Raw genomic sequence first — 173,746 nt, 5'->3', positions numbered from 1 at the left:
TCACGGCGGTAGTGATAGTTTCCATGTGGTATAAAGCCAAGTCCTCCAAGGAGTATTTAGAAGCTAAAACTTCCCCTTGTTCGGTAATCTTGATCCGCCCATTAATACTGTGACCTGGTTGAGCCAAAATTGCCTCATAAGCTGGTCCGCCACCACGTCCAACGGAACCACCACGTCCATGGAAAATCCGCAGTTTCACGCCATACTCTTCTGCTATTTGCTGGAGTGATTTTTGGGCTTTATGAATTTCCCAGTTGCTACTTAAAAACCCAGAGTCTTTGTTGCTGTCAGAATACCCTAGCATCACTTCTTGTAAGTCAGTCCTGAGTACTGAAGAAGTTGCTGCTTGAATAGTTTCCCCGATTTGAGGTGACTGACTTTGGTTGGTAGACTCAGGACTCAGTACTTTTTGCTCAGTACTCTCATAGCCGCCAGCCAACAGGGCACGATATAACGGTAGTGAAAACAGTTGCCGCATGACGCGTCGGGAGCGTTGCAAATCTTCTACCGTCTCAAATAGAGGTACAACCTGAATACTCCCCACAGCAATGGCGGGATCAAAAAGCCTGGCTTCTTTAGCTAACAACAAAACCTCTAGAACATCGCTCACATCGCGGCACATACTGATAATGTAAGTTTGGCAGATTTTGACACCAAACTCTTGTTGCAGCGATCGCACGATGCGGAAGGTTTCAATCACATCGTTGGTTTTTTCCGAAAATGGCAATTCCGCTGGAATTAACGGCCGACGGGTTTGTAGTTCCCCTGTGAGCCAAGTAACCCTTTGGGCTTCTGTGAGGTCGTGATAAGGTTGGGGTAAGACTTGGAGGTATTCGAGAATTTCATTCAGCGCATCAGCATGGCGGGATGATTCCTGGCGGATATCTAGCTGTGTGAGGTTAAAATCAAAAATTTCGACTTGACAGATCAGATTTTCTAGCTCTCGACAACTTAAACCGGTTTCGGTCAAGTTACGTTCAATCAACCGCAGTTCTGCTAAAAACTCTGATCCCGAACTGTACATTGGGGAGTCTTGATTTTTTGGCGTTTCTCGCTTAGATAAAGCGAGATTGCGATCACGTGTATTTTCCAGACGTTTTAGCACATAAGCCAGTTTCAGTCGATAAGGTTCTTGCCGATAACGCAATGCTAGAGAGTCGTAAACTTCACTCAATGTAGACTGATCTAACTCTAAGGATTCCAGCAAGTCTGGTAGGACATCACTCCAATGCATTGACACACTCAATAACTCAATCAACTGCTTGACTGAGCGGATATATCTCTCCAACACCATTTTTCTTTGATAGCAAGCTGTCTGCCAGGTGATTTCTGGTGTTACTGATGGGTTACCATCTCGATCAGAACCCACCCAAGAGCCAAAAGAGCAGAAGTTTTTACTCGGTGGTTCCAGCCAAGGAAAGGTCTGATTTAGAGCGTATTTGAAGCGTTTATACAGTTGGGGAATGCCATCAAATAACACTTCTTGGAAGTAGTGGAGGGCATAATCTACTTCATCCAGCACCGTGGGTTTGAATTGGTGGAGTTCGTCTGTGCGCCACCATAGGCGAATTTCTTCGAGCAATTGTTCGCGGACATCTGCTGCTTCCCAAGGATAGCCGCCACCTGTGCTGCCAGAGCGGTTTTCCACCACGTCTAGCTGTTGTAACAGATTTACCACCTGTCGCTGCTTATCTCGAATGGTATGACGAACGATTTCTGTCGGGTGTGCGGTGAATACTAAGCGCACATCCAATTGCGTAATTAGACGTTGAATTTGCTGTGGTGGAACATTCAACTGGAATAAATGGGGAAACAAGGCTGCAAAGGTACCTTTGTGTTTAACTTGTGCTTTGTCCATCCAACTCTTGGTGAGCAAGTCTGCTCCTCGTCCCCTGTTAACAGGTGCATCGTCTTCTGTTTGGTTAGTGGAGTAGATAATATTCGGTAGAGTTTCCTGATCCGCTGGTTCTGCTTCTGTCTCGGAATAACGATTCAATTGCTGCTTTTGTTCATATTCCTGCTCTATGATATTAATCAGCTGAAAATACAGAGCAAAAGCACGAGCTGCGCGAATTGCTTCGTTGATATTCAGTTGCTCAATCAATTTAACGGCGGAGGTGGCTTGGTCATGTGTGGCTTGTCCTTCCGGCGAGCATAAATCACGCAACTGCCGCAATAGCTCCACCATCTTTTGACCACATTCTTGCCGGAGAACCGACTCCCACAATTCCTCTACTACCTGTAGACGATGACGCAAAAATAATTCCGAGGCGGGGTAGATATTTGCAGCTTGCGATAACGAGTATAAAAGGGAACCCATATTCTCTGTTCTTGTAAAGCCAATTACTGTTTACAGTTCTAGGTTTTGTGCTTGATGCCCATAGGATTGTTCCGGAGCAAATATTCGCTTATAGTATATTTTTTAAACTTTGATTGAGTTCGTTATCATCTGGGAAGTCGAGGATGGGGAGGCGATCGCCTCGAAACAATTCTTCACTCTTCTCCCCTAAAGCTACTAGTGTTTTGCCAGTGGCTTTTTCTACAGTGAGCAGCAGCAGGATGGACGCCGTACCTATTTGTAAGAGGAGAGATTGGGGAATACTAAACAAAGTTAGATTTACTAGTCCGGGGTTAGATGAGGAATTTTGGATCACAGGTGGCATTGCTAATTTTTGGTGAAAAGGAAGATGAGTAGTATAAACGCAAAACTCTATCTCAATGAGACTTGCAACCTTATAAAACTATCTTTGCCCATTTTGCCAGCTTATAAGGTAACAAAAGTGTTAAAAAAAAATGCAAAGTGTGATAAACCTGTATGTCTCTAGTTTACAAGCGCAGGCACTACCCCCAATACTCGCTTCCTGTTCAACGTTAACTTCCCATGAAAACAGCATTACTTGATCGCCAGCAATCCTTAGTGAAATGGGTAAGCCAAGCAACAGGGATTAACACTTTCGGGGTGAAAGTCCGGTTGCGCGGAAATGACCTACATATTCTTTGTGAAGGTACAGAGTGTCCACAGCGTTGGCGCACACTATCTGATTTGCTGCAAGCACTACAGCAAACAGACTTGGATACCCTCACCAGTGACGAACAACCCTCAATATACCAAGTATTTGTCTACGGTCGAAGTAAAGGGGAACACCGACCCCAATGGTGTCATCGGGTGTACTTAAATCAATTAGAGCGGCATTTGGAACAGGTGCAGCAGTCCCTGATAGCGGACTCTGAAAAATCAAGACAATATGGTGGGGCGCTAATCGTCTCTAATGAAAGTTTAGCACGCCAAGGAAATCCAGATGCCATTGCTCGCTATCTCAGCGAAAATCTTAGTACTTTGGGTGTAGCAGTCCAGGTAAAGATTAAGCAACCTGGAACCAACGCTCAAAACGCATCCAAGCGCCTGTGGATATTATGTGGGTCAGGCTATAGCCCCGATGCATCATTACTGGCAGAACCAATAGCCCAGAAGTTGCGGGATCTCAAGCTTGTTGGCTACCAAGATGCAGTCATTGTTTCCCAAGTGAGCGGTGAAACTAGACCAGATTGGTTGTTGCGGGTTGATTTGACGCCACCTGAGATGATGCTTAAAGAATGGGCCCGGTGGGGGGATATACAAGCGATCGCCCGCTTGTTAACCGAGTTATTGTCAGATGCCAAAATTGCCGTCCAAGCCGCTCTCAAAGAATCCACCCTACATATCTTTTGTACTCCAGCTTTTGACCCCTTAGAAACTGAAAGAGCACCAGATAAGACAGTGTGCTCGCAAGCGATTTTACCGCAGCTAGAAGCGATCGCGCCCCAAGGCATTCTCGCCGCTACCATATACGGACAAAAAATTATTGACAAACAACCCGCTTGGATTGATTGGTTATCTTTACCTGCTGCGGATCATCCCGCCCTGGCCACAACAGCCCTAGATTTGGGTACTGCTGGTGATGAACCCGCCATCATTTTTTTACTAGAGCGCTTACTCAATCCTGACTTAGATTTACGACTGAAAACAGGTGGTATCCGTGTTATCCTACTTCGCAAAGCTGATTTATTGCACATTATGTGTGATGCCCCGATTTGTCCAACACGTCAACAAGTAGCCAGCAAAGTCGCTCAGTTTATCCGCCAGTTAAAAATTCCTGGTGTCATGGGTGTGCGTGTCTACGGACGCCGTGCTGGTGATAAGGAACCGAATTGGCATTACGGCATCGATTTTGGGCATCCTCAACGGTTAGTGCCAGAAGCAACACCAGAATTTGCCGCCACTGCTGAATATGTTAAAGATCTGATGATCTCGGAAACTAACGAGCCAATTTTGCGCCCCGATTTAACGACCCAGGAAGTTCAAAGTTTCGTCACCGAAGTAGCGCGAGATTTGGTAGCAACTACCAATACCACAACCAGAAAGTTGCTGTTGTCCAGTCAGTTATTTACAGAAACCAGTCAGTCAGCGGAGCAAAGCTCTGATAATCAAGGACTTCGGTCTGCCCTGGTTTGGATTGCCTTGGGGCTATTGCTCACAGTGCAAGCTGATTGGATGTTGGGTTACGTCGTCACTCACAGCGTACCAGCTTCGCCCAAAGTGCCTACTGTTTGGCCCCCGTCCTCTGCAAATTCCCAGCCATCTTTAAGAACGGGGGAAGACCCAAATGAAAGAACGGCATTTTTTGCCAACACCGAGACCACAAAATCTCCTCAGAATAGGAGAAACGCATTCAATGCTTCTGGATTCACACAAAATGATCACACCCAGTCGGGTTTGCCAGCCACACCGCTGAAGTCCAAGGCCACCGCGACTGCTATTCTTTTAACAGCGCGAGCCCGCAAGGCGGGAGCTTCGCTAACGCAGATGCCTAGTTTTAGCGCCAGGCAGTTAGATGAGCAACTAGCACTGTATAAACAGCGTCTGGCTACAACTGGTAGTCTGCCGGACGTATTAATTATTGGTTCCTCCCGTGCTCTCAGGGGAGTTGATCCGGTGGCACTTTCTAAAGCTTTGACTACTCAGGGTTACGCCAATATTGACGTGTTTAACTTTGGGATTAACGGTGCTACAGCACAAGTTGTAGACTTTATCATTCGCCAACTTTTGGAACCATCAGAACTGCCAAAAGTAGTTCTCTGGGCAGATGGTTCCCGTGCTTTCAACAGTGGTCGCGAGGATATTACTTTTAATGCTATTTCCGCATCAGATGGCTACAAACAGGCTTTACAAAAAGCACTAATATCTCCAAGTAGCTCACGACCGCTCAAAAATTCAGTAAATCCTACACCAGAGCCAAAAATCAACGCAGGAAGACAAGAAATTAGCAGCTATCAAGCTGTCAATCAGTGGTTAAATCTATCTATAGCAGGGCTTTCTGCTAGCTATCAACGCCGCGATCAAATTAAAACTTTATTGCAAAAACAACTGAAATTTTTACCGTTTAGCGATCGCACTCAGAACGTAACATCAAAAATCAAGCCCACAACCAATAATCCAGAAGAAGATAATTCCCAACAAGCTGTTGACTTTGATGGTTTCCTACCCTTATCTATCCGCTTTAATCCTGCTAGATACTATCAAAAACACCCCAGAGTTCCAGGAAATTACGACAACGACTATAAATCTTTTCAAGTAGAAGGTAAGCAAGATGCAGCATTCCGATCGATGCTGGAGTTTACCCAGTCAAATAAAATTTCCCTAGTCTTTGTCAATATGCCCCTCACCTCAGACTACTTAGATCCAGTCCGGAGAAAACATGAGCAAGAATTTCAGCAGTATATGTTGACTTTGGCTACTAATCCCAACTTTATCTACCGGGATTTAAGTCTCATGTGGCTCTCCAGAAATGATTATTTCTCTGACCCCAGCCACCTCAATCGTTTTGGGGCATATGAAGTCTCGAAGAAGCTAGCTAATGACCCGATGATTCCTTGGCCAGCAAAGTAAAAAGATGAGGAAATGGGGGGACAACTGACAACTGACAACTGACAACTGACAAATGAAATTTATATCAATTTTCTACGGGCTTTTCTTGCTGAGTGTCCTAGGAATTTACTGGACTTTAGCAGAACAAAAGTTACGTTTGTGGACTCTGCTGATAGCCAGTCTAGTATTCTATGCATCCTTGCACATTCAATACATACCATTACTTTTAGTACTTACTTTTATTAACTTTCGTTTGGGACTGGAGATAGGCAAAAACACATCACCAGGTCCACATTCTCAGGACTGGCGAATTTCTAACGAAGAGTGGCAATTTGCCCAAGCTGACTGGAATCTTCGCAGGCTCAAAATTTTGTGGTTAGGTGTGATATTAAATGTTTCACTCCTATTAGGTTTTAAATATCTGCCCACTGTGTTCAGAATTGTTTTTAACCTGTCAACAGAATCCTCAGATACCTCTTTTAAATTTATTGCTCCTTTAGGAATTTCATTTTTCACCTTTGAATGCATTGCCTATTTAATTGATGTCTATCGTGGTGCCCCCGCTACTGAGCAGTTTCTCAAATTTGCCACATACAAATTATTCTTTGCTAAACTGATTTCCGGTCCGATTACTCGCTACCATAACCTAGCAACTCAATTCAATACACCTCACGCACCCACGGTTGATAGAATAGCTGAAGCACTGTGGTTAATTGCTAGAGGTGCTGTCAAAAAAGGTATTTTCGCAGACCATCTAGGAATTTTTGTCGATTTATCTTTTGGCAACCTACAACGGGCGGGTAGTACCGATATTTGGTTAGCTACATTTGCCTACGGCTTACAGTTATATTTAGATTTCAACGGTTACGTAGACATTGCTCGTGGCAGTGCTTTGCTCTTTGGTTTGGTTCTGCCTGAGAATTTTGACTTTCCCTACTTCAGCACCAGTATTGCTGAATTTTGGCGGCGCTGGCATATCACTTTAGGCGATTGGCTGCGTAATTACATCTACTTTCCTTTGGGTGGTTCCCGTCAGGGATTGATTCGCACTTGCTGGAATTTAATTATTGTGATGCTGATTGCTGGTATCTGGCACGGTTCTGCCTGGGGCTATGTAGTTTGGGGTGCATTTCACGGTTTAGCCTTGGCGGTTCATCGACTTACAGATGCAATTAGCGATCGCTTTGAAAATATAGAATATTTCTGGCAAAACCCTCTGGGTATAATTCTCGCTTGGCTCTTGACTCAACTGATGGTGTTCACATCTTGGATCTGGTTCCGCCTCCCCAACCTCCAAGACTCTTCTCTAGTAATTGGACACCTGTGGGGTCATTCTGCCGATGCACAATTTGCTCAAAAGGTCTATGTAGAGGCCCTAAATAGTAGCCCATACCAACTCGCTTGGTTACTGCTAGCTATAGCTGCCCTCATGGGTATAGTCTATGCCTTTAACCGCAAGCTAAAGTTAGAGTTCAACTGGCCCATCAAGCTTGTCTTCGTACCCCTATGCCTTTACGCCGTTTGGTTATTAGCTCCTGAAGGTAGCTTACCCTATATCTACTTTGATTTTTAGGGCGGGTCATGCTTAGCCCTAGTACTGTTTATATAAGTAAACTTAATTACTTTACAGAAAACAATCAAAAAATAGATACTAGACGAAATGTAAATTCATGTTACATTTATGAAGACAGGCAGGAAACCAATCTACCTGATTCATTTTTAACAAATTACCGCACTCATAAAAAAATGACCACAACCTTACAACAGCGCTCCAGCGCCAACGTATGGGATCGCTTTTGCGAGTGGATCACCAGCACCGAAAACCGGATTTATATCGGTTGGTTCGGCGTGTTGATGATTCCTACCCTACTAGCTGCAACCACCTGCTTCATCATCGCTTTCATCGCCGCTCCCCCCGTTGACATTGACGGTATCCGTGAGCCAGTCGCAGGTTCCCTGATTTACGGAAACAACATCATCTCCGGTGCAGTTGTTCCTTCCTCCAACGCTATCGGCTTGCACTTCTACCCAATCTGGGAAGCAGCTTCCTTAGATGAGTGGTTGTACAACGGCGGTCCTTACCAACTGGTAATTTTCCACTTCTTGATCGGCTGCGCTTGCTACCTCGGTCGTCAGTGGGAACTATCTTACCGCTTGGGCATGCGTCCTTGGATCTGCGTAGCTTACTCCGCGCCTTTGGCATCTGCTACAGCAGTATTCTTGATCTACCCAATTGGTCAAGGTTCATTCTCCGACGGTATGCCTTTGGGGATCTCTGGAACATTCAACTTCATGATTGTGTTCCAAGCTGAACACAACATCCTGATGCACCCCTTCCACATGCTCGGTGTAGCTGGTGTATTCGGTGGAAGCTTATTCTCAGCAATGCACGGTTCACTCGTAACTTCTTCCTTAGTTCGGGAAACAACCGAAACCGAATCCTTGAACTACGGTTACAAGTTCGGACAAGAAGAAGAAACCTACAACATCGTTGCAGCCCACGGCTACTTCGGTCGCTTAATCTTCCAATACGCCTCATTCAACAACAGCCGTCAACTACACTTCTTGTTGGCAGCATGGCCTGTAATCGGCATCTGGTTCACCGCTTTGGGTGTGAGCACAATGGCTTTCAACCTCAACGGTTTCAACTTCAACCAATCAATCATTGATTCTCAAGGTCGCGTCATCGGTACATGGGCTGATGTGATCAACCGCGCTAACCTGGGTATGGAAGTGATGCACGAGCGTAACGCTCACAACTTCCCCCTAGACTTGGCTGCTGGTGATGTTGCTCCCGTAGCTCTGACTGCTCCTGCAATCAACGGTTAATATTTCTAGAGACTTGGTAAACTCAAGTCTCGATAAATTAAAAAAGCGTCCTCTGGAAACAGGGGGCGCTTTTTGCTTCAATACATAAAATGTCGGTTTTTCGATGTCAACTAGAATTTAACCAATCAATTCACTATAAAATCTTAAGACTTAAAATTCAAAATCAAAATGACAAACCTAACTCCTAATTCTAGTTTTAGTTTAACCCTGCGGTTGCATATACCCAATCGTGTGGGAATGTTGGCGTCAGTAACTCAGGCGATCGCATTTACTGGTGGAAACCTTGGTCAAATTGATTTAATTGAGCAAACCCGCCAAGATTCCATCCGCGATATTACCGTCGATGCTGCTAGCACTGAACATGCTGAGACTATTGTGCAAGCAGTCAAAGCATTATCGGACATTAAGGTGCTGAATGTCTACGATCGCACTTTTAATTTGCATCGTGGTGGCAAAATCAGCATTGTTAGCAGGATACCGCTGAAGAGTGTATCTGATCTAGCAATGGCTTATACGCCAGGAGTCGGTCGGATTTGTAATGCGATCGCCGATAACCCTGAGGAAGTTTACAACTTAACCATCAAAAAGAACACTGTTGCCATTGTTACCGATGGTAGTGCTGTTTTAGGATTGGGCAATCTGGGACCAGCTGCTGCCCTACCAGTAATGGAAGGTAAAGCGATGCTGTTCAAGGAATTTGCAGGGCTTGACGCTTTTCCCATCTGCCTTGCTACCCAAAACACAGATGAGATTGTCCAGACAGTCAAAAATCTCGCCCCGGTTTTTGGTGGTGTGAATTTAGAAGATATCGCTGCGCCTCGCTGCTTTGAGATTGAACAAAGACTACGGCAGGAATTAGATATCCCCGTTTTTCACGATGACCAACACGGTACAGCAATTGTCACCTTGGCAGCTTTGTTTAATGCCCTGAAGGTGGTAAATAAGTCAATAGCAGGCATCCGCATTGTGATTAATGGTGCCGGGGCGGCTGGGGTGGCGATCGCTCGATTACTCCGCAAAGCAGGGGCGGAAACAATCTTGCTGTGCGACTCGAAAGGAATTATCTCTACCAATCGCACCGATTTGACAGCGGAAAAGCAGGAATTTGCAGTCAAAGCCCAAGGTACCTTAGCAGGTGCAATACAAGGGGCAGATGTCTTTATCGGCGTCAGCGCACCAGGAGTTTTAACACCAGAAATGGTGCAATCAATGGCAAAAGATTCCATTGTGTTTGCAATGGCTAATCCAATTCCAGAAATTCAGCCAGAATTAGTCAGCGGCATTGTGGCTGTCATGGCTACTGGTCGCAGTGACTACCCGAATCAAATCAATAACGTCCTCGCTTTTCCGGGAATATTTCGTGGTGCTTTAGATTGTCGGGCACAGACTATTACCACCACCATGTATCTGGAAGCAGCAAGTGCGATCGCCTCTTTAGTTAATCCCTCAGATTTGAATCGGGAACATATTATTCCTTCAGTCTTTGATCAGCGCGTCGTCACCGCTGTTGCTGCTGCTGTGCAACGCGCAGCCCGTGAAGAAGGTATTGCTCGGAATTAATCAGTTTGGAGGAGCGTACTTATGTGCGCTCCTAGTTTTTGATGAGATTTTTTTTTACGCAGAGGAAAGCGCTGAGGTACGCCAAGTTATTTGAGGAAATCACGTACTTTCCGCTTTTGGGTGAGGTTTTATTTGGCACTCAAAAATTCTAAATAGCTATTGCTCAGTTCTTTGACTGCTAAATCATAAAACTGTTTACCGTGTTCTGGGGTTGCTAGGGCAGGATTTGAACCCATGCGTCCATCTGGATAGCGTTCTCGAAAATCAGCTGCATTATAAATTTTGTGTCCTGACGCAACTTCTGGTGAGAGGGGTGCTTGCTTAATTGCTTCTGGATAAACATACTGGGTGAGAGCTACTTCACTAGGGGTAGCATGAGAGCCTTCTTGGTTGCCATATAATTCTTTAGCTAGCTGGTATACAGAACCGCACATATACCAGTTAGCAACTTGGCATTGCACCTTTTGGGCGTTGACAATCTGCAAGTCTTCTAAGTGGGCGTAAGTTTCGGAGAAAGCGGCTTTGAGGGTAGCAATGTTACCACCGTGTCCGTTGATAAAGTAGAACTTGGTAAAACCAGTTTTTGCTAAACAAGTTATGTAGTCTCGCACTACCTGAATTAAGGTGCTGGGACGCAGACTGATTGAGCCGGGAAAAGCAGTATGATGTAATGCCATGCCGATGTTGATGGTTGGTGCAACCATTGCTAGAGTTGCTTCACCGACTCCACGCGATATAGCTTCTGCACAAATGGCATCAGTGCCAATTAATCCTGTTGGGCCATGTTGCTCTGTGGAACCAATCGGGAAAATAATCCCCTTAGATTGCTGTAGATAAGTTTCGACTTCCTGCCATGTACTTAAATGCAGTAACATTTTGTCTCTAAATCCTCGTCAAAATTGCGGTGGGAGGAAACATTTTTCTGCTTGCCAGCATCTTTTCTAATTAACTCCCATTAACATGATTATGAACTCCCTTGCTTTCACGTGGAGGCAATCACTATGAAATTCTCTCATCTCTACCAAAAGTTTACCGGGTTAAGTTTAGGATTTTTATTCATCAACAGTATTTTCGCTCCTCCGGCTTTGGCGGGAAGGTACGTTTTAAATCAAACACCGCAAACAATCGAGCGCTATTTTGGGCGTTATCATACTAAACAAACCAGTGATGAAAAAGTTATCTATACCTACGCACCAAAGGGTTTCCGGCGATTATTTCCCCAGTTTCCTAAAAGTAATTTTTCTATCACTTTTGTAAATAATCAAGCTCAATCTATTAGCCTAAATTTCAACGGAGACTTTTTTAAATATCCAGGCAGCTATAATTACAACCAAAATTCAGCCGCCAAATTCTATAAATATATTTTTGGATATCAACCACCAATTTGGCAAGAACTTACAGCCAAATTTAGCGGAAATGAGACTATTTATTTTTACGAATATTGTTTAGGCGATGGAGTCGCAACGAGTTTTGAAAGATATGGATATAAGCAATTTACTGATTCTGCCACTTTAGCTTATAATACTCGTTGCGAATCTCCCGACAATAGAAATCCTTATTGAGCTATGAGATGTTATCTTTCTGGATTATAAGGAGACTAAGAAGACAAAGGGAATAACTATTGACTAATCAAAGTAATAATGCTTTTTCACATCGGGGGTAATTTCCCATGTACAAGACATACCAGCAGGAAAAGTCACTCTTCTCTCCTTCACCCATTTGCACTGGCTGTCCACCATCAGGAGTAACAGTTAAATCACCTGTTAAAAAGTAGCAAGTTTCTTGAGAATCGTAAGTCCAGGGGAATTTTGAACATTCCTTTTGCCAAATTTCCCATTTTGGTACACCCAACTGGTTGAGATATATTTGATTGGGTTGACGCTCAATTTTAATTTCCATTTGGTGTTTTCTCTGGTGGTGTTCAGCAGTAGGACTGGATATCCTCTCCACACTCATCTACTAAATAGCACAAAGCACGAAAACGCAAGCCGATAAATTGATCGTAAAGCGGATTTAGTTTGCACATAGGAGGAATGTGCGCTATTGTGCGACCAAAGACCATGATATCGCGCTCGAAGGGACATTGGGCGGGTATCATTTTGGCGATGAAGTGCGCTAATTTACGATTTTGAATCTCGATTTCATCCAGCCATTGACGTAATGGTTGTAGTAAATCAAATTTAGGTTGACTAATGCGGTTGTGACTATGCGATAGATTATTTTCTCCCATCGGGTTAAGAAAAGTAGGGAGAATGATAGGCTGATGATTTGTTTTGAGCATAGTTGTAAATCAGGTTGTCCTTAGATTGATGAACTATTTGTCAAGTCGGCGTGTTACAATGCACTCTATATCAGCAAGTTGTGCTGTGCTTGTCAATAGAAGTACCACAAGCACAAAGAGAGAAATCTACATGGAATTTGGTGAAGAAATGGTTTAACTAATTGTTATTTAAACTCACCAGACGTTGAAGAACTGTCCCGTTAAATACAAAATAACAAAGAAAATATAAAATTGGTATGCTTTAAACTTATTGATTGCTGATATTAAAGATAGCGATCCCATATATTAAATCAAAAAGTCTAGTTAGAAAAGTATTCAGTACTTTAAGATGCCCCTTAGTGAACCAAAGTGCAGTTCTGCTATGGCATTAACTATATTTATTGCCGAGGTTAGGATAAATAATATCCAGTAAAAACTATATATTTTTTTACATAACGTAACCTGGATATTACTTAATAAACCAAAAAAGCCTTTGATAAGGATAAACTAATATATTTGTTCTAGTCACGGATAAAAATGGAGATGACTTAAATAGAAACTCATAGTTTTTATACTTACTCAGTCTGCGCGATGCCTAATAAATTCAGGAGCAACGCCGAGGGATAGCGAACGCGAACAGCGTGTGCCTTGCACTCAGCGCTGCAGGAGTGCAGATCGCAATCTTGCCTTTAATTCCTCTATCTGCAATTGTGCTTGTTTGGCTCGTCCTAACTACTTTGTTCTGAGCGGCTTTGCAAAATATAACTAGATAGTTCGCAAAATCCTTCTCCTTCAGCAGCCGTAGTTACATAAGCAGGCTGATGCTGCAACTGGTTCGCATATTCCAGCACATTCGCCACACCTACAGATATAGGAAAATAATGCCGATTAAATAAACTTTCATCATTGGGACTATCACCAACGGTGACAACTTGTTCTGGTGAGTATTCGGGGAAGTATTCGCGCAATACTTGCAACAATCCCACTGCTTTATCTTGCCCTTGGGGTTTAATATGGCACTGGACATTGCTGTAGGTAAACCCCCAACCCATTTGCTGACAGAAATTACTCAGGGTTTGTAGCTCATCTGGAGTCAAAGAGCCTACATCAAAAGTCCAGTCAGTGATGCGAAAGCGATTGTCAGTAGATTCCCGAATTCTGGGAAATTTGCTTTGTAATTGCTCAAAAGTTGTAGCCAAATGGTGGCGATGGTTAGCTAAGTCGGGAATGGGTGTTAAGGCTACTGGTTTCATGTTCCCAGATGGATAAAACAAACCGCCGTTTTCGGCAACTGCACCTGCAATCGGCATCAAGCTACTTAATCCACTCACCCACCCAGCTGAACGTCCGGTCACAATTAGTACCTGGATACCAGATGCCGCTAAATCTTCCAAAGCTTGCAGTAGTGAGGGAGTGAATTTACCTCGCCTAGTTAATGTGCCATCCATATCTGTAGCTACGAGGCGAATATTACTTAAGTAAATAGCTCCCACCTCAGACAGTTGTCGGTGTCTGTTCATATGATGAATAAAAAAAAGCTGTAAAAAATATCAATAATACAGCAAGATGATGTCCAAAATTTGGGCAAGCTAAGAATCAGGAGTCAAATTTTTCAGTTTGCCAATCATGCTTAGTTCGATATATCTTGCTCAATCTTCAGGACTCAAGACTAAAAAGGTATCACAGGAAGTACTAGCCAGCGATGCACAAACACCACCATTGTTGCTAATTACCTCTGGAGGATTGATTTTAGGGCTAATTGCTGTGCTCGTGTATGGCAAAATCGTCATGAATCAGCTAGATAAAAAACTCAAGTTTGAACAATTCCGCACGCGAGAACTAGAGAAAAAGTTTAAGCTGGCGCTAGAAACAATTCGCAAAATGGAAACTAATCCCGATTTAGTTAATTCACGGGACTTTAACCTGGATTATCTGCGGATGCGGATGTCAGAGAAGGTATTTCATTTTGCGATTGTTAATCAAATTAAAATCAAAGTCAAAGATAAAATCACTCAAGCTCTGCGTCCCAGTCAAGCCCAGCAAGGATCAGTCGGGATTGCCAATAATACTGGCAGGCAGATAGATGAAATGTTTGATGTGGAGTATGAAGCTGGTACTGCGCCAAACATTGTCAAGCGAGTGCTGTTTCGGATTCAAATCCGGTTAATGAAGTTACCGACGCAAGCAACTTCTGCCACTATTAGCCAAATTATTGACTGTATAGAAACATACCTTAGCCCAATGGAAGATGAAGATAACTGGCAACCGACAATTCAGGGCCGCATTGCCTACATGCATTGGGATCAAAAGGCTAAACCCACACCCCTACTGGTGCTGGAACAATCGAATGAAGGCGTAAATGTAACATTTCGTACTAGTCGCCAACAAAATACCCCCTTACAGCCTTCGATGAGACAGTCAGGTTTTACTAAAAAATAATTACGATTTCAGGGTGCTGGCAAATCATCAGGTGATAAACATTCAATTTGCATATAACCAGGGCTGAATCTCTTACTACAAGCGAATCATCCTGGAAAAATAAATGACGATTAGCTTATTTATGAGTTATTTATTATAAGGTCTGAGATCATTGCCGATGATTTTGGGCATTACGAGTTAAAAGTCCATCTTCCATTTCTACGATGCGATCGGCTATATCTAAAATCCGGTTATCGTGGGTTACCAACAAGATAGCAGTTCCCTGTTCTTTGGCAAGACTCTGCATGATTTCCACAACATCGCGTCCAGATTGCTTGTCCAAAGCGGCTGTTGGTTCATCTGCTAGCACCAGTGGGGGTCGATTTACCAAGGCACGTGCGATCGCTATTCTTTGTTTTTGTCCACCAGAAAGATTGTCTGGGTAGTAATTTATTCGTTCCTTTAAACCAACTGCCCCCAGCATCGCTTCTGACTTAGTAACTGCTTGATTTTGAGAAATCTGATTATTTAATTCCACCGCCATTTGCACATTTTGTCTAGCAGTTAAAAACCCTAGCAAATTGTGAGCTTGGAAAATATAACCAATCTTGCGCCGACTCTGCACTAATTTGCTTTGACTGGCTCCAGATAGCTCTTGACCTAAAAATTTCAAACTTCCCTCTTGTACAGACCTCAAACCACCAATTAAGCTCAGTAATGTTGTTTTACCCGACCCTGATGGACCAGTCATAATTACAATCTCGCCGGCATAAATTTCTAGGCTGATATCAAATAAAATTTGTTTTCTCAGGGCGCCTTTACCATAGTAGTGGTTGAGATTTTTAATGGCGATTACAGGTTCTTTTTTCATCATAAATAAAATAAGTAGCCATAACTTAACATTTACTAGATATCAATTCAGTGGATACAAGGATATAGGAGTTAAAATTCATCAAATATGAATTAGGAAACTTTTAAATACTAATTCATAATTTAGCATCATTCTTACTCCCGAAAACTTATTAATAAATTTAAAGTTAAAAAATATCTGCTGGGTCAGCAGAACGTAATTTTCGCACAGCAATTACACCAGAAATAAAGCACATTAGCATAGTCATTATTAGCACCATAACGGCTCGATTAACACTCATGAAAACTGGTAAAAGTGTAGCATCTCTAGCTGCTTTATACATATATAAAGTGAAAGCAAATCCAGGCATATATCCTAAAACTGCTAATAATAAAGCTTCTTGAAGAATGACGGTTAATAAATAGTTTTGTGTATAGCCTATTGCTTTGAGAGTGGCATACTCAGATAAGTGATCTGTCACTTCGGTATACAGAATTTGATAAACAATCACAGTTCCCACGATGAAACCCATAATTGTTCCTAAAGTGAAAATAAACCCAATTGCTGTACTACTTGCCCAATAATTACGTTCAAAATCAATAAATTCTTGCTTGGTTAAAACATTGATATCTTTGGGTAGATAATCTCGTAATTGTTGAGATGCTATTATTGGATCTAATCCTGGCTTTAATCTAATCAGCCCAATATCAATTAAACCACGCTGACGATTATTAAATATGCGTAAAAAGTTAATATCACTCACAATTAAATTACCATCTGCCCCAAAAGATGCACCTAAAGTAAAGAGTCCTCCTACTTTAATTTGCCTCCTTCTTACTTCTGCTGTTACAGTTTTACCTTGCTGAAAATCAGTAGCAATTGGTCCGTATTCTAACCGGGAAGAACGGTCAAATAAGACCACATCAGGTAGTTTAAGTTTATCTAGATTTTCCTGAATGCCAGGTAAGTCAAACACATTAACTTCTGGGTTCATGCCAAAAATGAGGATGCTTCGAGGGCGACCAGTAACGGGATTTTTCCAGCTTGTATAGTCTAAATATATAGGATGTACCGATTGTACGGTCGGTAAATCTAAAGCTTTATATAGACGCCTTTGAGAAAAGGTTTTCATCGAAAGTACAGCGTTAGATTGACTGTTAATTAAAACAATATCACCCTGTAAGCTGCTATGCATTCGTACGTTACTGTAATATAGAGCATCCCGGAAACCAAGTTGCATAAACATCAAAATATCAGCGAAACCAATGCCTGCTAAAGCCACAGCCAGGCGAGTTTTTTCCCTAGTCAATTGCAGCCATGACAGAGGTATTTTCTGATTCATTTTTCGGGATTTCCAGCAGTTAGTTCAAGTTCATAAATAGACGCTGAAATATTTTTGGGTCAATTACTGCGTTGATAGGTTGTGGTTGAATGGAAATATTACCCATTATTAGTAATATTGCAGGTACATAATCTGATTACTGCTCATTCTTAACTTGATTAAATTTAATTTCGACAACGACTTTAGCGTTGGTTAATCCGGAAACTCGCCGGCTATATTCTGGTGGTAGAGCAATTTTTACTTCTACTACTCTGGCGTCTACATCTGCTGCTGGATCTGTATTCAGCACATCTTTTTTGCCGATTTTTCTGCCGATTTCTGTGATTGTGCCCTTTAACTCTCCGCTAAATGCCCCGTTATCGCTGGTGATAGTAGCGTTTTGACCGATACGCACTTTACCAATACTGTCTTCGGCAACTTCCGCAACGACAAACATTTGATCGGTTTGTCCAATTTCGGCAATGCCGTTGGCACTCATCATTTCTCCTGATTTGGTGTGAATTTTTAAGATTTCGCCAGAAATTGGTGCTTTGATAAAGCTCAAATTGAGTTCTGCTTGCGCTCTTCTAACAAGTGCGATCGCATTCGTAACTTGAGCCTGGGCCACTAGCGCATCAGTGGGACTGACATCCAAAAGTCTGTTCAATTTGGCTTTTTCTTCGGCGATTTGCCGAGACAAGGTTGCTATGGTTTTATCGCGGTTAACTTTGGCTTCGATCAGCTGCTGTTGCAAAGTCGCTAAAGTTTTGACTTGGTTAGCTCTGGCTTCGCCAATTTGCTGTTGCAGAGTTGCCTGTGCCTGTCTCAGGTTGGCTTGGCTTTCGACTACCTGCTGATTAGAAGTGTCCGCACTCAAGCGCCTTCTATCCCGTTCTTGCTGGGAAATAGCACCTTCTTTGTATAAATAATCATAACGTCCGGCATCAACTTGGGCGTTGCGCCGTTCAGCTCGTAACCGTGCAACCGTTGCTCTTAAACTATCTCTTTGCCCTCTAAGTTCGGCTTCTAGACGATTAACTGTTGCTTGTAGGGCGATTTTTTCTCCACTTAACTCGGCGGCGATGCGAGCAATCGTCGCTTGCTGGGCGTTACTTTCTCCAGCTAACTCGGCTCTTAGACGATCAACAACTGCTCTTTGAGCTTGAATGTCTCTTGGTGAACCAGCTCTGACTTGTGCTAAGTTCGCACGAGATTCTTGCAGTTTGGCTTTTGCTTCTTCTACTGCGGCTATTTGGGTATCGCGGTTGTCTAAAATCGCTACCACTTGACCTTCCCTAACTCGTTGCCCTTCTCTTACCAGGAGTTGTTGAACTCGTGAGCCTGCGGTTGAGCCGGCAGTTGGTGCAGAAAGTTTAACGACTTCTCCTCGTGGTTCCAAACGTCCCACAGCACTAACGCTGTTGGCTACGGGTGCCATTGGTAGGGAGGAAGTTAGTTTTTTCAGCTGTTCAATTTTGGCTGTAGCTAGTAACCCAGCGGCGATCGCAACTGGCAAAGCTACAGCAATGCCCCACCAAACCTTAGGTTGCTCAAGTGGCTGTTCTGTTGACTTTGGCTTCTCAGTCACCCTTGACATGGTATATTGCTCGTTTATCTGAATTGTGCTGATGTTCGTAAAAAAGCGAATTAGCCGCAGTTGAATTAGTCAAAAAGGTTCTTAAGCTGAGGAAAAATAACAGTGGCTAAAAGCTGGGTCTTGCTGAAAGTCAACTGCCCAATAAATGCTTAACGCGAAAAATCTCTACAACAATCGCGCCAGGAAAGTAGCTGGTTCTTAAATAGCTTCTGAGTGAGATATGCGTGCAACAGAAGTTAAGAGAATTCAAAATTTTGAATTCACCAATTCCATCACCCAGATACTATTTTTCAAGGCAACCTGGTATAAATTTAGGCATATTTTAGGTGACAGACCATCGCCAAGATGTTCTGCAACCATTACGAATAGAATCTACAAAAGAACATGAAAAACAAGCTGCTGCCGTGGTTGGACTCAATCTGGCAGCAAAAGTGAATTTTCCTTAAGTCAGTCAATGACCGACTGAAAAATTTCTGTGAAATAGTGCATTTCTAACATCACCAAAATATCGAATTGCGGAGAGCAATTGATTTCTCATTATGGTGAGGAAGTAGGATAATTAATTCATTCCCCATCCCATTAAATATGTTGGAATCGCTACAACAAATTATCTTTGGATAACTGCTCCCAAGACCTGATTTGTTGTTCTCCCTGCTGTTGTTTTCTGACTCCATTCAACTCTGGTTAAATGAATTCTACATTCATCAGTTGGGGGAAAACGTAACAGAGCCTACAGATGGGACAATGAGGAGAGGGGGAGATGATTAAGCTGGCAGATCAAACAAAACTGTGGTCATGTAATTTTCTGCCCAAGCTGGGCCAAAGGCTTTTTCTAGTACGCGACGGGTTTTGTCGTTTTGCTGCTGTTTGGTGCAGTAGTTTTTTTGTCCAGCCAGGATTTGCGCCATTTTATCTGGTGCAACGGGTGTAGATGCGATCGCATTTTGGCAATGAATATCTAAAAATTCCTGTACGCGCCCCAGAAACATCGTTTCTTCTTCTGGGGAAGCCGGACGCACAAAGATGCAAAAATCAGAGAAGATATTTCCCCATTCGGGTAGCTCACGGGGTTGGGAAAAGTTTGGTGCTGGTAGCTCAGTAAGTGCTGTAGTGTAAGCGAATGGTAGGCTACGGTCTAAGTCTACAGGAGAAAGGTCTGCGATCGCTGCACTGATTTGACCTCTACCCCCAACTAAATCGCAACCAAACATCGGGATGTCATATTCTGGATGGGGAAACATGACACAGTGCAAAATATCTAGCATATTTCCCACTTTTGCTAGTTCCAAGTGCATTTTCCGGAACTGTGGTGTTTGATAGCAGCGGTTTTCAATAACCAGCTTTTCGCCCTCTAGTCTACCTTCCACATACCCCAACTCCGCAGGCAAATGGTAGGGTGACAGATCCAAATGCTTGTGCCAAACTGCCTCAATACAATCGGCTAGTTGACGAATTAGGGGATGTTGTTGCTCTCGCAGGGAGGGGGTAGAAGTAGAAGACATATTCTAGTTGGGCAATAAAATCTAGTTGTCAGTCTACAACTAGCCGCGCCACTTCTGCTCAGGCTCGCAATATAAGCAAACACTTATACTCAGCGAACGTAAAGTTATGAAACGTTGACTTTTCTAATATATTATTTATTTTGTATTCTAGGTTACAGAAATAATTTTAGATTAGCCAATTAGCTAAGGCTAACACCCTGGTATGAAACTAGATTTTCATAGACCGGTTTTTGCTATGCAATCAAGAAGGCAGAATCTGGATGGTTTAAGCAAGTCTGATTCCCCACAATTCCCAACCCCGGCTTGGATACACCTGTGGGAACTTCCCAATCCCTTTAGTTTTGATGAAGCATTGTTATTGTGTCAGGTTTCTGAAGACGAGTGGCTAGTTTGGATTCCCGATCATGGGGAAGCAATATTGACATTCAAAAAAGGGAGAGACTCAACTATTGCCAAAAATCTGTGGCTTCATAGCCTAATTCTGCCAACATCTGCCGTAATAGGGGTAAACTCAAGCCAATGACGTTGGTGTGACAACCCTCGATTTTTTCCACGAAGAAACTGCCAAAACCTTCAATGGCAAAGGCTCCAGCACAGTTGAGGGGTTCACCTGTGGCAACATAGGCAGAAATGGCGCGATCGCTCATCTTAGCAAAATAAACCCTTGTTACTTGACACTTGACAACAGTCTTATTTTGTGTAATGTCAATCAAGACATGGCCTGTATAAAGGTCGCCAAAGTTACCTTGCATCAATTGCCAACGTGCGATCGCGCAATTCGCATCCGCTGGTTTGCCAAAAATCTCACCATTCATCGCCAAAACAGAATCACAACCCATAATCAAAGCAGATGCAAACTGCGGGACTACAGTTTCCGCTTTGCACTGAGCCAGAGTTTGCACCAATTGTCCAGGATCACTCAGTTGGATTTGCGACTCATCAAAATTGCTAGGGCAAACTATTGGTTCAATACCAACAGTTTGCAGCAAGCGGCGTCGCGCTGGGGAAGCAGAGGCAAGTACAAATTGTGGAATGTCCATAAGACAGGTGGGGGGATGAAGGGATGGGGAGAGTAGCAATTTAGTTATTACCCATTACCCATTACCCATTGACCTATTACCTAATAATTAATACACCGTGAAAGAACTGACAACCTCATCGATCATCCGTTGAAGTTTCTGCCAACGTTTTTCGGGAACGGAAGCGTTGAAGGTAAAAACTTTACCACGGCTAACAGCCACACTGGCAATGTTGTGTCTTTCTTGCTGATTAGGGAGTTTCACTGCATACTCTAGTAGGTAGTATATTTTACCGTCAACTTCTTTCTGTCCAGCGTTAACTAATTCGGCTGTACGGCCAGAGTCAGGAGGAGCAAGAGCCGCTTTTCCCAACCTATATCCTACTTCTGTGGGTGTCCCCAGTTCTGCCAAAGTTTTGCCTTCGGGAGCAGCACTAATCACCACAGAGACATTTTCTGATACCTCAATCAAATCGTGGAACACCACATCGGGGCCGTTGGCAACTTTAACTTGCAACCAGCCATTAGGATATAAAAACTGATAGCCGTCAGCACTATCTACAAAGCTTTTGAGTCCAGCCGCAGCCGCAACATCCGAATTACTCAGGCTGAAGCTCAACACCAATAGCAAGATTAACGCAATTCTTTTCCACATTTCTCAAGATTCCTTTGGGCTGGAAGCAACACAGGGCAAGCTTCATGTTACATTTTCATTCTCCCATCAACAGGCACGCAGTTGTTTGTTTTTTCAACTGGCTCTCTCCAACTGACAACCGACAATTAAGAGAGAATTTGTAAAACAACCAATGTCATATCATCAGTATTTTGTCTATCAGAACCGATGAATTGCTGAACTTGGTCAAACAGGTAATCGACAATCTCCTGTGGCCCGTTGCAATAGCGGCAGGCAGCGTTAAAAGAAGTGATAAAATTTTCTTCGTCGAAGCGATCGCCACTTGCAGCTGCGGCATCAGTCAAACCATCTGTATAGTAAATAATTGTATCCCCAGGCTCTAGCTGTGCCTGAGCATCTTCATATTGGCTGTTGGCATCCAAACCAATCAGCATTCCCAACGTATCCAAACGGGTAACATTTTTTGTAGCTGCGTGCCACCACAAGGGGGGATTGTGTGCCGCATTGCTATAAGATAAAACTCGATTTTGGGGATCATATTCTGAATAAAACAGGGTGATAAAGCGGTGAGAATTTTCCAAATCCGCATACATCACTCGATTCAAATTTTGCAGAATCCTGGACGGAGAATTACCATGTAGTACTTCTCCTCTTAGCATTCCGCGCATCATGGTCATAATCAAACCTGCGGGGACACCTTTACCCATGACATCCCCAATTACCAAACCCCAGGGAATACTTTCTTTGCTGCCATTAGTCTTTGGCTGAGTCTGATTGTGATTGGTGGGAATAAAGTCGTAGTAATCACCGCCGACACGATTGGCTGGTTTACAACGTGCGGCAAGTACAACACCAGGAATCATCGGACATTGACGTGGTAATAGTCGCCGTTGAATTTCTGCGCCAATTTCTAGTTCTTGATCTAGGCGTTCTTTTTTCCTGAGTTCTACTGCCAGTTCATCGTTTTCAATTGCTACTGCCGTTTGGTCTGCCACTAACCTGACTAACTTTTGTCTGGTTTCTGTCCAACTATATTCCGGATCGCGGCTCAATACATACAGCCAACCGCGTTCTGTATGCTTTACTAAAATTGCCGTACCAAATATTTGCACATCTGGCCCCAAACAGCGATGCATCTGATCGTCCAAAATTCCTGTGGAAGTTGCTAGAGGAACAGAGTTTGGCACAAGTGTGATTTGACTGCTAGCTGTTTCTAGGGCTTTGCGAATATTCTTTCGCTGACGACTATCTTGCCAGTGTAGTTGCTCTAACCTAACTTGACCGTTAGGTTTGTAGAGAAATAAAGCACTACCATCGGCATCTGTGACTCTGGTTGCCATCAGGGGAATCAACTCCAAAAATTGATTCAAATTATTGAAGCTTCTCAGGGCAAACCCTAAAGAACTGAGTAAATCTTGAATTTTATTTTGTTCCCGGTGCAACCTTGCCACGAGTTCTTTTAGCGCCACGACTGGTGTGACATCTGTCGTGGCACTAGTATTACTTTCAGTGGGTTGAGAGGGCGCTTGAGACACAGGTAGAGATATTATTACACTTTAAGAACAACAAATTTGGAATTTTTTATAAACCCTTTGTCTTGGGCATTGCTAAACCATATTGGGACAAAATTTGTCATTTTAGCAAGAGTAGAAAGACGTAAGGCTTAATTTTTATCAGTATTGCATTTGCTGATGGCATTTATTGCCAAATATTAGGAATTTCAATTAATGTATTTCTTAGTCGAAACTCAGCCGGCAAACACCAGTAATTTTGATGAGACTCCAGAAAGCTTTTTATTCTTTCATAACTTAAATTAGCGATTCATATATCTTGAGACAGAATATTTCTTTTGTCGCCTAATAACCTCCCACGCTTTCAGAATACCTATTTAGAATCAGTCCCCAAGGGTATTTAGGGGTGTTTAGGAAGCTTTTGGGGTTAGAGAATAAAAATACTCATACTTGAGTTGACAAACCAAAATATACAAATAAGCTGGCAAACCTTTAATTTGTATACCATAAATTTCCTGGATATTTGCCATAATAGATTTATTTACCGATTGAGAATTTTTCATATGACCAATTTTTGAATTGCTAAAGATGCAATTTACCAGTCTCAAAAAATCACTAAAACTTAGGTCTATACAAGTTAGCAAAAGCATAACCCAAAATCTTTAACTTACAGGTTATCTAGTACATCCCAGCGGAAATAAAGCTACCATCCAAAATAGACGAAAAGCCTACGTCATAAGCTTTTTGAATTTTGTATCCCTTCCGTGAGCGGTCGGCTCTATTTTGAATGAAAAAATTTCGCGTAAGCGCGAACGCGCAAAGCGTGTGCTTTGCACTCAGCCATGCGGTTGGCGCAGCCTACGGTAGGTAAAGGCTATATGCGTAGCGTCTCGTAGAGAAGCGGTACTAGGGTGTTGTAGTTTAAACATCACACTTCAACCCTTTAAATTGCTGACAGATAATATTTGTGGGTAATCTTGCAAGTAGAGACTCGGAATAAACCTGGGGGTCTTAACCCAGCTTCCTGACACCAATTCAGTTTGTTGCGGACGGTAGGCGCTGCAACCAAGCGTCCAGACTACTGAATTTTCAAACCCCAAATATCTGTGAAAAACAAGGTTTTAGGGGAAATTTTTCGCGAAATTTAGCATCGGTTGTGACAAACTAATTATTTTAGTACTTACGCTTTTTCCAGTATTTCGTTTTTGCTTAGTGCAAGTGATAATACCAGATCGTAAGTCCTAAATTTATTAGTTTGCAAAGAAAAAATCTTAACGCAAAATTTTTAGACTAGCCACTCAATAGCGCTTCGACAAACTCATAGCTAGAAAAGGGGCGCAGGTCTTCAATTCCTTCACCAGCACCAATAAAGCGAATGGGTAACCCTAGTTGCTGCACAACGGCAAGGGCAACGCCTCCTTTGGCGGTACCATCTAGCTTAGTTAGTACAACTCCACTGAGTTGGGCTGCTTGGGAAAAGACCTCAGCTTGCCGTAGTCCATTTTGCCCTAAGGTAGAATCTAGAACTAAGAGTGATTCTACATGAGCATTTGGAGCTTTTTTGTCAATAATCTTCCGGATTTTACTGAGTTCGTCCATTAAGTTTTTCTTATTTTGCAGGCGTCCAGCGGTATCTACAAGCAGTAATTCTGTTTCCCGCGCTTGGGCTGCGGCGATCGCATCAAAGACTACTGCTGCCGGGTCTGTATTTTTTCCGGGATTAGCAATTACTTCCACACCGCTTCTAGTACCCCAAACTTTCACCTGTTCCACAGCAGCGGCGCGGAAGGTGTCGGCAGCCCCAATCAAGCATTTATAGCCAGATTTTTGAGCTAGGTGGGCGATTTTGCCGATAGTGGTGGTTTTACCAGCACCATTTACCCCAGTGATTAACCAAATATTCAGGGTTTCTTTTTCTGGGGTAAAGGTAGATTGGTGGGATGTTTTGCTGGGCGCATCTAGCATATCCCGCAGAATTTGTTTCAGGTAAGCGATCGCCTCCTCTGGTGGGGTGACTTCTTGGAGCAGCTTTTTCTGTAGTGCATTGATAATAAAATCTGTCGCCTCTACACCCACATCAGCTTGTAGGAGTACAGACTCGATTTCCGTCACAGCGGCTTGGTTCAGGGGCCCTTGACCTACAATTGCCTTTAGCTGGTTAAGAATGCTACGACGGGTTTTATCTAAGCCTTGCCGGAGCTTTTTCAGCCAGGTTATTTCTTCTATAGACACGTCTTGCGGAAGTCTACCTTGGGCTGCCAAAATTTTTGTTGACCAGACAAACCCATCATCAAATACCAGTCCGGGAATTTCTTCTCCGGCTGGCGTGGCGGTGGTTGATTTCGCAGTTTGGACGATTTCTGGTGCTGAAACTTCAATCGCGCTGGCTATCAGTCGTTCCTGCTTGGCTTGCCGAGATGCTGCTGCTCGTTCTAAGAAGGATAAAGCTGCGGTTGGTGCTGGTTGTGCTTCTGGGCTTGAGACATCTGGATTTTCAGCAATTGCTACCAAGTCGGCAGGTTCTTCTGTAACGGCGTCTGTGACCGATGTGTCTAGAGTTTCCTCAGCAATAGCAGTTGATTCAGTTACTTCAGCTACAGCCGTATCTACAGTTGCCTGATCTGTGACATCCGTGACAGATGAAATTTCTGATCCTGGCGCATCTGTTGCCCCAGGCGGAGTTTCTAATGTCTGGGATTGTTGTTTTTGTTGGATATTTTTGTAGGCGGCTTTAGCAAATGCCAACAAGTCGGCCGTGTCTGGTGCAGTTTCTGCGGTTGCGGCTGGTTCTGGTTGGGGTTCTTGTACAGGAGGAGTTTCTTCCTGTGGCTTGGACGAAGGGGTATCGGAGGAATCGTTATATTGACGGCGGAACCAATTAAAAACCATTGCAGCAGTTAGTTGTTATGTGAGTTATGAGTTATCAGTTATGAGTTTAATTTAACTAATTCGCGCCGGCACCACTGTACTGTTTGGCTCAGTGTGTAGAGGATGTCACAACTCATGCCTCACTCTCAACTCAAAACTTAGCACTCATAACGCCCGCGAAGTGAGGATGACTTGCTATGCAGTTTTTCTCTGTTCTGTGACTCGGCGCAGAACACCATTAATAAACCGATGGCCTTCATCTCCACTGTAGCGTTTGGCTAACTCCACAGCTTCGTTGATGGCGATGCTGTCTGGAACTTGCATAAACTTCATTTCTGCCACAGCAATTTGCAGAATATCCCGGTCGATTTGGGCGAGGCGAGTTACTTGCCAATCGATTAAGGCATCAGAAATGAGTTGATCAATCAGATGGCGATTTTCGCTGACGATGATCACAATCTCTTTGGCGTAATTGCGAACTTCCTTGTCTTGATTAGCTAGTTGAATCAATTCCGGGAAGTCAACGGCCGTACCTAGTTGATTGATTGCTGTTTGGGTATAGGCGATCGCCTCTTGCAACATTGTTCTGGCAGTATTGATGTCTGAGGCTCTAGTTTGGCTGCTTAAAAGACGATCGTTACTGCGTTGCAGTTCGCCAGCAGCATTGTTGAGGGTATCTTGCACTTCTGTAGTCAGGGTGCGTACTGCTCCTAGCACCAACTTGGATACTAGTTGATCATCTTGTAATTTCTCCAATTTCTTGGCGCTAACGGGCAGCTGGCTAAGGCTTAAAAGCGCCAATTCACGAGCTATTTGCTGGGGTTTACGACGTTGCATAAAAATGGGGATGATTGTGCGATTAATGATTAAGCTGGCGGGACAAACTTATTAGCCTATCAATTTTGGCACAGTCAAACAACAAGATTATCCATTTGCTTGTGACTTTACCGCCTTGATTTTAAGCTTCTTCGACCGGAACCACTTGCTGCTTGGTTTCTAGAGATGGCACTTCTTTGGGGAAAAGCAAGGGGGGGAGGGCAGTATTGGGGGCGACAATACCACCAGACACAACTATTTTAAAGGCGTCTTCAATAGAAATTGAGAGGTTCACTACTTCGTCTTCAGGAACTACGGCATACCATCCGGTAGTAGGGTTCGGGGTAGTGGGGATAAAAACACTCAGCACCGGACGAGGCAGGGCAGCTTGGATCTCACTGCTAATCACACCAGTGACAAAGGCGATCGCCCAAATTCCCGAACGGGGATACTCTACCAAAATTACACGGCGGAACTTGCCATTGGAATCTTTGAGTAGTGTTTCCAAAAGCTGCTTGAGGGTTTTGTATACCTGACCAGCTAAGGGAATTGCCTGCAATACCCGCTCACCAAAATCTAGCAACCACCGCCCTGCAATATTCCGAGCCATCAAGCCAATTAAGAGAATACTTAGTAGTGGTACAGCTAGCCCCACCACAAGATTCAATATATTTACAAGTATAGGGTGCAGCCCATGAAAGGGATTCAGTTGTTTGGGTATTTGGGTGAGAAAGTTGATTACCCAAGTCGCAATGTTGATCGTTAGCCAGATGGTGGTTGCCAACGGGATCACGACCAACAAACCAGCAATCAGGTCATTTTTAAAGTCCTGTTTGAGGCGATCGATTACCAAGCCCCGATTCTCCTTTTTTAGGCTAGTGGAACTTTTGTTATTGGTATTCATAACCCGCAGATTCGTCAAATTGCGAAGAGATTATTTTCACTCTTACTTGATGCCGTCAATAACTGTCCAAAATGGTAAGCAGTCAAAGGACTGCTGTGAAAACAAGTACTTGTTGCTGGCAATCCAGAGAAAGATCCGATCAGCGTGCATATAGACATATACAAACTATGATGACAGATGGTTTGTCTTAGAGGGTGTTACTTTTCTTTGTCAGAGTTGTAAATGATTGTTGCAAGTGTCTTCGGTATGACTAAATCCTACCGCGCTCTATGACAAGCTGCTGATGATTGGAGCAAGCAGCACTGGGCATTTTGGCTGGTGGGTAACTCACACATCTAGAGGAGCAACTTTTTTGAATAAGTTTTGTGAATAATTTTAATTTATTAGTTGGCGATGGTGCTGCTTCAAGATTAACTTAAGCTGCATTAGGCTCTTCCCTTTGAGGTTATTTTGTATCTAGTGTAGGTGTGGGTAGATGCTTCAGTTCCCAGGCTTTGAGCAAAATTAGGTACTCATAGAATGCCTGCAATGTACACCAAGCCATCCCGGCGCGTCCGTCTAGGCATCCACCTAAGAAAAAATACATATATATAAAACGTAGCAGGGGTCTGGCGGGTAAACGCAAAGACAAATCTTTCAAGGCGCGGCGTCTTTCGACTTCCGACTTACCAAAGAACAAATCTCGCCAGTCAACGAAACCATGTTCCAATTGCTGCAATGTTTCTTGAGCTTCATCGCTAGAATAGCGGTTATGCTTCTCAATCCAGCGGTTCAAGCCTTTGCTACAAGTGTAATGGGGGTAGGTTTCTTTTAAAAAGCCTGTTGCACCGTCACAAACTTCCCGTTCTGTATGACCGTAGTCTGTAAACCAGACTTTACCGTGGCGGAAGAGGCGCATTTGGTAGCGGGGATACTGGGTGCTGTGGCGAATCCAATGATTCATAAACATCACCCGTTCAGCCACATAGTAGCCGATGTAGTCTGAATTATGAGTTGCTGCCAGGCATTCAGCAAACAGTTCTGACGTGATCCGCTCGTCTGCTTCTAGAATGTAGACCCATTCGTGTTTGGGGGGGATTGATTCTAGCATCCAGGTGCGTTGGCGTCCGTGGCTTTCAAAAGGGTGTTGGACAACGCGAATCGGATAGCGACTAGCAATTTCCACGGTGCGATCGCTACTGCACGAGTCTACAACGATAATGTCATCTGATAACATCGCTGACTCGATACAAGCAGCAATATCTAGCTCTTCGTTATACGTCAGTATGTAAATTGAAAACATTCCCAGGTACTATAGCGATTTTACAAGTTTCTCGGTAGGCGTAAAGCTCAGTCACAAAGAGTGCTGAAAGTGTCAATAATCTGTTAATTGGCAAGTTATGCTGATTAACCATCAGGCAATGGCAGTATGAACCTTCAATAATTTTTGAATTTTTCCTACTGCCTGAAAAATGGTAGATTACCGTGCTGGAGCCTTCCGTTTACCACCTTGTAAAGCACCCATACCTCTTAATCCTGTCCAGCCGATGATGCTGTAACCGATGGATAGCAACAAACTGCTAACACCAATCCGCAGTCCCGATTTCCAAGCGCTGTCTTTAGCTTGTTTTTCAGCGTCTTCCTTTTGAGAACGAATTAAGTTGAGTTGTTGCTTTTCCGTTGCCTGAATATCAGTTTGCTGTGCGATCGCTTTATCTAGCTCTTGGGGATTTGCTTTCGCCTTCTTCAGTAATTCTTTCAGATCTTGGGGAACTTGAGCACTTTCGATTGCTTGCTTATATTGTTGCTCGTTTTGCAGGATTGCCGTTAACTGAGCTTTCTGCTGGTTACGGTACTGTTCTAGCTGAGTCTTTCCCTGTTCAGTATTCAGTTGTGCTTGTAATTGGGATAATCTGCCTTTTATTTGGCTTTCTGCTTGATCCGCTTTCTGGGAAATTTGACTGAGTGTTTGAGTCTTAAATTGATTTACATTATTGAGGTGCATGGGAAAAATCACCAAGAACATCAATCCTAAGATAATGGATAGGATCATGGCTGGAAATCTTAAATCGATACCTTGTGAGCGAGCATCGCTTCCACCATCAGCACTATCAATCCAATATGCCGCAAATAGCAACCCCAAGCCGACCAGAGGCACGATTCCCCGGTCAACTAGCGATGTTGCCAAGACGATAAGTGATTGCTTATTGTTTGGGTTAAAGTCCAACAACAAAATCAAAAAATCAAGGAAAAAAGATAAAACGCAAACTATCCCAATTACCTTGAGTGTGAGGGCAGTGTTCAAAGAAGCAGAACGGTTAACCATATTTTTTCAAAAAAAGTCGTGAATCTGAGTGATAGCCATATATAAAGTTACATCTCTTAGAGCAGAAAGCCCACTAACATCAACCAGCTTTAGTCAGGTTGGGTTAATGCGTTCTACCCTAGCTTTTGGCACGCTTGCGTTGGAGTCTACTCTAAGCCGCGAAGCGCCTACACTCTTTGGGATGCAAAGAGTGCAGGCTGTCGAACTTCGTCTCAAAGAACCATTGAATTTCGCCAATACCTCTGTTTGTGTCCTACCTTGATGTAGAAACGCCGAGCAGATTCCAAATTGGTCAAGGTTTCTATTTTTTAGTTCTAAATTATACTATAGTTAGGTTAATCTTCAGCAGTATCTTTTAGAAAATCCCGGTGTTTTAAGATACGCGCTTAGACTCATTCTTGTTGCTCCCCTCTAGGTTTTGATGCCAAATCTGTAGATCCTCCGGTCGGTCAACATCAGCCAAAGGAGGCAAGTAAATCAGTGATAAATTAAGCTCCAGGGCGATATCCACAGTTTTTTGGCATACTTGAGCCGTTCCCCAGGCGATGTTCATGAATAACTCCGGCATGGGTTGTCGCAAACCAATTAAGTAATAACCACCATCAATCGCTGGACCAAGCACAAGATCAAAGACTTGTAGTTGCTCAAAGGCTGTGGCTAAAATTTGCTCACTCAATCCAGGGCAATCGCTGCCAATGATAATTACTTGTTCTGCACCGCTTTGAAAGGCATCTAAGAGCGATCGCATCATCCGCTCACCCAAATCACCTCCACCCTGTGACTGGTAAACCAAACCAAGCCCCAGCCAATCTTGCATCAATTGCAAATCACCACCTGCAAACCGCACTTCTACAGATAAGGCAGTTGTTTTTTGCAATTCTTTAACCTGAAATATTGTATGTTCAGTCATCTGCCGTTGGAGATTGGCAGCACCAACATTACCCAAAGCAGGAATCAGTCTAGTTTTTGTCTTCCCTGGTTCTGGGTAACGGGTGAAAACAATCAGGTGTTGTTTCGGGTTCCTCAGTGATTTCCGCACACAATACTTTGTTTGGATATAGTGGAAAATAAACAAAAGTTTGTAGTAAGCACTAAAGTGCTGGAAACTCTTATACTGATGTACTCTAGTACTAACTACAAACCCCTGCTCTTATTTTAGGTTTAATTTAGATAGAGTTATTCAAGAGTATTAATTACATCCACTATCTTTTTCAGACCTCATTGCGCCTAGTAAGGTTGAAACTATGACACACCTTTTGAAATAATCGCTATTTCGGGGTTTAAAGGTAATTTTACCCAGTTGTCCATTTACAGAACCATCATACTTAAACTGCACCCGATAGTAATTACTAGGATTTTGATCGAAGTTGGAAGTAAATACAATCGTTTTAGAGTCGCCTTGAATTAAAGGACTTCCATTTCTAAAGCGACATTGATTAGTTGAAGAAGCTACAGGTTGTACAACAGCTAAAACTTGATTACCATCATCCCAAAAACAAGCTTGCCAAAGAACTCTTTCGCGTTTAGCTTGAGATTGGGCATCACGCAATATTGACAGTGCTGCACTTTGTGCCATATTTGTCCTCTGTCGATCGACAAATCCCAGCCAGCTAGGAATAGCGATCGCACTTAATATCCCAATTGCTACAGTAACTATTAGTACCTCTAGCAGCGTGAAGCCACTGTTTGAGCGATTGTTGAAGGGATTTTTTATAAATAAAGGCAGTAAATACACCAGATTATTTGTTATTTAATTTTAAATATCCATTTATCCAAAGATAAAATGGGCTAATCAAACTACTTAAAAAAAGCTGCATCTCACAATCAACCACTAAATCACTGTTCAACTTGGTTCGATATTTGAGTAAGTGTAAAGCTATTTTCCGGAGATCGTTGATTATGTAACCCAAAAAAAGAACCGGTTGATAACAAGGTTTGATATTTACCATTCGAGTCACATAACGACTAAGTCCAATACCTCGAAAAAATGGGATTAAATAATCTTTTCGCAAGCGGGAACTTGGGATCTTATGATAAATTTCCATATCCGGGTTATACCAAATTTCCCAGCCTACTTTTTGGATGTAAGATAGCATTTCTAAATCTTCACTGGTAAGCATATTCCCAGTGACTCTACCAGTTAAGATAGAGTTATTTGGTACACTTTCTAACCAAGCCTGCTTACGAACAACAAGTCCGGCTGAAGGGGGTAGTAATTTTTTGTGCGGTTCATAAAGCAGCGGTAAATTGCCTCGCTCTGTGATCGCCAAAAATGGGGCAATTCGTTGAAAGTTTTCTGGAGGTTCTACTTCCCAATCAGGGTGAATTTGGCTGCCATAGGCTCCTGCTTTGGAATGCTCTTGAGCAAAACTATAAGCTGCGGCTACCCAGTTTGATATTGGGTAATTGTCGTCATCTAGAAAACCTATTAATTCGCCTTGAGCTTCGGCGACTGCCCTTTTTCGGGCATAAGCTGCTCCCTGTTTTGATTCAAAGCAATATTTTAAGGGATAAGAACATTGCCAATTTTCTTGATAGCTTTGGACAACTTTAGCTGTGTTATCACTGCTGTTATTATCAACAACAATAATTTCCCAAGACAAATTTTCAGTGTTGAGTTGATTTTGCAGTCGTTCTAGTAATTCGGGTAAGCGACTTTCGCCATTGTAAGTTGGGATGACTACGGTAAAGTCAAGGTGTATCTTCATCACATAGCAGATAAAAATGCAGTACATCAATTCTCGTCTGTGCTATGTGTTTTGCAATACCGTCTCTTTACTGGTTTTAAATAATTATTTTGCTACTTGCCTGTCAAGATGAATACAAAAATACGTAGATAATCAGCAGCTCGCAACTCAGTAATACTTAACCTTTTAGCCACCCTAAGTTTCAGACTAGCGCCAGACACAATTACTACAAAAAACTATTTAAGTAAATTCACTTAACTATTGCTATTGTTTGCATCACAGGCTGAATCTTTTTCTGTTCGCATTCCACCGAGGAGAGTTTGCACACTGACACATCGCTTAACTCCACTAGCCTGAGTAGGGCTTCCAGTTCGGGGTATAGCTACCACGATTTTTAATGGTGTGGTGGCATTTATGGGCAGAGTACCATTGTTGTCAAAAGCAATTGTTTTTATATCTGTTGCAGTGGTAGTCAGGGGATTAACAACACTACCACCTAGATTATTACCTGTAATATTAGTACCTATCCAGATTTGCCCAGGTTTCAGTTCTAAACCGCTGCCTAATGTTTGCCATGCATTAGTAAGGGTAGAGGCATCGACAGAATCAGGGTGCAAGGCTATTTGTGGCCCATTAGTGATATCATTTCTAAAGCTGACACTGTATTTGAGTTTTTTGATTTTAGCTTGTCTTTGTGCCTCTTGTATCGCGGTTACAACGGCGTTATTAGCCTTATTCACGCGCTGTCGGTTAACAAAGCCAAGCCAGCTAGGAACGGCGATCGCCCCTAGAATTCCCACCATAACCATTACTACGATCATCTCTATCAAGCTAAACCCAGCATTTGCTTGAGAAAAGCGCCCAGAATAGCGACGACTGAACATCAAATATGGGTCTGAAGGGTACGGTATCCCGACTCGCAAGTATCTTCGTAAAGCTTTTAATGCAATTGAGCTATTCATAATTATGCTCCAGCTTATTCAACACCGAGAAAACCGCGACCCTTAATCTGAATAGTTGCAGTGGGAAAATATGCAGCCTTACCAGAATTATATGTAGCACCAGGTTGAATCCGAGCCAGCGAATTACCTCTGATATAGACTCTTGCTATATATTTTTTGGCATCAACGCAAGCATAGAAACTGCCTGTTTTAAAGGTATTGGGAAACCCGATTGAGTTATAGTCTGGCACTTGTTGCTCACCTGCGGCTGTATTGCAAGCCACTGGTGCTGGTGAGCCTGCTGTATTTGGAGTTTGGTCAATAAAATCAACTAAGGTATTTAACTTATTGACATTTAGATTATAGCTACTTACGCTATTACTAAAATTTTTCCAGTTACCCAACTTCCTACGTAAATCTCCTGCTGAAGCTAGATCAAATGACTTGAAATTCGGGTTTGGCAACAAAAGATATTTAACAGCAGCAGGTGGGGTGCCTTCGAAGCGGGTTTCAGTTCCACTAGCATCACGGATACCATCCCGAATTTCCCATCTGGCAATGCGAGTGGTGGTATTGTTCCAAGTAGTAGTAGCAGGTTCTTTGATTAGGTAATAAACCACTAAGGAGTACACCTGATAATCTTGGTCGTTACAATTTGAGGTGGTGGGAAGCCTTACCAAGCAACCTACTGTAGGTTCAGTACCATTAGAAAGTGTCACTGTTTGGCTTCTAGCTAAAAAGTTGCGTTTCCAAAAGGCGAGTACAGGAAATCTATTTCCGCCGTCGGTGTTGGGTATTTGACCTATGATTCCATCGATAGTTGTGGAAGTTCCATCAATATTTGTTATAGTCGCCCCATGCATTCCGTCAGCATCGTAGATATATACTGCTTGTTCCACGTCTTGGGCAATATAGTCTAGTGCTGCTTGAATTTCTTGTTCAGAGCTAGATTTTGCCTGTTCCCGGTTTTCTGTATTCATGATATCAATCATGAATCCCAATAATGGTGTAATCACCAGAACAGCCATGACCATACCTACAAGGAGTTCAATAAGGGTAAAGCCATTTGGTGACTGAGCCTGCTTAGAGCATTGAATTTGACTTCTGAGAAGAAATCCGAGTATATTTTTCATCTAGCAGTTTCCTCCTTGGCTGTTAGTCCTTAATGGATGCCATAACTATGAACGACTTGAAGATTTACTGACAACCACCAAAGCGGGTGCAGTAATCTTGGAATTTTGTTTTACCGGATGCAACTTCTGAGGTAATTTCCGTTAGTGGTGCTAGGCGATCGCCAAAACCACCAGTAACAGTACTTGCTTTAGAGTTATTTCTCTTCATTGTCTTGAGTGTGCTGCCGTTTTGAAAGGCATCCGCCCTGTAAACCCGCACAGCAAGAAGGTAGCCTTGGTCAGTTGTGGCTCCGGTGGTAGTGCTGCGGAAAGCCTGAGCCACCAAGTCTTGAGAACGGGGACTAGTAGCACAACCACCGCCATCCCGGTCTATGCAATACAAACTTGAGCTAGCACTGTTTGTACAGTAACCATTTGTGGGAGACCCGCAAGACAAACTAGCGCTAGGAGCAGCAGTATCAGCAAAAGTAAGCCTGGCTGACGAAAAAGTATGGCCACTGACCTCGGTCAATGTAACTACTTGGTTTGGAGTTGGAATCGACCCGGATCTAACTCCATCAATGTAGGCTCTAGCGGCTTGGGAAGCTAACTCAACGCGTCTTGCCTGAACACGGTTGGCAACAGACAAGGCTAACACGGGTGCGATCGCAGCCATGAGGATAGAAACTACTACTATCGCCATCAAAGACTCAATGATCGTAAAACCAGCTTCACTAGATTCAGAAGCTTTCATCTTCCCTCCCAAATTTGCCCCTTTTATTAGTTGAGTAATCATCATAAATCACCTAATTTTCTAGCAGCGGTTTAAGAAGGAGCAAGTAGACAATCTGAAGGACGATAACTAGCAGGAAGTGAAAAATCTGAATTTTCGGTAGCACACAGCAAGGTTTCAACCCATTTATCATCCCTCCCAACTTGCCGGAAATACTCTGCGGGTGGTGCTGATGGCGGAACAGTAAACCTTTGAGCAAATAAATCAGGTAACTGAGATAACAGCCCCACATCAAAACCCCAGTTTCTTCCAGGTGGAGAATAATAAGGCAAAGTACCTAATATTGTGTTGCTACTATTTACGACACCGACATTAGTCCAGTACATCTTGTAGATGAAGTCAAAAAAGCTGAAATTGTCAGTGGTATTATTACCAGTTGGGGCTGCTCTGGTTGTCAAGAGAGTTGCCAAGGGTGCTGTAGCAAAAGAACTTCGTTTGAATTGAATAAAGTTACCTCTAATCTTGGCTTCATTTCCAGTTCCTGAAGGCCAATTTTCTAAGTACCGCACAAAAGCTTGTAAACCTGCCGCTTGTTCCTCCGGTCGGCTGGGGCTATTGCCCGCTGCCAGCCCTGTATTGAAAGTAGTAATACCTGCTGGCGCTCTTTGCACCCATTGGTTTTGAATTTGGCTGTTAGCTCTATTATTATCTCTAAGGTCTAAAGTAGTACCGTTAGCAAGAGGACTTCCCTCTGGGCTGTAAATTTGTAACACTGGCACTAAGCTAGGTTGTATCGTGTCGTTCTTTCGCGGCAATGACTGGAGAAAAAGTCCTTGATTGACATTGTAAGTTCCATCTGACAATCGTGAAGGATCTTGAGGATAAGACGTGGTTTTAAACCATAAGGCGTTAGCTCTCGTGCGTGGGTTATTACTACCACGATAGGGAGACCGAATCACATTTCCATTACTGTCAATACCCAGTGGAACTGGGCTATCGGCGTTATTGGGTATCCCTGGAACCTCATTTCCACCCCCATTTCTGAAGAGTAACGCTCCCTGTATTGTCGACGTGCCTGGATCATAAGTAATGCCACTAATAACACGCTCAAAAGCTACCCGACGAGGGTAATTTCGATATTGTGGATATGCCGGATCAGGAGGTGTAGCTGTAGTGCCTGACAGCAGATTATTAAGAACAAAATCCCCCGTATTCAGTGTGTTGTCTGTTAATACCTGCGTTGCTGTTAAAAATTGTGGTGTTCCTCCTGCTGATCTTCTAAAGAAGACTTTCCAGTGAGCGGGATTACCTTGATCACACATGGAAGGAGAAGGTTGATCACAAACTTCCATCAAATATTCGTTGAAAGTAGTCCGCCGCTGAATAGGTGTGACACCATTGGCATTGTAAGAAGTTTTGATATTTGGGCTGTTAAAAGTACCTGTCCAACTATTACTGGCAGTAGTAACAAAGTTGTTAACCAACCTGGCAGCAACAGGATTCGGACTAACGGTGCTATTGTTCTCAGGAATAGTAGTGGCGTTATCTCTGAAGTCAAAGTCACCTTGATCGCGGAAACCATCTAGGAAACTATCAGATAAGAGAGTGATAGCGTCGGCTAAAATTGTAGATGGTCGCCACAAGTCACCACCACTAGCGGGACAAGCACCCCGCCCTGGACGACAAGCAAAGTCGTTATTGAAGCCTGCTCTTGTGTAGAAGTTAGCAGTAGTTTCAGTGGTTGAAAACTCTTCTATTTGAGTACCGCCTGCTGTAACCTGATGCAGGTTAAAGTTGCCCTTAACATAAGCTGGCAAGTTAGTGGCTAAAATCAATCCCTTTTCTGAGGGATCATAGGGCCTATTAATTCCAGTCCGTGACAAGTTCGTACCGTTGAATAGCCGAATGCCGTTAGGACGACGGGTAGGGTCAAGTTTGAAGTCAGTTTGGCTAAGTAGCAGTATTTTTTCAATATTGCCATTTCGGTAATCTGCTGGGTTAACGGTTGCGTCGCTAATATCTGGTAGAGCATCATCACGGGTAGCATAAATAATGCCGCTCTTAGGCAATAAATACTCACTACCACCGATAGCCGTATTTGCAAGCACACCCAAGTTAATTTCGGTAACGCGAATTTCTAAGGGTTGACGCTGTTCTAAATCGAGGTTGTAATCACCTGGAATTGCAGGATTTATAGTGTTATGTAGTGCTATATCTTGATTTGCTTTAATTTCCCTAGCATCAAGGAAACTTGCTTCTTTAATTGCGCCATGAGGAACTCTGCTCGGATCGATAGTTGCAGTACCATCAAGGATGGAAAGGGCACAGAGGGCTGTATCAACGGCTGAATAATCTGCCATTGTGAAATTAGTAAAGCTATTGCTGTCGTATTTTTTTATCGCCTTTCTCAGTGGTTCATTGGCAATACGCCCATTGGGAAATACTAATCTGGACTGCCTTCTGAGGAGGTCTAAATTAGCAGTAATATTAGTTCTAGCTACGGGGCTGTAAACGACGCCGTTGTTTGATCTGCCACCAGTAGTAGTCGCAAAAGCAGGATTAGGATTTTGCCATAAGCCTGTCAAGTTTTGAGCAGTGATATTATTCGTGGGGTCGTAGTAGCTGCTAACACAGGCGATTGGAGTTTGGGCGATACCGGCGTTGTCGCTGAAGTGATAAACCGCTGTCGCCCTCATCAGTAAATCACCTTTTTTAATTTCACCAGATACAGGTGAAGGAATATATAAAGGTGACGTCATGGGCATGGTGTCGGGCCACACAACTATGTTACTACGAGTAGCATCAAAGGTTGGAGGGTCAGGCATTTGGCCTGTAACTGCTTGTCCTGGAACACCTGTAATATTACTTATAAAACCGACAGGATTATTACTACCATCTAGCCCATTAGTACCAATTAAATCTAGCCCAGCAATACCAGCAGCAGGGTTAGTGTTCCGAGAGAAAGCGCCATTAGGATTAGGTAGAAAAGAGAATGTGCTGCGTTGATAGAAAGGAGTTTCACCTGCACGAGGCACACCATCATCATCTACATAGATACCTGCTCCTGTAACCACCCGCAAACCACCTACATTAGATAGTGGGTTGGCAGAATTATCTTCAGCGGCTTTTTCTTCCCAAAATTCGCCGCGGTCTGTTTCTCCTAAATTGAGTTGTGGTTGTAGTTGAGAGGCGCGGGTACGTGGTTCGTTTGGTGTGGTGGAACTATTCCAGTTGGTTCCGTTGTTAACAATTTGACGGAATTTTTGACCTGTTCCGTATTCACCGGCATCATTTTTCCAAACAGCAGGAAGGTTATTACCAATTAAAACGCGATCGCCTTCATAATTTTCTTTACCGTCGGTTTTTTGCTTCTCTGGTTCTGTTGCCGCTAATTGGGCAAAATTTAGAGTCAATCCTGTGTTTGCAGGAGTTATCAGTCTCCATGCCGCTGGTACTTCAATTTCACCAGCGGCAAAAACATTACCTGTGGCGTAAGTTCCTAGTGCTTGTGCATCAGTAGGTATAGACTGGGAAACCTCTGCAAAAGGAACTCGTCGGGTGCGGTCTCTCAGAAAGTTTTCAATTTCGTCGCGGAAGATTTTTTGGGCAGTCTCGATAGGAGTACCTGTGATCAGCCGATCTCTTAGGTTATCTTTCAAGACTTGGGGATATCTTGTAACGTTTGTAGCCTCAGTTCTTAAGGCGTCTACTGTGGTTTGTGCGTTACAAGTGGTACATAAAGCTACTGCTTCATCTTTCATCGTATTTATCCGCCGGGTATAAGCAGCATCATTGCTCCCTACCGTTGAACCGCCGGTTGCTGTGGTCGATTTTTTAGTAGCTCCACCTACATCACTAACTGCAACTACATCTTGCGTAGGTGGACGATCATTTGGACGAAACAAGTCTATTCTTAATAGACCTGCTCTATTGGTGGTGTCAGAGGCACCTCCTGGAGCCAAATTCCCCCCTACTGTGATCTTGGCATTCTCTTGGTCATAAAAGCAGGAGTTTTCGCTACTAACTTGACGGAAATCAATAGTACTACTTGCAGGAGCAGCTAGTAAGTTGCCGTTTGTATGGACGGAACCGTTTAACAATAAGTTACCACCAGGGGTAATTTCTAAGTCATTCTCAAACCATACTGCTTTATTGTTAACGGGGATGCGTTCCCGGTCTTGTTGATACTCTAAAGCCGAAAAACCTCGATTTGCCTTAGCTTCATATTTGTTAGTATCAAGTGCGCCAAGAGCGTTAATAGGTACATTAGCAGTGTAAACAAAAAAGCTTTTTGCTAACTTACCACCCGATTTGTACCAGCTAGAGTCTCCTATCAAACTAGCGCTTGTACCAATAGCATCTGCACAGATACCACCTACTTGACCCTTATCCATTGGTGGTGTTCTTGCATCTAATGGCTTTCTGGCTCTATTGAATATATTACTTGTATTGCGCGTTGGGCTACGAAAGTAAATAGCGTAAAGAGTAAAACTATCAAATTTTCCGTTGTTATCTGTATCAACAGGGAACTTCCAAGCAGTATTTAAGGTTTCATCATCTTCGAGTGTTGTGCTGGTTTGGATACTGTTATTTGTATTCAAATCACTCGCTAGTATCAAGGAAATTTCATCACCAAAGGTATATCTACTACCATTATTTCTAGTAATTGCATTATATAGGGATATATCTGTTGGGGTTGAACGTGGTAATGAAGGGTCAGCCAACAACTGTTCTATTTTCGCTTTAGCCCTGTCAATCGCTGGCATGGCAGCGTTCAGTACAGCTTCATTGACGCGGACATTGCTGGCATTTTTGGAGCGGTCAAAAGATCGAATTAAAATTGCAGTGGTCAGCAAGACTACTACTAGAGATACCATTGCTACTGTTGGCAACACAAAACCAGAATTTGCAGAACTGCGTCTTCGGTTGATGTTAAAAACAGTCCGCAGAAGCCAATTAAGTTGCTTATTAATGGCAGATAAAGACTGCTTGCTAAGTTTTTTGAATGATTTTGTTAATGCCTTGACTAGCTGACGTATTCTAGACATAGCTGCTTCCCTGTCAATCGATTTAGTGCGGTTTTGGATTTTGATTTAGGCGATATTCGATATTAATAATCATGCCCGTTCAGTATTTGTGCAGGCAAAAAAAGTTGAGTTATTAAACGATGTAACTACTGCTATTTAAATACTTTAAAAATGAAGTAGCTACAAAAAAAGATAATTTAATTGAGTTATATCATTTCTCAATTGCGCCAGTTCATCGGAAAATACTGATATTTTCAAAATTCCTGAATTCAATATAACGAAAGATTATAGCATATTTTTACAGTAACTTTACTTAAATTGGCTGTATCTGAAGACAACTTCATGGAGATGTTATTGACAGAGTATACTTATAGTACCCAGATGTAAAAGGAAACATATCATCTGAGCAGAAAATAATATACCTATACGTTAAAACCTCCCCCATTGGGGGAGGCTGCTGGGGCAATATTCTTAAACCCAGGTCAATGCCGAGGAATTAGGATAGGGGTTGATGCCTTGTTAAAGAAGTTTAGTAATGGTTCAGGTTAATGCCAGCTTCTTTTGCCATTGCTTGCAACCCTTTGACTTCTAGGGTTTTGATTGCTTTAGTAGACAGCTTAAGTCTTACCCAGCGGTTACCCTCAGCCCACCAAACGCGCTTGCTTTGCAGATTCGCTTGCTGAAGGCGCTTGGTGCGGCGATGGGAGTGAGAAATTGCAAAGGCGTTATTTGCCTTTTTACCAGTTAGTTCACAGCGACGGGACATAGTCGGTATCTCCAAACTTCTATTTCAACACAGTCTTTCTATTCTAGGCTCGTAGTAAGCAATTTAGTGCTTTTTGGGCACTGAAGTGCCTACTACAAACTGATGATTTCTATTTGCTGGCTTGTTCTGTTAGCTTGGTGAGTACTTCATTTGAGCGCTCAACAAAGGACTTCATCCCTTCAGCGTCAAACCCTTTCTGAGACATGAGTGCCAAATCGTAGACGTGTTGGCAAATCATTTTCACTAACTGATCTGTAGGCGATTGACCATCACCTTGAATGATACTGCCTTGGCTGATATGGGCGAGATTTTGAATTAGTGGGTGAGCGGTATTTACTAGCAAAATGTGGTCTTCGGGGAAGTCTAACGACTGCTGCTGCTGCATCATGGCGTTCATTTCCCGTAGGCGGCGGAGAATTTCTGGTAGAAGTACCATCGCCGGTGGTGTTCCTTGGGGTGTTTCAGACTTCAGCGCTTCGGTGCGGATGTTTAACTTAGGTTTGTTGAGGGCTTTCTCAAATAACTCTTTGATGGACTCGCTGCGGGTTTTGTTGGTTTTGGGGTCAACAATTTCTCCAGCTTTGTCTTGTTCTAGCAAGGTGTTATCTAAGTCGGAATCTACCCGCGTGAATTTGACATCCTGATATTCCCGTTCGAGGAAGTTGATAAAGTGGGTATCGATGAAGGAGTCGAGAAACAAAACTTCCAAGCCTTGGTTTTTATGAAGTTCTACGTAGGTTGCTTGGGTTGCTTCGTCGGTGCTGTAAAAAACGCGGTTTTCGTGGCGTTCTTTGTTGCGTTCTAGATATTCTTTGAGGGTGGTATAGGGGGTGCTGAGTCCTGTGTTTTCTTTGGGTTGGGTGACATCTTGCCAAAGATCGCCTTCGGCGGTCTGTACCTCGACTACTGGTGTTTCGGCAGGGGCTTTCTCGGCAACTTTAGCTGTGGTGCGGAAAATGATGATGTCTTCGATTTGTTTTTTAAATTTCTCGTCGTTGAGAACGCCAAATTTCACAAAGGTGCTGAGGTCTTTCCAGGCACTGATGTATTGTTCGCGGTTGTCGCGGTATAGTTCTTTGAGGCGATCGCCAACTTTCTTGGCTATGTAGTCGCCGATTCTCTTAACTGTGCGATCGCCTTGCAAGGCACTACGCGACACATTCAAGGGAATATCAGTGCTATCAATCACGCCCCGCATCGGCATGAGAAATTGCGGGATAATTTCTTCGCAGTTGTCGCTGACAAAAACTTGATTGCAAAATAGCTTAATTTGCCCTTTCGTCACATCTACATCGGGGCGCATTTTGGGAAAATACAAAATCCCGTTGATGATAAACGGATAGTCAGTATTCAAATGCACCCACAGCAGCGGTTCTTCCTGAAAAGGATATAGGTAGCGGTAAAACTCTAAATACTCTTCTTCACTCAGATTACTAGGAGACTCTCGCCAAGGTGCTTTTTGCCTATTTAATACTTCACCATCCAGTTTGATAGGCACTGGCATGAAGTCACAGTAAGTCTTGACAAGATTTTTAATCCGTGCTGGTTCTAAAAATTCCTCTTCTTCTCCTTGGAGAGTGAGAGTAATGGTTGTGCCGCGAGTTGTTCGGGGTGACTCGTCTATCGTGAAATCTGGCGAACCATCGCAACTCCAGTGAACCGCTTGCGCCCCTTCTTGGTAGGAGAGGGTATCAATTTCTACCTTTTGCGCCACCATGAAGGAAGAGTAGAAACCAAGACCAAAGTGACCGATAATCGGCTGATCTGATTTGCCTTGATACTTGTGAATAAATTCTTCGGCGCTAGAGAAGGCAACCTGATTGATATATTTCTTTACTTCCTCTAGTGTCATCCCGATACCGTTATCGCTGATGGAGAGAGTTTTGCTGTTTGTGTCAATAGCAAGTTGAATTTCTGGTTCGCCGATGTCTCCAGCATATTCCCCAGCGCGGGATACCATTTTCAGCTTTTGGATGGCGTCTACAGCGTTGGATACCAGTTCCCGCAAGAAGATTTGATGGTCGGAGTAGAGCGACTTTTTGATAATTGGGAAAATATTCTCAGTATGAATACTGATCGTGCCTTGTTCTAGCATAACTTGTGATTAGATTAAAGTCTCATATTGTGGATTTTAAGGGTAGAATCAGTGCGATTGCCCCCCTTTGGAGGATTGTTTGCCCCCTAATAGTGATTCGGATTTCCCTACTCGCCCATAGTAGACTGTTAGGAAGGAGCGATCGCCCCTCTAGACGTACCTGAAAATGTTTATCCTACCAATTCTCTCATTAACTGCTTAACATTCTGTACAGCGACATTCCAGTTTAATCGAGATTGATACTGATCAAAAGACGAATACGCCAGTTTTTGATAATCACTATAATTGGTCATCAGCGCAATTATATAATTACAGTATTCGGAAATGCTTGCCTTTGGGCAAAAAGTTTTGCCATTGAGGTCATCTTTTATAAGCGTAGATATACCACCAACATTTGTGGATAGAGAAGGTATTCCAAAGGAATTGGCTTCAGCAAAAACGTGGGGAGTACAGTCTGCTATAGTTGGCAAAATTAAAAAGTGAGCTTCAGCAAATAATCTACTTATTTTGTCTAAACCTTCTGGCTTAGATTTATCAATAAACCCGATAACTTTCACAAAGGGGGGTAGAGGTTCATTGATTTGTGGTTGACATCCCACTACTATTAATTCAGTACTTAAGCCAGCATAATTTAACTCTTTTGCCACCTGAAAAGCTATATCTCCTCCCTTTCTCACCCAGTCAACGCCAATGAAAAGCAATTTGCATAAACTGGAAGTTTTAGATTTTATTATATCCTGAATATCTGCATAGTTTCTATTAGATTCTAAATTGGCTCCATAAGGAACTACTTTGATTTTAGATGGCAAAATTTTATAAGTCTTCATAGCTGTTTGGGCTGCCCATTCAGATGTGTAAATAATCAATTTGCAGCGGTTTAAAGCTTCAACTTCGATTTCATATATATTTTTAATGTTTTCATCACATAAATTATCCATATGCCGATAAAAATTTATTAGAGAACTTAGAGTTGCATCAGTCCACAAAACAATTGGCTGCTTACAGTCAAGATCAGCAATTGGCACTATATTTTCTGGACATAAAACTATATCTGTGTTTAATAAACTAATTTTTTTTTCAATTTGACGGGCATAATTTTGGACAACTAATGGTTCTGCCCAGCGATAGTAGTCTTTTTTAAATACATAACGATAAAAGCTCCACTTTGCCCTGGTTAATACTGCGAAATTTTTGCTAAGTGGGCCAAGATAATCTATATCTGTAGACTCATCTATCAGATATTTTGCAATGTAATTACCAGCTGCACAGATTCCTTGTAGCTCTTTTAACCAAGAGTTTTGATTTAAGACATCATATGTAGTAACATAAGCTATTTTCATAATGTAACTTTTTCCAACTATCTGAGCAATTTAAATTGAATTAATAATTATCAATACCTATTCAGCCAAAATTCGTCTTTATATATCCAAAAAATGTACTGACATTAGACAATCTAGGAAATTTATTCAGTAATGCTATAGCTTGTTTAGGACTTAGTAGAGTCATGACTGCAAGCTTCAAGAAAGCTTTATAGATAATTGGCTTCTGTAGAACAGTAAAATCAGTTATCACTGTCTGCCATAAAATTCGATATGCTTGTCGGCTGTTTTGTTTTCCTGGAGTAACTGTCAGTACCTTGTAGGTAAGGTACTTATAGAGGTTAGCAATTCTGTAAGGCTTCAGGTATTGTAAGGATAAAGGCGCAACTGCAAATGATTGTTCAATAATTCGTAAATTGGATGTTTCTAATCCTAAGATATTAGAAGATTTTGAGTTAGCAGATATTCGATAAAAAATATGCACTTTAGGCACGACAACAAAATGATATCTTGCAGCTAAACGTAGCCACATTTCTGTATCTTCTGCATTAGTAAGCGTTTCATTAAAACCACCTACTTCCTTAAAAATATCAGAGCGGATCATCACATTAGAACCACTACCAATAAAATCATCTAACAACAGATTAGAATAAACATCATCTTGCCAAATAGCATGACTACAAGGTCGTAAAAATTCACCTTTTTCATCAATTGCGTCAGTCCAACTATAAGCAACTGCGGCTTGGGTATTTTCTTCTAATGCTCTGTATTGTACCTCAAGTTTATCATCTGTCCAAAGGTCATCGGCATCTAAAAAGCTAATAAATTCCCCAGAAGCATGGGTTAAACCACGATTACGATTAACTGCTGCATTTGCTTGAGGATATGTAAATAGCTTGATTCGCTCATCTTTAATGCCAGCAATAATATCTAATGTCAAATCTGAAGAATCTGCATTAATTACAATTAGTTCTAAGTCTGAGTAGGTTTGCTGCAAAACAGATTTTATTGTTGCCTGGATAGTTTTTTCGCCATTATAAACTGGGATAACCACAGAAATTTTAGGCATATTTTTGAATATTAATACTACTATTTTTGATGAAAAATTCTTATTTAAACATGGCTTTTATCAGCCTCTCAATTCTTAACTTTCCTAGGTAAAAAGGACTAATAACAGTGGCTGTAAGTCTCTCCATTTCACAAGCTACTAAAAGATCACTGTTAATTTTGCTGCGATAACGGATGAAATGGGATAGAACTTTACGCATATCATTGGCAAGATAGATAAAAAATGCAAAAGGTCGTTGCCAAGTTTTAAGTAGTAACATCCGGATATGATAACGAGCTAAACCAACGCCACTCATTAGAGAAATTAAGTACTCTTTTTCTAGTCGCCATGCAGGAATAATATGCTCTATTTCCATGCTTGGGTTATACCAAATTTGCCACCCAGCTTTTTGAATATAAAATAAAGCTTCGGCATCTTCACTACCTAACATAGATGAGCCAATTCTACCGATTAAAAAAGGTTTTTTAGGTACATTGTCTTGCCATGCTTGACGGCGGACAACTAAGCCAGCCGTAGGTGGAAAGCCCTGACGAAGAGGTTGATATAAATGAGGCTGTCCGCCCCTTTCAGTAATCGCTAGGTAAAATAAAATCGGCTTAATATTTTCTGGTGGTTCTACCTCAAAAGCACCGTGAATTTGGCTGGCAAAAGCTCCAACTTGTGGATTATTTAAAGCAAATTTGTAAGCCTCTAAAATCCAATTAGGTGCGGGTAAATTGTCGTCATCTAGTAAACCGATAATTTCGCTTTTTGCTTCTTCAATAGCTTTTGCTCTAGCAAAGGCTGCTCCTTGTTGAGGTTCTAAAAAATATCTTAATGGGAATGGGTGATGCCAGTTTTGTTGATATTCTTGAATAAGTTTGGCAATGCTATCACTACTATTGTTATCAACAATAATAATCTCCCAATTAAGTTCTTCTATATCCTTTTGGCTTCGCAATCTGTCGAGAATTCTGGGTAAACGACTTGCTCCATTATAAGTAGGTATGGCTACAGTAAATTTAAAGTCCATAATAATTAACCACGCCTTGATATTTTATTTTTGCGCCAATGCCCAAACGCAATAAGGAAAATCAGGCTCATTTTTTAATGATTGCAACAAAATGGGACGATAGGTAACCCAGTCATGCCAATTTGCTTTGATGCAAGCACGATTACCCCATGAACCTGTTTGGATATTTTCTAAAGGAAATCCACATTCTGCTAAAAAATACTTCAGTCCTGTTTCTGTCCATCGACTGCAATCAATGGGGTAGTTGTGAATCCGAACTAAAAATGGTGTAGAGATGAGAAGATAGCCTCCAGGATTCAGCATTTGTTGCACATTTTTTGCAGCACGGTAAGGCCAAAGCAAATGTTCAAATACTTGATCAGCAATGATTAAATCAAAAGTTTCTGGCAGAGTAGTTTCACAAATATCGTATTGGGGATAGTAAACAGCTTTATATTCCTTAAATTTCGTCTGTTGCCAATTGTTGCCAGATATTTCTAAAACTTTCAATTTACTGGGGTTTAAATTTTCAACAAGTTTCCCAGTCTCTCGTTGCATAACTACTCTACCCCAGTTGGATGATCGGTAGCTACTACCCAACAAAAAATCTAAGGATGCTCTAATTTTTTTGAACCCAGGTATTGATCTAAGCAGGTTAGAGGGCATAAGCTTTAGCTAGAAAATTATAATTTTCTTTTAAGTTGAATTATAACAAAAATTTAACTACATCATTATATAAAAGCAATCCGTAGTATTACGTATAATAAGATTTACATTTATCTTGATGCAATAACTACAAAGAGCATTGCCGTTGTAGTTATTGCCAGCTTACCGCTAATCAGTTAAATTATTTGTACTACTGATACCCTCAAGGGCAGTTTTTTGCTAAAAATCGAACCGATTTCTCCGTTGTCATTCAACTACCCCGCCCTGAAGAGGGACGGGAATTCTAAGAAGTAGAACTATGAAGCATCCATTAGAACAGACGCAAAGTGCAAAAAGAGATATTCGATTTGATATCTTAAAAACTATATCTATACTCTGTATTATTCTTGCCCATGTAATTCCAGAAGACAAGATTTTATTTCATCTACGAAATTTTGATGTTCCACTGATGGTAATTACATCAGGAACACTATTTTACTACTCTAATAATAATAGGGAATATTCTTTATTTCTTTATTTGCAGAGAAGAATTCCCCGACTGATTGCTCCTGTATGGTTTTTTCTCAGTTTTTATTTTATTTTAACTTATTTAATATTTTCCTTGCTAAATAAAAACTATCCATTTTCTCTACAAGAAATTATAAATGGTTTTATTTTATTAAACGGAACAGCAGACGGGACAGGCTATGTCTGGATAATTCGTGTGTTTATGATCATGGCTATTATTTCTACTTCTATTTTAAATTTATATAGAGCTTGTCAAGGTAAAAGATTATTTCTTATTTTACTATTAGTCAGCTACTTATGCTATGAGGTGACCTTTAAATTGGTGGAGAATATTAAGTTAGAAAATAAATTAGCGTTGAGTTTTATCAATAGTTATTTTCTTTACCTGATTCCTTATGGATGCTTATTTGGCTTGGGCATTACTTTGCCCAAAATGAGTAGAAAATTGATAGCATCTATTGCTGGGATTTTTTCAATCGTATTTTCGCTACTTGCTATTTATTATTACTACAAACAGGGAGTAATGCTTTTCCCACAGAATTTCAAGTATCCACCAAGGCTGTACTATTTATCCTATGGGATTTTTATGTCGATGCTTGCCTTTCTGGTGGTTGATAAATTATGTGTAAATTATAATTTATCCGAAGATAGAAATTTTGTGATGAAAACTATAGTATTTATAAGTTCATCTACTTTATGGATATATTTATGGCATATTTTATTTCTATTTTATTGGAAAAAGTTGGTTTCTGGGTTTTTACCAACAATTACTAATAATTTTGTTATATCATTTATGGTAATTAGCTGTGTATCAATCACAGTAACTTATGTGCAGAAAAAAAGCTTCTTGAAAATAATTAATAACACCCAATTTGGTCAGAATAACTCAGAGATTCTTACCACGCTATTTTTGAAGTAGTTTTGAAATATGGGGAGGTTAGTGTAGTCCTATTCTGATTTGAAGAATTAAAAAAGCGTTGGTGACTCAATGGGAGGAAACAGGACTACTTACACACAGAAGAAACAAAAAAAGAGGTTTCTATAAGAAATCATTCATCCTGATGAATAGATTTGATTAAAGAAACCTAGGGTATTTATAATGACTAAATCTACTAAGTAGCAGTTTGGACTACTGTTACCTTCACAGGTGCTTTTTTGCTGAAGGTTAAACCTGTTTCACCTTTTTCGATAAAAATCGTGTCTCCAGAGATAAAAGTATTTTCTAATAACTTGGTGGCGATCGCATTTTCGACTTCTCTCTGAATTGCTCTTTTCAGAGGACGAGCGCCGTAAACTGGGTCATAGCCTGCTTCTACAAGGTAATCACAAGCCGCTGGAGAGATATCAAAGGAGATTTTTTGCTCTTTGAGCAGATTTTCTACCCGCTGGAGTTGAATGCGGATGATGTGACGCATTTCTTTGCGGTTGAGGGTGTGGAAGAGGATAATGTCATCGACGCGGTTGAGAAATTCGGGGCGAAAGTGCGATCGCAAAGCCTCTGTGACCCGATTCCGCATTGTGTCATACTTGGTATCATCACCAGAAACATCGAGAATGTATTCACTGCCGATGTTACTCGTCATCACAATCACAGTATTGCGAAAATCGACTGTTCGCCCCTGAGAGTCCGTAATTCTCCCATCATCCAGCACCTGCAACAAAATATTAAACACATCGGGGTGGGCCTTCTCCACCTCATCCAACAGCACCACCGAATAGGGATGCCGGCGAACCGTCTCAGAAAGTTGCCCACCTTCTTCGTAACCAATGTATCCCGGAGGCGCTCCCACGAGGCGAGAAACTGAGTGTTTTTCCATATACTCAGACATATCCAAACGCACCAAGGCGTCATCAGAATCAAAGAGAAACTGAGCTAAAGCGCGGGCGAGTTCAGTTTTACCTACACCAGTGGGTCCCATGAACAAAAATGAACCAATGGGACGACCAGGGTCTTTCATCCCCGCACGGGCGCGACGAATGGCAGCGGAGACGGCAGCTACAGCTTCTTCTTGCCCAATCACTCGTTGATGCAAATGGCTTTCTAGTTGAAGTAACTTTTGCCGTTCCGATTCCAATAAGCGATTGACGGGGATGCCTGTCCACTTGGCGACGATTTCGGCAATATCGGCTTCGGTGACTTGTTCTCGCAGCAAAGTAGAACCTTGGTTTTGAATTTCTAAAAGTTGGGTTTCTTTAATTTCGCGATCGTGCTGCACTCCTTCCAATTTGCCATACTTAAGTTGAGCAGCTTTATTCAAATCATAATCCCGTTCTGCCTGCTCAATTTGCACCCGCAGGGCATCTTCTTCTTTCTTCAAAACACTGATAGCCTCCAATAGCTGCTTTTCGCCTTGCCATTGGTCATTAAATTTCTGCTGTTTGATCGTTAAAGTGGCGATTTCTAGCTCAATTCGCTCCAAACGCTCTCTAGTTTGAGCAATTCCCTTTTCTTCACCAGCTAAAGACAGCTTTTCCATTTCTAGCTGCATCAGCCGACGGTCAATAGTTTCTAATTCCGCTGGTTTGGAGGTAATCTCCATTTTCAACTTTGCCGCTGCCTCATCCACCAAATCAATCGCTTTATCTGGCAAAAAGCGGTCAGAAATGTACCGGGCTGAAAGCGTTGCGGCGGCTACCAAAGCCAAATCAGAAATTTTGACGTTGTGATGCACTTCATAGCGTTCTTTCAACCCCCGGAGGATGGAAATTGTGTTTTCCACGCTGGGCTGGTCTACATATACTTGTTGAAAGCGGCGTTCGAGGGCGGCGTCTTTTTCAATGTATTTGCGGTATTCATCTAGGGTAGTGGCACCGATACAACGCAGTTCTCCCCGTGCCAACATCGGTTTGAGCAAATTCCCGGCATCCATCGCCCCTTGTTGATTGGAACCGGTGCCGACAACGGTGTGTAGTTCGTCAATAAACAGGACAATTTGCCCGTTTGATTCTATAACTTCCCGGAGAACATTTTTGAGGCGGTCTTCAAATTCACCGCGATATTTAGCCCCAGCGATTAAGCTACCGATATCTAAAGAGATTAATTGGCGGTTCTTGAGAGATTCAGGAACATCCCCATTTACCATTCTCTGTGCTAATGCTTCGGCGATCGCAGTTTTCCCCACCCCCGGTTCACCAATCAACACCGGATTATTCTTGCTGCGGCGAGATAATACCTGAATTACCCGGCGAATTTCGTCATCTCGCCCAATCACCGGGTCTAATTTTCCCGCTTTTGCCTGTTCTGTCAAGTCCCTGCCAAATTTTTCTAAAGCTGCAAAGCGGGATTCTGGACTTTGTTCCATCACCTTTGGACTGCTAGTGCGGACAGTTTTCACAGCCGCTTCTAGTTTGGCAATGTCCACGTTAAAGCCTTTCAGCACCCTTCTACCAATGCGTTCATCTTCAGCAAAGGCCAGGAGTATATGACCCTCGGAGATATCAGCATCTTTGAATTTAGCGCGATTTGCCTCGGCTCGGTCGAGCAATGTGTCTAAACTCGTGCCCAGATATAGCTGATCGCTTTTGGCGACTTTTGGCTGGCGTTGGGTATAAGCTTCTAGTTGCTGTTGCAAACGCAGCGGGTCAACTTCAGCCCGTGCGAGGATACCTGTTGCCAGACTGCTGGGTTCTTCTAATAGGGCAATGATTAAATGTTCAACATCTAGTTGCTGTTGTTTATAAGCACGGACTATATCCTGGGATTTGACAATCGCTTCCCAGGCTGTATCAGTAAATTTATTGGGATCTGTAGGCTGCATCTTTAAGGATTTTAGATTTTAGTTTAGAAATTTGGGATTGAGTCCGGAAAAACTCCTTTGCAAATACCTTCCCAAGGGGCATGGCAGCCCTTCTCTAGGGTAGGCGGAAAATTTTTATCCTTCATCCTTCATACTTCATACCTGTGGATATATCTCCGGTGGCAATTTTCGATTGGTAATTGATGATATTTTAATTCCTTATTTAGATTTAACTAATTTTGCCAAGAACTCCCCCACCATAGCCAAGGTTGGTGGAGGGAGATAGCGATCGCCTAAATTTTGAAGCGATAATTACTGTGTCACTAGCTGCTCTGGAGATTCCTGTTTGGCAGCAGAGCCTTGACTTCCCAATTGAATCAGTTCTATTTTATACCCATCTGGATCTTCGACAAAAGCAATTACCGTCGAACCGTGTTTCATTGGCCCTGGTTCTCGGACAACTTTACCGCCACGATTTTTAATTTCCTCACAGGTGGCGTAAATATCATCAACGCCAAGGGCAATATGACCGTAAGCATTACCCAATTCGTACTTATCCACTCCCCAATTGTAGGTTAGTTCGATCACTGCCTGCTCGCTTTCCTCTCCATAGCCGACAAAAGCGAGGGTAAATTCTCCCCCTGGATAATCTTTTTGTCGTAGCAATTTCATCCCCAGGAGTTCACAGTAAAATTTCAGAGATTCTTGCAGGTTGCCTACCCGCAGCATGGTGTGTAGTAATCGCATAATGACCTTATTGTTATCTGTGACTATTTTACCGAACAAAAATTTCCTCAACATTTGTGAGTTTTTTTTTGCTGGTTGGCTCTACTGGTGGCATAGCGGAGCGGGAGGAAATATCAATCTCTGGGTATTAACAGATGGATTCAGCGTTTTAGTGAGAACTTTTTTCCTGTGGAGAATATTTCATCTCTATTAAGAAGAAGCATCTGCATAGCGATATTCGTTGTAACTGCCTACAGCATCTAATAAGTTTAATACCAGTTCTATCTTGTCTGAATATTCAAAAGTAGAGTTAAAGACCATTTCTCGCTCATCTGTTTCCCAAGTACATCTCCAAACACCTGTGACATCATCAAACTTAAAGCCAGAGAAGTATTTACACTTTCTTTCGGTCTCACTTTCATGGTCTAGTTTGCCACTACGACAATATAAGTTATCTTCCTCAATCTGCCAATCACTAAAACAAGCAATCCATGTTGAACAAGGTATCTGATACTTTGTTGGCTGTATTTTTGTCCTACTTAAATCTTGGTAATAGCTGTGTTTGTTGGTGGTATAAGAAAGTTGAAGTGGTTGTTCTCCGTAGTAAAAAATTCCTAATTCTGACGTGGGAGTGTACTTTAATAAAAGTGGCTTTTTGTCGATTTCATCAGGTTTGAGAGGCAGTTCTGCAATCAAGTATGATTGAGTTTCCATATTAGACTCTTCTCCATAAATTACTAAATTTCGATTATTTTGCTGTATTATTAGGGACACAGCAATGCTGTGTCCCTACAAGTATTACTGCCATTAAAAATTTTTCTTTTTTAGTAATTTTTAGCTGCTGACAAATTAGCTTAACTAGAGTATGTTTTCAATATAATAAGATAGCAACAAATTAACTTATTCATAAAAATAATCATATAAATCTGATTCGGAAATATATTTAGTCGCTTGACGATAAATTGCCCGACAAGTACCTAAATCCAACTGCTTATGATTAGGTATTGTTAATGTTTGTTTTCCAGTTTCTCCTAATCTCCGCAATTTAACATGACTGCCTTTTTGGCTAATAATTTCAAAACCAAATTGATTGAAAATCTCAATAGTTTCCTGTGCGGATAATCTTCTCAACTTAGGCATAAACCGGCTGTAATTCAAATATAAAGCGAATAGCGGGATGCTCAATTAATCCGAAATCCTCTGGATTTTCTCCTTCTAAATGCAAAAAAACTGCATCAGTAAGATTTTTCACAACTTCATCCAAAGTATCCCCTTGGGTAACAACAGAAATTTCTACACACTCTGCAACATAGCCAAACTCATCACCTGTATGAATTATGGCTGTAATACTTTTTTTGTTCATAAATAATTTATTTCTGCGGTTTTAGAAAAATTATAACGTAATTAGCTTTTATGGCAGATGTAGCGATATCGCCATCTGGCCCTCAGAAGTGGCATTTGAAGGACGAAACCCAACATTACCGATGAATTTGTTGGGTTTACCCTGGGTAAACCCAACCCACTAGCTTCAAAAAGGGCTAATCGAAAGAGACCTTACTTTTTTTGCACCTGGTGGTGGTGAAAATTTGAAAGTCTGGGCGTCGATAGTTGGATTTGCAGTTCTCTGAATAATTGTTTCGGTAATCAGAATATCCAAACCTTCGCTGTTACCGCCCATTTGGATTTGCTTGAGAGTTGCAGTTACTGGCTGGAAAAAGCCACTGAAGTTAAATCCATCCTTGGTATCAGTGTAACTGTAGACAGTCAATTCCTCGCGATCAACTGTGCGTTTTTCTTCTTTTAGCCCTGAATCGTTAGTTAAACCAAATTCTTGGACAATGTCCTTTGATGAATCGGTTTCAACAATTGATTTTCTAGTATCTTCAGGGATTTCTACAAAAGCCAAGGAGGAGATACCAATGAAAAATGATTCTTTGAAAGCTGCATAGGAAGTTATGGCGTATTGTTTTAAGTCAGGTCTGTAAATCCAAACTTGTTTACCATCAGAAATCACCAAATAGTCAAGTTTTGCTTTTGCATCTTGTGGGGTAAAGGTAATCTGGGAGCGAAACTTTCTACCTGATTGGGCGAGAGTTTTAGTTTGAACGTTAATATTGAAATCGAAGCCGTTTGTCTTGGCGCTCACCAAGGATTCAGATTCTGTCAGATAGCGATCGCTCTGCAAAAAGCTGGTAATCGCCTTAGCTAGCAGTTCCAAATCCAGTTTTTCCTTAGCCTGACTGATGTTTGTCGCCTTGCTCGCTGTAATCTGTAGGGAGCTTTCAGGCGGTATAGCATTAACTTTACCTGCCAGCATGGCAAGGACGCTAAAAAATGCAATTGCTGTAAGTGTAGGTTTCATGGGTAATTGGCAATTTTTTAAATTCACAACTCGAACCCTCAATCTCGCCCTCATGGCGGCAAGTATCCAGGATAATACGGACGCGATTCGTCGTGTCCTGCCCAAATACATACACAGCTTATTACCAATATTACGCAAATATATAAGTAGTTTTTGTGAATTTTTTTACTTTAAAGTTCACAACTGCCGAATTACATATCATTAATTTGACGTTTATAAAATCACTATTTTTTAATTAAATTAAATATTCAATTGACTTAGATTATGAATTTTACAGCAGTTTTCATCTATTTGAACCACATCTCTCGTAGGGTCACAGCAATGCTGTCTACCGCGTGGTCTATTTACCTGAAAATCGCTGTAAAGTTAAAAATCAGAAAACCCAGTATTGGCAGTCATTCTAGCTGATGAGGCTGCACATAGTGAGAATAGTCAAGAAGTGGCAGTCAGCTGAAGCCAAAATCGAACATCTCCCATCAGTTAACTCAATCTCTGAAATCTTCTTTAATCTCAGGCGATAAAGTCACTTAACAGCATAAGCTAGCCATTGGGTTAAGCAACTGTTCTGTATGCGTTCTACTGCAAAAGCACACTCGAATAAAGGATCAAGCACCAATGACTAAATTTCTAGATACCGCCATTGAGGCCATTGTCGCCCGCGAAATTCTCGACTCACGGGGTAGACCAACAGTTGAAGCCGAAGTACATTTGGCAAATGGGGTTGTGGGACTAGCGCAGGTTCCCAGCGGTGCATCTACTGGTACTTTTGAGGCTCACGAACTGCGGGATGGCGACAAAAGCCGTTACGGGGGTAAAGGGGTACTCAAGGCGGTGCAAAATATCAAAGAGGCACTTGCACCAAAATTATTAAACTTGGATGTCCTCAACCAAGAACTGCTAGACCGAACAATGATTGCTGTGGATGGTTCGGCGAACAAATCCAATTTGGGCGCGAATGCGATTTTGGCGGTTTCCCTAGCAGCAGCGAAAGCCGGCGCTGAATCTTTAGAAATTCCCCTATATCGCTATTTGGGTAGCCCTTTGGCGAATTTGTTGCCAGTACCCTTGATGAACGTAATTAACGGTGGGGCCCATGCTGCCAACAACGTTGATTTTCAAGAGTTTATGATTGTGCCTATCGGTGCCCCTTCCTTCAAGGAAGCTTTGCGCTGGGGTGCGGAAGTATTTGCTACCCTCAGCCAAGTTTTAGATGAGAAGGGTTTACTCACTGGTGTAGGGGATGAAGGCGGTTTTGCTCCTAACCTAGAGTCTAATCAGGTGGCTTTGGAATTGTTGGTGGCGGCGATTAAGAAGGCTGGATACAAGCCAGGTGAACAAGTGGCTTTGGCCTTGGATGTGGCGGCTAGTGAGTTTTACAAGAATGGGCAGTATGTCTATGATGGTAAACCCCATACTCCTGGTGAATTTGTTGATTATTTAGGTCAATTGGTTGACGAATATCCAATTGTGTCCATTGAGGATGGTTTGCACGAGGAAGATTGGCAAAGTTGGCAATTGCTCACCCAAAAGTTAGGTTCACGGGTGCAGTTGGTTGGGGATGATTTGTTTGTCACCAACGCCACCCGCTTACAAAAAGGGATTGAGCAAAAAGCTGGTAACTCAATTTTGATTAAGCTGAATCAAATTGGTTCGCTGACGGAAACTTTAGAAACGATTGATTTGGCAACTCGTAACGGTTTCCGGTCGGTGATTAGCCATCGTTCTGGTGAAACTGAAGACACGACTATTGCTGATTTAGCTGTGGCTACTCGTGCCGGTCAAATTAAAACTGGTTCTCTGTGTCGCAGCGAACGGGTAGCAAAATACAATCGCTTGTTGCGGATTGAGGATGAATTAGGCGATCGCGCCGTTTATGCTGGATCTGTAGGTTTGGGGCCGAAGTAGGTAATTGGTAATTGGGAAAAAGGTAATTGGTAATTGGGAAAAAGGTAATTGGTAATTGAAAAAACTATTACCCACGACCCATTACCCCTGACCCACGATCCACGACCCATGACCCATGACCCATTACCTATTACCCCAATTAGGGATAAAATCCTAACTTGGGTAATCCAAGAGTTTCATCCCAGCCCATCATGATGTTTAGACACTGAATTGCTTGACCCGCCTGGCCTTTAATTAAGTTGTCGATAGCTGACATGACGATTACACGGCCAGTGCGCGGGTCAACTTCTACACCGATATAACAAAGATTGCTGCCATTCGCCCATTTGGTTTGGGGGTAAACACCGCTATTACAAATTCTCACCCAAGGACAGTTGCGGTAAAAGGCGGAGAAAATTGTGATTAAGTCATCTCGCACTAGACCAGGATCGCGCAGTGTGGCGTATACGGTTGCCAAAATTCCCCGCACCATTGGGATTAGGTGGGGTGTAAATTGGATGGTGACTTCGTGTCCGGCTAATTCGCTGCAAATCTGCTCAATTTCTGGGGTGTGGCGGTGACGGGCTACACCATAGGCGGCGAGGGAGTTATCTGCTTCGGCTAGCAACAAGTTGACTTTGGCTTGTCTTCCGCCGCCAGATGTGCCAGATTTGGCATCGATGATCGCTGTTTCCGGCACGATTAAGCCTTGCTTTAGAAGTGGCGACAGTGCTAGCAGGCTGGCGGTGGGATAGCAACCAGGACAGCCAATGAGTTGGGCTTCAGCGATGCGATCGCGATAAAGTTCTGGTAATCCATAAACTGCTGTGGCCGCTGTGGTGCGATCGCTTCGGTCTTTACCATACCAACTTGTATAAGTTGCCAAATCACTGAATCGGTAGTCCGCACTCAGATCGAGTACCTTACAGCCTTTTTCCAGCAGTTGGGGAGCGATTTGGCAAGCCAAACCATTGGGTAGAGAAAGAAACACGACTTCACAGCGGTGAGCAATTATTTCTGGTTCTACCGCCTCAATTGGTAAGTTGACTATATGTGCCAGATGGGGGTAGAGATCGCCAAAGGATTTTCCCGCACTGCTCTCACCACCTAAATAAACCAGTTCGAGTTCTGGATGATCCATTAAGAGTCGGACTAGTTGCACTCCGCCATAGCCTGATGCACCGACAATTCCAACGGGTACACGTCTAAAATTGCCCATAATCTGAAATCCTTATCTGTTTTTGGTTAATTTGGTTCTCAGCTATCAACATATCAGCGACTAGACGCCAAGCGCACAAAACCCCAAAATGGGTAATCGGTAATAGGAAGAGACAATCTTCAAGACGAATTCAATAATTCCTCCGCACAATCCTCAATCCCTCGTACAGTGCTTTCATGTCAACGAATCGTTGCTAGTCTACTTCTGTGCTGAATAAAAGAGCTACAATCTAAAAGAAGAATTTTGTGAAAAAAAAGTTTACATAGGTAGCTGGAAATCGTTTGTGTCAGAGCCTAAGACTACCCTAACCTTTAAATTTGATTCGATTGATGCCGCCTTGGCAGATCTGAAAGCTGGTCGCGTCATCGTGGTGGTAGATGACGAAAATAGAGAAAATGAAGGCGACTTAATTTGTGCCGCCCAATTTGCTACCCCCGACATGATCAATTTTATGGCGGTGGAAGCCAGAGGACTAATTTGCCTGGCGATGACTGGCGATCGCTTGGATGAATTGAACTTGCCATTGATGGTGAGTAATATAACTGATACTAACCAAACAGCTTTCACTGTCAGTATAGACGCTGGTCCACAATTGGGCGTAACGACTGGCATCTCAGCAGAAGACCGCGCCCGCACAATCCAAGTAGCTCTCAACCCAGCGACAAAACCCGAAGATTTACGTCGTCCTGGTCACATTTTCCCGATTCGAGCAAAACAGGGTGGCGTGCTAAAACGAGCAGGACATACGGAAGCGGCTGTTGATTTATCCCGACTTGCTGGACTATACCCCGCTGGGGTAATTTGTGAAATTCAAAACTCCGATGGTTCAATGGCGCGGTTAAACCAGTTAATCGAATATGCCAAAACTCATAAACTGAAAATTATTAGCATTGCGGATTTAATTAGTTACCGTCTACAACACGATCGCTTGGTGATTCGCGAAACTATTACCGAACTACCCACCCAATTCGGTCATTTCCGCATTTACGGTTATCGCCACACCTTGGATAATCACGAACACGTAGCAGTTGTTAAGGGCGACCCTGCAACCTTCCAAGATGAAGCGGTGATGGTGCGGATGCACTCAGAATGCTTAACTGGCGATGCTTTGGGTTCTTTGCGCTGTGACTGTCGAATGCAGCTACAAGCAGCATTGAAAATGATTGAATCTGCCGGTCAAGGTGTCGTTGTTTACCTGCGGCAAGAAGGACGGGGAATCGGATTAATTAATAAGCTCAAAGCCTACTCGTTGCAGGATATGGGGCTGGATACGGTAGAAGCGAATGAGCGTCTAGGTTTTCCCGCTGACCTGCGAGACTATGGTATGGGGGCGCAAATGCTCATGGATTTGGGTATTAAAAAAATCCGCCTAATTACGAATAACCCCCGAAAAATTGCCGGTGTTAAGGGCTATGGGTTGGAAGTTGTTGATCGTGTGCCGCTGTTGATTGAGGCCACTGACTACAATTCTTATTACCTAGCGACGAAAGCGCAAAAGCTGGGTCACATGCTGTTACAAACTTATCTGGTGACAGTGGCAATTCATTGGCTAGATGACCCGCAATTAGTGACCCTACGCTATGAACGTTTAGAGAAACTGCGGCATTTAGCGAAAATTAATGATTTATTGTTACAGGAAGAAGCGCGTCCATTAGCGATCGCACTTTTTGACAAACCATCCTTAACTGTGCATCTCGGCTTTGATCAAGCCAAAGTCGCTGACGCTGATTGGTTTGAACAGACTGGACATCCTTACCTGCAAGCAATATTCCAAATTTTAGATGATCTGGTGACTTTGCCATACGTCCAGAAGGTAGAATTTCTCATCTCTCCTGGTAGCGATCCCCTGAGTAACTTGCAAGTGCAACTAGACCGAGAGATATTCGCCCCTAAGACTGTACCATCTTCAATATGCGATCGCTTGGAGACACAGCAAATTTACAGCTTTAGCCAATAGCCAAAAAGCATTTCCTCAATTTCCATCTATTCGTAGGGGCACAGCAATGCTGTGCCCCTACACCGTATTGCATCTAAACAAGAACTGCTATAGTTTTTTAAAGCTATTTGTTGATCACGCCTGTATGCTTAAATCAGCCCATAACCACAGTTTAAGTATTAGGCTAACTTGCTAAACTAGCTACTTAACCCATCAAGTTGTATAATTTTTATTATTATAACAATTCATGGGTTATACCAATTTTATGCGAGGCTGCACAGAATGATGAAATCAATTTAATTATCCATCTTTATCTGCGTTTATCTGCGTTTAATTTTTTTTAATATCTTATTATATCCAACTTCATATCAATTTGGTATTATCTAATCAAGAATCTAGAGATGATTATTTAATTGTAGTTGAAGGAGAAACAGAACAGAACTATTTCGAGTTACTCAAACAAATCGAATCTAGGACTAACGACAACAATTGATATTAAAGTTTATCCAGTTGGTTGTAGTGCTCCTCTAGAAATCATTAACGAAGCTTACAGGTTATTTCAAGATAATATACAAGACAGTAAAAAAGGCATTAAACTAAAATTTGCTAAAGTGGTTTGTGTATTTGTGCTTTTAGGGATAAACAGGACAAAAAGGACAAGATATACCTCACAAGATAGGCGGCCACTTTATCCCTCGTTTTTGGGATGCTTTAGAGCCATTCCGCTTGACAAGAGTGAGCAGTTTCCCTAACACCTTACAAAAGCACAGGCCCCAAATTTTAGGCGTGAGACTTTCCCCGCTGGCATTCTTCCCGGCGCGACTCGCTCAACTAGCGATTGCCTACGGCGGGCGGTTACGCCATCGCCATTTTCCCTCAAGAATTTTTCCCCGGCATTTTTACCAATCCCCAATCCCTAATTCCCCATATCGCTAAAAACGCGATTTAAGTTTGATAAATTCTATAAATATAGAATCCACCGTACAGCACCCCACACTACTTTAAACACTAATAATCTAACTTGGACTGCGGACACACCAAAATTACACCTAAAGTTACCCTTTAACCCAACGGCTGTAACTCTTGCACCACAAAGTTTTAGACCGTCCCACACCCCACAGCTTTCTATTTATATATAATCCCCAGGGTATGGGACATATCACTCAATGGTTTATCCTTTCTTTCCTGTTATAGTTGCCTACATCTGTACTACATAACTTTTCAAAAAACCAATCTACATTTTTCCTGGGTAGTTTAACTCAACCCTCTTAAACCCCTATTACCGCCCCCCTTACCTCTACATGGCTTCTCTGTATCCGCTCAATAATTGGAGGCGGACTACCTGCTAACCTATTTACCCCAATTTATTGAGCGATTACAATTAAACTTATATTTTTTACTTCACATAGAGCGACATCAACGCAAGCTATTGTAAAACTTAGTCAATTGACAGAGCCAACAGATGAAAGATAATATGCCAATTCCCGAACCACAGCGTTCTTTTTTAGAAAAGATGCTTGTAAAGTTGCAGACTGATGAACGCTTATTAGGTGTGGCGATCGCTGGCTCTTATTTAAGAGGAGAAATGGATGAGTATTCTGATTTAGATTTAATAATTGTTGTAGATGATGTTCATTACCAAAATATTTTACAAGAGCGCCAAAATTTTGCCAGTCAATTTGGTTCATTGTTAGCAGCTTTTACTGGCGAACACGTCGGTGAACCGAGATTGTTAATTTGTCTTTACAACAATCCTTTAGTACACGTTGATTTAAAGTTTTTACTTTTACAAGATTTCACAACAGACCGAGTAGAAAATCCGGTGGTTTTGTGGGAGCAAGAAAATTTACTGACAATAGCTATTGCCAATAACCCATGTCACTATCCACCGATTGATTTGCAATGGATTGAAGACCGCTTTTGGGTATGGGTACACTACTGCGCCGCTAGATTAGGTAGAGGTGAACTCTTTGAAGCCCTTGATTTTTTAGCGTTTCTCCGGGCGCAGATTTTAGCACCATTGGCTAAAGTTGAGGCAGGGCGACTACCGCGTGGAGTTAGAAATCTAGAGAAAGAAATTCCACTCCGGCTTGGAGATTTTTACCAGACTATTGCTGCTCAACACAATCAGCATGAAATTGCTCAAGTGCTACAAAACAGTATTCACTTTTATCGCCAGTTGCGAGATGCGTTAAAGTTCCCGACTTTGGTGGTGCGATCGCAAGCGGAAGTTGCCTCCACCGAATATCTACAAAAAGTTATTGAGAATTTCTGATAGCGTTAATCAGGTATTTTCCGACATCCTCCGAAACTGGTGATAGCATCGACAGCGCCGCCGCCGCTCCCAACACTTGCTCATCGCTCACTTCCAAGTATCTTTGCAGCTGCTCTAAATTCCTATGCCCCGATATTTCCTGAATGACTCTCAGTGTGCTTTTAGGGATAAAAAGGACAAAAAGGACAAGATATACCTCACAAGATAGGCGGCCACTTTATCCCTCGTTTTTGGGATGCTTTAGAGCCATTCCGCTTGACAAGAGTGAGCAGTTTCCCTAACACCGTACAAAAGCATCAAAGAAGGCTCAATTCTTATGCCAAAAAGACTTTTGAGTCATATCTTGACCGCTTTGAGGCATATCCTATAACAAAAGTTTAAATTATGTCCAAAATAGGTATGTTTTGATACTTACTATTTTAAACAAGAACAAACAAAACTCGTAGTCGCATTATGGCTCACAAATCAAACCTGCGGTCATGATTTGACTCACAACTTTATACTGCTTGTGTGCTGTATGCGCCGAAATTACGTGACGCTGCGGTCATTTTATGGCTCAAAAAGTGGTCAAGATATGCCTAAAGTCACAGTATTTGACGATGATAATAAACCAGAGAAATATTATGTTTATGTATTTAGTTCGCGCAGGCAGACTATCCCTACGGGACGCTACGCGAACGTTTGTGTAGCCAAGCCACTGCGTTGGGGAGGCAGCGCGGTGGTGAGGCAGCGCGGTCTTGGGGGTTTCCCCCATGAGCGACTGCCGAAAGGGTTCCCCGGCATAAAGCGACTGCCGTCGGCTCCGCCGACTTGTTCGCGCAGCGTCTCCCCTTGGGAGAAGCATGTGGCGCGCGACTTCTAGTCGTTAGGGCTTTTTCACCGTATTAGCCGTATTAATTGGTTTTAGCTGCCGAAAAGCACGAAGTGAATTAAAAAACCTGTTGAAATCAAAACTTATCGGGTCAACTTTCTTTCCTGAATGGTCTACTATTTTGTGAGTAGTAATGCGCTCATCAGGAACTTGACTTTGAGCAATTAACCAAGCCAAAGAATTATATTGAGCTTCACTATATCCGCTGTGGGTTGATATTTTGCTATCTCCCCAAGCATCGGGTGGCGTTTCCAAAGAAACATGATAAGCAAAATTATTGACAGATGGTGGCAAATTGGGATTAGTTTGCACAGTTTCCGCACCATTAACCCCATAAAAGATAGAATTAGCAGCACCAAAAGCCCGCTTAGAAGGTGGGACTAAATAAATCACCGTGCCATCTTGCCTAATCATAGCGTGATAACTTGCTTGGACACTTTCATCACTATGGGGAGTTTGAAAAAAATTAATCGCACTAGAAGCAGAATTACTAGTTTCATGAATAACGATAATCGCTTGATTATTCACAGGTACGCCATTAACATCTTGAGCATACCGTTCTCCATAATTGCTAGGATGAACCGCAACCGCTGCAAAACTAGGTTTGTATCTAGCAAAAGCTTGAGTAGTTGTATATCTGGCAACAATCTTATTCGTCTTCTGCGGAGATTTAGGCAAACTTTGAGATTTATCTCCTGAAGCTGTCGCTGATTGAAGTTGCACAGTTGGGTATTGATTCCAGACTGTATCATCTGGGTTTAATGTTGCTGTCTGATTTTTTAGTTGTGCCCCTTTGCCGATAAACAACGCCAAAATCAAAGCAGCGAACATCAAAAAAATTAGCATTACTCTAGTTGCCCAATCTCTAAATCTCATTTTTTATACTTATAAAACTGCTGAAAGTAATATTAATATGTTGATTATATCGAAAGAAAGTAGCCTAGTATACTGAAAGCATGTTAGATATTTTTTTCTACCTCTTCCTCTATCTATAGGGTTATTTTAATACTATCAAGACCATTTTAAACGCTTCAGCTCTATCACATCTCGATAATTTTAAAATACCATCTTCACACCTTGCAACTAAGTATAGCAACGTAAATAATTAAAGGTTTGTAGTAAGGGCTTCAGCCCTCACTACGAGCGAATTTCAACATTTTTTACTTTAGCTAACATAGTTTGATCTATTTTCACCTACTTACTTAGAGCGCTTCTTGCTTGTATGCAACCCACTCTAAACCTTGTCCTACAAATATAGAGACAATGCAGGCAACATCGCTACACTCAAAAATCATATTAACGCTTATATTCTGCTGCATGGTGTTCGCATAGCCAAAGGTAATGTCCCTAGGCACGAATCATGTTTAATGACACAAACCATACCCTATATTCAGAACTGGCAAGATGCCCATCCCACAAAACAATCAAAATCATTGTGCAAATATGTAAGGACATAATTTAAAATTATAGGGATTGCTGATTAGGAGTATGAATTTAGTCTCACGCACTCGTAGCAAAGGCGCAACAAAGATCAGAGTTTTAAAGACTTGATTTAGGAATTTCATACTTTAATTCAGCAACGCCAAATTATAAATAGATAGGATGGCAAATGCATTACTATCTGTACATCTCTAATCGATTTTTCTCACTAATCCAGTAATCTGGCAACCAAAAAATATTGATATTCATCAAAATAGCCGCAGGTGTAAAAGTGTCAAATTCTCCCATTTCTAAATGCTTGGGGGGAATTAAACCAAAGACTTCATCATTAAGCATTACTTCTAAAAGTATTTCCTCAAACTCAACTTTAAATTCATTGAGACGAATGCAGTGAATTCCCTTCTCATCTTCATAATATTCATATTCACTGGGTAAAAATGGTGAAGGTTTAATCTCTTCCTTCAAATACTCTAGCCGTTCAAACTCCCTGATGGGGATGATAGCTGCAACTTCTTCCTCACCTTTAAGCAAGACAAAGCGCTTTCCCTCCAACATCACGCCGCTGAGGATTTCCAGCAAGTTACCCCTTACTTCCTCAGTCGTTAAGCGGATAAACCCTTCATTTTCATTCATATCACCTTCCCACATACCCAATTTCTGAAAGTTCTGTCCAAAATATCAATATTTTGGAAAATAATGAATTAAGTCGAATATAGCGGTTCTCGATTGAATCAAGTACACTGCGTCACCTAACCCCCTAACCCCCTTCCCTAAGAGGGAATGGGGAAAAAACAATGTAGAGACGTTGCATGCAACGTCTCTAGATAAACAGGAGAGAGGTCAGTGTGTATTTCATCCAAACGAGAAGCAGTATATAACAAGACTAGTTCAATTTTCTTGTAGAAAATATGACTCATCCTTTTCTTGAACGCCTACATAGTCCAGAACGTCCTGTTATCGTCTTTGACGGTGCAATGGGAACTAACCTGCAAACCCAAAATCTGACTGCTGAGGACTTCGGAGGCCCCCAGTATGAAGGTTGTAACGAATACCTAATCCACACAAAGCCGGAAGCTGTCGCCAAGGTTCACCGTGACTTTCTCGCCGCTGGTGCTGATGTGATTGAAACGGATACCTTTGGCGCTACCTCCATTGTCTTGGCAGAATATGACTTGGCAGATCAGGTTTATTATCTAAATAAGAAAGCCGTAGAACTGGCTAAAAGTGTCGCCGCTGAATTTTCCACTCCCGAAAAACCCCGATTTGTGGCGGGTTCCATTGGCCCCACAACCAAACTCCCTACCTTGGGACATATTGACTTCGACACCTTGAAAGCATCTTTTGCGGAACAAGCAGAAGCGCTGTGGGATGGTGGTGTGGATATATTTCTCGTGGAAACTTGCCAAGATGTGCTGCAAATCAAAGCGGCGCTAAATGGAATTGAGGAAGTTTTTGCTCGCAAGGGAGAAAGACGTCCGTTGATGGTTTCTGTGACAATGGAAAGTATGGGGACAATGCTGGTGGGAACAGAAATCAGCGCTGTCCTGACGATTTTGGCACCTTTCCCCATTGATATTCTCGGTCTGAATTGTGCCACTGGCCCAGATTTGATGAAGCCACATATCAAATATCTGTCAGAACATTCGCCTTTTACTGTTTCTTGTGTTCCCAATGCGGGTTTACCGGAAAACGTCGGCGGTCAAGCACACTACCGCCTGACACCGATGGAATTACGGATGTCGTTGATGCATTTTGTTGAAGATTTGGGTGTCCAAGTGATTGGGGGTTGCTGTGGGACGCGTCCAGAACACATTCAACAGTTGGCAGAAATCGCTAAAGACTTGAAGCCAAAGGTGAGACAGCCGAGTTTAGAACCGGCAGCGGCATCAATTTATTCTACTCAACCCTACGACCAAGATAATTCTTTCTTGATTGTTGGCGAACGTCTTAACGCCAGTGGTTCTAAAAAGTGCCGCGATTTGCTGAATGGGGAAGACTGGAATGGACTGGTGTCAATGGCGCGGGAACAAGTGAAGGAAGGCGCACACATCCTCGATGTTAACGTCGATTATGTGGGACGTGATGGCGTGCGTGATATGCACGAGTTGGTTTCCCGCGTTGTTAATAATGTGACACTGCCGCTGATGCTTGATTCCACGGAATGGGAAAAGATGGAGGCGGGGTTAAAGGTCGCGGGTGGTAAGTGTTTGCTGAATTCTACCAACTATGAAGACGGGGAACCGCGTTTTTTAAAGGTGTTGGAGTTGGCGAAAACTTACGGCGCGGGTGTGGTTATTGGTACAATTGATGAAGATGGCATGGCGCGGACGGCGGAGAAGAAATTTCAAATTGCCCAACGCGCCTATCGTCAAGTTGTCGAATATGGGATTGCTCCGACGGAAATATTCTTTGATACTCTAGCTTTACCTATTTCTACGGGGATTGAAGAAGACCGGGAAAACGCCAAAGCCACCATTACAGCTATTCGCCGCATTCGCCAAGAGTTGCCGGGATGTCATGTGATTTTGGGTGTGTCTAATATATCTTTTGGTTTAAACCCAGCGTCGCGCATTGTCCTGAATTCTGTATTTTTGCACGAAGCGATGACGGCGGGTATGGATGCGGCAATTGTCAGCGCTAGCAAGATTTTACCACTGTCTAAGATTAGCGATCGCCATCAAGAGATTTGTCGGCAGTTGATTTATGATCAGCGTCGGTTTGAGGGTGATGTCTGCGTATACGACCCCTTAGGAGAGCTTACCACGGTTTTTGCTGGGGTGACGACAAAACGCGATCGCTCCCTTGATGCCAGTTTACCCGTGGAAGAACGCCTGAAGCGTCATATTATCGATGGTGAACGCATCGGTTTAGAAGCACAACTGACAAAAGCCTTAGAACAATATCCCCCCTTAGAAATTATCAACACCTTTTTGCTGGATGGGATGAAAGTTGTCGGTGAGTTGTTCGGTTCTGGACAAATGCAACTACCTTTCGTTTTACAATCTGCCGAAACCATGAAAGCAGCCGTTGCTTATTTAGAACCTTTCATGGAAAAGTCAGAATCTGGCAATAATGCCAAAGGAACCTTTATCATCGCCACAGTCAAAGGTGATGTTCACGACATTGGTAAAAACTTGGTTGATATCATCTTATCTAACAACGGTTACAAGGTGATTAACCTGGGAATTAAACAATCGGTAGAAAACATCATTCAAGCTTACGAACAGCACAAAGCTGATTGTATTGCCATGAGTGGTTTGCTGGTGAAATCCACCGCTTTTATGAAAGAAAATTTGGAGGCATTCAACGAAAAAGGAATTACTGTTCCTGTAATTTTAGGCGGTGCAGCGTTGACTCCTAAATTTGTCTATGAAGATTGCCAAAACGCTTATCAGGGTAAGGTCGTTTATGGCAAAGACGCATTTTCTGATTTGCATTTCATGGATAAATTAATGCCTGCTAAAGTTGCAGGTAATTGGCAAGATTTGCAGGGTTTTTTGGATGAAGTGCCGGAAAATGGACATCAACCCAGTGGCGAAAATGGCGGGAAAGATTCCCACCCCACAAGGGAAAATGTTGATGTAATCAAAGAGGTTGATACCCGTCGGTCGGAAGCTGTGGCGATAGAAATTTCTCGTCCAACTCCGCCTTTTTGGGGAACGCAGTTGTTACAGCCAAGTGATTTTTCTCTTGAGGAATTATTCTGGTATTTAGATTTGCAAGCTTTGATTGCTGGACAGTGGCAATTCCGCAAACCTAAGGAGCAATCTAAGGAGGAATATCAGGCGTTTTTGGCTGAGAAAGTTTATCCGGTTCTGGAGAGTTGGAAGCAGCGAATTATTGAGGAAAATCTGTTGCATCCTCAAGTGGTTTATGGGTATTTCCCTTGTCAGTCTGAGGGGAATACTTTGTTGATTTATAATCCCAAAGATGTAGAGACGTTGCATGCAACGTCTCTACAACCCGTCACCACCTTCGAGTTTCCGAGACAGAAATCCCTACGCCGTTTGTGCATTGCAGATTTCTTTGCAACTAAGGAGTCGGGTGTAATTGATGTTTTTCCAATGCAGGCTGTGACTGTGGGAGATATTGCGACGGAGTTTGCTCAAAAGCTGTTTGCCAATAATCAATACACTGATTATCTGTATTTCCACGGTTTGGCGGTGCAGGTGGCGGAGGCTTTGGCTGAGTGGACACACGCCAGAATTCGCCGTGAGTTGGGTTTTGGTGCTGAGGAACCGGATAATATTCGGGATATGTTGGCGCAGCGTTATTCTGGTTCACGGTATAGTTTCGGCTATCCGGCTTGTCCGAATATCCAAGACCAATACAAGCAGTTGGAGTTGTTGGGGACTGACAGGATTAATCTATATATGGATGAAAGTGAGCAACTTTATCCTGAACAGTCTACAACGGCGATTATTGCTTATCACCCTGTAGCGAAGTATTTCAGCGCGTAGAACCCCACACCCCCTCCCCGCTGTTTCGTGGAGGGGGAATTAAATAATCAAATTAGCATAAAAAGAAACTCTATATAATGAGTAATAAATATTAAGGTCTTACACTGCTAAGAATTGTATTAGTCATTTCTATAAAAATATATAAATTGCATATTGTTGATACTTCTGCCACATACCAATTTTTGTTCAGCCAACTACCATTTTTTTTCCTGATGTAAACTTTCCCAGATGAAATATCTATACTTTCAACTTCTAACCAAGGTAATGTATTATTTTTGGCTTTAATTCCCTTTTTACTGATTGTGATTTCTCCAAAAGTAACCGATTGTCCTACACTATAATTAAACTTAAGGCTAGGCATCAAGTATTTAATAACTTCATGATTTAAATACTTACCCAATTCCTCATTAGCTATTATTTCATCAAGAATTATTGCGTTACCATCTTTAGTTTGAATTGTGTATTGATAACTCTTTCTGCCAGTGGGAATTACGAAGTATTGATAGTATTGAACACCATACTGCCACAATGCTACAATATCTTTAAAATTAATAATTTTTATGATATTGCTAGACTTGTAGACTAACCCATCTTCATATAAAAATAAACGTTCTCTCAGAATATCTACAATACCATATATTAAAAAGCCAGAGAATATAATACATCCTAATCCTATAATTGTTATCCAAGCTTCTTTGAATCCTCCAGATATAAGTTGTACTCCACCTATTATAAAAAATAATGCTATAACCATAGGCTGGATAAGCTTTCTTGAAATTTGCGGTTTAAATTCTTTAATTAGTTTTCCTAATGAATAATCTTCTAAATGCTGATTATTTTTATTACTCATTTATTTTTGTAATTTAAAAATACCATTTAAAATTTCTTATATTTATGTTACTCTATCTGGCTGATACAGGGCTATAATTAGAGCTATTTGATTCTTTCAAAGCCTACAATAATTTTTAGGTATTTAGTCCGCGTAGGCGGACTTTGTTTGTATAGCCGCGACTTCTAGTCGTTAGGGCTTATTTTCCTAGAAAAAACGGGTTATTATGGATAAACGGCGTTTGAAAAAACTGCTAATTGGTGATTTTACTTGGAAACGATTGATCACATCTCTAGCTTTTATCTATATATTTTTTGCTGCCTATGTCTATTTTCGGGCAGATAGTATGATTTTTTTGCCGCAACCCTCTAGCTATCAAGATAGTCAGAAAATACTCAAGCTAACAAGTGCTGAAAAAACGAATATTTCCGCAGTGCATTTGTTGAATGCTCAAGCTAAGTATACTATTCTTTATGCTCATGGCAATGCCGAAGATTTAGGAGATATCCAACAAGTACTGCAAAAATTACGCGATTTTGGTTTTAATGTTTTTGCTTATGATTATCGCGGCTATGGGACAAGTGAGGGAACGCCTACAGAAAATCATGCTTATCAAGATATTGATACTGCTTACAATTATTTGACCCAAAATCTCAAGATTCCACCGCAGCAGATTATTGTATTTGGTCGTTCTGTTGGTGCTGGTTCAGCAGTAGATTTAGCAGCACGAAAACCAGTTGCAGGTTTAATTATTGAAAGCGCCTTTGTTTCGGCATTTCGAGTTATTGTACCTTTCCCAATTTTGCCTTTTGATAAGTTTAGCAATTTGGGCAAAATTAAAAGAGTGAAGTGTCCGGTATTAGTGATGCATGGTAAAGCGGATGAAATTATTCCTTTTACTCATGGAGAAAAATTATTTGCTGCTGCCAAGTCGCCAAAACTTTTTTTATGGGTGGAGGAAGCGACACATAATGATTTTATCTGGGTGGCGGGAGAAAGGTATGGAAAAACTTTGCAGGAGTTTGTGAAGTTAGTAAATATGTCAACTTAATTAAAAACGAAATAATCCTAGGGTGCGTTGTCGTACGTTGGTGTCAACTTAAAAAGAAAAACTTTGTAAAATCTGGGTTTCACGCCTTCTCGTTCTCATACTCTGTATGGGAATGAATTCTAGAAGGATCGGACTGGGCGTGACAGTAGAGGCTCTGCCTCTATGATGACATTCCCAGTCGGAGACTGGGAACGAGATATGGTAAGAATTTGCGCTTAAATTGACACCAATGCGCCGTAAAATGCGCCGTAACACCACTTTAGATATTACGTTTTTTTAGAAGGTTTTTTAAGCGCCCCTCAACTGTGCCTCAGAAACCCAAGCGCTGTGAAACCCATAGGGTACGCGTTGGGGAATTAACACCCGCGCCGCCGCTTCACCGGTCACATCTTGGGCATTCAGCACCACTAATTCAGAAGTTCCTTTACCTTCGTTGTGGACAAAAGTTATCAGCCAGCCATCATCTTCATCTGTGGCACCAGGACGGGGTGCAAACGCAGCTGCACCGCCATAGCATCCTTGTCTGAATGTATGAGTTTCGGACTTGCCGCTGTTGAGATCGTATTTAATTAGACCATCGAACAAAGGCAAGGTAGCATCTGCCCACTTACCAATGTAACCATATTGGGTTTTTTGTCCTAACAGGTTTTCGTTGACACAGGGAAATTCCCCTGGTGTATCATCTAGCATTTCTTCGCGGACTGTCCCTTTACTCAGGTTAAACCGCCACTGATGCAGGCGTGGGATATCTCCGTCTGGATCGGGTTGCATTCCTTCAGCAACTAAGACGTTTGTGGAACTCATGCGACAGGCAATAAGTACTATTTCATCTTCTTCTTCGTAGGCGTTGAGGGTATGGAAGACGTAGCAGGCAGGACTTTCAAACCAGCGGATGTTGCTGTTATTGCCGAAACGGGGGACAATACCAAAACGACTGGGGCGATCGCGCTCAAACAGCATCATCGGTTCTCCCCGTTGCATTCGTTTGCTGCTAAAAGTCAGCGGCAGATCCATAAAAATTGTGTAGTTTTCGGTGATAGCAAAATCGTGCATCATCACCCCTATAGGCAAGTCAATTGGCACTGTTGACAACAGTTCACCCTCGGCTGAAACCACACTATATTTTAGGTAAGGTGGTGTCAACGGAGAGTAGCCAAAGAACATCATCTCGCCGATCACTGGGTCTACCTTCGGATGGGCAGTAAAAGCAGAAACTAGCTTGTCATTGTAGGTGTACTCGCCAATTGTCTCTAACTCAGGAACTTTAATGGCATGAGGCGCTCCCCCTTCCCATAGCGCCAAAAGTTGCCCAGCGTGCCAAACAAGGGCAGTATTGGCAACATTTTTGTAAGGACCTTGGGGGTTTTCCATCTGCGGGGGTTCGGCAAATCCAGTCCAAAGGGCTTTACCTGCTGCTTGCTCAGTTTTCCATCCTGCTGTCTGGATGTAGCGATTGCGATAAGTGGCTTTGCCGTTGCTAATTTGCACTCCGTGCAACATCCCATCTCCGTCAAACCAGTGGTAATTACCCTTGGGTGACCATTGGGGGTTCGGGCCATTCCGGAGAAATATCCCCGATAGCTCAGGGGGTAGCTCACCAATTACTTGCAGGGTGTCAGTGGTAATTTCTGCGTGGACTGGGGCAAAGTTGCCATCGAGATATGGATTAACTGCGGTTGTTACCATTGTGTTGTTTGTCAAAGGGTGTGAATCTGAATAGTGGCACTTTTTTAATATTAGCGATGCACCATCGCGCGAGCGGGTGCTGTTGCCCTTTTTGTGCCTCGCAACACAATTTGGCAGCGGTTAAAGCGGCAATATTCACCTCTCTGACTGAGAATATCCTTGAAAATCGGTGAAAATCTACTGTGAGCCTAACTCTTTATTTCCTGCGTCACGGACAAACAGAATTCAGTCGCAATAATGCCTATTGCGGTGCGATCGACTCAGAACTTACCCCCGAAGGCTTGGAGATGGCACAGGCTTTTGCCGCTGCCTACAGTTCTACCCCTTGGAAGGCGGTTTTTTGCTCCCCCATGAAGCGAACTTTAGCCACAGCCAAACCCTTGTGTGCCGCAACTGGGATGCAACCAGAACTGCGAGATGGTTTGAAAGAAATTAACTATGGCCAGTGGGAGGGAAAAACCCCAGAAGAAATCAACCGCGAATATCATGATGATTATATTCGTTGGTCAGCCGACCCGGCTTGGAATGCCCCAACAGGTGGGGAAATGGCAGTGACAATTGCCGGACGCGCTATGCAGGTAATTGAAGAAATTAGGCAACTTTATCACAGTGGTAATGTGTTAATTGTTGCCCATAAAGCAACTATCAGAATTATTCTCTGTAGTTTACTGGGAATTGATGTCGGACGCTTCCGCTATCGTTGGGGATGCCCGGTTAGCTCGTTAAGTATTGTAGAATTTACCTCTCATGGGCCACTGTTGCAGGTTTTGGCAGACCGGACTCATTTGGGCGATCGCTTGCGGAATTTACCGGGGAGTTAAGGAATGTTTTGATGATTCCCAATATTGAAACGATTTTTTTACGACAAATGGCTTCAGGAGATCGCCTTTCTCTGCAAGTTTATCAATTTAAAGGCGCAAATCCTGGTAAAAAAGTTTACATTCAATCTAACCTGCACGGTGCAGAAATTGCTGGCAATGCCGTTATTCACCAACTAATCGAATTTTTGCTCTCACTAAATGTTACAGATTTAGCAGGGCAAATCTGGCTGGTTCCTGTTTGTAATCCAATGGGAGTAAATGCGCGTGCACACCATTTTTCTCCTGGTAGGTACTGTGCTTACGAATCCAAAGACTGGAATCGCATCTTTTGGGACTACGAAAAAGAAGCTGATGATTTAGCAGCTTTTACTCAACTTGATTGTGATCTAGAGGTCGTCCGACAAAATTATCTCACTGCAATTAAAGATAAATTTGCCAAAATTTTAGAAGAAACTAACTCCCCCGGTGGTATACCCTACACTGAGCAGTTTCGGAACAAACTCCAATCTCTCAGCTTAGATGCAGACTACCTAATTGACATACACAGTGCTACAAATCAAGGGTTAGACTACCTTTATTACTGCCAAAATCGAGCAGACAGCGCTAATTATTTCCTGCTGGATTTTGGCATATTACTGGATAAATATGATGGGGATGCTTTTGATGAGGCTTTTATCAAGCCTTGGTTAGCACTGGAAGCTGAGTTTCAAAAGCTGGGCAGAAATATCAAATTTGATCTAGAAGCTTGGACTCTGGAACTGGGTGCAGGAATGCAGATGAACCCTAATTCAGTCGCTAAAGGTGTGCGGGGGATAAAAAACTATTTAGCGCACAAAGGTGTGTTGCAAATCCCTGGCTTTCCTTTAGAGGAAACCAGATCGCATCAAATGTATTTTGCGGCCAGTAGCAAAAGAACAAGATACTATGCGATCGCAGGTGGCATGATTCAATCGAGAATTGCCTTGGGGAGTGCCGTAAAAACAGGCGAAAGACTGTATCAAATTCTCAGTTTTAATAAAGAAGGTCAATTACCCACTGTGATTGATGTCTGCGCTCAACAAGATGGATTAGTCTATGATGTCTCAACTAATCAGGCTGTAAATGAAGGCGAATTTGTACTAGGGATTATTTAGTAGTGCTGCGTTAATTGCTACCACCGACAAATTCCCGTGATTTGGGCTAATCATCTGCACACCTTCTCGGTCTCTCAAATCAATAGCGATGCCATGAGGTTCACCAGCGCTATACTGAGTTATAGGCGTGATAACAGTAATTTTATGTCTGTTTTGTGTCTAAGCAAAAAACCAATTTATCCAAGCTGTAACATAAGAGGGTTGAGCCAACGGTGACTAGTATTGATAATTACAACTTCTCTTTTTCAGGAGAAGTCACAATTCCCCAGGCTCCTCCTGAATTTAAATCGGGTTTTATCGGCATTATTGGTCGCCCTAATGTCGGTAAATCTACTTTGATGAATCACATAGTCGGGCAAAAAATCGCCATTACATCACCAGTAGCCCAAACTACACGTAATCGCTTACGCGGGATTTTAACCACACCAGAGGCGCAACTAATTTTTGTCGATACCCCAGGAATTCATAAACCCCATCATCAATTAGGGGAAGTGCTGGTAAAAAATGCCAAGATTGCGATTGAGTCAGTAGATGTGTTGCTGTTCGTTGTCGATGGTACGGTGGCTTGTGGTTCTGGCGATCGCTATGTTGCCGAATTGCTGTGTCGCAGCGAAACGTCGGTGATTTTGGGGATCAATAAAATCGACGAACAACCGACAGTTACCGAGTTTATCGATGATAGTTACGCTCAGTTAGCCTCCACCCATCACTGGCAAACTGTGAAATTTTCTGCTAAGACTGGCGATGGATTACCGCAGCTGCAAGAGTTGTTAATTAAAGATTTAGAACGCGGGCCGATGTACTACCCGCCGGATTTAGTCACTGATCAGCCAGAACGTTTTATTATGGGTGAGTTGATTCGCGAACAGATTTTGCTGCTGACGCGAGAAGAAGTACCCCATTCAGTAGCGATCGCCATTGACAAAGTCGAAGAAACCCCCAGCATTACCCGTGTACTGGCTACGATCAATGTCGAGCGGGATTCCCAAAAAGGCATTCTCATTGGCAAAGGTGGTGCAATGCTTAAAGCCATTGGTAGTGAAGCTCGCGAACAAATCCAAAAGCTGATCGCAGGTAAAGTCTACCTAGAACTATTTGTCAAAGTTCAACCAAAATGGCGTCAGTCACGGATGACTTTAGCAGAATTGGGATATCGGGTAGAAGAGTAAAGAATTTAGGACAACCCACAATCAGGGACTTCCAAATAAAAAAATATCCCAAAACTGACGCAAAAATCCTCTCTATTTCTCCTGTCTCTGTGTTCTCTGTGCCTCTGCGGTTCGTTTATTTGGATAATTTATTTCTTGGAAACCCCTTAACAAATGACGAACCTAAATTTGCCGGCGGATAAGTCCCCTTTGCGCTTGTTAATTGTCGAAGATGATCCAATGATGCAACTGGGGCTAGAACAATCATTAATGGCTCAACCCCAATTGGAGATCGTCGGCCAAGCAGAAGACGGTTATTTAGGTGTGCAACTAGCACTACAACTGAAACCTGATTTGGTGGTGATGGATATTGGCTTACCCCGACTCGATGGCATTGCTGCGACACAGCAAATTAAAGCAGCGCTACCAGAAACTCATGTAGTCATGCTGACATCTCATCAAACAGAAACGGAAATTATCGCCGCTCTATCTAGCGGTGCAGACGCATATTGCATCAAAGGTGCAAGTATAGAACGACTGTTGAGTGCGATCGCTGCCGCAGTTGATGGTGCAGCCTACCTCGATCCCCAAATTGCCCGGCGAGTAATAGACAATCTTAAACCACCCTCAATCATCAACAACACCGCCAACTTATCTGGACGCGAGTTAGAAGTGTTGAAACTGATAGTAGATGGATTGAGCAACCCAGAAATTGCCGCAAAACTCTATCTCAGTCCCAACACCGTGAAAACACACGTCCGGGGGATTATGAACAAACTTGCAGTTGACGATCGCGTCAAAGCAGCAGTTGTCGCCCTCCGTTCCGGATTAGTTTGATTTTCTAATGCTCCAGAAACCTGAAAGATCATCAGCTAAGGGCAAGTTATCAAACTCAGGGACGATGAAAATTAGCCACTAAATTGCCAAAATAACCCTAGAATGCGTGATATTTAAGCCATAGGCAGTGTTAGCATCGCTCTGCTGCCTGAACTTGGTTTCCCTGGACAAACGGCAGATCGCAAAGAATTAAGAGGCAGCATGATTAAATCTTGGATGATAATTGGGGCAGTGGCTTTTTTAGTTGCCTCAGCAGCTAACTTGATTACGCCGAGCGATCGCCAATGGTTCAAGCGCTTACAACGTCCCAGATGGCTAACCTTTGAAGCCGCAATTCCCCTGATCTGGACTGTGATCTTTATCTGCGGCGCTTGGTCAGCTTATATTGTTTGGGAACACAACCCAGGAACCAGCACCACAGAGTTAATGATGGGTTTATACCTGCTTCTGGAAATTTTTACCATAGCTTACACTCCTGTAATGTTCAGGCTTCGCAGTCTGAAAGTAGGGACAATTCTCGGTGCTACAGGTTTTATCATCTGTGTTTTAGTTACCCTTGCAGTCTTACCGATTTCTGGTTGGGCAGCATTATTACTAGTTCCTTATTTACTCTGGAGTCCCATTGGCACTTATACCACTTGGCTAATGAGTAAACTTAATCCTGAAGATGCTTAATTCGGTACTGAGATTCCCACCACTAAATCCTCAAGATGCTTAAAACTGCACCTAGGCCAAACGTCCATAACTCGCTGTCACAGGATTAGCTGGATTTGATTGATTATGCAACCAAGCCCACATTTGATCACCAAATGAAAAATGCCACCACTCTCTTGGATTGCGTTCAAATCCAGCTTTTAGCATCACATCCAGCAATAATTGACGGTTAGCATGATACTGCTGATCACTATCAGCATAATAATCGGGATGCGATCGCGCCGACATCTCATCAATCGGCGAACCCATATTCACAATATTTCCCCCAGCATCCACCAGATTGATATCCACCGCCCCCCCCGTACTGTGAGGAGGCGGAGTTTTTTCATCCAAACTCGGTGCAGCCCAAATCTCATAAACCACCCGCCAAATCTCCTCACGTTGCTGGGGTGACAAATCCGCCTCAATCAATCCCCTTTCCCGCAACGCCAACCCAAAACTATAATCAACCATAAACTGCTGCACAGCCACCGGACGATAAGCATCAAAAATTTGAATCCGCCAATCAGGACGCAGCAATTGTAAAAAATTTTGCGCTGACAACAACCGTTCGACCACACTTTGGCGGAGATAATAAGGCGAGTATTCCCCGTAATTAGCACCTAATTTTTCATAAGGATGAGGAGATTCCACCGCAAACAGTTCTAAAGGAATCTCTACTAATGGTTCGCCACATTCAATAATCGTGACTTGATGATAAGGTCGCATTTTCTTGAAAATTACAATAGTTAATTAGTCTAACTTACGTATACATACTATAGACAACTTCTGTAGGAATTGTATTCTATATTGCAAGTGCAATATATAAAGGCTAAAAAATGCAACATTCTGAAAGAGAAATTACCCTTAACGTAAAGCCCCGTCCTCTCCGCCTCGTTTATTTAGTTCGCAACAGAGAAGATTTAATCAACGCAGTAACTCTCTACACTCATGTATGGGGTAGTGCGGCAAATGCTATTTTACCCATACCTGAGAATGATACAGAAACAAATGCTTTTAAAGAGACTCTAAAGTAGATAAATCCTGATTATATTTCTTATCCCACAGAAGAACTTTTACCTGATATAGTCACAATTCTACATGAATCACCAGCTTGGGTAGATCCTATTACTACTGAAGAAGTTCATATGGATAACCGAGGATCAGATATTATTTCTGCTTTGATAGAGCAAAAAGCAGAAAATATAATAGATCAAAATGCAAATTTATGTGAGGCTGCACAGAATGATGAAATCAATTTAATTATCCATCTTTATCTGCGTTTATCTGCGTTTATCTGCGGTTAATTCTTTTTCATATCTTATTCTATGCTGTTGTAGCTGATGCTGCACAGAACGCGAAAGAACTAGGCATTGGTGTACATCTAGCTCTCAATGGAAAACTTCACCTCAATGGAAGTGTGAATGAAACTAAGCTTTGGGAAGTAAGAATCGACCAACTACAGGTTGCTGAAACCCATCCAGACCAGGAGTATTTTGTTGGAGAGTCACCTAATCAATTTGGTGGTTTTAGAAGCTCAACAGAATCTTTTAATCAAGATGTTTTACGCCGTTGGGAACAAGAAATGGGTATTTAATCCGGCTGATCTGTCACCTACAATCATTCCTAGCACTGTTACAGCAGTTATCATCTAGCCCCCACCCTTCCACTCTTCTTTGCGCTTTTGCGTGAGACAAAAAATTATTCATCTTCACAACAAGACGATTTTACCGCCTTCTCCGGCACCGGATCATAACCCCCCGGATGAAACGGATGACAGCGCAAAATCCGCCGAGTAGCCATCCAGCCACCGCGCAAGACCCCAAAACGTTCAACTGCTTCCATCGCATACATCGAACAAGTTGGTTGAAAGCGACAAGTCGGGGGAAACAACGGCGAAATAAACATTCGATAGCCTTTAATCAGCCAAATCAATAATATTTTCATATCCGCCCAAATCTAATAAAGTGGTAACAAAGGTCAAAATTTCTCAGAAGCATCTTTGTTGAGTACATTTGCCGGTTTAGAGTTCATTCCCCCCTTATGGCTGCAAATTGCACCTGCTGCAATTTGGGTTTTGTTCATTATCCTCCTCGCTTGGGCGGTAAGTCACTTTACCAATAGCGAACCCGAAATCATCCGCAAAATAGTTCATATTGGCACCGGTCATGTAATACTCATCGCTTGGTGGCTAGATATCCCCGCCAGCGTAGGGATTACAGCTTCAATTTTAGCGAGTGCTATCACCTTATTGTCTTACCTCTTGCCAATTCTCCCCGGTATTAATAGCGTCGGCCGCCAAAGTTTAGGAACATTTTTTTACGCCGTCAGCATCGGCGTTTTAGTTGCTTGCTTTTGGCACTTGCAACAACCCCAGTACGCCGCCCTAGGCATTATGATTATGGCCTGGGGAGACGGACTAGCAGCCTTAATTGGGCAGCGCTTTGGTAAACATAAGTATAAAATTTTCGGGTCACAAAAAAGTTGGGAAGGTTCTCTAACAATGACCCTCGTTAGCTATCTCGTCTGTAGTTTAATTTTACTAGGAACACAAGGAAACATTTGGCAAACTTGGGTGATATCACTGTTAGTAGCAGTTATCGCCACTGCTTTAGAAGCATTTTCGTTTCTGGGTATTGACAATTTGACAGTTCCTCTAGGTAGTGCAGCACTAGCTTTTAGCTTAACTCAGCTACTAGCAATTAACTGATTGATAAATAGTTGTTCTTGTAGGTATTTAGCAGAGTTAGCAGAGATTTATTTGCTATTTAAATTCCCAAATAACCCCCTAGAGAGACTTTATCCTGGGGGTTTATTGTTTTTACTATAGTCTGTAAATAAAATTCCAAAATCAAAAACCAGTTTTCACCTCTAACCAAATTTTAGATTGAATCATCAAAATCCAAAATTTAAAAAAGGTTTTAGAGCAACTAAATTTAGTTATGCATAAAAAACAATCCGCTTGTTTTTAAGACCATCAACTAATGTAGAGACTGTACTGTAAGGTCTCTACATCACTGTATTGGGATAAAAAAGAGATATTTTTCTTAAATCAAGCCCCTGTACTGACAATACGGTTCGGATAAGATTCCCCCGCCTGCGGCGACCCCCTGAACAAGGGGGTAAAAGAGCCTTAAAAGCCCCCCTTTTTAAGGGGGGTTGGGGGGATCTTCGATAGATTCAAACGTTAACCGAATCGTATTGCCTGTATTGAGGTATTGAGTCAATCTAAAATACTGGAATTAATTGACAAAAGTCAATGTTATGAAAGTGCAACCATAGATAAATTAAAGATGCACAACCATAAATATTATGTATTTATTTGTGTGCATCTGTGGTTTTTAATATTCCGAGACCGTATTTTTGCCAGAAGCCGAATATACCATTGCTAAACTTATCACCTCAGAGAGAGTGGGATTAAGCCTTTGCTCAATTTATATAGGAAATAAGTACGGTAATTTACCGGGTTAGAAAATTAATTTTTCTTAAAAAAATGAGCTTTTTTAATTATTCAAAACCACCCCTGTGCCGTAAGCAGTTAACTGTGGAAATTGAACAATTGGAAGGACTGTGGTGCGTTAACTGGCAAATTGGCAAAATTCCGCTTTATTCGACATTTTACACTCGCGTTGATCAAGCTTGTATATTTTGGAGTTTGTTACTTATACCGATATTTATGACTGCCCAATTTATCCCTATTAGCTGGAATTTACAAGCTACTTTATGGTCAATTCTCAGTTGTACTGGTATCACCGTCATGGTAATTTTGACTAGCCATTGGGTAAATGTAAAACGAGTAAGCTGGTTACTATATTGTTGGATAATCCTCATGCTATTTGGGGTGATATTAACTGATTTGAGTATTTTTCTCGGCTGGGGGGAAATATTAATACACCTCTGTCCATTGTGGTTAGGGTTGAGTACACTTGGCTACTTGTGTACAGGGTTAGCAGTGCGATCGCGTGCCTTCATTTTCACCAGCATCTTTCACCTACTGGGAATTTTAATCTTGCCTTATATCGGTACTTGGCAGTTTATCGGTACTGGCACTCTGATGGTTTTCTGCTTATTAATCTTAGCTGAATTTCAGTGGGACTGCTGATAAAAGGACGAAGTATGAATGTTTTGATCTTTCTCTTCTAGGAAGACTAGAAATGATAGCGAGAATTGAAGAATTGAATATTTAACTGATCTGTATCTTTGTATCTCTGTTAATAGGTAATTGGTTAGTAGCCAGTTATCAATTACCTATTACTTAGGAACAAAAGTAATTAGCCGGACATGATATTACTTGTAAACTACTGGTCGCAGCTTGGCAATAACCGTGTTTATTTTCATGAATTTGGCAAATTTTTGGAAAAATATTCAATATTTACCATGACTACTCTCAGGATATTTGTCTGGCAAAAACACATAAAAGTTTTTTTTATATCTACTTTTAGAAGTAAACATTTAAGTTTTAATTCAGCCTCTAGATTTATGAATTCCTGGGAGCCAGTGCGTATAGTTAAGTTCTTAGGTGGTCACACACCTAATGAAAGTAAGTGAGGCAAAGAATCATGTCTAATCTAATCATTTCATCTGAGCTGTTTGTCGTGTTATCTGATGAACAACAAGAACTTCTAGCTGGTGGTGCCGACTTTGAGTTGAGTAACAGCAATTTCGCGAACAGACTGGCAAATTTACAAGGGGCAACTGCTTCCGGACCGGGTGGTAGCACCGGTAACTCTTCCGCGATTAATAATGCAACTAATACCGCAGCACAAGATTTCTTGGGCTTGGGTGGAACCATTCCTACAGGCATTGGCGCATTGGCTCCTGCACCTGAACTTGGTGTTGGTGTAGGTGCAGCGGCCCCAGAAGCAGCCGGTGGTGGTGGTGCTCCTACAGGCATCGTTGTTAACCCTGCCGGAACTTAGTCGGCGGAGTCTCAGCATTCCCATCGGGAACCCAAAAAATCAGCTGTCACACCAGAGTGCTTTCCACATTTAGGTAAGGAATAGTGAGTGGGGGTGATCAAACAATTAAGAATGAAGAATGAATCAATACTTTATAACATCGTACTTGGTCTTTCTTCCTTCTTTCTTCCCCTAGGTAAAATCTGCAATTTTGATTCCAAATAGTTAACTGTTGCAGAAGTCATCCTGCTTGGATTTCCAGAACAAAACGGTAAACAACGTTGTTGTTGTGGCACTAAACAAGCAGGGCGCTCAAGGTTTCTTGTCCTGATGTGGTGGCAGTAGCTGTAGATTCCAGAGACTTCTGTGATCTAACCTCTCGCACAACCCAATCGTCTTGCTGAATGGGTTTCTTAAAACTGTAGGGAGCAAGTCAGTCTCTGGAATCCTTTCGTTTATAAATATCTAATTGAGGCGAAGAATCATGTCAAATCAAATCAATTCATCCGAGTTGTTTGTCGCATTATCTGATGAACAACAAGAGCTTCTAGCTGGTGGTGCCGACTTTGAGCTGAGTAACAGCAATTTCGCGAACAGACTGGCAACTTTACAAGGGACAACTGCTTCCGGACCTGGTGGCAGCACAGGTAACTCTGCCGCGATTAATAATGCAACCAATACCGCAGCACAAGATTTCTTGGGCTTGGGTGGAACCATTCCTACGGGTATTGGCGCATTGGCTCCTGCACCTGAACTTGGTGTTGGTGAAGGTGTAGCCCCAGTAGCCCCAGTCCCCGGTGCAATAGCCGCAGTCCCCGGTGCAATAGCCGCAGTCCCACCAGCGGGTATCTAAGCATTCCCATCGGTAACCTAAAAAGTCAGCTGTCACACCAGAGTGCTTTGCACATTTAGGTAAGAAATAATGAGTGGGGATGATCAAACAATCAAGAATGAAGAATGAATCAATACTTTATCACATCGTACTTGGTCGTTCTTCTTTCTTCCCCTAGGCAAAATCTGCAATTTTGATTGCTAATAGCTAACTATTGCAGAGGTGATTCTGCTTGGTTTTCCAGAACAGAACGGTAAATAACGTTGTTGTTGTGGCACTAAACAAGAAGGGTGCTCAAGGTTTCTTCTCCTGATGTGGTGGCGGTAGCTGTAGATTCCAGAGACGTTCTGTCATCTACTTTTTCTCACAACCCAATCACAAGTCAGTCTCTGGAATCCTTTTTTTGAAATACCTCAGTTAGACTAAAAATCGTGTCAAATCAAATATTCGTATCTGATTTATCTGTCGGTGTTACCCTCCCAGCCGCAGGACTCAGTAGACCTGGATGCCTCTCAGGCGCTGGATGTGTCGTCTAAGTATTCCCGCAGATAACCCTTTCGCACCAACCAATTGTTTGGCTGAATGCGGCTCTTAACACTGTTTCCGCAAGCCAGTTTTTGGAATACTTTGCTTCAAAATATCTAAGTGAGGCTAACAATCATGTCAAATCCAATCAATGCATCCGAGTTGTTTGTCGCCTTATCTGATGAACAACAACAGTTACTAACTGGTGGCGCTGACTTTGAACTGAGTAATAGCAATTTCGCGAACAGAATTAACGCTTTACGGGGATCAACTGCCTCTGGACCGGGTGGCAGCTTCGCTAACTCCGCAGCAACTAGTAATATAACCAATACAGCGGCACAAGATTTCTTAGGTTTGGGTGGACTCATTCCTACAGACATAGGAGCTTTACCCCCCCCACCAACTCTTTAAGCTTCGCCACAGGCAGCAAAAAAAATCAGATGTCGCACCAAAGTGCTTCCTTGCATTTAGGCAGGCAAATGCATAGTTAACTTTGTTGTGGTTGTAGCGCATGACAAGATGGGCGCTCAAGCTTTCTTCTCTTTGTGCGTTGGCAGCAGGCATGGATTCCAGAAGCTCTCCAGTAATTTTCCCTTTTGCACAATGCCATCTTCTGGCTGAATGCGCCAAGGAAAACTTTGTCTGTGAATTGATATCTGGAATCCTGATTTTTCAAGATCACATCAGTAAGGTTAAGAATTATGTCGCATCTAATCATGGCTGTTGAGTTGTTTATTGAGTTATGTGATGAACAACAAGAGCTTCTAGTCGGTGGCGCCGACTCTGAGCTGAGTAAAAGCAATTTTACTCAAAGAGTCGTCAATCAACTGGGGACAACTACTTCGGGTCCTTTAGGCAACACTGCCAACTCAACTCTCCAGAATAATTACATCAGTAACTCTGCACAAGCTTTGTTAGGCTCTGGTGGAGCTATTCCTACAGGTATTGGTGCCTTAGCTCCTGCAACTCTACTTGGTGCAGATGATGCCCCATCTGCCGCTACAGGCCCACTCAACAGCACCACAAACTCAGGGCAAATATCCACTGTTGCCCCTTAAGAATTCCTACAAGTAATCACAGTTTCTTGCTCTCAAGAGACGGGGCTTACCGCCTCCCTCTCACCACTGGAAGTGTCTTAGCTTACCGCTGAAGAGAGTGTTTTTTATAATCATCCTTTTTGGATAACTCGATCATCAAAAAATGAATAAATTTTCCCGAACTCTAGCCAAAACTAGCTTTGTTAAGTCAGGTTAATCATCATGTCAGATCACATTATTGCATTCGAGTTGTTTGTCTCGTTATCTGATCAGCAACAAGAACTTTTCTCTGGTGGACAGAATCTTGCATTTGGCGGTGGTCAACCAATAAATCCTCTGGGTAACGCTATACGAGACGGTTCAGAACTTAAATTCTCCAAAAAAACTACGCAGGGGGCAACTGCTTCTGGCCCTGCTGGCAGCACCGGTGACTCATTTGCCCAGGGTTCAGGCGGTGCTACCTCTGCAAGCGATTCGATGATCATTCCACCTTTTGTCGCCAGTACGGAAACAAAGTGACTTTTGCTGCTAAGTCTGGCAACACCGAAATAGCAAGGATTTTAAATCAGCTTTGATTCTCGTCGATTGCCTTAATTTAATCACAATGGCTAACGGTGGTGATTAGGGTTATCAAAAATTCCAAAGTAAATAATGAATAATTTTTTTCTTCAGTCGTATTATTTTTTCCTAGATCCTTCCCCTGCATAAAAAAATATGTAGGTTTAGAGAGGCTAATAATCATGCCAGATCAAATCATAGCATCCGAGTTGTTTGTCGAGTTATCTGTTCATGAACAGGAGCTTGTATCTGGTGGCGCTGACTTTGGTCTGAGTAGTACTAATTTTGCCCAGAAAGTTGTATTTTCTCTGGAGTCAACCGCTTCCACTCCCCTAGGCAGCAATGCCTATTCTCTTAGCTGGGATCAGGCCATTAATACTGCGGCCCAAAATCTCATAGGACTGGGTGGAAGCATTCCTGGGAAGATTACAGCCTTACCTCCCCCACCTATTTTGTAACTAGTACATCACGGCGGAAATAAAGCTACCATTCACAATTGCTGAAAGCTTTACAGTACATGCTTTTTAATTTTTAATTTCTAATTTTTAATTCCGCGTTCGCGTAGCGTCTCGTAGAGATAGCGGTACTAGTCCCATAGATGAGCCGGAAAAATTAGCTGCAACACCAGAGAGCTTCGCAGATATAGAGACTGAGTATTACGTGGCTGCTTTCAAACAATTAAGAGTAAATAATGAATAGATTTTTGCATCGCACTTGTTCTTTCTTTGTTCTGACTCTAGCCAAGATATACAAGTTAGTTGCTATGCTACAGACATATCTCAGAAACTTCCTGTCATTTTTCCTTTTGAAAAGAACGACAGTTAGCCTAAATGCGTCAAATACAACTAGATCCGCTAATAAATTTCTGGAATCTTTTGTTTACCAAGTAAGAAGAGGGGAGAGGAGATTTTGATTACTCGCTCAATGTAAGTGAGGACTTTGAGGGAGTTTGAGCTATCTCCTCTATTTTGTTTCTCTACGTTTTACCCACGTTCGAGATACGAGAAAGATTATGATCGCGGCTAGCGTTTTCCTTTCTCTTCCCCCTACAACTCATTATAGACGATTATCAACTATGATGTTTGCTACTGTTAGCAGAATATGTTACGGTTTTGTGTTTTAGCCTAGGGTACACCCGTTGTTATAGGGTGTTTTGCAATGCTTATAGCTTTCCTGCTTTCTGTTCTGGTCAATAATGGGCAAGTTTAAAAAGCCTTGTTTTAGGGTAATTTTTTTGGGTGTTGCCCACTAGCGATGGCGTGGAGCGCCTGCTCAAAGAGCGATGGGAAAGGAGGTCTAACCTAGGCGATGGCGCAAAGCGTTCCTTTATGAGGCGATCGCATTACCGAAAGAACCTGTGCTAACAGGCTACTCTGTTACTTTTTGCTATGTGGCTATGGGTGGAAATTTTTTACTATTCCCTGAGGCATATTACCTCAGTCAGAACCTGATTGTTTCGTGGTTTGCAATTCCCTGATCTGGAGTGATCTGAAGCCACCCATATATTCGACATGAGATCAGGCTAATTTCCGTTGATGTCTCAATTCAAAATAAAAGGTGCAATACTGTGAACTCCTTAGGCCGTGAGGAAAACTATTTTTGGAATCGTTTTAATGAACCGATTCCAGAGCAGCTGCATTTAGTTGAAGCTAATGAGTTTCTCCCCCATATCAATAAATGGACTAGCATCGGCGGGGGAGTGATGCTGACGATCTTTGTGGCAGGGATGAGTCTCACATCTGTGCTCCACTACAATGTTACGGTCAAAGTCCCTGCAACTATCCGACCTGTGGGTGAACTGCGGGTTGTTCAGTCGGCTATTAGCGGCACTGTGCAAGAGATTGGTGTGCAAAACAATCAGGTGGTGAATCAGGGGGATGCGATCGCTTATGTTGATGATTCCCGCCTACAAACTCAAAAGAGCCAACTACAAAACAGTATTCAGCAAGGTCAATTACAACTCGGTCAAATCAACGCTCAACTGGGTGAAATCAATACTCAGATTGTCTCCCAAACAAACTTAATTAACCGCACAATCTCGTCTGCACAAGCGGAGCTAAGTGGCACTCAACGCAACTATGACGATCAGAAAATTAAAGCTACTGCGGAAATGACACAAGCAGAAGCCGCCTTGGCATTAGCCAAGGTGCAACTTGAGCGATTGCGGCGGGATAAAGTCTTAACGGCAACTGTGGAAGAAGCACAAGCCGCCTTGGAGTTAGCCCAAGTGCAACGAGAGCGATTGCTGCCGATAGTTGCATCGGGAGCAGTTCCTCGCAGTCTATTTGAGGAAAAAGAGCAAGCCCTGAAGTCTGCCCAAGCCAAGCTAGAACAAGCCAAAGCTACTGCTAAAAATCTTTTGGAGGATAAAGAACAAGCCCTTCAGGTGGCCCAAACAAATCTAGACAAAGCTAAAACCGCGATCAATCCTCATAATTCTGCCGTTACCGTGGCATCTGAACGGATTAGGCAAGAACAGGCAAGGGGTGAGGGCACTGTAGCTGGGTTGAAAAGAGAAAGAGAGTCTTTGCTTCAGCAGCGTTTGGAAGTACAAAAGCAACTCGTTCGCACTCGCCAAGAACTGCAACAAATAGGAACTGACTTAAGTAAGAGTGTGATTCGAGCGCCGATTTCCGGTGTATTGCTGCAACTGAATCTCCGCAACCCAGGGCAGGTAGTTCAACCAAGTGAAGCGATCGCCCAAATTGCTCCCCTCGATACTCCTTTACAAATTAAGGCTTATGTCCAGGCTAAAGATATTGACAAGGTGCAAACAGGTCAAAAAGTCCAGATGCAGGTTTCTGCTTGTCCTTATCCAGACTACGGAACTCTCAAGGGAATTGTGAAAAACGTGGCACCAGATGCCCTAGCAGTAAACAAAAACAATCCAGCTACTGCTTACGAGGTGACTATTGAGCCAGAAACCCTCTATGTGGGTAGAGGGGAGCACTTGTGTGATCTGAAATCGGGAATGGAGGGTCGCGCTGATATTATCTCCCGTCGGGAAACTGTACTTCAATTCATTCTCAGAAAAGGAAGAATAATCACAGATTTGTAATCCCACAATTCGGTTGAAAAAATCATCAATTGCTTTTTTAGGATTTTGGATTAAGCAGAGTAACTAAATTTAAAATCCTAAATTTACTGAATTTGTGTACCAACTTTGAAAGGCTTGGGTGACTATGTTTAATCTACTCAAACCCAATAAAAATTATCAGTGTGTTTTACAGTTAAGTGAGGAAGACTGTGGAGCAGCTTGTCTAGTCTCGATTTGCAAGCATTACGGACGCTTTTTAAGCATGACTAAAAGCCGAGATGCAGTAGGTACTGGACAGCTAGGCACAACGTTGCTGGGTTTAAAACGTGGCTCTGAGAGTCTTGGGTTTAATGCCAGGGCAGTTAAAGCCTCACCTGCGATCGCCGATCGCATCCGAGAAATCCAGTTACCAGCGATTATTCATTGGCAGGGCTACCATTGGGTCGTTCTCTACGACCAGCGGGGCAAAAAGTACGTGATTGCCGATCCGGCTGTCGGCATCCGTTATGTCAGCAAAGAAGAGTTAACAGCAGCTTGGAGTGGAGTAATGCTCTTACTAGAGCCAGATCCCACTCGCTTTTCTGAACAGCCCCAAGAAGAATCAAAAGGTGGTTTAGGACGCTTTTTGAAGCGCATCTTGCCTTACCGGGGGCTACTCACTCAAGTTTTGATAATCAATACTGTTTTGGGTCTACTCGGTCTCGGTAGCCCCGTTCTCATCCAACTGCTTACAGATGATGTCCTCGTACGCGGAGATACCCAGCTACTCACCGTTGTCGTCACAGCCGTTGTCGTGATGAGCTTATTTAGTAGTAGCCTACAAGCAGTACAAGCAACGATGATTGCTCACTTTGGTCAACGACTGCAATTAGGGCTGGTCTTAGAGTTTGGACGCAAAATTCTTCAGCTACCCTTGGCCTACTACGAAGCCCGTCGTAGTGGTGAAATCACTAGCCGACTGCGAGATATCAATGAAATCAATCAATTGGTATCACAGATTGTAATTCTGTTACCCAGCCAGTTTTTTATAGCGATAATTTCTTTCGGCTTGATGCTCTTTTACAGCTGGCAACTGACACTAGCAGTTCTGTTCGTCGCCGGCTTAATGACTTTATCCAGCTTGCCTTTCTTGCCCATTCTCCAACAAAAAACCCGCCAACTCTTGGTATTGGGGGCAGAAAATCAAGGTGTGTTGGTGGAAACTTTTAAAGGCGCACAGGTAATCAAAACTACAAATGCCGCTCCTCAATTCTGGGATGAATTCCAAAGTCGCTTTGGGCGTGTTGCCAATCTAGCTTTTGGCACCGTCCAAATCGGCATTATTAATGGTACTGTTTCTAGACTCTTCTCTACCATCGGTAGCGTCCTTTTACTTGGGCTAGGGAGCATGCTGGTGATTCGAGGGCAATTAAGCATTGGTCAAATGCTGGCTTTTAATGCCCTACAGGTAAATGTTCTGGGTTTAATTAACTTGTTAGTTGGCTTTGTGGATGAATACTTTCGTTCCCAAACCGCAATTTCTCGCTTACTGGAAGTGATTGATGCTACACCGGAAGTGGTGGGAGGAAGTCAAAGACCAGTGGCACAAATCTCTGGAGATGCAGATATTCGTTGTTCCAATCTCCAATTTCATCACCCCGGCAGAGTTGATTTATTAGAGGATTTTTCTCTCAAACTCCCTGGGGGAAAGGTGATTGCTTTGATTGGTAAGTCAGGCTGTGGCAAAAGTACTTTGGCTAAAGTGATAGCCGGCTTGTATCAGCCGAACTCTGGCAATATCCGCATTGGCTTTTATAACATCCAAGACCTTTCCCTTGATTGCCTGCGGCAACAGGTGGTTTATGTTCCCCAAGAACCTCATTTCTGGAGTCGCTCGATTTTGGAAAATTTCCGCTTAGGATCGCCTTACATTTCTTTTGAGCAAATTGTCAAAGCTTGCGAAATCGCTGATGCCGATGAGTTTATCAGTCAACTTCCTAATAAGTATCAAACTGTTTTAGGGGAATTTGGGGCAAATCTCTCTGGTGGACAAAGACAACGATTAGCGATCGCTAGAGGTATCCTCACCGATCCACCTGTACTAATTTTAGATGAAGCCACCGCTGGACTTGATCCGGTCAGCGAATCTGAAGTTTTAAATCGCCTCTTGGAGGAGCGAAAAGATAAAACCACGATTTTGATCACTCATCGTCCCAGCGTAGTCAATCGCGCTGATTGGATCGTGCTCATAGATAAAGGTCAGATCAAATTACAAGGCACTATGGAGACTTTTCTCTCTCAACCAGGTGAACATTTAAAGTTTTTAGCTTTGTGATAATTTTACTTATTTAAGGAGGTGATGCTATGGCTAAAAATTCCATTTTCGCTAATTTTGAATTTTTCAGAAATCTGTCTGAAGAAGAACAAGAAGGCTTGGTCGCTGGACAAGATAGTAATATTCTCGGTAATAGTAATTTTTTCTTTCAAAATACTAATATCGAAACTGGGGCAGATAGCAACTTAAACTTAGGAGGAGGTGAAACAGGCTCACAAAGTAGTAACTATAAGTTTTCCCAAGTTACTATCGGGTCTTCTATCACATTGGTTTCGCCAAATATTAGTTCCAATGGCAATAATTTGAGTAATTTAATTAGTAATCTAGTAAGTAGACTATTTTCTTCATCCCCAAAATAGCAATTATACCGGAATAGGGAAAATTACTTCTCAGGAAATATATAATAAACCCAGTGGCTTCCTTCTGGCGCAGTAAATCAACTCAATTAAATGTAAGATGTTTCTCCTTTTAGTAGAGAGACTTTGATGCCCCTTTCTCAATCTGCTTATCGGCGGGCTAAAACCAACGGAAAAGGGGCTATGACTGAGATATGTTTGATGTTTTTTAAGATTGACTACTCATCATGTAAAAAAAAGCATTCGCTACTAATTTAGGATTACTATATTCATAGTGTAAATCTGACAATTTTTACTAAAAATTTCGCCAATATTCTTTTGCTAGACAAAATTTAATCCAAGACCAAGAATTTTATGGTATTGTTGCGGAAAATAATAACTAATTTTTAGCAATCTCGCAGAACTCCCCACTCTCAACTCTTAGTAGGGTGGGGATGGACAGGTGGAAATTGAGAAAACTCGGCTGAAAATATTGCGGCTGCCAACAATAACAAATTCGGCGAAATAAATTTGAGCCATTCTCAATTTTTATGATAATTTGGGAATTTTATCTGATTAGTGAAAGGTTTATATTCGGAAAAAATTGCCTATTTTAAAATAGGTTGAACTTACGCCAAAAGGTATAATTTTAGTTTTCTCTTTGTGTCTTTAGGATAATTTTATATCTAGAGATAATTTATATAAATAAAAGCAGAGGTGTGTAGCACCTATGTACTTAAGAGTTACTGAATCATTATGTCAGCTCAAATAATCAACTCTGAATTAGTTGCAGATTTATCCACAGAGGAACAACAGCTGATAGCTGGTGGGAGAAAAAGCAGATGCACTTACCCCACTGGCAGAAAAACTGCTGGTTCTAACAAAATTGGTGGTGTTGCCAACACTGGTAATATCGGTGGATCTGTGGTCAACGTCTTTGTCTTGCCCAACTTGGTGTAGTCCCTTTTCATTTTGATGCCTGTAAGTGGCTGTGTAAAGTGGACTCGTTGAACTAAGAATCCCCGCACCTTTAGGTCGGGGAGTGTCAATAATTAGCCTAATAGCCCACCCAGAAATCAAAGAAAAACTTTGTTTGGGGGTTGTTAGATGGGAATTATGTCTCAATTTTCGCTTTCGTCTTATACTGGCGATCGCCTCCTCCGGGGCGTAATCGCGAACGCGCAAAGCTTGTGCTTTGCACTCAGCGCTGCTGCAAGAGTGCAGATCGCTCCCAAATCCAATCTTGTAAAATCGGATTAACTAACTCAGGCGCTTCATCTTGGGGACAATGCCCTACTCCTTCTAAAGGGATAAACTTCTGCACTTGGGGATAATTCGCTAACTCTCTACCTAACTCAATTGGTTCCCAAGGGTCAGCTGTTCCCCATAAAATAATCGCCGGACAGGGTAACACTGGTAAAAGGTCTTCTGGTAAGGGCCCGGTGGAATAAGAGGTAAACGCCAGAAACACAGCGACGGCACCAGGATCGCTTGCTGGTGCGGTGAGAATATCTACCAACTCGTCGGTGACTGTCTCCGCATTCGCATAAGCTTGCAGCAGAATTTTCCGCACTGTTTTCGGTTTAGCAACTTGATTGAAAAAGAACTCACCAATCGGTTTAATAGATAATAAGCGTTGGAGAAAGGGCGCTCCAAAACGACGAGACCAGGGTAAAGTTACTCGTTTGCGATCGTGCAACAGCCTGAGGGAACAATTAAGCAAGGCAACTCCTAAGGCAATATCTGGGTTGCTTACTGATGCTTGCATAACCACAATACAGCCAATAGAATTTCCCACTAAAAAAGCTGGTTCACCGACAACTTCCCGACAAAAGTCTGCTAGTTGCTGTCCCCAAGTTTCCAGTGTGTAGGCAATTTTTTCACCCGGTTGAGGTTTAGCTGAAGCGCCAAAGCCAAGCAAATCAATCGCATAAACGCGGCAATTTTCTGCTAGCACTGGTATATTTTTCCGCCAATGCCACCATGATGCACCAAAGCCATGTACCAGCACTACAGCTGGGCCATTAGTTCCTTGGATTTGATAGCAAATGGGGAAACCTTGCCAATTCCAGGTTTTTGTGGCAGTAACTCTTGTGTTGGAAGTAGAGGAAGTCATAGGAATTTTAAAGAAAACAAAGCTTTGAATATAAGGCTGTGACTTAAGCGGTAGACTATGGTCATCGCTATTTTTATTGTGAGCAAATTCTTGAACTATTTAAAATAAAAATTTTTAGCCTTGGGAGACTTACATCATACTGCAAGCGGTTGATGTAGGTAGTTCACGGTGGTAAAATTGGTCTATAAAATAAATTGGGTATCAAGCATCGGCTAAAGGGTAGTTTGCAATTGGAAACTGACGCTGATTCTGACAATTTTTTTTTGTTCCTAGTTCTTTCGGGCGAAAGAGGATGACTCTACTGGAAACAATTAATACTCCTGTTGGGAGTTACGCACCAGATTTTGAATTGCCAGGAACTGACAATCAAGTACACCATCTCGGACGTTATCTCAAGACGTTCCGCTCAGTCTGCGTCATTTCCATGTGCAACCACTGTCCTTATGTTGAGCTTTATCTAGATAGGCTAAAAAGCATTCAAGCTGAATTTGCCCCTGGTGGCTTCACACTGATTGGGTTGAATGGCAGTGATGTTAATCATGAATCTGGGTCAAATTTTGACAATATGAAGGCTTTTGCCCAGCGTTATGAGTTGAACTTCCCCTATCTGTGGGACTCAACCCAAGATGTAACCCACAGCTTTGGTGCGATTACAACACCAACAGCTTTTTTAATAGATAGTGATGGAATTTTGCGCTATAAAGGACAGATCGACGATCATCCCCAAGAGCAATCGGCGACAGGAGCGGATTATTTAAGAGATGCGATCGCCTCTTTGTTTACTCTTCAAGCAATACAGTTGCCGGAAACGGAACAAGTAGGGACTGCATTAGTGTGGCGCAAGTAGACACAGATGGTCACTGTACTGCTATCTTAAATTGGAGGCAATTGCAACTTTTTTGATAAAGCGAAACTTCATGGGAACGAATTACCGACGGGTTTTACTCAAACTGAGCGGTGAAGCCTTAATGGGCAATATGGGCTATGGCATTGATCCAGAAGTGGTCAAAGGAATAGCCCAAGAAGTAGGAGAGGTGGTAGCCACTGGCGTTCAGCTCGCCATCGTCGTTGGCGGCGGTAATATTTTTCGGGGCGTCAAAGCGGCGTCAGCGGGGATGGACAGGGCAACCGCTGACTACATAGGGATGATTGCCACGGTAATGAATGCCATGACGCTGCAAGATTCGCTGGAACGCACAGGGGTACAGACGCGGGTACAAACTGCGATCGCTATGCAAGAATTAGCTGAACCGTATATTCGTCGTCGTGCCATCCGTCATCTTGAAAAAGGGCGGGTGGTAATTTTCGGCGCTGGCTCAGGAAATCCTTTCTTTACTACTGACACCACTGCTGCTTTGAGGGCCGCAGAAATTGATGCCGAAGTGATTTTTAAAGCCACCAAGGTTGACGGCATCTACGATGCTGACCCTCATGTTTATCCTGACGCCAAACGTTTCACTAGCCTCACCTACGCGCACGTTTTAGCCAAAGATTTGCGAGTAATGGATAGTACCGCGATCGCCTTATGTAAAGAAAATAATATTCCCATTCTTGTATTTGACTTAACGGTGCGAGGTAACATCCACCGAGCAGTCATGGGAGAATCTATTGGCACCCTTGTGGGAGGTTCTTGTGAAATTAGCTGAAGCTGAGAATACGATGCAAAAAACCGTTGAGGCTACTCAACGAGCTTTTAATACAATTCGCACTGGTCGCGCCAATGCGAGTTTATTAGATAAGGTACAGGTGGAATATTACGGTACACCTACATCCCTGAAATCATTAGCAAACATTAGCACACCGGATGCTTCGACAATCCTAATTCAGCCCTACGATCGCAGCAGCTTGAATATAGTTGAAAAGGCGATTTCTTTATCAGATGTGGGTTTAACCCCCAGCAACGACGGCTCCGTAATTCGGTTGAACATTCCGCCCTTAACCAGCGATCGCCGTAAAGAATTAGCCAAACTTGCTGCCAAATATGCCGAAGAAGGTCGAGTAGGCATTCGCAATATTCGCCGCGATGCCATAGACTCCATTCGCAAACAGGAAAAAAACGCCGAAATCTCGGAAGATGAAGCACGGGATCAACAAGACAAACTGCAAAAATTGACAGACAAGTACACTGCCAAAGTCAACGAATTGCTGGCAGAAAAAGAGAAAGACATCTCAACTGTATAAACTCTGTCCTACGAAAGATGAAGGCTGAAGAATTTAGACATATTCTTCAGCCTTTATCCTTTCAGAGCATCTTCACTCTAAAATCATAAAAATTTGTAACCGATGTAACTACTAAATTGTGTGGTAGTAGCCGTTAGGCAAAATAGATCAGAGAACTGGAATCTAGCAAGACATTGAAATTACCAAAACTTATCGGCAAACTTAGAACAAAATAGCCTAATCGTAGAGTATTATTAAACATGAATTAATCAAAGCAGCGGTTTTATAAACAAATATTTACTAAAAAAGAAATATTGAACTAAGTAAAACCAAATGCTATAAAATTTTCGGCACACAATCTCAAAATTCAGTTAAATTCCGGTCAGACAAACTCTCCGTAGAATACAGAGATATTCAGAAAAATCAACTAATTCAGGAGCAAAAATTCAGCCATATGTACGACTGCATCATCGTCGGCGCTGGCCCAGCAGGTGGCACAGCAGCATATCATTTAGCCAAGCAGGGTCGCTCAGTATTAGTTTTAGAAAAAGAATCCCTGCCAAGATATAAGCCTTGTGGCGGCGGTGTATCACCAGTTATCGCCCAATGGTTTGACTTTGACTTTAGCCCCGCCATTTCTGTGAAAGTAGACTCTCTACGCTTCACCTGGAAATTAGGCGACCCTGTAGAAGCGAAAATCGACATTAAAGAACCCGTCTGGATGGTACGGCGAGATGTTTTTGACCACTTTCTCGTTGAGCAAGCCCAGAAGCAAGGGGCTGAACTGCAAGATAATACAGCAGTCACAGGCATTGAGTTTAAAGGCGACTATTGGCAAGTCAACACAGCCAACGGACCAATTACAGGACGTTACTTAATCGCTGCTGACGGTGCTAAAGGTTCAATGGCAAAATGGCTAGGCTTCAAAGACCGCAAACGGCGCATAGCAGGAGCTTTGGAAGCAGAAGTAGAGGCTAATGTGGAGAAAAAAACCACGGCTCACTTTGAGTTTGGACTGCTCAAGAATGGCTACATCTGGAATTTTCCCAAAGCTGATGGCTATTCTATCGGCGTTGGTACCTTCATTGGCGGCGAACCCCAAGACTTTAAAAAGATTTTGGATGAATACGCTCAATCATTCAATGTCGATGTTAAAACTAGCAAACAGTATGGTCATCCCCTGTGCTTATGGGATGGTAATCAAAAGCTACATACCCAAAACGCGGTATTAGCTGGGGAAGCTGCTTGTGTGGTTGACCCTTTTACAGCAGAAGGCATCCGCCCCTCTATTTTTAGCGGTATGCTAGCAGCGGGAGCTATTAATGAAGCTCTTTCTGGTGATATCCAAGCTTTAGAAAAATACAGCGACGCCATTAATGAACAATGGGGTTCCGATATGGCTTGGGCGCAAAAATTAGCAGGAGCATTTTATCGCTTCCCCGGCATTGGTTACAAAGTCGGTGTCAAGCGTCCCTCTGGTGCCCAAATCATGGGTAAAATTTTGTGTGGTGAATTGCGATATGGCGACGTTGCCGGTCGTGCCTTAAAGCGTTTAATCCCAGGTTTTGGTTGATCCCAGGTTTTGGTGGTTAATTGCATAGCGTAGATTCCCGAATTATCTGATAATTCGGGAATCTTGTTATCATCAAGCTAAAGTCAACAAGGGGTATTGCAACGATTCATGAAAAATTCCGCCATATCGCATGAAACGCTTGCCCAGAGAGAGTTTTAGCGATACCATAACTCTTTCCTCACTTATGCCTATCTCAAGAATTATCTACATCCATGGGAATTAGAGACAGATCATAATCAACATCTGGGGGTTTGCGATTTAAATCCAGGCTATAGCGTCCAAATCGGTTGATATGTTTAGTCAGATATGGACTTAACGCCCCCATAATCTCCTCATCAATGGCATACCCTTCAGCAATTAATTCCTGCAAAATCCTCGTCATTTCAAAGACATTATAGAAAATTAAGCAATTTGAAACCAAATGGTTATACTTAATCATCTTGCGTTGTTCATCTCGATTATTACTAGGAATTAAACCTGATCCACCGAAACTGACCCATTTGGTAAAACCATTAAAAGATTCACTCTTATTTAATGCAGCTTGGATGGTAAGGCGTAACTTTTCATCAGATAAATATGACAACAAAAATCCTGTGCGAATCACTAGCCCTAGCTCAGAGAATGACTGATAGAGTCGATTATGTCTGCTATAAGTTCCTAACTTACGTAAAATGGTTGAGGCGGTAAATTTTCCCGCTTTAATTGAAAGAACAACCCGTAACATATCTGGCAAATGAGTCTCAATCAAATCCCAATCGACTACATCAGAAAAGAGACCATCAATATGGTGGTAACGAGACTCCTTAGTAGGACGATACAACTTTAAATCATGCCAGTTGCGAATGCGAGGCATTAAATTGATTCCCAACAAATAAGCCAACCCAAATACAGGCGCACTTTGACCTTGAGTATCAGCATGAATAACGTCAGGTTGAATTTCTGATTGATTATTTAACAAACCATCAAGAATATAAACGGCTTCCCATACACCACAAGGAATAAAATGACTAAATAAGGCAATATAAGTATCAGAAACATGATAATAACCAATGCCTCCATAACCACCATACCTAATGTGGTATTCTGCTAAAAGATTCTGCTCATAAATATCCCACTTTGTCCCATCGGCTGAAGCTCGTTTTCCAGTTCCCCAAAATTTAGGCAGAGAAAACCGATTATAAGCGTTAATAATTGAAGTAATCGCTTTATCTAAGGTTTCTTCAGTAATATGACGCTGATTAACCCAAGCCACTTGTCGATGGTCAAACGCTCCTAAAGAACGGGCTGTTTGAGAAGCTCCTAAATGACAACCATAACAAAAAGTGGTAGTTAGATAACGAGCAATTGGATGGTCGATTTTAGCTTCATATCCTGAAATTGGGTGAAAGAAACGAGTCCAGTTTAACCAGAGTTCTGTATCGGTGAGAATATCCAGTATGTTAACTGGGTGCAGCCGTTCTCTGATGAGAGACTCAATCAATTTTACTTTTTCCTGGTTAACCTTCTTGTTAGTTTTTTGAATAATTGGTTTGCCATCTTCTAGGCGAACAAACTCATTTTTAGGAAAAGATTTATCTGTCTGGGATGCTACCTGAGAAAGCCACTCTTTTAAATGAACAACAAAGGCTTTTCCTTCAACAGGTAAATTGACTAATTCTCCATAGTTAGCAACTGTCGCCTTATAATCAGACCAAGAAATCTGCTGTTTTCGGTAATCAGCAAAGGCATCACTTCCTTCTACATATAAATCTCCTGATTTCAGTTCCCACATCACCTGTGAAAAAACACAAACCTCAAAATGCTTACGATTAATTCGTGTGGGGTAAGAATGACGGTTTTTCTGGTTGGTGATTAATTGCCACCACTTCGTAGGTATCCAATCTAAGTTGAGTAAATTCCTGGTTTTTTCTTCAGCAGTACCTGGGTTTTCAACTATGATTGTTTTTAACCAATCTTTGCGGCTTCCTTGATGCTTACTCAAAAATTCAATTGCTTCTTCTAAGGAAGTATCTTGGGTAGTTGACTGGAGTTTTACCCATCTGAGAATCTGAAAGAGAGTAGAACGATGACTTTTATAAAATCGCCACAGAAAAGGATAATAATTATTGCCTGCATAGGCAATATGAGCTTCACAATCTTCTAGAAGCTGTTCGGGAGATTCGCCAATAACTGTTTCTATAGCAGTGAATTTTTGGGAGATTTGACCTTCACTGGAGTAAGCAATTACCACATCTCTTAAGGTCGTAATTAATCTGTCACTTCTGGCTTGGTGTTCTTGACGATAACGCGTTAATGCCTCCTGTCCATAGAAATGAATCTTGAGCATTCTTTTAATGAACATCTCCGCAATATCATCCAGTGTTCTTGCGGCTTGAATGGCAATTAAAGTTAATGTCAATGTATAACGTTTATTAAGTTCTAGCTCTTTCATGCGTGCCGCATCTAAGGTCATAGCTTCGGCTGCAAAATATTTAACCTTGCTATCAGGAATATCTGTTAATAGTTTCTGAGCTGGATTAATTTCATCTATCCATTTCAACCGCTCGACTAATGCTTTTAAATTCTTGAGTATGGGTTTACCAGCGTCTTGTTTGAGTTCATACCAAGGAGTTTTGAGATTGAGAATACTCGTCTCCAATAACCCATCTAGCATGACCTTAGTTTCTAGATTTAAACCATCTGCTACTTGTCGATAAAAGATTTGAGAAATAGTTGCTCTAACTCTTCTAGCTGCACGAACTAAAGTTGTGAAAATAGGTAATTCATACTGGTGATGAACTAATTCTTCAATCGCTACATTGATTAAGTCAGCTAGGTCATTTTTGGTTTGTGCTGCTTGTGCCATTGATTTGACGATAATTCGCCTTGCACCGACACCATAGGGGATGATTTTGAGATAATCCCGAATTAGAGTTAAATGTCGCCAGCGTGTTCCTGATCTATCATAATTCTCCAACTTTTGGGGAATAAAGTTGATTTTAACTGCCTCAACAATGTGCTTAATAATTGCATCAGGCACATTTTTGACTAAAACAAAGTATCCCAATCGCTGAAAAGTTTTTAACAGCACTAAAAAACCTAATTTGGCAACTTTACCTTTGGTATGTTGGCTGGCAAACTGAAGTTCAAGGTCAGTTGGGGTATAAATTTCTAAGAGTTCTTTGGAACTAATCTGGTTTTTCAGTCGGGGATAGGCAGTTTCAGCAAGACTTGGCACGGACGTTAAAATTCTCTATGATTAAGGGGTAGTGCGAATTTAAGTTTAAAAGATACAAGCCTCTCGTTTGAGGTAATTTATAACTTTGCCTAGTTCGTCTCTTTTTAGGCAATGTATGCTGGAGATAGCAACTAAGACATGAGGATTTGGCCCATGTCTACCCACACTACTCAACTTCCATTTTCGGCAAAGTCAACTAACTACTCGACTCCACCAGCTAAACGCCCATCTACACGCCAACGAGAATATTTGCGACCGAAAGAAGTTGATGCCATGATCTGTGCGGCTCGTTCTATCGGTCGGCACTCTGTGCGGGATGCAGCGATGATTTTACTCATGTTCCGGCATGGACTTCGTACTGCTGAGTTAGTTGCGCTCAAGTGGTCACAAGTAGATTTGTCAGAGGGTTATATCGACATTCGTCGTCTCAAACATGGGCATGATACTGTTCATCCGTTACGCGCTCCAGAATTAAGAGCCTTGCGTCAATTGCAACGCGATTATCCTGATACTCCCTATGTTTTTGTGTCTGAGCGTAAAGCTCCACTATCAACTAGAGCCGTTCGTCACATTATCGCACGCGCTGGCGAGCGCGCTGGAATCACTGAACCAGTTCATCCCCATCAATTGCGCCATGCTTGTGGCTACTATTTAGCAGCCCAGGGTCATGATACCAGAGCAATTCAAGATTACTTGGGACACAAGAATATTCACCACACCGTGCGTTACACGCAAATGTCTCCCCAGAGATTTGAATCTTTTTGGACGGACTGAATATATCTACAATCCTTTGTGTGTAACCATTTCACTCAATATGGCGGAATTTTTTACGAATCGTTGCAATACCCCAACAACAGTTAAAAGATGAGCAATTCCTCTCAAACATCATCCTTTCAGCAAGTGATTGAGGCTGTGGAAGCAATGGCTTTAGAGGATCGAGAAATTCTGCTGGACATTCTTCAAAAGCGCCTGTATGCCTCACGACGCTCTCAATTAGCAGGAGAAGTTGCTGAAGTCCGTCAAGATTATGCTGAAGGTAAGGTTAAATTTGGTTCGGTTGATGATTTTTTAGCGGCTTTAGATGATTGATGAAACTTGCTTGGAGTCCTCTATTTCTTCGTGCTTTTAAACGTTTAGTTCGGAGAAATCCTCAATTACGCATTTTGATTGAACAAACGTTACGGCAGTTAGCAGAAGATCTATCTTAGCCTACTTTACGAACTCATAAACTAAAAGGCGATTTGGCTGATATTTGGTCATGCTCAATCGATTATAATTACCGTATTCTTTTCGAGTTTTTCCAGAATCCAGAGGATGAGGAAACCGCGATTTTATTACTAAATCTAGGAACTCACGACGAAGTTTATTAGTTGTAAGTTAATTGTAGAATGTGTTAGCGCGAAGCCTGTAACGCACCGTTATATTTGTGAAAAATGGCTTTTTTATTTTTTATATAAGGATTAGGTGCTTTAGCAAAGCGTAACGCAATCTACTTGTTAAGATTCTAAAAATTGTGTGTTACAGTTTCTACAAATATAGTTTTGTTTACCAAATTGGTAACCATATTTATGAGTTTTATGTGAACAACATCGAGGACATTGTAAATTTCAAGAACGTCTCTTTATTTCTAATAAACTTTTATTCATAGCATACTTCTGATTAATAGCGTTAATTAGTTCCATCTGGTTATGCTTTTGAGCAATACCCCACAAATCACCTATCAAATCAAATGAACCATCAGAATTTTTCGACCAACCCATGTCATATTCACCTTCTAAAACAGCAACAACATCAGCTTTAACTCGCTGACCATTCCATCCACGAACATCAGCCTCAGTTTTAACCGCAATTCCTAGATCACGCAAGGATGTTTTAAGAATTTCAATATCAGTTATCTTAGTACGTAAAGTACTAAAGTGACCAGGCTGCCTTGGTTCTGTAATATCTTGCCAATGTTCTATACCGACAGATTCACAGATAGATATGAAATTCTCCTGACGAATAGGTAACCCCCGCCAAAATCTTGTTAAAGTAGATTTTGAAACAAGGGCTTTTTCTAACCAAAATAACTCATATTTATTCCACCCTCTAGTTGTTCTAGCACTATCAACCCTTGCTAATCCCCAGTCAGAAGCTTTAAGTGTGCTAGTTTTATATTTGTCAAGATTAAATTTTTCTAAAATCTGCTGAGATATAGTTTCATCGAGTATCTGTTTAGGAATAGATAGTTGTACGCCACTAATTTGTAATTCTGACCCTTTTTCACCTAGCAATTGCGTAATTTCTTCTATTGCACTTTCCTGCTTCCCACGAACAAAACTTGCTATTACACGCGCATAAACCAATAATGGCTCAAACCCGGCTAAAGGTTCGGCAAAAGTTTCAATCACAGAAGCCATGCGAACCCATTCGGCTTTTTCTTCCAACTTCAAACCTGCCAAAACAGAAGCTAATTCTCGCGCTGCTTCACTTGGTTTTGTATATGCTAAAGCTGTCCACCTTTGCACTTGAGCAAAATTTCTAATATCAGGATCATGACTCTCTATTTGCTGCTGAATACTATTAAGCAAAAAATCAGATAATTCATGAATTCGCTTTTCGCCAAATCGGGGATTTTCTTTTAATTGTTTCAACAGCGCATTTCGCACTGCTGTATCCATTTCATAGAGTTCATGTCCCACTTCGTCACAAAGACTAGAAAGCAATAAATCCGCCACGGCTAACCAGGGTATTTTCAAATCTGCGCCATGAATATCGCGCTGAAAATTCGCCCACAAGCGGTAAAGCAAATCTGGGGTAAGTGCTAAAGGAAAAGCAGCTTGATAAGCAAAATATAGGTGTGTTTCACCAAAGCGTTGCTCAAAAGCTTCTATCCGACGAGTGGCGACTTCTGGTTTCATTTCTTCTACCGAATTAGCATATATTTATTTCTCTCTGCCTTAAACTAAGTTTTTAGATAACAACCTCTGAAATGGCTGTAATAAGATTCCTAATATTTTATCGACTGCATTAATGTAGTATTCAATTGAGTCTATAGATAAAGTATTTTTTTCTAAAGTCAAAAACCTCCAAGCTGTGCCACTGGTGACTACTCCATAAATTACGGTAATTTCATTTCCGGCTCTTTGATTAAATATCTGAGCAGCAATCATCGTGGCGGCACATTGTCCTAAGCCGGCGATGATGTTCTCATTTTTTGCTTCGATAATTGTCACCACGGGAACGCTAATAAAGTACTGTTCACTATTCGCGCTGATAATAAAGTCACAAAAACCTGAAAGTCCTTGAGCCGGGTTAACATTAAATTCTGTACCAGAAAAAAGGCTGATTCGATAATTTAACTGCCGCCTCACTTCAGATAAAACGGGAGCAATGATGAATTCAGAACGGGCTTTTTCGCTGTTGATAGCAGTCGCCAAAGTGAGATTTTCATCTAGTAGCCGTTTCAGCAGGTCGGAAGGCTGCACCACTGCTATATCTGGAAATAAATTGCGGGTTTCTTCCAAATTTAAGCTAAATGCATCTCTGACTTTAGCAAGTGTGAATTCACTGTATGCCATCGGCTGTTTCCTTGCCTAACTACCCTCTATTTTAATTGTGTAATGTTTCCCCCTCCGCGTAAAATAGCGATCGCATTATCCAATCCCTGACGGCTAATTTCAAACATCGGCACTAAACGGGCAATTTCTCCCGCAGTCGTACCATCCCAGCGTTCTGTTGACATTGGATTTAGCCATGCTATATGACGCACACGCTGTTTCAATTTGTCAATAAATTTTACAGTTGATTCCCAGCGTTCCCCACTAAACCCCCCCCTAGCGGCTCCCCCATCACTAAAAATCAACACAGCAGAACGTTCTGGACGCAATTGCATGAGAAAATCTGCCACAGCTTCAGCTTTTTGGCGTGTGGGGTCACGGTAAAGATAGCGAGTGGGACAATTGTGAAAATAGTAAATATCAGCTTTTCCCAAACGTGCAACTTTTAAGCTAATCAAAACGCCTAAACGTGATTAACTATAGCTTCCCGTCAATTCGGAGGAATCCGACAGCACAATAGAATCATGCGTCACGGTGAAGGCAGTTGCCTGCAAAGCACGTAACAAAATATTACGTGCGCCATTCACATCACGAGATATGATTGTTCCGCAATGTGGGCATTTCAAGGTTTTTGAGCCACCTAATTTATGGTGAATATGACCGCAGTTACCGCAAGTTTTAGATGTGTAAGATTCATTGCAAAGTACAACTAATACACCTTTTTTTAATGCCGCTTGCTTGAGATGTTGTTCAAAACGGTGATGAGAAAGGGTTAGCATCTGACGTACTGACTTGCTGTTAATCTTGCGTTTCTTCCCCCTTTGATTTTTGAGCACCATCTGGCTAGAATCAAAAGTGGGAAGGAAGATTATCTTGTAAGAATTAACTAACAAGTTGGTAGCCTTATTATGCAAATCTTTAATTAAATTCTGAATTCTGTCTCTAACACGGTTGGCCGCCATCCGCATCTTTCGGCGAAGACAGGCTTTAACTTGAGCGGCACGGCTGATCAATCTGTCAAGGTGCTGACACAATCTTTGTATGCGTCCGATATCTCCCTTGCCAATCTCTAAGACGTTTTCGCCATCAAATCCAGTTAAGAAAGTGCGATTTCCTGGGTCAAGGGCAATTACTCGTTCACTGCCAGTAGTAAGAACTTCTGCGACACAGGGAAAACAGCCAAACCATTTACCACGACGGTATATAAGCTCTGTGCCATAAAAACATTCATCCGGTACAGCTTGATTAATTGTGGTAAATTTCAAGCCTTTGGTCTTCTGGCAATACCACGTACCATTTCGGAAATTACCCACTTTAAATTGGATTGTTTGACTTGTGCTTTTGACCGATTTAAATTTGGCTGACCCGCCATCTTTTTTGGCTCTATTAAAGGCATCATAAGCTTCAAAGCAAGCTTCTTGTCGTTGATGACCGGGGATACTTTTCACCCAGTCGGGAATATTCTCTAACCGCTGTAACATCTTATCTAATGCTTCAGCCGATACCCTTTCAACTCCATGAAAACAGCGAAGCAAGCTAATAGTTTCGTTGTAATAATAACGATATTGAGCTAACCAGCCCTTCCAAACTTTGTGCAATTCTTTGCTAGGATATAGCCTGATTTTCTGCACACTGTTCGGTTGCGGCTTTGTCGATTTCGACCTTGAGTGACGGGTTTTCTTTTTGTAACTCTTCTTTGACTTGCTGGGAGTATTTTCTAAGTCCGTCAAGCCTTGAACTGAAACAGTGGATGATCGACAACATATCTTGTACGAGTTCTTGCTCTGGACTGAGCTTGCGGTCATTGAGAACCACGAGTTCGCACTCAAATTTTTCGCATAGCCACTTAACCAATTCAATCCCAAACCTAACAAGTCGGTCGGGGTGGGCAACCACAAGACGTTGGATATCGCCGTCGATGATTCGTTCCAAAATTGAGAGGAATTTTTTCCTTCTAAAATTGAGTCCGCTTCCAGTTTCTGAAATGATTTCCGCCTCTGGGTATCCTTGGCGTAAATGCTCAAGCTGTCGTTGCAAATCGTCTTGTTGGGAATGAGTCGAAACCCTTCCGTAGCAAACAGTTCTAATTGTTCTGGGGATACCTGCTGCTTTTTCGATTTCTTCGAGGATAAACCTTCTTTGACCTCCTGGTGTCCGGATTGCTTTGAGCTTTCCTTCATTTTCCCATCTTCGCAAACTCGAGACGTGGACACCAAGGAGTTTAGCCGCTTCCTTGGGAGTGACATGTTGCATTAAAACCTACTTAATTCGACTATGAATAGTCTAACGCGTGTTAAGTAGATTTGAGCGACATCAGCAAAAATATTTTAACTAATTACTTGTCCATCCCGCGCCCGACTGGTTGATTTGATGTACCAAGCTTCATAGGGTAAACCTAACTCATAAGCTACAGCACGAGCTAATTTTGTTTTGCCACACCCAGGTTCTCCCTTTAATAGTAAGGGGCGTTCGAGTGCGATCGCTAAATTCACCGCTTCTACCAACTTATCACTAGGCAAATAAGGATACAAAAGTTGCCCTGTCTGCGGATCTTGTTCTCCAGGCTTGGGTTGTATCTTGCCTGTGTATTTAAGCCGCTTTCCGTTTATAGCTTTTGCCACCTATGCCTCCATTCTTGCCCATCACAATTACACAAATCATAAATATGCCCAAACACAAGTTCAGGAACGCCTTCACTCATCAGCATAATTTCCTGAACGTTAGAGCTAATTTCTTTAGTTACCCTGGTTGGTAGTGATTCAACTTCATATCTGAACCAATTAGTCAAGATATCACTAGATAAACACTTAATCATGGGCAAACTTATGGGAATATGCGGTTCCCAAGCTGAGTCAAACTCCTGTGCAAAGGTGATATTCCAGGTACTGACACAACCTTCGCAGTCTATTAAAAACATCAGCAGTAAGCGATCGCTCTTTTGGTCAATAGACTTACGTACTAAGCTTGTTAATGGTAACCAAAAGTTATGTAAAAGCTCGTTAAGATAAGCTTCAGTTACATGATCTACCTGATGAAGAACCAATATTACGTGTTCGGTTCTTAACTTTTGAATAACTCCTTGAAGAACGCGTTCAATTTCTTCCTCAGTGATTATACTTGCACGGGAGTTTAATCTTGCCCCAACTTTATCACCCAATTCTCGCCATAAAGCACTAATATCATGTCGCCGTGATTTGCGAGACAAGTGAAATTCTAGTGTGATCGTCTCCATCTCCGGCACTCGCCCTAACAGACGGTTCAATAGCCAGATTTGCCCATGTTCTTCTGATTCTCCATGAACTAGAAAAACTCCAATTCGCTGTTCTTGTTCAATAAATTCTTTAAATAAAAGTGTTTGTTTCTCGTAGTCTAGGCGTAACAGGGCATTGTTGAGACGTTCAATCTTATCTGCATTCTCATATTTATCAATTTGCTTGACAATAAGCTCACGTTCTGATTCAGCTTCTTCTATCTCTTTCTTTAGCTGAAACTGTACTGCAGCGCCAGCCTCTCGGTGATATTTTTCCTTTAAGTGAGATATTTTCTCACTGAGAACTTTGTACTCTTGCTGTGATTCTTTGAGTTTTTGCTGAAAGTGCCGAACTGAAAACATACGTGAGTTTCTTTGTTAAGTAATTAGGCACGAATAAACCTAACCATATAACTAAATATAACACTGGCAAAGTCAACGAAAATTGTAATTTTTATTACAGGCTGTTTTCTAACTGCTCGATTTTTTGAGTTACTTTCTTTCTTTCGGCTTCAACTTCTTCAATTTCTTTTTGGAGTTGAAACTTAATAGCAGCACCTGCTTGTGTGACTAATTCCCGTTGCAGGTAATTCAGCTTGTCTGTTAACATCTCATATTGTTGCTGGAGTCCTTCGAGTTCCTGTGAAATTCGCCGTCGTTGTCCAGTACTCAGATTAGTTGTAGGGGAATTTGGCGGAGAAATTATTGGTTCACCAGGAGCATTGGCAGCTATCTGCTGTACCTCTGGTTTGATGTACAGAACTGGAGTCAAATGGGCTGGAATGCCTTGCAGTCTGATTTCTACGCAACCGAACTGGAAAGCTTTATCTATGGTCTTTCCAGCACCCAAGGCTTTGTAAAAACCAACTGCAAATGCGATCGCCGCTTGATCTTTAATTGCTTGATTCATCCCAATGACAAAGGGAATATGTTCTGCAATGGCTTTTGCTTGGGCTTCTGAATAGCAAGCATTCAAAACTACACCGTTAATTTGATCAGCTACCAGTTCAAATAGTGCCCCTAGGGCTTCGGGTTGTACCGGTTGGTAATTTCCTAGTAAGTCTTCAAAGCAAAGCTCCCCGGCACTTGTTCCATGTCCAGAGAAATGCACAATCTGCGGCTCAACATCAAATATGGCTTGGCTGATATCTCCCGGACGTACAGACTCACGGGACTCGATCACAAATCTATCTCGCTCTTTAGCTAGTTGTAGCCGCTCCCGAATATCGCGCAACTCTTGCCCCAAGCGTAATCGCGCAACATCACTGGGGTCGGCTGCGAGAAACAGAATCTTGATTTGACCATTACTGTTCATTTAGACGATTAACGACAGTGTTTATTTTTTGAATATTTTCGTTTTCACATAGGTCTCACCGTACCAAAGGCACGGTGCAACCATTCTGAAAGGATGGTTGGGCAACAGCACCCGCAGAGAGCGATCGCTAATATCCCTACTCATGGCAACCAGCATCCTACCCAAGCAATGAAAAATGCCATCACCACGACCTCTAGCATTTCATCTTCCTGAAATGCCAGTAAGGTATTGGCTGATGGCTCTAAAAATGCTACCAAAACCGACAAAAAAACACTACAGATTATAAGCAGAAATAAATTTCTTGCTTATTAATCAAGAGTCTAGTGACGTACTCCACACACTCCCCTTCTCTGCGAGACGCTGTTCGCGTTTGGGTGAGTGTGGGCATCTGGGGGACTCTTCTTTGAAGACATTGACTGAGCTTTAAGACCGTGCGCCCCACGGTTCTTTGGTTGATTCAAACAATTAGCTTTTATTATGATAGGCTGCTTTTCAGCATTTAATTGGATTACACCTATCAGTCAAATTATATCACTTGGTGAGAAGAATTAAGATTTGTACCCTTCGGGAAGCAAGCTACGTTTGGGACTTGTTCTCCTTCCTCGCCTGCGGCATTGGTCGGAGAACTGTCGTCAACTCACTCGTATTCATCTCATCACCTCCCTATCGGGTAGGTGAGAGGCTTCTACTTTTTAAGCTAAAATTGACAACTTGTGCCAGAGACGCCATAAGCTACGCTCACAACAAATAGTGAAAGTCTCTTTGCTTGTACTCATGAACGAAGCAATTAGGACTTTCACCGTAGGTCGAATCTTATTTTTTTGCCGTGACCCAAATTTCCAGCTACAGTTGTTAGTTGGCTGTAGAAATAGGGACAAGTTATCAAGCATTCGCCTCAAACTTACCCCTATCACTAGAAGATTTTACTCTTCATCTTCTAATTCTTCTTCGTCAACATCGTCTGAGTCTAAATCTGGCGCGGTTAATTTTTTATCACTTTCACCAAGTTGAATCAGGTGAATATGCTTGTAACCCAACCTAATTTCAAACTCATCACCAGCCTTTAAGCCCATTGCTTTGGTGTAGGTAGCACCAATCACAATCTGACCGTTTTGATGGACACTAACCCGATATGTCGGTTCGCGACCACGTCCATCTTTCGGTGCTTCTGGACTGAGGGGAATTCCTCTAGCCGACAGCAAGGCATCATAAAAATCGGTGAGATTGACGCGAACCTGGTTATTTTTAGTAACGGTGTAATAGCCGCACTGTTTGGCTCTTTCTCTTCTTGGTAAAGTGGAAAGTTCTTTTACTTTAGCCAGCAGTGTTTTTCCGGTTAACGGCGCGGTTGCAGTTTCTGTCATTACGCTCAAAATTTCCTTAATCTCTCCAAACTGATAAACTATGTCGTCTCGTGCCAGTGTTTGGCTTTTTAGCATCTGCACAGAGCGACTGAGAACCCTAGGGTAAGGGGTTAATTCCTGCTGATAGGCAGCCCAAACACCTCTATTATGGTTATCCACAACAGATTAGATGTCATGGTCGCCACAAACATTAATTTCGGTGATTTTACGGCACTTTTAACCATCATTCGCCATCGGAAATTATTTTTTTTCTCTTTTGGCGCTACTGTAGCGGTGTAACTTTAAGCCACCTTTACAAATTGGGTTGGTTCTACTACAAATAAGTCGTAGCAGCCCAGTAATAGCAGGTTTTTCACTTTCAGTGCTTGCCTTTATTGCCTTTGAGTTGTCGGGTTGTCCCTACTCATCCTCTCAAGCTTAGGACAGCATAGTATTTGAATCTGGACTTACGGACATATCACCCTTTTGTCCTGCCTGTAGAGACGTGAATTTTCTGATCTCTACATTACGAAGAAACAAAGCGGTAGCAGCCGCGCTTATACGGCTATTGATACTGGTTTTGTTTCTTCGTAATTTTATATTAAATACTAGCATGGACTAATAATAGCAAAATATTTGTTTAAATTTGAATTAAAGTCTTTGGTAAACTTTTATCTAAATTCCTGGACTAGGTTGGGGAAAAAGCGATGTGGATTTTTCTCATGCTCTATTGCCTAGAGAGTATTGGCGCACAAATTTTATAAAAATTCATCTAATTTCGACTCTTCAGTTTTGATCAATGAGTTAAATCCCAGATTTTCTTGATTGAGAGCAGACAAAAAGCGAAAACTCTCGCGCGTCCGGGTTTCCCGGTGCGTGAACTTTTCAAGACAGCAGTGTAGATTTTCCTCACTGTTTATGACAATCAGGCAACAAACTCTCAACTTATTCTGCACGTCTGTCTAGGGGAAGAATAAATTTACCACATTTGCCTGGTGCTTAATTGCCGCCACTAGATGATCTTCATCCGCTTTAACACGAATATATAACCAAAAAATTTCCTCTTTGCTGGCGCTTGAGGGATTTTTTAGCCAGGACTTGACTCAAGTTGACATCAAGATGTATCCATAACTTAACGTGTATTTTATTTGCTTATTTTCCCTATGCAGGGAATGAACGCAAGCAAGTCTCTCTGGAGGATGCAACGCCTCTTCCCTAGCAGGACAAACAGATCCCATTAAATCCATAGCCTTGATTACTTTATTTGCTGTTGGGCGTAGAGTTGGAGACAAATGTCGCTGGCGGCGCTTCTACAACTAAAATTTTAATGGTTATCCTTAAACTAGAATCAGTAGCTCTTTGCTCATCAGCCTATTAACTAGCTGAAGTTGAATAAAGAGCAACAAGGGTATAGCTCATTTTTCGCAACCACCTGTCTGTACTCTTGATTTCTGAGGCAGGTGGAGTAATTTCAAGATTTTGGTTGGTGGCAATGGAAGTTCTTTTTAAAGTCATTCGGCAGCAACAAAATTCTTCCCCTGTTGTGCAAACTTACCTCTTGGAGACAGAACCAGGCAATACAATCCTGGACTGTCTCAATCGGATTAAGTGGGAGCAAGATGGGACTTTGGCATTTCGCAAAAATTGTCGCAATACCATTTGTGGCAGCTGTACTATGCGAATAAATGGGCGTTCGGCTTTAGCTTGTAAGGAAAATGTTGGCAGCGAACTTGCCAGATTACAGCAAATCCCATCGCCAAAATCTCAGGACACAGCTATTCCAGAAATTACGGTGGCTCCTTTAGGGAATATGCCTGTAATTAAGGATTTGGTTGTGGATATGAGTAGTTTTTGGAATAATCTGGAGGCAGTTGCTCCTTATGTGAGTACAGCAGCGCGAAAAGTACCAGAAAGGGAGTTTTTGCAAACACCACAAGAGCGATCGCTTCTTGATCAAACTGGTAACTGTATTATGTGCGGTGCTTGCTACTCTGAGTGCAATGCGAGGGAAGTTGATTCCAACTTTGTTGGCCCCCATGCTCTCGCTAAAGCCTACCGGATGGTGGCAGATTCCCGCGATAGCGATACTGAAAATCGTTTAGAAAGCTATAACGAAGGTACTCAAGGTGTTTGGGGTTGCACCCGTTGTCTTTACTGCGACTCAGTCTGTCCAATGGAAGTGGCTCCACTAGAGCAAATCACCAAAATTAAACAAGAAATTCTTGATCGCAAACAAGCCAGCGACAGTCGCTCAATTCGTCACCGCAAAGTATTGATCGAGTTAGTAAAAGAAGGTGGCTGGATTGATGAACGTCAATTTGGTGTGCAAGTTGTCGGTAACTACTTTCGCGATCTTAAAGGATTACTCAGTCTTGCACCTCTAGGCTTGCGGATGATAGTCCGGGGTAAATTCCCTCTTTCATTTGAACCTTCAGAGGGAACTGAACAAGTGCGATCGCTGATTGAATCTGTGCAACAAGCTGAGTCTTAAGCGCTGAGTAAGAAGTGAGAATTTCTCCCCCTGCCTATTGCCTATTACCTCTTGCTCACCTCGGATCTTGAGGTATATTTAACCGTCTTCCAAAACGGTCATAGACTAAAACATCCCACTGTCCATTGTCACTCGTCTCAAAAGCAATCCTATTACCATCAGCGCTGATTGTAGGATTGCCAACTTCTGCTGGCAAGTTAGCAGTCAAATTCCGCGATTGGCGTGTTTCCCGGTCGTAGAGGAAAATAGACTTGCGACCCTGACGACTAGAAGCAAAAACAATATAACGACCATCCTCAGACACACTAGGATGAGTGGCGATCGCATCCAAAGAATTTATTCCTGGTAAATCCACCAAATTGCGAGATAGTGTATCAAACATATAAACATCTTGGCTACCCCGACGGTCACTAATAAACACAATATATCTCCCAGAAATTTGGGGATTTAATTCTGAAGCCAAACTATTCAGACCCCGGCCCCCTGGATCAAACGGATAACTCAACAGACGAGGGTAGCCAAAACACCCAGTTAATAAACTAGAACATAAAAATAAAGCAATTGGTAATTGGTGAGTCAGCGCGGTCTTGGGGGTTTCCCCCATGAGCGACTGACGAACCCCGGAGGGGTCATTAGTAATTCTCCTCATCTCCCCATCTCCTTGACTACGGTGGGGCTACAGTTGCACCATTAGGAATATCTAACTCAATATTGGGGCCTCGGTCTAGTACTTCAATATCCCACTGACCACGGCTAGCGGTTTCAAAGACAACATAACGTCCATCTGGGCTGATATGGGGATTTCTTACCCAGCCGCGATAGATAGGAGTGAGGATTTGCGACTGTTGGGTAGCGCGATCGTAAAGCGCTACCACTGGTCTACCTTGGTCACTCGTAAGGTAAGCAATGTAACGTCCGGTATAACTCAGACTAGGACTTTCGGCAATTGTCTCTGGTCGATTTAAGCTTGGTGTGCGAATAAACCTTTGTTCTTCTAAGTCGTACACCAGTAACTGCTGATTAGCATTGCGATGAGATACAAACGCCAAAAAACGCCCATTTCCACTCAAAGCAGGTTGCTCCTCAGTGTAGCGACTGTTGAGCGAAGTAGACCCTAGAGGAATCTCATTAGTACCACAAGATACAACCAAACTTGTTAAACCAAAAATCAGGCTCCAATAAAGTGGTCTTTGGAGCCAAAATGTAGGCGTAAATTTATTCACCTCAACTGTTTTCCGTCGCCTCTAAGCCTGACTCAACACCAAATGTTTTAAATATCGTCGTCAAAATCGGTCGAATTATCTGGCTCGCCATTTGGCTTTTCAATCGGGTTGTATGGTACATATTCAGTTGGTATCGCCTCATCATCTTCCCGTTCTCGACGAGGAGTCGAGTCAGCAGGTGGACGACGCCTTCTCGGTCTAGGAGTGGCATTATCTTCGCGATTTTCTGGACGCTGGGGTCTGTTATTACCGCTATTACCACGACGTGCCGGTTTTCTGGTTTCTGTGCCCGAACTATCCCAATCATCTACTTCCTTAGCAGAAGTAGAACCCCAATTTTCATCTTCATAACTCTCAGAGGGACGATTCACTGGACGCCCAGAACTAGGACGACGTCTTTTATCTGCTACTTCTGGTCTTTCCCGCGTGTTGCGGCGTTCAGAACGACGGGGGGTTTGATCTTCGTAGTAGTCATCACGAGGCGATCGCTCATCCCTACTACCTGGAATTCGCCGACGTGCCGGGCGCTGCTCCTCTTCATAAGGTAGTGGCTCTAAGTCTGCATCCATCTCAGCCTCATAATTTCGCCGCTCAGAGTATGAGTAGTTTCTGCTCACCTCTCGCTCGTCGTCCACAATCGGAGTATTGCGCTTCGCTTGCTGGGTAGCTATACTCCGCAGGCGAATACTTTCAACCGCAAAAAACACAGTTGTACCCACCAAAAGCAGCTGACCAAATTGCAGAATTGGGTCTAACCGCCATCCTTGGAAAATGAGAATGAAGCCGCAGAGTAGACCTACCGCCGCAAAAAAGATATCTTGATCTCGTGATAACTCAGGGCGGATAGTGCGGAGAAAATACAGAGCTGCCCCAGCTACAGCCAGGAAAATTCCTAGAAAAGTGGCTGGAGTGGCCCCTACATTTACCTGACCTAGAATACTGGCTGAGTTCAGCCCAAAATTTATCATTGCTGTTTTCCCAACATCAAATCTATGTTAGCGAGTCACAATTAAAATCACTACTTTAATTAGACGCAATATATTTAAGCTTCAAAGCATCTGGCGCCATCAGCTCTGAAGCCGTTGATCGCAATCGGGGTTTGGGGATTGGGTCTTAGGGATGAGAGAAAAGAAGAATATTCCAGTCCCCAATCCCCATTAGCCAGTCCCCAGAGTCAAAGCGACTCCCCCAAGCATTAAGAACGCTGAATTTTATCTTTCTGGCTAATGAAAATCAAACCAACTGTCGCCGGGATAACCACAATCGCAGCACCCGCTACAAGACTCCAAAGAAAATTTGCTAAAGAAGGCGTCATAGTTCTCAACCTTTTTTTACACAGTTCATCTCAATTTTAATGGTGTATCACTTTCTTGAGAAGCCTCTAAATTGTGAGCCACCAAACTTAGTACAGCTTTACATAAATTCGTAGCGTTAACGTTGATAGTCGCGTTTTAGTGCGACAACACAACTAAAAGCCCTAAATCTTGTCTTCTAACGATACGCACTGACGAAATTTTGTACTTAGTAATCGCTTCACTAAGTTCACCACCTCAGCCACTTTGCTTTTCTATTGCCAAAGGAAGTGACAGCATTTGGTTAAAATTAGAGAGAGAATGCTTTACAAAGCTTAAAATTCCCAAGCTGGCAAATTTTTTCTTTCTTCACAGATAGTAGCTCAAACCAATGACTGGCGTTAACCTGACTGCTTTGATTCTCGGCCTTGTGTTGGGACTGATGATATTTTTGTTTATTTTCCGCATCATTCTCACTTGGTATCCGCAAGTGAATCTGAATCGGTTCCCCTTTAATCTCATAGCTTGGCCCACAGAACCCTTTTTATTGCTGTTGCGAAAGCTAGTACCACCCATAGGCGGAGTGGACATTACACCCATCATTGGGGTGGCAATCTTCAGTCTGGTGCGAGAAATTTTGCTAGGTCAGCAAGGATTGCTAACCATGCTGTCTCGTGCGAATTAGGTAATTGGTGATGGGTAATTGGTAATTGGTAATTGGTAATTGGTAATTGGTAATTGGTAATTGGCTGAAGAGGCAGAGGGGCAGGAGTTAGGGTGCACAGGAGAGAATTTTTCCCCCAGTCCCCAGTCCCCAGTCCCCAATCCCTGACTATTGCCCCAAGTTGTTCATCTCCTGCACAAAATTGGTATAGACATTACCTTGCAAAAACTGGGGGGTTTCCATAATTCTCTGATGAAACCCAATGGTGGTAGGTAGTCCAGTGATGGCACATTCCCGCAATGCCCGTTTCATCCGGTTAATCGCAGTCGGTCGGTCTGGCCCCCAAACAATTAACTTACCGATTAGGGAATCGTAGTAAGGCGGAATTTGGTAATCTGTGTACACATGGGAATCAATGCGGACACCAGGGCCTCCAGGGGGAAGATAGCCACTGATGCGTCCAGGGGAGGGGCGAAAATCATGATCAGGATCTTCGGCATTGATGCGGCATTCAATTGAATGACCCCTTAAAACTACTTGGTCTTGGGTAAGTTTGAGTCTTTCCCCTTGAGCAATGCGAATTTGTTCGACGACCAAATCTACCCCAGTAATCATCTCCGTTACCGGATGCTCAACTTGAATCCGGGTGTTCATTTCCATAAAGTAGAACTTACCGGATTTATCGAGGAGAAACTCGATGGTACCTGCCCCAGTGTAGTTAATAAACTGGGCAGCTTTCACCGCAGCTTGTCCCATTTTCTCCCGTAGTTCTGAGTCGAGCGCCGGGCTGGGGGCTTCTTCCAGTAGCTTTTGATTCCGGCGCTGAATCGAGCAATCTCTCTCGCCCAAGTGGATGACATTACCGTAGTTATCCGCCAAAATTTGAAATTCAATGTGGCGGGGACGTTCAACAAATTTTTCGATATAAACGCCGGAATTGCCAAAAGCAGCTCCCGCTTCCCCTTGAGCCGCTAGAAAAAGTTTGACGAATTCGTCTTCAGATTGCACCAGCCGCATACCCCTTCCACCACCACCCGCCGTGGCTTTAATCATCACGGGATAGCCAATATCCTTGGCGAGTAGCAGTCCTTCTTGCTCAGTCTCTACCAACCCATCACTGCCAGGCACTGTTGGCACCCCAGCCTTTTGCATCGTTTCTTTAGCTGTGGATTTATCCCCCATCCGCCGGATGGCTTCGGGAGTGGGGCCAATAAAGGCAATATGATGGTCAGCACAGATTTCCGCAAACCGGGCGTTTTCTGCCAAAAAGCCATAACCAGGATGAATGGCGCTGGCATTGCGAGTCAAGGCAGCGGCAATAATATTGGGAATATTCAAATAACTTTTACTGCTGGCAGGTTCGCCAATGCAAACCGCTTCGTCAGCAAGTTGCACATGGAGGGCATTACGGTCAACAGTAGAGTGAACCGCAACCGTCGCAATTCCCATTTCTTCACAGGCTCGGAGAATACGAAGGGCGATTTCTCCCCGATTAGCAATTAATATTTTGTCAAATTTCATTTTCTAGCTTCGATATCAGTACTAGTAGATTGATATTCTCTCCTATCCAGTTGAAATAACGCTGTGGCATTTGGCATTATTTCAAATAATCATAGTCAATTGCCAACTCTCGTTCTGAGCAGAGTGTAGACACCTGATGAAGGGCTGCTTCCCAAAGGGTGAGACTTGGCTCTGCCGCCTCCACGAGTTTTAACTAGACTAACAAGATTGCGGCTGTAAGTGGTGTTTGCCGAGTTCGGGAACTCGGCTTTGGCGATATCGCCCGATGCAATTCACAGACGCTCTACTTTTTTTAATATCACTGCCGCTACTAGATTTCTGTCAGTCAGATATCCTTACTGAAAAAATTTGGAAAATATTTCACTTCAATTATTTTTTATGCTATATTCTATTTCTAGAGATACCGTGCGGATGTGGCGGAATTGGTATACGCGCACGCTTGAGGTGCGTGTGGCTTTGCCTTGCGAGTTCGAGTCTCGCCATCCGCATTTTTTCAGTGCTGAGTTTGGCGGAGTGAGTGAGGAGTCCTGAGACAGGATTTCTCGCCATTTCCCAACCTTTCCATAAACCCTTCACCTAATTTCCGCTGCAAAAGCTCTTGGGACGCCAGTTTTTTTATGCTTTTATATAGATAGGTGAAGTTTTGTAAAAAACATTGACTACTACTGTTACGCCGACAAACAACTTAACACTGCCAGTTGCTTGGCATCGCCTGACTCCGATTTGGCAAGGTGGGGAGGAAATTCTGCAATCTGGTTTGCCTCACACTCAAATGGCACCAGCTTGGCAATTGCTACTTTTAGGCGATGGCTCCCCAACAAGGCATTTACAATTGCTTACAAGTGAGCCTACGGAAGTGGATGTCATTGATATGTCTTTACTTGGTATGGACTCAGATCATGCGCCTCCGCTCATCGAAGCTGTTCCTGGCCCACGACTGCGGCGACAGGTGTGGCTGCGTACAGCTTCTGGACAGCGCCTGGGTTACGCTTCTTCATGGTGGGAAGCGAGTCATGTAGATGAGTATCTGCAAAACCGTTCGTTACCAATTTGGGCGAGTTTAGCTCGTGTCCGCACAGAATTATATCGAGATGTCCAAGGAGTTTACTACGGTTACTCTGAAGCGCTACAGTCAGGTTTTGATGAGATTGGGCCTTTTTGGGGACGCCATTATTTATTTTGGCATCGTGGACAGCCTTTAACCTTGATTTATGAAGTTTTTTCGCCTTATTTAACTAAATATCTGGGGCCCATGCAGCTGAGTGTCAATGGCGAATTAATGAGTTAGGAAACTACCAGATGATCAAAAAAGCTCCTAGTCAGCACTGAGAGGGTTGATTAGTTTTCCAGTTTAGTGTGGCTATCAAGCTGAGATTGGCGACTAAATATGGTTAATTTAGTCATTTTTAGCCAAATTGCCTGATTTGTTGCTGATTAATTAATTTTTATTAGCTTCGAGAAAAATAGCAGTTGATCATCAGCAAAAATAACAACTGTTGTGTATGAGGAAGCGAAATTTCTGAAATTTGATCATTTTATTTGGCAATCAAGCTTCAAATCTGGAAAGTTAATTGTTACCGGTTTGATTCAGTTAACCTCTTAAATTGAAAATGTACCAATAAAGGGTAATATTAGCTGCTGATGACTTGCCGCTTTTGCGGGTTAGTTATCAGGAGGATTGATGGCAGTGAGAAATTTATCTCCCAAAGACTTGCTGCTAGAGAGAAACTTTTCAGGGAAAGGTTCTGCGAAGTTAAACAAAGCATGTTAAAAGTAACTAACCACAAAAACACTTTTTTTGAAAGTGCCGGGAAAGTTGATTACCGAAGTATCAACAATATCCAGGGTGGAAAAATTTATCTAATTAGCTAATAAAGCAAGTAATGAGTTCGCAAGTATGAGGTGTAGGTTTCAATGGCACTGCGTGTTGTGTCTGCTGTAAAGAATAAAAAAAAGAAACCGTCTCTGGTGTTGACGCTCTCGGCTGCTGGGTTATTGATTGGTGCGGGGAGTGCAGCATATTGGTTGTTAACCCAGGGACAACCACTTTCCAGAGATTTGCCAGTAGGTGTCAAGATTATTCCACAAGATGCTTTATTTGCGGTTTCTCTAACGACAGATCCTAGACAATGGCAGAAATTACGGGAGTTTGGGACGCCAGAAACCCAAGGAGAAGTGGATAAAAGTATTGTGCAGTTGCGCGATTACCTCCGGTACGCCGCTGGCGATCGCTTGCTGACGAATAATGGTTACAATTTTGAGAAAGATATTCAACCTTGGGTAGGTAATGAAGTAACGATCGCCATTTTAGCCCCCCAAGCTACAAATCCTGCACCCAAACCTGTAGCTACCGATGGAGATGCTACTAGTAGTCAGCAGTCAGTGGTAATGGTGCTGCCGGTGAAAAATCCAGAAATCGCTAAAAGCATTTTGGCACAACCTAAACCTCTCAAACAAGGCAAATGGATTGATCGCACTTATCAGGGAATCGCCATTAAACAGACTGAGGGACAAGTTGGAGCTAACTTTTCAGCAGCATTATTAGATCAGCGTTACTTAGTGATTACCGATAATCCTCAAGCCACAGAACGAGCGATTGACGCCTACAAAAGCAAAATATCTTTAGCAACAATTGGCGGATTTTCGGATAATTTCCCGAAAATCGCCACTTACCAGCCCTTTGCCCAGTTTTATGTAAATGTACCCATAGCAGCGAGAATAGCTGCTGCTGCTCCCAAGCATCGGTTACCTGCTCAAGTTTTGGCTCAACTTCAAAATAACCAAGGAATAGCTGGGACAGTGAGTTTGGAGCCAGAAGGAATGCGCTTCAAGGGAATTTCTTGGTTAAACCCTAATAGTCGGCGTTTGCTAGCAGTGGAAAACAAAGCTGGAAAAATGCCAAGCCGAGTACCTGGGGAAACTTTGATGATGCTGTCTGGTAGTAACTTACAGCGGTTGTGGGCTGATTATGTTTTAACGGCTCAGGGAAATCCCTTAGCGCCGATGACGCCAGAACAATTGCGAGGTGGTGTGAAATCGCTGACAAATCTGGACTTAGAACGGGATTTTCTCCGTTGGATGAAAGGCGAGTTTTCCCTCTCTGTAATTCCCACTAGCTCAAAAGACAGTTCCCCAGAGAATTTTCGGGCGGGTTTGGTGTTTATGGTACAGGCAAGTAATCGCAATGCCGCTGAAACATCTTTACAACAGCTGGATGATGTGATGAAAAATCAATACCAGTTCCAAATCCAACCGGGGACAGTCTCCGGTAAACCCGTTGTCAACTGGATTTCACCTTTTGGCACTTTAACCGCAACCCATGGTTGGTTAGATGGAGACGTGGCTTTTTTAGTAGTGGGCGCTCCCATCACCGATAAAATTGTTACAAACCCAAACAATCCCCTAGGCAATACTCTCCCCTTTCAACAAACTGTTCCCAAAGAACCATCACCCAGCAATGGGCAATTTTTCCTGGATGTGGAACAGACTGTCAAAAGTTTTACGCTAAATTCACTATTCCCCAATCAACAAACAATGCTTGCAGCCACACGTTCAATTGGGGTGACAACTGCTGTCAACGACAGTCGTAGTACTCGCTATGATATTTTTCTAGCACTCAAAAAAGCTGGCAACCCAGCCCCTATACCAAGTCCTGGCGCTGCTGCTACTCCCCTAGTACCCGTACCTACAGCAACACCAAATCCATCTCCCTAATCTTTTTCAGGTGCGACATCAGCTTGAGCAATACTTAAGGACGGCTAACAACCATGCCCCATGAGTCTCTAAGCGGATAGGATCAGAATAGTCAGAATCGATATTTTAAATAATCCACTAGGGAGAAGACTTTATGAATCTGGTTGTACTCCAGAACTGGCTGGACAATGCCTCCTTTGCGATTTTATTCCTCACCATGCTGGTGTATTGGGTTGGGGCGGCTTTTCCAAATCTGCCAGCATTTGCCGCTTTGGGGACAGCATGTATGGCGATCGCGAATTTGTGCATAGCTACCCTACTAGGGGCACGATGGATCGAAGCTGGCTATTTTCCTTTGAGCAATCTGTATGAATCCCTATTTTTCTTAACTTGGGGAATTACAGCCGTTCATTTAATTGCCGAAAATAGCAGCCGCAGCCGCTTGGTGGGCGTTGTGACTGCCCCCGTAGCTATGGGGATTGCGGCTTTTGCTACCTTGACTTTGCCATCAGGTATGCAACTGTCTGAACCTTTAGTGCCGGCGCTAAAGTCGAATTGGCTGATGATGCACGTCAGCGTGATGATGTTGAGTTATTCGGCTTTGATGGTGGGTGCGCTGATGGCGATCGCATTTTTGATCGTCACTCGCGGGCAAAACATCCAACTACAAGGCAGTTCTGTTGGTACCGGCGGTTATCGCAGCAACGGCTATCAATTACGCAAAGCAGGTGAGTTAATTTCTCAACTCCCAGCAACCGCCGCCGAAAATAATGGTTTTTCACGTTACGAAAGCAATAACAACGGCAACGGTACCGCTGTTTTGAATTTAATCACAGCCCCTGAATCTAAAACCGTCTCATCTGCCGAACCACTTTCTCCCCAACGCCTCAGCCTAGCCGAAACCCTGGATAACATCAGCTATCGCATCATCGGCTTGGGATTTCCCCTGCTGACAATTGGCATTATTGCCGGTGCCGTTTGGGCAAATGAAGCTTGGGGTTCATACTGGAGTTGGGACCCAAAAGAAACTTGGGCGTTAATCACTTGGTTAGTTTTCGCCGCTTATCTCCACACTAGAATCACTCGCGGTTGGCAAGGACGCAGTCCCGCAATCTTAGCGGCTACTGGTTTTGTTGTCGTCTGGATTTGCTATCTCGGTGTAAATCTCTTGGGTAAAGGTTTACATTCTTACGGTTGGTTTTTCTAAGTACCTCACCCCTAACCCCTCTCTGCTGGCGGAGAGGGGAAATGTTGGATGTGATATTTATAGCTGTCTCTTGGGAAATATAAGCTGAAAACTAAATACCCACTTACCCACTTGCCCATTTTAAAATTTATTGCTATCCTAATAGAATCTAAGCAATTAACTTTATGTGCTAGTGTTTGTTGCCAAATTGCTTCATATTATTCTTCCCAAGCAAAAACCTTTTTCTCCAACCTCTATTTTGTAAGAGATACTTATAGGTTGCAAGTTTTAGCATGGGCAGTGTATTTTTCATGCATCTGAATAATTTACATGAAAGTTATTGAAAGGTGAATTAAAGTGTACACAAAAGCCCTAGTCTCAGATGGAAACTTCAAACAAATCAAAGAATCTGCATCAATTGATGACAGAAGACGCTTAACGTTGGGAGCCGAGGCAAAATCAAAAAATTACCGCGTATTTATGAACTCATCTGGTCAAATATTACTTGATCCAGTAGTTAATATTCCAGAGCGTGAACTGTGGCTATGGAAAAACTCACAAGCTCGTGCTTCTCTGGAAAAAGGTATGCAACAAGCTGCGGCTGGAGAACTACATGATTTAGGTTCTTTTGCCGAATATGCAGATTTAGAAATTGACGACTAAGTATCAGTCTTAATCTGTTACAATTAATTAACTCAGCCAAAGCCCTTAGACCGCTTGCTTACAAGTAGTTTTGGGGCTTACGGTTTTATAATAGCTCATGTACTAAAAATAGTTTTTTATAAATTGGTAGCAAATTAACAGTGCAGTACAAACTAAAATTTACAGATGAAGCTAAAGAAGTATTAGAAATATTAAAAATAAATGATGAAAAGAAACATAAGAAAGTAATGAAAACTTTAGGCTTCATGGAAAAAAACTTACGTCATGCTAGTCTCAAAACTCATGAGTATGATTCTCTAAAAGGGCCAAATAAAGAAAAAGTCTTTGAAGCCTATGTCGAAAATAATACTCCGGCTGCTTATAGGATATTTTGGTATTATGGCCCAGATCAATATGAACTGACAATACTCACCATCACACCTCACCCTTAGAGATAGGTGCTAATGGGTAAGCCGTGATCAACTACAAATTTATTTAAAAGCTTAAAACAGCATCATAATTGACTTTTATTCACGAATTTTCAAGAGTTTCAGCGCTAGGCTGGAAGGCTTTTAGGTGCTTAATAAAGAAGTATGGAAATGTTATGGACTCCCCTACACGCCAAAATACACCGCACTATCCGCGCACGGCATTTATTTGAGCCGAATCAAAGCTTATTGGTTGCTGTTTCCGGTGGACAAGATTCTCTGTGCTTAATAAAAATACTGTTAGATTTACAACCAAAGTGGGGATGGCGCTTAGGCATTGCTCACTGTGATCATTGCTGGCGTGATGATTCCCAAGCTAATGCTCGTCATGTAGAAAGTTTAGCTAAAATTTGGGAAACTCCTTTTTATTTAGCCACAGCTAAGGAACCTGTGAAGAGTGAAGCTGCGGCACGGAATTGGCGATATCAAGCTTTAAGTAAAATTGCCCAAACTAATAATTATCAATATATTGTCACAGGACACACGGCAAGCGATCGCGCCGAAACTCTCCTTTACAATTTAATTCGCGGTACCGGCGCTGATGGTTTGCAGGCTCTCACTTGGCAACGCCCACTAACTGCGAGCATTATGTTAGTACGTCCCCTCTTAGAAATTACTCGCTCAGAAACAGAGAAATTTTGTCAAGAGTTTAACTTGCCAATTTGGGAAGATGCCACCAATCAAGATTGGAAATATGCCCGTAACCGCATCCGCCAGGAGCTTTTACCATATTTGCAAGAAAATTTCAACCCCAAAGTTGAATCAGCCTTAGCCCAAACCGCCGAACTGCTGCAAGCAGAAGTGGAATATTTAGAGCAAACAGCCGGAAATTTGCGTTTAGATGCGATGGAATTAGGCAAAGGGGATGATATAGCCTTAAGGTTAAATCGGCGGGTATTAAGGACAGCACCGCTGGCATTGCAGCGGCGTGTGATGCGTCAGGTATTACAACAAATATTGCCTGATGCCCCTGGCTTTGAACATATCGAAAAATTAACGGCTTTAATTACAGCGCCAAATCGTTCGCAAACTGATCCTTTTCCTGGTGGTGCGATCGCTCAAGTCATAGACGACTGGATCTGCTTTCAGGATTTATAGCATGGTGTAGGGGATTTCCAAGAAATAAATTACCCAATCTTGTGGGATGAGCTTCTAGCCCGTCCCATATTCCGGGCGGGCTAGAAGCCCACCCCACAAGAAAATTTTAGGATATTTTATTATTTGGAAGTCCCTAGGGACACAGAATTGCTGTGTCCCTACGATCATCTGTGGTTTGCTAAAAATGGCTCCGCACTTCCTAACTTTCAACTCAGCAATCCTTAAGACGCTAGCAATTCTGGCTGATTTATTAAACTCTGGAGAGCTTGGCGCATTTGAGTGATAGTTTGCAGTTGATAATCACCAGATTCTTGGACTTGAGCCAAAGATTCAGCAATTCCTTGCAACTTATGCCGCAACCCATCCAGAGCATCCTGAATGGGTTGTAGTGCTTCTTGATAGAGATTCACGCGACCCCAGCATTCAGCGGTTGCTGTTCGCAGGTTGAGCAAGTTCTCCTCGATCGTTTTTAGTTCTTGGCGCTTTTGCTCTAAATCGTGGGTTTGATTGCTAATCATTCCTTGGTCTAGCTCAATCCCACCACGCATCTGCTCAATCTCATATTCCAGCCTTTGCAGTTCCTGCGACTGTTGTTGTCGCTGGGCTTCAATTTGCGAGAGAATTGGACCTAAATCAAGTTTGTTATCACCTGGTGCGTTATCAATAGAACGTCCTTGGCGCTGCATCAGCACAGCTTGGTGTTGTTTAAAAATTTTCTCCCGCTCTAGCAAATTGCGGCGTTGTCCTACCAAAGATTGATTTACCATTTGGTAGAGGTCTTGTTCATCCGCTAATTCTCCTTCTAAATTTTGCAAAGCCTTGCCAGATGCCTGCTTAACTTTTCTTTGTAATTCTTCTATAACTTCTTGTTTGTAATTAAGTTCTTGTTCTTGATCATGAACGAAGCTGGAGTCTATAGACAGCTTGTTCTGCAAGTCTTGTACCATCTTTTGCAGTTCTTCAAGGGGCATTTTCTGCAAAGGTTCTACATCAACTTGCTGGCTGAAAACCGCATCAATAGACGTGGCAGCCAAGGAGTGAATCTGTTGGTATAACGCTTGTTGAATTTGCAATTGCTCTTTGAGAATTCGAGCATAGTCTTGCTTGCTGGCAAGTGTAGCTGTATTCAGATGGAATTGGGCTAATTGTTGCTCTAAAGAACTTTGTGCCTGTTGACATGAGTTTTGGCGATCGCGCAGCGTTTGACTCAGGCGTTCAACTTCCTCTTGCTGAAGAGTTGCTAAATTTCGTTTTTCCTCTAGCTGTTGCCAGTGTGGATTTAGAGTAGCTTGCTGCCGTTCTACCAATTCAAAAGCGAAATGGAGATTTTCCCGCACTGTTTCGGTGGGAGCAACGCCACTAGACAAGCGATTGAGTAACTCACTGATTGCCCGACTTTGCTCCTCATCCAAAACCGTCCCCTGTTGGCAGTCAGCTTGAAACTCTTCCAGGCGACGCTGCTCACCCCGCAAATGCTCCCAAGCTCCTTCAAGTTCCTGGCGATTTCGCGCCATTTCTGTTTGCAAACGTTCAATTTCGGCGCGGGACGTTTCATTTTCCTGTTTTTGCTCCTCCAAGCGTTGAGAGTCATCCTCCAGATCTTGCAGTTGTTCTAGGCGTGCTTCCATATCCATTTCCCGGCGATTTAATTCTTGCGCCTGAAACGTCAGTGACTGCTTCCACTGGTCGATTTCGTCCTCTTTGAGCTTAAATTTTTCCAACTGACGGGAAAAATTCTGCAAAATATTCACTAGAGGCCGCCCCGCCTCTTTAATCGACTGCACTTGACGGTTCGGACTCAGATCCACCAGTACCAGTGCGCCATCGTTTAGTTTGCTTGCTTCTTCAGCAGCCATCACTTCTTCCGACACAGTACTCCAATTCTGGTCGCTTCGCTGACAAGCTAGCAGCCTGAGTTCAGTTTTGGAACCGCCACTGAGTAAGCCGCCTTTCTGTTTTTGTACTTCTGCTAAATACAGCACACCGTTTATCCTTTTGATGTACTTGATATCCGAGTTTTGAGATATACCTTAGATAATTCTGTTAAATTGTCTTGTTCAACCTTAAGTTTAGCAGTACAAGACAGACAAAACTATTAATAGACACGAGATGTCACGTCTTCTAGACATGAAATATCACATCTTGATATTTATAGGAGCGACTAGGTCGCCTTTATATTTTGTACTGATGATAGTGACGCTGACTTCCGTACAATCACTACCTTTGTCAAAGTACATGACAAAAGTTTAAGGTTTATAGCGTAATATTTCGCTTTTCAGGCTAGTTGTATGGGCAATAATCTTGCCAAGAGTCAAAACTCACCACCGCATCTGCCTGCTAGAAACACGGAGAAACTAAAAGTCACAATTGATCAAGAATGTCAATAGGAGCACAAGGAGTACTTTTTAGCTAAATGCAGGGAAATTTAAATGAAATTGATATTTGCAGTATCCTGCAATTGATTGAGTTAGGACAGCGAACTGGGCAGTTGTGGGTGGAAGCTCGCAGCTCTTACCAGAGTAACAAGCCGGGTGGAGACGAGGCTCACGCACATCGCGCCAACTGGGAGGGTAAACCACAGTCTTGGTTCGTCTTTTTCCTCAACGGTCAAATTGTTTATTGCCAAGCAGGCGATAGTAGTTTATCCCGCATCGGCGATTATTTACGTCATTACCGAGTCGAGAAACAACTGGATGAAATGCAACTTGCTGCACTAACATCAACCAACTCCCCAGAGTACGCCTATCTCTGGAAGCTCCTAGAGCGGAATATTATCAACCCCAAGGTAGCTCGTAGTATCATCCACGGCTTAGTGCATGAGACGCTTTTTGACCTGCTGAGTTTACACCAAGGCAGTTTCATTTTCGATCTAGATACGGCACTGGTGCCACAACTAACTACCTTAGAAATTGCTCCCTTGGTTACCAAAATTACCAAGCAGGTGCAAGAGTGGAAACAACTATATCCACAAATCCAGTCACCCGAACAATTACCGTTGTTGGCTGATATCGCTCGGCTACATTCCTCACTACCAGAGGCAACAGTGAATAAGCTACAGCATTGGGCAGACGGGAAAACAACCCTGCGCCAACTAGCTCGCTATCTCAACCGCGACATTTTGACAGTCGCCAAAGCGATATATCCTTACGTGCAGCAGGGTTGGCTGCAACTAGCTTATGCGAGCACAACTCACTCTAGTACACAGACAGAAGACTGTGGACTGGTGGGTAACCAAAAGGGACGGATAGTATGTATTGAGGATGCGATCGCCATTTGTGAGACTATAGAGTCGATCTTAAAACCACAGGGATATGAAGTGATCTCCCTGACAAATCCCTTAGAAGCCCTGAGTCTCGTTTTTCAGCTCAAGCCAGATTTAATTTTGTGTGACATTACTATGCCGGAATTGGATGGATACGAGATTTGTGCCATGCTGAGACATTCCACAGTATTTCGGCTTGTACCAATTATCATGCTTACTGGTAAAGATGGATTTATTGATCGAGTCAGAGCTAGGATGGTCGGTGCGACAGATTATTTGACAAAACCATTTGCAGATACTGAGTTACAAATGCTCGTAGAAAAATATATCAATATAGATTCTTGTGTAGGGATACAAACGGGATACAAGACTTGTTGATTCACTAAAAGATGGGGTAAAAAATGTTATCACAGAATCAGCTAAACCTAGTAAAACGCCAAGATCCAGTAAAGTAGTGAAACAATAGAAATAATTTATACAGTTAATATTTGCGGGGGAATCAGGGAATGTTCCAAATAGGAACGTCGACATCAGGAGGTAGATAGGCATTTATGAGTACAGTTCTGATTGTGGAAGACAGTATCGCCCAAAGGGAGATGATTACAGACCTCCTGAAAGCCAGTGGCTTAACAGTCATCCATGCCGGAGATGGAGTTGAAGCTTTGGAGGCAATTCAAAGCGCAGCTCCCGATTTAGTGGTGTTGGATATTGTCATGCCCCGAATGAACGGCTACGAACTTTGTCGTCGGTTAAAGTCCGATCCGAAAACCCAAAATGTCCCTGTGGTAATGTGTTCTTCCAAGGGTGAAGAATTTGATCGTTACTGGGGTATGAAACAGGGTGCAGACGCCTACATAGCCAAACCGTTTCAACCAACCGAGTTGGTGGGAACAGTCAAACAACTGCTGCGAGGATAAGGGTCAAGCGTAGCGTGGCGTTAGCCATTAGCCATAGGTAGGGTATCCCGCGAAAACAAGATGAAAACAAAATGCTCAGTAAACCAGATTTTTTTAGTGCCAGTGGTCAAGACCACTTCCGCCCTGAATTACAAGTAGAAACTCCCGAAGGTGAGCTACATTTGCGGTTTTACATTCCCTCTCATCAGGAGTTTGCACTACAAGCAACTGGCATCCGGGAGGTAATTGAACTAAGTCCTGATAGAATCACCCCAATTCCTAATGCTTCTCCTTTACTTTTGGGTACTCTAAATTTACGAGGTAGAGTAATTTGGGTAGCTGACTTGGGTCAATTTCTTGGGGAAGCAACTGCGTTAAATACGGATCGAGCCGAGATTGCGGTGATTGCTATTGAAGAGCAAGACACAATCGTGGGTTTAGCGGTCGAAGACATCGGTGGTATGGACTGGCTTGATGTACAGTATCTGATGCCACCTAGTAACGTACCGGATGCTATGGCTCCCTTTTTGCGTGGAGAGTGGTTATTTGATGCTAAAAACAAACAGTGTCTACGACTGCTAGATCAAATGGCAATTTTGCGGAGTGCGCGGTGGGCAGGATGAAATTGGGAGGGAGGACATGGCAACAAGTATAGATGATTACAATCAAACATATCAGCAGGCAGTAACAGCCTATACACAGGGAAATTATGCAGTTGCTGCTGCTTTAGTTGACCAAGTGGTGCAAAATTTACCAGATGATCCCAACTCCCATTTGTTGCGAGGTCACATCTACTACGTTTTGCAGCATTACGATATAGCAACAGCAGAATATCAACAGGTCTTGAGTTTGACAGAAGATCAAGAAATCCTTGGTTTTGCCACTCACGGTCTTGAGAACATCAATCAATACCTAAATGCGTCAGACGCTCATGTTGTGATAATAGAGGCTGATGAGCAAATAAATTCCGCAGAACGGTCTTTGGATCTGGTAAATTCAGCAGCAATTCCAGATTTAGAGGTGAATGAGGATCTTGATAGCAACAGCTTTGATTTACAATCTTTTGGTTCCTATGAATCATCTACAGATGTTATCGAAGACCTATCATCGAGCAGTCCTTTTGACATCTCTGACAGTAGAGAATTTGCTCAAACACCAGAGGAATCAGCAGCTTTTGGCGATGATCCTTTTGCCTTAAATCAACAACTCCATGAGCAAGAGTCGAATAGCAAGAGTTGGCAGGAGCCAGCAGAGTTAGAGTTACCAGCTTTCTGGCAAGAAGATATTTCTGAAGAGAGTATTGAACAGCAAGTTGGCAACAGTTATTTCCCTCTCATTGACGCAAATTCAGCTAACGAGCATTCAGTAACTGATAATAATGGTCATTCACCTTTTGGAGAAGTTGATTTACAAACAAGTAATTTAGAAGTGGCTACTGAATTGTTTACAGAACAAGAATACCAAGACTTGCGTATTGGGAATTCTGACTTGACAAACAATAGCTATGGAGATGAGAATTTAGTGATTGTTGGCAAGGAATTAAACAATGATTTGACCAAAACAAATAATTTTGAAGACAGCAATCAAGATAATTTGTCTGAATTACATCAGAGAGAATTGCCAAGGGAGGCAGAATCAGCCCCGTCAAAGTTAAATGAGGTAGCCTCATCTTTTAATGGGAATTTTGCCCCGGAAGCAAAAACTATTCAATCGGATGCAACGGTAGACCCAAATAACTTTGATGATGATAGTTTTGATATCGAGGCATTTGAATCTGCTTTTGGCTCAGAAGACTTAACTTCTGAAGACAGAGACAATATACTGGCTGGAGAAAATACTAAGAGTAATATAGATTTTCTCGATGACTTTGATGAATTTGACGATTTAGGCAACATTCCAGGGTTTGAACTAGGAGGAGATTCTAGCTTCGATGATGTGGCATTACTGGAAAACAGAAGCAATTCCCCCAGTAAAATTAGCGATACTTTCCCAGATAATGCTGCTAGCGATCGCGAAGAGGAACTGTTCACGATCACAGGTTCACAAGAAGCAGTCCCAGCCTTTACTCAATCTGACATCTCAAAGGTAGAACCCAACGTCGGCGTCGAGCAAGGCGTATTGGCATTCTTAGAAAATGCCCCCCTAAAACAGAAACCATTGTACATCGCCATTGGTGTAGGGGCTGTCTCAGCGGTGGTAGCAGCTCTTGTCAGCTCGGCCATCACCTCATTTACTCCATCCCAACAACGGCAGTCAGTACAAAACACAGGCTGGGCAATGGCACTGGCATCTGGAATCGCCGGTGGTGCTACCGCTGGTTTCATGGGGAATATTTCACTCAAGCAAATTCGGCGGACAACCAAAGATTTGCAAGCTCAATTTGATGCCGTCAGCCAAGGAAATCTCAATGTTCAAGCCACAGTCTATTCCGAAGATGAATTAGGACACTTAGCCACTGGCTTTAACGATATGGCTCGTGTAATTTTCACGACCACCAATGACGCCCAACGTAAAGCCGTGGAACAAGAAGAAGCGAAAGAAAACCTGCAACGCCAGGTGATTCGCCTCTTGGATGATGTGGAAGGAGCCGCTAGAGGAGATTTAACAGTCCAAGCAGAGGTGACAGCCGACGTTTTGGGAGCCGTAGCCGATGCCTTTAACCTGACAATTCAAAACCTCCGGGATATTGTGCAACAGGTGAAAGTGGCGGCCAAAGAAGTGACAAAAGGTTCAACCAACTCGGAAACCTTCGCTAGAGCCTTATCTAGTGATGCTTTGCGGCAAGCAGAAGAGTTGGCGGTAACACTGAATTCTGTGCAAGTGATGACCGACTCAATCCAACGGGTAGCAGAAGCGGCGCGGGAAGCAGAAATTGTGGCTCGCGATGCCAGCACGATCGCACTCAAGGGTGGGGAAGCAGTAGAAAATACCGTGGCGGGGATTTTGGAAATTCGGGAGACTGTAGCCGAAACTACCCGGAAAGTCAAACGGCTAGCGGAATCTTCCCAAGAAATTTCTAAAATTGTGGCTTTGATTTCCCAGATTGCCTCCAGAACCAACTTGTTAGCACTCAATGCTAGTATTGAGGCGGCACGAGCGGGAGAAGCTGGACGCGGATTTGCGATCGTGGCGGATGAAGTGCGCCAGTTAGCGGACAAATCTGCCAAATCCTTAAAGGAAATTGAACAAATAGTCATGCAAATCCAGAGCGAAACTGGCTCAGTAATGACCGCGATGGAAGAAGGTACACAACAGGTAATTAAAGGCACAAAATTGGCTGAAGAAGCCAAGCGATCGCTAGAAAACATCATTCAAGTAGCGAATCGAATTGATATTTTGGTGCGCTCAATTACCAGTGACACCGTGGAACAGACAGAAACCTCCCGCGCTGTCGCCCAGGTGATGCAATCAGTAGAACTCACCGCTCAAGAAAACTCCCAAGAAGCGCAGCGAGTTTCCGGTGCCCTACAACACTTAGTAGGTGTATCCCGCGACTTGATTTCCTCCGTGGAACGCTTCCGAGTGGAAACCATCGAATCAAGACAATAGTTAATAGTCATTAGTCATTGCGTCAATGACCAAGGACAAAAGACAAAGAACGACTTAGAACCTAGAACTTATAACTCAGAACTTTGAATTATGCTGCCGGAACAACAACAGCGGATTTTAGGTTACTTTCTCGAAGAAGCCAGAGACCACCTGAACACCATTGAACAGGGGTTGCTGAATCTCCAAAGTACCCTGAACGACCCGGAAATGATCAACGAAGTCTTCCGGGCGGCTCATTCCATTAAAGGAGGAGCGGCAATGCTTGGGCTGAATAGCATCCAGCACACCGCTCACCGTTTGGAAGATTGTTTCAAAGTTCTCAAAGATAATCCAGTTCAGGTAGATGAAAAGTTAGAGTCTTTGTTTCTCGGTGTATCTGATACCCTAAAAGTGCTGTTAGAGCATTTGAGCGGGCCATTTGGTCTCTCGGAAGAAGCAGCTAATTCTTTGATGTCAGAAACCGAGCCAGTCTTTCGATGGCTGAATGAACATCTGGAAGAACTCGTAGAACAAGGGAATAGTGGGGTAGCAATCACTGCAAGAGCAACAGAACGGCAACTAGCATCGGTAAATGGTGGGACTACACCAACACAGATGCTTCCGCCGCAGAATATTCCCAACAGGGAAGTAGACACCCGCCGCCCATCTACAGAAACCTCCTTAAATCAGAATTGGGGCGAGTTTCAAGCTACGGTGCTACAAACCCTGCGGGAAATGTTGCAACTGTTTAAGCAAACAACAACACCCTCGACGCGGCAAAATCTTCAGCAATGCTGTCACCAGTTATCCAAACTTGGTGCGGCTCACAATTTGTCCCATTGGAGTGGTTTGTGCCAAGCAGCAGCCAGTGCGATCGCGAATAGCGGGGCGAACGCCAATACCGATAATTCCTATCTCAATTTAGCCAAAATTGTCATTACCGAAATCAAGAAGGCTCAAGAATTAGTCCTTCAAGGTAGGGAAGTCGAAATTGTCATTAGTCCACAACTAAATGCACTCTTGAGCTTTGCAGAAATTGAGTTGTTAGAAATAACTCCTGATTTTGTTGTCGAACAACCACAGGTTGTGGCAGAAGCCGCCAGCACTCTTGAACCAGCAACAGCCGATTTGCAGCCACAAAACAGCACAAATAGCCTACTTGATAATCTCAAGGAAAATACAGGTGATAGTGCCTCTGATCAGTTGCAAGGAACACCTGTAACTGCCTTGACTGCCACTCCTTTTGCTGCTGTACCCTTGTTTGATCATGAAGAAGAGACACTTCTGAGCGAAAGTAATATTGATACACATGGCCCAGTCGTAGGAATCGCCGAATTAAATAGCCTTGCTGACTTGTTTGAAGGCGATAGTCCCGAACTGGATGAAACCTGGCATCAAGAAGAAATCTTAGACACTATCGCCGCCAATCAATTGGGAATGGGCGACAGCGACATTAAAGATGATGATAAGGATTTAGCCGATTTTCTGTCATTTGACGACGACACAAGTAATGATCATCGCCAAACGACCACAAGTAGTACAGAAGAACTAAATCTGTTATTTGGCGACGAAAGCTTCCTAGACAGGGAGAATTTAGAACCGCAAAATCAACCAATATCTCCTGCATCTGTAGAAGTTGGCGATATTACCGGTTTTAATTCGGATTTAGGCCCCTCGACTGTCGAGATTTTAGAGGAATTTACGGTAAGTTCTAGCGAATCGCCGCAATCTCCTGTGGAAGAAAACTTATTGGCGCTGACGCTAGATGACAATGAGTCATTGCCCACAAGCGAAGTAACTTCACTAGAAACGGAAAATATCGCCAGCAGAGAACTACCAAGCGTTTCCCAAAGCAGTTTTGATGATTTAGAATCAGAAACTACGAATGCAGTACCCCTAGAGGAGCTTCCCCCGCCCCAGCCAGACAGCTTATCTTTAGACAATCTGTTTGCAGAACTAGAAGAAAATACACCACAGCCTACAGATGAGTCAGAAATTGGTGATTTATTTGATTCACCAAAAGCAACAGCAGCAGAAGTTTCTACTTCAGATGATGAACTGAGCAACTTCTGGAACCAGACAAATGAAGCACAACCAAACGAACTTGATTCTACAGTCGAGCAGGATGTAGCAAGGGACTTAGAAGAAAGTTTATTTGCAGCTGCGACTTCTGGTGAAATTTTTGCCGACTCTCAGCAATCTAGTCCCTCTTCCACAGCAAGTTTTGAACTGGAAGATTTTGATATCACTTTCCTACAGCCAGAGCAACCTCAGAATCTCATCTTTGCTTCAGATGCTGGGGATAACTTGTTCGACGATTTGGCGGGAAGCAACTCCATAATCTCTCCAGCCATTGGCGATGATGAAGTGCCTTTGCAGGAAATTCGCGGCTTTTCGCAAGAGCCAGAAGCGTTGGATTTCATCCCGGAATTTACCAACCTGGCTCCAGAGACAACTGCTGCTGATTCTCCCAAAGCATCTGCTGACCTGGAAATTGATTTGTTTAGTACTGTGGAAGACGACAGCGCCGAAAATCTGCCGCTATCCTTTGACTCAACTTATATTCAACCAGAACTAACAGATAGTGAGGCTGGTGAATTATTCGGGAATACGCTTGAAGACGACAGCGAAGAAAATCTGCCGCTATCCTTTGACTCAACTTATATTCAACCAGAACTAACAGATAGTGATGCTGGTGAATTATTCGGGAATACGCTTGAAGACGACAGCGAAGAAAATCTGCCGCTATCCTTTGACTCAACTTATATTCAACCAGAACTAACAGACAGTGAGGCTGGTGAATTATTCGGGAATAGTCTGGAAGACGACAGCGAAGAAAATCTGCCGCTATCCTTTGACTCAACTTATATTCAACCAGAACTAACAGATAGTGATGCTGGTGAATTATTCGGGAATAGTCTGGAAGAAGACAGCGAAGAGAATCTGCCGCTATCCTTTGACTCAACTTATATTCAACCAGAATTGACAGACAGTGAGGCTGGTGAATTATTCGGGAATAGTCTGGAAGACGACAGCGAAGAAAATCTGCCGCTGTCCTTTGACTCAACTTATATTCAACCAGAACTAACAGACAGTGATGCTGGTGAATTATTCGGGAATAAGTCTGGAAGAAGACAGCGAAGAAAATCTGCCGCTGTCCTTTGGACTCAACTTATATTCAACCAGAACTGACAGACAGTGATGCTGGTGAATTATTCGGGAATAGTCTGGAAGAAGACAGCGAAGAAAATCTGCCGCTGTCCTTTGACTCAACTTATATTCAACCAGAACTGACAGACAGTGATGCTGGTGAATTATTCGGGAATAGTCTGGAAGAAGACAGCGAAGAAAATCTGCCGCTGTCCTTTGACTCAACTTATATTCAACCAGAACTAACAGACAGTGATGCTGGTGAATTATTCGGGAATAGTCTGGAAGAAGACAGCGAAGAAAATCTGCCGCTATCCTTTGACTCAACTTATATTCAACCAGAACTGACAGACAGTGATGCTGGTGAATTATTCGGGAATAGTCTGGAAGAAGACAGCGCCGAAAATCTGCCGCTATCCTTTGACTCAACTTATATTCAACCAGAACTGACAGACAGTGATGCTGGTGAATTATTTGGGAATAGTCTGGAAGAAGACAGCGCCGAAAATCTGCCGCTATCCTTTGACTCAACTTATATTCAACCAGAACTGACAGACAGTGATGCTGGTGAATTATTTGGTATAGAAACAGAAGTAGATGTCAGAGCGAGTGAGCAGATACATCCAGAGGCTGTAGATACCAAGATGAGCGATGCCTCGGTAGATGCCTTTGAGTTCACAGAAATCTCTGTTGTTGAGACTGCACAACTGAGTTTAGTTAATGGTTTATTGGTGACAGAAACTGCTCTACCAGAGGCTAGAAACCAGGAAGAGTTAGCCGAAAACACAGACAACAGTGACTTGGATATGGAGCCAAATTTCGCAGCGGAGTTGTCTGAGGATCTGTTGGATTTTGGCGAGACAGCGCCAGCCGCACCAGTGATTGAGGGAGAAAATGCTATTGTTCCGCCAACTGAAGAATTGGAGGCGGAAACTACAGCAGATGTTACTCTCGATGAAAATGAGACAGATGACCTAGATGAATTTGCTGAGTTAGAAGCATTGCTAGAAGAGGAATTAGCACCCATCGCTAATCCTACTTCTATAGCAGAATCTGATTTTGCTGCTTTAGAAGCATTGTTGGGTATGGATGATGATGAAGCAGCAGTGGTACCTAAGGCGCAGCCATCTTATATAACTCAACCGATAACCGAAAAATCTCATAATGCTGTTTCATCACCAGAAAAAGATGAATTTAGTGAATTGGAGGAGATGCTGGAAGAGGCGAATCGAACCATATCACACACACCGTCTGTAAAATCAAATACAAGCAAAACTACCCGTTCTTCTACTCGTCGTGCTGCCAGATTTGAAGAAACGATGAAGGTTCCAGTCAAGCAGCTGGATGATATGAGCAATTTGGTTGGGGAGTTGGTGGTAAATAGGAATACCTTAGAGCAGGATCATGAGCGTCTGCGACAGTCACTAGATAACTTGCTGATTCAGGTGCAACAGCTCTCAGATGTGGGAGCGAGGATGCAGGAGTTGTATGAGCGATCGCTACTAGAAGCCTCACTACTCGCTAGCCGCAAACCTAAAGACTTCGGCATTATAGCCCCAGACGCCAATACAGACAGGGGTTTTAGCGCCCTAGAAATGGATCGCTTTACCCCATTCCATACACTGTCTCAAGAGATGATTGAGTTCATTGTGCGGGTGCGAGAGTCAGCGAGTGACATCGACTTTGTCACCGAAGAAACCGAGCGGGTAGCGCGGCAGTTCCGTCAGGTAACTACCCAGCTACAAGAGGGACTAACAAGAGCGCGAATGGTGCCTTTTTCCCAAGCTGTTGACAGTAAGCGGCGAGGAGTGCGCGACAACGCGATCAAGTGTGGCAAACAAGTGGAGTTGGTGATTGAAGGTGGAGACACCTTAATTGACAAGATGATTTTGGATCATCTAACTGACCCGCTGACGCATATGCTGAATAATGCGATCGCACATGGAATTGAAACCCCAGAAGTACGCATGGCCGCAGGTAAACCACCAGCGGGAGTAATCACCATCCGCGCCTTCCACCAAGGCAACCAAACCGTGATTTCTGTAGGCGATGACGGTGCAGGCATTGATCCCACAAAGGTCAAGTCCAAAGCGCTCAAAATTGGCATGATTACACCAGATCAAGGCAAAAATATCTCTCGCCTAGAAATCTACGATCTACTGTTCCAGCCAGGTTTTTCAATGAAAGACCAAGCCGATGAATTTTCTGGTCGTGGTGTGGGTATGGACGTAGTGCGCTCGGAAATTAGCGAAATTCGCGGCATAGTTAACACCGATTCGGCGATCGGTAAGGGCACTACCTTCACCATTCGTCTACCACTGACTCTCAGTATTTGTAAAGCCCTCTGCTGCGTCTCCGATAAAGCTAGAATTGCCTTCCCGATGGATGGGGTGGAAGACACATTAGATATCCCGATGAAAAATATTCAGCAAAATGCTGAAGGACAATCATTTATTTACTGGCGGGAGACAGCGCTACCATTCCGACCCCTGAAGGAACTGTTAACCTTCAATCGCCAAATCAGTCGCGGTAGTGTGTACGGCGGTACACGAGATGATGATATGGTTTCTGTGGTCGTAGTGCGATCGGGAAATACGATGATTGCCTTACAGATTGACCAAGTATTGAGCGAACAGGAAATTGTCATTAAACAATTTGAAGGTCCAGCACCTAAACCCATCGGTGTAGCTGGTGCTACAGTCTTAGGTGATGGTCGGATTATGCCCATTGCTGACGTGCTGGAAATCATTGACATCTTCCAGGGACGGATGGCTAAACAAATTGGTGGTAGTGCTTGGCAGCAAAAAGCTGCTCCACCTGTACCAACCGCTGCTGAGAAGATTGACCCGACAGTGCTAATTGTCGATGACTCCATTACAGTCCGGGAATTGCTTTCTCTCACTTTTAACAAAGCAGGCTATCGGGTCGAACAAGCGCGTGACGGCCAAGAAGCTTGGGATAAACTCCGCTCAGGTTTGCCTTGCGATATCGTATTTTGCGACATCGAAATGCCCCGCTGTGACGGTCTGGAGTTACTCTCACGCATCCAAAAAGACTCTAACCTCAACCACCTGCCGATCGCCATGCTCACCTCGCGGGGTGCAGACAGACACAGACAAATGGCGGTTCAATTAGGTGCTAGTGGTTACTTCACCAAGCCATATCTAGAAGAAGCGCTACTTGAAGCCGCTTCCCGGATGTTGAAAGGAGAAAAACTCATGATCACCGTTTAAAATGGGATTAGCTATTGGGGATTGGGGATTGGGATAATTTTGATGGGATTCAAACCCCAACCAAATTGTAAAAAAAACTTTTTCCCAGTCGCCAATCGCCAATCCCTAGGAACTATGTCTAACTCTGAAAAAATCCCCAGCTACCCACCCAGCCGTAAGAGTGATCAAGTTGATGACTGCCACGGTACTTTAGTTGCCGATCCTTACCGTTGGTTAGAAGATCCCGACTCGGAAGAAACAAAAGCTTGGGTTGAAGCACAAAATCAGGTGACTTTTGCCTATCTTGGTGAAATTTCTGCCAGAGAAAAAATTAAACAGCGCCTCACTAAACTCTGGGATTATGAAAAATATGGTATCCCGTTTAAAGAGGGGGAAAGCTATTTTTATTTCAAAAATGATGGACTGCAAAACCAAAGCGTTCTCTATACTCTTAAAAATTTAGAAGACCAGCCAAAAGTTTTACTTGACCCTAACAAACTTTCAGAAGATGGTACTGTTGCACTTGCGGGATTTTCTATCAGCGAAGATGGTAAACTTTTAGCTTATGGTCTATCTACATCTGGTTCTGATTGGCAAGAGTGGAAAGTCCGCAATGTAGAAACTGGTGAAGACCTGCAAGATCATCTGAAGTGGATTAAGTTTTCTGGTGCATCTTGGACACATGATCATCAAGGTTTTTTCTATAGCCGTTATGATGAACCAAACGAAAAAACCAAATTAGAAGATGTCAACTATTATCAAAAACTTTATTACCATAAACTCGGTACTTCCCAAGCAGAAGACATATTAATTTATCATCGTCCTGACCAGAAGGAATGGGGTTTTAGTGGCGGTGTTACTGAAGATGGAAAATATCTGATTATTTCGGTTTGGCTGGGAACTGACCCCAAAAATCTGGTTTTCTACAAAGATTTGACTAACCCAGGTGCTGAAGTTGTTGAACTGATTCAGGAATTTGAGGCAGATTACAGTTTTGTTGATAATGATGATAGTTTATTCTATTTTCGCACAGATTTAAATGCCCCACGGGGACGAATTATTGCTATTGATGCCCAAAAACCAGCACCAGAAAATTGGCAAGAAATCATCCCCCAATCAGCAGAAACTTTGGAAGATGCGGGAATTGTTAATAATCAATTTGTCGTTGATTATCTCCAAGATGCTCACACCCAAATTAAAATTTTTGACCTGGCTGGAAAGTTTGTGCGTGAGGTGGAATTACCCGGACTTGGTTCGGCAGGTGGTTTTGGTGGTAAACGTCATGATACCGAAAGTTTTTATAGTTTCACTAGTTTTACTATACCGGGAACTATCTACCGTTATGACATGCTTACGGGTAAAAGTGAAGTTTTCCGGCAGCCAAATGTAGATTTTAATCCGGCTGATTACGAAACAAAACAAGTTTTTTATGAAAGTAAAGATGGGACTCGTGTACCCATGTTTATTACTCACAAAAAAGGCATTAATTTAGATGGCAATAACCCAACTTATCTTTATGCTTATGGTGGGTTTAATGCCTCAATGACGCCTGGTTTTTCTGTGAGTATGTTGGTATGGATGGAGATGGGTGGTGTCTATGCGATGCCAAATATCCGAGGTGGTGGGGAGTATGGGGAAGAATGGCACCAAGCTGGAATGAAGGAGAAAAAGCAGAATGTTTTTGATGATTTTATTGCAGCGGCGGCATGGCTGATTAGTAATAATTATACAAAACCTGCAAAATTAGCGATCGCAGGTGGTAGTAATGGCGGGTTGCTGGTGGGTGCTTGTATGACCCAGCGTCCCGATTTATTTGGTGCAGCAATACCCGCTGTCGGCGTGATGGATATGCTCCGCTTCCACAAGTTTACCATCGGCTGGGCTTGGGTCTCTGAATATGGTTCGGCGGAAAATTCTGAAGAATTTCAGGTTTTGTCTGCTTATTCGCCACTGCATAACCTGAAACCGGGGACGGCTTACCCTGCTACTTTAATTACTACGGCAGATCACGACGATCGCGTGGTTCCTGCCCATAGTTTCAAATTTGCCGCCGCTTTGCAAGCATCTCAGGGTGGAGATGCGCCGGTTTTAATTAGAATTGAGACGAAAGCCGGACATGGTGCGGGTAAACCAACAGCGAAAATTATTGAGGAAGCGGCTGATAAGTGGGCGTTTTTGGTGCGGGTTTTGGGGGTTTAGAAAACGAACCGCAAAGGACGCGAAGAGCGCAAAGGTAAGAAAGAAAAGGAAGAGATTAAGGTGGGGAGGTTCCCACCTTTTTTTGTCTCACGCAAAGGCGCGGAGGAAGGCGTCACCATGGTCGGGTAGCAGGACTATATCGCTATAATCCCGCCCCCTCAGAACCGGACTTGCGCCTTGCAACGCATCCGGCTCAAGCAAGTCATAAACTACAAATTGTTCCAGAATGTATTTGCTGATGGCAGTACAGATGTACGAGTTGTAGGTTGCCGTAATTGTCACCACCACCCTGAGATTTTGGCTTTTTATGATGAAGATGTAACTCCTCATCATTTAATAAAGATTCCCCGCATACAGGACAGACATATTGTTGCCTTTGGGCTATCTTCTGCCTACTTTTGATTAATTCGGATTTAGTTTTAGCTTCTTGCCGTTTAATCCAATAGTCCCTTAATTTTGGGTCATCGGGTGATGATTTACCTTTAATAAGAATGTGCCTTTCAATCTTGAACCAGGCAAATTTTAACATATAGGCTCCGGTTTGTTTATTACCAAAAACCCATCGGTCAAATGGTCTATCAAGATTTAGATTTCCCCAGTATTTAGCCTTACGCCAGCTATCAGATTTATTCCGATGAGTGCGTTTGGCATACATTTTCTGCTTCTCATATAACCAGTGGTCAAGAGAATTGAAAATTTTTGAGGATACAGCAATTCGGAAGTAATTTGCTTGCCCCCGAATAATCGGATTGAGCTTTTTAATGACTGCATCTACTGGCTGACCTTTACAGTTAAGCCATTCGGAACGCAGTTTACTCCGAATATTTAACACAGACTTTTTACTAGGTTTAATTAACAGCTTCCATCCAGTTTTAGTGGTTTGGTCTTTATAGTGCCTGATATTGAAACCCAAAAAGTCAAACCCTTCTGTGAGATGCGATATTTTGGTTTTCTCCAGGGAGAGGGTAAGCCCCCTGACTTGCATCCAATAATTAAGGATTTGAATAACATTTTTTGTATCTTCTTGTGTTTCACAGAACACCACAAAATCATCGGCGTATCTCACCAAGGCTCTTGCTGCACGGAGTTCTCCATCCTTGTTATATTTAACTCCCAGAGCAGATTCCATACCGTGCAAAGCTATATTTGCTAACAACGGACTGACAACAGACCCTTGTGGTGTACCAGCATCTGTTGGATGCCATGAACCCGCTTCCATATATCCTGCTAGTAGCCATTGTTTAATTAATTCACGGGCTGGAAAGCCTGTTAAAAGCTCTAACAGAAAATTATGAGAAATGTTGTCAAAACATCCTTGAATGTCTGCATCTACTACCCATTTCTTCCGTTTATTCGGACGAGCTAGGTTGTAGATACTTTCAATAGCATCATGGGGGCTACGTCCTGGTCGGAAACCGTAACTTGACCTTTCAAAAGTTGCTTCCCATTCGGGTTCCAAGGCATTTTTAACCATTGCCTGGATGGCACGGTCTTGTATTACTGGGATTCCTAAAGGTCGTTTCTTCCCATTAGCTTTTGGGATGTAAATTCGTCGTGCTGGTGATGATTTCCAAGGGGAATAATCAGTTAATTTATTTACTAACTGACCCCTGGCAGCAGTAGTTTTCACTACTACTTTATCTATCCCTGGTGTATATCGACCTCTGTTGTACTGCGTCACTTTTCTAACGCTGACTAGGCGATTAGAATAGCTGCGTAGCATCAATTTCTGGAGAGAGCGTACCTTTTTCAGGTTGCCCTCAGTTTTTGCCCTAAAGATTCGCTGTCTCAAATTCCGAACAATCCGATTGGCTTTGTGCCAATTAACACAATTCCAATCAGTCTGTCCCTTGGTTCGGTTTACAGTTGCCTGCATCTAACTTACACCTCGGTTTGAAATCATTACAACGGATATTGGTTGACTCACCTGCTTCCCGTCAGCACCCTTTCAGGTTGGACATCTGCCTTATCCACCGGGTTATGGATTTCCCTTGCCTTTCGGCTGGTGGCATTCGCTTTTGGAAGCATCCTTGACCCACTGAAGAATTCGGCTTCCCTTACGGGTTGCTTACTGGGTAAATCCCAGACTTCATTGGGGTTACTACGTTACGCACGGATGAGATGTAATTGGGTAGGGTGTCCTCTCTACACCGGAGTGGTTGGTGTCCCAGTTCAGCTAAATTGGGGAGTTGAACCTTGACTGGATGATTTCGGGGCATTCAGTACATTCACTCGTATCACCGTGTCAGCCTTTTCGATGACCTTTTCTAACGATGCCTTAACAAGGATTCATTTACATTCACCCATCCAATCTTTCCTTTGTCCGGTTACATTTTTAGGCTAAATGCTTCCTTGGGCTTTATTCCCCGCTTCACACAATGCCGTTACCAGTACTGCATGGGGGAATTAGGAACAGCCTTGGACACTAGACTGGAGGAATCGGTTCCTCACTCATCTTCTGGAAGCTTTGTATATAGGGACTTCCAGCCCTTCGTGCGCCATCGTGTCGCACCCCAAACGGGAAAATCGTACGAATCTGCTGAAAGTCTTTGTCTGTCTAGATTCGAGTTGTTAATTTTTTTGATGGTGCAGAGTAGTACCAATACTTTGCACCATAAAGAAAGACTAATTCGAGTCAAGAATCAGGGATAGAGGTATGCCATTTGCTCAAAACAACCTATTTTCATAGAGTTAAGGTTAGTCTCAATTCCTTAGCGTACAGTTTTCCCAATTTGGCCCGGTGATGCCCTATTCAAATTGGTCTTTAGCTTCATGAATCATGTCTTGAATACCATTCCTCATTTTGATTGCCCAGCTATATACAGGACCAGACTGGGTATGAATTCCATAAATTTTATTATTGCTTTTAAATAGTGGGCTACCACTATGACCACCCACTACATCAGCAGTATGCGAGAACCTGAAAGAGCCAACAGCAATTCCTCTACCGGTCATTCCATACATATAGTTGAAGCATTTGCCCTTGTTTGGACCTGATTTTATGGGAGATGCTTTACAATTAAGATTTGAGCCGGGATAACCACGATTTATAATCGATTTTTGTGTCAAATTTCCAACATTACCGTTGGTTGTTCCTAACCATCCAAGCTGGCGAAGCTCACTGTTATTTTCTAGTACTATAAGTGCGTAATCGTATCTACTATTTCCTTTGTTTATCCAACCTTGGGGAGCAAAGTAATGAACAGGACTGTAATATCCATTCGGGTGTGTAGCTTTTGTATTTCCCTTGCCTTTCCACCCTGGAGCAAAACCTCGGTCTTTATAAAACTTTGTCTTACCGCCACCGCCTGGATGAATACAATGTCCCGCAGTCAGCACATGTCGAGGGCCTACTAAAGTGCCAGTACAGCTAGAAGTAGTGCTTCCCTTCGGGGCTATCCCACCAATTGTTCGATGAGGATATGCCTGCATATCAAGGTATAGTTTACGGTCGTCACTTCCTACGATTGATGGGAGTGGAGGTGGTTCCTCAGTAGCAAGATTGTCAACAGTGCTTTGACTAGATTCAGTGTCCTGTGAACGTGGTCGAGCAACCTTTTGTTCTAGCGTTTGCCCGTCGCTTACTCTTACCGCAATAAGCTGTTCCATTTCAGGGTCAGTCTTTCCTTGAAGCTCTAATGTTGGTTCAGGCTTTTTCTGTGCTTGAAATTCTCTGATTAATCGATCTGCGGTGTTGGCATCGATGAATTCTGCTTTACCTATATCACTCCAGTTATTGTCTCTTTTCAATTCTCGTCCAGTTTGCGTCAGGATAGGATTGCTCAATTGGTTGTTCTGTGCAAACAGTAAAGTCTGTGTCAACATCAAAGAGGGTATGGTCAAAGCAGCAGTAGAAATCAACAAATTAAAGAACATAGATTTGCGTGAGGGTTTCATCTTTGTTATCCAGTTTTTTGTTTGACTGATAGTCAGCCTAACGGCTTAGTTGAGCGGCAGAGCGTAAGGGGTTTTGATAGCAATTGTGCAGAAATAAACGTTAAACCTTTACATTTGTCTTCATAAAAGAACCTGTATTGTCATCGATTACCATTTATTAGGTAAGTCCACTCTGTTTTATGCAAAAGGGAGATTTTGGTACGCTACCAAGATAGAAATATGAGTGTTTAAGAGGCTTGCTGGATAAGCGTTTCAGTCTTAGCGGACAATTTTCCCATTTTGGCACGGTGACCCCAGGAAGGCTCAAAATCTGGATTACATCTCATTTATTCACTATTGCTCTCTAAATCTCTCTCTGTGCCTCTGCTCGACGGACACTTTGACGCCAGTTGCTTTAAGCCGGGGAACCCGTCCAACGCACTGGCTCCTCAAGTCGGGAAACCCTTCCTGTGCAAGTCTCCTCCTCTGGGTGAGATTTCCACCCAGGGCTTAATCTAAAACTTTGCCTCTTTGCGTCTTTGCGCGAAATTTCCACGATTACAATAAATGGGAAAGCCTGTTTAGTGTCTTGAAACTTTAATTTTGAACTACCTTCAGGGATTGCATTTGAGAAATTTGCCTCTAAAATCGCTATGAAAATACGTTCATATATGCTTATTGGGTTGTGCCTCAGTCTCCTCCTCAGTATTTTGCCATTTTCCGGCGAAATCACCAATGCAGTCACACCCGCAGCAGTCGCACCCGCTCTTGGTGTCTCTTTCACTCAAGGGGTGCAAAAAACAGTATTAGACAATAATTTAACAGTACTCACTAAAGAAGTACATACCGCTCCTGTGGTGAGTGTGCAGGTTTGGTATAAGGTTGGTTCCCGCAATGAAGGACCGGGAATTAACGGCATTTCTCACCAATTGGAACATTTGATGTTTAAGGGGACTACTGACCGTCCGGTGCAATTTGGGCGGTTGTTTAGTGCTTTGGGTAGTCAGTTCAATGCTTTTACTAGCTATGATGAAACGGCTTATTTTGGCACGGTGCAGCGAGATAAATTAGATGCGCTGCTGATACTGGAAAGCGATCGCATGAAAAATGCTTTAATTAATCCTGAGCAACTGGCAAGCGAGAAGCGGGTGGTGATCTCGGAGTTGCAAGGCTATGAGAATTCACCAGGCTATCGTTTAGATCGCGCAGTCATGCGAGCGGCTTTTCCTAACCACCCCTACGGTTTACCAGTGGGAGGCACAAAAGCTGATGTGGAGAAATTTACATTGGAGCAGGTGCGGAATTATTACCAAACCTATTACAGCCCAGAAAACGCCACTTTGGTAGTTACGGGGGACTTTGACACAAAATCCCTACTAAAAGTTGTCAAAGACACTTTTGGGAAAGTGCCACAACGAGCTAAAACACCAACTGTTAAAGCTTCTGTAACTGCAACTGCTGCGACTCCGAAAAAGCCAATCTTGCTGAAACAGCCGGGAAGTACTGCAATACTCCAAGCTGTCTATCCCCTCCCTGATATTAACCATCCTGATGTCCCAGCAATCGATGTGATGGATGCCATTCTCACAGGTGGACGCAGTTCGCGACTTTATCAAGCTGTGGTGGAATCTGGACTCGCTAGTTCAGTTAGTGGTGGTGCAGCTGAACTGATCGAACCGGGTTGGTATGAAATTAATGCCACTGCGGCTCCTGGTCAAGAGTTAAGCAAGATTGACCAGGTAATTCAGGCAACTTTGGCAAACCTGCAACAGCAACCAGTCACTTCGGAAGAATTAGAGCGAGCAAAAACACAACTGCAAGCTTCTTTCGTCCTGGGAAATCAGGATATTACCAGTCAAGCTAGTCAATTGGGGTATAACCAAACGACTGCTGGAGATTATCATTTTATCGAAAAGTATTTAGCGGCGATCGCCAATGTTACCCCAGCAGATGTACAGCGAGTAGCTAAAACTTACCTCAACCCTGCCAAAAAAACCGTCGGTTTCTTTGAACCAACCCAAGCAGACGGTAAACCAGGCACTTCCAGCGCTGGTGCTGATCGGACTGTAGAAAATTTTAGCCCTGGTAAGCCTGTAGACCCAGCAGAACTTGCTAAATATCTACCACCCCCCACATCAACTACAGATAGCAGCAAACAAACTTTACCAGAGCAATTTACCCTGAATAATGGCTTGCAGGTGCTGCTATTACCTGACTCTAGTCTCCCCGTCGTTAACCTCAGCGGGCAAATTGACGCCGGCAATGAGTTTGATGGTAATCAAAAAGCTGGATTAGCAAACTTAACTGCTAACAACTTAATCAATGGGACACAGACTAAAGATGCTTTGACTTTAGCGAAAACCTTAGAAGACCGAGGAGCCGATTTAGAATTCGCTGCAAATCGGGAAGGAGTTGATATTAGCGCTCAGGGACTGTCAGTCAACTTACCGATATTAATCCAAACCCTGGCAGATGTGTTGCAACACGCCACTTTCCCCGCTGACCAGTTGGAATTGAGTCGTCAGCGGGCCTTGACGAGTCTCAAATATCAGCTAGATGACCCCAGAGGACTGGGAAGACGGGTATTTCAGCAAGCAATTTACCCAGAAAATCATCCCTTTCATAGCTTTCCTACTAGCGAGAGTTTAAAGAGTATTACTCGCGATGATTTGCGGCGCTTCTACCAAGAACACTATCGACCGGATACTACAACGCTCACCCTGGTGGGAGATTTTAATCCTGTTGAGGTGAAAGCTTTGCTCAATCAGGAATTCGGCAAATGGTCAGCCACGGGTAAACCGCCAGTTCTCAACTTGCCTTCCGTGCAAATTCCGGCAACTTTGACACGCCTGAATCCCGTGATTCCCGGTAAGGCAGAAGCTGTTACCTATCTCGGTTACAATGGCATTTCCCGCAAAGATCCACGCTACTATGCGGCATTGGTGCTGAATCAGATTTTGGGTGGTGATACTTTATCGAGTCGCTTGGGTACAGAAATTCGCGATCGCCTGGGTTTGACTTACGGTATATATAGTGGGTTTGCTGCGGGAATCAATCCTGGCCCGTTCTTGATTCAGATGCAAACAGCACCAGGAGATAGTCAAAAAGCGATCGCCAGCACGATCGCTTTACTCCAACAGTTACGAGACCAAGGCGTCACCGAGGCAGAATTCAACACAGCAAAACGCTCAATTACCAACAGCTATCCTGTGGATTTAGCTAATCCCAGTGAAGTAGCTAGCATCATTTTGAACAATGCTGTCTTGGGGCTTTCTCCAGCGGAAATTCGCGAATTTCCCAACCGCATTCAAGCAGTGACTATGGCTCAGGTGCAACAGGTAATCAAGCAGTTAATTAAGCCTGAGAATCTGGTGATTGTTACCGCCGGTCCTGGAGATACTTTACCTAAAAGCAACTGATTATCTCACCTGAGAACCTCTATAGACGCAAAGCAAGCCTTTGCGTCTTTGTACTTTTGTCTCACATTTAATTTGGGTAAAGTGACTGACAAAAAAATAATAAAAGTCAAATACAACAGTTTATTTAGAGTTTAATCAAGAATTGCCACCCATTTATGTTACTGGCGTTGAGCGCACAGAAGAACACCGACAAGATGGTAAGTAATTTAGTAGTTTATGTAGATTCGCCCAAGACTGAACTTGTAGATGCAAAATATATTAAACAATCGCCACATCTGCAAAAACTAATGTGGCTGAACTCTGACAGCAAGTTCCATCAAAGCTTTCCAGGTTTCAGGGCCAATTACCCCATTTACCACAAGTTTTTGCTCCTGTTGGAAGATTTTGACAGCCACTTCAGTTTTGGCACCGAAGTTGCTATCGACTGCCCCAAAATAGTAACCTCTCACGCCCAACTCTTGTTGAGCAACTTGACTCAATTTGAGAAGTTTTTGAACCCTGGCAACCTCACTACCGTAACTACCACGACTTAATTCGGGTAAATCTTGGCGTTGACCAGTGTAGAGCGCTTGCCAAGTATTTTGCTCAACAATGCCATCATTCTTGAGGAAAACCCGATACTGAAAAACTTGAACAGCAAGTTTAGTTATTTCGCCAAATATGCCATCAACCTTTAGACCTTCAATATCACTGACTCTTTGTAGTAAAAGCTTTTGTAACTCTTTGACTGCAAGCCCAGCAAAACCAACTTGTAAGATAGGTTGCTGGGTTTCGACTGCGGTTTGCATTATAAATACCTCCTAGGAAAATTAGTTGTTAATTAATAGAGTATCAAGACGGTTATTAGGTATTCCCTGAAATTAAATATAACCTTATATACATAAAGTTGCAGTAAACTTTGTCACACTAGGAAAAGCAGTTGTTAAGGGAGAATCAAGCCTGTTCTTAGCCGTTCCCTAAAATTAAATCTATCCTTCCCCAAATAAAGTTTTGATAAAATCTGTCCCTGGGTCACAAGCCAAGCAATGCTACCTAAATATTTATCAGGACTTTTTTCATAAATTATGCAAATCTAAAAATAACTTTATTGCCGTTGCTAGATTGGGTAAGCATTTCGTCTAGGTCGAGCTTGCCCGCTACCTCATATCATTGATAGTCTGCCACCATACTGAGTCAAGTCCCAAGATGATATGAGCTTTCACACCCAAAAAGCTGACGTAGATTACCATTTAATCGTGAGCTAAGACACTTTATTTGGTGACTAGCATTAACTAAATGTTGTGATCTGCGTCACTCAAGTATTGAGCCAACATCCACAAGGGCACTTTCTGTCAAACACCAATAAGGTTGGTCTTGGATGTGAGAACGCCCATAGGCTAAAAGTAGTGGTTTAAATACCAAGTTTCTATCTAACTTTAGGAAGAAATTTTGTGGTTCCAACTTCGATAGACCTGGACTCTCGGATTAATGAATTGTTTTTCTCGAAAAGTGCAGATGATTAATATACATTTTATTTAATACTTATTTACACTAGAACACCACAAATATTTAGATAAGTAAAAATGCATAAATTAAAGATAACTGTGTAAAGAAATTTGAAGGATTCTCAAACCAAGAGTTCATGAGCGCCTCATCCCAACGACAAATATTTACACCTACCGACTTACCCCAATTTTGTCTTGCGCCTGGAGATTTTGAATTTTCAACCTTGAATTTCTGCTCTATTTCTGAGCGATATTCACTGTACGTATTAGAAAATACAACCATGAACATACTGATGAGGTATTTCTCTATCTAACGGAGGACTTGAGACAACCGCTATCAAGATTAAATAATTAAATATTCCGATCACCTGACGAAATTTAACTGCAAATCCCCTCGTTGATATTTGACAACGGGGGATTTTTTTAAAATATACCAAATGAAAATTCTGATCAGAAATTTATCTGTCTAAAGGAGGACTTGAGACAACCGCGATAAATATTAAATATTAAGTAGCCCGATTACCCTACCGGACTTTAGCTCCAAGTCCCCCCATGTCATTACCCGACAAGGGGGGTTTTATTAAAAAAATGAGACCACCCTCAACAGCAAAAGCCTTGTCAATTAAGGATTACAGTAGATTTATTAAGCAATATCGGCAAATTCTGCGCCATCAGAAAATAATTTTTTTTGAATAAAGCCACATTTTTGGCTGGGTTTATTTGCGCTTGAATTTAAAAGTCATGCTTCCTTTACCGCCCGCTTTACCACCAACTCCCAGTAAGCTAAATTGTCCTTCGCCGTTGATTTCTACTGCTACTTCCACTTCATCAAGCTGAATTTTAGAATCAGGTTCGTCAGCTTCATCTAGCATTTCTCGCATTGCTTGCAGAAATCCCTTCATTTGCAGCTTGAGTTGATTTACCTCTAAAGCCTTGCGCCTGGTAATTACTACTTTGTCTTTTTCTTTAGTAATAATTATTTCTTCTTCAGCCGTTCTACGTCCGATGATTCCCCCTCTATCAACACCGCCTCTATCACCAGTAATCGTTGATATTTCCCTAGTAGTAGTTGAGGTTTCAGCTACTTCTTCTGTAACAATCCAGATTGTTTTTGGGGTAGAAATTTCTTCTGACATCAGATTTATTTTTATTGCTTAAACTGCGTATTACTATTAGGGCTTACCCAAGCTTCACACTCAAAGATTCTTGTAGGGTGCGTCAGATGTTAAAAATCTGCTGATTGTTACCGAATTATCGAGTCTGACGCACCCTACAAAGCCATGCCAGTTGCGTAAGTCCTGAATATTTACAAGGCAAGACATTACTATGATAAAAGTAATACGTCAATTTTCACCGCAAACGGGGAAAAATCGGGTTTAGGCTGGAGTAATGGCTAATTGGGCGATCGCAATTGGGATAAATAAATATAGCAACCTTAAGCCCCTAGAATACGCCAAGGGCGATGCTGAGGGAATGGGTGATTGGTTTAGCAAGGAAGGAAGGTTTGATGAGGTTTTCCTGTTTACAGAAGATTCCCCACCCATTCCAGCCACACCTGCGTCTATTGAAACTCAACCAACCTTTGGACACTTGCGGCGTTTTTTAAGAGCGCAATTTGACGAACCGCTGTTACAACCAGGGGATAACCTGTGGTTTTTCTTTGCCGGTCATGGCCAGCGTCATGCAGACTGCGACTACTTAATGCTATCGGATAGCGACCCCGGTGATCCAGAGCATACCGCTATCTCTGTGGATTTTGTCACCCAACGATTACGCCGCTGTGGTGCTGATAATGTAGTATTATTTTTAGATGCCTGTCGAAACGAAGGAAGTAGAAGCGGTGTAGGTATTGGCGGAGAGCATCAAGGAGTAATTACCTTTTATTCTTGCAGTTCTCAGCAAAAGTCTTGGGAAATTGAGCAATTACAACATGGTTCTTTTACCTACGCTTTGTTAGAAGGGTTAAGAATCAATGGTGAAGGGAACTGTGCAACGGTCGAAAGGTTGCAGGAATATTTAAAATGGCGAGTTCCTGCTATTAATCAACAGCACGGGAAAATACAGCAGAATCCTTATGCTGTAGCTGAACCTGCCACCAAGTTACACTTAATTTTATTACCGCAGCACGCCACTTTAACGGATATTCTTCAACTTAAAAATGATGCTTTTCAAGCGGAATCACAAGGAAATTGGGAATTAGCCAAACAGCTATGGATGCGAGTGAATGTAGCTGCTAGAGGTTCTGATTGGCAGGTAATTGAAGCATTTTCGAGAATTTCTCAGCGACAAGGAATTTCTTCTTCATTTCCTCAACCTGAACCTGTAAAATCGCCTGTAGGAGGTAGGTCTGTACAGCCTGAAACCCCACCAACTCAGGAAAACAAATTACAAATTTTTCAGTTTGAGGTGGTGACTGTAAATGCTGAAGGTCGAGAAGTAAAAAGAGAAAATTGCCAAGCCAAATATTTTACTGAATATTTAGGAAACAATGTCACTTTAGACATGATTTCTATCCCTGGGGGAAATTTTTTGATGGGTTCACCAGAAAATGAGGAAGGATACCATGTTTCTCAAAGTCCCCAACATCGAGTTACTATTCAACCCTTTTTCATGGGGAAATATCCTGTTACTCAAGCACAGTGGGAAAGGGTAGCAGCTTTACCAAAAGTAAAAATTGATTTAGACTCCAACCCATCTAACTTCAAAGGTGCTAACCGACCAGTTGAGCAAGTATCATGGCATGATGCCCAGGAATTTTGTGCTAGATTGAAAAAGCATACAGGTAAAATATATCGCTTGCCTAGCGAAGCCGAATGGGAATATGCCTGTAGAGCCGGAACTGCTACCCCCTTTTATTTTGGTGACACAATCACCACAAATCTAGCCAATTACAACGGGAACTACACATACAAATCCAGTGCCAAGGGCGTGTATCGTGAAGAAACAACTGATTTGGGAATTTTCCCAGCAAATGCTTTCGGTTTATACGATATGCATGGTAATATATGGGAATGGTGCCAAGGTGGGTGGCACGAAAATTATATAAATTCGCCAACAGACGGTAGCGCTTGGCAAGGTGAGAATGATAATCGTCGGCTGCTGCGCGGTGGTTCGTGGGACTTCAATCCGAGGGTCTGCCGTTCTGCGGCTCGTGGCAGGAACGCGCCGGACAATAGGTACTACAACTTCGGTTTTCGGGTGGTTTGTTTTTCCCCCGCGAGGATTTTGTAGCCCTTTATACTCTTGCTCTTTTGCCCTCTACCCTTCTTAATTCTTTTCCCTTCTTCTCGCGCTACGCGCGATAATTTTTTTTCAGCCGAGAATGGGTGCAATAACAATACTATATTAATATATCTCGTTCCCAGTCTCCGACTGGGAATGCTCCTTAGAGGCTCCGCCTCCAATCCTAACATTTCTGCCGCTTTTTTTCTCTATTAAGCAGTCAAACAAAATTAATTACAGTCATTGCGAATAAACCAAAGCGGAATCAAGCGATATCGCAAAAGTCAATCTACTTAGCAGCATCTCATTTCCATATTCTACCAGAAAATGTAGGTAAAGCGGCTGTGCCCAGTTGACAGGAGGCAGAGCCTCTTAATTGGCATTCCCAGCCGGAGACTGGGAACGAGGTATTACGCTACAGTCTAATTATGTGTAACTATAGACCATTCGTAGGGGCACAGCAATGCTCATTGGTGTCAACTTAAGCTTTAACCGTTGTCCCACAGCCGTTTGACCTCTCCCCTCAATCCCCTCCCCTTATGAGGGGAGGGGAGGTTTTGCGCCAGCAAAACCGGGGTGGGGTTCTTCTGGATTGGTTGGTAATTGAATAAGTTTGATATAACGCCATTACAAGGGTTTCACCTTAAGTTGACACTCATGAGCAATGCTGTGCCCCTACCGCGTATAGTGTATCGCTAAAATCTCCTCTAACTTTAGGCTTGGGGAACTTGATTTAATTGTTCTAACTGCTTTTCTTTGTTGCGTCTGCGGATTTTGGCATAAAGCTGAATGCTGACAGCCATAAAAACAACTAAACCAAAAATTAACCATGCGGTGAGGTCTGTAGGCAAGTTATTCTTAAACACAGCCAACATCACAATCACCACTAACATCAGTGTAGGCGCTTCATTTAGAGCACGCAAATGTTGACCACTCCAGCGGCATTCATCTGCTGCTAACTGCTTCATCAGACGAGCGCAGTAATGATGATAACCAATTAAAACGGCAACAAACAATAGTTTGAAATGTAGCCAGGGTTCTTTTAAAATATCCGGTTCTGTGGAGATGATGCCCAGCGCCATTGCAATAGTGACATACATTCCTGGGTTGGTAATGATGCCGTAAAGCCGCTTTTCCATAATCTGATACTGGTTTTTCAGTATCGTTCTTGCGGGTTCCGGTTCTTGGTTAGCCTCTACATGGTAGATAAACAGACGCACTAAATAAAATAACCCAGCGAACCAAACTACAAAGCCAACAATGTGAAATGCTTTAAACCAGGAATAAGCCATGAATCGTAACCTGCCTTTGTCAATTTGTTGTAGAGTGCTGTTACTACTCCCATTATCAGGTTAAAGCAAAACCTGATCTGGCAATTGACCACAACACCCCAGATAGATTAAGAAGTGTGAATTGCCGTCATCATTATTGCTGACATTTTAAGTAATTACCGAGTTTAAATAGCCGCAATTTTGACAAAATATCTAAAATCATCTAGCTGGGAAAAACTTGCTCATCAGCTTTTGGACTTTCAAGGAAGCTTTTGAGATTCTCTAAACAAATTACCTGAGCTTTTTGGAATGCCATTTTTACTGCTACAAGGAAAAACAAGTATGCTAGATAATTTTTCATTTTAAATTCAAAATTCCAGACAATTCTTGTGCCTGAATCTCCACTTGTATATAACCATCTTCCAGCAGCAGAATCTACTAACAAAGAAAAAGGAGGTTTAAACCCCTGAATTAATTTGTACTCTTGAATTGCTGGTCGTTTTAGGGCAGTAATTAATTCTACAATTTCTGAACCATCCCTATTAGTAATAATTCTTTTGCTCCCTTGATGAAGAGGTAAACTATCTGTGGTTCTAGCACTGACAATTGCCGGAATTAATTTATAACCAGTGAAATATCTAGGTAAATTTTGATCGTCCGTTGAACTGTCAAACACATCTTCTATGTCGGCTTTGATCATTATTTCTGCGATAGTTGTTATTTTCATAAAAAGTATGCAGTGTCTTGTTAATTTATCTACCAACTCAACTAGATTCAGCGCGACGCACAAAGGGCAAAAGGTCTTGTAGAATTGTTTCGTGGTAGTGTTCTTGGGGGTAATGCCCGACGTTATTAAGTTTTATTAATTCGGCATTTGGTGCATTTTTGGCAAATTTTTCGGCTATATCTACAGATAACCAAGGGTCAATCATTCCCCATTGAATCAGAATTGGTTGTTGCCATTGTTTAAAGCCAGTTTCAATTTCTGTCATTGCTGGAAAAAGTTGCAAATTGCGAACGGTTGCTAACAAGCCGCGTCCTGATGCTGAACTTTTCAAATATGGTTTGCGATAAATATCTAAATCTTTATCTTCTATGCGGTAACGAGTACCACCTTCTAATGTTCTGTCTACTAATAGGGGGTCTTGAGTCATGACTTCACCTGCTAAAGGTAACCCCAGTTGTTGGATTTTCCAGGGTAATTTGGCACTGGTGGTAATTGGTGTATTTAAAATCGCTATGTTGGCTATTTGTTCGGGGTGACGCAAGGCATATTGTAACCCTACGGAACCTAAATATCCTTGCACAACTAAGGAAAAACGTTCTAGTTCTACTGCTTTGACAAATCCGGCTAATGCTGTGATAAATGCATCGGGGGTATAAGCAAAATCGCGTTTTTCTGGTTGTGCAGAAAAACCATAACCAATCCAATCGGGTGCGATCGCTCTTGTTCCTTGTGCTGCTAAACTTGGGAGAATATTTCTCCAGCTATAACTTTGCGAAACTATACCGTGTAGTAGTAACACAGGCAGCAAGTCTGTTTGACCAATTGCTGGAGCTTCGCGATAAAACCATTCTAGTGAATCTACGGTTATTTTTTGTTCTTTAATTGACACGCTATGTTTCCTATTTGGGAATGTAACAGCCTCGCACCAATGGCGTAATACTGAATTTTCCTTCATCATCCTATAAATAGGTAGCAGAAGAATGAGAAGAATAATGGTACCGCACATCGTTTTTTGAATTGCTGAAATTTGCAATTATATGGGTTTAGGGTGTTGACTTTTGGTTTTAGATTTGTTATGCTGAAGTTGATAAGGAAGAACTATCTTGCAATAATTCACGAATGGCATCGGCTGTTGCAGGTGCGAGTAAAACACCGTTGCGATAGTGTGCAGTAGCTAGGAGAACATTATTAAACCCTGGTAGCTTACCAATTACTGGGGCGGGGCGTCCTTCGGGGCGGGGACGTAATCCTGACCAAGTGCGGATAATGGTTGCTTGGGCTAATTCTGGGCAAAAGGCGATCGCTTGTTGTTTGACAGATTCCAGTAATTCACTATCTGGCAATATCTCATCCCCATTACTGGGAAACTCCACCGTTGCACCCACCCAGTAATCACCGCCGCCCACAGGCACAATATGGACATCGTTACCAGTAATCGCTGGTTGAAAGTCAGAATTTCCTAATGGATGCCCTAAGCTGAGGTGTAACGCTTGCCCCAAAACAGGGCGAATATCAACTTTATAATTTAATTTGGCCGTCAGTGGCGTTGAACCTAGCCCGGCAGCGACTATAAACCAGTCTGCGGTAACTTTTCCCTCTGTAGTCTCAATAGTTTGAAGTTGAGGGGAAATTTCCGGGGTTTGGGCATCCAATACAGTCACGCCGAATTTGAAAGTTACGCCATTGTGTTGGGCAGCCTCCACTAAAGCTAATGTTAGGGCTGTAGGATCAAGTTGGCGGTCTTGAGGAGAATAGACAGCGCCAGTAATTTTGGCGTGATTGACTTGAGGACAAATATTTTTGAGTTTGGCAATATCCCAAATTTCCAACTGCCAACCTTGAGATTGACGAATTTCCCGCAGCTTTTCCCATGGGGAGATCCCCCCAACCCCACTTTCTAAGGGCAAGGAGGGGTCTGAATTTTCAGGCAAAAGCATGAGGATTCCTTGGCGATTGAAAGGGATTTGCCGACCGGTTAAAGCTTCTAGTTCGGGAATCAGGGTTTCATAGCGTTGGATGCTAGTCTGGCGCATCTGCCAAGCTTTACCCTTGATTTTCTGGCTGATTACGCCCATCAAAACGCCTAGTGCAGCGCCTGTGGAAGCTTTTGCTGGTGGTTGTTGGTCGAAAACTGTGATCTTGAATCCTTGAACTTGGCTGAGATTGTATGCGATCGCTGCGCCAATTACACCACAACCAATGATAACTACATTCATGGGCTTTTTTTAGGAGTGAGGAGTGAGGAGTGAACTGTTCACTCTATCACCCTATCACTCCATCATTTTTCACTCAGCAAGGAAGGAAGGACTGTTAACTGCTAGTTTTAGGCAGCAGTTGCAGAAATTTGTCAATGTCTGCATAAGCATCTTGGTAGCTACTCAAGGCCAGTTGAGTATTGCCGGCAGTAGCTGCTTGATCGATTTTAACCAGGTGGTTCAAGAAATCCCGCGTTATCTGACGCGCTGTGGTTTGGTCTTTGGGTAACAGGCTGGGGATGACATAGGTCATGGTCAACCTTGCTTCGGTTATGGGTCCGTGGATAAAATTACCCACCTTAATCCATTGATTCTTTTGAATCAGGTTTTCCAGTTCTTTTGAGCGATCGCGCACAGCCTGAATTTCAGGAATGTATTCCTGAATTTGCTCTAATTGAGCCGCTGTGTAGGTGGGAGGTGCAACTGCGGCGCTAGGACTGCCACAACTGATCAGAAATGTTGTCAATAATACTAGAAGCAGTGACAAAATAGAGCGTTGACGCACCATAAACTGAAGTTATTTGTTTTGTATTTATCAATTCACAGTGTTATTTTAGATCGCTAGCGCAATTTATCTTTCTTGTCAGCAAAGGTTTTTGCAGAAAATCCGAGAACTTCAATGGGAATTTTCTACAAAGGGCAGAGTTTCATCTGCTATTTCCAGATTTTATTAAGTATAATTACTCAATAGCTATTAACTTGTCCAAAAATCAGAAATCAGGAGTTTTTGGCAGATATAAGCCGCAGTAATTGTGAGGAAAGCGTGATTTAGAGTTGCTAAATCTAAAAGGTCTTGATAAGCTGAAGCACTAATAAGATAAGCCTTCTGGCGGGTTTTCTGTCGTCACATCCCCCATAGAATGACGCAATATTAGGAGTATTTTTTCGTGAATGCATCTGAACAGGCAACAAACCTTGAACTCGCCAGCAAGATTGCTACGGTAGTTAATTTGTTCAAATTCGAGTTTCCTGATGCCAGATCGGATCTCAAACCTTGGAAAAATGACCCGGAAACGAGGGAGTTAGTCGATCCAGATTCGATAGACATCGGCTTTCACTTTCCAGGAATCAGCAAATCCTGGCGCAGTCGCAGTGTCTTGATTCAAATCCGGTTTTATCATGATCCCCTAAATAACTCCCGGCGGGCCATCGGACTGGAAGCGGCTGGATTTGACCATCGCGGCGAGGTGTGGCGACTTTCAACGATAGAAACCTGGAGTTTTGTTGGACAGTCTCTACCTTCTCCTGAAGTCGGGGAGAGGCTGAAACAGGTTTGCCGGCAAATTTTAGAGATTTTTAATAAATCTAGTGATTGAACAAGTCAGTTATATCGCACCAATCCCCTTGCTAATTGTCAAATAATCAGCTTTCCTGCTCATCTAACACCCAATCAAATTTTTGTTTCAGGTCATTGCAGTGACTAGGCGGTAAAACATGATCGTGCTGAAGCCTACCAACTACAATCCCTGTGGCAATGCCGATTTCAGCAGCAAACTGCATAATATTTACTTTACTCATTTGTTGACCTGATCCCAGGAATCCCTTCCACGACCCAGGGGGAATGAGTATATCCGCAGAAAATTTGTTTGCTTGTTCCTCTTTTTCTTGATCCTCGACAGATACAACACCTGTCCCTTCCAGGAAGAAATCGCGCTTACCATGTAGCAAAATATGACCAGCTTCGTGGAAGAAGGTAAACCACAAATGGTCATCAGTCTTATAGCGCAAGCTGAGTTGAATCAGCGCTTTGTCAGAATTCAACCAATGAGTTGCTCCACTAGTTCGCGTTTTGGGAAGTTGTGGCACAAAAACTACAGCAACACCAGCTTCTGCACATAACTTTACTACTTTTGGCTGGAAAATTTCTGGTGGTTCCACAGTTAAAGCACGGATTTTTTGCAGTGCTTCCCTAAAATTGTCGGCATTATAGGGAGCGCAAGCAATCTTAGATGCTTCAATTTCTCCCCGACGTAACCAAGCAGCTATCGCACCAGGGTCACTTTGAAATGCTGGAGATTTACGAAAATCTATATGAGTATTCAACCATATACTCCCCCATTGTTCAGGGGAGGCGACGGCGAAAAAATTTAGCACTTCCCGCAATTGTTCCACTTTATCCTGATGGCGGCGAATCCAGCCAGACTTAATCATGGCTGTAACAGGAATTCCTTTCAGCCAACCTACTTGCTTTTTTAAACGCTTTTTTTCTTCCTGTTGCGCTAAAAATTCCCGGTAGTGTCGTTCGTGATTGTTCCAAAAACTAGCTGGGATATTGAATACCAGTTCTAGCTGTAATGCTGTTTCGGGGGTAATTGCTGCTTTACCCTTAATAATTTCATTAATTGTTTTTTTTGGTCTTCCTGTCCGTTCCGCCAGTTCTGCCTGGGTCATTCCCCGTTCTTCCAGAACTTCTAGCAGGGTATCCCCAGGAGGGTAAACGTAATCTGGATTGTACCTATTTTCGATCTTACTTTCCATGATAATCCTCCACGCCGATGATTCTCACGGCAGTTATTTGACTCCAGTCGAGACCACCATCTGATTTGGTAGGAATTGGTTCATTTGCTGGCTCAAAAATCAGCCGATATGGATGATCCAAATCGAGCGCTAATTGACCTGCGCGGTCATGAAGCAATTCGTGGCAACGGCCTGGAACATTTCGCATATCCTCAAGTACGTTGGCGTAACGTAAGCTATTTAGCCGTTTTTGGATGCGTTTTGCTCTATCTGCACCGTGTTTTCTCACTAGAAGCCTTTGCCGTTGGTTATTGCACTCTTCTTCAAATTGGCTACTCTCGAATACAATATCCATTTTATCACGGTTCTATAAATATTGTTAACCCTTAAGGTTAACTATATTTTAGACTCTGAATTCAAAAATGACGGGAATCACCCAGAAAAGAGGTTTAAATTCTTGCATACTAGAACTTATGTACTAAAGCTGGCTTAAACTCAAGATTACTCTTTATCAGTTTTGCAGCTACCATCTACACAATACGCCGACTGATAAGTTTGGGAACGCTTGCCAAAAAGGGTGTAACGGTTGTCCCGGATTTGTTCGTAAAAGCGATCGCCAACCCACTTCATCCCCGGTAGGGCCCGATAAGCCTCTACAAATACATTTCCCAATGGCAATAACCGCCCAATCTCTTCAGCAGCAGCACTTCCTTGCCAACGCCCCGAAGGTGTATTACCATCAATTACAATCATTCCCTGTTCACAATCTTCGGGGGTAATTCCCCACTGAGATAGTGTCTGCTCATCTTGCATGGAGGTGTAGCGAAACAAGTTTCCCCGGTCTAGAGTTTCTAGCAATTGCACTAGGGTGACGCAGAGATGGCAATTTCCGTCGTAGATCACGTAGTAATTCATGTATTTAGCCGCTATTTGGGGATAATAGTTTAGGATATTTGAAAAGCTAAGTATAGCCTTACACCGAAACTGAATTATTTCTGGGGCGAGAACGATGCCAGAAGAAAAAATTGTCACTGTTGATTTTGATCAAGAAGATGCTTGTTCAGCCATTCTGCCGCGATCGCCCCTAGTTTCTAGTTACCATGCTAAATGGGCTGGTATTCGCTTAGATCATCATCGACAGCCTAGCCACGAAACACCCGAACACTACTTCCACCAACATACTATTGGCATCAGCCTCGACCGTGGTATTAAAAAGGCAGAGCGGGTGTTAAATGGACTTACTCAGCGTGAATCCATAGCCCATGGGGATGTGACAGTGATTCCGGCAAACACTCACCATATATCGCGTTGCGAGTCGGGGGGAGAATTTATCCTCCTCAGTTTAGAACCAGCTTTTTTCAATCGCATCGCTTTAGAAACAGTAGATTTACAAAATATTGAAATTACACCCCATTTTTTTACACCCGATCCTCTAATTCAGCAGATTGGACTGGCACTGAAATCAGAACTAGAATCTGATGACATGGGTACTCGCATTTACATTGAATCTCTGGCAAATACGCTTTGCATTCACCTGCTGAAACGCTATGGCGCAGATCAAAAAAATATTCCTCAATACACTCATGGTAAGGGTTTGTCTCGGCTAAAGTTGCAACAAGCCATGGAATATATTCATGATAACCTCGACAAAGATTTGTCCTTGGCAGAAATTTCTGCGGTGGTGAGCATGAGTATGTATCATTTTTCGCGCCTGTTTAAACAGTCAACGGGTTTTGCGCCTCATCAGTATGTGATCAATTGTCGAATTGAAAAAGCCAAAATTTTATTGACTCGCTCTGAAAAGACAATAGACCAAATCTATCAACTAGTGGGTTTTCAGAATCAGAGCCACTTTACAAATGTCTTTCGCAAATTGATGGGTACAACGCCTAAAGTCTACAGAGAACAGGTAAGATAGTAGGCAATTCCAAATTCTCTCCTTGAAAATTCCCAATTAGAAAATCCAGTATTGGCAAGCATCCTAGCTATTGATTTGATGCCAATTAAATGTGGAATAGTTTAATTATGAGATACAAACTCTTGGGCAAAAGTGGGTTGAGAGTTTCTGAACTCTCTTTGGGAACCATGACCTTTGGTGAAGACCGGGGTTGGGGGGCATCCAAAGACGAAAGTCAGAAAATCTTTGATGCTTTTGTGGAAGCAGGGGGAAACTTTCTTGATACCGCCAACTGTTACACTGATGGTAGCAGTGAAAAAATTGTTGGTGAGTTGATTGCTAAAGACCGGGAACGGTTTGTAGTTGCAACTAAATATAGTTTTCCCTTACAGATTAATGATCGCCTTGGTGACCCTAACTCCAGCGGGAACCATCGCAAGAATTTGATCCAGTCGTTGGAAGGTAGTTTGAAACGGCTGAATACTGACTACATTGATTTATTTTGGCTGCACGCTTGGGATTTCACCACGCCGATTGAGGAAGTGATGCGATCGCTTGATGATCTCGTTCGCCAAGGTAAAATACAATATATCGGGATCTCGAACGCACCCGCTTGGATTGTTTCCCAAGCCAATACCATCGCCCAATATCAAGGGTGGACGCAGTTTGTCGCTCTGCAAATTGAGTATAGTTTGATTGAGCGGACACCAGAACGGGACTTGTTACCAATGGCTAAAGCTTTGGATTTAGCGGTAACGCCTTGGTCTCCCCTTGGTGGTGGAGTGCTCACAGGTAAGTATAATCAACCGATTCCCGTCGATGAACATCAGGGAAGATTGGCAAATCCGGCACTAGGAACTATTTCGGAACGACATTTAGCGATCGCTCAAACAGTTAGTCAAGTTGCTGCGGAAATTGGACACACACCTTCACAAGTCGCGCTGGCTTGGTTACGTGCTCAAAGCGGTGTGATTGTCCCGATTGTCGGCGCTAGGAAGCTCTCTCAGTTTCAAGATAACTTAGGTTATCTCGATTTCACCCTCTCGCCAGAACATCTGCAACGGTTGAATGAAGTCAGTCAAATTGATTTGGGTTTCCCCCATGACTTCTTACAAAAAAATGCCGTTCGCGATCACCTTTTTCATGGCACTTTCAGCACCATAGATAATCATCACCTCTAATTATAAAGCTAGCAACAGCAGTAAAACTGCACATTCAGGCATTAATTCCCTTAATCGTCAACTGAACTTTCGGACTTAATTATATCTACCGCTAGAGAGTTGTTTGTAGCCAGCAAATATCCGTACAGTTAAGGAGTAAATGGCTTAAGGTTGAAACATGAGCGATCACAAACTTTCATCACGGTTGTTTTCCACCCGGATTGATATTCCCACCGATGTGCGAGTCCAAGTCGTGTCAATTCTTAACCAAACATTGGCAGCAACTTTGGATCTAAAAACTCAGACAAAGCAAGCACACTGGAATGTGAAAGGCACAGATTTCTATCAGTTGCACGAATTATTTGACGAACTTGCCGGTGAATTGGAAGAATACGTTGATTTGGTAGCCGAACGCATTACCGCCTTGGGTGGCTACGCTTTAGGAACAGCCCGCATCGCCGCTAGTAACTCGATTCTACCAGAATTTCCCTTTGAGGCTATAGATGGCAAAGAGCACGTCACAGCCTTAGCAGACCGTTTTGCACCCTATGCCAAACATATCAGAGATGCGATCGCCAAAACCAACGACTTAGGCGACGCTGACACCGCTGATATTTACACCGAAATTTCTCGCACCATAGACAAACGACTCTGGTTCCTAGAAGCTCATCTGCAAGCATCCCCAGCAAAGGCAGATAATGGCGCAGCCACTACTACTAAAACTCAAAAAACAGCCGCAGTGAGATAAGTAATCTTAAAGTAAATAAACTGTCTCTAATCTAGTAGTATCTTTTTGGTAAGTACGTCACTTTAAAGTGCGTACTTTTCATTTATAAGTATCATACCTTACTATATAAATAGTTCAAAACCAAGTTTAATCTTTAATTTCCTATGTCTCAACAAACTACAAAAACACACTTAATTCATGATAGAAATAATCGTGGTCATGCTCAGATAGACTGGCTCGATAGTTACCACACATTTTCCTTTAGCAGCTTTTATGATCCCAACCGCATGGGATTTCGCTCTCTGCGGGTGATTAACGACGATCGCATTGCTCCCGGTGCTGGATTTCCTACCCACGGACATCGAGACATGGAAATTCTCACTTATGTTTTATCAGGTGCAGTAGAGCATAAAGACAGTTTGGGTACAGGTTCAGTGATTCGTCCTGGGGATGCACAAATCATGAGTGCGGGTACTGGTATTCAGCATAGCGAATTTAACCCCTCACCAACAGAACCACTGCACTTGCTGCAAATCTGGATTCTTCCTGACAAGCAAGGAATCACACCAAGGTATGAACAAAAGGCTTTTACCCCAGAAGAAAAGCGGGGAAAACTCCGCTTAATCGCTGCTAAAGATGGACGTGATGGTGCTGTAACTATTCACCAAGATGTTGATTTATATGCATCTCTTTTAGAATCAGGTGATGTTGTTAATTATCACGTCCCACCTCATCGCTATGCTTGGTTACAAATAGCTCAAGGTACAGCAAACTTAAATGGTGAAGAACTCAGAGCCGGCGATGGGGTGCAAATCAACGGGGAAGAAAAACTAGAAATTAGCACCAATACCAGCGCGGAAATCTTGCTTTTTGATTTGGGTTGATATTAAGTTTGGTTAATTACTTAATTAACTTAACCCTTTCCTACTTTCGGGGAAGGGTTATTTTTTATAGCGGTTTGCAATTGGTTCAGGTACAGAAAAAACCTACATTCCGCACTTTAAACCAAAAATGATTATTTATGGGCAAGCTTGAGCCACTGAGAGGAGTGAGGAGTTGATTTCCCCGTACAAATTTTCGATTGTCCCAATATCATTATATGAGCAAGTTAGTAAAGCAATAAAACACGCTCTTTAATATTTATTTATAACGTGTCCTATTTTGCGCGCATCCCGGCTGAACTTCAATTAAATGCTATTACCTCTACTACGATATGATTTCAAATTTCCTTGTCCCTCGTAAACTAAAGTCTGTTCTTGAAGAATATTAAATTTAGTTAATTGCTCCGGCTCTTGCTCACCCGCTAAAATAACAGTGACTTGACTATTAACATTAGAAATGTTAGCTAAAATGTTACTCTGGGAGGAGGCTAATATCCAGGTATAGTTATACTGACAATTTCTCCAACTTTTAGCTTGATAACCTTCAAAGTAAATAGTAATATTTTTATTACTAGGATTATATGTTAATGAAGAATTTTTTGCTTTCACTCCCAAATGCTGTTCAAGAAAAGATTGCATAACCTGAAGTGATGCATTTTTAGAACCACTAAGGACGAGTAAATTTGAATTATGAGCAGCATTCGTTATTCGTAAAAGTGCTTCATAACGTACTAAGTCGTCTTGAGCAGGATTAGTTAAATTCAGTGCTGCCTTATTACCATCCAATTCCAAAAAGTTAAATAGAAATTCTTCCGTCAAATTACTTGTTAGGTTAGCTCTAACAATATCTCTAAGATTAATATTTTTCACGAGTTAATTTTTTATCTGTTTGTAATTAACGTTTATTTTAATACAGATTTCGCAACCGTGGTGGAGAAAATAGGCATAGTTGCTAGGGGTGTTGTCATAGTGGCAGCATTGTTTTGTAGCCCAGTACCTATAGCAACAGTACCTGCGATCGCCACACTAGTAAGCAAGAAGTTACCTAACTCCGTGATATAATTTATCTTAGTGTGTTTGACGTAAATATGCTGGTATTTGAGGCCAAACTTGAGGGAACCAACGAGCAGTATCAGTCGCTGAATGAAGCGATTAGAACCGCTCGTTTTGTTCGCAATGCCAGCCTTCGATACTGGATGGATAACAAAGGTATTGGTCGATACGACCTGAGTAAATTCTGTGCAGTGCTCGCTGCTAATCACAAGTTTCCTTGGGTATCCAAGTTGAACTCCATGGCCAGGCAAGCTTCTGCGGAAAGAGCTTGGTCTGCGATTGCTCGCTTCTTTGATAACTGTCAGAAAAACAAACGGGGTAAAAAGGGTTATCCACAATTCAAGAAAGAACAAACACACGGCTCTGTTGAGTACAAAACCTGTGGGTGGAAGCTTTCTGTTGACCGCAAATACATCACTTTCTCCGATGGATTTAAGGCAGGAACCTTCAAGCTTTGGGGAACTCGTGACCTACATTTTTACCAACTCAAACAGTTTAAGAGAGTGCGGGTTGTGCGTCGTGCTGATGGCTATTATTGCCAGTTTTGCATCGACCATGAACGAGTAGAAAAGCGAGAACCAACGGGAAAAACTATTGGTATTGATGTGGGATTAAACCACTTCTATACAGATAGTAATGGGGAAACTGTTGCCAACCCTAGACATCTTCGCAAAAGTGAGAAGTCTTTGAAGCGGTTGCAACGCCGAATGTCTAAAACTAAAAAGGGTTCTAAAAACAGAATTAAGTTTAGAAATAAACTTGCTCGTAAACACCTCAAAGTAAGTCGTCAGCGTAAAGACTTTGCTATTAAAACGGCAAGGTGCGTGGTAAGGTCTAACGACCTTGTGGCGTATGAGGATTTGATGGTGCAGAATTTGATCAAGAATCATCACTTGGCTAAGTCAATTAGTGATGTGTCATGGTCGCTGTTTCGTGAATGGGTTGAGTATTTCGGTAAGGTGTTTGGTGTAGTCACGGTTGCTGTACCTCCCAATTTCACTAGCCAAAATTGCTCTAATTGTGGTGAGATTGTCAAAAAATCTCTCTCGTCCAGAACTCATGTTTGCCCTCACTGTGGGCATACTCAAGACCGCGACCATAATGCAGCACGAAACATATTAGAAAAAGGATTGAGTACGGCAGGTCATGTCGGAACTAACGCCTCTGGAGATATCGACCTCTGCCTGGGTGGGGAAACTCCTCCAAGTAAGCCGAGTCGTGGAAAGAGGAAGCCCAAAGAGCGATCTTTGGAATCCCCCGCTATATCAGGAAAGGACTGATTAGCGGTGGGAGGATGTCAAGCCGCGTCTTTCTCTGTGGCATAGCCCAACCTGTTTATTTTCTGGTTGTTTCTTACTATCTAACAGCTGCTGTTTGTGAATACACCTGTCAGCAGGTAGACAAAATTCATTCAGCTATCATCGGACTCAAGGGGTTTAACGGGGTGGTAAAGACAAAATAAACTACCCCAGCACCGAGAATCATAATCGCTATACTAAACAGAAGTATCCAGCGGTCTGTGGGTTCATAAGTATCTTCTTCAATATCGCGGCGGACAGAAAAATAGTGCGCTGTAGAGAGCCAAACCGTGAGCAAACCCACCAGAGAGAAGACTAAGCCTAACTTCCAACCGTTACCAGGATTGGCTATCAGGGGTACTTGGAAGGCACGCAACCGGACGATGACGACACCAAAACCCAAAAGCGCGATCGCAGTCCGCATCCAAGCGAGATAGGTACGCTCATTTGCCAAGTGATCCCGAACTCGTGACGGATTCTGCCTTCCAGGCTTCTTTTTATTTGTTTCTTCTATGGGTTTGGACTTTAATTGCATTGATAACACCCTGATTCCCAAAGACGTTACTTTAACTAAAATTCTCAGAAAATCGCCAATTAGCTTCCAGACGATTTGCATCCAGTGCGATGAGCGCACTACCCAAATATACCTGTTATGCTTGTGCCTTTTTTCAAGATTCATTTTAATGCAGATATTGGAATAAAACAAGCCTTAAATTACTGGCCATAAAAAATCAACCAAACTTAGAGAGCTTTTACACCAATGCTTGTGGTATCATTTCTCTAATTTTGGCTGATGCTCTATGTCAATTTAAAAAGAGTGTTGAAAATGCAACTATGAGTTAAATTCAAGACTTTTTGCTGGGAGCATTAGGCAGTCTTGTATCTATGAGAGCTTGGGATACATTGGGGATAAACCAATTAACTGCATCAGTTTTGACAACTTGAGCATTAGGAACGTTAATTTCTATTACCGCAGTCTCCGGATTAGTCTTAATTACCAACTGACTACCATCAGCTATTTTCACAGCAACCGGTCCGAGAAATTCTTGAGCTTGTCCATCAGGGCTTAAGCCTATAATTTTGGCATCATTCGGCAGATAAAATCCATCACAGTCCCATTTTCTTTTAGTAGTCTGACCATCCGCTAGAAAATATAGCCCATTGTCGTATACATTGTTTTTGTTGTCTTCGTTTTTGGATCTTTTACCATAGACAGCAAGGGTTTTACCTGTTTCATTACGGCACTGGCCCCAATAAGTTCCCGACTCTAAAGCGTATTGTTGAAAGGCTAACTCATCGATTTTCTTTTGAGTTTCTGGTGGGATAGAACCCTCTGTTTCTAGTTGTGCTGCTGTTGATTGTTTAAGTTCATTAAGTGCTTGAGTGACTTCTATATAGTCAGGATTACTGGTGAATTTTGGTCTTTCAGCCAAGGATGGTTGAGCAAAGGCGAAATTTACCAAAATCATTGAGACGATTAACAGAGATTTCCAAATTTTCATGATGTGACTCCTGTTGATGAATGCTCTAGGTTGAATTTGAAAAATCAATCTTGGTAGTAAATTGGTGAGGCAACTTCTATTAGATGCTTAATTAGCTTTACTATTCAGTGCTAGCTGATTCTTCATACCTAAGATAACTGAGAATAAATAACTAGCTGCGACAGCTAAAACAGTGAACATAACATTTTCCATAATTATAAATACGCCCAATCCAATCAAAATGAAAGGAACAAAAGTATTGCCGTAGTCAGTTAAGACTTGCGCGATAGTGGGTAGCTTAGTTATTTTATAAGCGGCATAGCACCACACTCCTACAAGCGTAAAGAATACACCGATAATCACTAATAAATTCTCTAATTCCGTATTGGCAAATAACGGCACATATATACTAATATTGTCGCTGCCATTAGCAAAGGCAATAGCTGCTACATTGCATGTCTGGGGAGAAAGAATGCTGGCAATTGCAGAGGGGTAAGATGGGTCGCTTTCGACTGACAATTCCTGTAATGAATCTTCTTCATGTTTGAGTAAACTGCTGAAACCAATAATGATTGGCATCAAGCCTAGTAGTCGAATCCAAGACTGCGGAACAATTAGTCCACCAAAGAAACCAGGAAGACTGGCAATTACTAATAAACCAAACCCTAAATACTGACCTGCGAAGATATGACGAGAGCGGAAGGTTTGATTTATTTGTGAATAAAGTAAAGTCAAAATAACAATATCATCGATATTAGTGGCACTAAAAGCCGTTATTCCAGTGGTAATTGCAGTTATTAACTCGCTCATTTGTGAAATCCCTTTTTGATTGTGATGCTTGATTATATGTCGGTAATCAAGAGGTAAAAGAATCTGTAATTGAAAATAGTGCTTTACATTTCGCCAATAATTTTTAACAATAGTGCAATCAGCGGCTTTACTGCTTAAAAAGCATTGCTCAAACCGGGTAAAAGTTGAAAACTTCCACTTTTAATCAGGATGGAAAATCCTAAGTAAATCAACACAACCGGGCAGATTTTTCGACCATAGCGAGCTAGAAGGGGAGCCATAAGAGGATTGCGCGTCATGTTGTAAGAGAGGAAGCACCATAACCCAATAGTCGCGTAGCAAACAGACAAAATTACACCCAAACTTGGGAGATTGCTACTGGCAAACAACGGCACGTAAATCCCAATGTTGTTTCCTCCATTGGCAATCGTCACTGCGGAAACGCGGTAGGTTTGAGGATCACGTAGAGTGCCCCAGAGTGATTTATTGTGATGCTGAGTTTTGCCATGAGAGGGTAAGTTAATTGATACAGCTTGTACTGCCTCTTCTTCCACTTCCCGTTTCACTAGATGACTGATACCAATAGTGATTGGAAGAAAGCCTAGTAATCCAATCCAGGCTTCTGGAAGGATTTGTCCGCCGAAGAAACCAGGGAGACTAGCACACACTAATGCCGTGAATCCCAGAAATTCACCAAGAACAATATGCTTGGGACGAAAGGTGCGATTAACTTTTCCGAAAAAGGCGGTCAAGTATAAATTGTCGTCAAAGGTGGTGGCAAAAGCAGCGGAAATGCCAATAACTGATGTACTAATTAACCAATTCATGATCGTTGCTCACAATGATTGAGTTTTGTCCTTCTCAGTTCTGACTGGAAGCGAAGTTTGCCTTAACTTGTTTAGCCCAGTACCAAAGGCTTGATTTATACTGTAATCTTCTTAACCGATAGAATCAAATGCTTTTATTTGTCAAAATGATAAACAGAAGTGATGAAAATGTGACCAAAGTTTGAGGGATAGTGCAAAATGGCAGGAATGACGCTAGATCAGCTACGCATCTTTATAGCTGTGGCAGAACACTTACACTTTACCCGTGCGGCAGAGGAGCTTTATATTACTCAACCTGCGGTCAGTGCGGCGATCCACAGCCTTGAGCAGGAATACGGTGTCAAGTTGTTCCATCGGATTGGTCGCCATATTGAGATTGCTGAGGCGGGTAAGTTACTACAAGTAGAAGCACAGAAAATTCTCGACCAAGTCACCTTGACAGAACGGGGATTGCGAGAATTGAACAATCTGCAACGGGGTGAATTGAAATTAGGTTCGAGTCTGACGATTGGTAATTACTGGCTTCCCAGCAAGATTAGTAAGTTTAAAAGCCAATATCCAGGGATTCAGATTAACTGTACTCTTGCCAATACAGAAGAGATATGTCTAGGTACAGCGACGGGAGAATTTGATTTGGGTTTGGTGGAAGGAGAGGTGAAACCTGCGTTACGGAATACTCTGGAGTATGAAATTGTGGGGAGCGATCGCTTACAAGTTGTGGTTGGCCAAACTCACCCTTGGTTTGAACAGCAAAAAATTTACCTCACAGAACTGACTCAAACCCCTTGGGTGATGCGAGAGTCTGGCTCGGGAACACAGCAAAGATTTGAGGAAGCCTTGCTAAATTGGGGCATCAATCTTGGCGAATTAAATGTAATTTTAGTGTTCAACAGTGGAGAGATGGCAAAGGCAGCTGTGGAAAGCGGTGTCGGTGCAACGGGAATTTCTGAGTTGATGGTCAAAAAAGAACTACGGCTGGGAACTCTGCAAACGATTCAAGTTATTGATAACAGAGAAGGAACTGGAGTGAACGCAGAAATATTTCGACCCTTTTTCAAGCTCAAGCACCGACAGCGTTTTCAAACTGCTCTTTCCAAAGTCTTTGAACAAATGCTATCAACCTGTCTGTAAAATGCCATCTCTGGAGACTGGGTACTGTGTGTAATGGCACGGTGTACCCACCGGAGGCAGGTCGAGGGAGCGCTCCTGTCTGAGGCAATCGCTATGCCGGCAGATCATTGGAAGCATTGCCTCAAAATTTAGGAAAATCGGTCAACTGAAGACAAAGTCTCCCCTGTATCGAATCTTCGAGGACGTCATATTATATACTATATATACATATTTCTCGAAAGTAGCAATATTAAAACATTTTCAGCAAAAAATGAATATAAATTTGGATATTTTTATCTGTAAACTTGGTTTTATAGCCGGACTAAATCGTTGTTGAATCGTGCAATTTTGGCTTTAGGCACTGAACAAAGAACAGTCACATGGGCTTGATATGGCGGTTAGATTTAAGTTGTGAAATAATGATATAAGTCTTTCATGGTCAATATTTTCAGTGTCTCAAGGTTACTATTTTCCAGGCGCAACTCATCGGTTCTGGTGTTTTGTCTATCGACTTCTTTAAGGAGCAGCGAAAACTTTCGGCAGCTTGCTAAATATCATTCACCTTTTGATAGATTTTCAAGACCCATAAAAGTAGTATATTTATATTAGCTAACACAAAATTTGCTCTAATGTCTCATACTTAATTAGTAATTTAATTATCAACAGATAAAATCTCGATTGAGTTTTAGTAAAATTATTCATTAGGTTCTTAGTAAGCTATGACATCCCCTGAACCGCACACGGATTTTGGCAACGATCTTCCACAGCCCTTATTTGAGCCACCTCCCCAATCACGGCGGTGGCTTTGGTTATTGTTAGCAGCACTACTATTAGTCGGGGGGGGAGCAGGTATAGCTTGGCGTTTGCTCACTCCTAGTAATTCAGCCGCTGTAAATGCTCAACCGCCAGGAGTCAGAGTAAAACTATCGACAGTGGAAACAGGCACAATTGAGGATAGTTCAGAGTTCATTGCCAAGCTAGAGTCCCGGCGTTCGGTCGAACTCAAGCCAAGAATTGAGGGTCAAGTCAGCCAAATATTTGTTAGGTCAGGAGATACAGTCGGATTAGGATCAGCAATTATCCAAATCGACTCTAGACAGCAACAAGCAGCGGTCAGTGGGATCAATGCTGCTGGTCAGGCGGCTGTAGCGCAACTAGAGAATGCCCGCGCTACATTAAAATCTCTGCAAGCTGATCGGCTATCTAACGTTGCTGATGTCCAATTGAACCAGCAGGACTACAAAAGGTATTCTGACCTGGCTGACCAAGGAGCTGTATCTCGACAAACTAAGGATCAGTATGCTAACAGGCTGGCTACAGCTAGGGCTAATCTCGGTGCAATTGATGCCAAGATTCAAGCACAGAAAGCTACTATATCCCAGGTAGAAAGATCCTTGCAGCAAGCGGATGCCAATAGTAGGGAACAACAAGTCCAGCTCCAGTACTACAAAATTACGGCTCCCTTTAGTGGCACAGTCGCCGATATCCCGGTCAAAGTAGGTGATTTCGTGAATAATGCCACAAAATTAGCTACTGTTACTCAAAATAGACCTTTAGAAGTCAATATCTCTGTACCGCTGGAGCGGGGCCCCCAATTGCGTAAGGGATTACCGGTTGAAGTGATCAACGCTCAAGGTAAGAGGCTGGGTACGAGTGAAGTATCTTTCATTTCTCCTAACGTTGCCGATGGTACACAATCAATATTGCTCAAAGCACTCTATAACAATTCTCAAGGTGAGTTGCGGGCTGATCAATTGGTGAAGGCTAGAGTGATTTGGAGTCAGCGTTCTGGAGCTTTAATTCCCACAACAGCAGTGTCTCGCATAGCTGGGGAAACTTTTGCCTATGTAACGCAAACAGAAAAATCTCCTCAAGGTGTTTCTCAACTTGTGGCGCGGCAAAAGCGGGTGAAATTAGGTGGGATCACAGGTAATAATTACCAAGTTATCGAAGGATTACAGCCAGACGAGAAAATTATTGTCTCAGGGCTGCTGAATCTCAGAGATGGCGTGCCGATAGTTCCTGAGTAATGGGTAATGGGTAATGGGTAAGTGGTAATTGGTAATTGTTTTATTCCCATTAGCCATTAGACCTTAGCCATTCCCCATCACCCATTAGCTATTACCCATTACCCATTAGCCATTACCCAATCCCCATGTTTGTTGATTTCTTTATTAGGCGACCTGTATTTACGAGTGTCTGCGCTATCGTCATTTTGCTGGTAGGAGTCATTAGTATTCCCACACTGCCTACAGAACAGTATCCAGAAATCAGCCCGACGCAAATTATTGTTAATGCTAACTACCCCGGCGCTAGTGCTGAAGTTGTCGAAAATACGATTACAACTATCTTAGAGCGCCAGATTAACGGTGTCGAAGGCATAAAATACATGACTTCGAGCAGCAGTAATGATGGCAGCAGTACGATTACAGTTACATTTGACGCATCGAAGAACAAAGATATTGCCGCGGTTGATGTTCAAAACCGCGTGTCTATAGCTGAAGCGCAGTTGCCAGATACAGTGAAGCAAACTGGTGTCACTGTTAGTAAGCAATCTAACAACATTCTCTTGGCGATCGGTCTGTACAGTGAGAATAAAGAATTCGACAACGTCTTTTTGAGCAACTACGCCGACCTTTACATGACAGATTCCCTTAAAAGAATCAAAGGTGTGAGCGAGGCGCGGATTTTTGGTGAACGTCGCTATGCTATGCGTTTATGGCTTGACCCTAATAAACTTGCTAGCCGCAACCTGACTGCTGATGATGTGATCAATGCAGTCAATGAACAAAACTTACAAGTTGGTGTTGGGCAAATCGGACAGCAGCCATCAGCTGATGGTCAGATGTATCAAATTGACTTGAAGGCAGTTAGTAGGCTCACAGAACCTGCGGAGTTTGATGACTTAGTTCTCAAAACAGGTGCTGATGGCAGTTTGATTAAGCTGAAAGATGTAGGTCGGGCGGAATTGGGTGCCCAAAATTATAGCTCGTTCCTGCGATTTAAGGGCAATGAAGGTGTAGGTGTAGGGATATTTGGTACGCCTGGAAGTAATGCCTTGGATGTTGCTAAGGCTGTGAAAGCAGAAATGGCACTACTGTCAAAAAGCTTTCCGCCAGGGATGGAATATAAGGTGGCTTTTGATACAACTCTGGTTGTGGAAGAGTCTCTGGCGGAAGTGCTCAGAACCCTGATGGAGTCAATTGGGCTGGTCATCTTGGTAATTTTTATTTTCTTACAGGACTGGCGTACAACCCTGATTCCTGTCCTTACCATTCCTTTGGCGTTGATTGGTACTTTTGCTTTTGTGAAAGCTTTTGGGTTTTCGATCAACACCTTGACTTTATTTGGTTTGACTTTATCTACGGGGATGGGAGTCGATGATGCGATTATCGTTGTTGAAGATATCTCGCGCTTAATCCAAGATCAAGGGATGAGGCCGCGTCAAGCAACATCAGCGGCAATGCATGAGCTATTTGGGGCGGTGATTGCCACTTCTTTAGTGCTGATGGCTGTGTTTGTACCGGTGGCATTTTTTCCTGGCACTACAGGACAAATTTATAAACAATTTGCGCTAACGATCGCATTTTCGATCGCCATTTCTACCTTCCTCGCTCTCACCCTCACCCCTGCCCTCTCAGCTTTATTGCTGCGTCAAAGACCCAAACCAAAGGGTGTATTTGGCTGGGTGTTTGGTCAGATTAACAGGTTTCTCGATGCTATGCAGCGAGGATATGAGCGATCGCTAAATTTCCTCATCAAGATAAAAGCGATCGTCATCACTCTATTCATCATCTCTTTGGGTCTGACTGGCTGGCTTTATCTCAATGTCCCTACAGGGTTTCTCCCCGACGAAGACCAAGGCTATTTCATCACCATTATTCAAGGGCCAGAAGGTG

General features: G+C 42.7%; 140 protein-coding genes, 1 tRNA gene and 6 pseudogenes (2 of these 147 only partly in view). 65 read left to right on the top strand and 82 right to left on the bottom strand.

Features of this window, described 5'->3' with window-relative positions; all coding sequences use genetic code 11:
• Positions 1–2,320: the 5' portion of a phosphoenolpyruvate carboxylase gene (locus tag CYLST_RS27035; RefSeq protein WP_015210926.1), read on the bottom strand. 785 nt of this gene lie to the left of the window's left edge; the window shows 2,320 of its 3,105 coding nt (coding positions 1–2,320); the start codon lies at positions 2,318–2,320; its stop codon lies beyond the left edge, outside the window.
• A gap of 88 nt (positions 2,321–2,408) precedes the next feature.
• The gene (locus tag CYLST_RS27030; protein ID WP_015210925.1) at positions 2,409–2,663 is read right to left on the bottom strand and encodes a hypothetical protein; all 255 of its coding nucleotides are present in this window, start codon (positions 2,661–2,663) and stop codon (positions 2,409–2,411) included.
• A 218-nt stretch (positions 2,664–2,881) separates the two neighbouring features.
• Between CYLST_RS27030 and CYLST_RS27025 the strand changes: the two genes are divergently transcribed.
• The 4 genes from CYLST_RS27025 to CYLST_RS27010 all read left to right on the top strand — a co-directional run bounded on the left by CYLST_RS27025 (position 2,882) and on the right by CYLST_RS27010 (position 10,294).
• Positions 2,882–5,926 carry a hypothetical protein gene (locus tag CYLST_RS27025; protein ID WP_015210924.1) on the top strand — a complete coding sequence of 1,015 codons (3,045 nt, stop codon included), beginning with the start codon at positions 2,882–2,884 and terminating at the stop codon, positions 5,924–5,926.
• Positions 5,927–5,978: 52 nt separating this feature from the next.
• Positions 5,979–7,478 carry an MBOAT family O-acyltransferase gene (locus CYLST_RS27020; protein ID WP_015210923.1) on the top strand — a complete coding sequence of 500 codons (1,500 nt, stop codon included), beginning with the start codon at positions 5,979–5,981 and terminating at the stop codon, positions 7,476–7,478.
• A gap of 173 nt (positions 7,479–7,651) precedes the next feature.
• Entirely contained in the window at positions 7,652–8,734 is a 1,083-nt protein-coding gene (psbA, locus tag CYLST_RS27015; RefSeq protein ID WP_041233294.1) for a photosystem II q(b) protein, read from the top strand.
• 168 nt (positions 8,735–8,902) lie between these two features.
• Complete coding sequence (locus tag CYLST_RS27010) at positions 8,903–10,294, top strand: malic enzyme-like NAD(P)-binding protein (protein WP_015210921.1); 1,392 nt, start codon at positions 8,903–8,905, stop codon at positions 10,292–10,294.
• 128 nt (positions 10,295–10,422) lie between these two features.
• On the opposite strand, the gene CYLST_RS27005 is transcribed toward CYLST_RS27010, so the two are convergent.
• Entirely contained in the window at positions 10,423–11,169 is a 747-nt protein-coding gene (locus CYLST_RS27005; RefSeq protein WP_015210920.1) for a creatininase family protein, read from the bottom strand.
• 126 nt (positions 11,170–11,295) lie between these two features.
• Between CYLST_RS27005 and CYLST_RS27000 the strand changes: the two genes are divergently transcribed.
• Positions 11,296–11,856, top strand: coding sequence for a hypothetical protein (locus tag CYLST_RS27000; RefSeq protein ID WP_015210919.1), 561 nt, complete (start codon positions 11,296–11,298; stop codon positions 11,854–11,856).
• A 63-nt stretch (positions 11,857–11,919) separates the two neighbouring features.
• On the opposite strand, the pseudogene CYLST_RS26995 reads toward CYLST_RS27000, so the two are convergent.
• The 3 genes and pseudogenes from CYLST_RS26995 to CYLST_RS26985 all read right to left on the bottom strand — a co-directional run bounded on the left by CYLST_RS26995 (position 11,920) and on the right by CYLST_RS26985 (position 14,074).
• Positions 11,920–12,193, bottom strand: a pseudogene (locus CYLST_RS26995) (cupin domain-containing protein).
• Between the two features lie 22 nt (positions 12,194–12,215).
• A complete protein-coding gene (locus tag CYLST_RS26990; RefSeq protein WP_015210917.1) occupies positions 12,216–12,575 on the bottom strand; it encodes a Mo-dependent nitrogenase C-terminal domain-containing protein in 360 nt (119 codons plus the stop codon).
• Between the two features lie 707 nt (positions 12,576–13,282).
• Positions 13,283–14,074 (bottom strand): HAD family hydrolase, encoded by a 792-nt coding sequence (locus CYLST_RS26985; RefSeq protein ID WP_015210916.1) that lies wholly within the window; start codon positions 14,072–14,074, stop codon positions 13,283–13,285.
• Positions 14,075–14,180: 106 nt separating this feature from the next.
• Here CYLST_RS26985 and CYLST_RS26980 point away from each other — a divergent pair, with 106 nt between their 5' ends.
• Positions 14,181–14,993 (top strand): hypothetical protein, encoded by an 813-nt coding sequence (locus CYLST_RS26980; RefSeq protein WP_015210915.1) that lies wholly within the window; start codon positions 14,181–14,183, stop codon positions 14,991–14,993.
• 148 nt (positions 14,994–15,141) lie between these two features.
• Here the strand turns inward: CYLST_RS26980 and CYLST_RS26975 are convergent, their stop codons facing one another.
• The 25 genes from CYLST_RS26975 to CYLST_RS26855 form a co-directional block, all read right to left on the bottom strand.
• On the bottom strand, positions 15,142–15,846 hold the full coding sequence (locus CYLST_RS26975) for a DevA family ABC transporter ATP-binding protein (protein ID WP_015210914.1): 705 nt from the start codon (positions 15,844–15,846) through the stop codon (positions 15,142–15,144).
• A gap of 163 nt (positions 15,847–16,009) precedes the next feature.
• On the bottom strand, positions 16,010–17,164 hold the full coding sequence (gene devC, locus CYLST_RS26970; protein ID WP_015210913.1) for an ABC transporter permease DevC: 1,155 nt from the start codon (positions 17,162–17,164) through the stop codon (positions 16,010–16,012).
• A gap of 136 nt (positions 17,165–17,300) precedes the next feature.
• Complete coding sequence (locus CYLST_RS26965) at positions 17,301–18,740, bottom strand: HlyD family efflux transporter periplasmic adaptor subunit (protein ID WP_015210912.1); 1,440 nt, start codon at positions 18,738–18,740, stop codon at positions 17,301–17,303.
• Positions 18,741–19,504: 764 nt separating this feature from the next.
• Positions 19,505–20,242 (bottom strand): phycocyanobilin:ferredoxin oxidoreductase, encoded by a 738-nt coding sequence (locus tag CYLST_RS26960; RefSeq protein WP_015210911.1) that lies wholly within the window; start codon positions 20,240–20,242, stop codon positions 19,505–19,507.
• Positions 20,243–20,688: 446 nt separating this feature from the next.
• The gene (locus CYLST_RS26955; protein ID WP_015210909.1) at positions 20,689–21,282 is read right to left on the bottom strand and encodes a Maf family protein; all 594 of its coding nucleotides are present in this window, start codon (positions 21,280–21,282) and stop codon (positions 20,689–20,691) included.
• A gap of 87 nt (positions 21,283–21,369) precedes the next feature.
• Positions 21,370–21,915 carry a photosystem II reaction center PsbP gene (gene psbP, locus CYLST_RS26950; protein ID WP_015210908.1) on the bottom strand — a complete coding sequence of 182 codons (546 nt, stop codon included), beginning with the start codon at positions 21,913–21,915 and terminating at the stop codon, positions 21,370–21,372.
• A 125-nt stretch (positions 21,916–22,040) separates the two neighbouring features.
• Positions 22,041–23,429, bottom strand: a complete 1,389-nt coding sequence (locus CYLST_RS26945; RefSeq protein ID WP_015210907.1) for a PP2C family protein-serine/threonine phosphatase — start codon at positions 23,427–23,429, stop codon at positions 22,041–22,043.
• Between the two features lie 1,266 nt (positions 23,430–24,695).
• Positions 24,696–26,294, bottom strand: a complete 1,599-nt coding sequence (gene ftsY / locus CYLST_RS26940; RefSeq protein ID WP_015210904.1) for a signal recognition particle-docking protein FtsY — start codon at positions 26,292–26,294, stop codon at positions 24,696–24,698.
• Positions 26,295–26,468: 174 nt separating this feature from the next.
• Complete coding sequence (gene nusB, locus CYLST_RS26935; protein ID WP_015210903.1) at positions 26,469–27,110, bottom strand: transcription antitermination factor NusB; 642 nt, start codon at positions 27,108–27,110, stop codon at positions 26,469–26,471.
• A gap of 121 nt (positions 27,111–27,231) precedes the next feature.
• Complete coding sequence (locus CYLST_RS26930; RefSeq protein ID WP_015210902.1) at positions 27,232–27,993, bottom strand: DUF502 domain-containing protein; 762 nt, start codon at positions 27,991–27,993, stop codon at positions 27,232–27,234.
• A 445-nt stretch (positions 27,994–28,438) separates the two neighbouring features.
• Positions 28,439–29,275 (bottom strand): glycosyltransferase family 2 protein, encoded by an 837-nt coding sequence (locus CYLST_RS26925; RefSeq protein WP_015210901.1) that lies wholly within the window; start codon positions 29,273–29,275, stop codon positions 28,439–28,441.
• 177 nt (positions 29,276–29,452) lie between these two features.
• Positions 29,453–30,298 carry a hormogonium polysaccharide biosynthesis protein HpsJ gene (hpsJ-B, locus tag CYLST_RS26920; RefSeq protein ID WP_015210900.1) on the bottom strand — a complete coding sequence of 282 codons (846 nt, stop codon included), beginning with the start codon at positions 30,296–30,298 and terminating at the stop codon, positions 29,453–29,455.
• A gap of 373 nt (positions 30,299–30,671) precedes the next feature.
• Positions 30,672–31,337, bottom strand: a complete 666-nt coding sequence (locus CYLST_RS26915; RefSeq protein WP_015210898.1) for a TIGR04282 family arsenosugar biosynthesis glycosyltransferase — start codon at positions 31,335–31,337, stop codon at positions 30,672–30,674.
• A gap of 150 nt (positions 31,338–31,487) precedes the next feature.
• Complete coding sequence (locus CYLST_RS26910) at positions 31,488–32,033, bottom strand: pilus assembly FimT family protein (protein WP_015210897.1); 546 nt, start codon at positions 32,031–32,033, stop codon at positions 31,488–31,490.
• 4 nt (positions 32,034–32,037) lie between these two features.
• Positions 32,038–33,006, bottom strand: a complete 969-nt coding sequence (hpsE, locus tag CYLST_RS26905; RefSeq protein WP_085960713.1) for a hormogonium polysaccharide biosynthesis glycosyltransferase HpsE — start codon at positions 33,004–33,006, stop codon at positions 32,038–32,040.
• A 233-nt stretch (positions 33,007–33,239) separates the two neighbouring features.
• Positions 33,240–33,947, bottom strand: a complete 708-nt coding sequence (locus CYLST_RS26900; protein ID WP_015210895.1) for a pilus assembly FimT family protein — start codon at positions 33,945–33,947, stop codon at positions 33,240–33,242.
• Between the two features lie 14 nt (positions 33,948–33,961).
• On the bottom strand, positions 33,962–35,059 hold the full coding sequence (hpsC, locus tag CYLST_RS26895) for a hormogonium polysaccharide secretion pseudopilin HpsC (RefSeq protein ID WP_015210894.1): 1,098 nt from the start codon (positions 35,057–35,059) through the stop codon (positions 33,962–33,964).
• 64 nt (positions 35,060–35,123) lie between these two features.
• Positions 35,124–35,792, bottom strand: coding sequence for a hormogonium polysaccharide secretion pseudopilin HpsB (hpsB, locus tag CYLST_RS26890; protein WP_041233943.1), 669 nt, complete (start codon positions 35,790–35,792; stop codon positions 35,124–35,126).
• A gap of 71 nt (positions 35,793–35,863) precedes the next feature.
• Complete coding sequence (gene hpsA / locus CYLST_RS26885; RefSeq protein ID WP_015210892.1) at positions 35,864–40,819, bottom strand: hormogonium polysaccharide biosynthesis protein HpsA; 4,956 nt, start codon at positions 40,817–40,819, stop codon at positions 35,864–35,866.
• Between the two features lie 508 nt (positions 40,820–41,327).
• Positions 41,328–41,564 carry a 50S ribosomal protein L28 gene (gene rpmB / locus CYLST_RS26880; protein WP_015210891.1) on the bottom strand — a complete coding sequence of 79 codons (237 nt, stop codon included), beginning with the start codon at positions 41,562–41,564 and terminating at the stop codon, positions 41,328–41,330.
• 109 nt (positions 41,565–41,673) lie between these two features.
• Complete coding sequence (gene htpG / locus CYLST_RS26875; RefSeq protein WP_015210890.1) at positions 41,674–43,659, bottom strand: molecular chaperone HtpG; 1,986 nt, start codon at positions 43,657–43,659, stop codon at positions 41,674–41,676.
• A 170-nt stretch (positions 43,660–43,829) separates the two neighbouring features.
• The gene (locus CYLST_RS26870; RefSeq protein ID WP_015210889.1) at positions 43,830–44,999 is read right to left on the bottom strand and encodes a glycosyltransferase family 4 protein; all 1,170 of its coding nucleotides are present in this window, start codon (positions 44,997–44,999) and stop codon (positions 43,830–43,832) included.
• Between the two features lie 61 nt (positions 45,000–45,060).
• A complete protein-coding gene (locus tag CYLST_RS26865; RefSeq protein ID WP_015210888.1) occupies positions 45,061–46,047 on the bottom strand; it encodes a glycosyltransferase in 987 nt (328 codons plus the stop codon).
• A 40-nt stretch (positions 46,048–46,087) separates the two neighbouring features.
• The gene (hpsE, locus tag CYLST_RS26860) at positions 46,088–47,059 is read right to left on the bottom strand and encodes a hormogonium polysaccharide biosynthesis glycosyltransferase HpsE (protein ID WP_015210887.1); all 972 of its coding nucleotides are present in this window, start codon (positions 47,057–47,059) and stop codon (positions 46,088–46,090) included.
• A 24-nt stretch (positions 47,060–47,083) separates the two neighbouring features.
• The gene (locus tag CYLST_RS26855) at positions 47,084–47,596 is read right to left on the bottom strand and encodes a class I SAM-dependent methyltransferase (protein ID WP_245587438.1); all 513 of its coding nucleotides are present in this window, start codon (positions 47,594–47,596) and stop codon (positions 47,084–47,086) included.
• 406 nt (positions 47,597–48,002) lie between these two features.
• On the opposite strand from CYLST_RS26855, the gene CYLST_RS26850 reads away from it, so the two are divergent.
• The gene (locus CYLST_RS26850; protein WP_015210885.1) at positions 48,003–49,130 is read left to right on the top strand and encodes an acyltransferase family protein; all 1,128 of its coding nucleotides are present in this window, start codon (positions 48,003–48,005) and stop codon (positions 49,128–49,130) included.
• Between the two features lie 193 nt (positions 49,131–49,323).
• On the opposite strand, the gene clpB is transcribed toward CYLST_RS26850, so the two are convergent.
• The 6 genes from clpB to CYLST_RS26820 form a co-directional block, all read right to left on the bottom strand.
• Positions 49,324–51,969 (bottom strand): ATP-dependent chaperone ClpB, encoded by a 2,646-nt coding sequence (gene clpB / locus CYLST_RS26845; RefSeq protein WP_015210884.1) that lies wholly within the window; start codon positions 51,967–51,969, stop codon positions 49,324–49,326.
• 291 nt (positions 51,970–52,260) lie between these two features.
• Positions 52,261–52,695, bottom strand: coding sequence for a lactoylglutathione lyase (gene gloA, locus CYLST_RS26840; protein WP_015210883.1), 435 nt, complete (start codon positions 52,693–52,695; stop codon positions 52,261–52,263).
• A gap of 189 nt (positions 52,696–52,884) precedes the next feature.
• Positions 52,885–53,388 carry a hypothetical protein gene (locus CYLST_RS26835; protein ID WP_015210882.1) on the bottom strand — a complete coding sequence of 168 codons (504 nt, stop codon included), beginning with the start codon at positions 53,386–53,388 and terminating at the stop codon, positions 52,885–52,887.
• A 186-nt stretch (positions 53,389–53,574) separates the two neighbouring features.
• Positions 53,575–53,814 (bottom strand): type II toxin-antitoxin system HicA family toxin, encoded by a 240-nt coding sequence (locus CYLST_RS26830; protein WP_015210881.1) that lies wholly within the window; start codon positions 53,812–53,814, stop codon positions 53,575–53,577.
• Positions 53,807–54,037, bottom strand: a complete 231-nt coding sequence (locus tag CYLST_RS26825) for a type II toxin-antitoxin system HicB family antitoxin (RefSeq protein WP_015210880.1) — start codon at positions 54,035–54,037, stop codon at positions 53,807–53,809. Before CYLST_RS26825 ends, CYLST_RS26830 begins: the two co-directional genes overlap by 8 nt.
• 165 nt (positions 54,038–54,202) lie before the next feature.
• Positions 54,203–55,036: a LolA family protein gene (locus tag CYLST_RS26820; RefSeq protein WP_015210879.1), complete on the bottom strand. Its 834-nt coding sequence runs from the start codon at positions 55,034–55,036 to the stop codon at positions 54,203–54,205.
• 615 nt (positions 55,037–55,651) lie between these two features.
• Between CYLST_RS26820 and eno the strand changes: the two genes are divergently transcribed.
• Positions 55,652–56,941, top strand: coding sequence for a phosphopyruvate hydratase (eno, locus tag CYLST_RS26815; RefSeq protein ID WP_015210878.1), 1,290 nt, complete (start codon positions 55,652–55,654; stop codon positions 56,939–56,941).
• Between the two features lie 139 nt (positions 56,942–57,080).
• Here the strand turns inward: eno and argC are convergent, their stop codons facing one another.
• On the bottom strand, positions 57,081–58,139 hold the full coding sequence (gene argC, locus CYLST_RS26810; protein ID WP_015210877.1) for an N-acetyl-gamma-glutamyl-phosphate reductase: 1,059 nt from the start codon (positions 58,137–58,139) through the stop codon (positions 57,081–57,083).
• Positions 58,140–58,422: 283 nt separating this feature from the next.
• On the opposite strand from argC, the gene ribBA reads away from it, so the two are divergent.
• Together ribBA and CYLST_RS26800 are read left to right on the top strand one after the other, a co-directional pair.
• Positions 58,423–60,096, top strand: coding sequence for a bifunctional 3,4-dihydroxy-2-butanone-4-phosphate synthase/GTP cyclohydrolase II (ribBA, locus tag CYLST_RS26805; protein WP_015210876.1), 1,674 nt, complete (start codon positions 58,423–58,425; stop codon positions 60,094–60,096).
• Positions 60,097–61,537: 1,441 nt separating this feature from the next.
• Positions 61,538–62,350, top strand: a complete 813-nt coding sequence (locus CYLST_RS26800; protein WP_015210875.1) for a nucleotidyltransferase domain-containing protein — start codon at positions 61,538–61,540, stop codon at positions 62,348–62,350.
• On the opposite strand, the pseudogene CYLST_RS33750 reads toward CYLST_RS26800, so the two are convergent.
• From CYLST_RS33750 to CYLST_RS26790, 3 genes and pseudogenes are all read right to left on the bottom strand, one after another.
• Positions 62,334–62,504: pseudogene (locus CYLST_RS33750) on the bottom strand (site-specific integrase); the annotation flags it as partial. The gene CYLST_RS26800 and the pseudogene CYLST_RS33750 overlap by 17 nt on opposite strands.
• A 711-nt stretch (positions 62,505–63,215) precedes the next feature.
• Positions 63,216–64,097, bottom strand: coding sequence for an N-acetylmuramoyl-L-alanine amidase (locus CYLST_RS26795; protein WP_041233289.1), 882 nt, complete (start codon positions 64,095–64,097; stop codon positions 63,216–63,218).
• A 741-nt stretch (positions 64,098–64,838) separates the two neighbouring features.
• Positions 64,839–65,294, bottom strand: coding sequence for a hypothetical protein (locus CYLST_RS26790; RefSeq protein ID WP_015210872.1), 456 nt, complete (start codon positions 65,292–65,294; stop codon positions 64,839–64,841).
• A 275-nt stretch (positions 65,295–65,569) separates the two neighbouring features.
• Between CYLST_RS26790 and metH the strand changes: the two genes are divergently transcribed.
• On the top strand, positions 65,570–69,121 hold the full coding sequence (metH, locus tag CYLST_RS26785; RefSeq protein ID WP_015210871.1) for a methionine synthase: 3,552 nt from the start codon (positions 65,570–65,572) through the stop codon (positions 69,119–69,121).
• A gap of 91 nt (positions 69,122–69,212) precedes the next feature.
• Here metH and CYLST_RS26780 read toward each other — a convergent pair whose 3' ends face one another.
• Positions 69,213–69,971, bottom strand: a complete 759-nt coding sequence (locus tag CYLST_RS26780; RefSeq protein WP_015210870.1) for a DUF6585 family protein — start codon at positions 69,969–69,971, stop codon at positions 69,213–69,215.
• A 205-nt stretch (positions 69,972–70,176) separates the two neighbouring features.
• On the opposite strand from CYLST_RS26780, the gene CYLST_RS26775 reads away from it, so the two are divergent.
• On the top strand, positions 70,177–71,001 hold the full coding sequence (locus tag CYLST_RS26775; RefSeq protein ID WP_015210869.1) for an alpha/beta hydrolase: 825 nt from the start codon (positions 70,177–70,179) through the stop codon (positions 70,999–71,001).
• 288 nt (positions 71,002–71,289) lie between these two features.
• Here CYLST_RS26775 and CYLST_RS26770 read toward each other — a convergent pair whose 3' ends face one another.
• Entirely contained in the window at positions 71,290–72,687 is a 1,398-nt protein-coding gene (locus CYLST_RS26770) for a carotenoid oxygenase family protein (RefSeq protein WP_015210868.1), read from the bottom strand.
• A 182-nt stretch (positions 72,688–72,869) separates the two neighbouring features.
• On the opposite strand from CYLST_RS26770, the gene CYLST_RS26765 reads away from it, so the two are divergent.
• From CYLST_RS26765 to CYLST_RS26745, 5 genes are all read left to right on the top strand, one after another.
• Complete coding sequence (locus tag CYLST_RS26765; RefSeq protein WP_015210867.1) at positions 72,870–73,508, top strand: histidine phosphatase family protein; 639 nt, start codon at positions 72,870–72,872, stop codon at positions 73,506–73,508.
• Positions 73,509–73,519: 11 nt separating this feature from the next.
• On the top strand, positions 73,520–74,641 hold the full coding sequence (locus CYLST_RS26760) for a succinylglutamate desuccinylase/aspartoacylase family protein (RefSeq protein WP_015210866.1): 1,122 nt from the start codon (positions 73,520–73,522) through the stop codon (positions 74,639–74,641).
• Positions 74,642–74,853: 212 nt separating this feature from the next.
• Positions 74,854–75,810: a GTPase Era gene (gene era / locus CYLST_RS26755; protein ID WP_015210865.1), complete on the top strand. Its 957-nt coding sequence runs from the start codon at positions 74,854–74,856 to the stop codon at positions 75,808–75,810.
• 153 nt (positions 75,811–75,963) lie between these two features.
• The gene (locus CYLST_RS26750) at positions 75,964–76,626 is read left to right on the top strand and encodes a response regulator (protein WP_015210863.1); all 663 of its coding nucleotides are present in this window, start codon (positions 75,964–75,966) and stop codon (positions 76,624–76,626) included.
• 201 nt (positions 76,627–76,827) lie between these two features.
• Positions 76,828–77,301, top strand: coding sequence for a TspO/MBR family protein (locus CYLST_RS26745; protein WP_015210862.1), 474 nt, complete (start codon positions 76,828–76,830; stop codon positions 77,299–77,301).
• A 51-nt stretch (positions 77,302–77,352) separates the two neighbouring features.
• On the opposite strand, the gene CYLST_RS26740 is transcribed toward CYLST_RS26745, so the two are convergent.
• Positions 77,353–78,048 carry a M15 family metallopeptidase gene (locus tag CYLST_RS26740; RefSeq protein ID WP_015210861.1) on the bottom strand — a complete coding sequence of 232 codons (696 nt, stop codon included), beginning with the start codon at positions 78,046–78,048 and terminating at the stop codon, positions 77,353–77,355.
• A gap of 110 nt (positions 78,049–78,158) precedes the next feature.
• Here CYLST_RS26740 and CYLST_RS26735 point away from each other — a divergent pair, with 110 nt between their 5' ends.
• The 3 genes from CYLST_RS26735 (at position 78,159) to CYLST_RS34880 (ending at position 78,916) form a co-directional block, all read left to right on the top strand.
• A complete protein-coding gene (locus CYLST_RS26735) occupies positions 78,159–78,356 on the top strand; it encodes a hypothetical protein (RefSeq protein ID WP_015210860.1) in 198 nt (65 codons plus the stop codon).
• A gap of 111 nt (positions 78,357–78,467) precedes the next feature.
• Positions 78,468–78,626 carry a hypothetical protein gene (locus tag CYLST_RS34885; protein WP_015210859.1) on the top strand — a complete coding sequence of 53 codons (159 nt, stop codon included), beginning with the start codon at positions 78,468–78,470 and terminating at the stop codon, positions 78,624–78,626.
• A 113-nt stretch (positions 78,627–78,739) separates the two neighbouring features.
• Positions 78,740–78,916: a hypothetical protein gene (locus CYLST_RS34880; RefSeq protein ID WP_015210858.1), complete on the top strand. Its 177-nt coding sequence runs from the start codon at positions 78,740–78,742 to the stop codon at positions 78,914–78,916.
• A gap of 104 nt (positions 78,917–79,020) precedes the next feature.
• Here CYLST_RS34880 and yidD read toward each other — a convergent pair whose 3' ends face one another.
• Positions 79,021–79,266, bottom strand: a complete 246-nt coding sequence (gene yidD, locus CYLST_RS26730) for a membrane protein insertion efficiency factor YidD (protein WP_015210857.1) — start codon at positions 79,264–79,266, stop codon at positions 79,021–79,023.
• Positions 79,267–79,321: 55 nt separating this feature from the next.
• On the opposite strand from yidD, the gene CYLST_RS26725 reads away from it, so the two are divergent.
• From CYLST_RS26725 to CYLST_RS26670, 12 genes are all read left to right on the top strand, one after another.
• Positions 79,322–80,029, top strand: coding sequence for a diacylglycerol/polyprenol kinase family protein (locus CYLST_RS26725; RefSeq protein ID WP_015210856.1), 708 nt, complete (start codon positions 79,322–79,324; stop codon positions 80,027–80,029).
• Between the two features lie 783 nt (positions 80,030–80,812).
• Positions 80,813–81,421, top strand: coding sequence for a hypothetical protein (locus CYLST_RS26720; RefSeq protein WP_015210855.1), 609 nt, complete (start codon positions 80,813–80,815; stop codon positions 81,419–81,421).
• 457 nt (positions 81,422–81,878) lie between these two features.
• Positions 81,879–82,238: a CTB family bacteriocin gene (locus tag CYLST_RS32545; RefSeq protein ID WP_015210853.1), complete on the top strand. Its 360-nt coding sequence runs from the start codon at positions 81,879–81,881 to the stop codon at positions 82,236–82,238.
• Positions 82,239–82,701: 463 nt separating this feature from the next.
• On the top strand, positions 82,702–83,070 hold the full coding sequence (locus CYLST_RS26710; protein ID WP_015210852.1) for a CTB family bacteriocin: 369 nt from the start codon (positions 82,702–82,704) through the stop codon (positions 83,068–83,070).
• A gap of 639 nt (positions 83,071–83,709) precedes the next feature.
• Positions 83,710–83,985: a CTB family bacteriocin gene (locus CYLST_RS26705; RefSeq protein WP_015210851.1), complete on the top strand. Its 276-nt coding sequence runs from the start codon at positions 83,710–83,712 to the stop codon at positions 83,983–83,985.
• A 290-nt stretch (positions 83,986–84,275) separates the two neighbouring features.
• The gene (locus tag CYLST_RS32540) at positions 84,276–84,632 is read left to right on the top strand and encodes a CTB family bacteriocin (RefSeq protein ID WP_015210850.1); all 357 of its coding nucleotides are present in this window, start codon (positions 84,276–84,278) and stop codon (positions 84,630–84,632) included.
• A gap of 201 nt (positions 84,633–84,833) precedes the next feature.
• Positions 84,834–85,130 carry a CTB family bacteriocin gene (locus CYLST_RS26695; RefSeq protein ID WP_015210849.1) on the top strand — a complete coding sequence of 99 codons (297 nt, stop codon included), beginning with the start codon at positions 84,834–84,836 and terminating at the stop codon, positions 85,128–85,130.
• Positions 85,131–85,351: 221 nt separating this feature from the next.
• Complete coding sequence (locus CYLST_RS26690; RefSeq protein WP_015210848.1) at positions 85,352–85,627, top strand: CTB family bacteriocin; 276 nt, start codon at positions 85,352–85,354, stop codon at positions 85,625–85,627.
• Positions 85,628–86,736: 1,109 nt separating this feature from the next.
• Complete coding sequence (locus tag CYLST_RS26685) at positions 86,737–88,227, top strand: HlyD family secretion protein (RefSeq protein WP_015210847.1); 1,491 nt, start codon at positions 86,737–86,739, stop codon at positions 88,225–88,227.
• A gap of 124 nt (positions 88,228–88,351) precedes the next feature.
• A complete protein-coding gene (locus CYLST_RS26680; RefSeq protein ID WP_015210846.1) occupies positions 88,352–90,520 on the top strand; it encodes a peptidase domain-containing ABC transporter in 2,169 nt (722 codons plus the stop codon).
• Positions 90,521–90,549: 29 nt separating this feature from the next.
• Positions 90,550–90,879, top strand: coding sequence for a hypothetical protein (locus CYLST_RS26675; RefSeq protein WP_015210845.1), 330 nt, complete (start codon positions 90,550–90,552; stop codon positions 90,877–90,879).
• Positions 90,880–91,611: 732 nt separating this feature from the next.
• Entirely contained in the window at positions 91,612–91,815 is a 204-nt protein-coding gene (locus CYLST_RS26670; protein ID WP_015210844.1) for a hypothetical protein, read from the top strand.
• A 241-nt stretch (positions 91,816–92,056) separates the two neighbouring features.
• On the opposite strand, the gene CYLST_RS26665 is transcribed toward CYLST_RS26670, so the two are convergent.
• On the bottom strand, positions 92,057–92,971 hold the full coding sequence (locus CYLST_RS26665; RefSeq protein ID WP_015210843.1) for an alpha/beta fold hydrolase: 915 nt from the start codon (positions 92,969–92,971) through the stop codon (positions 92,057–92,059).
• Between the two features lie 292 nt (positions 92,972–93,263).
• On the opposite strand from CYLST_RS26665, the gene CYLST_RS26660 reads away from it, so the two are divergent.
• The 4 genes from CYLST_RS26660 to CYLST_RS26645 all read left to right on the top strand — a co-directional run bounded on the left by CYLST_RS26660 (position 93,264) and on the right by CYLST_RS26645 (position 96,704).
• On the top strand, positions 93,264–93,818 hold the full coding sequence (locus CYLST_RS26660; protein ID WP_015210842.1) for a thioredoxin family protein: 555 nt from the start codon (positions 93,264–93,266) through the stop codon (positions 93,816–93,818).
• 70 nt (positions 93,819–93,888) lie between these two features.
• The gene (gene pyrH / locus CYLST_RS26655) at positions 93,889–94,617 is read left to right on the top strand and encodes a UMP kinase (RefSeq protein WP_015210841.1); all 729 of its coding nucleotides are present in this window, start codon (positions 93,889–93,891) and stop codon (positions 94,615–94,617) included.
• On the top strand, positions 94,604–95,152 hold the full coding sequence (frr, locus tag CYLST_RS26650; RefSeq protein WP_015210840.1) for a ribosome recycling factor: 549 nt from the start codon (positions 94,604–94,606) through the stop codon (positions 95,150–95,152). The genes pyrH and frr overlap by 14 nt, the downstream gene beginning before the upstream one ends.
• Before the next feature lie 433 nt (positions 95,153–95,585).
• Positions 95,586–96,704 carry a geranylgeranyl reductase family protein gene (locus CYLST_RS26645; RefSeq protein WP_015210839.1) on the top strand — a complete coding sequence of 373 codons (1,119 nt, stop codon included), beginning with the start codon at positions 95,586–95,588 and terminating at the stop codon, positions 96,702–96,704.
• 193 nt (positions 96,705–96,897) lie between these two features.
• On the opposite strand, the gene CYLST_RS26640 is transcribed toward CYLST_RS26645, so the two are convergent.
• The gene (locus tag CYLST_RS26640; protein ID WP_015207665.1) at positions 96,898–99,921 is read right to left on the bottom strand and encodes a Tn3 family transposase; all 3,024 of its coding nucleotides are present in this window, start codon (positions 99,919–99,921) and stop codon (positions 96,898–96,900) included.
• Between the two features lie 153 nt (positions 99,922–100,074).
• Here CYLST_RS26640 and CYLST_RS26635 point away from each other — a divergent pair, with 153 nt between their 5' ends.
• On the top strand, positions 100,075–100,695 hold the full coding sequence (locus CYLST_RS26635; protein ID WP_015210838.1) for a tyrosine-type recombinase/integrase: 621 nt from the start codon (positions 100,075–100,077) through the stop codon (positions 100,693–100,695).
• 90 nt (positions 100,696–100,785) lie between these two features.
• A complete protein-coding gene (locus CYLST_RS26630) occupies positions 100,786–101,010 on the top strand; it encodes a hypothetical protein (protein ID WP_015210837.1) in 225 nt (74 codons plus the stop codon).
• Positions 101,011–101,417: 407 nt separating this feature from the next.
• On the opposite strand, the pseudogene CYLST_RS36875 reads toward CYLST_RS26630, so the two are convergent.
• From CYLST_RS36875 to CYLST_RS26585, 10 genes and pseudogenes are all read right to left on the bottom strand, one after another.
• Positions 101,418–101,510: pseudogene (locus CYLST_RS36875) on the bottom strand (IS1/IS1595 family N-terminal zinc-binding domain-containing protein); the annotation flags it as partial.
• An 18-nt stretch (positions 101,511–101,528) separates the two neighbouring features.
• Positions 101,529–101,864 carry a DUF1257 domain-containing protein gene (locus CYLST_RS26625; RefSeq protein WP_041233935.1) on the bottom strand — a complete coding sequence of 112 codons (336 nt, stop codon included), beginning with the start codon at positions 101,862–101,864 and terminating at the stop codon, positions 101,529–101,531.
• Between the two features lie 996 nt (positions 101,865–102,860).
• Complete coding sequence (locus tag CYLST_RS26620; protein ID WP_015210835.1) at positions 102,861–103,481, bottom strand: hypothetical protein; 621 nt, start codon at positions 103,479–103,481, stop codon at positions 102,861–102,863.
• Positions 103,482–103,507: 26 nt separating this feature from the next.
• On the bottom strand, positions 103,508–103,918 hold the full coding sequence (locus tag CYLST_RS26615; protein WP_051056159.1) for a VWA domain-containing protein: 411 nt from the start codon (positions 103,916–103,918) through the stop codon (positions 103,508–103,510).
• A 15-nt stretch (positions 103,919–103,933) separates the two neighbouring features.
• Positions 103,934–105,091, bottom strand: coding sequence for an RNA-guided endonuclease InsQ/TnpB family protein (locus tag CYLST_RS26610; RefSeq protein WP_015210834.1), 1,158 nt, complete (start codon positions 105,089–105,091; stop codon positions 103,934–103,936).
• Positions 105,066–105,713 (bottom strand): IS607 family transposase, encoded by a 648-nt coding sequence (locus CYLST_RS26605; protein WP_015210833.1) that lies wholly within the window; start codon positions 105,711–105,713, stop codon positions 105,066–105,068. The genes CYLST_RS26610 and CYLST_RS26605 overlap by 26 nt, the downstream gene beginning before the upstream one ends.
• Before the next feature lie 89 nt (positions 105,714–105,802).
• Positions 105,803–106,069 (bottom strand): annotated as a pseudogene (locus CYLST_RS26600) (AAA family ATPase); the annotation flags it as partial.
• Positions 106,066–107,073 carry a hypothetical protein gene (locus tag CYLST_RS26595; RefSeq protein ID WP_015210832.1) on the bottom strand — a complete coding sequence of 336 codons (1,008 nt, stop codon included), beginning with the start codon at positions 107,071–107,073 and terminating at the stop codon, positions 106,066–106,068. The gene CYLST_RS26595 and the pseudogene CYLST_RS26600, both read right to left, overlap by 4 nt.
• Positions 107,074–107,167: 94 nt before the next feature.
• Positions 107,168–108,025 (bottom strand): CHAT domain-containing protein, encoded by an 858-nt coding sequence (locus tag CYLST_RS26590; protein WP_015210831.1) that lies wholly within the window; start codon positions 108,023–108,025, stop codon positions 107,168–107,170.
• Positions 108,026–108,948: 923 nt separating this feature from the next.
• Positions 108,949–109,389 carry an AbrB family transcriptional regulator gene (locus tag CYLST_RS26585; RefSeq protein ID WP_041233933.1) on the bottom strand — a complete coding sequence of 147 codons (441 nt, stop codon included), beginning with the start codon at positions 109,387–109,389 and terminating at the stop codon, positions 108,949–108,951.
• Between the two features lie 1,471 nt (positions 109,390–110,860).
• On the opposite strand from CYLST_RS26585, the gene CYLST_RS26580 reads away from it, so the two are divergent.
• Positions 110,861–111,859, top strand: a complete 999-nt coding sequence (locus CYLST_RS26580) for a succinate dehydrogenase/fumarate reductase iron-sulfur subunit (RefSeq protein WP_015210829.1) — start codon at positions 110,861–110,863, stop codon at positions 111,857–111,859.
• 55 nt (positions 111,860–111,914) lie between these two features.
• Here CYLST_RS26580 and CYLST_RS26575 read toward each other — a convergent pair whose 3' ends face one another.
• The 4 genes from CYLST_RS26575 to psbX form a co-directional block, all read right to left on the bottom strand.
• On the bottom strand, positions 111,915–112,463 hold the full coding sequence (locus tag CYLST_RS26575; protein WP_051056158.1) for a TolB family protein: 549 nt from the start codon (positions 112,461–112,463) through the stop codon (positions 111,915–111,917).
• 61 nt (positions 112,464–112,524) lie between these two features.
• Positions 112,525–113,082 carry a TolB family protein gene (locus tag CYLST_RS26570; protein ID WP_015210827.1) on the bottom strand — a complete coding sequence of 186 codons (558 nt, stop codon included), beginning with the start codon at positions 113,080–113,082 and terminating at the stop codon, positions 112,525–112,527.
• A gap of 47 nt (positions 113,083–113,129) precedes the next feature.
• Positions 113,130–114,050 carry a Ycf66 family protein gene (locus tag CYLST_RS26565; protein WP_015210826.1) on the bottom strand — a complete coding sequence of 307 codons (921 nt, stop codon included), beginning with the start codon at positions 114,048–114,050 and terminating at the stop codon, positions 113,130–113,132.
• A gap of 227 nt (positions 114,051–114,277) precedes the next feature.
• Positions 114,278–114,397, bottom strand: a complete 120-nt coding sequence (gene psbX, locus CYLST_RS26560; protein WP_015210825.1) for a photosystem II reaction center X protein — start codon at positions 114,395–114,397, stop codon at positions 114,278–114,280.
• Positions 114,398–114,765: 368 nt separating this feature from the next.
• On the opposite strand from psbX, the gene CYLST_RS26555 reads away from it, so the two are divergent.
• Positions 114,766–115,059 (top strand): YggT family protein, encoded by a 294-nt coding sequence (locus CYLST_RS26555; protein WP_015210824.1) that lies wholly within the window; start codon positions 114,766–114,768, stop codon positions 115,057–115,059.
• A 147-nt stretch (positions 115,060–115,206) separates the two neighbouring features.
• Here the strand turns inward: CYLST_RS26555 and accC are convergent, their stop codons facing one another.
• The gene (gene accC, locus CYLST_RS26550; protein ID WP_015210823.1) at positions 115,207–116,559 is read right to left on the bottom strand and encodes an acetyl-CoA carboxylase biotin carboxylase subunit; all 1,353 of its coding nucleotides are present in this window, start codon (positions 116,557–116,559) and stop codon (positions 115,207–115,209) included.
• Between the two features lie 407 nt (positions 116,560–116,966).
• Here accC and CYLST_RS26545 point away from each other — a divergent pair.
• From CYLST_RS26545 to tilS, 7 genes are all read left to right on the top strand, one after another.
• A tRNA-Leu gene (locus CYLST_RS26545) sits at positions 116,967–117,047 on the top strand.
• A 167-nt stretch (positions 117,048–117,214) separates the two neighbouring features.
• Positions 117,215–117,847: a chorismate lyase gene (locus CYLST_RS26540; protein WP_015210822.1), complete on the top strand. Its 633-nt coding sequence runs from the start codon at positions 117,215–117,217 to the stop codon at positions 117,845–117,847.
• Between the two features lie 626 nt (positions 117,848–118,473).
• Positions 118,474–120,273, top strand: coding sequence for a DUF3352 domain-containing protein (locus tag CYLST_RS26530; RefSeq protein ID WP_015210821.1), 1,800 nt, complete (start codon positions 118,474–118,476; stop codon positions 120,271–120,273).
• A 133-nt stretch (positions 120,274–120,406) separates the two neighbouring features.
• Positions 120,407–121,459, top strand: coding sequence for a c-type cytochrome biogenesis protein CcsB (gene ccsB, locus CYLST_RS26525; protein WP_015210820.1), 1,053 nt, complete (start codon positions 120,407–120,409; stop codon positions 121,457–121,459).
• A 336-nt stretch (positions 121,460–121,795) separates the two neighbouring features.
• Positions 121,796–122,101 (top strand): hypothetical protein, encoded by a 306-nt coding sequence (locus tag CYLST_RS26520; protein ID WP_015210819.1) that lies wholly within the window; start codon positions 121,796–121,798, stop codon positions 122,099–122,101.
• A 140-nt stretch (positions 122,102–122,241) separates the two neighbouring features.
• Positions 122,242–122,532 carry a hypothetical protein gene (locus tag CYLST_RS26515; protein WP_015210818.1) on the top strand — a complete coding sequence of 97 codons (291 nt, stop codon included), beginning with the start codon at positions 122,242–122,244 and terminating at the stop codon, positions 122,530–122,532.
• Positions 122,533–122,679: 147 nt separating this feature from the next.
• Positions 122,680–123,666: a tRNA lysidine(34) synthetase TilS gene (gene tilS, locus CYLST_RS26510; protein ID WP_041233931.1), complete on the top strand. Its 987-nt coding sequence runs from the start codon at positions 122,680–122,682 to the stop codon at positions 123,664–123,666.
• Positions 123,667–123,887: 221 nt separating this feature from the next.
• Here tilS and hmpF read toward each other — a convergent pair whose 3' ends face one another.
• Entirely contained in the window at positions 123,888–125,648 is a 1,761-nt protein-coding gene (gene hmpF, locus CYLST_RS26505) for a pilus motility taxis protein HmpF (RefSeq protein ID WP_015210816.1), read from the bottom strand.
• A gap of 431 nt (positions 125,649–126,079) precedes the next feature.
• Between hmpF and CYLST_RS26500 the strand changes: the two genes are divergently transcribed.
• The 7 genes and pseudogenes from CYLST_RS26500 to CYLST_RS26470 all read left to right on the top strand — a co-directional run bounded on the left by CYLST_RS26500 (position 126,080) and on the right by CYLST_RS26470 (position 139,913).
• Positions 126,080–127,306 (top strand): response regulator, encoded by a 1,227-nt coding sequence (locus CYLST_RS26500; protein ID WP_015210815.1) that lies wholly within the window; start codon positions 126,080–126,082, stop codon positions 127,304–127,306.
• Between the two features lie 173 nt (positions 127,307–127,479).
• Positions 127,480–127,845 (top strand): response regulator transcription factor, encoded by a 366-nt coding sequence (locus CYLST_RS26495; RefSeq protein ID WP_015210814.1) that lies wholly within the window; start codon positions 127,480–127,482, stop codon positions 127,843–127,845.
• Between the two features lie 71 nt (positions 127,846–127,916).
• A complete protein-coding gene (locus tag CYLST_RS26490) occupies positions 127,917–128,447 on the top strand; it encodes a chemotaxis protein CheW (protein ID WP_015210813.1) in 531 nt (176 codons plus the stop codon).
• A 16-nt stretch (positions 128,448–128,463) separates the two neighbouring features.
• Entirely contained in the window at positions 128,464–131,373 is a 2,910-nt protein-coding gene (locus CYLST_RS26485) for a methyl-accepting chemotaxis protein (RefSeq protein ID WP_015210812.1), read from the top strand.
• A gap of 90 nt (positions 131,374–131,463) precedes the next feature.
• A pseudogene (locus CYLST_RS36870) lies at positions 131,464–132,363 on the top strand (Hpt domain-containing protein); the annotation flags it as partial.
• Between the two features lie 3,113 nt (positions 132,364–135,476).
• A pseudogene (locus CYLST_RS26475) lies at positions 135,477–137,735 on the top strand (hybrid sensor histidine kinase/response regulator); the annotation flags it as partial.
• A gap of 114 nt (positions 137,736–137,849) precedes the next feature.
• Positions 137,850–139,913, top strand: a complete 2,064-nt coding sequence (locus CYLST_RS26470; RefSeq protein WP_041233927.1) for a prolyl oligopeptidase family serine peptidase — start codon at positions 137,850–137,852, stop codon at positions 139,911–139,913.
• A gap of 202 nt (positions 139,914–140,115) precedes the next feature.
• Here the strand turns inward: CYLST_RS26470 and ltrA are convergent, their stop codons facing one another.
• Both ltrA and CYLST_RS32535 read right to left on the bottom strand, forming a co-directional pair.
• Positions 140,116–141,789 carry a group II intron reverse transcriptase/maturase gene (ltrA, locus tag CYLST_RS26465; RefSeq protein WP_015210808.1) on the bottom strand — a complete coding sequence of 558 codons (1,674 nt, stop codon included), beginning with the start codon at positions 141,787–141,789 and terminating at the stop codon, positions 140,116–140,118.
• Positions 141,790–142,661: 872 nt separating this feature from the next.
• Positions 142,662–143,810 (bottom strand): trypsin-like serine peptidase, encoded by a 1,149-nt coding sequence (locus tag CYLST_RS32535; RefSeq protein ID WP_015210807.1) that lies wholly within the window; start codon positions 143,808–143,810, stop codon positions 142,662–142,664.
• A gap of 632 nt (positions 143,811–144,442) precedes the next feature.
• On the opposite strand from CYLST_RS32535, the gene CYLST_RS26455 reads away from it, so the two are divergent.
• On the top strand, positions 144,443–147,208 hold the full coding sequence (locus CYLST_RS26455) for a M16 family metallopeptidase (RefSeq protein WP_041233285.1): 2,766 nt from the start codon (positions 144,443–144,445) through the stop codon (positions 147,206–147,208).
• 284 nt (positions 147,209–147,492) lie between these two features.
• Here the strand turns inward: CYLST_RS26455 and CYLST_RS26450 are convergent, their stop codons facing one another.
• From CYLST_RS26450 to CYLST_RS26440, 3 genes are all read right to left on the bottom strand, one after another.
• Positions 147,493–147,996, bottom strand: a complete 504-nt coding sequence (locus CYLST_RS26450) for a peptidoglycan-binding domain-containing protein (RefSeq protein ID WP_015210805.1) — start codon at positions 147,994–147,996, stop codon at positions 147,493–147,495.
• A gap of 760 nt (positions 147,997–148,756) precedes the next feature.
• Positions 148,757–148,975 (bottom strand): hypothetical protein, encoded by a 219-nt coding sequence (locus CYLST_RS26445; RefSeq protein WP_041233283.1) that lies wholly within the window; start codon positions 148,973–148,975, stop codon positions 148,757–148,759.
• Between the two features lie 433 nt (positions 148,976–149,408).
• Positions 149,409–149,828 (bottom strand): Pepco domain-containing protein, encoded by a 420-nt coding sequence (locus CYLST_RS26440; protein WP_015210803.1) that lies wholly within the window; start codon positions 149,826–149,828, stop codon positions 149,409–149,411.
• A gap of 253 nt (positions 149,829–150,081) precedes the next feature.
• On the opposite strand from CYLST_RS26440, the gene CYLST_RS26435 reads away from it, so the two are divergent.
• Entirely contained in the window at positions 150,082–151,923 is a 1,842-nt protein-coding gene (locus CYLST_RS26435) for an SUMF1/EgtB/PvdO family nonheme iron enzyme (protein WP_015210802.1), read from the top strand.
• A 704-nt stretch (positions 151,924–152,627) separates the two neighbouring features.
• Here CYLST_RS26435 and hemJ read toward each other — a convergent pair.
• From hemJ to psbQ, 5 genes are all read right to left on the bottom strand, one after another.
• A complete protein-coding gene (gene hemJ / locus CYLST_RS26430) occupies positions 152,628–153,206 on the bottom strand; it encodes a protoporphyrinogen oxidase HemJ (protein ID WP_015210801.1) in 579 nt (192 codons plus the stop codon).
• A gap of 202 nt (positions 153,207–153,408) precedes the next feature.
• Positions 153,409–153,948, bottom strand: coding sequence for an SRPBCC family protein (locus tag CYLST_RS26425; RefSeq protein WP_157162643.1), 540 nt, complete (start codon positions 153,946–153,948; stop codon positions 153,409–153,411).
• Between the two features lies 1 nt (position 153,949).
• On the bottom strand, positions 153,950–154,801 hold the full coding sequence (locus tag CYLST_RS26420; RefSeq protein WP_041233282.1) for an alpha/beta fold hydrolase: 852 nt from the start codon (positions 154,799–154,801) through the stop codon (positions 153,950–153,952).
• A gap of 184 nt (positions 154,802–154,985) precedes the next feature.
• Positions 154,986–156,128, bottom strand: coding sequence for an NAD(P)/FAD-dependent oxidoreductase (locus CYLST_RS26415; RefSeq protein ID WP_015210798.1), 1,143 nt, complete (start codon positions 156,126–156,128; stop codon positions 154,986–154,988).
• Positions 156,129–156,222: 94 nt separating this feature from the next.
• Positions 156,223–156,675 carry a photosystem II protein PsbQ gene (psbQ, locus tag CYLST_RS26410; RefSeq protein ID WP_015210797.1) on the bottom strand — a complete coding sequence of 151 codons (453 nt, stop codon included), beginning with the start codon at positions 156,673–156,675 and terminating at the stop codon, positions 156,223–156,225.
• 379 nt (positions 156,676–157,054) lie between these two features.
• Here psbQ and CYLST_RS26405 point away from each other — a divergent pair, with 379 nt between their 5' ends.
• A complete protein-coding gene (locus CYLST_RS26405) occupies positions 157,055–157,483 on the top strand; it encodes a hypothetical protein (RefSeq protein WP_015210796.1) in 429 nt (142 codons plus the stop codon).
• 46 nt (positions 157,484–157,529) lie between these two features.
• Here the strand turns inward: CYLST_RS26405 and CYLST_RS26400 are convergent, their stop codons facing one another.
• From CYLST_RS26400 to CYLST_RS26390, 3 genes are all read right to left on the bottom strand, one after another.
• Complete coding sequence (locus CYLST_RS26400; protein ID WP_015210795.1) at positions 157,530–158,645, bottom strand: helix-turn-helix domain-containing protein; 1,116 nt, start codon at positions 158,643–158,645, stop codon at positions 157,530–157,532.
• A complete protein-coding gene (locus tag CYLST_RS26395; protein ID WP_015210794.1) occupies positions 158,635–158,979 on the bottom strand; it encodes a type II toxin-antitoxin system RelE/ParE family toxin in 345 nt (114 codons plus the stop codon). Before CYLST_RS26395 ends, CYLST_RS26400 begins: the two co-directional genes overlap by 11 nt.
• A gap of 146 nt (positions 158,980–159,125) precedes the next feature.
• Entirely contained in the window at positions 159,126–159,539 is a 414-nt protein-coding gene (locus CYLST_RS26390; RefSeq protein ID WP_015210793.1) for a thiol-disulfide oxidoreductase DCC family protein, read from the bottom strand.
• Positions 159,540–159,633: 94 nt separating this feature from the next.
• On the opposite strand from CYLST_RS26390, the gene CYLST_RS26385 reads away from it, so the two are divergent.
• From CYLST_RS26385 to CYLST_RS26370, 4 genes are all read left to right on the top strand, one after another.
• Positions 159,634–160,542, top strand: a complete 909-nt coding sequence (locus tag CYLST_RS26385) for a helix-turn-helix domain-containing protein (protein ID WP_015210792.1) — start codon at positions 159,634–159,636, stop codon at positions 160,540–160,542.
• 107 nt (positions 160,543–160,649) lie between these two features.
• The gene (locus tag CYLST_RS26380) at positions 160,650–161,702 is read left to right on the top strand and encodes an aldo/keto reductase (protein WP_041233925.1); all 1,053 of its coding nucleotides are present in this window, start codon (positions 160,650–160,652) and stop codon (positions 161,700–161,702) included.
• 157 nt (positions 161,703–161,859) lie between these two features.
• Entirely contained in the window at positions 161,860–162,429 is a 570-nt protein-coding gene (gene dps, locus CYLST_RS26375) for a DNA starvation/stationary phase protection protein Dps (RefSeq protein WP_015210790.1), read from the top strand.
• Between the two features lie 143 nt (positions 162,430–162,572).
• Positions 162,573–163,292 (top strand): pirin family protein, encoded by a 720-nt coding sequence (locus CYLST_RS26370; protein WP_015210789.1) that lies wholly within the window; start codon positions 162,573–162,575, stop codon positions 163,290–163,292.
• A gap of 303 nt (positions 163,293–163,595) precedes the next feature.
• Here the strand turns inward: CYLST_RS26370 and CYLST_RS26365 are convergent, their stop codons facing one another.
• Both CYLST_RS26365 and CYLST_RS36425 read right to left on the bottom strand, forming a co-directional pair.
• Positions 163,596–164,159 (bottom strand): hypothetical protein, encoded by a 564-nt coding sequence (locus CYLST_RS26365; protein WP_015210788.1) that lies wholly within the window; start codon positions 164,157–164,159, stop codon positions 163,596–163,598.
• 32 nt (positions 164,160–164,191) lie between these two features.
• Positions 164,192–164,326 (bottom strand): hypothetical protein, encoded by a 135-nt coding sequence (locus tag CYLST_RS36425; RefSeq protein ID WP_281172798.1) that lies wholly within the window; start codon positions 164,324–164,326, stop codon positions 164,192–164,194.
• A 51-nt stretch (positions 164,327–164,377) separates the two neighbouring features.
• Here CYLST_RS36425 and CYLST_RS26360 point away from each other — a divergent pair, with 51 nt between their 5' ends.
• Positions 164,378–165,622, top strand: coding sequence for an RNA-guided endonuclease InsQ/TnpB family protein (locus CYLST_RS26360; RefSeq protein WP_015210787.1), 1,245 nt, complete (start codon positions 164,378–164,380; stop codon positions 165,620–165,622).
• A 127-nt stretch (positions 165,623–165,749) separates the two neighbouring features.
• Here CYLST_RS26360 and CYLST_RS26355 read toward each other — a convergent pair whose 3' ends face one another.
• The 4 genes from CYLST_RS26355 to CYLST_RS26340 form a co-directional block, all read right to left on the bottom strand.
• Positions 165,750–166,319, bottom strand: coding sequence for a YidH family protein (locus CYLST_RS26355; RefSeq protein WP_015210786.1), 570 nt, complete (start codon positions 166,317–166,319; stop codon positions 165,750–165,752).
• Between the two features lie 166 nt (positions 166,320–166,485).
• Positions 166,486–167,142, bottom strand: a complete 657-nt coding sequence (locus tag CYLST_RS26350) for a hypothetical protein (protein WP_015210785.1) — start codon at positions 167,140–167,142, stop codon at positions 166,486–166,488.
• 87 nt (positions 167,143–167,229) lie between these two features.
• Entirely contained in the window at positions 167,230–167,931 is a 702-nt protein-coding gene (locus CYLST_RS26345; protein ID WP_015210784.1) for a cadmium resistance transporter, read from the bottom strand.
• 134 nt (positions 167,932–168,065) lie between these two features.
• The gene (locus CYLST_RS26340; RefSeq protein WP_015210783.1) at positions 168,066–168,737 is read right to left on the bottom strand and encodes a cadmium resistance transporter; all 672 of its coding nucleotides are present in this window, start codon (positions 168,735–168,737) and stop codon (positions 168,066–168,068) included.
• Between the two features lie 198 nt (positions 168,738–168,935).
• Here CYLST_RS26340 and CYLST_RS26335 point away from each other — a divergent pair, with 198 nt between their 5' ends.
• The 3 genes from CYLST_RS26335 to CYLST_RS26325 all read left to right on the top strand — a co-directional run.
• Positions 168,936–169,868 (top strand): LysR substrate-binding domain-containing protein, encoded by a 933-nt coding sequence (locus CYLST_RS26335; protein ID WP_015210782.1) that lies wholly within the window; start codon positions 168,936–168,938, stop codon positions 169,866–169,868.
• 698 nt (positions 169,869–170,566) lie between these two features.
• Positions 170,567–171,877, top strand: a complete 1,311-nt coding sequence (locus CYLST_RS26330) for an efflux RND transporter periplasmic adaptor subunit (protein ID WP_015210781.1) — start codon at positions 170,567–170,569, stop codon at positions 171,875–171,877.
• Between the two features lie 125 nt (positions 171,878–172,002).
• Positions 172,003–173,746 carry the 5' portion of an efflux RND transporter permease subunit gene (locus tag CYLST_RS26325; RefSeq protein WP_015210780.1) on the top strand. Its footprint extends 1,427 nt past the window's final position, so the window shows 1,744 of its 3,171 coding nt (coding positions 1–1,744); it begins with the start codon at positions 172,003–172,005; its stop codon lies beyond the right edge, outside the window.

The organism is Cylindrospermum stagnale PCC 7417 (assembly GCF_000317535.1).
Lineage (GTDB): Bacteria > Cyanobacteriota > Cyanobacteriia > Cyanobacteriales > Nostocaceae > Cylindrospermum > Cylindrospermum stagnale.
This window is presented reverse-complemented; position numbering and strand designations above follow the sequence as displayed.

Coding starts and splice junctions, on each gene's coding strand:
- CYLST_RS27030 (WP_015210925.1), bottom strand. CDS start 2,663: ATGCCACCTGTGATCCAAAATTCCTCATCTAACCCCGGACTAGTAAAT.
- CYLST_RS27025 (WP_015210924.1), top strand. CDS start 2,882: ATGAAAACAGCATTACTTGATCGCCAGCAATCCTTAGTGAAATGGGTA.
- CYLST_RS27020 (WP_015210923.1), top strand. CDS start 5,979: ATGAAATTTATATCAATTTTCTACGGGCTTTTCTTGCTGAGTGTCCTA.
- psbA (WP_041233294.1), top strand. CDS start 7,652: ATGACCACAACCTTACAACAGCGCTCCAGCGCCAACGTATGGGATCGC.
- CYLST_RS27010 (WP_015210921.1), top strand. CDS start 8,903: ATGACAAACCTAACTCCTAATTCTAGTTTTAGTTTAACCCTGCGGTTG.
- CYLST_RS27005 (WP_015210920.1), bottom strand. CDS start 11,169: ATGTTACTGCATTTAAGTACATGGCAGGAAGTCGAAACTTATCTACAG.
- CYLST_RS27000 (WP_015210919.1), top strand. CDS start 11,296: ATGAAATTCTCTCATCTCTACCAAAAGTTTACCGGGTTAAGTTTAGGA.
- CYLST_RS26990 (WP_015210917.1), bottom strand. CDS start 12,575: ATGCTCAAAACAAATCATCAGCCTATCATTCTCCCTACTTTTCTTAAC.
- CYLST_RS26985 (WP_015210916.1), bottom strand. CDS start 14,074: ATGAACAGACACCGACAACTGTCTGAGGTGGGAGCTATTTACTTAAGT.
- CYLST_RS26980 (WP_015210915.1), top strand. CDS start 14,181: ATGCTTAGTTCGATATATCTTGCTCAATCTTCAGGACTCAAGACTAAA.
- CYLST_RS26975 (WP_015210914.1), bottom strand. CDS start 15,846: ATGATGAAAAAAGAACCTGTAATCGCCATTAAAAATCTCAACCACTAC.
- devC (WP_015210913.1), bottom strand. CDS start 17,164: ATGAATCAGAAAATACCTCTGTCATGGCTGCAATTGACTAGGGAAAAA.
- CYLST_RS26965 (WP_015210912.1), bottom strand. CDS start 18,740: ATGTCAAGGGTGACTGAGAAGCCAAAGTCAACAGAACAGCCACTTGAG.
- CYLST_RS26960 (WP_015210911.1), bottom strand. CDS start 20,242: ATGTCTTCTACTTCTACCCCCTCCCTGCGAGAGCAACAACATCCCCTA.
- CYLST_RS26955 (WP_015210909.1), bottom strand. CDS start 21,282: ATGGACATTCCACAATTTGTACTTGCCTCTGCTTCCCCAGCGCGACGC.
- psbP (WP_015210908.1), bottom strand. CDS start 21,915: ATGTGGAAAAGAATTGCGTTAATCTTGCTATTGGTGTTGAGCTTCAGC.
- ftsY (WP_015210904.1), bottom strand. CDS start 26,294: ATGGTTTTTAATTGGTTCCGCCGTCAATATAACGATTCCTCCGATACC.
- nusB (WP_015210903.1), bottom strand. CDS start 27,110: ATGCAACGTCGTAAACCCCAGCAAATAGCTCGTGAATTGGCGCTTTTA.
- CYLST_RS26930 (WP_015210902.1), bottom strand. CDS start 27,993: ATGAATACCAATAACAAAAGTTCCACTAGCCTAAAAAAGGAGAATCGG.
- CYLST_RS26925 (WP_015210901.1), bottom strand. CDS start 29,275: ATGTTTTCAATTTACATACTGACGTATAACGAAGAGCTAGATATTGCT.
- hpsJ-B (WP_015210900.1), bottom strand. CDS start 30,298: ATGGTTAACCGTTCTGCTTCTTTGAACACTGCCCTCACACTCAAGGTA.
- hpsE (WP_085960713.1), bottom strand. CDS start 33,006: ATGAAGATACACCTTGACTTTACCGTAGTCATCCCAACTTACAATGGC.
- CYLST_RS26900 (WP_015210895.1), bottom strand. CDS start 33,947: ATGAATAGCTCAATTGCATTAAAAGCTTTACGAAGATACTTGCGAGTC.
- hpsC (WP_015210894.1), bottom strand. CDS start 35,059: ATGAAAAATATACTCGGATTTCTTCTCAGAAGTCAAATTCAATGCTCT.
- hpsB (WP_041233943.1), bottom strand. CDS start 35,792: ATGAAAGCTTCTGAATCTAGTGAAGCTGGTTTTACGATCATTGAGTCT.
- hpsA (WP_015210892.1), bottom strand. CDS start 40,819: ATGTCTAGAATACGTCAGCTAGTCAAGGCATTAACAAAATCATTCAAA.
- rpmB (WP_015210891.1), bottom strand. CDS start 41,564: ATGTCCCGTCGCTGTGAACTAACTGGTAAAAAGGCAAATAACGCCTTT.
- htpG (WP_015210890.1), bottom strand. CDS start 43,659: ATGCTAGAACAAGGCACGATCAGTATTCATACTGAGAATATTTTCCCA.
- CYLST_RS26870 (WP_015210889.1), bottom strand. CDS start 44,999: ATGAAAATAGCTTATGTTACTACATATGATGTCTTAAATCAAAACTCT.
- CYLST_RS26865 (WP_015210888.1), bottom strand. CDS start 46,047: ATGCCTAAAATTTCTGTGGTTATCCCAGTTTATAATGGCGAAAAAACT.
- hpsE (WP_015210887.1), bottom strand. CDS start 47,059: ATGGACTTTAAATTTACTGTAGCCATACCTACTTATAATGGAGCAAGT.
- CYLST_RS26855 (WP_245587438.1), bottom strand. CDS start 47,596: ATGCAACGAGAGACTGGGAAACTTGTTGAAAATTTAAACCCCAGTAAA.
- CYLST_RS26850 (WP_015210885.1), top strand. CDS start 48,003: ATGAAGCATCCATTAGAACAGACGCAAAGTGCAAAAAGAGATATTCGA.
- clpB (WP_015210884.1), bottom strand. CDS start 51,969: ATGCAGCCTACAGATCCCAATAAATTTACTGATACAGCCTGGGAAGCG.
- gloA (WP_015210883.1), bottom strand. CDS start 52,695: ATGCGATTACTACACACCATGCTGCGGGTAGGCAACCTGCAAGAATCT.
- CYLST_RS26835 (WP_015210882.1), bottom strand. CDS start 53,388: ATGGAAACTCAATCATACTTGATTGCAGAACTGCCTCTCAAACCTGAT.
- CYLST_RS26830 (WP_015210881.1), bottom strand. CDS start 53,814: ATGCCTAAGTTGAGAAGATTATCCGCACAGGAAACTATTGAGATTTTC.
- CYLST_RS26825 (WP_015210880.1), bottom strand. CDS start 54,037: ATGAACAAAAAAAGTATTACAGCCATAATTCATACAGGTGATGAGTTT.
- CYLST_RS26820 (WP_015210879.1), bottom strand. CDS start 55,036: ATGAAACCTACACTTACAGCAATTGCATTTTTTAGCGTCCTTGCCATG.
- eno (WP_015210878.1), top strand. CDS start 55,652: ATGACTAAATTTCTAGATACCGCCATTGAGGCCATTGTCGCCCGCGAA.
- argC (WP_015210877.1), bottom strand. CDS start 58,139: ATGGGCAATTTTAGACGTGTACCCGTTGGAATTGTCGGTGCATCAGGC.
- CYLST_RS26800 (WP_015210875.1), top strand. CDS start 61,538: ATGAAAGATAATATGCCAATTCCCGAACCACAGCGTTCTTTTTTAGAA.
- CYLST_RS26795 (WP_041233289.1), bottom strand. CDS start 64,097: ATGAGATTTAGAGATTGGGCAACTAGAGTAATGCTAATTTTTTTGATG.
- CYLST_RS26790 (WP_015210872.1), bottom strand. CDS start 65,294: ATGAATGAAAATGAAGGGTTTATCCGCTTAACGACTGAGGAAGTAAGG.
- metH (WP_015210871.1), top strand. CDS start 65,570: ATGACTCATCCTTTTCTTGAACGCCTACATAGTCCAGAACGTCCTGTT.
- CYLST_RS26780 (WP_015210870.1), bottom strand. CDS start 69,971: ATGAGTAATAAAAATAATCAGCATTTAGAAGATTATTCATTAGGAAAA.
- CYLST_RS26775 (WP_015210869.1), top strand. CDS start 70,177: ATGGATAAACGGCGTTTGAAAAAACTGCTAATTGGTGATTTTACTTGG.
- CYLST_RS26770 (WP_015210868.1), bottom strand. CDS start 72,687: ATGGTAACAACCGCAGTTAATCCATATCTCGATGGCAACTTTGCCCCA.
- CYLST_RS26760 (WP_015210866.1), top strand. CDS start 73,520: ATGATTCCCAATATTGAAACGATTTTTTTACGACAAATGGCTTCAGGA.
- CYLST_RS26750 (WP_015210863.1), top strand. CDS start 75,964: ATGACGAACCTAAATTTGCCGGCGGATAAGTCCCCTTTGCGCTTGTTA.
- CYLST_RS26745 (WP_015210862.1), top strand. CDS start 76,828: ATGATTAAATCTTGGATGATAATTGGGGCAGTGGCTTTTTTAGTTGCC.
- CYLST_RS26740 (WP_015210861.1), bottom strand. CDS start 78,048: ATGCGACCTTATCATCAAGTCACGATTATTGAATGTGGCGAACCATTA.
- CYLST_RS26735 (WP_015210860.1), top strand. CDS start 78,159: ATGCAACATTCTGAAAGAGAAATTACCCTTAACGTAAAGCCCCGTCCT.
- CYLST_RS34885 (WP_015210859.1), top strand. CDS start 78,468: ATGGATAACCGAGGATCAGATATTATTTCTGCTTTGATAGAGCAAAAA.
- yidD (WP_015210857.1), bottom strand. CDS start 79,266: ATGAAAATATTATTGATTTGGCTGATTAAAGGCTATCGAATGTTTATT.
- CYLST_RS26720 (WP_015210855.1), top strand. CDS start 80,813: ATGAGCTTTTTTAATTATTCAAAACCACCCCTGTGCCGTAAGCAGTTA.
- CYLST_RS32545 (WP_015210853.1), top strand. CDS start 81,879: ATGTCTAATCTAATCATTTCATCTGAGCTGTTTGTCGTGTTATCTGAT.
- CYLST_RS26710 (WP_015210852.1), top strand. CDS start 82,702: ATGTCAAATCAAATCAATTCATCCGAGTTGTTTGTCGCATTATCTGAT.
- CYLST_RS26705 (WP_015210851.1), top strand. CDS start 83,710: ATGTCAAATCCAATCAATGCATCCGAGTTGTTTGTCGCCTTATCTGAT.
- CYLST_RS32540 (WP_015210850.1), top strand. CDS start 84,276: ATGTCGCATCTAATCATGGCTGTTGAGTTGTTTATTGAGTTATGTGAT.
- CYLST_RS26695 (WP_015210849.1), top strand. CDS start 84,834: ATGTCAGATCACATTATTGCATTCGAGTTGTTTGTCTCGTTATCTGAT.
- CYLST_RS26690 (WP_015210848.1), top strand. CDS start 85,352: ATGCCAGATCAAATCATAGCATCCGAGTTGTTTGTCGAGTTATCTGTT.
- CYLST_RS26680 (WP_015210846.1), top strand. CDS start 88,352: ATGTTTAATCTACTCAAACCCAATAAAAATTATCAGTGTGTTTTACAG.
- CYLST_RS26675 (WP_015210845.1), top strand. CDS start 90,550: ATGGCTAAAAATTCCATTTTCGCTAATTTTGAATTTTTCAGAAATCTG.
- CYLST_RS26670 (WP_015210844.1), top strand. CDS start 91,612: ATGTCAGCTCAAATAATCAACTCTGAATTAGTTGCAGATTTATCCACA.
- CYLST_RS26665 (WP_015210843.1), bottom strand. CDS start 92,971: ATGACTTCCTCTACTTCCAACACAAGAGTTACTGCCACAAAAACCTGG.
- CYLST_RS26660 (WP_015210842.1), top strand. CDS start 93,264: ATGACTCTACTGGAAACAATTAATACTCCTGTTGGGAGTTACGCACCA.
- pyrH (WP_015210841.1), top strand. CDS start 93,889: ATGGGAACGAATTACCGACGGGTTTTACTCAAACTGAGCGGTGAAGCC.
- CYLST_RS26645 (WP_015210839.1), top strand. CDS start 95,586: ATGTACGACTGCATCATCGTCGGCGCTGGCCCAGCAGGTGGCACAGCA.
- CYLST_RS26635 (WP_015210838.1), top strand. CDS start 100,075: ATGTCTACCCACACTACTCAACTTCCATTTTCGGCAAAGTCAACTAAC.
- CYLST_RS26630 (WP_015210837.1), top strand. CDS start 100,786: ATGAGCAATTCCTCTCAAACATCATCCTTTCAGCAAGTGATTGAGGCT.
- CYLST_RS26620 (WP_015210835.1), bottom strand. CDS start 103,481: ATGGCATACAGTGAATTCACACTTGCTAAAGTCAGAGATGCATTTAGC.
- CYLST_RS26605 (WP_015210833.1), bottom strand. CDS start 105,713: ATGCAACATGTCACTCCCAAGGAAGCGGCTAAACTCCTTGGTGTCCAC.
- CYLST_RS26595 (WP_015210832.1), bottom strand. CDS start 107,073: ATGTTTTCAGTTCGGCACTTTCAGCAAAAACTCAAAGAATCACAGCAA.
- CYLST_RS26590 (WP_015210831.1), bottom strand. CDS start 108,025: ATGAACAGTAATGGTCAAATCAAGATTCTGTTTCTCGCAGCCGACCCC.
- CYLST_RS26585 (WP_041233933.1), bottom strand. CDS start 109,389: ATGACAGAAACTGCAACCGCGCCGTTAACCGGAAAAACACTGCTGGCT.
- CYLST_RS26580 (WP_015210829.1), top strand. CDS start 110,861: ATGGAAGTTCTTTTTAAAGTCATTCGGCAGCAACAAAATTCTTCCCCT.
- CYLST_RS26575 (WP_051056158.1), bottom strand. CDS start 112,463: ATGGGGGAAACCCCCAAGACCGCGCTGACTCACCAATTACCAATTGCT.
- CYLST_RS26565 (WP_015210826.1), bottom strand. CDS start 114,050: ATGATAAATTTTGGGCTGAACTCAGCCAGTATTCTAGGTCAGGTAAAT.
- psbX (WP_015210825.1), bottom strand. CDS start 114,397: ATGACGCCTTCTTTAGCAAATTTTCTTTGGAGTCTTGTAGCGGGTGCT.
- CYLST_RS26555 (WP_015210824.1), top strand. CDS start 114,766: ATGACTGGCGTTAACCTGACTGCTTTGATTCTCGGCCTTGTGTTGGGA.
- accC (WP_015210823.1), bottom strand. CDS start 116,559: ATGAAATTTGACAAAATATTAATTGCTAATCGGGGAGAAATCGCCCTT.
- CYLST_RS26530 (WP_015210821.1), top strand. CDS start 118,474: ATGGCACTGCGTGTTGTGTCTGCTGTAAAGAATAAAAAAAAGAAACCG.
- ccsB (WP_015210820.1), top strand. CDS start 120,407: ATGAATCTGGTTGTACTCCAGAACTGGCTGGACAATGCCTCCTTTGCG.
- tilS (WP_041233931.1), top strand. CDS start 122,680: ATGTTATGGACTCCCCTACACGCCAAAATACACCGCACTATCCGCGCA.
- CYLST_RS26500 (WP_015210815.1), top strand. CDS start 126,080: ATGCAGGGAAATTTAAATGAAATTGATATTTGCAGTATCCTGCAATTG.
- CYLST_RS26495 (WP_015210814.1), top strand. CDS start 127,480: ATGAGTACAGTTCTGATTGTGGAAGACAGTATCGCCCAAAGGGAGATG.
- CYLST_RS26490 (WP_015210813.1), top strand. CDS start 127,917: ATGCTCAGTAAACCAGATTTTTTTAGTGCCAGTGGTCAAGACCACTTC.
- CYLST_RS26485 (WP_015210812.1), top strand. CDS start 128,464: ATGGCAACAAGTATAGATGATTACAATCAAACATATCAGCAGGCAGTA.
- CYLST_RS26470 (WP_041233927.1), top strand. CDS start 137,850: ATGTCTAACTCTGAAAAAATCCCCAGCTACCCACCCAGCCGTAAGAGT.
- ltrA (WP_015210808.1), bottom strand. CDS start 141,789: ATGCAGGCAACTGTAAACCGAACCAAGGGACAGACTGATTGGAATTGT.
- CYLST_RS32535 (WP_015210807.1), bottom strand. CDS start 143,810: ATGAAACCCTCACGCAAATCTATGTTCTTTAATTTGTTGATTTCTACT.
- CYLST_RS26455 (WP_041233285.1), top strand. CDS start 144,443: ATGAAAATACGTTCATATATGCTTATTGGGTTGTGCCTCAGTCTCCTC.
- CYLST_RS26450 (WP_015210805.1), bottom strand. CDS start 147,996: ATGCAAACCGCAGTCGAAACCCAGCAACCTATCTTACAAGTTGGTTTT.
- CYLST_RS26445 (WP_041233283.1), bottom strand. CDS start 148,975: ATGGTTGTATTTTCTAATACGTACAGTGAATATCGCTCAGAAATAGAG.
- CYLST_RS26440 (WP_015210803.1), bottom strand. CDS start 149,828: ATGTCAGAAGAAATTTCTACCCCAAAAACAATCTGGATTGTTACAGAA.
- CYLST_RS26435 (WP_015210802.1), top strand. CDS start 150,082: ATGGCTAATTGGGCGATCGCAATTGGGATAAATAAATATAGCAACCTT.
- hemJ (WP_015210801.1), bottom strand. CDS start 153,206: ATGGCTTATTCCTGGTTTAAAGCATTTCACATTGTTGGCTTTGTAGTT.
- CYLST_RS26415 (WP_015210798.1), bottom strand. CDS start 156,128: ATGAATGTAGTTATCATTGGTTGTGGTGTAATTGGCGCAGCGATCGCA.
- psbQ (WP_015210797.1), bottom strand. CDS start 156,675: ATGGTGCGTCAACGCTCTATTTTGTCACTGCTTCTAGTATTATTGACA.
- CYLST_RS26400 (WP_015210795.1), bottom strand. CDS start 158,645: ATGGAAAGTAAGATCGAAAATAGGTACAATCCAGATTACGTTTACCCT.
- CYLST_RS26395 (WP_015210794.1), bottom strand. CDS start 158,979: ATGGATATTGTATTCGAGAGTAGCCAATTTGAAGAAGAGTGCAATAAC.
- CYLST_RS26390 (WP_015210793.1), bottom strand. CDS start 159,539: ATGAATTACTACGTGATCTACGACGGAAATTGCCATCTCTGCGTCACC.
- CYLST_RS26385 (WP_015210792.1), top strand. CDS start 159,634: ATGCCAGAAGAAAAAATTGTCACTGTTGATTTTGATCAAGAAGATGCT.
- CYLST_RS26380 (WP_041233925.1), top strand. CDS start 160,650: ATGAGATACAAACTCTTGGGCAAAAGTGGGTTGAGAGTTTCTGAACTC.
- dps (WP_015210790.1), top strand. CDS start 161,860: ATGAGCGATCACAAACTTTCATCACGGTTGTTTTCCACCCGGATTGAT.
- CYLST_RS26370 (WP_015210789.1), top strand. CDS start 162,573: ATGTCTCAACAAACTACAAAAACACACTTAATTCATGATAGAAATAAT.
- CYLST_RS26360 (WP_015210787.1), top strand. CDS start 164,378: ATGCTGGTATTTGAGGCCAAACTTGAGGGAACCAACGAGCAGTATCAG.
- CYLST_RS26355 (WP_015210786.1), bottom strand. CDS start 166,319: ATGAATCTTGAAAAAAGGCACAAGCATAACAGGTATATTTGGGTAGTG.
- CYLST_RS26350 (WP_015210785.1), bottom strand. CDS start 167,142: ATGAAAATTTGGAAATCTCTGTTAATCGTCTCAATGATTTTGGTAAAT.
- CYLST_RS26345 (WP_015210784.1), bottom strand. CDS start 167,931: ATGAGCGAGTTAATAACTGCAATTACCACTGGAATAACGGCTTTTAGT.
- CYLST_RS26340 (WP_015210783.1), bottom strand. CDS start 168,737: ATGAATTGGTTAATTAGTACATCAGTTATTGGCATTTCCGCTGCTTTT.
- CYLST_RS26335 (WP_015210782.1), top strand. CDS start 168,936: ATGGCAGGAATGACGCTAGATCAGCTACGCATCTTTATAGCTGTGGCA.
- CYLST_RS26330 (WP_015210781.1), top strand. CDS start 170,567: ATGACATCCCCTGAACCGCACACGGATTTTGGCAACGATCTTCCACAG.